Origin of the sequence: Micromonospora sp. DT63, from assembly GCF_049841615.1 — a bacterium.
Lineage (GTDB): Bacteria > Actinomycetota > Actinomycetes > Mycobacteriales > Micromonosporaceae > Micromonospora.
Window position 1 is genome coordinate 674 of the sequence record NZ_JBNCKQ010000005.1, and the last position, 222,190, is coordinate 222,863.

The following is a 222,190-nucleotide window of genomic DNA, read 5'->3' on the forward strand; positions in this document are numbered from 1 at the left end:
GGTTGATCGACTCGACTTCGCTGAAGTCGCGGTATCCGGACGCCCGGGATACCGCGACATCGCCGAACCCGAGTCGATCACCCTCGCACGGGACCTGCGCCCAACCGGGTGATCGTGCTCGGTCCGGGAAACACGGACGTCCACCACCGGCGGCGGTTGATCGACTCGACTTCGCTGAAGTCGCGGTATCCGGACGCCCGGGACACCCCGACATCGCCGAACCCGAGTCGATCACCCCCGTACGGGACCTGCGCCCAACCGGGTGATCGTGCTCGGTCCGGGAAACACGGACATCCACCACCGGCGGCGGTTGATCGACTCGACTTCGCTGAAGTCGCGGTATCCGGACGCCCGGGACACCGCGACATCGCCGAACCCGAGTCGATCACCCCCGCACGGGACCTGCGCCCAGTCGGATGATCGTGCTCGGTCCGGGAACACGGACATCCATCACCGGCGGCGGTTGATCGACTCGACTTCGCTGAAGTCGCGGTATCCGGACGCCCGGGATACCGCGACATCGCCGAACCCGAGTCGATCAAGCCGGGGCGGCAAGACGCCCAACCGGATGATCGCGCTCGATCCGGGAAACACGGCCCTCGCGACGCGGGCGAGGCCACTAATCCACGGATCGAGCACGACCAGGCCCGCCGAAACGCCCGCCGCCAGCGGTGTCCGACGGCAAAACGCCCGCCGCCAGCGGTGTCCGACGCCGGGGCCGGCACCCCATGACACGGCGCCCTGGGGATCAGGCCACCGCCGGCACCGGACAAACCACCAACCGGACCCGAGCATCCGACGACCGTCCGGGTTGATCGACTCGACTTCTCACGCCACCGGACAAACCGCCCACCGGACCGGAGGGCGCGACCTTGCGGTCTGTCGTGCTTCAGTGGGATTCCGTGTCGTTCCGGGGTGCGCGGTTCTGTCGGGGGACCGTGGGGGTCGCCGGCCAGGGGATCTCGGGGGAGCGGTGGAAGGTGATCCCGGCGGTGGACCAGCGCGGGCCGTGCCCGGCCAGGCGCTCGCGGAACCCGTCCCAGTCGTGCGTGGCGCGGGGTGACCAGCCCAGCTCGGCGATGGCGGGCAGCCGGGGAAACAGCATGAACTCGATGTCGGTGAGCGAGGTGACCGACTCGGTCCACAGCGGGGCCTCCACGCCGAGCACGGCAGTGCTGGGCACGTCGGCGACGTGCGTGCCCGGATCCCAGTCGTACGCCCGACGTACGTCGATGAGGCCGGCCCAGTCGTGCCCGATCGGGGTGTCTTCGGCGTACTTCATGTCCAGGTAGGCGTGGTTGCCGGGGGAGAGGATCAGCCGGGCGCCCCGCCGGACCGCGTCGGCAGTGGTGGGATCGTCGGCGTCGGTGCCCCACCACTGCAGGACCCGCCCGTCGAGGTGCGCCGCCGGAGCGAGCTGGTGCCAGCCCACGACGGCCTTGCCGGTGTCGGCGACGATCCGCTGCGCCCTCTCCACGAAATCGGTGTAGACCGCACCCTTGACCTTGAACGCCTCGTCGCCGCCGATGTGCAGCCACGGACCGGGGGTGAGGGCGGCCACCTCGCCGAGGACGTCGGCGATGAAGTCGTACGTCTGCTCGTCGGCCGGGTCGACGTAGCTGAAGCCGACCTCGGTGCCGGTGTACGGCGGCGGCGCGAGCTTGTCCGGTGCGAGCTGGGGGTACGCGACGAGCGCCGCGTTGGTGTGGCCGGGCAGGTCGATCTCCGGGACGACGGTGACGTGCCGGGCGGCCGCGTGGGAGACGATCCGCCGGTATTCCGCCTTGGTGAAGTGCCCGCCGGGGCCGCCGCCGACCTCGCTCGCCCCGCCGACGGTGGCCAGCTTCGGCCAGGAGTCGACGGCGATGCGCCATCCCTGGTCGTCGGTGAGGTGCAGGTGCAGGTGGTTGAGCTTGTAGCGGGCGAGGTGGTCGATCACCCGCAGGACGTCCTCGACGGTGAAGAAGTGTCGCGCGACGTCGAGCATCGCGCCCCGGTAGGGGAAGCGGGGGCGGTCCAGGATCGTGCCGCCGGGCAGCGCCCAGCGCGTGGTCACCGGGGTCGGGCTCTCCACGGCGGCGGGGAGCAGTTGCCGGATCGTCTGGACGCCGTAGAAGAGGCCGGTCGGGGTGTCGGCGACGAGGCGTACCGCGGCGGCGGTCACGTCGAGCCGGTAGCCCTGGGCCCCGAGGTCGGTGGTCGGTCGCCCGGTGGCGGGCGCCGGGCTGGGGGGCGTGGCGGCCAGGGTGAGCGTCAGCGTGCCGGTCGGCCCGTCCGTACGGGTGTCGTCGGCCACCGGCAGGAGGAACCCGGTTGCCGGTCGGAGCAGCTCGGCGAGGTGGTCGGCCACCGCGCGGGCGCCCGGGTCGGCGGTGACCCGGATGGCCGTGTCCGCGGTGAGCACGAAGGACGCGGTGGGATCCGCTTCGACCCGTTCCGGTGCCGGTACGACGCCGTCGAGGCGTACCGCGGGGGCGAGCAGGTCGTCGCCGGCCGTTCGCGCGGCGAGCGCGGCCAGGTCCGCGGCCTCCGGCTGGTGCGCGGGCAGCGCGACCGGGTCGGCGGCGGCGGACGGCTCGGGGGTGGGGGAGGAGATCGGGAGGGAGGACACGACGACGGCTCCGGAAGGGGTTATTTCGCGTCGGATATGGCAAAAGCGAGCTTCGGCAGAACCAGTGGCGTCAACAATACGAGGACCGGGGATATTGCGTGATCGTGCGCGTGGAAGCGTTCCCAAAAACCGGTACGAACGCGGATAGTCGTGATGGCTGTGCCTATTGTCACCGAACGGTCCCAGGCCACCCGATCTTCGCTTAACCTTCGCCCTGAACCTTCGTTAAGTGTCAATCCGGCGCGCGTGGGAGGCTCTGGTGGCAGCGCAAGAGACCGACGAACACAAGTACGTCTACGACTTCTCCGAGGGCAACAAGGATCTCAAGGATCTGCTCGGCGGCAAGGGCGCGAACCTCGCCGAGATGACCAACCTCGGCCTGCCCGTCCCGCCCGGCTTCACCATCACGACCGAGGCGTGCCAGGCGTACCTCACGACCGGGCGGGAGCCGGACGGCCTCGCCGGTCAGATCGAGGCGCACCTGGAGGCGCTGGAACGGGCGATGGGCAAGCGCCTCGGCGACCCGCAGGACCCGCTGCTGGTGTCCGTCCGCTCCGGGGCCAAGTTCTCCATGCCCGGCATGATGGAGACCGTCCTCAACGTCGGCCTCAACGACCAGAGCGTGGTGGGGCTCTCCGCCCAGGCCGGCGGGAACGACCGGTTCGCCTGGGACTCCTACCGCCGGCTGATCCAGATGTTCGGCAAGACCGTCTGCGAGGTGCCGGGCGAGGAGTTCGAGCACGCCCTCGACGAGGCCAAGAGCGCCAAGGGCACGCACAACGACCTCGACCTGGACGCGGACGACCTGCGCGGGCTGGTCGACGCGTACAAGAAGATCTTCGCCAAGCACACCGGTCGGGAGTTCCCGCAGCAGCCGCGTGAGCAGCTCGACCTGGCCATCCGGGCGGTGTTCGAGTCGTGGAACGCCGAGCGCGCGGTGCTCTACCGCCGCCAGGAGCGCATCCCGGCCGACCTCGGCACCGCTGTCAACGTGGTGACCATGGTCTTCGGCAACCTCGGCCCCGACTCCGGCACCGGGGTCGCCTTCACCCGCGACCCGGGCAGCGGCGCGCAGGGCATCTACGGCGACTACCTGGCCAACGCCCAGGGCGAGGACGTGGTCGCCGGCATCCGCAACACCGTGCCGTTGCAGGAGTTGGAGCAGCTCGACAAGTCGTCCTACGACGAGCTGCTCGGCATCATGGCCCGGTTGGAGGAGCACTACCGGGATCTGTGCGACATCGAGTTCACCATCGAACGCGGCAAGCTGTGGATGTTGCAGACCCGCGTCGGCAAGCGGACGGCCGCCGCAGCGTTCGTGATCGCCGGGCAACTCGTCGACGAGGGCCTGATCGATGAGGACGAGGCGCTGCACCGGGTCAACGGCGCGCAGCTCGCCCAGCTCATGTTTCCTCGCTTCCAGCTCGACCACGAGTTCGAGGCGGTCGCCACGGGCATCGGCGCCTCACCGGGCGCGGCGTCCGGCACCGTGGTCTTCACCTCCGCGCGGGCCGTCGAGCTGGCCGCCGAGGGTAAGTCGGTGATCCTGGTCCGCCGGGAGACCAACCCGGACGACCTGAACGGCATGATCGCCGCCAAGGGCATTCTCACCTCGCGCGGCGGCAAGACCAGCCACGCCGCGGTGGTGGCCCGGGGCATGGGCAAGACCTGCGTCTCCGGCGCCGACGCGATCGACGTGAACGTGCCGGCGAAGCGGTTCACGGTGGCCGGGCAGACCGTCAACGAGGGCGACGTCGTGTCCATCGACGGCACCACGGGCAAGGTGTACCTCGGTGAGGTGCCGGTCATGCCGTCGGAGGTCGTGCAGTACTTCGAGGGCAGCCTCGACCCCGAGCACATCGACAACGCGCTCGTCCGGGCCGTACACCGGATCATGACGCGCGCCGACGGGAAGCGGCGGCTGGCGGTCCGCACGAACGCCGACACCGGCGCGGACGCCGCCCGGGCCCGGCGCTTCGGCGCCGAGGGCATCGGGCTGTGCCGCACCGAGCACATGTTCCTCGGTGACCGGCGCGAGCTGGTCGAGCGGCTGATCCTGGCCCGCGCCGCGGACGAGCGGGAGGCGGCGCTGGAGGCCCTTCTGCCGTTGCAGCGGGCCGACTTCGAGGAGATCTTCCGGGAGATGGACGGGCTGCCGGTCACCGTCCGGCTGATCGACCCGCCGCTGCACGAGTTCCTGCCGCCGCTGGAGCAGCTCGCCGTCAACGTCGCGGTCGCGCAGGAACGTGGCGAGGACGTGGCCAAGGAGGAGGCGTTGCTCGCCGCCGTCCGGCGGATGCACGAGGAGAACCCGATGCTCGGGCTGCGCGGCGTCCGCCTCGGACTGGTCATCCCCGGCCTGTTCGCGATGCAGGTCCGGGCCATCGCGGAGGCGGCGGTGGCCTGCGCCCGGGAGGGTCGGGTGGCCAAGCCGGAGATCATGGTGCCGCTGGTCGGAGCCGTGCAGGAGCTGGAGACGGTCCGCGCCGAGGCCGAGAAGATCATCGCTGAGGTGGTCCGGGACAGCGGCGTCGAGGTGCTGATCGGCACCATGATCGAGGTGCCCCGGGCGGCGCTGACCGCCGGGCAGATCGCCGAGGCGGCCGAGTTCTTCTCCTTCGGCACCAACGACCTGACCCAGATGGGCTGGGGCTTCTCCCGCGACGATGTCGAGGGCGCGTTCTTCTGGCGCTACCTGGAGCTGGGCATCTTCGGCATCTCGCCGTTCGAGTCGATCGACCGTGACGGCGTGGGCCGGCTGGTGCGGATCGCCGCCGAGGAGGGGCGGGCGGCCCGGCCCGGGCTGAAGCTCGGTGTCTGCGGCGAGCACGGCGGTGACCCGGACTCGGTGCACTTCTTCCACGAGGTCGGCCTGGACTACGTGTCCTGCTCGCCGTTCCGGGTGCCGGTGGCCCGCCTGGAGGCCGGCCGGGCGGCAGTGGAGACCGACGGGTCGGACAGCCGCTGACGCGGGCGCCGGCGGCGGCCCGAACGACCGGGCCGCCGCCAGCGCGCCCACACCGGCGGCGGGCCGACGCGTCGCCAGCGCCCACACCGGCGGCAGGCCGGGCCGGCGTCGGCGCTCAGATCGGCGGGCGACGCCAGGTGGGTCGGGCCGAGCGGCGCAGCTGCGTCGGCAGGGTCGCCATCGGGGTACGCACGGCCAGCGGCGCGTGCGCGTCGGGCACCGCAGTGGCGCCGATCCCGCCGCCACGGGTGTCCAGCACACGGCCGGCCCGGTGCGCCACCGCCCGGGCCTCCTCGTGCAGCCCGTCCAGATCCTTCGCCGCCGACCCGGTGACCAGTGTCAGCAGGGCGCTGCGCCCGGCCGGGTAGGTGACCACGCAGCCGTCGGAGATGCACACCACCGACTCGCGGAACTCACCCCGCCGGACCGTGTCGGCGACCCGGTGGCCGAGCCCGTAGCTGGCCGCGGCGAGCGCGGCGAGGTGGGTGGCGTCGGTGCTCGGCAGGTCGCTGGAGATGAGCAGCCCGTCGGTGCCGGCCAGTACGGCGCCGGCGACCTCGGGTCGGCGTCGCCGCAGCCCGAGCAGTTCGTTGCCCACCACCATGCCTGCATCCACGAGCGTCTCCCTGCCGGTCGGCTCCGCGCCTCGATCGGTTGGTCACGTTCCGCGCTGGGAACGCTACCGGTGGCCACGTGTACCCGCGAGCCCGTAACCCACGGCGATCGGTCGGCAACTGGGGGCCGATCGGCGGTTGCGCGCGCGCCGGTGCTGCGTCGCGGGCAGGTCGAGCGGCATCGGCGGGCGTAACCTTGGCTCGCTCACACACGGCCGGCTGTGTCCGCCGTCGACGGGAGAGGTGGCTGTATGACCAGCGTCTGGGAGAACCTGACCATCGACGCCCGCGATCCGGCCCGACTGGCCCGCTGGTGGGCCGAGGCGCTCGGATACCAGGTCGTCACCGAGAGACCGGACGAGGTGGAGATCCGCCAGTCCGCCGACCGCCTTCCCGGGTTGGTCTTCGTTCCGGTGACCGACGCCAAGGAGCGCAAGAACCGGTTGCATCTCGACCTGCGCCCGGCCGACCAGGAGGCCGAGGTCGAGCGTCTTGTCGACATGGGCGCCCGGCACGTCGACATCGGTCAGGGTGACGTCGACTGGACGGTCCTGTCCGACCCGGAGGGCAACGAGTTCTGCGTCCTGCGCCAGAAGTGAACCGCGCCGACGCCAGGTTGGTCGAGGAGCCGCCCAAGGACACCGGGCATCGCCGTTCACCGTACGAGCGTGACCGTGCCCGGGTGCTGCACTCCGCGGCGTTCCGCCGGCTGGCCACCAAGACCCAGGTGCACACCGCCGGCACCGACGACTTCCTGCGGACCCGGCTCACCCACTCGCTGGAGGTGGCCCAGATCGCCCGGGAGATGGGCGCCCGGCTGGGGTGCGACCCGGACGTGGTGGACGTCGCCGGGCTCGCCCACGACCTCGGGCACCCGCCGTTCGGGCACAACGGCGAGGCAGCTCTGGACCTGCTCGCCGCGCCCTGCGGCGGTTTCGAGGGCAACGCGCAGACGCTGCGGGTGCTGACCCGCCTGGAGGCGAAGGTGCTCGCCCCGGACGGTTCGTCGGCCGGGCTGAACCTCACCCGGGCGTCGCTCGACGCGATCGGCAAGTATCCCTGGCCGCGCCGCGACGGGCAGCGCAAGTTCGGGGTGTACGCCGACGACGCGGCGGTCTTCGGCTGGATCCGGGCCGGTGCGCCCGGCGACCGGCGCTGCCTGGAGGCGCAGGTGATGGACTGGGCCGACGACGTCGCGTACTCGGTGCACGACGTGGAGGACGGGATCCACGGCGGGTACGTCGGGCTGCGCCCGCTGCTCGTGGACGCCGACGAGCGGGCCGCGCTCTGTGCCGACGTGGCCGCCGCCTACTCCGGGGAGTCGCCGGCCGACCTGGCCGAGGTGCTGGTCGAGCTGCTGGCTGACCCGCTGCTCGCCCCGCTCGCCGGGTACGACGGCAGCCACCGCGCCCAGGTAGCGCTGAAGGCCACCACGAGCGGCCTGACCGGTCGGTTCGTGTCGGCGGCGGTGACGGCCACCGAGGAGCGGTACGGGCCCGGGCCGCACCGCCGCTACGCCGCCGATCTGGTGGTGCCGAGACGCGTCCGGGCGCAGTGCGCGCTGCTCAAGGGCATCGCCCTGCGCTACGTGATGCGACGCACCGGCTTTCGGGGCCGTTACGAGCGGCAGCGGACGATGCTTGCCGAGTTGGCGGCGGCGCTCGTCGGACGGGCCCCGGACGGGCTCGACCCGGTGTTCGCCCCGCTGTGGCGGGCCGCGCCCGACGACGCGGCTCGGCTGCGCGTGGTGATCGACCAGATCGCCTCGCTCACCGACCCGGGGGCGATGAGTTGGCACGCCCGTCTGGCCGGCGGCGGCGCACCGCCCGAGGCGGATGCGGCAACTTAGGCTAACCTAACTGCATGACGGAACGCCCAAGGAACGTCACCTCGGTCCAGGTGCTGCGCACCGAGCGACCCACCCCGCACCTGATCCGGCTCGTCCTCGGTGGGGACGAGCTGACCGGGCTGCCGGTGGGCGAGTTCACCGACCACTACATCAAGCTGGTCTTTCCGGTGCCCGGCGTCGCGTACCCGCAGCCGCTGGACCTCGCCGCGATCCGCCGTGACCTGCCCCGGGAGCAGTGGCCCCGGCTGCGCGCGTACACCGTGCGGCGGTGGGACCCCCTCGCCGGGGAGCTGACCGTGGACGTGGTGCACCACGGCGACGAGGGGCTGGCCGGCCCGTGGGCCGCGGCGCTGCGCCCGGGCGACCCGGTGCACTTCGTCGGCCCGGGCGGGGCGTACGCGCCGGACCCGGACGCCGACTGGCACCTCCTGGTGGGCGACGAGAGCGCCCTGCCGGCGATCGCCGCCGCCCTGGAACGGCTGCCGTTGGGCGCTGCGGCCCGGGTCCTCGTCGAGATCGCCGACCCGGCGGAGGAGCAGCAGCTGCTCAGCCCCGGCGCCGTGGAGCTGACCTGGCTGCACCGGGGTGACCGACCGGTGGGCGACGCCCTCGTGGCGGCGGTGCGCGAGCTGGAGTTCCCGCCCGGTTCGGTGCACGCCTTCGTGCACGGCGAGGCGACGTTCGTCCGGGAGCTGCGCCGACTGCTGCGCGGCGAGCGCGGCGTGCCGGCCGACCGGCTCTCCATCTCCGGCTACTGGCGGCGCGGCATGGACGACGAGGGCTGGCGCTCGAGCAAGGCGGACTGGAACCGGCAGGTCGCCGCCGAGGAGCCGGCCGCGGCCTGACCGTCAGGCGCCAGCTGCCGGGTCCTCGTCGAGTTTGCCGAGGGCCCGGCTGAGCAGCACGGCGTACCCGACGATCGCCACCGCGAGCAGCAGCAGCATCGGCCGCGGTTCACGCACCCAGGTGGTGACCACGCCGACCGAGACGATCCCGTAGCCGGTGATCGCCAGCCGGCCCGCGCTCGGCCTGGCCCACAGCCAGGACAGGGCCAGGCCGCACAACGTCCAGACGATCACTGAGGCGGCCAGCGCCAGTCGCAGTTCGAGCGGCATGCGGGCCACGTTGTCGTCGACCAGTCGGACCACCTGACCGAGGGCCCAGCCCAGCAGCAACAGGGCACCGCCGAGCGGGAAGTGCAGATAGCCGTACGCCTGCCCGCCGCGCAGTCGGCTCTGCAGCACGCGGGTGGTGACGAAGGCGGTGTAGGCCCACCAGACGGCCGCCGGGATGAGGAAGGCCAGCCCGGCCGTCAGGATCATGTGCGGCGGGGGGTGATCCGGCACCGCGAAGAGCAGGTTGGCCATCGCGCTGCCCAACACGATGATCGTGAACTGGCCGATGCGCTCGGGCAGGTGCCGGTTGTCCACCGGCCAATCGTTGAGCCAGCGCCGGCCGACCCAGGGGGTGGCCAGCTCGATGACCATCGCGATGATCCACAGCGTCGGGCGCGACCCGGTGGGTGCGACGAGCGAGGCCAGCCAGATGAGCCAGCCCGACCCGAACCCGAGCAGGTAGATCGTGGTCACGGTCCGGGCCATCGGGCTGGTCGGCCGGGCCCGCAGATACAGCAGGAGCAGCACACCCCGCACGATCAGGTATCCCACCGGAAGCAGCACGCTCTCGGGCACCTCGTCGACGCCGAGCGTCATCGCGCCGGCGCCGACCAGGGCGACCAGCACCAGCAGCCGGTGCAGCGCGTCGTCCGGGTCGAACCGGTTGTCGTAGAAGACCTGCCCCAGCCAGCACCACTGGATCACCAGGAACAGCCCGATCACGGCCAGCACGGCCGTCGGCGCCGGGGTCGGGTCGTCGCCGAGCCGACGTACGACGGCCGCCAGCGCGTACACGAAGATGAGGTCGAGGAAGAGTTCGAGCCAGGTGGCGTGCCGGTGGCCGGCCTCGTCCTGGGCGGGCGCCACGCCAGGCAGCCCCAGCCGGCCGAGGATCCGGCGCGGCCGGCGGGCGCCGTCACCGCGTACCCTGCGCATCTGGTCATGGTCCCCGCGCGGGCCCGGCGGCCGGGCCGGAACGGGCGAGCCCGACGGCGGCCCCCGCCACACCGGTGTCCCCCGGCCGGCGTGTCATCGGTCCGGCAGGGCAGGATGTACGCCGAGGGGGTGGCGCATGGCTGGGCGGATCCGGGACGAGGACATCGCACTGGTCCGGGAACGCACCTCGATCGGGGATGTGATCTCCGAGACGGTCACGTTGAAGTCCGCCGGCGGCGGCAACCTCAAGGGCCTGTGCCCGTTCCACGACGAGAAGAGCCCGTCGTTCAACGTCTCGCCCGCCCGCAACGTCTGGTACTGCTTCGGCTGCGGGGCCGGCGGCGACGCGATCAAGTTCCTGATGGACGCGGAGCACCTCAGCTTCGTCGAGTCGGTCGAGCGGCTGGCCGGGCGTGCCGGCATCCAGCTGCGCTACGTCGAGGACGACCGGAGCACCCCGCGTCCCCGCCCGCAGCAGGGCCAACGGCAGCGCCTCGTCGCCGCGCACGCCGCCGCTGTCGATTTCTACCGGGCGCAACTCAGCACCGCCGGGGCGCGGCCGGCCCGGGAGTTCCTGGCGAAACGGGGCTTCGACCGGGCCGCCGCCGAGCGCTACGGGTGCGGGTTCGCGCCGGACGGCTGGGACCTGCTCACCAAGCACCTGCGCCAGCAGGGCTTCACCCATCAGGAACTGGTCACCGCCGGGCTGTCCCGGGAAGCCCGCTCGGGCACGCTCATCGACCGGTTCCGGCGCCGGCTGCTGTGGCCGATCCGGGACCTCGCCGGCGACGTGATCGGCTTCGGCGCGCGCAAGCTCTTCGACGACGACGACGGCCCGAAGTACCTGAACACCCCCGAGACGCCGATCTACAAGAAGTCGCACGTGCTCTACGGCATCGACCAGGCCAAGCGGGAGATCGCCAAACAGGGTCGGGCGGTGATCGTCGAGGGGTACACCGACGTGATGGCCTGCCACCTGGCCGGGGTGACGACGGCGGTGGCGACCTGCGGCACCGCGTTCGGCGCGGACCACATCGGGGTGCTGCGCCGGCTCCTGCTGGACACCGACTCGGTGGCCGGCGAGATCATCTTCACCTTCGACGGGGACGCCGCCGGGCAGAAGGCGGCGCTGCGCGCCTTCTCCGACGACCAGCGCTTCGTGGGTCGGACGTTCATCGCGGTCAGCCCCGACAACATGGACCCGTGTGACCTGCGGTTGGCCAAGGGCGACCTGGCGGTCCGCGACCTGGTCGCCCGGCGCGAGCCCCTGGTCGACTTCGCGCTGCGCCACGAGATCAGCCGCTTCGACCTGGACACCGTCGATGGCCGGGTCGAGGCGATGCGCCGGGCCGCGCCGCTTGTCGCGCAGTTGAAGGACCGGGAGAAGCGCCCGGAGTACGTCCGCAAGCTCGCCATGGACCTCGGCATGGAGATCGAGCCGGTGCAGCGGGCGGTGCTCGCCGCCGCCAACACTCCGCCGTCCGGCGGCGGGCGGGACGCCGCACCCGCCCCACGACCCGCCCCGGCCCGTCCCGAACCGGCAGTGGACAGCCCGCAGTCGATGGTCGAACGCGAGGCGTTGAAGCTCGCCCTGCAACAGCCGGTGCTGGCCGGGCCGATGTTCGACGCGGTCGAGGCGACCGAATACCGCAACCCGGTGCACGTCGGCGTGCGGACTGCCGTCGCGCAGGCCGGTGGGGCCGTGTCGGCGACCGGCGGCGCCGTCTGGATCGAGAAGGTCCGCGACGCGTGCGACGACCTGGCCTCGGCGGCGCTGGTCGGCGAGCTGGCCGTGGAGCCGCTGCGGATCGACGGTGAACCGGACCCGCGCTACGTGTCGATCACCATGGCCCGGGTGCAGTTCGGGTCGGTGACGGCCCGCATCCGCGACCTCAAGTCGCGCATCCAGCGGATCAACCCGGTCAACAACAAGGACGAGTACTTCGCGGCCTTCGGCGAACTGCTGTCGCTGGAGCAGCATGCCCGGGCGTTGCGCGAGCAGGCCGCGGGAGGGCTCTAGATGGGACTGTTCAGCCGCAAGCCGAAGCTGCCGCCGGCCGACCGGCCACCGCTGGCCGCCGACGAGCGGGTGCTCGCCTGGTCGGCGGCGGGCAACGGCGAGGGCGACGGGGTCGTCGTGGCCAGCAACCTCGGGCTGTGGCTGCCCGGTCGGGGGCACCGCATCGGCTGGCACGACGTCCTCAAGGCGGTCTGGTCCGGTCGGGAGCTGACCGTCACGCCCGCCGAGACGGTAGTCGAGCGCGACGGCTACACAGTGGTCGTCGACGGGCCGGCCGAGACGTACCTGCTGCTCGACCCGGGTGAGCTGCCGCACCAGGTGCGGGCACGGGTGACCCGTTCCGTCGCGTACACCGAACACCACCCGGTGCCAGGCGGCGCGGCCCGGGTCGCGGCCCGGCGGGTGGCCGGCGTGGACGGTCTGACCTGGACGGTCCGCCTCGATCCCGGCACACCGGCGGACGACGAGGCCCTGCTCGCCGAAACCGACCGCCTGGTCGGCGCGTCCCGCGCCGCCACCGCCCCGGCCGACAGCTGACCGGCCGTCACTTCGCGCCGAGGTCCGTCAGCGCCTTCTCGGCGCCGCGGTGCAGCGGCACCGGCAGGGTCCTGCGGGCCTTCTCCAGCGAGATCCCCTTGGCCGCCGGGTTGGCCTGGGCCAGGACGTCGCGCTTGTCGAACACCGTCCGGGTGATCGCGCAGGCGACGTTGGCGTCCAGGTCCTCGCGGACCAGCAGCACGTTGGGTACGACGATGGTCGGGGTGTCGGACGCCGTCCGGTACACGTCCCGACCGATCGTGCCGGACTGGTAGCCGGGGCTCAGCGCGGTCAGCTTCGGCAGCAGCGCCGAGATGTCGACGAACGCCACAGTGTCGCCAGCGGTGGTGAACAGGTCCGTCACGCCGCCGGTGGGCAGGCCACCGGACCAGAAGAACCCGTCGATGCTGCCGTCCTTCATTCCGTCGACGGTCTTGGCGAGGTCGAGTCGCTGGGCCCGGACGTCCTTGGCCGGGTCGAGGCCGGCAGCCTCCAGCAGCCGGTTCGCGATCGCCTCGGTGCCGGACTTCGGGGAGCCCGTGGAGATCCGCTTGCCGCGCATCCCGGCCACCGAGGTGATTCCGGAGTCCTTACGGACCACCACCTGCGTGTAGTTGTCGTAGATACGGGCCAGCGCCTGCACCGGCTGCGGCGCGCTGAAGCTGCCCTTGCCCTCGACCGCGTTGACCGCCGTGTCGAACAGCGAGAACGCCACGTCGTACTTGCCACTGACCAACTGCTCGACGTTCTGCACCGAGGCGCCGGTCTCGGCGGCGGTGCCGGTGAGCTTGCCGCCGGTCGCCCCGGACAACTGGCCGGCCAGGGCGTTGCCGACCACGTAGTAGACACCTGTCGCGTTGCCCGTGGCGATGCCCACGCGCGTCTCCCGGGTCACCTCGCAGGTGACCTCGCTGGCCGTGTCGTCCTTGGCCGCGCCGCCCTGCTGGCCTCCGCAGCCGGTGACGCCCGTCGTGACGAGGGCGAGCACGCTCAGGCCCGCTGCGAGCCGTACGTCGATTCGTCTCACGGTCTCTCCTTGACAGGGTTGGTCGGTTGTCGACTGGCGGATCGGCCTCGCAGGAACACACCCGTCGCCGCGACGGCGGCCAGCGTCGTGCCCAGGGCGACCGGCACGGGTTCGAGCCAGAGCAGTGTGACGCCGCCGAGAGCGCCGAGCACCCGCTCCGGGGCGCCGGCCCGACCCACGCCGGGCAGCCAACCACCGGCAGCGACAGCGAGCACCGCCACGCCGAGCGCGGTGACCAGGACGGCGACGACGATCCGCTGGACACCGCCGATGCCGAGCAGGCCCAGCCCGGCGGGGGTGATGACGAACGCGATCGGGATCAGGTATGCCGGCAGCGCGTACCGCAGGGTCTGCCACATGGTCGGCACCAGCCGGCCTCCGGTGACGGCGGCCGCGGCGACCGCGGCGAGCGCGGTCGGCGGAGACACCTCGGACAGCACGGCGAAGTAGAAGACGAACATCGCCGCGGCGGGCGCTGTCACGCCCAGGTCGAGCAGGGCCGGGCCGACGATCACCCAACCGATCACGAACGAAGCGGTAACCGGCACGGCCAGGCCCAAGAGAGTGAGCGCGACGGCGGCGAGCAGCGCCGTGAGCACCAGGACCAGCGTCGGGTCCGAGGTGGCCGCCTGCGCCCCGCCGATCAGCAGCGCCGCCGCCTGCGGCCCGAGACCGGTCTTCGTGGTGGTCGCCGTGATGATGCCGGCGGCCGCGCAGACCGCCGTGACGGCCAGGACCCCGCGTACGCCGGTGACGAGCGCGGTCGCCAGCCGGGTCGGGGTGAGCCGGTGCGTGCGGTCCAGGTAGGACAGCGCGGCGGCCAGGACGATGGCGAAGACGACGGCCCTCGTCGCGGACACACCTACCGCGAGGAGAACGATGATCGCGATCAGCGACGCGAAGTGGTAGCCGAACCGGCCCAGCAGCCGCCACGGCGAGTCGACGTCGAGGACGACCGGGCGTACGCCCGACCGGCGGGCGTCGATCTCCACGGCGAGCAGGATGCCCAGGTAGTAGAGCACCGTCGGTATCGTCGCCCAGCCCAGCACCTGAAGGTAGGACACGCCCAGGTACTCGGCGATGATGAACGCCGCCGCACCAAGAGTGGGCGGGGAGAGGATCGCGCCCACCCCGGCCGCGGCCAACATGCCGCCGGCCCGTTCCGGGGGATAACCGGCGCGGCGCAGCAGCGGCCAGGTGACCGCGCCGATGCTCACAGTTGTCGCCGCGCCGGAGCCGGACACGGTGCCGAGCAGGAAGCCCGAGGCCACCGCCGTTCGGCCGGCGGCGGTACGGGAGCGGCGGAACGCCGCAGCCGACAGGTCGACGAAGAACCGCCCGGCCCCGGACAGTTCCAGCACCGCGCCGTAAATGGTGAACAGCACGATGTACGAGGCGGCCACGTCCAACGGGGTGCCGTAGAAACCGCTGTCGGAGTTGTAGAACGCGTCGACCAGTTGACTGAAGTCGAGCCCGGCGTGCGCGACCGGCCAGGACTGCGGCAGCAACCCGCCGTAGTAGCCGTACCCGAGGAACAGCAGGCAGACGGCCGGCAGGATCCAACCTGTCGTGCGGCGGCACGCCTCCAGCAGCAGGAGCAGCAGCACCGTACCCAGCACCAGGTCGCTCGGCGCGAGCAGTCCCTGCCGGTCGAGGAACGCGTTGTAGCCGCCGCCACCCGTACCGATGTGGATCGGCAGGACGGGATACAGGCAGGCCGCCACGGTCAGGGCGGCCAGCACCCAGTCGGTGACGGTGGGCCTGGCGATGTCGCCGCTGTCGCTGCGTCGGCGCGGGCGGGCCCAGCGCGGTAGGCCGGCCGGGTAGGCGAGGAAAACCAGGGGGAGCACGCCGGCCAAGAAGATGATCAGGTAGTACTTGCTGCCCTGCGCGAGTGGGCGGAACACCTGCCAGAGAGCCAGCGCGCCGACCGCCAGCGCCACCGTGCCGAGGAGCAGAGCCGCGGGCCCGGACAGCACCCGACCGGGCTTCTCGTCCTCGAACTGGGCCGCCAGGTCCCGGGTCGCCCGCTCGGCCGCGCTGGCCGGTCCGGCCGGTTCTGTGGTCGCGGTCTGTCCGGTCGGCACGGCCGGTTCTGTGGTTGCGGTCTGGTCGGTTGGTCCGGCTGGGTCTGCGGTCTCGGCCAGGTCTGCGGTCTCGGCTGCTGGACGTGGTCGGGGTGGCCCGTCGGCGGCGTTCGTGGCAGGCCGGTCGCCGGGTGAGCTGGCTGGCCGGGCGGGTGACGGCGGACCATCGGGCGAGCTGGCGGGCGACACGTGAGGACGATACCTGTCGATTGCCCGTCGTAGTGGGGCGTTGAGCGGCGTTTGCTTCCGGCGGGTCGGGCGCGTGCGTATTTGCGTGGAGGGGTGTCGGACCCGGCGGCTAGGGTCGGGCGGTGACTTCGGGGCGACCACTGATTCAGGCTCGTGGGCTGGTGAAGCGGTTCGGCGACTTCACCGCCGTCGACGGCATCGACGTCGAGGTGCGCTCGGGTGAGGCGTTCGGTTTCCTCGGGCCCAACGGCGCCGGCAAGTCCTCCACCATGCGGATGGTCGGCTGCATCTCCCCGCCGAGCGACGGCGAGCTGCGCATCCTCGACCTGGATCCGGTCCGCGACGGGCCGGCGATCCGGGCCCGGCTCGGCGTGTGCCCGCAGATGGACAACCTCGACCCGGAGCTGACCGTCCGGGAAAACCTCACGGTGTACGCCCGCTACTTCGGCATCTCCCGGCGGGCCGCCCGGGAACGGGCCGCCGAGCTGCTCGACTTCGTCCAGCTCACCGAGCGGGCCGACAGTAAGGTCGAGCCGCTCTCCGGTGGCATGAAGCGCCGGTTGACCATCGCCCGCGCCCTGGTCAACGATCCGGAGATCGTGCTGCTCGACGAGCCGACCACCGGGCTCGACCCGCAGGCGCGGCACCTGGTGTGGGAGCGACTGTTCCGGCTCAAGCAGCAGGGCGTGACACTGGTGCTCACCACGCACTACATGGACGAGGCCGAGCAGCTCTGCGACCGGCTGGTGGTGATGGACGGCGGGCGGATCGTCGCCGAGGGCTCACCCCGGGCGCTGATCGAGGAGCACTCCACCCGCGAGGTGGTCGAGCTGCGCTTCGCGGCCGAGTCGCAGGAGCCGTTCGCCGGCAAGCTCGACGGTGTGGGCGAGCGGGTCGAGGTGCTGCCCGACCGGGTCCTGCTCTACGTGCCCGACGGCGACGCGGCGGTCGCCGAGGTCGGCGCGCTGGGGCTCAACCCGGCAAACGTCCTGGTGCGGCGCAGCGGCCTGGAGGACGTCTTCCTGCACCTGACCGGCCGCACCCTTGTCGACTGACGGGGGACGCGATCCTTCAGAGCGTGCCGATCCCCGTGGTCGCTGCGAAGTGCGGGCGTGAATGATCTTGCGTACCATCGGCGGGCCCGGTCGACGCATCCGCCTGACGCGGGTTGATCAGGGGAGGTTCCATGTCCGCGTTGGTGACCAGCAGCCGCCACCAGGCCGGGCTGACCGCTCTCTACCTGGGCATCTTCGCGATGGTCTGGTTCAGCGTGCCGGCGGCCGAGCAGCCGTTGCGCGCCCTGCTTGTGGTGGGCAGCGTCGCCGCACTCCTGACCGCCGTGCTGGGCGGCGTGCTGTCGGCACGCACCCGGGGCGCGGTCGGCCCGCGGAACCGGGCCACCGACCGCCGTTACCTGCTCATCGTCGTCGCCGAGTTCGTCGCCGCCGGGCTGGGAGCGGCAGTGCTGGTCGCTGCCGGCTGGTCCGCGTACGTGCCGGTGCTTGTCTGCCTGATCGTCGGACTGCACTTCTTTCCCCTCGCCCCGCTGCTGGGGGACCCACTGCTGCGGCCGCTCGGTGTCGCGTTGTGCGTGGTGGCGGTGGCGGGTCTCGTCGTCGGGCTCGCCTCGGCGGTGTCCCCCGGCCTGGTGATCGGCACGGGTGCGGGCGTACTGCTGCTCGGCTACGCCGTGCAGGCGCTGGCCCGCGCGTACCGGCCGGCCTGACCCGTCCCTGCCGACCGGCCCGACCCGGTCCGCCGGCCGGTCTGACGCGCCGGTCGGCCGGTGGGTCAGCGGGCTCTGGCCCAGGTCAGGAAGCGGTTCGTGAGCAGGTCAGGCGCGGTGCTGCCGCCGATGTCCCCGTCCGCCTCCTGAAGCAGCGTGGCGAGGTAGATCAGCAGGCCGGCCCGGTTCTCGCGGTACTCGCCCAGCAACGCCAGACGCGCTGGCGAGCACGGCCACGCCGCACCACAGACCCGGCAGCGCCAGGAGGGACGCGCCGCCACGTGCGGGCGGTAGCGAGGCATCAGAGCCCTCCGTGGTCGCGAGCTGACGAGGCGAGTCGCACCGGGAACCTCCATCGGGTGGGCGGGGGCGTCCCGGACCGTGTGCGGTCACGGAACGCCCCCCGGCCTGGTTCCGCCCGCCGTCCGACCCCGTGAGCGGTCCCGCTGCGTGACAGTCTGCTGAGGACGCGACTACCGTGGGAGGTTCCGCGCGCCGACGACCAGGGCGTACGGTGATCGGCCCGGCACGGTACGAAGATGTACGGAGGCTGTCCGTGGAGAGTTCGTCCATGCTGGAGCACTTCGCGGAGGAGCTACGGCTGGCCCGGGCAGCCAGCGGCATGTCCCAGGCGACGCTGGCGGAAGCGCTGAGCTATTCCGGGGCACTTGTCGCCAAGGTGGAGACCTCCGAGCGCCGGCCGAGCCTGGACTTCGCGCGTCGGTGCGACGCCGTGTTCGCGACCGACGGGCGCTTCGAGCGCATCCAGCGGCGGATCAGCCGCGAGGCCGTTGTGCCGTGGTTCCGCGACTGGGCCGGCGTCGAACAGGAGACCACCGCGCTGCGGTGGTTCGAGCCGGTCTACGTGCCGGGCCTGTTGCAGACCGAGGGGTACGCCCGCGCCATCCTGGCCGGTGCCGGGCTCTTCGCGGCGGACGAGGTCGAACAGCAGGTGACCGCTCGGCTCGACCGGCAGGGCGTGCTCACCCGGGACCGGCCGCCGCTGCTCAGCGTGGTCATCGACGAGTACACGCTGCGCCGTCGTGTCGGCGGCCCGGAGGTGATGCGCGAGCAGTTGCGTCACCTCGTGAAGCTCGGCTCGGCCCTGCCCCGGGTCCGAATCCAGGTCGTGCCGCTCATCGCCGGTGCGTACGCTGGGCTCGATGGTCCCTTCGTGATCGCCACCGCATCCTCCGGTGAGGATGTCGTTTACCTCGACGGGCAGCGCCACGGTCAGGTGATCGACCGCCCCGAGTACGTCCGGCAGATGGTCGAGGTGTGGGAATCGATCCGGGGTGAGGCACTATCGCAGCAGCAGTCCCTCGACCTGATTGCGGAAGTGGCGGAGACATGAAGCTGACCGACGTCCGGTGGCGCAAGAGCAGCCGCAGCAACGGCAGCGGCGGTGCCTGTGTGGAGGTGGCCGACAGCCTTCCGGGGCTGGTGGCCGTTCGTGACTCGAAGGATCCGGGCGGCCCGGTGCTCGTCTTCACGCCCGACGCGTGGCGCACGTTCGTCGGGTCCGACGCCGTCCGGCGGTAGGTCCCCGGACGGTCGCGCAGCCCGCCCGATCGGTGCCGGCACCGTCAAGGTCCACTCGGCTTCCTGTAAACCGGGGCATCCGCGGGACCGGGACACCCCGGAATCCGCGAACCCGAGTCGATCATCGCGCCGGCCCGCCGCCGACGTGGCGCGCTACGGGGGAAACCCGGGCGACACGTCGACGGGGTCGCCGTAGGGTGACCGGCGGCCTGTCGTACCCCGGGGGTAGGAAGGTCGGGGACGGGGGTGGTCATGGTGAGTGTGGCGCAGCGGACGCGGGTGCCCTGGGTGCCGGCGTACGCGGTGTTCGAGCACTATTTGGTGGGTCTTCGGCGCACCTGGCGGGCCGGGGTGTTCTCGTCGTTCCTGCTGCCGGTGCTCACCGTGTTCGGCTTCGGGCTGGGCGTCGGCGCGTACATCGACCAGGGCGTCGACGGGGTGCGCTATCTCGACTGGCTGGTCCCGGGGCTGATCGCCTCGACGGCCCTCCAGGTGACAGTGGGCGACTCGACGTGGCCGGTGTTCAGCAACTTCCAGTGGATCAAGACCTACTTCGCGCAGACGGCGTCGCCGCTGCGCGTGGCCGACATCCTGGCCGGGCACCTGGCCTTCGTGCTGTTCCGGGTGCTCACGACGATCGCGGCCTTCCTGCTGGTCACCGGGTTGTTCGGGGCGTTGCGCTCGCCGTGGGCGCTGGCCACCCTGCCGGTGGTGGCGCTGCTCGCGCTGGCCGGGGCCACGCCGACGTTCGCGTACGCCGCGGTGGTGTCCAGTGACAGTTGGCTGGCGATGCTGTTCCGGTTCGCGGTCATCCCGATGACGCTGTTCGCCGGCGTGTTCTTCCCGGTCGAGTCGCTGCCGGAGGCGCTGCGCTGGCTGGCGTACGCGACTCCGCTGTGGCACGCCGTCGATCTCTGCCGGGCGGCGACGCTCGGGGTCGCCCCACAGTGGTCGGTCGCCGGGCACCTGCTCTACCTGGCTGCCTGGGCGGCCGTCGGTTGGCTGCTGGCGCTGCGCGCCTTCCGCCGCAAGCTCGTCGTCTAGGGAGATCTCGTGGTCACGCTGGTGCTGCCCCGGCTGGTCGACGTCTCCGCCGCCTCCCGGCGGTCGGGGTCGGTGGTCGAGCGCAATCTCGCCGCGCTGAAGTCGGTCTACTGGCTGCTGCTGCTCTCCGGCTTCGTGGAGCCCCTGCTCTACCTGCTCTCCATCGGCGTGGGTGTCGGGACGCTTGTCGGCGACCTGCCGCTGCCCGACGGGCGGCTGGTGTCGTACGCCGCGTTCGTGGCTCCGGCGATGCTGGCCGCCTCCGCGATGACCGGGGCGCTCTCCGAGACCACCTTCAACTTCTTCGGCAAGATGAAGTACATGAAGCTGTACGACGGGATGATCGCCACCCCGGTACGGCCGTTCGAGATCGCCCTCGGTGAGCTGAGCTGGGCGATGTTGCGGGGCAGCGCCTACTCGGCGGCGTTCCTCGGGGTGATGGTCGCGTTGGATCTGACAAGCGTCGTCCACGCGGTCACCGCGCTGCCCGCTGCGGTGCTGGTCGGGTTCGCGTTCGGGGCGCTCGGCATGGCGGTCTCCACAGTCATGCGCAGCTGGCAGGATTTCGACCTGGTGGCGTCCGCGCAGTTCACCCTGTTCCTCTTCTCCGGCACCTTCGTGCCGGCGCAGGCCTACCCGACCCTGCTGCACTGGCTGATCGAGGTCACCCCGTTGTACCGGGCCGTGCACCTGATTCGCGGCGTCGCGCTGGGCACCGGGGGTTGGCTCTGGCTGCTCGACGTGTTCTATCTGCTGGCGCTGTTGGCGGTCGGCCTTTTCGTGGCGTCGCGCCGGATGGGCAGGTTGCTCTACCCGTAGGGGTTATCGCCGCTGTTCGTGGGGCATGTCCTTCGGGCGACACCGCCGACGAAGAGGAGGGGCGATGGCCTCCGACGAGACGTCCGACCACCGTGAGCGCGGCGGGCCGGTCGGGCCCGACGCCGGGCCGGACAGCCCCACCGACCTGCCCGGCAGCGGCTGGAAGGCAGCGCTGCGCCGCACGGTCACCGAGTTCCAGGACGACAGTCTGACCGACTGGGCGGCGGCGCTGACCTACTACGGAGTGCTGTCCATCTTCCCGGGCGTGCTGGTGTTGATCTCCATCCTCGGCCTGCTGGGCACCAGCGCCACCGAGGGCGTCAAGGACACGGTCAACCAGGCGGTGCCCAACGAGAGCATCCAGAAGATCATCGAGGATGCGATCCAACAGGCGCAGGGCAGCGGAGGGCTGGCCAGCATCGCGGCGATCATCGGTCTGCTGGCCGCGTTCTGGTCCGCGTCGGGTTACATCGCCGCGTTCATGCGCGCCTCGAACACGATCTACGACGTGCCGGAGGGTCGGCCGATCTGGAAGACCCTGCCGATCCGGGTCGGCGTGACTGCCGTGATCGGCGTGCTCCTGCTGGCCTGCGCGGTGATCGTGGTCTTCACCGGCCGACTCGCCGAACTGGTCGGGAACGCGGTAGGCCTCGGCTCGACGGCCGTCACGGTGTGGGACATCGCCAAGTGGCCGGTGCTGCTGCTCCTGGTCAGCCTGATGTTCGCGATCCTCTACTGGGCCTCGCCGAACGCCCGGCACGGCGGGTTCCGCTGGGTCAGCCCGGGTGGGGTGCTCGCCGTGGTGATCTGGCTGGTGATCTCCGGTCTCTTCGCCCTCTACGTGAGCAACTTCGGCTCGTACAACAAGACGTATGGCGCGCTGGCCGGCGTGATCGTCTTTCTGGTCTGGCTGTGGCTGAGCAACATCGCGATCCTGCTGGGCGCCGAGTTCGACGCGGAGTTGGAGCGCGGCCGGGCCATCTCGGCCGGCCACGCTGTCGACGACGAGCCGTACCTGGAGCTGCGCGACGACCGCAAGCTCAGGAAGAAGCGGAATTCGGCTGCCAAGCGCTGACCTGATCGCACAGCAGCCGCTCGCGCAGCTGCCGGAGTTCGCCACCGGGCCCGGTTCCGAGCTCCTCCGCGAGGTGGTCGTGCAGACGCCGGTAGACGCCGTGTGCCTCCACCTGTCGCCCCTCCCGGTACAACGCCAGCATGAGCAGCGCCTGTAGGCGCTCCCGGGAGGGGTGTTCGGCGGCCAGTTCGATCAGGTCGGCCAGCACCTGGCGGTGTCGGCCGAGCCGCAGCTCCAGGTCGTAGCGCTCCTCGGCGGCGAGCAGCCGCAGTTCGGCAAGTCGCGCCGCGGCGGGTTCCAGTGCGGGGCTGTTCAGCCCGTCCAGCGCCGGACCGCGCCACAGGGTCAACGCGCCCTGGTAGAGGGCTACCGCGCGGGCGGTGTCGACCTCGGCGGCCTGCCGGGCCCGCCGGACGGTCTCGGCGAACTCCCGCGCGTCCACGTACGCGTCGGACACGTCCAGTTGGTAGCCGTCGGGGCGGGTGACCACGATGTTGGCGTCACCGCCGTGTCGGACGAGGTGCCGCCGCAGCGCCCCGACCTGGTTCTGTACCTGCTTGCGGGCGGTCCACGGCCCCGCGTCGTCCCAGCATGCCTCGATCAGGCGGTTGACCGAGAGCCAGCCCTCGCTGGCGACCAGGAGCGCGGCCAGGATCCGTCGTTGACGGGGCGCGGGCAGATCCACCGGCGTGCCTGAGGAGCGAACCTCCAGCGGGCCGAGAATGGCGAATTCCACGTTTCTCCGTTCGGTGGGCCGGGTGGCCCGCAGAGCCGTGCCAAGGCTCACGGCACGGTCGTCGGCCGAGTCATGCCCGCCGATGACATGACGATGACGGATCCGTGCGGTCGCGGTGCCGGGGATGTGCCGTACGAATGAGCCGATGGGTCAGAGTGCCAGTAACGACGCGCTTCCGCTAATAGCGGGGAAGGAGCCCGTTGTGGCTTCAATATCCATTGTCGGCATCCTATTCGTCAACTGTGTGGCGGCGGCGTTGCTGATGCAGGCTGCCGCCGCGAAGACCGTGGACGGCACGCAGTTGGGACGTGCTCTTTCCGAGATCGGGCTGCCCTGGGCGTCCGGGTCCGGCCTCGTGCGGCTGGTGGCCCTGCTGGAACTGTGCGCCGCGGTGGCCCTGGTCGTGGAGCCCTCTCGACGTGCGGGTGCGCTGCTGGTGGCGGCGCTGGGGCTGTCGTTCGCGGTGGTCGGTCTGGTCGGCGCGGTCCGGGGCAGCGAGGAGCCGTGCGGGTGTTTCGGCCGCACCGAGGGTGCTCCTTTCGGACCGGTCAACATCGCCATCGGTGTCGGTCTGCTGGCCGTCGCGGTGGGCAACCTGGCCGTCGTCGACGCTGCCGCCAACCAGCCCGCCGGGCCGGTGATCGGTGCCGCGCTCGCCGCGCTGCTGCTGTCGCTCTACGCCAACCGTCGCTGGATTCTCCCGATCGTACGACCGCTGTTCCCGCAATCCGACCGGGTGTGACGGGCGCTTCTCCACCACGAAGGGTAATGAACGCCATGACCATGTTCCTTGCTTTCGTCCTGCTGGTTCTCGCCGGAACGATGGTGCTGTTTTTCGCGATGCTCGGTCAGTTGGCGGCGCGATTGCCGGAGCAGAGCAACGAGCCGTCGGCCCAGGTCGAACCGCTGGAGAACGCCCGGTTGGGCGCCGAGTCGCTGAACTGGCCGGCGGAGTTGGTGCACCTGCGCGACCGCGAGCGCGCCCTGGTGCTGGTGCTCAGCTCCTCGTGTGCGAGCTGTGAGCAGATCGCCGCCCAGGTCCCGGGCGCGCTGGACCGCGGCGTCGACCTCAGCGTGGTGGTCTCCTGCGGTGTCCGCGAGCGCGGTGAGGACTTCATCCGCCGGCACGAGTTGGAGCGGGCCCGGCCGTACCTGGACCAGGGCGGCGCCTGGAGCACCGGGGAGTTCAACATCGACTCCAGCCCGGCGGCCCTGCTGTTCCGGCACGGTCGGCTGGACACCGCGCTGCTCTTCTGGACGCTCGACAGCGCCCTCGCCGCCACCGGCCACCTGCACTCCGCCCACTCCGCCCAGGAGGCGTGAGCGCGCCAGGACCCCGGGTGGCGTGCGACGAGGCACGCGACCCGGCAGCCCATCTCACACAGGAGGTGTCATGACCACTGCTGTCCCCAAGTCCTCGGTCAAACGACGGGGCGTGCTGCGCGGGATCGGCGCCGGCGGACTGGCCGCCGCCGTCGCGGTCTTCGCCAAGGGGTCGCCGGCCCAGGCGGCCAACTGGAACTGCTGCAGCCTCGAGTACGTGCCACCGAACATCAGCATGTCGACCTGCCTGGCGGCCAGCCACTACGTGTGGACCTGCACGTTCGGCACGGTGGGACCGATCTACCGCTGCCAGTGCTGCGAGCGCAAGCGTTCCGACGGCTCGTACAACGCCTCCGCCGGCAAGTGCACCTGCACCTCGAACTGCTGACGGCCTGACCGGGATGGAGGTCTGGATCGGCGTCGCCCTGCTGGGGGCGATCCTGCAGGGCTACAGCCCTTGAGGCGTCTCCATGGCCGGGGTCGCCGGCCCGATGTTGCGGGACGACCGGTGGGGCGGGAGTCGGTTCCTGCTCGGCCTGCTGGTCGGTGGGATCTTCGGCGCGGCGGTTCTGGCGGTCCCGTTCTACCTGCTCGCCAGCGGGATCACCGCGGTGCTGCCGGAAGCGGTGCGGGTCGGACTGGTGATCGTGGTGGCGCTGGGCTTCGGTGTGGCGGATCTGCGGCAACGCACTCCGCACGTGTGGCGGCAGGTGCCGCAGTCGCTGGCCCGGACGCTGCCTCCCGGTTCGCTGGGAGTGGTGTGGGGCTTCGACCTGGCCCTGCTGTTCACCACCCAGAAGACCACCTCGTTCCTGTGGGTGGCCCTGGCCGCGCTGGTGCTGCTGAGTCCGGCGGCGCTGCCGACGACGTTGGTCGTGGTGGCAGTCCTGGCGGTGCTGTCGATGGTGGCGCTGAGCATCCGTAAGCCGACGACGACGCCGATCGACGAGGAGAAGGGACGGAGATGGCAGGACTGGCAGAGGATCATCCGCCGGTGGTCCGGCGCGACGCTGCTGGTCGCGGCCGTGGCTCAGGCATCGCTGCTGAGCTGGGGGTGACCCCGGTCTTCCGGCCAGATCCGGCCGGTGGGCAGGTGGTCATCACGCGGTTCGAGTGCCCGTCGCGGCTCGTCCTGCTGCGGTTGGTGGTGCTGCACCTGCGGATCAAGCGGGCGGTCCGGCGACGGCTGCCCGAGCTGGTCGGCAGCCGGTTGATCGTCGACTGGGGCACCCGGACGCTGCTGAGCATCTCCGTGTGGCCGTCCCTGGAGAGCGTGTACGGGATGGGGTCGGTGCCGGAGCACGTCTCCGGGTCGCGCATCCCGGGCCGCCTCGGCGTGCGGACCACTGCCGGCTTCTTCACCTTCACCGGCGACTGGCGGCAGATCATGTTCGGCTCGCCGGTCGCCGCGCACTCACCCCTGCACGACTGCGTGCGGGACGACTGATCACGAACGGAAGTCAGAAGGAGGTAGTCATGCCCATTCCCACGGACCGCGGCCTGGTGGCGATCACCAAGGACGCCCGCGGTCGTACCGCCGTCATGGTCGGCACCAGCATCACCGACGGTCAGATCGACGGGGTGTACGCCATGCACGTCGCGCCGAAGCAGATCGTGGTGGATCCCGCGGTGCGGTTGAGCGCGGGGGAGCACGGTCAGTTCACGACCGAGCCGGTGGAGGTGTACGACAGCGGCAACGCCGTGCAGATCCGTGCCCTGGATGCGACGGCCGACCTACGGCGCATGTAGGTCCGATCGTCCGACACCGCCCGGGGGCGGGAGCGCGAGGCGCTCCCGCCCCCGGTTCGTTTCCGCAGGCCCTTTTCTTGATCCACTATTAGCTTTTGCTCTTACGGACAAAAGTTGCCACCGGAACGGTTGAAGCTCTGGACAGGCGGTGCGGAACGCTCCTACTGTGTCGGACACAACACCTCGGCGTTGCGTCGATGTGAACGAGTTCGATGAAGAGGTGAACTCCCCGGTGCGGACCGTTGAGCCCCTGCACGTCCGGTTGTTGCGGTTGCTCCGCGACGAGGGGGCCGTGTCCCGGGCCGAGCTGGGTGACCGCCTCCAGATGCCCCGCCCGCGACTGTTGGCCGAGTTGGACCGGCTGGTCGCACTGGGTTACGTCGCCGAGGCCGGGCTCGCCGCCTCCCGCGGCGGGCGTCGCTCCACCCTGGTCGAGCTGAACCCGAAACTGCGCTTCGCGGCAGTCGACCTGGGCGCCAGCTCGATGGACGTCGAGGTGGTCAACGGCCGTCTCGAACCGGTGGCCCACTACGCCGAGCCGGCCGACATCCGCAATGGACCGAAAGTGACCCTGCAACGGGTCAACGAGCTGCTGCACAAGGCCCGGGTCGACGGCGCGTACGAGCGGTTGGACGCGGTGGGCATCGGAGTTCCCGGCCCGGTCAGCTTCCGCGACGGCGTCCCGGTCTCGCCGCCGATCATGCCGGGCTGGGACCGGTTTCCGGTCCGCGAACTGCTCAGCCGGGAGCACGGCTGCCCGGCGGTGGTCGACAACGACGTCAACATCATGGCGATCGGCGAGCGGCACGGCGGGGTCGCCCACTCGGTGGACGACTTCCTCTTCGTGAAGATCGGCACCGGCATCGGCTGCGGCATCTACCTGACCGGCGACGTCTACCGCGGCACCGACGGCTGCGCCGGGGACATCGGCCACATCCAGGTCGACGCGCACGGGCCGATGTGCTCGTGCGGAAACGTCGGATGTCTGGAGGCGTTGTTCAGTGGCGCCGCGCTGGCCAAGGACGCGACCGCCGCCGCCCGCAGCGGGGCGTCGCCGGCACTGGCCGAGCGGATGAGCCTGCGGGGCGTGGTGACCGCTCTGGACGTCGCCGAGGGCGCGGTCGAGGGCGACGTGACCTGTATCCAGCTGATCCGCGACGGCGGGCGGCGGGTCGGCGGGGTCCTCGCCGGCCTGGTGAGCTTCACCAACCCGTCGATGATCGTGATTGGTGGTGGGCTGGCCCAGCTCGGGCACATCCTGCTCGCCGAGATCCGCAGCGTGGTCTACCGCCGGTCGCTGCCGCTGGCCACCGGCAACCTGCCCGTCGTGCTGTCCGAGCTGGGTGGTCGGGCCGGCGTCGCCGGCGCGGCCGTGCTCGCCAGCGACGTCGCCTTCGGCGAGGCCTCATGAACCTGCGGTCGTCAGGCGCGAAACCCACCGTGAGCGAGGAGGAGACTGTGGCCCAGCCCGAGGAGAACGCCGCCGTCGCCGGGGCGTCGCTGGTCGAGGCCCCCGCGGACACCGTCGCCGGCGAGGTGGTCCTGCGCCTCACCGACGTGGTCAAGACCTTCCCCGGCGTACGCGCCCTCGACGGGGTGCAGCTGGAGGTGCGTGCCGGCGAGGTGCACTGCCTGCTCGGGCAGAACGGCGCCGGCAAGTCCACCCTGATCAAGGTGCTGGCCGGGGTGCACCAACCGGATTCCGGTCTCATCGAGTGGCGGGGCGAGCCCACCAGCTTCGCCAACCCGCAGGCTGCCATGCGCGCCGGTATCGCCACCATCTACCAGGAGCTCGACCTCGTCGAGGACCTGTCGGTGGGGGAGAACGCGTTCCTGGGCCACGAGCCGCGCCGGCTGGGCTTCGTCCGTCGCGGGCAAATGGTCCGACGAACCCGCCAGATCCTCGGCCGGCTCGGGCACGGCGAGATCCACCCCAAGCGGATGGTCCGCGCGCTGCCGGCGGCCGGCAAGCAGATCGTCAGCATGGCCCGGGCGCTGTCGCACGAGGCGCGACTGATCATCATGGACGAGCCGAGCGCGGTGCTGGCGCACGACGAGGTGGGCAACCTGTTCCGGATCATCCGGGAGTTGACCGCCCAGGGCATCGCCGTCATCTACATCTCCCACCGCCTGGAGGAGATCCGCGAGATCGGCGACCGGGTCACCGTACTCAAGGACGGCCGGACCACCGCGGCGAACCTGCCGGCGCGCGACACCCCGACCCGCGACCTGGTCAGCCGGATGACCGGCCGCAGCATCGAGTACGTCTTCCCGGAGCGCCCGGCGGCCGGTCCGGCCGGCGCGGAGCTGCTCCAGGTCGAGGGGCTGACCCGGGCCGGCGAGTTCGCCGACGTGTCGCTCGATGTCCGGGCCGGTGAGATCGTCGGCATCGCCGGGCTGGTCGGCTCGGGCCGCTCCGAGCTGCTCGAGACCATCTACGGCGCCCGCCGAGCCGACGCGGGCACGGTCCGGATGGCCGGCCGGGCGTTGCGCGCGGGTGTCGGCGCGGCGGTCCGGGCCGGCATGGGCATGGCGCCCGAGGAGCGCAAGAGTCAGGCGCTGCTGCTCGGTGAGCCGATCTACCGCAACGTCACCCTCTCCACGTTCAGCCGGTACGCCCGGTTCGGCTTCACCAACGTGGCGGCCGAGCAGGCCGAGGCGAACCGGATCGCCGACGATCTCGAACTGCGCCCCCGCGACGTCCGCCGCCCGGTGCGCACCCTCTCCGGCGGCAACCAGCAGAAGGTGGTGGTGGGGCGGTGGCTGCTCGGCGACACCAAACTGCTGCTCCTGGACGAGCCGACCCGAGGCGTGGACATCGGTGCCCGCGCTGAGCTGTACCAGGTGATCCGGGGTCTGGCCGCCCAGGGCGTCGGGGTCCTGCTGGTCTCCAGCGAGGTGCCCGAGGTGCTCGGTCTGGCCGACCGGGTCCTGGTGATGCGGGAGGGCCGGGTGGTCCGCGAGGCCCTGGCCGGCGAACTCGACGAGAACACTGTGCTCGACCTCGTGATGGCGGGGTCCCTGATGGAAGGCGCACCGGCATGAGCGACGCGACTCCCACCCCCACCGCGACCCCGGAGCGCCCGCAGCTGCCGGCGCAGTCGCCGCCGGTGGATCCCGCCGAGACGGCGGTGGCCAGCGAGGCGGCGACGACCAGCAACCGGCTCTCGTGGTGGCGGGGTGACAGCGGCGAAGGTGCCCGCCGTAACCTCGGCCTCATCGGGGTGCTGGTGGTCCTGGTCATCATCGGCGCCGTGAGCCGGTGGGACCTCTACTCCAACCCGGACTGGGTGTGGGACAACACCCTCACCATCCTCAAGCTGGCCTCGGTGGTCGGCGTGGTCACCGTCGGGATGACCTTCGTCATCATCGGCGGCGGTATCGACCTGTCGGTCGGCGCGATAGTCGCGCTCTCCGCGGTCTGGGCCACCACTGTCGCCACGCAGAGCTACGGCGCCGGCGGCATGATCTTCACCGCCCTGGTCGTCGGGCTGTCGGTAGGCGTGGTCAACGGAATCCTCATCTCGTACGGCCGGCTGGTGCCCTTCATCGCCACCCTGGCGATGCTGGTGGCCGCCCGCGGTCTGGCGGCGGAGATCTCCAACAAGCAGACCCAGCTGTCCAACAACACCTTCATCAACAACATCGCCAGCGAGAAGGTGCTCGGCATCCCGCTGCTGGTCTACATCCTCGCCGCTGTGGTCGCGGCCGGTTGGGTGCTGCTCAACCGCACCACCTTCGGCCGGCGCACGGTCGCCGTCGGAGGCAACCCCGAGGCGGCCCGGCTGGCCGGCATCAACGTCCGGCGGCACACCCTGCTGCTGTACGCGCTGTCCGGCCTCTGCTGCGGCATCGCCGCCATCATGCTCACCGCGCAGGCCAACTCGGCCCAGGCGGCGACGGCAAACCTCTACGAGCTGGACGCGATCGCCGCCGCGATCATCGGTGGCACGCTGCTCAGCGGCGGGCGGGGCACGATCATCGGTTCCCTGCTCGGCGTGATCATCTTCTCGACCATCACCAACCTCTTCGCCATCAACGGCCTCTCCAGCGAGGCCCAGAACATGGTCAAGGGCGGCATCATCGTGGCGGCCGTCCTGGTCCAGCAGGTGCAGTTCCGCAGCATCACCCAGTTCCTGGGCCGCAACAGGCTCACCAGCAGCTGACCAACCACCAGCACCCGCACCACCTTGCCGCACCACCGCAGGGTCACCCGAGCATCGACGGTGACCGGATACCACGCACCCTCCACTCATCCCACCACCTGCGAACACAGGAGGTCGTCATGACCCAGCACAGTCCCGACCTGTCGCGCCGCCGAATGCTCTTCGGCGGGGTCGCGGTCGGCGCCGGCGTACTGCTGGCCGGTTGCACGAGCAACGAGTCGTCGCCCACCACCGCGCAGACCAAGGCGGCGGCGACCGGCGTCAACAACGAGCCCGGCAAGAAGGTGGTCATCGGCTTCTCCGCCCCCGCCGACGACCACGGCTGGATCGCCGCCATCACCAACAACGCCAAGGCGCAGGCCGGCGCGTACTCCGACGTGGAGCTCAAGCCCGTCGCGGCGGGCGCGGACCCGGCGGCCCAGCGGGCGGCGCTGTCCACCCTGGTGTCGCAGAAGCCCGACGTCATCGTGGTGCTGCCGCACGACGGCAAGGAACTCAACGCGTTCGGCCTGGAGGCCATGACCGCCGGCATCCCGGTGGTCAACCTGGACCGGGCCTTCCCCGACGCCCGGGCGTACCGCCTGCAGATCAAGGGCGACAACTACGGCATGGGCGTCGCCGCGGCGACGTACATCATCGCGCAGCTCAAGGCCAAGGGCGTCAGCAACCCGATCATCGGTGAGATCCCCGGCATCGACGCGCTGGAGCTGACCCAGGAGCGGTCGAAGGGCTTCAACGACACGCTCGCCGCGAGCGGCTTCAAGGTGGCCAACCGCCGGCCGGCCGAATTCACCGTCGACTCCGGCCAGCAGGCCGCGACCGGGCTGTTCCAGGCCCTGCCGAAGATCGACGCGATCTGGAACCACGACGACGACCAGGGCGTCGGCGTGATGGCCGCGATCAACCAGTCCGGCCGCAAGGAGTTCTTCATGGTCGGCGGCGCCGGCTCGAAGAAGGCGATGGAGGACATCCAGGCGGACAACACCGTGCTGAAGGCCACCGTCACCTACAGCCCGTCGATGGCCTCCTCGGCCATCTCGCTCGCCCGCCTCATCGGCCAGGGCAAGGGCATGTCCGACCTGGTGGAACTCCAGGTGCCCAAGGAGATCGTGCTCGCCTCGGAGACGATCACGAAGGAGAACGCGAGCAGCTACCTCAAGCTCGGGTTCTGATACACGGGGGGAGACCCACCTTGTCCACGACAGACAGAGAACTGCGGATCGGCATGGTCGGTTACGCGTTCATGGGCGCCGCGCACTCACAGGCGTGGCGCACCGTGAACCGCGTCTACGACCTGCCGGCACGAGCCAGGATGTCGCTGATCTGCGGCCGCGACACACCGAAGGTGGCCGAGGCCGCCGACCGGCTCGGCTGGGACGCGTACACGACGGACTGGCGCGACGTGATCAACTCCGACGAGATCGACGTGGTTGACATCTGCACACCCGGCGACAGTCACGCCGAGATCGCCCTCGCCGCCCTCGCCGCCGGCAAGCACGTCCTGTGCGAGAAGCCGCTGGCCAACACAGTGGCGGAGGCGCGGGCGATGACCGCCGCGGCGGACACCGCCCGCGCCTCCGGGGTGCGCTCGATGTGCGGGTTCAACTACCGCCGGGTCCCCGCGGTCACGATGATGCGCCAGATGGTCGCCGACGGACGACTCGGGGTGATCCGGCACGTCCGAGCGACGTACCTGCAGGACTGGATCGTGGATCCGCAGTTCCCGCTGGTCTGGCGGTTGCAGAAGGACAGGGCGGGCTCCGGCGCGCTCGGTGACATCGGTGCGCACATCATCGACCTGACGCAGTTCGTCGTCGGCCAGCGGATCACCGGCGTCAGCGCGGTCACCGAGACGTTCGTCAAGGAGCGGCCGTTGCCGGCCGAGTCGAGCGGTCTCGCGGCCACCGTGGACGGCGGCTCGGCGCCCACCGGGCCGGTCACCGTCGACGACGCCGCGATCTTCGTGGCCCGGCTCGACGGTGGCGCCCTGGCGACGTACGAGGCGAGCCGTTTCGCCACGGGCCGCAAGAACGCCCTCCGAGTCGAGATCAACGGTTCGCTGGGCAGCGTGGTCTTCGACCTGGAGCGTCTCAACGAGTTGGAGTTCTACGACGCCACCCGGCCTACCCTGGAACAGGGCTTCAGCCGGATCCTGGTGACCGAGGGCGACCACCCGTACATGTCGGCGTGGTGGCCGCCCGGCCACATCATCGGCTACGAGCACTCCTTCACCCACCAGATGCGCGATCTCATCGAGGCGATCGCCACCGGCACCGACCCGGCGCCCTCCTTCGCCGACGCGTTGCAGGTCCAGCTCGTGCTGGACGCGGTGACCCGTTCGGCGGACGTCGGTTCCTCCTGGACCGACGTGGAACCGGCGCTGACCGCGGTGGCCGTCTGACCCCCTGACCATCCGCGACGGCGGTGCTCGCGCCGCCGTCGCCCGACCGGCTTTCCGGAGCCGACCGGCGAGGGACCGACAGCGGTTTGCGCCCCGCGGTCGGGACGAGGTCGGCTCCGGAGAGTGTGCAGCCGGGCCGTGTGGCCCGGTGGCGCACGAGCAGGACGGTCGTCCGGTGCGACCGGACCGGGATTCCCCGGCCGCACCGGAGGACCGCCACCACCCCCGGCGATCCGGAGGACCCGATGACACCGCCCGCCGCTGCCCCCACCCGTCCCGCCTCGGTACGCCGCCCTGCGACGGACCGCACCTCGGTCGACGATCCGGTGGGCACGGCAACCTGAGACGTCCGGTCGGGGCACGCCAACGCCCCAGTCGGATGCGGGGGAGGCAGGGTCGAGACGCCGACCGACCCTGCCTGCCAGCCCCGTCTGCCCGCACCCGTACCGGTAACCGGTCCGTCGTCGTCGCCGCCGACGCCGACGCCGGATCCGGTGTCGTTCCGGTACGGGTCGGGCGGGCGGGGCCCATCCGCTCAAGGCCGTAGCTTTTCGAGAAATATTCTGATATTCCTATATTTAAATCGAACCGACGGTTCCTCCTGGATGGGAAGGAGCACCATGCGAACGGGTGTCTGGCTGGTAGGAGCACGCGGTTCGGTCGCGACCACCAGCATCGTCGGAGGGCTCGCGCTGCGGGCCGGCCTGGCCGGGCCGACCGGCTGCGTCACCGAGTTGCCGGATCTGCGCGGTCCCGCCCTCCCGTCCTTCGCGGACCTGGTCTTCGGAGGCCACGACGTGGCCACCACCCCGTTGAGCAAGCGCGCTGAGGCCCTGGCCGACACCGGTGTGATACCCGGTCGGCTGGTCGCCGCGCTCCCCGACGAGCTGGCCGCCGTCGAGCAGGAACTGCGTCCGGCCCCGCTCGGCGGCACCCAGGCCGACCGGGTCGCGACCATCGTGGGTGACCTCACATCCTTCCGGGAGCGCAACCGTCTGGACCGCGTGGTCGTGGTCAACGTCTCCGCCACCGAACCGGCGCCTCGACCGCACCCCGGGCACGCCGACCCGGTGGCGCTGCGTGCCGCGCTCGCCGGACCGGACGAGGTGCTGCCGCCCAGCTCCCTGTACGCGTACGCGGCGCTGCTGGCCGACTGCCCGTACGTCGACTTCACCCCGTCCACCGGGCTGCGGTTGCCGGCGCTGGCCGCGCTGGCCGAAGAGCTGCGCCTGCCGTACGCCGGGCACGACGGCAAGACCGGTGAGACCCTGGTCAAGTCGGTCCTCGCGCCGATGTTCGCGATGCGCAACCTCGCGGTGCGCTCCTGGTCCGGGATGAACCTGCTCGGCGGCGGCGACGGCGCCACCCTCGCCGACCCGGCCGCCAACGCGGCCAAGGTGCAGAGCAAGCAACGCGTGCTCGGCGAGACGCTGGGCTACGTCCCGCAGGGCAACACCCGCATCGAGTACGTCGAGGAGCTGGGCGACTTCAAGACCGCCTGGGATCTGATCACGTTCGCCGGCTTCCTCGGCACCGGGATGCGGATGGAGTTCACCTGGCACGGCTGCGACTCCGCGCTGGCCGCGCCGCTGGTGCTCGACCTGGCGCGGCTCACCGCCGCCGCGCACGCCGCCGGGCAGGTGGGGCCGCTGGCCGACCTGGGTTTCTTCTTCAAGGACCCGCTCGGTGCGCCCACCCACTCGCTGGCCGAGCAGTGGGCCCGGCTGACCGACTTCACCCAGCGGTTGCACGCCGGCCTGGACGGTGGCCATGACCACGCTGGCTGACGTGGCCGAGCTGGTCCGGGCACCGGCAGCGCTCTCGGTCCCCGGTGACGTGGTTGCCGGCGCGGCGGCCGCCGGCGCGTTGGGCCCGCGTACCCCCGCCCTCGCCGGCGCGTCGGTGCTGCTCTACTGGGCCGGCATGGCCGCCAACGACTGGGCCGACCGGGAGCTGGACGCCGTCGAACGCCCCGAGCGACCGATCCCCAGCGGCCGGGTCACCCCGGCCGCCGCGCTGGGCCTCGCGGCCGGCCTCACCGCCGCCGGCGTGGGCCTGGCCGCCGCCGTGGGCGGTCGCCGCGCGGCCGCGCTCGCGGTGCCGCTGGCCGCCAGCATCTGGGGGTACGACCTGCTGGCCAAGAACACCGCCGCCGGCCCCGCCGTGATGGCCGCCTGCCGAGGGCTGGACGTGCTGCTGGGCGCCTCCGGCGGCCACCTGTGGCGGGCGCTTCCCTCGGCGGCGACCGTGGCGGCCCACACCTGGACGGTCACCACCCTGTCCCGGCGCGAGGTCACCGGCGCGGACGCGGCCCTGCCGATGCGCACACTGGCCGGCACCGCCCTGGTCGCCGCCAGCGCCGCCGTCGCCGTCCCCGGCGCCCGTCGCGCTGCCGTCCCCGGCGCCCGCCGCGCTGCCGTCCCCGGCGCCGAAGCAGCCAGCGCTGGCGGGGCTGCCAGCGCCGACGGGCGGGCCGAGGTGAGCGCGGGCCGGGCCCGGGCGGCGGGAGTCGCCGCCGCGCTGCCCGCGCTGCTGGCCGGGTGGTACGCCGCCCGCTACGGCGCCGCCCAGGCCCAGGTCGTCCGGGATCCCTCGGCCGGGAAGGTCCGCGCGGCCGTCGGCGCGGGGATCACCGGCCTTCCCGCCCTGCAGGGGGCGCTTACCGCACGTGGCGGCGCCGGTCTGCTCGGGCTGGCCGTCGCGGCGGCGGCGCCGCTGGGCCGTCGGCTGGCCCGGAAGGTCTCCCCGACATGACCGTGCCCCGGCCCCGACCCGCGCAGCCCGAGACCGCGCAGTCCGGAACCGCGCAGCTCGGAACCGCGCAGTCCGGCAACGGGACTGTCGAGCCGTCGAGCGCCGACGCGACGGCGCTGCGCCTCGGGTACGGCACGAACGGCTTCGCCAACCACCGGCTCGACGACGCGCTCGCCGTCCTCGCCGACCTCGGCTACGACGGCGTGGCGCTCACCCTGGACCACGACCACCTGGACCCGTTCGCACCCGGGCTCACCCGCCGGATCGCGGCGGTCGCCCGGCGGCTGGACGCGCTGGGTCTGGGGGTGGTGATCGAGACCGGTGCCCGCTATCTGCTCGACCCGTGGCACAAGCATGCACCGACGCTGCTGCACGACGACCCCACCCGGCGGATCGAGTTCCTGCGCCGGGCGGTGCGGATCGGCGCCGACCTGGGAGCCGAGGCGGTCTCGTTCTGGGCCGGTGTGCGGCCCGAGACGGTGTCACAGCAGTGCGCCTGGGACCGGCTGGTCGCCGGCTGCGCCAGCGTGGTCGACGCCGCCGACAGCGCGGGCGTCACCCTCGGCTTCGAGCCGGAGCCGGGCATGCTGGTCGAGAGCATCACCGACTGGCGTCGACTGCACGCGGTGCTCGACGCGCCGGCCCGCTTCGGCATCACCCTCGACATCGGCCACTGCCGGTGCCTGGAGCCGTGGCCGGTGCCGCAGTGCGTCGCCGAGGTGGCCGACCACCTGGTCAACGTGCAGATCGACGACATGCGCCGGGGCGTGCACGAGCACCTGGAGTTCGGCACCGGTGAGATCGACTTCCCGCCGGTGCTGGCGGCCCTGGCCGAGGCCGGCTACCCCGGGCTGGTCGCCGTCGAGTTGCCCCGCGACTCGCACGCCGCACCGGCGGTCGCCGCCCGCTCGATCGAGTTCCTCCGCGCCGCCGCAACCGCCGCTGCAAAGGCCGGCGCGCGGCGCATCGAGGTACCCGCCGACGCCCTTTGCTCTGCTTCAACGGAGGCGACAGCGGGCGTCCGATATCCGGACACCGACCGTCGCGTGGAGTGAAGCAGAGCAAAGGGTGTGCCAGGGGTGCCCGTCAGCCACACGAGGGGACCAGCAGCACAAGGGGAGGAGACGGGATGACACCGGATTCACTACGGGCCGCGCTGCGGGGCGTACCCGATCCCGACTGGCTGGACGAGGCGCTGCGCCAGGTCGCGGCCGAGCCCACCGCGATCGCCCGGCTCTTTCCCGCCGTCGGTCGGCGGTGCGGTCGGGCCGCGTTGCCCGACGCCCCCGGCTGGACCGCCGACGACGCGGCCCGGGTGCTGCTGCTCACCGCCCTGCCCGGCGAGCACGCCTCGTACGCCGAGAACCTCTACCAGCACGGTGACGCGGCCGAGCGGCGGGCCGTGCTGCGGGCCCTGCCGCTGCTGCCGATCGGCACCGCCGGGGTGCCGCTGCTGCACGACGCGATCCGGACCAACGACACCCGGCTGGTCGCCGCCGCCCTCGGCCCGTACGCCCGGCACCTCGATGAGGCCGCCTGGCGGCAGGCGGTGCTCAAGTGCGTGTTCAGCGGCGTGCCGTTGGCAGTGGTCTCCGACCTGGAGACCCGCGCCGACGGGGAGCTGGCCGCGATGCTGGCCGCGCTCACCGCCGAGCGGCACGCCGCCGGCCGGGAGATGCCCGCCGACGCCACCGACCTGCTCGACCGGCTCACCGCCGCACTGCCCCGGGAGGCGTGAATGCGCATCTTCGACCCCCACATCCACATGACCTCACGCACCACAGACGACTACGAACGGATGGCCGCCGCCGGGGTCCGCGCGGTGGTGGAACCGGCGTTCTGGCTGGGCCAGCCGCGCACCAGCGCCGCCTCGTTCATCGACTACTTCGACTCGCTCATCGGCTGGGAGCCGTTCCGGGCCGGGCAGTTCGGGGTGCGGCACCACGCCACTATCGCGCTCAACCCCAAGGAGGCCAACGACCCGCGCTGCCGCCCGGTGCTCGACCTGCTGCCCCGCTACCTGGACAAGGACGCGGTCGTGGCGGTCGGCGAGATCGGGTACGACTCGATGACCCCGGAGGAGGACGAGGCGTTCGCCGCGCAGCTCGCCCTGGCCGTGGCGTACGACCTGCCGGCGCTGGTGCACACCCCGCACCGGGACAAGGCACGCGGCTGCGAGCGCACCCTCGCCGTGGTCGCCGAATCCGGCATCGACGCCGGTCGCGTGGTCGTCGACCACCTCAACGAGGTGACCGTCAAGCTCGTGCGGGACAGCGGCTGTTGGCTGGGTTTCTCCATCTACCCGGACACGAAGATGACGCCGCAGCGGATGGTCGAGTTGCTGCGCGAGTACGGCACGGAACGGATGCTGGTCAACTCGGCCGCCGACTGGGGTCGCTCCGATCCGTTGTTGACCCGGGCAACCGGCGAGGCGATGCTGCTCGCCGGGTTCAGCGACGACGACGTCGACCGGGTGCTGTGGCGCAACCCCGTGGAGTTCTACGGCCAGTCGGGTCGGCTCGACCTGAGCGACCTCGACGTCACCGCCGTGGACCCGCAGACCGGCAACTCGATCCTGCGCGGCGGCAGCTGATGCGGCTGCGACATGCCGGCGGCGACACCGTCCATCTCGGCTACTGCACCAACGTGCACCCCGCCGAGGACCTCGCCGGCATCCTCGGTCAACTGGACACGTACGCCGTGCCGGTGCGGGAGGCGCTCGGCAGCGACCTGCTCGGCCTGGGCCTGTGGCTGGCCGCCCCGGTCGCCGCCGAGCTGGCCGCCGACCCGGCGCTGCGCCTGCGGCTGCGCGCCGAGCTGGACGCGCGCGGTCTGGAGGTGGTCACCCTCAACGGCTTCCCGTACGCGGCCTTCCAGGCCCCCGTTGTCAAGCAGGACGTGTACCACCCGGACTGGACCACCGAGCAGCGGCTGGCGTACACGCTGGATCTGGCCCGGGTGCTCGCCGACCTGCTGCCCGACGACGCGGCCCGGGGCTCGATCTCCACCCTGCCGCTGGCCTGGCGGCGGCCCTGGGACACCGGGCGGGCCGACGCCGCCCACCGTCGGCTGGACCAGCTCGCCGCCGGTCTGGCCGCCGTGCAGCGCGACACCGGCCGCGAGGTGCGGGTCGCCTTCGAACCGGAGCCCGGCTGCGTGGTGGAGAGCACCGGGCAGGCGGCCTCGCTGTTGGACGGCATCGACACCGACCGGCTGGGTGTCTGCGTCGACCTGGCCCACCTGGCGTGCGCCTGGGAGGAGCCGGCCGAGGCGTTGGAACGACTGCGGACCGCCGGACTGCCCGTGGTGAAGGTGCAGGTCTCCGCCGCCGTCGAGGCAACCGACCCGGCCGGCGGCGCGGACGCGCTGCGCCGCTGGGTGGAGCCGCGCTTCCTGCACCAGACCCGGAGCGCCGGTTGCGCCGGTCTGGCCGACCCGGCCGACCCGGCGTACGCGGCCGACGACCTGGACGAGGCGCTGGACCGGGCGCTGCCCGGCCCGTGGCGGGTGCACTACCACGTGCCGCTGCACGCCCCACCGGAGGAACCGCTCGGCTCGACCCTGCCCGTCCTGCGCGCCGCGCTGAGAGCGCTCTACAGCGGGCCGACCGCCGGGTGCGACCACCTCGACGTCGAGACGTACACCTGGGGGGTTCTACCGGCCGCGCGGCGGCCGGGCACCGACGCGGAGCTGGCCGCCGGCATCGCCGCCGAGCTGGCCTTCGCCCGAGACGAACTGGTCGGCCTCGGGCTGACCCCGGAACGCACAGTGAGCGCGGGAGAGACGCGATGAGCCGACGACTTGTGGTACTCGACGTGGTGGGGCTGACCCCCCGCCTGCTGGCGCACATGCCTCGGCTGCGCGGTGTCGCCGACGGCGGCTTCCGGGCCGAACTGGGCACCGTGCTGCCGGCGGTGACCTGCTCGGTGCAGTCCACCTTCCTCACCGGCGAACAGCCCAGCGGGCACGGGATCGTCGGCAACGGCTGGTACTTCCGGGAGCTGGGCGAGGTGTTCCTGTGGCGCCAGCACAACGCGCTTGTCGGCGGGGACAAGCTCTGGCAGGCGGCGCGGCGGGCCGAACCGGGCTACACGGTGGCCAACGTCTGCTGGTGGTACGCCATGGGCGCGGACGTCGACTGGACCGTCACGCCGCGACCGGTGTACTACGCCGACGGCCGCAAGGAGCCGGACTGCTACACCGACCCGCCGGAGCTGCACGACGCGCTCACCGGGCGGCTTGGCACCTTCCCGCTGTTCACCTACTGGGGGCCGACCGCCGGGCTGCCGTCGTCGAAGTGGATCTGCCAGGCGGCCGAGCAGATCCTGGCCGACGTGTCACCCGACCTGACCCTGGTCTACGTCCCCCACCTGGACTACGACCTGCAACGCTTCGGCCCCTCGTCGGCCCAGGCGGCCGCCGCCGCGGCCGAGCTGGACGCGGTGCTCGGCCCGCTGCTGGACGCCGCGCGGGCCCGCGACGCGACAGTGGTGGTGCTCTCGGAGTACGGCATCACCGACGTGTCCCGGCCGGTGGACGTCAACCGGCTGCTGCGTGCCGAAGGGCTGCTGCGGGTGCACACCCAGGCCGGCATGGAGTACCTCGACCCGTGGACGTCGAAGGCGTTCGCGGTCGCCGACCACCAGGTCGCGCACGTCTACGTCAAGGATCCGGCCGACGTGCCGGCGGTGGCGAAGCTCTGCGCCGGGCTGCCCGGGGTGGCCGAGGTGCTGGACGCCGACGGCAAGGCCGCGTACGGGCTGGACCACCCGCGCGCCGGCGAGCTGGTGCTGGTGGCCGAGCCGGACTCCTGGTTCACCTACTACTACTGGCTCGACGACGCCCGCGCGCCGGACTTCGCCCGGCTGGTCGAGATCCACCGCAAGCCGGGGTACGACCCCGCCGAGCTGTTCTTCGACCCGGCCAACCCCGGCGCCGCGAAGGCTCGGGCCGGGGTGGCGCTGGCCCGCAAGAAGCTCGGCATGCGCTACCTGATGAGCGCCGTCGGCCTGGACGCCGGCGCCCGGGCGGTGCGCGGCTCGCACGGGCGGCTGCCCAGCGACCCGGCGGACGCCCCGGTGCTGCTCTGTTCCGACAGGTCCGCTGCCCGGGACCGGGTGGCGGCCACCGAGGTGAAGGCGCTGCTGCTGGAGTTGGCCGGGTTGGCCAACGGTGACGGTGGCCGGTCCGGGGTGGGATCGTGACGGCCACCGTCGCTCCGGCGGACGCGAGCAGGCTGCGGGCGCGCTTCGACGCGGAGCTGGCCGCCTTCCTCGAACGGCAGGGCCCCGACTGGCCCGACGGAGCGCCGCGCGGGGTGTTCACCGCGCTGCAACGGTTCGTGCTGGCCGGCGGGAAGCGGCTGCGTCCGCTGTTCTGCTACTGGGGCTGGCGCGCTGCCGGGGCCGCCGACGGCCGCCCGATCGTGGTGGCCGCGGCGGCGCTGGAGCTGTTCCACGCGTTCGCGCTGATCCACGACGACATCCTGGACGGCAGCGACCGCCGCCGGGGCGAACCGTCGGTGCACCGCCTCTTCGCCGACCTGCACGCCCGCTCGTCGTGGCGTGGCGACCCCGAGGCGTACGGGCGCAACACCGCCCTGCTCTGCGGGGACCTCTGCGCGGCCTGGTCGGATCAGATGTTCCACGAGTGCGGGCTGGCCACCGAGCAGGTGCACCGGGGCTACGCCGTGTTCGCGCTGATGCGTACCGAGGTGATCGCGGGGGAGTACCTCGACCTGGTCTCCGGGGTGGGTGACGGTTCGGTGGCCAGCGCGCTCACCGTGATCCGGATGAAGGCGGCCCGGTACACGGTCACCCGGCCGTTGCAGATCGGCGCGGCGCTGGCCGGGGCGGGGCCGGAGCTGATCGCGGCTCTCGGCGAGTTCGGTGATCCGTTGGGCGACGCGTTCCAGCTCCGCGACGACGTGTTGGGCGTCTTCGGTGATCCGGCGGTCACCGGCAAGTCGGTCCTCGACGACCTGCGCGAGGGTAAGCCCACGGTGATGATGGCGCTGGCCCGCAGCGCCGCCGACCGGTCGCAGACCGTCCGGCTGCGCGAGCTGTTCGGCAATCCGAAGTTGGACGCGGACGGCGCGGTCGAGCTGCGCGAGATCATCGAGGCCACCGGCGCGCGGGACCGGATCGAGCAGATGATCAGGATTCGCAAGGAGGCCGCGACGGGAGCGCTGGCGGCGGTCCCGCTCCCGGATTCGGTACGGGCGGCGTTGGTGGGGTTGGCCAGTCAGGTGACCGGTCGGCAGTCCTGACGTGTCGGCGTCGCGTGCCGCCCCTCGGTGCGTGCGGCACGCGACGCCCCGGACCCTTCCGTACGGCCCCGACCCGGCAACTTTCGATCAAATCGACGAAAGTTGATGCTGGATCGTCGGAAGGTATGGACACATCGACATGCGCGACTTAGTGTCGGGGCCAACACGACATTGTTTCGTCGAGGTGAACCGGCGGCGCGGTAACCCATCGACCCCCACCACCGCTACGGCATCCGGCGCGACGGCGCGCGCCCGGCCTGGCCTCACTCGTCAGGAAGGGACAGCACAGATGTCCAACAAGGACGCACCCCCTCGTCGATCCCGACGATGGCTCTCCGCCGGATCGGCCCTGCTCCTCGTGGCCGCGGCCGGCACGGTCACCCTGGCGGCCAGCTCGACACCGGCCCAGGCGCACACGATCAACGCCACCGACTTCCAGCAGGTCGAACTCGCCCGGGGCGTGTCCGACATGGGTGAGCCGATGTCGCTGGCCGTGCTGCCGGACCGCTCGGTCCTGCACACCGCCCGCAACGGCACGCTGCGCCGCACCGACGCGAACGGCACCACGTCGGTGATCGGCACCCTGTCGGTCTACAACCACGACGAGGAGGGGTTGCAGGGCGTCGGCGTCGACCCGAACTTCGCCAGCAACCGGCAGATCTTCCTCTACTACGCGCCGCCGCTGTCCACCCCCACCGGGGACGCGCCAGCGACCGGCACCGACTTCTCGGCCTGGCAGGGCGTGAACCGCCTCTCCCGGTTCACCCTCAACAGCGACTTCACCGTCAACCAGGCCAGCAAGGTCGACGTCCTCGACGTACCGGCCGACCGCGGACTGTGCTGCCACGTCGGCGGGGACATAGACTTCGACGCCGCCGGCAACCTCTACCTGTCCACCGGCGACGACACCAACCCCTTCGAGTCGGCCGGCTACTCGCCCCTGGACGAGCGGACCAACCGCAACCCGGCGTACGACGCGCAGCGCAGCGCCGGCAACACCAACGACCTGCGGGGCAAGATCCTGCGGATCAAGGTGAACGCCAACGGCACGTACTCCATCCCGTCGGGCAACCTGTTCGCCCCCGGCACGGCCAAGACCCGGCCGGAGATCTACGCCATGGGTTTCCGCAACCCGTTCCGGATCAGCGTGGACAAGGGCACCGGCGTCGTCTACGTCGGTGACTACGGGCCGGACGCCGGCAGCACCAGCTCCACCCGCGGGCCGTCCGGCCAGGTCGAGTTCAACCGGGTCGCCGCGCCGGGCAACTACGGCTGGCCGTACTGCACCGGCACCAACACCACCACCGAGACGTACAACGAGTGGGACTTCGCCACCAACGCCAGCGGGGCGAAGTACAACTGCACCGGCGGGCCGACCAACAACTCGTTCCGCAACACCGGATTGACCACCCTGCCGCCGGCCCAGCCGGCCTGGATCCGGTACGCCGGCGACGCCGGCACCCCCACCGAGTTCGGCGGCGGCTCCGAGTCGCCGATGGGCGGCCCGGTCTACCGGTACAACGCCTCGTCGACCTCCACCACCAAGTTCCCGCAGTCGTTCGACGGGCAGTTCTTCGCCACCGAGTTCGGCCGGGGCTGGATCAAGCCCATCCACGTCAACTCCGACGGCTCCCGGGGCACCATCGACACCTTCCCGTGGGTCGGCAAGCAGGTGATGGACTCGGCCTTCGGCCCGGACGGCGCCTACTACGTGCTCGACTACGGCACCGGCTACTTCAACGGCGACGCCAACTCGGCGCTCTACCGCTTCGACTACGTCGCCGGCGGCAACCGGGCGCCCAGCGCCGCCGCGAGCGCCAACAAGACCTCCGGCGCGGCCCCACTGGCCGTGACGTTCTCCTCGGCCGGCTCGTCCGACCCCGAGGGTGGGGCGCTGACCTACTCGTGGAACTTCGGCGACGGCACCACCTCCACGGCGGCGAACCCGACGAAGACGTACAGCACCAACGGCACCTACACGGCGACGCTGACCGTACGGGACCCGCAGGGTGCCACCGGCAGCGCCAGCGTGCAGATCAACGTCGGCAACACCGCGCCGACGGTGACCATCAACAACCCGGGCAACGGGCAGTTGTTCAGCTTCGGTGACACCGTGCCGTACAGCATCACGGTGACCGACCCGGAGGACGGCACGATCGACTGCACGAAGGTCAAGATGACCTACGTGCTCGGGCACGACCAGCACGGGCACCAGATCACCTCGAAGACCGGCTGCTCCGGCTCGATCACCATCCCCGTCGACGGTGAGCACGACGACGCGGCGAACATCTTCGCCATCTTCGACGCCGAGTACACCGACGCCGGTGGGCTGACCACGCACACCCAGCACACGCTGCCGCCGCGTCACCGCCAGGCCGAGTTCTTCGGCAGCTCGTCCGGGATCAACGTGTTCAGCAAGACCCCGGCCGAGGGCGGCAAGACCGTCGGCGACATCAACAACGGCGACTGGATCGCGTTCCAGCCGTACCGGCTCGGCAACGTCACCTCGTTCACCGCCCGGGTCTCGTCGGCCGGCTCCGGTGGCACCCTCCAGGTGCGGGCCGGCTCGGCCACCGGCACGGTGCTCGGCTCCGCGACCGTCCCGGTGACCGGCGGCTGGGAAACCTTCACCACCGTCACGGGAGCGATCACCAACCCGCCGACCGGCACCACCACGCTCTACCTGACGTTCGCGGGTACGGGCACCGGCGCGCTCTACGACCTGGACGCGTTCACCTTCACCACCGGCTCGGCCCCCACCGGCGGGACCGGTCCGATCAAGGGTCTGGGCGGCAAGTGCCTGGACGTACGCAACGCCGCCACCGCCGACGGCACGCAGATCCAGATCTACACCTGTAACGCCAGCGCGGCCCAGACCTGGGCGGTCACGCCGAACTCCACAATCAAGTCGTTGGGCAAGTGCCTCGACGTCGCCGGTGCCGCCACCGCCGACGGCACCAAGATCCAGCTCTACACCTGCAACGGCACCGGGGCGCAGAACTGGTCCGCGCAGGCCGACGGCACGCTCCGCAACGTGGCGTCCGGCAAGTGCCTGGACGTCTCCGGCAACAGCTCGGCGGACAGCACCGTGGTGCACCTCTGGACCTGTACCGCCGCCGCGAACCAAAAGTGGACCCTGCCCTGAGCTGAGCGAAGGGGCCCCCGTCGCGCGGGGGCCCCTTCCCACCGTCGATAGGAGAGCGACATGCGCAGACTCCTGCGAACCGTCCTCGGCGCCACCACCGCCGTCCTCGCCGTCATCGCCTGCACCACCCCCGCCACCCCGGCCAGCGCCGCCGACGCCCCGTACGACGTGCTGGTCTTCTCCAAGACCGCCGGCTTCCGGCACGACGCCATCCCGGTCGGCATCCAGACCATCCGTGACCTGGGCGCCGCGAACAACTTCACCGTCACCGCCACCGAGGACGCCGCCGCGTTCACCACGAGCAACCTCGCCCAGTACGAGGCGGTCGTCTTCCTCAACACCACAGGCGACGTGCTCAACGCCAGCCAACAGACCGCCTTCGAGTCGTACATCGCCTCCGGTCGCGGGTACGTGGGTGTGCACGCCGCCGCCGACACCGAGTACGACTGGCCGTTCTACGGCAACCTGGTCGGCGCGTGGTTCGCCTCGCACCCGGCCATCCAGCAGGCCAACATGAAGGTGGAGGACCGGGGCCACGCCGCCACCGGTCACCTGCCGCAGACCTGGACCCGCACCGACGAGTGGTACAACTACCGCACCAACGCCCGGTCGACCGCGCACGTGCTGGCCACCCTGGACGAGTCGTCGTACTCCGGCGGCGGCATGGGCGCCGACCACCCGCTGAGCTGGTGCAAGAGCTACAACGGTGGCCGCTCCTTCTACACCGGCGCGGGGCATACCCAGGCGTCGTACGCGGAGCCGAACTTCCGGAACCACCTGCTCGGCGGCATCCGGTACGCCTCCGGTCGGAGCAAGGCCGACTGCCGGCCCGAGACCGGCTACACCCCGCTCTACAACGGCTCCACCACCGGCTGGTCGCAGGCCGGGCCGGGCAACTTCACCAACTCCGACGCCACCCTCACCTCGGTGGGCGGCATGGGCCTGTACTGGTACAGCGCGAAGCAGTTCACCAACTACTCGCTGAAGCTGGACTGGAAGCTGGCCGGCGACGACAACTCGGGCGTGTTCATCGGCTTCCCGCCGTCGAGCGACCCGTGGTCGGCGGTGGACAATGGCTACGAGATCCAGATCGACGCCACCGACGCGGCGGACCGTACCACCGGCTCGGTCTACACCTTCAAGTCCGCGGACCTCGCGGCCCGCGACGCGGCGCTCAACGCGCCGGGGGAGTGGAACACCTACGAGCTGCTGGTCGAGGGCGAGCGGCTCCAGATCTTCCTCAACGGGGTGAAGATCAACGACTTCACCAACACCAATCCGGTACGGTCGCTGGCCGGCCACATCGGCATCCAGAACCACGGCACCGGCGACGACGCCTCGTTCCGCAACATCCGGATCAAGGAACTGGGCACCACGCCTCCGCCGACCGGTACGATCCAGGCCGAGGCGTTCAGCTCCGCCAACGGCGTCTCCGCGTTCACCAAGGCGGGTGCCAACGGCGGCCAGACCGTCGGCTACATCGACCCGGGCGACTGGGCGGCGTACAACGGCGTGGACCTGACCGGCGTCACCTCGTTCACCGCCCGGGTCGTCTCCGGCGGCGCGGGCGGCACCATCGCAGTCCGCACCGGCTCGGCCACCGGTCCGGTGCTCGGCACGGTCACGGTGCCCAACACCGGCAGCTGGACGACGTTCGCCAACGTCACCGCGTCGTTGTCCAACGTCCCGTCCGGCGCCCAGAACCTCTACCTCACGTTCGGGGGCAGCGGCACCGGGCTCTTCGACGTGGACGACTTCACCCTGGTCAAGGGGACCGGCGGCAGCACCGGGGTCGGCCCGGTCAAGGGCCTGGGCGGCAAGTGCCTCGACGTGCGCAGCGGCGCCACTGCCGACGGCACCCAGATCCAGATCTACACCTGCAACGGCAGTACGGCGCAGACCTGGACCGTGACGCCGAACTCGACGATCAAGGCGCTGGGCAAGTGCCTCGACGTGTCCGGCGGCGGCACCGCCGACGGCACCAAGATCCAGCTCTGGACGTGCAACGGCACCGGCGCGCAGAACTGGGCGGCCCAGTCCGACGGCAGCCTGCGCAACACGGCCTCGGGCAAGTGCCTGGACGTTTCCGGCAACAACTCGGCCGACAGCACCGTCGTGCACCTCTGGACCTGCAACGGCGCGGCCAACCAGAAGTGGACCCTGCCCTGACCTGCCAACCGCACCGAGCCCACCAGGCTCACTGAGCGCGCAGGGGCCGCCGGTCGCGGCCGACGGCCCCTGCGAGCCACCCGCTCCCGACGCCGCCCGCTCAGCGACACCGGACGCGCTCCGCCTCACCGGGCGCGTCCTTGGCGAGGCCGATGTCACCGAAGAGGCGTATACCTGTGAGTCATAGATATGACTCACAGGTATACGCCTCTCGATGGTCGGAGCCACCGGTGCGGTGGGGGCGTTGTGTGGACGCCGCGGGCCCGCTCTCAGGAGCCTGCCGTACCTTGACCAGCATGGGGCGTTTCGCGCGATGGCGCCGGATGGCGCGGACCCAGGGGCACCGCCTGCGCGCAGCGCTGCACCGGGCCGAGGAGCCCGACCCGTTGACCGGGCCGGCTCCCAGCCTGAACCGTCTCGACGCGCTGGCGGAGGGCTTCGCCGCGGGCCAGCCCGTGCGCTGGAGCCTCGGCGGGGCACCCCGGCCGCTGCCCGGCGCGGTCGACGTGGCGGCGTACCGGATCATCGAGGAGTCGCTGGCCGACGTGCGCCGACACGCCCCCGGCGCGGCGGTCGCGGTCCGGCTGCGCTACGACGCCGAGGGCATCACCATCGAGGTACGCGACGACGGCGCCGGTGCCGCGACGCCGGCCGGGGAGACCCGGGGCGTCGGGCGGGGGCTGGCCGCGGTGCGCGGGCGCACCGAGCGGGCCGGCGGCACCTTCTCGGCCGGCCCGAATCCCGGCGGCGGGTTCACCGTCCGGGCGGTCCTGCCCGCGCCCGAAGAAGCGGCCGAGTGACCCTGCGGGGCTTTCGCGATGACCCCGGCGGAAATAGGGTGGGGGCGGCGACCGTGACGGTGGCCGGTGGCTCGGTGGGAGGCGCAACCCGTCGGGCTCAGGTGCGCTCGGCACCCACCGGTGTTCCGCCTCGGTGCCACGCACCGGTCTGACCGGTCACCCTCGCCCCGGTCCGCACAACGGAATCCCCATCACATCAGGGGAGAAGGACAATGGCGCGACCCATCACGCTCTTCACCGGCCAGTGGGCCGACCTTCCGTTCGAGGAGGTCTGCCGGCTCGCCTCCGAGTGGGGCTACGACGGCCTGGAGATCGCCTGCTGGGGCGACCACTTCGAGGTCGACAAGGCGCTCGCCGACGACTCGTACGTCGACCGCAAGCGGGAGACGCTCGCGAAGCACAACCTTCAGGTCTTCACGATCTCCAACCACCTCGTCGGTCAGGCCGTCTGCGACCATCCGATCGACGAGCGGCACCAGGACATCCTGCCCGCCCGGATCTGGGGCGACGGGGAGCCCGAGGGGGTCCGCCAGCGGGCCGCCGAGGAGATCAAGGACACCGCGCGGGCCGCGGCGAAGCTCGGGGTGAAGACCGTCGTCGGGTTCACCGGGTCGTCGATCTGGCACACCCTGGCGATGTTCCCGCCGGTGCCGCCGTCGATGATCGAGCGCGGCTACCAGGACTTCGCGGATCGGTGGAACCCGATCCTCGACGTGTTCGACGAGGTCGGGGTGCGGTTCGCGCACGAGGTGCACCCCAGCGAGATCGCGTACGACTACTGGACGACCAAGCGGACGCTGGAGGCGATCGGCAACCGGCCCGCGTTCGGGCTGAACTGGGACCCGTCGCACTTCGTCTGGCAGGAGCTGGACCCGGTGAACTTCATCTTCGACTTCGCCGACCGGATCTACCACGTCGACTGCAAGGACGCGAAGGTGCGTACCGGCGACGGCCGGCGCGGCCGGCTCGCCTCGCACCTGCCCTGGGCCGACCTGCGCCGCGGCTGGGACTTCGTCTCCACCGGCCACGGCGACGTGCCCTGGGAGGACTGCTTCCGGGCGTTGAACGCGATCGGCTACACCGGCCCGATCTCCGTCGAGTGGGAGGACGCCGGGATGGACCGCCTGGTCGGCGCCCCGGAGGCGCTGCAGTTCGTCCGCCGGCTCGCCTTCGACGCCCCGAGCGCCGCCTTCGACGCGGCGTTCAGCAGCAAGGACTGACCACAGCTCGGACAGACCACGGGCCGGTCGCCTCTCGGCGACCGGCCCGTCGACGTGCGATGGGTCTGCGTGCGATGGATCAGAGCGTGCTGGCGTTGGTGCCCGAGCCGGACGGCTTGGTGCGGGGGTTGGTGGCCGACGGCGACCCGGAGGTCGTGCCGACCGAGCTGCTGCCCGCCTTGGCGCCCACGGTGGCGGGCGTGCCGGCGAACGCGTCGTCGGCGGCGGTCAGCTCCTGCTTGCCGGTGCTCCCGTTGCCGGTGCCCAGCTTCTCGCCCAGCTTGGTCTGGCCGAGCTTGTCCTTGCCCTCGCTGTAGAGCTTGTTGGCCTGGGCCTGCGCGACCCCGGCCGCCTCCTGGACGGTCGGGTGGTCGAGCACCTTGCGGCCCCGGACCACGAGCTCTTCGTACTTCTCCCGGCCGGCACGGGCGCCCAGGACGAATCCCGCAGCCAGCCCGCCAAGAAACATGATCTTTCCGCGCATGGCGGCTCCTTCCGTACCTGACGCGCCGTCGCGCCGGCGGGTTGCCCCGTCGGGCGCGACAAATTCGCGCCTGCGTCCTCTGTCCGCAGCTAACTACCCATCCTGCTCCCCGCTCAAGCCTGCTTGTGCCGGGATGGCGATTTGCCCCGATTGCGATCCGGCCGTGGCGCTGACCTGCGAATCTGGATCAAGGGCCGATGCCTGTGGAACCCACTGGACCACCACCGGGGAATGTCCTGTACTCTTGTCCCGTCGCACGGCACCGGCGAGATCCGGTTCCAGGCGGTGCACGATCCCCTGTAGCTCAATTGGCAGAGCAGCCGGCTGTTAACCGGCAGGTTATTGGTTCGAGTCCAATCGGGGGAGCTTCTCCACCAACGCCCGTCGGCAACACGCCGACGGGCGTTTCTGCTGCCCCCCGCGCCTCCGCCCCCTGCCTCCGCGATCTTGCACTTACTGTCCCGGCATAAGGGGCGCTCTGCGCATATCCACGACCGAAACTGCAAGATCGGCGCGGGTTCTGAGGCCGCGACTGTGCTGGCGGGGTGGGTCGGTATTCGCGGCAGCAACTTCGGGGATGTTGCTGTCTCCCGCGTGCCTGAGGCAGCAACATCCCCGAAGTTGTGACGATCTTGGGGCGGCGGCGCGGCGTGCGTGGGGGGCGTGGGCGGAATGGGGGGTTTGGGCTGCTTGTGGGTCTCGTGCCCGGCAGGATGGTCGATGTCGACCTAGACTCCAGCTGCGTCGATTGATGCGTCGATTCTTGGGGTGATCGCAATGTCGGGACGAGGCGGCTTCGGCCGGGCCACACTGGTCGCGGTGGCGGTCGTGCTGGCCTGGCTGGTGATCGGCGGTGTGGCCGGCCCGTACGCCGGACGTCTCAGCGAGGTCGCCACCAACGACAACGCCGCCTTCCTGCCCACCGACGCCGAGGCGACCCGTGCCCAGGACCTCGCCGCTGGGTTCGTCGACCGGGAGACCGTGCCGGCGCTTGTCGTCTACGAGCGGTCGTCGGGGATCACCGACGTGGACCGGCAGCGGGTGAGCGCCGACGCCGCCCGCTTCGCCCAGGTGCCGGGCGTGGTCAACCCGCTGCCCCCGCCGATTCCCAGCGAGGACGGCCAAGCACTCCAGGTCGTCGTGCCGGTGGACGACGCCGAGGGCGAGGAGATCGGCTCGGTCGTCGAACAGTTGCGCGACATCGCCGGCGGCGACCGGGACGGGCTCACGGTGGACGTCGCCGGCCCGGCCGGCCTGCTCGCCGACCTGATCGAGGTCTTCTCCGCCATCGACGGGCCACTGCTGCTGGTCACGCTCGTGGTGGTGCTGATCATCCTGCTGATCGTCTACCGCAGCCCCGTTTTGTGGATCTTTCCGCTGCTGGCCGCCGGAATGTCGTACGCGCTGGCCTCGGTCTTCGTCTACCTGCTCGCGGACGCCGACATCGTCAAGCTCAACGGCCAGGCGCAGGGCATCCTCACCGTGCTGGTCTTCGGCGCCGGCACCGACTACGCGCTGCTGCTGATCGCCCGCTACCGCGAGGAGCTGCACCGGCACGACCGCCCGTGGGACGCGATGCGTGCCGCGTGGAGGGGTGCGGCTCCGGCCATCATCGCGTCGGGCGGCACGGTCATCGTCAGTCTGCTCTGCCTGCTGCTGTCCAGCCTCAACTCGAACCGGGCGCTCGGCCCGGTCGCCGCCATCGGCATCGCCGCCACCCTGCTGGTGATGCTCACCTTCCTGCCGGCGCTGCTGGTGCTCGGCGGCCGGTGGGCGTTCTGGCCCCGACGGCCCCACGTCGACCAGGCCGACCCGCGGGCCGAGCACGGCATCTGGAGTCGCATCGCCGGTTTCGTGGCCCGGCACGCCCGACCGATCTGGCTGAGCACCGCAGTCGTCCTGGCTCTCCTCACGCTCGGCCTGACCCAGCTCGGCGCCACGACCCTCGGCCAGTCCGACCTGTTCACGCAGCGCACCGACTCGGTGGACGGTCAGGACGTCATCGCCCGGCACTACCCGGCCGGCACCGGCAGCCCGGCAACCATCTTCGCCACCGAGCAGAGCGCGCGGCAGGTGGCGCAGGTGGCCCAGGGCGTACGCGGCGTCGCGGACGTCCGTCCACTCTCCAACGGCCCGCAGACCGGCCCACCCGAGCAGAATGCCCCGCCGAAGGTCGTCAACGGGCGGGTGCAGCTGGAGGCGACGCTCGCCGACCCGCCCGACAGCGACGGGGCCGAGCGGACCATCCGCGACCTGCGGGTGGCCGTACACCAGGTGCCCGGCGCGGACGCCGTCGTCGGCGGCTTCACCGCCATCAACGTGGACACCTCCGACGCCGCGAAACGCGACCAGAACGTCATCATCCCGGTGGTGCTGGTGGTCATCGCGGTGATCCTGGCCCTGCTGCTGCGGGCCCTCCTCGCTCCCGTGCTGCTCATCGGCACGGTGCTGCTCAGCTTCGCGGCGACGCTCGGTCTCTGCGCGCTGCTGTTCCGCCACGTCTTCGACTTCCCCGGCGTGGACTCGTCGTTTCCGCTGTTCGCGTTCGTCTTCCTGGTCGCCCTCGGGATCGACTACAACATCTTCCTGATGAGCCGGGTCCGCGAGGAGTCGGTCAAGCGGGGCACCCGCGCCGGTGTGCTCGCCGGGCTCGCCGTCACCGGCGGGGTGATCACCTCCGCCGGCATCGTGCTCGCCGCGACCTTCTCCGCCCTGGCCGTCCTGCCGCTGGTGGTGCTCGTCGAGCTGGGCACGGCTGTCGCGATCGGGGTACTGATCGACACGATCATCGTCCGGTCGCTGCTGGTGCCGGCGCTCGCGTACGACATCGGGCCGAAGATCTGGTGGCCGGGCCGCTTGTCCCGGGCGAACGGTGAGCGGGAGGCGCGCGATGCTGGCTGAGACCGACGTGGTGGTCGTCGGCGGCGGCCTGGCCGGCCTCGCCGCCGCCCGCCGGCTGCACCGCGCCGGCGTGCCCTGGCGCCTGCTGGAGGCCGGCGGCCGGCTGGGCGGCCGGGTCGCCACCGACGTCGTGGACGGCTACCTGATCGACAGGGGTTTCCAGGTGCTCAACACGGCCTACCCGCGGCTCGGCACGCTGCTCGACACCGACCGGCTCAACCTCGGCTACTTCACGTCCGGGGTGCTGGTGCGCCGGGGCGACGACCTGCTGCGGCTGGTCAACCCGTTGCGGGAGCCGGCCGGCGGGCCGCGTACCGCGCTGGCCGGCGTGGGCTCGCTGCTCGACCGGCTGCGCTTCGCCGCGCTCGCCACCGGCTGCGCCACGCTGCCGGTGTCCCGGCTGCTCACCGCGCCGGAGACCAGCGCCGAGACGGCGTTGCGCCGTGCCGGTCTCTCCGACGCGATCATCGAGGAGCTGCTGCGGCCGTTCCTGTCCGGCGTGTTCATCGACCGGGAGCTGGCCACGTCCAGCCACGTGCTCGCGATGGTGCTGCGCTCATTCGCCCGTGGTCGGATCGGCCTGCCCGCCGAGGGGATGGCCGCGCTGCCCCGGGCCATCGCCGACCCACTGCCCACCGACCTGCTCGACCTGGACACCCCTGTCGCGCAGGTCGCGCCCGGCCTGGTCCGCACCCAGGCCGGCGACATCCGCTGCCGGGCCGTCGTGGTCGCCGTCGATCCGCACGCCGCGCCCGCGCTGCTGCCGGCTCTGGCGACGGTACGCATGCACAGCTACACCACGTACTACCACAGCGCGCCCGAGCCGCCGCTCGCCGAGCCGATCCTGCTCGTCGACGGCGACCGGCGGGAGATCGTCGCGAACACTGTGGTGCTCAGCAACGCCGCCCGCACCTACGCGCCCGCCGGACGGCACCTCGTGGCCACGTCGGTGGTGGGTCCCACGGCCCCGCCCGAGTCGACCATCCGGGCCGAGTTGACCCGGCTGTACGGTCGATCCACCACCGACTGGACCCACCTCACCACAGTGGTCGTTCCGGACGCGCTGCCCGCCGCGCCGCCGCCGCAGGGGCGGCTGCGCAAGCCCGTCTCGATGGGGGAGGGGCTGTTCGTGGCCGGTGACCACCGCGACAGTCCATCGATCCAGGGCGCTCTCGCCAGCGGCTGGCGTGCCGCCGGGGCGGTGCTCAAGGAGTTGCGCGCCGGCTGAGCCCGCCTCGAACGAGGACACCGCAGCCGTAGTTGATCACCTATGATCGCCGCCATGCCCGCCCCCCTCCCGGCACCCACCTTCGATGCCGCTGCCGCGTACCCCGAGGTCAACGACCTGCGCAAGGCGCTCGACGCCGCCGACTGGCCCGCCGTCCGGGCCGTGTTCGCCGACCGGGACCCCGCCTTTCACACCCTGCTCGTCAGGGAGGCCGGCGACCACGCCGCGTCCGCGGCGTTCCTGCACCGCGTGTACGACGACGACAACACCGACCGGCTGGCGGGCACCCTGCACGGCACGCACCTCATCTGCGACGGCTGGCGGATCCGCAGCTCCTACCGGGCCCAACACGTCAGCCGGTCGCAGTTCGAGCAGTTCCACGAACACCTGCGTCGCGCCGAGCAGGTGCTCATCGACGTCACCGCCAGGTACCCCGACGACGCGGCCGCCTGGACGCAGCGGATCACCATCGCCCGGGGTCTGCAACTGGGCCAGAACGAGGCACGCCGCCGCTACGACCGGCTCGCCCAGCAGCACCCCCACCACGCCCCCGCACAGGCGGCCCTGCTCCAGCAGCTCTGCCCGAAGTGGAGCGGCGACTGGGACCGGGCCTTCGCGTTCGCCCGCGAGTGCGCGCAGGCCGCGCCCGCCGGGGCGCCCAACGCCGTGCTGGTCGCCGAGGCGCACCTGGAACGCTGGCTGGACTTCGACACCGACCGGGAGCGCACCGCGTACGTGCGCAGCGCGCCCGTCGTGGACGAGGTGATGCAGGCCGGGCAGCGATCCGTGCTGCACCCGGACTTCGTCGACCGGCCGGGCTGGGTCTGGATCCGCTCGACGTTCGCGCTGATGTTCAGCCTCACCGAGCAGTGGCCCGCCGCCGCCAGCCAGTTCACCGCCCTGGGCAACCTGGGCACCGAATACCCCTGGGCCTACGTCGACGACGCCGAGGGCTTCACGAAGTACCGCGCCAAGGCGTACGCGAAGGGTGGCCAGTCATGATCCAGCACCTGGACGTGGACGGGGTGCCCACGCTGCTCGCCCCCACCGGTGGGCCGATGCGCGCCGGGCTGACCTTCCGGGTCGGCACCGCCGACGAGACGCTCAGCCGCGCCGGCATCACCCACCTCATCGAGCACCTCGCGCTCGCACCGCTCGGCCTGGCCGACTATCACGTCAACGGCGTGACCGCCCCGGCGTTCACCATGTTCCACACCCAGGGCTCCGAGGCGGACATCGCGGCGTTCCTGACCGCCGTCTGCGGGCACCTGGCCGACCTGCCGGTGGCGCGGCTGGACGTCGAGAAGGACATCCTGCGCACCGAGTGGAGCAGCCGGGGCGCCGCCGCGATCGACGACATCCCACTGTGGCGACACGGCGCGCGGGACTTCGGGCTCAGCAGCTACCCGGAGTGGGGCCTGGGCGCGCTCACCGCCGACCACCTGCGCGAGTGGGCGGCCCGCTCGTTCACCCGGGAGAACGCGGTGCTCTGGATCGCCGGCGACCGGGTGCCCGCCGGGCTGCGCCTCGCGCTGCCCAGTGGGGTCCGGCAGCCGGTGCCGGCGGTCTCGTCGGCGCTGCCGCAGACCCCGGCGTACTTCGTCAGCGGCGCCCGCGCCGTCGTGCTCGACTCGGTGGTGCGGCGCAGCACCGCTGCGACCGTCTTCTCCGGCGTGCTCGAGCGGGAGCTGTACCGGTCGCTGCGCCAGGAGTCGGGGCTCTCCTACACCACCACCACGGGGTACGAGCCGCGCGGCGACGGGTACGCCACGCTGCGGGCGCTCGCCGACGCGCTGGCGGAGAAGCAGGACGCCGTGCTGGGCGGCTTCGTCGACGTGCTGGCCAAGTTGCGGGTCGGGCGGATCGAGCAGGCCGACCTGGACGCCACAGTCGCCAAGCGGCAGGACGTGCTCGGCACCGCCGAGGTCGACGCCGCGCGCCTGCCGGGGTACGCCCTCAACGTGTTGACCGGCGAGCCGAACCTCAGCATCGACGAGCACCGGGCCGAGCTGAAGGCCGTCAGCCTCGCCGACCTGCACCAGGTGGCCGGCGAGGTGACGTCGTCCGCGCTGCTCATGGTGCCGGGCGGTCTCCGCGCCGACTGGGCCGGCTTCGTCGCGGCCCCCACCCACTCCAGCGACACCGTCGACGGCACCACGTACGCGGCGAAGCAGGGCGCTGGCGCGCTCCGCATCGGCGTGGACGGGGTGACCTACCTGGGCACCGACGGGCCGCTGACCGTCAGGTACGCCGACTGCTCCGCGATGCTCGCCTGGCCCGACGGGGCGCGGCAACTGATCGGCGCGGACGCCATCGTGCTGCACGTCGAGCCGACGATGTTCAACCTGCACCCGGCGGCGCTTCCGGTCATCGACGCCCAGGTGCCGGCCGACCGGCACATCGCCATGCCGGCCCGCTCGCCGGACGCCATCCCGCAGCCGTCGGCAGCCGAACAGCCGGCCGCGACGCCCGCCGACCGCCCCTGGTGGGAGATCGCGGCGATCGTGGTCAGCGGCGTGGCCGTCCTGGTGGTGGGCGCGGTGAGCCTGCTGCTGACGTACGTCATGGTCGCCGCCGGCACCGAGCCGGGCGAGGAATGGTTCTGGGGCGTCATCGTGGTGGGCTGGCTGCTCACTGTTATCCTCGCGTTGCCCATCGTGCTGCTGTGGCGACGGCGGCGGGGATGAGGCGGGGCCACACCGGTGCTGGCCCGTGATCCACCGAGCGGGATAAGATCCGCGCGGTGTCGGGGCGGTAGCTCAGCCGGTTAGAGCAGGGGACTCATAATCCCTCGGTCGCGGGTTCGAGTCCCGCCCGCCCCACCAGTACGGATACGAACGGGGGTCCAAGACCCGCGAAGCCGCAGGCCAGGGCTTGCGCCGAGGGCCCGGCACCCGTCACTGCCCGGCCGGGGCCTCTTCGCCTTCGAGCAGTCGGGCCAGGCCGGTCAGGCCGGGGCCGATCCGCTTGATCTGGTCGTTGAAGAGCAGATGGATCGTGCCGTCGGCATCCATGGCCAGGCTGGCGTGCCCGTCGTGCTCCTCGCCGAGGGGGTAGAGCTGACCGGCGGTGGGTCCGGAGAGACTGTCGAACCACACCTTCTGACCGAGGCACAGCGTCGGGTCGAGGCGTACGCCGATGCGGGCGGAGTCCCGACCGGGACCGCTCACCGGGACGACGAGTCCACCGAACTCGGTCAGGAAGGCGCGAGCGGGAGCGTGCATGGCAAAGCCCTCCGGGGCGAGCGCAGACTCCCACTCGTCGACGTCCACCCGGCGGCGTGGCGTCCAACCTGCCGTCCTGAGTGTCTGGGCCGCACGGTCCGGCAGTGCGCGGTCGTCTCCCCGCATCACAGCACCTCCCTCAGGTCGAACTCGTTGCGCAACGCCTTACAACTGTTGCAGCACGGGTTGTGCGCCCCGTGGCCGGGGTTGCCCGGTGCGCGGATCCGCGCGGCGCCGATCGCGCCACCACGCGGGTCGACGCCACGGTCCAGCAGCTTCGACAACGACTGCGGTAGCGCACAGTTTCCGTGCCACGGCGCGCGAAGGTTCTGCGGTACGCGGTCGAGCGCGCCGGCCACCTCGCGGTGGTGCGGATAGATCTTGTCGGGGCCGTCGCTCACCGACACGGCGGTGTGCCGCCCGTCCGCAGTGGTCACGGCCTCGGCGGTGCCATTGACCCGACCGTTGCGCTGCTGGCGGTCGGCCTCCTGGCGGGCGCGGTAGGACGCCTGCCGGGCGGGAGAGGCGTTCCTGGTGGGGCGTGCGCCCGGATCGCCACGGCGTCGACGCTTGACCTTGCGCAGGTCCCTGACCCATTCCCGGGCGAACTTCGCGGCCATCTTGCCGGTGCGGTTCTTACCCATCGGCCAACCGCCAGAGGGCCTCCTGCATCAGATTGCCGACGATGGTGCGCGTCAGTGTCTGGAACACCGGAATCTCCAGCAGCGACGCACCGAACGTCGGGCCGGCGGTGGCGATCGCCTGCGCGATCTGGATCGCCAGCAGGGTCAGTTGCACAATGACCGCGATCTTCAGGGCCAGCACGATCGCGGCGCAGATCATGAGCCCGGCACCGCCGACCACGGCGCCGGTCCCGTTGCTCTGCAGGCTGTCGATCGGGCTCTCCTGTTGGCCCCACCAGGCCCGGAATGCCTCGATGTCGACACCCTCGTTGCCGGTCAGCGCGTTCCTGGCGGCCGTCTCCGCCTGCTGGACGAACTCGGCCACCTCATTGCTGAATTCGCACCACGCCTGGCCGAGCTCGAAGAGCTTCTGTTCGTCCGAAGCCGGCCAGGTGTAGCCCAGGATGTCGAGCAGGCTGCGCAGCTCGCCCGGAATCTGCAGACCCACGCGTCAGCCATCCATCCGTCTGAGGAGTACGCGAAAGAGGTCGCCGTTGTCGGCCTCGTTCGCTTCGTGGGAGCGAGCCATCGCCGTGAGGTCGTCGCCAGCGAAACCGAGCTCGTCGAGCGCCTCGACCAGTGACTCGAAGACGAAGGACGCTGCCTCGCCGTACGCCACACCGAGCAGTGACCCGGTCTCGTCGTCGCCGAACGCGGGACCTATCGACGCCAGTCGGGCCTGGAAGGCGGTCAGCCTGTCGGCGAAGCCGTCCGCCAGCGACCGCATGGTGGTGCCGGCGGCCGCGAGGCTCTCCGGGTCGATCTGCACGGCGTCGTCACCCGCCTCGACGGCCCAGCCGGTCCTGCGCGTCGGCGAGCCCGTCGAGGAACGTGGTGAACTGCCTGGCGGCATCCTGCTGGATCTCGGTCAGCTGCCGCCCGAGGTCGCTCAGATCGACCGGCCCGGCGGTGGCCGTCGTCGCCTGCTGCAGATCTGCCAGGGCGTCGTTGACGGCGGTCATGATGTGCTCGGTCAGGGTCGTGAGGTCGAGTCGCCGCAGGCGTGGGTCAACCTCCAACGTGGTCAGCCGGCCCGGCGGCGCGGCGGAGACCCGGACCATCCCGTCCGCCGCCTCACCGCGCCCCTCAGGCTGGGGCACGTCGGCCTCCTGCGCCCCGCCCGACTGCTGCGCGGACAGCGCACGCATCGTGTCGGCGAGCACCTTGTCGATCCCGTACGGGTCCGTCGACGCCATCTCAACCCCCGGATCCGCGCTCAGCCATGCCTCACCGCGATTTTAGGAGACGGAATCACTTCCTGTCGTCCGCCCACGGGTGCGGTGATGGCGTCACCGGCGGCCGTCCAGGGCGGACACCGTCCGCTCGTCATGCGTCTTTTTGCCGTGTCGACAGGGGACGGTGGCGACTCAGGTGGTCCGCGAGGCGGTCGGCTGTGCCCTCGGGTGGTGAACCAGGCCGCCGATTCTGGCGACGATGCCGTCCGGGGTCCGTGTCGCCGTGGCGAGGACGGCTGACGGACGACCGAGCGTGTCACCCTGGTGAACGGCGATGCCGCTGTCGCGGGACGTGTCGAGCAGGTGGGCGGCGAGGCAGCCGACGCTGTTGGCGTTGACGATGTCCTCGTCCACACCGATCGCGGGGGCGAACATGCGGGCGGTGGCTGGTCCCGCGGTCGGCGCGAGCACGTAGGCGAAGCAGCCGAGATAGCCGAGCCGGCGACACTCGGCTGCCAGCCGGGCGACGTCGGGCCGCAGCGCTGACAGCGTCCGGCGTTCCCGGACCCGGACGAGGAGCCGGGGCGTGCCCGGCGAGGCGACCCGCAGGTCGTCGGCGACGATGTCGCCAGGCGTCAGACCGAGGGCCGCGATGACGGCGCTGTCGGCCGGTTCGGCGCGGCCCGACAGCGCGATGACGCCCTGCTCGAACCAGACTTCGATGCCGTCACGGCGGCGGGTGGCGGTCACGGCGACGGTGCGGCCGCCGGTGTTCTGGTGGCCGCGGTGCTCGGTGGCGCCGGCGCGGTGCAGCAGGACGGCCTGCGCGGCGATGGTGCCGTGGCCGCAGTTGCGGACTTCTCCCTCGCCCGTGAAGAACCGTACGCGGGGCGGGCCCACGCCGCTGCTGTCGACGAACGCGGTGTGGGACGCGCCGACCGTCGATGCGACAGCGCGCCGTTCCTCGTCGGTGCGGCTGGCAACGTCGAGCACGACCGCGGTGGGGCTGCCGCCGCGCCCGTCGCGGGTGCAGGCGTCCACCATGATCACCGGAGGGCCGGGCATCAGGCCCTGACGTCGGTGAAGCGAGGGGCACCCGGCTCGAGGTCGACCCGGGCGGCGCGGGCGGCGAAGCAGATCGCGTGGTACCAGCCGCAGAGCAGCAGCAGGTCGAGCACCTGCGGCTCGTCCAGCACCTCGCGGGCGGACTGCCACAGGCTGTCGTCGATGTCCGACGAGTCGTGCAGGGCGTCCACCACCTGGATGAGCGCCCGTTCGCGACCGGTGGTCCAGCACGCGTCGTCCGGCACACCGTCGGTGAGCGAGGCGATCTCGGGGCGGGTGAGCCCGGCGCGGTGGGCGAAGACCATCAGGTGGACGCCCCACTCGTACTCGCAGCGGCAGCGCGCGCAGGTGCGAAGGATGACGATCTCCCGTTCGCGAAGCGTCAGGGACAGGTGCCGACCGAGTTCGTATCGGCCCCACTGACTCATCGCAACGGTCATCGGCAGGTTCTTGGCGTACGTGCGGAACAGAGCGATCGGTGGCACGCCGGTCGGCATCATGGTGGCGAGCTGTGCTGCCACGTCGGCCGTGAACGGCGCGTCGAGCGGAGCTATGCGAGCCATGGTCACCTCCCGCGACTACGGGTGCCACCGCACCATAGCGATTCGATTTTAGAAGCGCCAGGGTTGCGCTGTGCTAGAGCGCGCCGTCCTCGGTCATGGCGGAGGCCCACTGGTCGGACCAGCGGACGAGTGGGCGCAGGGCCTGACAGGCGTCGTGGCCGAGCTCGGTGAGGGCGTAGGTCGTGTCCGGTTGCTGCGCGACGAGACGGGCGTCGAGCAGTTCGGTGAGCCGTTGCCGCAGAACGCTGGAGGACATGTCGTCGCAGCGCTCCCGCAGCGCACGGAACCCGACCGGCCCATGGCGCAACTCCCAGACGATCCGCAGGTTCCAGCGCCGCCCGAACAGGTCGAGGGCGGCCATCAGTGGGCGACCGGTGCTCGATCCTCGTACCCGTCGTCCCGGCCTGGGCGTCGTCATCGCCTGTGCCGCCCCTCTCGATGCTTCGATCTCCGACACAGTAACCACGCGTCGTGACAGTGCCGGCCGCGAGCATCCCGGTGGGGCCGTTCGATCCGGCGGCCCGGCGTAGCGTCGAATCCGTGCCGAGCCGTTCGTAGTACAGACAGGAGGCGGTCGGAGGAGACCGCCGGGACGAGGGAGTCGTGTCATGCCGCGGTACCTGATTTCGTTCAACGAGGGCGCGATGGACCACATCCCCGCCGAGGACTGGCCCGACGTCGGCAAGGCCTCGCACGCGGTGGTCGAGGAGGCAGTGAACGCGGGCGTGTGGGTGTTCGGCGGCGGACTGGAGAGGCAGCAGGCCAGCATCGTGGCCACGGACGGAACGGTCACCGACGGTCCGTACCCGGAGACCAGGGAGGTCGTCGGCGGGTTCTCGGTCGTCGACGTGCCCACCCGCGAGGACGCGCTGGCGTGGGCTGCCAGGATCGCCGCCTCGTGCCGGTGTGCGCAGGACGTCCGGGAGCTCATGCCCGATCCCGAGACGGACGCGATGATCCGCGAGGCCGCCCGTCGCGGCTGACGTCCCGACGAGGCTGATCGAGGACCCGCGCGACCAGCTAGGACGGCACGCCGGGCGACACCCGCGTCGGCCCGTACACCGGGCGGTCAGGCGTCGTGTCCATTGCGCGACGAACGGATCGAGCCTGCGGCCTGCGGATTTAGCCTGATTCGGTGATGTCGATGGCTGGCGCGGGCGTACGCGTCCGGCTGCTCGGCCCGGTGGAGGTGGTTGCCGCCGACGGCCCGCAGGCGGTGAACGGGTTGCGCCGCAAGGCGGTACTGGCGACGTTGGCGCTGCACGCGGGCCGGGTCGTGAGCGTCGACCGGCTCATCGACGTGGTCTGGGGCGAGCGGATGCCGGCCACCGCGGAGAACACGCTCCAGCGCCACGTCTCCTACCTGCGTGGGGTGCTCGGCGAGCCCGGATCGATAGTGGCACGTCGGCCCGGTTACGTGCTCAACACCGGGCCGGAGTCCACGGACGTCCAGGTCGCCGAGCACCTCCTGGAACTGGCCCGCCGCGCGACGGACCGGGCCGAGCAGGTGACCCACCTGACGGAGGCGGTGGCGCTGTGGCGCGGCCCGCCGCTGGCCGACGTGGCCGGGTCCGCCTGGCTCGAGGAGCAGGCCGAGCACCTGGCACGCCTGCGGTTGGAGGCCGAACGCGCGCTCGCCGAGGCCCGGCTGTCGGTCGGCGAACACGCCCGGCTCGTCCCCGGGTTGGAACGCCTCGTCCGGCAGCATCCCTTCGACGAGCACCTGCACGCACAGCTGATGCTCGCCCTGTACCGGGACGGCCGGCAGGGCGAGGCGGTCACCACGTACCGGCGGTTGCGCGCCGCCCTGCGGGACAACCTCGGCATCGACCCCAGTCCGCGGCTACGGGATCTGGAACGCGCCATCCTGCGCCAGGACACCGCGATCGCCGCGCCCGCCCCGACGGCGACGGCTCGGCCGGTGGCGGTGGCGGCGCAGTTGCCTCCCGCCGTACCGACGTTCACCGGGCGCGACGCGGAACTCGCCGCCCTGGACACGCTCGTCGACTCCGGCGGCGCCGTGGTGGTGTCCGGCACCGCGGGCGTCGGCAAGACCGCGCTCGCCGTGCACTGGGCACACCGCGCCGCCGGGCGCTTCCCCGACGGCCAGCTCTACGTCAACCTGCGCGGCTTCGACCCGGCGGCCACCCCTACCGAACCGGCGCGAGCGCTGCACGGATTCCTGGAGGCGCTCGGCGTTCCGGCGGCGCGGATGCCCAGCGACGAGGACCTGATGGTGAGCGCGTACCGCACGGCGGTGGCCGGCAAGCGCCTGCTGGTGGTGTTGGACAACGCGCGCGACGCGGAACAGGTCCGACCGCTGCTGCCCGGCTCACCCGACTGCCTGGCGGTCATCACCAGCCGCGACCAGCTCACCCCGCTGGTCGTCACCGAGAGCGCCCAGCCGGTGATCCTGGACCTGCTGAGCCCCGACGAAGCCCGCCACCTGCTGGTCCGCCGGCTCGGAGCGCACCAGGTCGCCGCCGAACCCGCCGCTGCCGACGACATCGCCCACCGTTGCGCGGGGCTGCCCCTCGCGCTGGCCATCGTCGCGGCCCGAGCCGCCACCAACAGGCGTCTCTCCCTGGCCGCCGTGGCCGGTGAGCTGGGCGACCTGAACGCTTTTCACGGCGGCGACGAGGCCACCGACGTCCGGGCGGTGTTCTCCTGGTCGTGCCGAACGCTCAGCCCGCAAGCGGTCCGGCTGTTCCGGCTGCTGAGCCTGCATCCCGGCCCGGACATCTGCGCCCCGGCCGTGGCCAGCCTCGCCGGCGTCGCCCCGGCGGCGACAGGTCCGCTGCTCACCGAACTGACCAGGGCGAACCTCCTCACCGAGCACACCTACGGGCGGTACGCGTTCCACGACCTGCTGCGCGCGTACGCGGCCAGCCTCGCCGACGACGCGGAGTCACCAGCCCACCGGCGCGACGCCGTGCACCGGTTGCTGGACCACTGCCTGCGCGCGGCACACGCCGCGGACCTCGCACTGCACCCGCACTTCAGCGAGATCAGTCTCCCGCCGCCCCGGCCCGACGTGACGCCGGAGAACCCCAGGAGCAGGTCGGCGGCCACGGCGTGGTTCACCGCCGAGGTCCCCGTCCTGCTCGCCGCCGTCCCGCTCGCGGCGCGGTCCGGCTTCGAGGGGCACGCGTGGCGGCTCGCCTGGGCCATGGCCGGCTTCCTGCACCGGCAGGGGCACTGGCAGGACTGGCTCGGTACGCAGCGGATCGCGCTCGCCGCCGCGTCCCGCATCGGCGACCGGGCCGGGCAGGGCCACGCCCACCGCAGCCTCGGCCTCGCCTGCTCCCGGCTCCGGCGGTACGACGAGGCCGACGACCACCTGCGGCGCGCGCTCGACCTGTTCACCGCTGTCGGTGACGACGCCGGGCGGGCACACACCTGCCTCAACCTCGGTCAGCTGGCCGAGCGGCAGGGGCGGCACCAGCAGGCGCTCAGCCACTCCCGGCGGGCGCTGACGCTGTTCCGGCGGGCCGGGAACCGGGCCGGGCAGGGGTACACCCTCAACGCGGTGGGTTGGCAGGAAGGGCTGCTCGGCAACCACCACCGGGCCCTCACGTCGTGCGGCGAGGCGCTGCGGGTGTTGCAGGAGGTGGACGACGTGCAGGGACAGGCCGACACGTGGGACAGCCTCGGCCACGCCCATCACCAGCTCGGCGACGACCGGCGGGCGGTCGCCTGCTACGAGCACGCACTCGAACTCTTCGCGCAGGTCCACGACCGGTACGCGGTAGCGAGCACGTACGTCAATCTGGGCGGCAGCCACCGGGCGCTCGCCGACCTGGGCGCCGCCCGTGCCGCGTGGCGCCGCGCCCTGAGCATCCTCGACGACCTCGGCGACGCCGACGCCGAGTCGCTGCGTGCCGACCTCGAACAGCTCGACGGCACCCGGCTGTCCTGACGCCCCGCGCTTTCAGCGCCGTTTCCGGGCCGTTTCAGCCCGGCCCGGCACTCTTCGGGCACCAGTTTCCCTCGCCAGGAATGGAGCATCCGATGAGTCGCTCGGCACGTAACCTCGCGGTGGTGGGGGTGGTCGGCGCGATGGCGCTGGCCACGGCCTCCCCAGCCGTGGCCCGGACCGACAAGCCGCCGACCAGAGGCACCGACTGTCTGGTCCAGTACCTCGACGACCGCGGCGGGATCGTCCGCACCGAGACCGAACCCGAGGGCCGGGAGCACGGTCAGTTCCGCTGCGTCGCCGGGCAGTGGACGTTCGCCTGGGCCCCGTACGAGGCGGACGACATGATCGTGGCCGACGAGCTCTGGATCGACCCGTCCGGCACCGTCTCGGTCCGACGGTTCACCGGTCCCGCGCTCGGCAACGACCTCACACTGCGCGAGATCACCGCCATCGCCCAGGCCGTCACCGGCAGCGGCGAGGTGCTGATCGACCGCGCGATCGTGGCGGTCGACGACGGCAAGGAACGCACCCCGGAGCAGGTCGAGGCGCTGCTGGCCGGCAAGGACACCACAGGCGTACGCGTGCTGAAGACCATCGACAAGCCGGATCCCGCCGCGTCGACGAAGGACATCATCGACGAGGCCGGCGGCACCCCCGAGTCCACAGTCGTCTACTTCAGCATCCTGGGCGCGATCAGGTCGGCGCTCGCGTGGGTCGCGGACACGATCAGCGACATCGGTGAGTGGATCGGCGAGCACTGTGACTGGGGGCCCTCTCCCAGCGGCCTGGGCGTGGTGGTCACATGTCGCTGGTAGCCCGTACGACCCCGACAGCTCTGCGGGACGTCATCAGGCGCGTCACCATCGTCACCGCGGCACTGGTCGTCGCGCTGGTGGCCTCGTACGCTCCCTCGCACGCCGCCGACGACGCGGCCCGGCAGACGGTCACCGACCAGCCCGGCGCTCCGGGAATCATGTTTCAACGGTTCGAGGAGATGACCGGCCAACCCGTCGGCGACCTGGACACGGTGCTGGCCGTCGACACCGGAGGCCGGACCCTCACCGCCGACCAACTCGAAGCGCTCGTCGCCGGCAGAGAGGTCGACGGCGTCACGGTCCTGGGGGTGATGTCCGGCGGCCGGGACGTCCTTGACACGACCATGGCCGACCTCGCGGACGGCGTGTACGACGGCAGGGGTGACAGTGGGACCGCGACGTCCTCCCTGCTCTTCGCCTCGTCCACGCCGGAGGGCCGGGAGTGGTGCCTGACCATGTGCATGGCCTCGGGCAAGTCCTTCTGGGAGTGCGTCCTGTCGCGTCGCGGCGACCAGACGCTCACCCTCGACCTCGGCGGCGACACCACTGTGGGCGGGATGAAGGCTGCCTTCGAGAAGGCCAACGGCGTCGCCGCCGAGGGCCCGTACACCGTCGACACGTTGACCGGCGACGGCGAACCGTCGACGCAGGAGGTCGAGACGCTGCTCGCCGGGAGGGACGTCGACTCGCTGCGCCGGGTGGCGAGCGTGTCGGGGCCGGACACCGGGTGGGCGCTCGGCGACGTCGCCGAGAAGTCGGGCGTCCCCTATGTGAAGACGAGGATCCACATCTTCACTGTCGGGCTGCCACTCGTCGGGAAGGTCCTCGTGGTCTGCGTCTCGCACAACGACGGGAAGACCTGGAAGTGTTCGGCCCGCCCGTGGGGTGGGTTCTAGCTGTCGATGAGTCCGCTCCGCGTCGACCGGTCGGTGGAGGCGGAGCGGGATCGGCGCGTCACGGCGCGGTAGGGTTTGCGGCTCAGGTCTCGCTCAACGCGCCGGCCACGGCCTGCCGGAGGGTCGCCGGTGGGCGGCCGAGCAGCCGGGTCAGGTCCTCGGTCTGCCGTTCCAGCGCCCCGGACCGGGCCAGGCCCATCAGGAAGCCCATCGGCCCCGGCGTCTCGTCGGTGGCCTCGTGATAGTCGACGGTCTTCCCGGTGGCGTCGCTCAGGACCTCGGCGAGCTGTGGGTACGTCCACAAGGGGCCGGTCAGGTCGTAGCCACGACCCAGGTATGCGTCGTCGGTCAGCACGCGCACCGCCGCCGCGGCGAGGTCCGTGCGGAGTGCGGTGTTGAGCCCACGCCCGCCGGTGCCACTGGTGAGCGTCCCGGACGCGGCGGCGGCACGCAGGCCGGCGTTGAGGAACGCCTCGCTGTAGAACGGGTTCCGCAGCATCGCGTACGCGATCCCGCTCTCGATGATCGCCCGTTCGGTGGCGTGGTGGGCGGCGTTCATTCCCGAGCCGTCGCGGTCGGCGCCCAGGAAACTGGTGTAGGCGATCGCGCGTACGCCGTTGGCGGTGGCTGCCTCCAGCGCGGCCAGATGGTGCCCGACCCGGCGGTCCGGAGCCAGCTCGGGCGAGGAGATCAGCAGCAGCCGCTCCGCGTCGCGAAACGCCGAGCGGAGGCTCGCGGGATCGTCGTAGTCGCCGTGCCGCACGGCAACGCCGAGCGCGGCCAGTTCGGCGGCGCGCGCGGGTTGGCGTACCACCGCGACGACCCGATCGGCGGGGACCCGCGTCAGGAGTTGCCGGACGACGAGCCGGCCGAGTGCTCCGGAGGCAGCGGAGACGACGATCACGTGGTTCCTTCCCACCCTGGTGTTGATCAGGCCGGTGTCAGGAAACACCCCGCTGCCGGATCGTGCCACCGATTTCGGGGCCTCACACAGTTGCCAGCCGCGCCGGGTCGAGCCGGGCGAGGCGGGCCGCGTCCCGGCCCGGCGGCAGCCCGAACAGTCGTCGGTACTCGCGGCTGAACTGCGACGCGCTCTCGTAGCCGACCGCGAACCCGACGGCCGCCACGTCACCTGGATCGGCCAGCAGCCGGGCCCGCGCCTCCTGCAGGCGCACCAACTTCTGGAACTGGATCGGCGTCATCGTCGTGATCGCCCGGAAGTGGCGGTGCAGCGACGTCACGCTCATCCCGGCCACGCGCGCCACGTCCTCGACGCGGAACAGGTCGGCGTGGTGCTCGCGGATCCACCGGATCGCCCGCTCGATCTGGACGACGTTGCCGTCGCCCACCCCGATCTGGCGGACCGTCCCGCCCTGTTCGCTGGTCAGCAACCGCCAGACGAGTTCGCGCTCCACACCCGCCCAGAGCACGCGCTGGTCGTCGGGGCGGTCGAGCAGCCGCAGCAGCCGCACCACCGCGTCGAGCAGGTCGTCGTCGGCGGTGCTGACCGCGATGCCCGCCGCCGGCTCGCCGGTGGCCGGGGGCGCGTCCAACAGCAGGTCCGCGATCAGCGACGGCCGCAGCGCGAGGCCCAGCACCAGGTACGGCTCGGCGCGGCTGGCCTGGCTGACGTGGCTGATCACCGGCAGCTCCATGGAGGCGACGATGAACTGCCCGACGCCGTACGAGAAGACACCGTCGCCCAGCACCGCGTACTTCGCGCCCTGCGCGACAAGCGCGAAGAGTGGCGCGGTCTGGGCCGGCATCGGCTCGGTGGGCGTGTCGGTGCGGTGCAGGACGAGACCGCCGGGCGTGGGCCGGCCGGCGTGGCGCAGCACCAGGTCGCGGATCTCCGGCAGAGCGGTCATGGGCCCATCCTGCCGAGAATGGCAGGATCAGGCAATGCGCTGGCAGTATCGACCTACGGGGTCGGCGGTTTCCGGGTGTGTACTGGGCGCATGCCACTCGATCACTTTGTCACGCTGGGCCGCTCCGGCCTGCGCATCAGCCCGTACACGCTGGGTGCCATGACCTTCGGCGAGGACCACGGCTGGGGCGCCCCGGTCGACGAGTCCGAGGCGATGATCAACGAGTACCTGGAACGTGGCGGCAACTCCATCGACACCGCAAACATCTACACCAACGGTCACTCCGAGAAGATCATCGGTGACTACCTGGCCGCCCGGCCCGGCCTGCGTGACCGGATCATTCTCGGCTCGAAGTTCTTCGGCAACCTCTTCCCGGGCGACCCCAACGGGGGTGGCGCCGGGCGCAAGGCGGTGGTCGCCCAGGCCGAGGAGTCGCTGCGCCGGCTGCGCACCGACCACCTGGACATCTACTGGCTGCACAACTGGGACCGTGGCGTACCGGTCGAGGAGACGCTGCGCGCCCTCGACGACCTCGTCACGGCCGGCAAGATCCGCTACGTGGGCCTGTCCGACCTGCCCGCGTGGAAGGCCGCCGAGGCGCAGGTCGTCGCGCACTTCCGGGGCTGGACGCCGGCGATCGGGATGCAGTTGGAGTACTCGTTGCTCGAACGGACTGTCGAGGGGGAGCTCATCCCGATGGCGGGCGAGCACGGTCTCGGCGTCCTGCCGTGGAGTCCGCTCAAGAGCGGTTGGCTCTCCGGCAAGTACGTGCGCGGCGCCAGCGACATCGACACGACCCGCGCCGCACTGGTGGGCGGCCCGAGCGAGCGCGACTGGCAGGTGATCGACGTGTTGCACGAGGTCGCGGCCGACGCCGGCGTGACACCGGCGGCGGTGGCGCTGGCCTGGGTCGGCGCCCGACCGGGTGTGTCGTCGGTCCTGATCGGGGCGCGGCGTCTCGACCAACTGAAGGCGAACCTGGCCGCCGTGGACGTGCGGTTGTCGCCGGAGCAGACGGCACGGCTCGACGAGGTGTCGGCACCGGCACTCAACTTCCCGGCCGACAACAACCGGTACCTCGCGCCGCGGCTCGCCTTCGCCGGCGCGACTGTCGACGGCCAGCCCAGCCCGCCGTCGCCCTTCCTCGGCAACGGCGTCCGGTACTGAGCACCCGCACGCGCGGTCCAGGACATCCGGCGGGTGGACGCCACCGGTCACCATGACGGCATGGGTAAGTGGCAACGCCCGTACTCTCTCGACGCCACGACCGGCTTCGCGATGCTGGGGCTGGTGGGGGTGGCCGGTGCCGTCTCGTTACTCGTGATCGCGTACGTGCGCGGGTGGCCGATGCCGGTGCCGACCCCGGTAGCGATCCTTTTCGGGGCGTGGATGGCCATCTGTCTCGCCGTCGCCGTACGGCAGGCGATGCTCGGGGTCTACGTCAGCGCGGCCGGCGTCCGGTCCCGGACGCTACTGCGCACGACAACGGTTCCGTGGGCATCGGTGGCGTCCATCCACAGCGGCATCGCCACCATCGCGGGACTGGACATGGGTCGCTCCGCGATCATCATCGAGCGAACCGACGGGGTCGCGGTCCAGACCGCGCTCCAGCGCGGTGACCTGCTGCGGCCGTTCACGTTCCGGCCCGAACTGGGACGGCTGGCCACCTGGCCGGAGCACTACGACGAGATCCTGACGACACTGCGGGCACACCAGCGCGACGCGCAGCCCCGAGATGCCGTGCAGGCCGATGGGCCGGCGCGGCAGTCCACCGCCGGTGCCGCCACGGGACGCCGGTCCGCGGGGGTTGGCCGGTCCGTGACCAACCATGGCGGCCCGACGGCTGAGCAGCGACGGGACGTCCACGCGCTGACCCGGCAGCACCAGCGGGGCGCGCTCACCGACGCCGAGTTCGCCGCCGCGCTGGCCAGGATTCAGGGCCCCGACGCCGGCTAGCGGGTGAGCCTGGCCAATGACCGCGCCAGCCGGGATGCGAGGCTGACGGGTGTGCCGTCCCTACTCGCGCGTCGCGTGTACGAAGCCTGTCACCTGACCGGATCGTTCCGGCTGCGATCCGGTCAGGTGAGCCCCGAGTACTTCGACAAGTATCTGTTCGAGGGGCAGCCCGCTCTGTTGCGCGACGTGGCCGAGGCGATGGTCGCCCTGCTGCCCGGGTGCGACGTACTGGCCGGGATGGAGATGGGTGGCATACCGATCGCCACGGTCATGTCACAGATGACCGGGCTGCCGACGGTCTTCGTTCGCAAGCAGGCCAAGGAGTACGGCACCCGCAAGGCGGCCGAGGGTGGCCCCGTGGACGGCAGGCGCGTCGTGGTGATCGAGGACGTCGTCACGACGGGCGGGGCGCTACTGGCGTCGTGCCGGCAACTGCGCGCCAGCGGCGCGGTGATCGACACCGTGGTGTGCGCGATCGACCGTGAGCAGGGCGGACGGCAGAACCTCGCCGCCGAGGGGCTGGGGTTGCGCGCCGCCCTCAGTCGACACGATCTGGAACGTTCCGCGTCGGCCTGACCGCCTCCCGCTCCGCTACGGGGTAGCGCAGGCTGTACCGCAGGAGGGCAGCAGGAGGGATCGTCCCGGAATCGGAATCCTTGAACCATTGATGGGGTCAAGCGAGTCCGATACCGAGGAGCCCGTCATGCCCCTGCAAGAGCGCACGTCCGCCCGCCGCCGCCGGACCCTGCGGGCGGCCGCCGGGACGCTGGCCGCCGTCGCCGTCCTGACCGGCCCTCCGGCGTTCGCCGCGGCCGAATCCGGTCGGCCCGCCGGCCCACGCGACGCCGTGCAGCGGCACCTGGACCAGCTGGTCAGCGAGGACGGCTTTCCCGGCGTGCTCGCCTCGGTGCGGGGAGCCGACGGACGCGTCCACGACTACACCGCCGGCGTGCGCGACCTCCGCTCGCACGCTCCGGTTCCCCGCGACGGCCAGGTCCGCATCGGCAGCAACACCAAGACCTTCACCGCCGTGGTCGTCCTGCAACTGGTGGGGGAGGGCCGCATCGACCTCGACGCCACTGTCGAGCACTACCTGCCCGGCGTCGTACGGGGCAACGGCAACGACGGCGGAGCGATCACCGTACGCCAGCTGCTGCAGCAGACGAGCGGCCTGCCCGACTACGACGACGTGCTGTTCACGCAGCCGCAGGACCTGATCGACAAGAGTCACTCGTACTACCAGCCGCGCCGGCTGGTGGACGCCGCGCTCACGAACGCCCCGCACTTCGCGCCCGGGGTGAAGTGGGAGTACAGCAACACCAACTACGTCCTCGCGGGGCTCATCGTCGAGCAGGTCACCGAACGTCCCATCGGCGAGGAGATCACCGACCGTGTCATCAGGCCGCTCGGTCTGCGCGACACGTACTGGCCGGGCGTGGGGGAGCAGCGCCTTCGGGGCACGCACCCCCACGGCTACGTCGCGGTGGCCCCGGGCGCTGCGTGGGTGGACGTCACCGACATGGACCCGTCCCTGGGCTGGGCCGCCGGCCAACTGGTCTCGACCCCGGACGAGCTGCGGACCTTCTTCGAGGCGCTCGTCGGTGGCCGGCTGCTCAAGCCCGCGCAGCAGGCGGCCATGATGACGACAGTGCCCGCGCCCGGCTTCGAGCCGTCCGGCGAGTACGAGTACGGGTTGGGCATCGCCCGGCACGAGCTGCCCTGCGGCGGCGACGCCTGGGGCCACGGCGGTGACATCCAGGGCTTCGAGACCCGCAACCTCGTCACCGAGGACGGCCGCGGCGCCGTCGTCGCCGTGACCGGTCTGCCGACCGGTGAGCAGATGCTCGCCGACGTGAACGGCAGCGTCGACGCGGCGCTGTGCACCGTCCACTGAGGCGGCGGCACCTGTTGCTCCAACCGCGCCCCGCGGACCGGATCACCGGTCTGCGGGGCGCTGCCCGTGTGACGCGTGGGTTCGGGGACCGACCCGTTCTCCTGACAGCGAGGTCACGACAGGGTCGCGGCGGTCTCCGTCCGGCTGGCGGTGACGCGGCGGCGGCGCACCGGGTACGGGATGGGGTGGGTGATGCTCCACGCGGCGCCCCGGCACACGACCTCCTTGTAGCGGGCCGCCAGCCGTCCGGTGAGCAGGGACGGCTTGGCCCGGTCGTCGGCGGTCACGTACTGGATGATGCCGTCGCGGCGGCCGAGGCTGATGCACTGGTTGAAGTAGCCCAGCGGGGCCTTCGGGATCTTCACCTGACCGGTCAGGCGCGCGGCGATGGCGTCGGCGGCCTGCCAGGCCATCGGGCCTCCCGAGGCGCAGGACATCCGCAGGGGCTTGCCGCCCGGCCCGGCGGCGAGTGCGGCGTCGCCGACGGCGTACACGTCGGGGTGCGAGACGGAGCGCATGGTGTCGTCGACGACGATCTGCCCGCTGGCCGCGACCGTCAGGGTCGTGGCGGCGGCGAGGGGGTGGACGGCGAAGCCGGCCGTCCACACGGTCACCTGGGCTGGGATCGTCCGACCGTCGACGGTGACGACGCCGGTCGCCTCCACCCGGGCGATGTCGGTGTGCTCGTGGACGGTGATGCCGAGCCGGGCCGTGACGCCCCGCAGGTGCTGTCGTGCCTTTCCGGTGAGCCAGTCACCGAGGCTGCCGCGGGTGGCGAGCGCGACGTCGAGGTCGGGCCGGGCCTCGGCGATCTCGGTGGCCGCTTCGAGGCCGGTGAGGCCCCCGCCGACGACGAGCACCGTCGCGCCGGCCGCGAGCTGGCCGAGGCGGTCACGCAACCGCAGCGCCGACGGCCGGCCGGCGACGTCGTACGCGTGCTCGGCGACACCGGGCACGCCGTGGTCGGCGGCGGCGCTGCCGAGGGCGTACACGAGGGTGTCGTAGGCGATCTCGTCGGCGCCGCTCTCGTCGGTCAGCGCGACAGTCCTGCGGTCGACGTCGACGGCGGTGACCCGGGCCCGTCGCACCCGCACGCCGGTGCCCGCGTACACCTGGCTCAGCTCGCGGCGCTTGAGGTCCTGGCCGGTGGCGAGCTGGTGCATGCGGACCCGCTCGACGAAGTCGGCCTCGGCGTTGACGACGGTGATCTCGATGTCGTCGGGGTGCAGTCGCCGGGCGAGACGCCCGGCGGCGATCGCTCCGGCGTATCCGGCTCCGAGGACGACGATGCGGTGCTTCATGGCGGCACTCCTGTCTCGGTGATGGTCGCTTCCTGAACCGGACGGCGACGCGATTGCTGACAGGAGGTGGCTATGACCTGGGTCACCAGACGTGCAGGAGCGGTTCCGAGTGCTCGGTGGTGGACCACTGGCGCGTGACGCGTTCGAGCTTGTCGGGGTTCACCTGGATGCGGATGGCCGCGACACCGTCGGGTGTCACCTCCAGGGACATGACGCCGACGACCTGGTCACCGGTCACCACGACCACCGCCGGGCCGCCGTTGACGACCTCGGCGTAGAGGGCCGGGCTGCCGCTGACCAGGTTCCGCTTGGCGTCGCTGGGCCGGAACAGGCCCCGCAGGAACTTCGCCACCGCCAGCGCGCCGCTGATCGGCGTGGTCCGGGCCGGGATCTTGCCGCCGCCGTCGCCGACGCTTGTCGCGTCGTCGGTGAGCAGCGCCACCAGCCGCTGGACCTCGCCGTTGTTGGCCGCCATGAGGAACTCGGTGACGATCTTGCGCGCGGCGGCGCTGTCGACCTCCGCGCGGGCCCGGTCGGCGGTGACGTGCTGCCGGGCACGCCGGTAGATCTGCTGGCAGTTCGACTCGCTGACGCCGAGGATCTCGGCGATCTCACCGTGCGGGTAGCCGAACGCCTCGCGCAGCACGTACACCGCGCGCTCGTTGGGCGACAGCCGCTCCAGCAGGGTGAGCACCGCCATGGAGACCGATTCGCGCTGCTCGACGGTGTCGACCGGGCCGAGCATCCGGTCCCCGGCGAGCACCGGCTCGGGAAGCCACGTCCCCACGTACGTCTCCCGCCGGGCGCGCGCCGAGGTGAGCTGGTTGAGGCACAGGTTGGTGAGCACCCTCGTCAGCCACGCCTCGGGCGTCTCGACGTGCTCCCGGTCGGCGGACTGCCAGCGCAGGAACGTGTCCTGGACCGCGTCCTCGGCGTCGCTGGCCGAGCCCAGCAGCCGGTAGGCGATCGCCTCCAGGCGGCCCCTGGAGCGCTCGAACACCTCGACCTCATCCGGACGCAGCGGCATGGCTCGACAGTAGCCGCGTCCGTCGCGCGGCCCGCCGAGCAGTGGGCGAGGCGCGGCGGACGGTCGGAACCGGCGGTTCAGCAGGCGGACCGCAGGTGATTGTTCCGGTACCACGAGCAGATCTTCGACACGCCTGGCTTCAGCGCCAGCTGGCGGCGCAGTTGATCCTGCCCGTCGGCCGACAGACCGGGGGTGAACTCGACGAAGCTGATCGGCCCCCCGTCGCCGTCGTCGTACCGGGTGTGCACGCCGACCACGCTCACGTCTCCCGGCCCGACGAGGTCGGTCACCTCGGTATCCGCGTCGGTGTGGACGACGAAGCCGACCGGCGGGGACGTCAGCGAGTCGTGCACCGCTCCCGCTGACGCCACGACCGGGACGACCACCAGCGCCGCGCCGACGAGCACCGACAGCCGGGCCCGCCACGGCGACCGCCGCGGGTCCGCGGTGGTGGCCAGCAGGACCAGCATCGCCGGCAGGAGCCCGGCCGGCACCGGCCCGCAGGCCAGGACGAGCAACGAGACACCCACAGCCAGGCAGGCGTACGTGAACTGCCGCCCCCGCGTGACGAACAACGGGACCGCGGTCAGCACGACCGCGACCCACCCGAACCGGAAACGCAGGGTGTCGCCCCCGGTCTGGTACGCCCAGCCGAGAAGGACCACGGAAGCCACCAGCGCGGCCACCACCAGGAGGCGCTGCCACGCGTGCACCCGGTGCACCGCCGACGTCTGGGTCATCGTCACGGCGGCAGTGTGCCAGCCCAGGGCAACGAGGCGCTTCGCCCTTGCGCCCACGGACGCTGTCGTATCGTGCGGACATGACACACCCGGTGTGGGCGGACGCCGACGCGTACGAGGCGTACGTGGGTCGGTGGAGCCGCCTGGTCGCGGCCGACTTCGTACGCGGACTCGCCGTGGCACCCGGGCGGCACTGGCTGGACGTGGGCTGCGGCACCGGCGCGTTGACCGCGACGGTCCTCGCCGAGGCCGATCCCGCCCGGATCACCGGCATCGACCCCTCGGCGGGCTTCGTCGCCCAGGCGCGTGCCCGCGTCCAGGACGCGCGGGCGAGCTTCCACGTCGGTGACGCCCGCGCGCTGCCGGTGCCCGATGACGCCGTCGACGTGGTGGTCAGCGGGCTGACGCTCAACTTCGTGCCCGAGCCGGCGCGGGCGGTCGCCGAGTTCGCCCGGGTCGTCCGGCCGGCGGGGGCGGTGTCCGCGTACGTGTGGGACTACACGGAGGGCATGGCGATGATGCGGCACTTCTGGGCCGCCGTCGCCCACCTCGACCCGGGTGCGGCGGGGCGGGACGAGGCGAGCCGGTTCAGCATGTGCCGGCCTGAACCGTTGCGGGACCTGTGGGTGGACGCCGGCCTGCGGGACGTGTCGGTCCGGCCGGTGGACGTGCCGACGGTGTTCGCCGACTTCGACGACTACTGGCGGCCGTTCCTCGGCGGGCAGGGCAGCGCCCCGTCGTACGTCACGTCGCTGGGCGAGCCGCAACGGGCGGCGTTGCGGGATCTGTTGGCCGCCCGGCTGCCGATCGAACCGGACGGCTCGATCCGGCTCACCGCGCGGGCCTGGGCCGTGGCGGGCACGGCGCGGTAGCAGGGACGGCTCGGGCCGGTTGCCGGAGGCCGGCGCGACAGGCGAAGGACACCACCTGTCGTCCGCTCGCGGCACGCCGGTAGCCCAGCACCGCGCGCCGGACGCATGGCCCGACACCAGGGCGATTGTCGCTAACCGGACAAGACGGTAAAGCCCCTGGTAGAGCACGCTTAGGGCAGACGAGGAGGCGGACGGATGTCGGGCCACATCCCAGTCCTCCGGCCCAACGCGGACAGCATCGTCCACGTCGGTGCCGCCCTCGCCCAGCCCGAACCCGCCACGGCGGGCACGGCACAGCCGCCGGCCCGACCAGACGTACGGCGCGGTCGCCCACACCGCCGCGGGTGCCCGCGGCGGTGGCCATCGCCCACCGCCGGCGCCGCCGTCCACCGGCCGCGCCGCCGCTCCCGTGCTCCACCAGCCTTCCCGCATCGTGGATCTCGCCTGGCCCGGCGTCGCTCACCCGCGCGTCCGCCCGGCGACCTCATCAGAGAGGCAGTGACATGGCGGCTCCTACCGCGACCGCAGCCCTGAACGCGTCCGTCTTCGCACCGGGCGACCAGATGCTGCTGACCGTCACGTACTCCGACGCCGACACCAAACCGCTGACCGTCACCATCGTGGTCACCGACGCGCAGGGCAACAGCAGCGCGCCGGTCAAGGTCACCGCGGTCATCGACCCGCTGACCGTGACCGTCAGCGACAACTCCGGGCGTACCTGGTCCCGGGTCTCCGACAACGGCTCGGTCGCCGTGTACCGGGCGGTGGCCTGATGCCCCGGGTCACCGTCCAGGTCCGCGACGCGGCCGGCAACACCGCGACGGCCGGCGTCGACTACAGCCTGCGCCAACCGGTCCTCGGCGGCTACTACCTGTCCGGCGGCGCCGACCCGACGGCCGACATGGCCGGCGGCAACTTCCGCTCGCTGACCCAGTACCGCAGCTTCGCCGACGGGTACGTCTTTCCCGGCTACAACCGGCCGTGGCTCATCAACCTGGGCAAGGCCGGGGTGCAGATCAACATGGTCCTGGAGCTGAAGCACTACGGCGCTGGCGACGCCGGGCCGCAGACCTTCACGGTGGACGGCGTCAGCTACACCGTGCCGGCACCGTCGATGACCATCCAGCAGCGACCCGGCACCACCTGGCCGAAGGCGTACGGGTACACCCAGGTGCTCAACGGCCAGTGCGACGGTCTGTTCGCCCGCGCCCTGTCCCAGTACCGGACGCTCGGCTTCGGGGTGAACATCCAGCTCGCGTCCGAGTTGGACACGGACCACGAGTTCGGCACGACCGAGGCGGGCAAGGCGTACACCTGGGCCGAGTCCGACGCGCGGGCGGTGCAGGCCATGACCTACATCGTCACCTGGTTCAAGGCCCGCACGTTGCCCGCCGGGACGACCTTCTCGGTCGGGTTGGGCGGCTTCGACCGGGCGTGCTTCCAGCGCACCCACCCGGAGTCGCTGATGTCGCGGCTGGACTACCTGCAGTGGAACGCCTACGCGACAGCGGTCGGCCAGACCGCGCTGGCCCGCTTCCGCCGGACGAAGGACTGGGCGGTCGCGGATCTCGGCCCGGTGGCGCTGTCCCGACCGGTGATCATCGCGGAGTACGGGGTGCGGTCGGCCGAGATCCCGGACCAGGCGGCCTGGATCGCTACAGTTCCCGCGGCGATCGCCCAGCTCAACGCCGAGCGTGGACCCCGTATCGCGCGGACCAACTACTTCAACTCCGGGTGGGGCACGCTGTCGCCGAAGTCGGCCGGGTTGGCCGCGCTGCGCACCGCGTACGCCACCCGGCCGTACGTCTGACGCGGGCCCGGAGCCGGCGGTACTGTCGACCCGGCCGTCCACCGTTCGCAGTGGGCCCGGCACGCCGTCCGCCGGCCAGTGCTCACGCCCCATGCGGCGGGCCGGCCTGCTCCGCCAGCCAGCGCCAGTCGTGCCAGGTGGCGAGCCGGTTCGCGTACAACGTCTCGGCGAGACGGTACGGGTACGGCCCGAGGAACAGGCGCAACGGCGGCTCGGCGGAGTCGACGAGTTGCAGGATGACGCCGGCGGTCAGCGCCGGATCGTCGGGCGTACGCGTGGACGCGCCGGCGCGGCGTGCCTGCCGTACCGGCTCGTACGCCTCGATCGGCTCGGTGTGCGCGGCCGAGTCCCCGGACCAGTCGGTGCCGTATGGGCCCGGCTCCACGATCGTCACCTTCACCCCGAGCGGGGCGAGTTCGGCCGACAGGGCCTCGCTGAGCCCTTCCAGTGCCCACTTCGACGCGTTGTAGAGCCCCAGGGTGGGGAAGGCGCCGATGCCCCCGATGCTGGAAACCTGGAGGAGGTGGCCGGTGCCCTGCGCCCGCAGCACCGGCAGGGCGGCCTGGGTCACCCAGAGCGCGCCGAAGAAGTTCGTCTCCAGTTGCGCGCGGGCCTGCTGCTCGGTCGTCTCCTCGACCATGCCGAACAGCCCGTAACCCGCGTTGTTGACGACGACGTCGAGCCGGCCGAACGCCGCCGCGGCCCGGGACACCGCGTCGAACACGGCCGGGCGGTCGGTCACGTCCAGGGTCAGCGGCAGGACCCGGTCCCCGTACGCCCCGGTCAGATCCTCAAGCGTCCGGCGATCCCGTGCCGTGGCGGCGACCTGATCGCCGCGGTCGAGCGCGGCCTCGGCCCAGATGCGGCCGAAACCGCGGGACGCTCCGGTGATGAACCATGTCTTCATGACTCGACCCTGCGCCGGCGGACGCCGGCCTGCCAGAACCCTGACAGGGCTAGGCTGGCGGGAATGAACGGCGAGAACGCGCTGGGCGACTTCCTGAAGGCGCGTCGCGGGCGGGTCCGGCCGGGCGAGGCGGGGATGACCTCGTTCGGGCGCCGACGCGTACCAGGACTACGCCGTGACGAACTGGCTCGTCTCGCGGGCGTCAGCCAGCATTATCTGACCCGCCTGGAACAGGGCACGGACCGCAACCCGTCGCCGCAGGTGCTGAACGCCCTGGCGAGCGCGTTGCAGTTGAACGAGGACGAGCGGGCACATCTCACCGCGCTGGCCACCCCCGCGCCGCCACCGCGCGAGCACGCCGCGGCCTCCGACGCCGTGCAGCAGCTCATCGACTCGTTCGGCCAGACACCCGCGTACGTCCGCGACCGCCGCTTCGACGTGCTGGCGGCCAACAAGCTCGCCATGGCGCTGTCCCCGCTCTACACACCCGGTCAGAACCTGGTCCGCGGCATGTTCCGCGATCCCACGGTGCGCATGCTGTTCCCCGACTGGGCCCAGATCGCCGCGCAGAGCGTCGCCGCGCTCCGGGCCGAAGCCGACCTGCGCGACCCCGCGACGACCGACCTCATCTCCGAGCTGCTGGCTGACAGCCGTTTCCGCGACGTCTGGAACGCGCACGACGTCCGGCCGACACGCGACGAGGTCAAGCGATTCCACCACCCCGTCGTCGGGCCGCTCACCCTGCGGCGGGAGACGCTTGCCGTCGCCGGCGCCGACGGTCAGGTGATCATCGCCTACCAGGCGGCGCCGGAGACACCCTCGGCGTACGCCCTCGCCAGGCTGCTCTGAGGTCCGGTCCGCGGCGTCGGGCCGCGCCTCAGCCCTGGCCGAACCGCTCGGCGTACGTGTCGCGCAGCTCGGCCCAGCCGAAGTCCTTGGCCTCGGCGCCCCGGATCGGGCCTACCGGGTCGCCGTCGAGCAGCTTCTCGGCCACGTCGAGGCAGAGGTGCCAGCCGGCCGCGACCATCGGCAGCATGCCCCGGTCGGCGACGGTGTGCCGCAGGGTGAGCCGGGTGCCGGCGCCCACGGGGGTCAGCTCCCAGCGCAGCAGGTCGTCGCCCCAGGTGTATTCGAGCAGGTGGGGCGGCTCGGCCCGGCGTACCGTCGCCGGTTGTTCCGCGGTGGTCTCGCCGTCGATGAGGGTGAGCACGGCGGCACCGGGGTCACCGAGGTTCCGGTCGGCGAGGAACGGGGCCCACTGGGCGAGCTGTGCCGGGTCGGTCAGCGCCGCCCACACGGTGGCCGGCGGGTGCCGCAGGTCACGGACGAAGACCAGGACGGCGCCGCCGTCGGTGGGCTCGGCGCGCACCTCGGCGGATGGGCTCGGGCGGAACGCGTCGCGGTTCATTCACTGCTCCTGACTGTCGAGGTGTCGTTCGAGGGCGTCCAGGTGCCGCGTCCAGAGCCGGCGGTACGGGTCGAGCCAGCCGTCCACCGCCCGCAGCGGGCCCGGCTCGAGGCGGTAGATCCGTTGCCGGGCCGCGGTCCGGCAGGTGACGAAGCCGGCCTCGCGGAGCACCCGCAGGTGCTTGGAAACGGCCGGCTGGCTGACCCCGAGCCCGTCGACCAGCTCGCCCACACTGCGGTCGGTGTCGCGGAGCGCGTCGAGGATCCGGCGTCGGGTGGGCTCGGCGAGGACGGTGAAGGCGTCGGTGGGCACCAGGCCAATATGCCTCAAGCGTTATATGTCCGTCAAGGAATATGGCCGGGCCGCCCGTCCGGACGCGGTCCGCCGATCGGCTACCTATGCTCGGACGCATGGAACTGCGGATCTTCACCGAGCCCCAGCAGGGTGCCACCTACGACCAGTTGCTCGCGGTGGCCCGCCGCGCCGAGGACGCCGGTTTCGGCGCGTTCTTCCGGTCCGACCACTACCTCAAGATGGGCGGGGTGAGCGGCGATCCCGGCCCCACCGACGCGTGGACCACCCTGGCCGGCCTGGCCCGGGACACCAGCCGCATCCGGCTCGGCACGCTGATGACCGCAGCGACCTTCCGGCTCCCCGGCCCGCTGGCGATCACCGTGGCTCAGGTGGACCAGATGAGCGGCGGCCGGGTGGAGCTGGGCATCGGCACCGGCTGGTACGCCGACGAACACACCGCGTACGGCATTCCGTTCCCAGCCCTGGGCGAGCGGTTCGACCGGCTCGAGGAGCAGCTCGCGGTCATCACCGGTTTGTGGTCCACCCCGGACGGGCAGCGGTTCAGCCACGACGGCCGGTACTACCCGGTCAGCGACTCCCCGGCCCTGCCCAAGCCGGTGCAGCAGCCCCGCCCGCCGATCCTGCTCGGCGGGATGGGTCCGAAGCGCACACCCCGGCTGGCCGCCCGCTACGCCGACGAGTTCAACCTGCCGTTCGCCTCGACGGCAGACTCGGCGGCGCAGTTCGAGCGGGTGCGCGCGGCGTGCGCCGAGATCGGTCGGGACCCGGGCGACCTGGTCTGGTCCAACGCCCTGGTGCTGTGCTGCGGGCGCGACGACGCCGAGGTGGCCCGCCGGGCCGCAGCCATCGGCCGCGAGCCGGACGAGCTGCGGGCCAACGGTCTCGCCGGCACGCCCGACGAGGTCCTGGACACCATCGGCCGGTACGCGAAGATCGGCAGCCAGCGGCTCTATCTCCAGGTGCTCGACCTGACCGACCTGGACCACCTCGACCTGGTCGCCACCGAGGTGATGGCGAACCTTTGAGCCCGGCAACCCGACCGCCGGCCGGCCGTCGCGTCAGGCGCGGTGGTGGGCCGGGCGGCCCGGGTCGCGCAGCACGGTGTCCAGCCGGCCGTCGCGGTCGCTGTCCACATAGGTGATGTCCGGTACGCCGTCACCGTCCACGTCGATCTGGACGACGTCGGCGAGGCCGTCGCCGTCGAGGTCGGTGACCACCTCGACCGACCCGTCCAGGTGGCGCGTCACGATCGACCGTGACCCGCCGCCAGGCTCGCGCGGCGGCGGACCGGGCGACGGTACGGGCGTCGGCGCGGGCGCGGGGGCGGGTGTCGGACGGGGGCCGGGCGTGGGCGCCGGGTGGCTCGACAACCGGGCGCCCGGCGGGGCGCTGGCCGGCTCGACCGCGCTGCCGGTCGGGTCCAGCTCCTCCTCCGAGGGGAAGACATCGCCCCGCGGGGCCGGATCACGGTAGCTGCTCATGGGCGTAGGGTTCCCCGACGATGGCGAGAACAACCGTGCCCGATCGTCCGGTGTCCGTGGCGCCCGGTCTGTCGGAGGATGCGAGGACCGACGCCACGGTCATGAACGGGGGTCCGAGCGTGGAGCTGCGCCGGAGCCGGGGGGCCCGGGTGCTCGCCCTGGTGTGCGTACTCGGTGGGGTGCTCTTGTTGGTCTACCCCAGCGACGGCGCCCTGCTACGGACGATCGTCGCCGTGGGTGCGATCGCGCTCGGCGCGGTGGTGCTGGTCAGCGCGCTGCGGCCGTTCCGCTTCGGGATCACCCCGGAAGGGCTCAGCATCCGGCGGCCCGGCCTGCGCCGGGAGATCCGGTGGGCCGAGGTCGACGCGCTGGTCCTCGACGAGCCGCCCCGCCGCGACGGCTACTCCACCCCGCCGCGCCTGCTGCTGGTGCCCGCCCCGGGTGCGGCATTCGAATCGGTCACCGCCCGCCACCCGATCGACGGCCGGCCAGCCGTCGAGCTGCTGGTCTTCGACCAGGTCCGGGAGCAACCCGAGCAGGTGGCCGAGGCGCTCGCGCGCTGCGCTGGGGACCGGTTCGTCGACCTGCTCGCTCTGCGCCGCGCCGCCTTCGCCGCCCCGGACCTCCCGGTGGGCCTGCGTGGCTACCAGATGGATCGGGTCGACAGGTTGATCCGACGCGGCCAGGACGCCCTGATCTCCGGGGATGCGGCGACCCGGCAGGCGGCCCGGGGCGAGATCGAACGCGCCACCGCCGCCGGTCTGCCGATCGCTCAACGCGGCTACCCCACGTACCAGGCGGATGCGGTTCTGGAAGCCCTCGTCGCCGCGTTGGCCGACCACCAGTCCACCGATCGGGAGACCGCCCCATGACCGCGCAGGGACAGCACCTGACGGCCAGCACCGATGTGCCACGCCGCAACTGGGCCGGCAACGTGCGCTACGCCGCGCGGGAGTTCCACCGCCCCACCACCGTCGACGAGGTGCGCCGGCTGGTCGCCGGCAGCTCCCGGATCCGCGCGGTGGGCACCGGGCACTCCTTCAACCGCCTCGGCGACACCACCGGGGATCTGGTCTCGCTCGCCGGCCTGCCCCCGACGATCGAGATCGACCGCGAGCGCGGGCAGGTCACCGTCGCCGGCGCGCTGCGCTACGGCGACGTCGCCCGGCACCTGCACGGCCAGGGGTACGCGCTGGCCAACCTCGCCTCACTGCCGCACATCTCGGTCGCCGGCGCGGTGGCCACCGCCACCCACGGCTCCGGCCCCACCCACGGCAATCTGGCCACCTCGGTAGCCGCCCTGGAGCTGGTCAACGCCGACGGGGACCTGACGCACGTGGACCGCGACACCGACGGCGACACGTTCGCCGGCATGGTGGTCGGGCTCGGCGCGTTCGGCTTGGTCACCCGGGTAACCCTGGATCTGGTGCCGACGTTCGAGCTGCGCCAGTACGTGCGCCTCGACCTACCCGTCGAGGCGCTGGACGAGGCGTTCGACTCGGCGTACAGCGTGAGCGTGTTCACCGACTGGCGTACCCCGCGTCTGCGGGAGGTGTGGCGCAAGCAGCTCGCGGACCAGCCGCCGCCGGAGATGGACTGGCTCGGCACCACGGCCGCCGACCAGCCGCGACACCCGGTGCTCGGCATGCCGGCCGAGAACTGCACCCCACAGCTCGGCGTGCCGGGCCCGTGGCACGAGCGGTTGCCGCACTTCAAGCTCGGCTTCACCCCGAGCAGCGGTGACGAACTCCAGTCCGAGTACCACCTGCCGCGTACGGCGGCGGCCGGGGCGCTCGCCGCGCTGGCCGAGGTGGCGCACCTGATCGCCCCCGTGTTGCAGGTGTGCGAGCTGCGGACGGTGGCGGCCGACGAGCTGTGGCTCAGCCCGAACCACCAGCGGGACAGCTTCGTGGTCCACTTCACCTGGGTCGACGACGCCGACGCGGTGCTGCCGGTGCTGGCCGAGGTGGAGGACCGGCTGGCGCCGTTCGCGCCCCGCCCGCACTGGGGCAAGGTCTTCGTCACCGCCCCGACCGAGCTGGCCGCCCGCTACCCCCGCCACGCCGACTTCGCCGCCCTGCTGACCCGCCTGGACCCGACCGGCACGTTCCGCACCGACCTGCTGGACCGCTACTTCCCCCGCTGACCGACCGGGGTGCGCAGGCTGCCGCGCTGAACGGCACGGCTGATGTCGCTGGGGGAGACGATGCCGGTGAGCAGGCCGTCGTCGCTCACCACCAGGGCGCGGCCGTCGGCGCACTCGCTGAGCCGGGGGAGCAGGTCGTTGAGCTCTTCCCCCGCCTGCGCGAGGACCAGCTGGTCGGCCCGGCAGGCCACCTCGGCCAGCGTCGTCGACGTCCGTCGGTCGGCCGGTACGCCCCGCACCCGGTCCAGGGTGACGAGGCCGGTCGGTCTGCCGTCCTCGGTCAACGGCAGCGCCGAGTGCCGGTACGCGAAAAGGTAGTGGTCCACGAAGTCGGCGACCGTCATGTCCGCCGAGGCGGTCTGCGGCTGCGGTGTCATCACGTCGGCGACCCGGATGCCGCGCAGCGCGCTTCCGGCGCGGGCCTGCCGCTCCTCGACCCCGGCGGCGCCGATCAGGAACCAGCCGATCAGCGCCAGCCAGAGCCCACCGAAGCCGATACCGGACAGGAACTGCCACAGCCCGAGGCCGATCAGCAGCACACCCAGCACCCAGCCGGCCCGGGCGGCCACCACGGACGCTCGGCTCCGGTCGCCGGTGGCCTTCCACACCGCCGCGCGCAGCAGCCGGCCACCGTCCAGCGGTGCGGCCGGCAGCACGTTGAAGATCGCCAGGAGCACGTTGATGCCGGCCAGCCACGCGATCGCGCCGAAGAGCAGTCCACCCTGCCCGGCCAGCGCGAACAGCAGAGCGATGACACCGAAGAACGCCCCGAGCAGCAGGCTGACCAGCGGGCCGACGCCGGCGATCCGCAGCTCCGCGCCGGGGTCGCGCGGCTCGCCCTTCAGCTCGGCCACCCCGCCGAACAGCCAGAGCGTGATGCCGTCGACGGTCAACCCGTTGCGCTTGGCGACCACGGCGTGCGAGACCTCGTGGGCGAGCAGGCCGACGAAGAAGACAACCGCCGCGGCCAGACCGGCGAGGGTGTACGCCACCGGCGAGCGGTCCGGGTACGAGCGGGGAAACTGGTTCGCGGCCAGCCCCCACGCGATCAGCGCGAAGATGACCAGAACGCTCCAGTTGACCCCGACCGGCACCCCTGCGATCCGTCCGAGCCGGAAACTTGCCCTCATCCCTGTCCGTTACCCCCGGTTGGGCGAGCCATGCGACATGCCGCGCTAAGGAGCGTCGGTCCAGGGTATGCAGCGGGTAGGGTCAGAGTATGACTCGCCGGATCACCATCAGCCTGCCCGACGACGTGGCCGCGTACGTGGAGCGGACGCAGGGCAACACGTCGGGTTTCATCGCCGGGATCCTGCGCCGGAAAATGCGCGCCGACAACCTGCGGGCCCGGTGGGAGCAGCTCGGTTACGTGGTTACCGACGAGGACGTCGAACGGACCCGGTCCCACCTTGCCGCCCTGGCACCTATCACCGACGAGCAGCACGCGCGCAACGCCGAGTGGCTCCGCCAGTTCGACCAGGACGGGCCGGCCGCCGCGTGAACGGTCTGGTCCTGGACACGTCCGCCCTGCTCGCCTACGCCTCTGGCGACAGCGTCGAACCGGGGGCGATCCTGACCCTCGCCGAGGAGGACCCGGCGCAGGAGGTGTGGATCCCGGCACTCTGCCTGGGGCAGGCGCAGCTGGAGGTGGCTGGCACACCCGCCGTCCACCTCCTCGACCTGCTCCTGAGCGAGGAACGGGAGATCAAAGTCGCGGTGTACGACGCACCGACCAGTCGCCGGGTGGCCCGGATCGCAGCGCGGTTCGACGTGCCGCTGGACGTCGCGCACGCCGTTGCGACCGCCGTGCTGTACCGCTGTTACCTGGTGACCCGCGACCCCAAGCGGGTCGCCCCGGCGGTGCCGCCGGATCTGGAGATCCTCGACATCTCGCTCGACTGGAGTTGAGGGCACACTGACTGGCTCGTCACCGGACGTTAGATACGGCTGGCCAAAACAGCCGCTTCGTTCAGGAGGGAATCGAGTTCGTCGTCGGAGATCCTCCCACCGCCGAGCGTATGCAGAATGGCCAAGCCCTGGATACGACCCGCGATCTTAGGGTCGACGTCCATCTCGATGGTCGGGTCGAGAGCGGCGCTGATCAGCTTCTCTGCGCTGGTCGCGTCAGTCTCGGCACCACCGGTTGTCGTGCTCCGCATGTGGCTGACGAACCGGATCACCTCCTCCGGGCTGGCGCCGTTGGGGAAGTGGCGGTCGACCGCGAGGTAGAAGACCGCACCGAGCAGCGTGGCGAAACCCTCCCAGCCCTGACTGTCGAGGCGAGCCTCGATGCGGTCGTTCTCGGCGTGGTCGCCCGTCACCATGGTGCGGATGTAGGCGACCATGTCAGGACTGATCGTCACGATGCTTCCTCTCGCGATGCCGTTTGGTCATGTTCCACAGGCCCTTCAGGCCGACGGCCACGGCTCCAGCCGCCATGATGACGGAGCTGACCGGGTGTTCCAACTGTGGTCGATCTGCGGGCGGGGCGGGCTTGGGAGCGGCGGTGGAGGTCGCGGTGCCGCCGGGGCCGCCCTTGATCTGATGCATCAACTCACGAAGCCCGGCCGTCGTGGCCTGCTCAGCGTCCTGAAGGTTGCCCTCGGTCTCGTCCGCCTTCTTGACATGACGCCGGAGGAAGGCTTCGGCTCGGCTGCCCCTGCTCTCTGCCTCTGCGACCACTCGTTCGCCCGATGGTGATCCGTGGTCCCCGTCGACACGAGCGGGGACGGAACCCGGGGCGATCACGTTGACGTAGTTGGCGAGATGGTGCGCCGCGTTGCTAGTCAGCAGGCCGAGCCGGCCGGCTTTGTCGAGAGCGGTGCGGCTCTGGCTGATCGCCAGGCCGAGTTTCGGGTTCTCGCTTCCGCTACCGAGCCGGCCAAGATTTCCCTGAGCTTCGGCCGTGTCCTGCTGGGCGCTGCCGGCTTTGACGGCGAGGGCGTCCAACTTTTCAATGGCGGAGTTGAGCTGTGCCACGACCTGGGTGAGAAGCCCAGTCATCCGAGCGACTCCCGATAGCTGCCCGTGTTGTCCTTGATCACGGTGATCGTGCGGAGGATCAGCTCCACCTCGCGTTTGGCCGAGGTCAACGCCGTGCGGGCCTTGTTCGCCTCGTCATGTTGGCTGTCGTGCAGGGTGGTGAGGGTCAAGCTGGTTGCCTCGGCGAGTTGGGCACCGATCTCCTCGACCGTAGCGGCGGCTTCGCCGAGTAAGCCGTCGACTTCGCGGAGGGCGGCTTTGATCTCGCCGATGCTCACGTTCAGCCCAGCACGCTCATGTACTGCCGGGCGGCTTGGCTGCTGCCCTGCATGATGGTGGCCGCTTCAACCAGCCGCTGCTTACTCTGTTCCGCGCGGGCGATGGCTTCGCCGAGCGTCGGGTGACCGGTGCCGGCGGCCACCGCGCGTAGGCGGGCCAGCACCTGCTCGGTGCTCTCGATGGCAGCGCGGATCTGGTTTGTCGTGGTGTTGCTCTGGTCGGCTGCTTGGGCGAGCGCGGCCTTCACTTGTTCGATGCTGGCCATGCTGTCCTCCTGGTCGACTACGCGCGACGCGAATCACGTTCGTACGTTCCGTGGAGGGACGAACACTAACCGACACCAAGTACTGTCCGCAGCCCCGAGGCGCTGGTGCGGAGAGCGGTATGACACAGGGGAATATTTATACCTGTGTGTCATACCGCTCTGTGCCGAGTTACCTGCCGGCCGAGCTGGCGAACGTGGCTGGGCCGACTCGCGGGTGCTTACTGTCCCGCAGGCCAACAACGCCGGCCAACTGCGATGGCTGGGACCGGCGCTTCAGCGGCGGGGGGCCTCGCTGGCGATCGTCGCCTCCCGGGGCAGCGCCGCCGCCCGCAGCGCCCAGTCCAGCGTGTAGTCGGCGATCTCCTCCCAGCCGGGCGCCCCGACCGTGAAGTGCGACCGGCCGGGGAACTCCTCGTACGCGGTGAGCGCCCGGGACTTCTGGTAGAGCCCCGCGTTCGTGCGGACCACCGACGCCGGCACCACGTGGTCCTCTCCGCCGGCCATCAGCAGCAGCGGCGCCCGGTCGTTGCGCCCGACGTCGACGCGGGCGGGTGAGCGCGGGTCGACGTTGGCGAAGGCGCCCTCGAAGAACACCCGGCCGGCGCCGGGGACGGCGTAGCGCTGCCAGGCCCGGTCGGAGTCCTCCCGGCTCATGGTGTTGCCGAACGTATAGGCGAAGTCGTCCGGGGTGAAGGGGACAGCCCTGCTTCGGTTGGCGGGACTGCGCAGGATCGGGAAGCCGGAGCGCAGCTGACTCAGCGGCACCTTGAGCACTCCCTTGATCGCCGCCGGGTGCACCCCCACCACCGCCGCGCCGAGGCCCCGGTCGGCGAGGACCTGGGCGAACAGCCCACCGAACGAGTGCCCCATGATGATCGGCGGTCGAGGCAGCGCCCGGATGATCCGGTCGTAGTGGGCGACGATGGTGGCCATGCTCTGCTCGGCGATCGGGCTGGGGTCGTCGCGCAACTGCTCCACCGACCGGTCCATGCCGGGCCAGGCGGGGGCGATGACGTGCATCCCGCGCTCGGTGAACCGTTGGGCCCACCCCTCCCAGCTGCGGGAGGTCATCCAGAGTCCGTGGATCAGTACGACCGTGTCGACCTGGCCCTGCGGCGTGGCACCCATCGCGTCCTCCCGGTGTCGCGGCGTCCGGGCGCGCTTACCCGCTGCCGCGCCCGCGATGCCTCGGTTGGGGGCGGATGTGGCGGCGAGCGTGATGACTCAGGGGCATATTGATGACACGGAGGCATCACGCTCGCCGCGGTCCTCGCTCGCCGGCCCGTTCCTCTCCGTGCGATCCGGGCCCTGACAAATGTCACGGCCGGAACGTGACGGCCGCTCCGGGAGCCGACCTTCGCGACGCCGGAGCATCTATGCCATGACCAGTACGCATCCGGCCGTCGAGCTGAACGGCCTCACCAAGACCTTCGGTACGGTCACCGCCGTCGACGGGCTGAGCCTGCGGGTGCAGCCCGGCGAGGTGGTGGCGTTCCTCGGCCCCAACGGCGCGGGCAAGACCACCACCATCGACATGCTGCTCGGCCTGGCCCGCCCGGACGCGGGCACGGTCCGTGTCCTGGGCGGCACCGCCGACGACGCGGTGGCCCGGGGTCGGGTCGCCGCCGTACTCCAGACCGGCGGGCTGCTCAAGGACCTCACCGTCGGCGAGACCGTGCGGATGACCGCCCACTTCTACCGGCACACCCGCCCGGCCGCCGAGGTGCTGGAGCGCGCCGGCATCGCCGACATCGCCGACCGGATCGTGGGGCGGTGCTCCGGCGGTCAGCAGCAGCGGCTGCGTTTCGCCCTGGCCCTGCTGCCGGACCCGGACCTGATGGTGCTCGACGAGCCGACCACGGGGATGGACGTCGAGGGCCGCCGGGACTTCTGGCAGGCCCTGCGCCGCGACGCCCGCGACGGCAGGACCGTCATCTTCGCCACCCACTACCTGGACGAGGCGGACGCGTACGCCGACCGGATCGTGCTGGTCCGGCAGGGACGGATCGTTGCCGACGGCACCACCGCGGAGATCAAGAACCTGGCCGCCGGCCGTACGGTGCGGGCCACCCTGCCCGGCGCGGACCAGGCCGCGCTCGCCGCGCTGCCCGGCGTGGACGCCGTGGAGGTACGCGGCGACAGCGTCCTCGTGCGTACCGGCGACTCGGACGCGATCGCCCGTCACCTGCTCACCCGGACCGCCGCCCGGGACGTGGAGATCACCTCCCGCAACCTCGAGGACGCCTTCCTCGCCCTGACCACCGAGCGCATCGGAGCCTGAGATGTCCACCCTGCCGGCCACCCCCGCCGCCACCCGCACCGACAGTCAAACCCAGCCCGACCGCCGGCTGCCCGCGATGGGCGGCTTCGCCCCGGCAGTCCTCGGCATCGAACTGCGCCGGGTGCTGCGCAACCGCCGCACCCTCGCCTTCACGCTGATCATGCCGGCGGTCTTCTTCCTCATCTTCGGTCTGCCGCAGCGGGGGCAGACGCTGGACAACGGCCGACCCGTGACGGCGTACGTCATGATCAGCCTCGCCGTGTACGCGGCGATGGTGGCGACCACCAGCGCGGGCGGCGCGGTGGCCACCGAGCGCGCGTTGGGCTGGAGCCGGCAGCTGCGGCTCACCCCGCTGCGCCCGACCGCCTACGTGGCGACGAAGGTGGCGACAGCGATGACCCTCGGCCTGATCGCGGTCGTCATCGAGTTCGTGGTCGGCGCCGCGGCCGGCGTCCGCCTCCCGCTGGACGTCTGGCTGCTGTCCGGGCTCGCCGCGTGGCTCGGCTCGCTGGTCTTCGCCGCGTTCGGTCTGTTCATCGGCTACCTGGTGCCGGCCGAGAACGTCATGCAGTTCATTGGGCCGATCCTGGCGGTGCTGGCCATGTTCGGCGGGCTGTTCGTGCCGGTCGAGGTGCTGCCGCACGTGCTTCAGCAGGTCGCGAAGTTCACCCCGGTGTACGGGATGGGTGAGCTGGCCCGCGCACCGCTGACGGGCGACGGGGTGAGCATGGCCGGGGTGGCCAACATGGTCTTCTGGACTCTGGCCTTCGGCGTCGGCGCGGCCCGGCTGTTCCGCCGGGACACCGCTCGGGTCTGACCGCCGCGACCGCTAGCGTGGAGCCGATGGACCTCCCGACGGGGCAGCCCCAGCCGATGAACCGCCACTGGCGGTACATCGGCTGGCTGCTGGCCGCCGTGTGGCTGTTCTTCCTCAATGTGCCGATCTCCACGGCGCTGCAGCAGCCGGAGCCGTGGCGGCGGGTCGTCGGGGTGACCGCCCTGGTCGTCTTCGGTCTGGGCTACGTGCTGCTGTTCCAGTGGGCCCGCCGGCTGCGCCAGCTGCTGCTGCCGATCCCGGCGGGGCGGGCACGGGTGGCCCTGCTGGTGCTGCTCGCGGTGGGCCTGGCGAGCATCCCGGGCACCGACGGCGACTGGCTGGCGACCCTGGTCTACGTGGCCGCGGCCGGGGTGTTCCTGCTGCCGCCGTGGGAGGCGGCGGTCACCGTGGCGCTCTGCGCCGTGACTCCCGCGCTGGCGTCCTGGCTGGTGCCGGGCTGGGAGGCGGAGAACGGCATCGTCTTCGCGGTGCTGCTCGCCTCGTTCGCCATGTTCGGCGTGTCCCGACTGGCCCAGCGCAACAGCGAGTTGCAGGCCGCGCAGCAGGAGATCGGCCGGCTCGCGGTCGCCGAGGAACGGGCCCGCGCCGCGCGCGACCTGCACGACATCCTCGGGCACTCGCTGACCGTGGTGGCGATCAAGGCCGAGCTGGCCGGGCGGCTGATCGAGGTCGACACCGTCCGGGCGGCCGCCGAGATCGCCGAGGTGGAGAAGCTGGCGCGGGCGGCTCTGGCGGACGTGCGGCAGACCGTCGGGGCGTACCGGGAGGTCACCCTCGCCGGTGAGCTGGCCGGCGCGCAGTCCGCCCTCGCCGCGGCGGGCATCGCGGCCCAGGTGCCGGCCGAGACGCCGGAGCTGCCACCCGAGTGGGACCGGTTGTTCGGCTGGGCGGTACGCGAAGGGGTGACGAATGTGGTCCGGCACAGCGGGGCGCGGTGCTGCACGATCCGGGTGCGCCCGGACGGGGTCGAGGTCGGCGACGACGGTCGGGGGCCGTCCACTCCCGACACCAGCGGGTACGGGCTGGTGGGTCTGCGAGAGCGGGCCCGCCGGTTGGATGCCGTGGTGACAGTGGGTCGGCGGCGGGACGGCAGCGGATTCCTGCTGCGGGTGCACGCCCCGGCGGAGGCCCGGTGAGCGGCTCGTCGGCGCCGATCCGGCTGCTGCTCGCCGACGACCAGGCGCTGGTGCGGGGCGCGCTGGCTGCCCTGCTCTCGCTGGAGCCGGACCTGACAGTCGTGGCCGAGGTGGGCCGGGGCGACGAGGTGGTGCCCGAAGCGCTCCAGCACACGCCCGACGTGGCCCTGCTGGACGTGGAGATGCCCGGCCTGGACGGGATCGCCGCCACCGCCGCGCTGCGGGCCGCGCTGCCGGCGTGCCGGGTGCTGGTGGTGACCACGTTCGGTCGGCCCGGCTACCTGCGTCGCGCCATGGAGGCCGGCGCGAACGGCTTCGTGGTCAAGGACACCCCGGCCCGGCAGCTCGCCGACGCGGTCCGCCGGGTGCACGCGGGCCTGCGGGTGGTCGACCCGACGCTGGCCGCGGAGACCCTGGCCACCGGGGCGAGCCCGCTGACCGAGCGGGAGACCGAGGTGCTGCGGGCGGCGCGCGCCGGTGGCGCGGTCGCCGAGCTGGCGAAGGCGCTGCACCTGTCCGAGGGGACGGTGCGCAACCACCTGTCCGCGGCGATCGGCAAGACCGGCGCCCGCAACCGGGCGGCGGCGGTGCGCATCGCCGAGCAGAACGGTTGGCTGCTCGGCGACTGAGCGGCCTCGCTCAGGCGGTCGGCGGTGGGGTGGGGAGCTGGTCGACGACCACCAGGCTGCTGCCGGGTCGGACCTCGGCGAGCAGTTCCCGCTGGCCGCTGCGGGTGACCCGGATGCAGCCGTTGGTGGTGTTCTCGCCCAGGTCGTCGTCGTTGTGCCAGGTGTGCAGGCCGATGTGCGCGCCCTTGAGGCCGGTCGGCACCGCCTCCGGATCGTCGGGCACCGACCCGAGGGCGTAGATGTCCACCCCGCCGTAGACCTCCTCGGGTGGCGGGGTGCGCCCCAGGACGAAGGTCCGCCCGAGCGGCGTCTCCTGCCCGGACTGGCCGAGGCTCGTCTCCCAGGAGCGCACCGCCTTGCCGGCCCGGTACCAGGTGAGGCGGTGCACCTTGCGCTCCACCACGATCTGGTCGCGCAGCGCCACGGTGTCGAACCCGCCCGGTGCCAGCCAGGCCAGGCGCCGGTTGGCCGAGGGCAGCAGGACGGCGGTCCAGCCGACCCGGCGCTGGGCGATCGGCACGGTCAGCTCGACACCGGCGAGCGTCGGTTCGAAGAAGGCCAGCGGCCGTCCGCCGGGCGCGTCGTACGCGGCGATCCGCCGGGTCGGGTGCACGCCCTCGGTCAGGGGCGTGACGTCCATCGTGGCCGGGTCGGCGGGAAAACCCCTGGGTGCGGGGTCGTAGTCGAGCACCGGCAGGCCGTCCGGGGCGGGCGCGGCCGGCGGGACCGACTCCTCCGGGCTCTGCTCGACGCTGCTCGGCGTCGGATCGGCTGCCACCACGTTTCGACTCTCGGGAGCCGTCGAGCGTGGGGTGAGAGCCTGGCCGACCAGCAGCGCGGCGGCCAGCAGCACGGGTACGGCGATGCCGGCGGCGATCCAGCCGGCACGGCGGCGGTACGGGGACATTCGGTCAAACGGCACCAAACCACTTTATGGCTGTGGACGGTCCGGGGCCCCCGGTTCGGCGATACCCGCCGGCCGGAGGCCCCGGAGTCGGTCAGACCCGCGCGCCGATGTGGATGGCCACCGCGTCGTGCGCCGGAACGTTCGCGGCGAACCAGCCGTTACCGTCCACGGTGATCACCGGTCCGCTGCACGTGCCGCCCGCGTACGTGCCGTGGATGACGTCGCAGTACCGGCCGGCGGGCAGCCCCGTGTAGTACGAGCGACCGTTCACGGCGGAGTCCTCGTCGTTGAGCGTGACGAAGCCCTTGCCGCTGCGGCTGAACGCGATGTGGTTGTTGCCGTTGTCGTACCAGTTGGCCATGCCCGCGCCCTCGGTGGCGTTGCGGAAGCCGACCATGTTGGCGATCACCGGCCAGCGGTGCTCGCACTCCCAGCCGGAGTAGCAGGCGGTGTTCAGCGTCTTGTTGTTGCCGTCCGAGGGCGGGCCGGCGTCGCGGTTGCTGAAGGTGTAGCTGGACATGACGGTCGGCGAGCCGTACGGCCAGGCCAGCATGAAGGCGTTGGCGAGGGCGTAGATCCCCCGGTCGCGGTAGGTCAGCACCCCGCTGCTGTCGCGCTGGGTGTCGTGGTTGTCCACGAACACCGCGGCCGACCCGGTGGGCAGGTGCCCCCAGCCCTCGCCGAAGTTCTTCAGGTAGGCGAGCCGCTCGGAGCGGAAGACCCGGGCCAGGTCCTTGCCGTAGCGGAACTCGTGCACGTCACCGTTGCCGGTGTACTCGGTCGGCTGGACCGGCTCGCCGGCGCCGTAGATGACCTCCTGCACGAGGTACGCCGAGCGGGACAGCTTGGCCTTGATCGCGGCGATGTCGGCGGCCGGCATGTGCTTGCTGGCGTCCAGCCGGAAACCGTCGACGCCGAGCGAGAGCAGGTCGTTGAGGTACGACGCGATCTTCGTCCGGACGTAGTCCGACTCGGTCCTGAGGTCCGACAGGTTGACCAGCTCGCAGTTCTGCACCTCGTACCTGTCGTTGTAGTTGGCGATGTCGTCGCCGCCGTTGCGCCCGCAGTGGTGGAAGTCCTGGGTCTGGTAGATGCCCGGGTAGTCGTAGTGCGAGTACGACGAGCCGGCCCAGCCGGTGCCGCCGTTGTCCTGACCGGACATGTGGTTGATGACGGCGTCGACGAGCACCTTCACGCCTGCCGCGTGACAGGTGTTGACCATCGACTGGAACTGGGCCCGGGTGCCCTTGCGGGACTCGATCCGGTAGCTGACCGGCTGGTACGCCAGCCACCACTGGTTGCCCCGCACGTGCTCCTGCGGGGGCGAGACCTGGACGTAGCCGTAGCCCTTCGGGCCGAGCGTGCTCTGGCACTCGCTGGCCACCGACGGCCAGTTCCACTCGAAGAGCTGGACGATGACCTTCTTGGCGCCGGACGGGCTGGCGGCGGCCGGGGGTGCTGTCGCGGTGAGGGGGACGAGCAGGCTGGCGACCAGGCCGAGGGCGAGGATCGCCGAGCCGCGTCGACGTCGGTGCATCGGGACTCCTGACGGGAGCGGGGGTGGGGGTGGTGGTGCGGCGGGGGAATCGCATCGGTTGCTCGAATCTTGCAACCCATGCTGAAATTTGCCGAAAGGTTACAAGCGTGTTGCAACGACTGTCAATGCATGGACGGTGATCACTGTCCATGGTGGCCGCTACACGCGTCCCGGCGTCGGTCGGTTCGATCCGGCCCAGAAATTTCCGTCCCCGGGTGATCCGCTCGCCCCGCCGGTCCGTACTGGATGGGGGAGCAGGGGTCGGCCGGTGGTACGCCGCCGCGAGACGATCGAGGAGCAGATGGCCCGGGCAAAGCAGAACCAGAAGGCCACCGAGGTCCGGACCAGCACCAGCAGTCGGGGGGTGCGGACCCGGTCGCGCTCGGCGACGACGTTGCTGATCGCGTCCGTGCTGGCCGCGCTCTGGGCGGCGACAATGCTGACCGGCGCCGGTCAGACGGCGTACGCGTACGGCTTCTTCTTCACCGAGTTCTTCGCCGGGGTGATCTCCCTGGTGTCGTTGAGTCTCACCGTGATGCTGGGCCTGCTCGCCACCGACCGGCTGGTGCTGGGCATCTCGCACCGGGTGCTGATGCAGTCGGCGCACCGCGCCACAGGCGTCCTGGGCGTGGCCGGACTGTTCTTCCACGTCCTCACCAAGATCGCTACCGGTCGCGCGGCGGCGACCGACTCGCTGGTGCCGTTCGTCGGTGGCCGCGGCCTCTACGTCGGCCTCGGCACGGTGGCCGCTCTGCTCATGGTCAGCGTGATCTGGACCGGCATCATCCGGGCCCGCTTCGCCGGCGTCGGTCCGAAGTGGCTCTGGCGGGCCCTGCACTCCGCCGCGTACCTCGCCTGGCCCTTCGCGATCCTGCACGGCCTCAACGCCGGTCGGGCCGCGGCGTCCTGGGTGGTGCTCAGCTACCTCGCCTGCGTCCTGCTTGTCGTGTTTGCGCTGCTGGTCCGGCTCTCGGTCACCATCGGCCGGCGCAGCCGCGAGCAGCACCAGGCCGCCGTGCGGAACGCGGTGCTGGCCGGGCGGGGCACCGAGGAGAGCCGCGGGCGCTCGCTGCTGGCCGGCCTGAGCCGCCGCCGGGACACGAGCGAGGACAAGCGCCCGGCCTGGGCGGAGGCCACCACCGCCACCTGGACGGCCCCGGCCGGCCCCCGGCGGCGCGACCCCGAGCGGTTCACCGTTCCGGTGGTGCCCGAGCCCGGCTCGCTCGTCGAGCCGACCCGGCCCAGTCGACGACGGCGGGACGAGGCGCCGGCGGCTCGGCAGGACGCCGACCGACCGACGCGTGGACGGCGCGACGAGGCGGAGACCACGACCCGCCGGTCGAGCCGGCGCAGTGTCGAGGAGACCGGCACCCGTCTCCGCGACGAGGAGGAGTTGGAGCCGGTGACCCGGCGGCGCGCGTCGCGCAGCCGGGACCGGGACGAGGAGGCCGCCCCGACCCGACGCCGTCGCGCCGAGGAGCCGGCCGCCGAGCGCGGCAGCCGCCGGTCCCGCTCCGAGGACGAGGGCACCCGGTACTCCGCGCCGCCCCGCCGGGTGGTCGAGGAGCCGGAGGAGCCGTGGGACAGCCCGCGCCGCTGGCAGGCTGCCGAGCCGATCTCCGCCGGCCCGGTCTCCGCCGAGCCGATCTCGGCCGGCCCGATCTCGGCGGCGCCGCGCAGCGGCAGCGGCCGGCACAGCGTCGACGATGACCTGCCCGAGGAGCCGGACTACTGGCGCCCGCCGGCGCGGTACGTGCCCGAGGAAGTGCCGCCGCCCGTCGACGACACCCCCACCCTCGTCGACCTGGCGTCGCGGAGGGCCCGACGGGCCTCCGGCGAGGGCCGGTCCGCCAAGCGCCGCAAGGCCAGCGCGGACGCCGTGGACGGGGCGTACTGGGCCGGGCTGCGGGGTGAGGCGAAGTGATGCGGACGACGGTGCCGCCGGTGGCCTGCGTCGGTGAGCCTCGGCTGACCGCCGGCTTCGCCGAGTTCGGCCGGCTCGACCTGGCCGCGCACGAGGAGGTGCACGGGCCGATCGGTCCGATGGAGCCGGCGCAGTTGCTCCGGCTCGTCGAGGGCATGCAGCTCAAGGGCAAGGGCGGGGCGGGTTTCCCGTTCGCCCGCAAGCTGCGCGCCGTGCTGGAGTCCTGCGAGCGGCAGGACCTCGCCGCGGTGGTGGTCGTCAACGCCACCGAGGGCGAGCCGGCCAGCTGGAAGGACAAGGTGCTGCTCACCCGCGCTCCGCACCTGATCCTCGACGGCGCGGCGCTGGCCGCGTACGCGCTGGACGCCGAGGAGATCGTCATCGGCGTCGCCGACGACGGTGTCGGCCGGGACTCGCTGATGGAGGCTCTCGCGGAGCGCCGGATGCCGGTGCCGACAACAATCGTCACCGTGCCGCACCGGTTCATCTCCGGCGAGGGCGGTGCTCTGGTCAACGGCATCAACGGGCTGCCGCACATCCCTCCGGGCACCAAGAAGCGCTCCAGCGACTCGGGCGTCGGCGGTCTGCCCACTCTGCTGTCCAACGCCGAGACGTACGCCCAGCTCGCCGTCGGCGCGCGACTCGGCCCGTACGAGTACGCGGCGCTCGGCACCGACGACGAGCCGGGCACCGTGCTGCTCACGGTGACCGGCGCGGCGGGCCGGCCGGCGGTGGTGGAGTGCACGGCGGGCATGCCGCTGCGCGACGTTCTCGACCTGTGCGAGGTCCCGGACGTCCAGGGCATCCTGATGGGCGGCTACCACGGCAAGTGGATCACCCCGGAGGCCGCGGAGAAGGCCGAGGTCTCCCGCAAGGGCCTGGCCGCGGTGGGCGGCACCCTCGGCGCCGGCATCATCGTCCCGATCGGTGTGGACACCTGTCCGCTCGGCGAGGCCGCCCAGGTGGTGCGCTACCTGGCCGGGGAGTCCGCCGGCCAGTGCGGCCCGTGCAAGATGGGCCTGCCGGACCTGGCCCGCGCTGTCGACCTGGCCGTGGCGGGCAGCCAACCGGCCGACGTGGTGCGGGCCGCCGCCGGCGAGGTCAAGGGCCGCGGCGCGTGCAGCCACCCGGACGGCACGGCGCGGTTCGCCCTCTCCGCGATCGAGGTCTTCGCCGAGGACCTGCGGCTGCACAGCACCGGCGACGGCTGCGGCCGGCGGGTCAAGGGCGTCATGGGGCTGCCCGGCGCACCCGACCCCAACCCGCAGAAGCTCACCCTGGACTGGTCCCGCTGCGACGGGCACGGCCTCTGCGCGCACGTGGTGCCGGACTTCATCCGGCTGGACGGCAACGGCTATCCGGCGTTCCCGACCACACCCGTGCCGACCTGGCTGCGCGAGGGCGCCCTGAAGGCCGTCAAGGTCTGCCCGGAACTCGCCCTGCGTCTCGCGAAGGCCGAGTAGGAAAGGGCACTGACCACCACACCTGTCGAACGGAGCTGCGGATGCGCAAGCCGATCGGGTGGACAGCGGCGGCGTACCCGCCCCGCGCCGCCATCGTGGGGGCGCTCGTCGCCGCCCTGCTCGCCACGGCGTCCTGCACCGGCACGGTGCCGCCCGACGCCACCGCCGCCGGGACCCCGCCGACCCCGGCCAGCTCCGCGGCCACCCCGGCTGCCCCCGCGACCGGCGCACCGTCGGCCGCGCCGGCCCCGGTCCCGGACATCCTGCGCTTCACCGGCACCACCCTCACCGGCAGCGCGTTCGACGCGACGCGACTGGCCGGCCGGCCGGTGGTGCTCTGGTTCTGGGCGCCGTGGTGCGCCACCTGCGCCAGCCAGGCGTGGACGGTGGCCGAGATCGCGCCCCGCTACCGCGACACCGTGCCGATCGTCGGTGTCGCCGGGCTCGGCGAGCAGCGGGACATGAAGAACTTCGTCAGCGAGTTCGACCTCGGCGACATGCCGCAGATCGACGACCGCAAGGGCGTGCTCTGGAAGCGGTTCACGGTGACCGAGCAGAGCATCTTCGTGATCATCGACCGGGACGGCACCGTCGTCCATCAGGGCTTCCTGGACGGTGAGGCGCTCAGCGCCCGCGTCGCCGCCCTGGCCGGGGCGTGACCGCCCCGCTGCTGCTCGCGCTGACCGCCGGCATGCTCGGCGCGGTCAACCCGTGCGGCTTCGCGCTGCTGCCCGCGTACCTCTCGCTGTTGGTCGCCGGAGCGTCGGACGCCCGCGGCGCGGTCGGCCGCGCGCTCACCGCGGCGGCCGGGCTCACCCTGGGGTACGTGGTGGTCTTCGGCGCCTTCGGCCTGGCGCTCGCGCCGCTGGCCGGCTGGCTGCGTCCCCGGCTGCCGTGGCTGACCGTGGCGCTCGGGCTGCTGCTGGTGGTGGCCGGCTGTTGGCTGCTCGCCGGTCGGCGGCTGCCCGCGCCGGGGTGGTCCGCGCGGGCGCCCCGGCTGACGAGGTCCTGGCCGTCGATGGCGCTGTTCGGCGCGGCGTACGCGCTGGCGTCGTTGGGCTGCGCCATCGCACCGTTCCTGGCCATCGTGGTGACCAGCCTCCAGGCCGGCTCGACCGGCCGCGGGCTGGCGCTGTTCGGCGCGTACGCCCTCGGGATGGGTCTGGTGGTCGCTGTCGCCGCGCTCGGCGTGGCGCTGCTGCGCGATTCGCTGGTGGCCCGGTTGCGGGTCGCCGGCGCGCTGGTGCCCCGGCTCAGCGGCCTGGTGCTGCTGCTCGCGGGTGGGTACGTCGCCTGGTACGGCTGGTACGAGCTACGGCTGGCCGCCGGCCGCCGGGAAGCTCTCGAAGATCCGATCATCCGCGCGGCCTCGCAGGTGCAGCACGCCCTGGCCGAAACCGTCGACACGGTAGGCCCGGCGGTGCTCCTGACGACCCTGGCGGCGCTGCTGACCCTGGCAGCCCTGACCCGCCGCCGCCCTGTTGATCATGAAGTTATTGCCCCGACACGCCGAGGTGAGGGGCAATAACTTCATGATCAACGCCGGGTTCAGCGCGGGGTCAGGCGGTCTGTTCCCAGGCGGTCCTGGAGGACCTCGGGGATCAGGACGCTGCCGTCGGGCTGCTGGTTCTGCTCCAGGATGGCCGGGAAGAGCCGGCTGGTGGCCAGCGCGGAGCCGTTGAGGGTGTGCACGAAGCGGGTCTGCTTGGCGCCCGGCTCGCGGTAGCGGATGGCCGCCCGGCGGGCCTGGTAGTCGCCGGCCCAGGAGACCGACGACACCTCCTTGTACTTGCCCGTGCTCGGCATCCACACCTCGATGTCGAGGGTCTTCTTCATCGAGGCGCTCGCGTCGCCCGCCGAGAGCAGCGTCCGCTGGTAGTGCAGACCCAGCCCCTCGACCAGGCTCTCGGCGTGGGCGAGCATCTCCTCCAGTGCCGCGTCCGCCTGCTCGGGCAGGGTGAACTGGAAGATCTCCACCTTGTTGAACTGGTGCCCGCGCACCGTGCCGCGCTCGTCCGAGTGCGACCCGGCCGACTCGCGCCGGTAGCAGGGCGTGTACGCGAACGCCTTCAACGGCAGCTTCGTGGTCTCCAGGATCTCGTCCTGGTACGCGCCCAGGATCGCCGTCTCCGACGTGGGCAGCAGGAACTGCCCGCGCGGCGCGGAGTCGGAGTCCAGGTGGTAGACGTCGTCGTAGAACTTGGGGAACTGGCCGGCGGCGAAACCGGCCGAGTCGAGCAGCAGGTGCGGCGGGAGCAGGAACTCGTACCCGGCCTTGATGTGCTGGTCGACGAAGTAGTTGAGCAGCGCCCACTCCAGCCGCGCGCCGACCCCCGTGTAGATCCAGAAGCCGGAGCCGCCGAGCTTGACGCCGCGCTCGTAGTCGACCAGACCCAGCGCGCGGGACAGCTCCACGTGGTCGCGGACCTTCTCGATCGCCGGTGGCTCGCCGAAGGTCTTGACGACCCGGTTCGCCTCCTTGCCGCCGGGCAGAACGTCGTCGCTGGGCAGGTTCGGCAGCTCGCTCATCGCGTCGCGCAGCCGGGCCTGCACCTCGTCCAACTGGGACTCCAGCTCGGCGAGCTGCTTACGCTCCGCGTCGGGGGCGGTGACCTGCGGCTCGGTGCCGGCGCGCTTCGCCTGCGCGTACGCCCGGGCCTCCGCCTTGCGGCGCTGCCGGTCGGCATCGATCTCCGTGATCAGGGAACGCCGTTCCTGGTCGAGCCGCTGAATCTCGTCCAGGGCCCGATCGACCTCGGCGGGATCCAGACGCTTCGCCAGCGCGGTCGCCACCGCCTCGCGATCCTTCCGGATCAACTCCATGTCGAGCATGCTGCTCCGTACGCCTCCGTCCGGGGTTCACTGGTGAACCAACAGATGCTACCGTCGCGCACGTTTCCACCCGACTACGGGGAGCGCGACGGGTTTTACAGCCGGATCGGCATCAGCACGGAGAAGGTGTCCTCGTCGTTCGGCCGGCGCAGGGCCAGCGGGGCGATCGGCCCGTCCAGCTCCAGCACCAGCTGGGGGCCGCCGGCTGCGTCCAGCGCGTCGAGCAGATACCCGCCGTTGACCCCGAACCGCAGCCCGCGCATGGGATCGGGCGTCGGGTCGGCCGTGGACAGCTCGGCCGGGTGCAGCAGGCGCAGGCCGCCGTGGTCGTCGAGACCGAGGACGGAGACCGCCAGCGGCGTGCCGGCGTACTCGCGAGCCAGCGTGGGGGCGGCCGGGTCGCGCAGCGCCGCGCGCAGCGCCACCACGTCCACCGGGATGCGGTACGCGGCCGGCCGGGCGCCGACCGCCTCGCGCAGCAGCCGACGGTAGTCCGGGAAGTCGTACGGCAGGGCGGTGCCCGTCAGCGTCCGACCGGCCACCGTCACCGCCAGGTCGACGCCGGCCACTGTCAGCCGCACCGGCCGGGCGTCGGCGGGGTCGAGCAGCCGGCGTAGCCGGTCGACGAGGTCCACCGGCACGAGCACCCGCGCGGACGGCCCGTCGACGGCCGCGCCGGCCCGGGCCAGCGCGAGCCGGTGCCGATCGGTGGCGACCAGCCGCACACCGTCCGGCTCGACGTCGAGCAGCACGCCGGACAGCGCCGGCAGCTCCGCGTCCACGCCGACGGCGAAGCGCACCGCGTCGAGCGCGGCGGCCAGCTCGGCGGGGGAGAGCAGCAGCGTGGTCACCGTCGTGGGCGTCGGGTCGACCAGGGCCCGGAGCCGGACGATCTCGCGGCGGGCGTCGGCCAGCCCGTCGGCCAGCCGGCGCAGGTGCGCGTCGAGCAGCCGGTGCACCTCGGCCGGCTCGGCGCGGACGGCGGCGGCGATCTCGGGCACCGGCATGCCGACCCGGCGCAGCCCCGCGACCAGCCGGGCCGGGCCGATCTGCTCGTCGGTGTACCAGCGGTAGCCGGTCACCGGATCGACCAGGGCCGGCGCCAGCACACCCGCCGAGTCGTAGAAGCGCAGCGCGCTGACGGTCAGGCCGCTGGCCCGGGCCAACTCGCCGATGCTGTGCAGGTCGCTCACCACGTCGGGCATCCTGCCCCCTCGACCTGGTCGAGGGTCAAGCGGCCGGGCGTGCCCGGGTCGTCTCGTCCTGCTCGATCACCCGGAAGGTGAGCCCGGCCCGGACCAGCCGGGCCAGCAGCGCGTCACCCATCGCCGCGACCGGGGTGAGCTGGCCGGCGGTCGGCGGCAGGTCGTCGAACGCCAGGCACAGCGCCGACTCGGCGAGCATCTTCGCCGTCTCGTCGTAGCCCGGGTCGCCCCCCGCGACCTCGGTGACCACGCGCCTGCCGCCGCCGGTGCCGACGAACCGGACCCGGAACCAGGACGATGCCCGCTGCTGCGGGGTCGGGCCCTGCCCGGAGGCGAGCCGCCCGAGCAGCCAACGCCGGGTGGGCGGCACCTTCACCAGGCCGACAACCGCGCCGAGCCCCACCGCGCTGACCAGCACGGTCGGCAGTCGCTTCACGGCGGCGAAGTGCCGGTAGCGAAAGTCCGGGCCGTACTCCGGGCGGCTCGCGGCCGACCGGCGGATCACCTGCGGGTCGATGGTGGGCAGCGGCACGGTCCAGATGCCCAGCTCCGTCGAGCGGGCCAGCCGGCCCGGCACCGCCCGGACCCGGCGGTCGACCGGGCGCGGCTCGACCGCACGGCGGGCCCGGGCGGCCCGGCTGGCCTCCCCGGTCCGGGCGAACGCGGTGAGGGCGGAATGGTACGTCCCGGCGGAGAACCGGCCACCGGCGCGGACGTAGCCGTCCACGGTGATCGGGACGTCGGCGGGCAGCTGCTTGACGGTGAACCAGACGCCCAGGTCGTGCGGGATGGAGTCGAACCCGCAGGCGTGCACCAACCGGGCGCCGCTGGCGGTCGCCTCGGCGTGGTGGCGGACGTACATCAGGTCGACGAACTCCGACTCCCCGGTGATGTCCAGGTAGTCGGTGCCGGCCCGGGCGCAGGCCGCGACAAGTGGCTGCCCGTGGTGGACGTACGGGCCGACGGTGCTGGCGACCACGCGGGCGCTCTCCGCAACGGCCCGCAGCGAACCGGCGTCGGTCACGTCGGCGGTGAGCAGCGGCAGGTCGGCCAGGGCGGGGTCGATCGCGGCGAGCCGGTCGCGCACGGCGGCGAGGCGATCGGCGTTGCGCCCGGCCAGCGCCCACCGCAACCCGGGCGGCGCGTGCCGGGCAAGATACTCGGCCGTCAGCCCTCCGGTGAAGCCGGTCGCCCCGAACAGCACCACGTCGTACGCCCGCTCCCCAGCCATCCCCCGAGTCTGCCACCCGCCATCGCCCAGCGCCGATCGGCAGGCGCGGTCACGGCGTGAACACGGCCCGGACGCAGCCGTCGGCGCGGTCGGCGAACAGCGCGTACCCGCGGGGGCCGTCCTCGAGCGGCAGCCGGTGGGTGGCCAGGTGCTCGGTGCGCAGCTCGTCGCGGGCCATCCGGTGCAGCAGCATCGGCACGTCGCGCAGGTCCGGCCGGCGCGATCCCCGCAGGGTGAGCCGCTTGTCCGTCACCGCGCCCAGCGCGAACGCGTCCACGTGCCCCGGGGCCCCGCCGAGCACCACCACCACACCGTCCTTGCGGCAGGCGTGCACCGCCTCGCGCACCGCGTCCGGGCGGTCGACGTCCCGGCCGGTCAACCGATCGGCGACCGACCTGGTCGGCGGTACGCCCACCGCGACCACGCACACGTCCGGGCCGCGTCCACCGCTGCGCTCCCGCAGCTCCGCCGCGACGTCGGTGCTGCGGTAGTCCAGCGTCTCCGCCCCGGCGTGCCGCTCGGCCATCCGCAGCCGGTCGGCGTGCCTGTCGACGACGAGCACCCGGGCAGCGCCGCGCAGGGTCGCGGCGCGAGCGGTCAACTGACCCACCGCCCCGGCGCCCCACACCGCCACCACGTCGCCGGGTCGCACCTCGCCCAGCTCGGCCGCCAGCCAGCCGGTGGGCGCCGCGTCGGCGGCGAACAGCGCCCGGTCGTCGCCGACCGCGTCCGGCACCCGGAACGCGCCCACGTCGGCGTACGGCACCCGGACGTACTCGGCGTGGCCGCCCGCGAAGCCACCCGCCGCGCGGGGCCGGCCGAAACAGCCGGCGTCCGAACGCCCCAGGCCCGGATCGACGCTCGCCACGTCGGTGCCGCCGTTGTCGCAGCAGGAGTGCCGTCCCCGCCGGCAGTACCAGCAACCGCCGCACGCGACACTCGCGCCGACCACCACCCGGTCGCCGACCCGGTGTCGCCGGACCGCCGGACCGGTCTCGACGACCTCGCCCAGGAACTCCGTCCCCAGCACGTCACCGGCGCGCAGCAGCGGGTCCCGGCCGGCCAGGAGCGGCAGGTCGACGCCGCTGGTGGCGCTGCGGCGGACGCGGACGATGACGTCCCGCTCGTTGCGCAGCTCCGGGTCGGGCACCTCGCGTACCGCCAGCTCGTCGGCGGCCACCCAGCACAGCGCCCTCACCCGCGGGCCGCCCCGCGGTCCAGTGCCGAGCGGTCCGCGCGCAGCACCTCGCCGGCCTCCACGCGCTGCTTGACCTGCCGCAGGGTCCGGCGGACCAGCAGTCGCGGGTCGTCGCCGACCAGATGCGCGGCCAGACCGGTCGCCGCGACGGCCCCGGCCAGCGGGCGAGCGGCCAACTCGGTGCCCCGGTCACCGGGCGCCGGCCGTACCCGCACCTCGACCGCGCCGTCCAGGTCGCGCAACGGCTCCGGCCACCGGCCGCCGGGAAGGACCTGGTCCGGGGGCCGGTCCACCGTCACGACCTCCCACCCGGTGGCCGCGCCCCGGTAGCGGTCCGCGCCGGGCCGGCCACGCCGCAGCGGTACGCGCACCAGCCGCGCCACCCCGGCCCACGCGCCGGCGCCGAGAGCGGATCTCGCCCGCGCCAGCCGTCTGATCGGTCCCATCCGTCCTCCCGGTCCACGTCCCGTGATCATCGGTCGCGGCCGGGTGAAGCGGGCTCGCCCGGAAGGGGTGAACAGGTTCGGGCCGGGTAACCGCTCGCCGACCGGGGGTGGAGCGCGTCGTGGGGGTGGGGCCGGGTGCCGGAGCAGCAGGATCACGCGCGAGTCGGCACGGCGCCGCAACGCCGGGGGGAGCAGCCGCCGCTGCTGGCGTCGCGGCTGACCCCGACCGTGCCGCCCGAGCCGGTGGTGGCCCGGCCCCGCCTGCTGCGCCGGCTCGACGAGGGGGGTGCCGGCCCGGTCACCCTGGTCGCCGCGCCCGCCGGCTGGGGCAAGACCACACTGCTCGCCTCCTGGGTCCGGTTGGCCGACCCCGGGTCGACGTCCGGGCCGGCGTGGGTGTCGGTGGAGACCGGCGACGACGGCGACCGGCTCTGGGCGTACCTGGCGGCGGCGTTGCGCACGGCCACCGGGGCGGCGGACGACGACCTGGTGACGCCGCTGCCCACCGGCCCGCCGCGCCCGGACCAGCTGGAGCTGCTGGCGGCCGGGCTCGCGGCGGCGGAGCAGCCCGTCCTGCTGGTCCTGGACGATCTGCACCGGATCACCGACCCGGCGGCGCTGACCGGGCTGGAGTTCCTGCTGCGGCACTCCGAGCAGCGGCTGCACCTGGTGGTCGGTGCGCGGGCCGGGCTGCCGCTGGCCCTGCACCGGCTGCGCCTCGCCGGTGAGCTGACCGAGATCGGCCCACAGGAGCTGGCCTTCACCGACGACGAGGTGGCCGACCTGCTGACCGCGCACGGCGCACCACTGCCGGCGGCGGCGGTGCGCCGGCTACGCGAACGCACCGGGGGTTGGCCGGCGGCGCTGCGGATCGCCGCGCTGGCGTTGCGCGGGCAACCCGACCCCGAGCGCTGGGTGGGGCAGTTCGGCGGCGACCAACCGGAGATCGCCGGCTATCTGCACGAGGAGGTGCTGGCCGCCGTCGACCCGGCCGACCGGGACCTGCTGCGCCGTACGGCCCTCGCCGAGACGGTCTGCGCCGATCTGGCCGAGGCGCTGACCGGCCGCGCGGACGCCGGGCAGGCGCTGGCCGACCTGGCCGGGGCCGGTGGCCTGCTGCACCCCGAGGGCACCCGCCCGCCCTGGTACCGCTGTGACCCGCTGCTCGCCGACCTGCTCCGCGCCGAGCTGGCCCGGATGCCCGCTGACGAGGTGCGGGAGCTGCACGCGCGAGCGGCCGACTGGTACGCCGGCGCGGGCCGCCCGGCCGACGGGTTGCGGCACGCCCTCGCCGGTGGCCGGTGGGACCTGGCCGGCGACCTGTTCGTCGCACACTGGCCGGAGCTGACCCGCTACGACAGCGACCCGGTGGGCGGGTCGCTGTCGTCGTCCCCGCCGTCCCCGCCGCCGGAGGTGGTGCACGCCGATCCGGAGGTGGCTCTGGCCTGTGCCGCCGAGCGCGCGTACGCCGGTGACCTGCCCGCCGCGACCGACCACCTGCGCAGGGCCGCCGGGCAGGCCGGCGCGCTACCCGTGCCGCGGCGGGACCGGTTCCTGCGGCTGGCCACCGCGCTGGAGCTGACCCTGGCCCGGCTCGCCGGTGACCTCCCGCAGGCGCGTGCCGCCGCCGCCCGGCTGCTGCGTACCCGCCCGACCGACAGCCCACCGGTCGGGGTGCCGGATCGCCAGGCGGTCGGGCAGGACGGCCGGGCGGCTCGGGTGCCCGAGCCGTTGTCGACCCGCCCGTCGGACGCCGACGACGCGGACCTGCGGGCCTTCACGGGCACCGCGCTGGGTCTCGTCGAGCTGTCGGCCGGCGCGCTGCCCGACGGGCGGTTCGTCCGCGCCCGGGCGGCGGCCCGGGAGGCGGGTCGGCCGCGTACCGAGCTGGTCGCCGCCAGCCGCTCCGCGCTCCTGCTCGCCGTGCGCGGTGACCTGGGCGCGGCCGAGGCGGCGGCCCGCGACGCGTTGGGCATGCCGCTCTGTCGAGGCTGGTCCTGCCGGCTCGACTGCGGCTACGCGTACCTGGCGCTGGCGGTGGTGGCCCTGCACCGCGACCAGCCCGAGGAAGCTGTCGCGAACCTCACGCTCGCCGCCCCGGCCACCGGCGTGGCGGGCACGGCGGGCCCGGCGGGAGCGGCCGGTGGGGTCGGCCTCGCCGAGGCCGGTACGTCCGACCGGTCGGGGTCGAGCGCGGAGCCGGTGGCGGCGGCGGTCTTCGCGTGGTGTCGCGCGGCGCTCGACCGGGACGCCGGCGACCCGGCGGCCGCCCAGCGGCTGCTCGCCCGCGCCCGGGAGGCGCTGCCCGACGAGCCGGCCGCCGCCGAACTGTCCGGCCTGCTCCGGGCGGCCGAGGTCGAGACCCGGGCCGAGCGGGGTGACCTGGACAGCGCCCGCGACCTGCTGGCCGATGTGACCGGCGAGGCGGCCACCCCGGCGCTCGACGTCGCGCTGGCCCGGCTGGAGCTGCGCGCCGGGGACCTCGGCGCCGCCGGGCGGGCGTTGCCGGGCTGGCAGGCGCCGCCGGCCGCCGACTGGCCCCTTCCGGTACGCCTGGACGCCGGCCTGCTGGAGGCGGTGCTCGCCGACCGGGCCGGGGACGCACGCCGGGCCGGACGCGTCCTGGAGCAGGTGCTGGACCTGGCCGGCCCGCAGGGCTGCCGCCGGGCGTTCACCCGGGCCCAACCGTCGGTGCGGGACCTGCTGGCCGCCCACCTGGATGCCGGCACCGCGCACTTCTCGCTGGTCAGCGATCTCGTCCGGGGCGTCGAGGAGAGCACACCCCGGCCGGCGGCCGAGCCGGGTGGACTGCTCGACGAGCCGCTCACCGAGCGGGAGTTGACCATCCTGCGCTACCTGCAGAGCATCCTGTCCAACGTGGAGATCGCCGCCGAGCTGTCGTTGTCGATCAACACGGTGAAGACCCACGTGCGCAACATCTACCGCAAGCTCGGCGCGACCCGCCGGCGCGAGGCGGTCCGGCGGGCGCGCGAGCTGCGGCTGATCTGAGCGGCCGGGCAGCCGCCCGGACCGGCGTCACGTCAGGCGTTCGCCGCCGCGTCCACGGCGGCCAGCAGGTCGGGCAGGTCGTACCCACCGTCGTGCCGGACGTCGTTGACGAAGAGCGTCGGCGTGCCGTTGACACCGCTGCGGATACCGCCGACGAAGTCCCGACGGACCCGGTCGGCGTACGCCCCGCGCTCCACCTCGGCGTTCAGCTCGTCCGTGGGCAGGCCGAGCTGCTCGACGCCGAGCGAGAGGTGCACGGGGTCCAACTGGTCCTGGTGTTCGTACAGCCAGTCGTGCATCTCCCAGAACTTGCCCCGCGACGCGGCGGCCTCCGCCGTCTCAGCGGCCCGTTCGGCGTACGGGTGGACGTTGGCGATCGGGAAGTAGCGGTAGATCAGCCGTACCGTGTCGGCGCGCTGGCGCAGCAACTCGTGCAGGTTCGGGTACGCGGCACCGCAGAACCGGCACTGGAAGTCGCCGTACTCGATGATCGTCACCGGGGCGTTGGACGGCCCGCGGACGTGGTCCTCGATGGTCACCGGCTCCCGGAGCCGGGCGGTGACCTGAAGTGGCGTGGTCATCCGGCCATCACCTTCCGATCGCGGGCGAGGTTGTCCAGGGCGTCGAAGATCCCGTCCGCGCCCGGGTTGACGTCGGGTGCCGACAGGTAGCTCCACGCCACAGTCCCGGCCTGGTCGAGCACCACCAGCGCCCGGGCCGCCTCACCCTGCGGGGTGTACGCGCCGTACCGGCGGGCCACCTCGCCCTTGGGCTCGAAGTCGGACAGCAGCGGGAAGGCGATGCCCCTGCTCTCGGCGAACGCCCGGTGCGACCAGATGCTGTCCACCGAGATGCCGAGCACCATCGCCTGGTACTGGTCGAACACCGGTGCCGCCGCCTGGTAGAGCGACATCTGGTCCCCGCAGACGGGGCTCCAGTCGGCGGGGTAGAAGACGAGCACGACCGGGCGACCCCGGAACTGCTCGGGGCCGGTCTGGCGCCCGTCCGGAGTGCTCGCCAGGGTGAAGCCGGGCGCGGGGCGCCCGGGTTGGATCAGCCCGTTCGGATCACTCATGCACCCAGCCTGCCGGCGGGGCGGGTGAGGCCGGCTCACCCGCCCCGGGTGGTTGCGCGCTCAGCGCAGGACCGGTGCGACAGCGATGTGGTTCTGAACCTCCCGGATGCCCGGTGCGGACCAGGCCACCTGCTCCACCTCGGCGCGTTCGGGCATGGAATGCACCAGTCCGGCGAGCACCGCCGTGTCGCCGTGCACCCGGACGGTGATCCGCTCGGCCTCGGTGGCGCCGGCCCGGGCCAGCGCGTCCACGATCTGATCGGCAACGTTCACGCCGTCCGGCGGCGCGTTCGGCCGGACGGTGACGCCGTTGCTGACCCCCCGTACGCCGGTGAGCCGGCAGACCGCCCGTTCGGCGGCCCGGCGCTGGTACTCCCACTCGACCTCGCCGTGCAGCGTCACCCAGCCGGCCGAGACGGTGACCTGGAGCTTCTCGATGGGCACGAACGCGTCCCACTCCAAGGCGTGGCCCGCCGCGGCGGCCAGGTCCGGGTCGGCACGCTCGTCGCCGCCGGGCAGCTGCACGGTCAGATCGTTCGCGACCGCCCGTACTCCGACGACCCGGTGCGCGGCCCGTTCCCCGGCCCACTTCTTCGCGTAGCTGTCCACCCGCCCGGTCAACGTGACGACGCCCTCGGCGACGGTGACGCCGATCTCGTGCGGCTGCACCCGGGGTTCCCAGGTCAACTCGTCGAGTACGGCGGACTGGATGTCCTGGTCGGTCCGCGTGATCGTCGCGACGGCCATCGGGCCCTCCCTCCGCTGCGTGCGCTGGCTGGCGGACCGGGTGACGGCCGTGGCCGGCAGGCCCGCCGGGGTCCGATCGTGCCGGCCACCGGGGTGAGCGGACCTCACCCGATCCGGACGACGGACCGGCCGGACCTGCCCGTGCCGCGCGTCGACCGGGCACCGCCGTCGATGATGGGAGCGCTTCCATAGCGGCGTCGAATCGGTTAGGGTGAGTGCGTTCCTCGATCGCGGGAGCCTCGCGTCGGGTGGTTGGAGCCAGGGCAAGCTCCGATCCGTCCCCCCGCGTCGTCGTCCGTCCCCCGGGCCACGGCGCACCACCTCCGGTCGATCCTTCCCCGCGTCGTCGCCCGTCCCCCGAGCCGCGACGTCACACTGGTCGATCCCGTCTCCCGGGTCTCCACCCCCGGAGAGGAACCACAGATGCCCAGATCACTGGCCGGCGCTCTCGTGTCGGCGTTGGCGGTCGCCACGGCCGTCGTGGCGGTCCCCATCACCGCCGCGGGCTCTGCCGCGGCCCCGGCCGCCGCCGAGGCGTACACCTGGCGCAACGTCCCGGTCGGCGGCGGCGGCTTCGTGCCCGGCATCGTCTTCAACCCCACCGAGAAGAACCTGATCTACGCGCGGACGGACATCGGCGGGGCCTACCGCTGGGAGCAGTCCAGCCAGTCGTGGACGCCGCTGCTCGACTGGGTCGGCGCGGACCGCTGGGGCTACAACGGCGTCGTCAGCATCGCCACCGACCCGGTGCAGACCAACCGGGTGTACGCGGCCGTCGGCATGTACACCAACGGCTGGGACCCGAACAACGGCGCGATCCTGCGCTCGTCCGACAAGGGCGCCACCTGGCAGATCACCGAGTTGCCGTTCAAGAACGGTGGCAACATGCCGGGCCGGGGCATGGGGGAGCGGCTGGCCGTCGACCCCAACCGGAACAACATCGTCTACTACGGCGCCGAGGGCGGCAACGGGCTGTGGCGCAGCACCGACTACGGGGCCACGTGGGCCCGGGTCACCGCCTTCCCGAACGCCGGCAACTACCGGGCCGACCCCAGTGACCCGAACGGCTACAACGGGCAGAACCAGGGCCTCACCTGGGTCAGCTTCGACAAGAGCACAGGCACCGCCGGGTCCACCACCCAGACGATCTACGTGGGCGTGGCGGACAAGGAGAATCCCGTCTACCGCAGCACCGACGGCGGTGTGACCTGGACGCGTATCCCCGGGCAACCCACCGGCTACCTGGCGCACAAGGGTGTCGTCGACCCGGTCGGCGGTCACCTCTACATCGCCACCAGCGACACCGGCGGCCCGTACGACGGCGGCAAGGGCGACGTCTGGAAGTTCACCCGCTCGACCGGTGCCTGGACGCGGATCAGCCCGATTCCCTCCACGAGCGGCGACGACTACTTCGGCTACAGCGGTCTGACCATCGACCGGCAGCACCCGAACACGCTGATGGTGGCCACCCAGGTCTCCTGGTGGCCGGACGCGATCTTCTTCCGCAGCACCGACGGCGGGGCGAGCTGGACCCGGATCTGGGACTTCACCAGCTACCCGCAGCGGTCCAAGCGCTACACCATGGACATCAGCTCGGTGCCCTGGCTGACCTTCGGCACCAACCCGGCGCCTCCGGAGGAGACGCCCAAGCTCGGCTGGATGAACGAGTCGGTCGAGATCGACCCGCACGACTCCAACCGGATGATGTACGGCACCGGCGCCACCATCTACGGCACCACGGACCTCACCAAGTGGGACACCGGCGGTCAGCTCACCCTCCGGCCGATGGTCCGGGGCCTGGAGGAGACCGCAGTCCTCGACCTGATCAGCCCGCCCAGCGGGGCGCCACTGATCAGCGCGCTCGGCGACGTCGGCGGGTTCCGACACACCGACCTCGACACCATCCCGTCAATGCTCTTCACCCAGCCAGTCTTCACGAGCACCACCAGCCTGGACTACGCCGAGAGCAAGCCGGCCGTGCTGGTCCGTGCCGGCAACTTCACCGACGCGGACCGTCCCAACGACAGCCACGTCGCCTTCTCCACCGACGGCGGCGCGACCTGGTTCCAGGGCACCGAGCCGTCCGGCGTCAACACCGGCGGCACGGTCGCGGCGGCGGCCGACGGCAGCCGGTTCGTCTGGTCGCCCGGCGACGCCGGCCAGCGCGTCGTCTACTCCGTCGGCTTCGGCAACTCGTGGTCGCCGTCCACCGGCATCCCCGCCAACGCGATCATTGAGTCCGACCGGGTCGACAGCAACCGGTTCTACGGCTTCAGCGGCGGGCGGGTCTACCTGAGCACCAACGGCGGCGCGACCTTCACCGCCACGGCGGCGACCGGGTTGCCCACCACCGACGTACGGTTCAAGGCGCTGCCCGGTCGGACGGGTGAGCTGTGGCTGGCCGGGCCGGGTGGGCTGTGGCGCTCCACCGACTCCGGTGCCAGCTTCACCAAGCTGGGCGGTGTCAGCGCCTCCGGCAACGTCGGCTTCGGCAAGGCGGCCCCCGGCCGGACCAACCCCGCCGTCTTCCTCTACGGCACCGTGGACGGTCAGGCCGGCGTGCACCGCTCCGACGACGGCGGAACGACCTGGGTCCGCATCAACGACGACCGCCACCAGTACGGCAACCCGACCGAGGCGCTGACCGGCGACCCCCGCGTCTACGGCCGCGTCTACCTCGGCACCAACGGTCGCGGCATCCTGGTCGCCGACCGCACCGGCGGCACGCCGACCACCCCGCCTCCGACGACGCCGCCTCCGACGACGCCGCCTCCGACCACGCCGCCTCCGACCACGCCGCCTCCGACCACGCCGCCTCCGACCACGCCGCCTCCGACCACGCCGCCCCCGGCTGGGGGATGTGCGGCGGCCTACCGGGTGACCGGCTCCTGGTCGGGTGGATTCCAGGCGGAAGTGGTGGTCAGCAACCCGGGCACCCGGCCCATCGCCGGCTGGACGCTGGGCTGGACCTTCCCCAACGGCCAGCAGATCAGTCAGCTCTGGGGCGGCACCCACACCCAGACCGGGGCGGTCGTCTCGGTCGTGGACAGCGGCTGGAACGGCGCGCTCGGCGCCGGCGCCAGCACCACGATCGGTTTCCTCGCTTCCTGGACCGGCAGCAACGCGCCACCGGCCACCGTGAGCTGCTCGAGTCGCTGACCCGGTGGCCCGGCGTCGTCCGGGCCACCCGAGAACACCGGTCCGCCGGGGCTGCCTGAGGGGTCCGGCACCCCGGCGGACCGGCCCGATCCCGATCGTCGAGCCACCGAGCGGGCAATGCGAACGGGCCCCGTCGACCAGAAGGTCGGCGGGGCCCGTTCGGGTTGTCGGGAGCTAGTCGTCCAGGCCGACGGGGGAGTTGGGGCGGTCGACGTCGACGAACTCGACGTCGTCCACCGCGCGGTCGTCCCGGCTGCCGGCGGCACGGGCAGCGGAGCCGACGGCCCAGCCGACCGCCGCGCCGACCAGCGCGGCCCCGATCAGGAGCGTCCACGGCAGCGCCGGCTGGCGCCCGGCGAGCGCGTCGAAGGCGCGCGAGGCCCGACGACGGGCCTCCTCCGCCGCGGAGCCGACCAGGTCACCCGCCCCGTCGGCGAGATCGCCGCTGCTGCGACGGGCCGAACGGGCGGTGTCCCGGACACTGTCGCCTGCGGAGCTGACGGCGGAGAGCAGGTGCTCCCACGCCTGGTCCGCGATCCGCTCCGGCTTGCTGCGCCGGTCCAGCAGGTTGGTTCCGAACATCGTGGTTACCTCCTCGGGTGCCGAAGCCGCCGGCCACTTCGGACCTCGGCGTCTGTCCAGCGCGGCAGGTTTCGCTGATGTCGCAGTGCCCCGGGCCGGTCGGGCGCAAACCCGGTCGGCCGCGGCTCACCGGATCGTCAGCGCACCGCCACCACGGCCGCGCCGCGGGCGAAGTCGTCATCGTCGTCGTCATCGTCGTCCCCGCCGCCGAAACCGCAGGCCAGCACGAGGGCGAGCAGCACGCCGACTCCGGCCAGCCCGGCCAGTCGCTTGATCATCGAAGGTCCTCTCCGTCACGGTGGGTGTCCCGGGGCTGATGCTAGGTGGCGTCGGCAACCGCCCGACGGGATCGGACCTGACGCGTTCGCGGGACCCGGACACGACACGCCGGTCCCAGTCGGTGCCGGCGTACGGGGTGGGTCGGTTGTCGGGCGTGTCGGGTCGCGCCCGCTACCCTGGTCCGGCGACGCGTCGGTTCCGACCGATCGTGGAGTGGTCAGATAACGAAAAGTATTGGTTGATCAGATACCGAAAAGTGGGGATATGGGCGACTTTGTGCGCCCGGATCCGTGAATTGCTCATCCCGAGGGGTGGCGACCGAGGCCGTCGGAGGAATACTCTCGGTCGCGGCCCGCGTACTGATGAGACGCCCGGGGGACGGGCGGGTGGAGGTGCTCGCGTGAGCCTGTCGATCGTGAAGTCGGTCCTGTCCGGTGGTGTCGTGGAGATCGCCCCCCGGGGCGAGATCGACGTCGACACAGCGTACGAGGTGCGTGAAGCGATTGCGGAGGTGCTGGCCAAGAGCCGCCCGCTCCGCATCGAGCTGAACATGAGGCTGGTCACCTTCATCGACTCGGTCGGCATCAGCGCCATGGTCGCCGGCTTCCAGACCGCCGAGGTCAGCGGCGTCAAGCTGGTGGTCACCGAGCCCAGCCGGTTCGTGCACCGTCAACTCTGGGTGACCGGTCTGCTCGGTCTCTTCGGCGCACCGGAGCCCTACTTCGCCGGGGCCGCCACCCCCGAGGTGCTTCCGGGCGCCTGAGCGCCGGCCGTCAGGGTTGCTCGTCCAGACCGATCAGGTCCACGTCGGTCACCTCGGTGACCGCCCGGATGGCCGTCACCGACGCGTACCCGGCGGCCAGCAACGCCAGGTCCGTCCCGGGCTGCGCGGCCTGGCCGGGCTCCTCCAGCGCAGTACGCACGAAGCCGTGCCCCGACTCGGCCACCGTCATCTGCACCTGACCGAAGCTGGCCAGGGAGCCGCGACGTACCCCGCGCAACTGTCCGTGCGGCAGGTCGGGTGCGTTGACGTTGAGCACGCTCTCCGGCGGCGCGGCGGTCAACCGGGGGAGCAGGTCCAGGGCGACCCGCGCGGCGGTGTCCCAGTGCCGTTCGGCGTCGCGTACCCGGGCTGCGGCGTCCACCGCGGCCCCGCCGCTGCCGGCCGTCGCCTCGCCCGCGGAGAGCACGTCCAGTGAGACGGCCATCGCCCGGCACCCGTTCGAGGCGGCGGTGAAGGCGGCGCCCACCGTGCCGGAGTGCAGCACGGCGCGGCCGGCGTTGGCGCCCCGGTTGATGCCCGACAGCACGACCGTCGGCGGCGGGCCGAACGCGCCGTGCAGCGCGATCAGCGTGATGAAGCCGGGCGAGCCGGCGACCCCGTACGCCGGCACACCCGCCAGGTCGGGCAGCGGATGGTCGTGCACCACCACGCGTCCGTCCCGTTCCACAGCGCTCATCGCGGCGCTGGCGCCACTGGCTTCCTCCCGCGGCGCCGCGACCACCACGTCCAGGCCCCGCTGGGCGGCGGCCAGCGCCAACGCCCGGATGCCCGGCGCGGCGATCCCGTCGTCGTTGGTGACGAGCACCCGCAGCGTCATCGCTCGACCACCCGGTCGGCCAGTTCGTCGGGGGTGGTCCGCTCCTGCTGTCGGCTGTCCGCCGGGACCAGTTGGACCCGCTCCACCAGTCCGGTGATCGAGTCCAGCCGTCCGGTGCCCAGCCCGTGCCGGGTCACGTTCAGCGCTCCGGCCGCGGCGCCGGTGCGGATGGCGGTCCGGATGTCGCCACCACTGGCGATCACGGCCGCCACCCCGGCGGTCATCGAGTCGCCCGCACCACGCGGATCGGCGGCCTCCAGCCGGGGCATCCGCACCTCGAAGAGTTCCCCGTCGATGAGCGCCAGCGCCGGCTGGTCGGCTCGGCTCACCACCACCGTCTCGGCGCCGGCGGCGTGCAGGTCGTACATCGCTCGGGTCAGCTCGGGGCCATCTGCACTGCGGGCGCGACCGTCCCGGATCAGCTCCTCGTGACTCACCTTGAGAAAGAACACGCCGCTGTCCAGTACGGCGCCCAGGTGATCGCCCGACAGGTCGACCACCACGCGGCTGCCGTTGGCGCCGAGGTCGGCGGCGAAGCGGCGGTACAGGTCGGCCGGGACGAGCCACGGCGCGTTCGGACCACTGAGGACGCTCACGTCGGCGCGCAGTCCCTCGCCGAGTGCCAGGTTGTACAACTCGTCCAGCTCGTGGCGGCTCAGTCGGTCCCCGGGGACGTCCACGACCTCCTGTCGGGATCCGCCCCGCCGGTCGTGCACGTACCCGCCGCTGCCGGAGTCGCGCACCACCACCTTCAGGTCCACCCCCTCGCTGACCAGCAGCGGCTCCAGCACCTGACCGATCTCGCCACCGAGCGCGGCGCAGAGCACCACGTGGACCCCGAGCGACAGCACCATGCGGGCCTGCCAGACGCCCTGGCCGCCGGGGTGCAGGTGCAGTTCGGGCTGGTCGTTCGGCTGGTCCACGGTCACCGTCAGCTGTGGGGTGGGCGCGAAGACCATCACGTGCCCGCTCACCGGTCGTCACCGAACATGCGTCCACCCTTCGTCGCAACCGGTGATTTCCTATCAGCCGACCGTAATCGGAACGCTGCGCGAATACCGGGACAACGCACGGTGTCCGTCCGGGCGTTGCCAGCGTGCGCCGGGTACGGGACGATCGTGCGACCAGCGACGTCGGGAGACGGTGTGCTCAGCAGCGACAGCTTCAGCTACACCGTCCAGGCCCGCTGCTCACTCGCCGAGGCTGCGGCGTTGTTGAGCGACCTGACCCGCCAGGGCGACCTGCACCCCCTGATCGTCCGGGTCCGCCGGGTGCGGCCCCGTCCGGGCGCGCAGGCCAGCTACACGATCAACGACAGGCTGGCGGTGGGGCCGTTGCGCTTTCGCACCACCTACCAGGCGGATGTGCTGATCTGCGAGCCGGACGAGATCGTCACGGTGGCCCGCCAGTGGCCGGCCACCACCGTCCGCAACCACACGCGGCTGCGCGCCGAGCCGGACGGGCTGGTCCGGATCGACGTCGACATCACCCTGCGCGCGCCGACACCCCTGTTCCGGTACGCCTTCGGCCAGGCCCGCGCCGCCCACCTCGCCCTGGCCACCCGCCTCGGCGCGGCCCTCGACCGCCCCGCGCCCTGAGCCCGCGACCCGTCGAGGCCGCCTGATAGCCGCGACGCCAGCGCAGCCGGGACCGTCCGGTTCGGCGCAACGCAAGGCGGCCCGGCCTGGCGCGGCCCGGCCCGGCCTGGCGCGGCCCGGCCCGGCCTGGCGTGATGTGGCCCGGCCTGGCGTGACGTGGCCCGGCCTGGCGTGACGTGGCCTGGCGTGACGTGGCCCGGCCTGGCCTGGCATGACGCGGCCCGGACTGGCGCAACGCGGCCTGGCCTGGCGCAACCCGGCTCGACCCGGCCTGGCCCGACCCGGCGACCGGATGCGTGAGCGTGGTCCTTTGCTCTGCTTCAGCGGAGTCGACAGGCGAGGGCCATCCGTGTTGCCTCCGCTGAAGCAGAGCAAAGGACGTGCGCACCCCCTTGGCACCCGGCGCGCGGCCGTCGTGATCAGGCTCGTACCTCGCCCGTCCCCGGCGTCATCGCGATGGTGACGGCGTTGGTCACCCCGTCATCGCGCGATCATGCCCGGTGCTGGCGGCGCGAGGAGCCTGCGTCGCGGCTCGTGCGGTCCCGGGGCGGCGAGGTCGCGCGGGTCGGCGTCCCCAGGGCTTGTACGTGGAGAGCACTGTCGCGATGATCATGAGGCTGGTCGACACCGCGGGCGCGATCACCAGGTCGGCGCGGTCCCGGGCGGGCAGGGCGGCGCCCAGCGCGCTCGCGTGCCGCAGGTTCGGGGTGAGCAGGAACAGCACCAGCCCGACCATCACCGTGGTGATCACCAGCTTGACCAGCACCCACCGGTAGCGCACCAGGCCCCACGGGGTGAGCAGCGCGCTGGCGACGCCGACGAGCCAGACGAGCACGCTCAGCGGCGCGAACAGCACCGTGCCGACGAGCCCGGCGACCGGGTAGACCACTGCCGGGTCGGCGCCGCGCTGTGCCGCGATGCCGAGGGTGAGCAGCACCAGGTCGGCTCCGAGCCAACCGAGCGAGGTGATGAGGTGCAGGGTGAGCAGCGCCTTGCGGGTGGCGGGCGGTATTCGCGGCATACCCGAATGCTGCCGGCCCGGCCCGGCCGGGTCGTCCGACCGCCGGCGACGTCCGGGGTACGTCCGCTGACGTACCCGGGGCCGGCGCACCCGCTCGACGGTGCGCCGGCCACCGACAGGGTCAGTACACCGACAGGTGTACGTGGTTGGTGTGGTCGCTGGAGGGGTCGCCGTTCCCCCCGCTGTACGACTTCCACCCGCTGCTGGGCAGCCAGATCTGCCTGTACCAGATCACGTAGAGCACGGCGAGCCGGTCGGAGTTGCGGATGAAGTAGGCGGCCAAGTTGCTGCCGTACGTCTTGTCGCCGCCGGTGGCGTCCCCGCCGAAGCCGCCCTTCTGCGCGGCGAAGTCACAGGCCCGACCCTTCGGGTGTTCGCCCGAGCCGCCCGAGCGGTGACAGGAGACGTACCGGGTGAAGCCGGCGGCCTTCGCCTGGTTGAGGGCGTGCAGGGTGCGGGGGGTGATGCAGCCGCTGGCCGGGGTGGGGTCGTTGATGCTGCACGACTCGGACGGCCAGGAGCCGTCGGAGTTGCGCGGCGCGGGCTGGGCGTTGGCGGTGGAGGTGCCCCGGTTGGAGCTGGTGTCGGCGGCGGTGGTGCGCGGCTTGCTGGTGGCCACCGTCAGGGCCCGTTCGGCCTGCTCCTTGCGCTTGGCCATCACCTCGACCTGCTTGCGCTGCTCGCGGATCTCGCCGTCCAGGGCGGTGCGGGTGCGGTTGGCCTCGTCCCGGGTGGCGTGCAGGTCGCGCAGCACCCGGTCCTCGTTGGCGGCCACCACGTCCAGCGCGGCCGCCCGGTCCATGAAGCCCTCGGGGGTGTTGGTGTTGAGCAGCGCCGAGACGGTGCTGAGCCGGCCGGTGCGGTAGGCCACGCCGGCGATCTCGCCGACCTTGCCGTTGCGCACGGTCATCTCGGCCTCGGTGGTCTTCAGCTTTGCCGCGAGTTGCTGCTGTCGCTGGACGGAGGTGTCCAGGGCGCGCTTCGCGTCCAGGTAGCCCTTGCTGGCGGCCTCCAGTTGGGCCCGCAGCGCGGGGGTGCCGCCCTCCTCGTCGCCGTCGGGTGCCGCGGCGGCCCGCAGGCCGCCGGGGGGAGCGGCGGTGGCGGCGCCCACCGGGAGGGCGACGCCGAGGGTGACCATCATGACGATCAGTGCCGCGAGTCGGGCGGCGGGTGGTCGTGCTGGTGCCACTACGCATGTCCTTCCGTCAGCCGCCGACCGGGTTAGCTGACGGGTTCGGGACGGAAGATCCCTACCGCTGACGCGGATGCACCCCAGGAACATGGTTCCCCGGTTCACCCTCTCGGGTGATTAGGCGGCGGCCGCCACCGGCGCCGGGAGGGCGCCGCCGGGTGGTGGCCGGGGACGAGCCTACCGGTGCAGGTGGGGCGTGTGCAGTCGATGTGACGGAAGGTGTCCGCGCCACCACCCAAAATGACTGCTGAACGGTCATTTCGTCAGGTAAGGGATCACCACTCGATCGAACCGCAGGCGTCCGGGGCGGCGCCGGGCTCGATCTGGAGCGTGGCGTGCTCGATGCGGAAGTCCTCCCGCAGGGCGCTGCGCGCCGCGGTGAGCACCGCGCCGACCTCCCCGCCGGGCGCCATGATCAGGTGTGCGGAGGCCACCTCCATGCCCGAGGTGAGCGTCCAGACGTGCAGGTCGTGCACCTCGACGACGCCGGGCACCGCGGCCAGTCGGTCGTGCACTGCGGTGACCTGGAGGTGTTCCGGGGCGGCCTGCACCAGGATGCGGACGGCGGCGCGGCCCAGCCGCCAGGTGCGCGGCAGGATGAACACGCCGATGGCGACCGCTACCAACGGGTCGGCCCACCACCACTCGGTGACCGCGATGAGCAGCGCCGCGCCGATCACGCCGAGCGAGCCGAGCAGATCGCCGAGCACCTCCAGGTAGGCGCCCTGGAGGTTGATGCTCTCCCGGGCGCCGGCGCGCAGCAGCGCGAACGCGACCACGTTGGCGAGCAGGCCGAGGACGGCCACCGCGAGCATCGGGCCGGTCAGCACCTCGTGGGGGTCGCCGAACCGCCCGATCGCCTCGATCAGCACGTAGACCGCCACGCCGGAGAGCAGGACGGCGTTGGCCAGGGCGGCGAGCACCTCGAGGCGGTAGAGCCCGAAGGTGCGCTGCGGGTCGCCGGTGGCCCGCCGGGTGGCGGTGATCGCGGCGAGCGCCATCCCGATGCCCAGCACGTCGGTGAACATGTGCCCGGCGTCGGAGAGCAGGGCGAGCGAGCCGGTGTGGAAGGCGGTCACGCCCTCGACCACCATCAGGGTGGCGAGCAGCCCGAACGCGGCCCAGAGTCGGCCCCGGTGCTGGTGGGCGGCGTTGGCGACCGACCCGTGGTGGTGGTCATGACCTGCTCCCACGAGATCCACCCTCCTTCGCCACCCGGGACCCGGTCAAATGTATGCTCACATCGCTATGTATGCAACTGTACGGGGAGGGTCCACCCGCCGACCCCGCAACCCGCAGGTCAGCCGGTCGGGTCGATGGTGGTGAGCCGCTGAGTGGCCCGCGAGAGCGCCACGTAGAGCGTGCGTACGCCGGAGCCCGGATCGGCCCGGATCTCGCTCGGGGCGACCAGCACCACAGCGTCGTACTCCATGCCCTTCGCCTCCAGGCTGGTCACCACCTGCAGCCGCGCCGCGCCGAGTGAGCCGAGCCAACCGGCGACCTCGTCGCGACGGGTGACCGGCGTGATCACCCCGACCGTGCCGTCCACCTCGGCCAGCAGGCCGGAGGCCGCCTCCACGACCGCGGTCTCCAAGCCGGCCGGCGGCACCACCAGCTCGACCGGGTCGACCCCGGTGGAGCGGACGGCGGTCGGCAGCGACAGGTCCGGGTAGAGCCGGCGGATCTCCGCCGCCGCCACCGCGAAGATCTCCGCCGAGTTGCGGTAGTTGGTGGTGAGCGTGAAATCGTGCCGCTTGCGCCGGCCCAGCGCCTGGTCCCGGGCGCGGGTCAGCTCCTCGGGATCACCCGTCCACGCGGTCTGCGCCGGGTCGCCCACGACGGTCCAGGAGGCCAGACGGCCCCGCCGCCCGACCATCCGCCACTGCATCGGCGAGACGTCCTGCGCCTCGTCCACCACCACGTGCGCGTACTCCCGGTAGTCCTCGGGACGCTCCCGGGCCGCCGCGCGGGCGGCCCGCTGCCGGTCGCTGGCGGTGCTCAGCTCGCGTACGCCCCCAGCGAGCTGGAACGGATCGCGCCGGGCTCGCGCCGGCTGCATGGGCTTGCCGAGCAGCGCGTCCAACTCGTCCAGCAGCGCCACGTCCGCGATGGTCAGACCCGCGGTCTCCAGGCTCTGGTACGCGGTGGTGAGCAGCCTGATCTCCGCGCCGGAGAGGATCCCGCCGGCGTACCGACGCAGCCGGTCCGGGCGAGCCAGCCAGCCGAGCACGTGCCGGGGGTGCAGGCGCGGCCACCACGCCTTGAGGAACTCCCGGAACTCCGGCCGCTCGGCGATCTCGCCCTCGAAGGCCCGCTGCTCCGGCAGCCGGGTGATGCCCACCGCGCGGGCCTGCGCCCAGAGCGCGGCGAACACACCGTCGAAGCCGGCCCGGCGTGCCTCGTTGCGCCGGGCGCCACGGTGCAGCGCGCGGTCCCGGATCCGGTCCAGCTCGGCCCGGTCCAGCCGCAGCAGCGTGCCCCGGTAGAGCAGCCGCAGCTCACCCGGGCCGCCCGGCACCGCGTCGCGGGCGGCGCGCTCCAGCACCCGGCGCATCCGCAGTGAGCCCTTCACCGCCGCCACCTCGGGCGGGTCGGTGCGGGTGGCGGTCATCCCGGGAAAGAGGGTGCCCAGCGAGTGCAGGGTGGCCGTGTCCTCGCCGAGCGAGGGCAGCACCGAGGCGATGTACTCGACGAAGACTGTGGACGGCCCGACCACCAGGATTCCCCCGCCGGCGTACCGGCTGCGGTCGGAGTAGAGCAGGAAGGCCGCCCGGTGCAGGGCGACAGCCGTCTTGCCGGTGCCCGGGCCGCCCGCGACGATCGTCACCCCGGAGCCGGGCGACCGGATCGCCTCGTCCTGCTCCCGCTGGATAGTCGCCACGATGTCGCGCATGCCCCGACCGGTGGCCCGGGACAGGGTGGCCAGCAACGCGCCGTCGCCGACCACTGTCATCCCCTCCGGCGCGGCGGTGGGGTCCAGCAGGTCGTCCTCGATCCGGGTCACCCGCTCGGCGCGGGACCCGATCGTGCGGCGACGCACCACGCCCAGCGGCTGCGCGGGGGTGGCCTGGTAGAACGCGGAGGCGGCCGGCGCGCGCCAGTCGACGACAAGCGTCGTGGCGTCCTCGTCGCGGATGCCGAGCCGCCCGACGTGCAGCACCTGCCCCTCGCGCAGGTCCAGGCGGCCGAAGACCAGCCCCTCGTGCTCGGCGTCGAGAGTGTGCCGCCGCTGCGCGGCGTGAAAGACCATCGCGTCGCGCTCGACGAGCGCGCCGAACGTGCCGACCCGCGCCATCCGGTAGCCGTCGCGTTCGGCCCGAACCGCGGACTGGCGCAGCTCGGCCAGTCGGGCGTACACCCGGTCGAGATGCCGTTGCTCGACGGCGATCTCCTGCTCCAGGGCGGTCTGGTCGGTCAACGCACGCTCCTTCGATGTCGCCGGCAAGCGGCGCGAACCGCGCGGGCCAACCGCAGAAGGGTACGGCCCCGGGCCCGGCGCTTCGCGCCCGAGGTGCGCGAACGTGCTCAGCGACGCGTCCCGGTCGCGCTCGCGTCGAGCCCGTCGCGCGCCGGTGCGGCGAGCACCCGATGCAGTACGCCGGTCAGCGCGGCGTTCACCTCGTCCGGGCGTTCCATCATCAGCATGTGTCCGGCGCCCGGACAGACGGTCAGCTCGGTGGCCGGCAGTGCGGCGGCGATCGACTCGGCGCACGGCGGTGGGGTCAGCCGGTCCCGGTCGCCGACCAGGGCGGCGGCCGGCAGGTGGGCCAGCGCGGTGAGGGTGTCCAGCCGGTGCTGGGCGCCGATCGAGGCGCGGAAGCCGCCGATCGAGCGCAGCGAGGCGCGGGCCACCGCTGAGGTCACCAGCCGGATGTCGGAGGGATCGCAGCGGTCGCCGAAGAGCATCCACCGGATGCTCGGTTGCAGCGCGTTCAGCAGCGCCCGGGGCGCGCGCCACGAGCCGCACCGGGCCAGGACACCGGCGCCCGTCGTCTCGGCGAGCCGGATCAGCCGGGCGATGCGCGGCGAGAGCCCGTAGACGGTGTGCGTGTGCCCCTCGGCGGTGGTGGAGACGAAGACCAGGCCGGCCGTACGGGCGGCGAAATGGTCGGGGTGGCGGTGCGCGTACTCCATGATCGTCATTCCGCCCATCGAGTGCCCGACCAGGATCACCTGACCGCTGGGCGCGACCGCGTCGAGAACGGCCGCCAGATCGTCGCCGAGCTGGGCCAGGGTGGCGGTGGGCAGCGCCATGCAGCTGGACCGGCCGTGGCCGCGCGCGTCGTAGGCGACCACCCGCACCGCGTCGCCGGACGAGGTGGTGAGCGCGTCCACCTGCCGGTGCCAGCTGCGCCCGTCCAGCGTCCAGCCGTGCAGCAGGACGGCAGTGACCGGGGCGTCCGCGGGCCCCGTGACCTCCACGTGCAGCCGTACGCCGTCGGGCATACCGACCTCGAACCGCTCCGGCATCGCCACCTCCCCGGGCCGCCCCGGCATCACCAGCACCGGATTACCCGGCGGTAACACCGGCTACCCGCCGGAACACCCCGCCAATCGCGCCCGGCGAACATTCCCGACCCCGCCCGTGGCCGCGGCCCGCGGGCCAAGCTGAACGGCATGGAGGTGGCGGGACAGGGGCGGCAGGCCGGCGGTACGCCCCGCGCCGCGCTGGCCGAGCTGCTCGCCGGCAACCGGCGGTTCATCAGCGGCCAACCCGTGCACGGCCACGACGTCACCGCCGCGGCGGCCGCCTCCGGGGACCAGCAGCCGTACGCGGTGGTGCTCGGCTGCATCGACTCGCGGGTGCCGCTGGAGGCGATCTTCGACCAGACCTTCGGCGCGATCTGCGTGATCCGTACCGGTGGGCACGTGCTCGACCGTGCGGTGCGCGGCTCCATCGAGTACGTGGTGGGTCAGCTCGGCGTGCCGTTGGTGCTGGTGCTCGGGCACGAGCGGTGCGGGGCGGTGGGAGCGACGGTGGACGCGCTGCGCTCGGGGGAGCGGCCCGGCGGTTCGCTCGCCCACCTGGTCGACGAGATCGCTCCGGCGGTCACCGAGGTCGGGCTCGATGATCCGGCGGTGCATCCCCTGGCGATCCGCCGGCACGTGCGGCGTACGGTCCACGCGTTGCGCGCGGACGACCTGCTGGTCGGCCCGGTCGCGGCCGGTCGCGTGGCGGTGGTGGGTGGCCTCTACGACCTGCGCACCGGCGAGGTCGCCCTGCTCGACCCCACCTGAGTGCCGAACGCGAAACCGCCCGCCGGGAACTCCCGGCGGGCGGTTTGCTGGTGCTGTGGTGGGGGAGGGCTCAGCCCTCGAAGACGCCGGCCGCGACCAGGCGCTTCTCGGTGGCCTCCCAGCCGTCGTTCGGGTGAACGGCAGCCAGGTTGTTGATCTCCGCCCGGATCTTGGCGGCGTGGCCGGCGGCGGCCAGCACCCGGATCTCCTCGACGAAGGCGTCGGAGTCGGTGCGCAGGTGCGCGGTCTTGCCGTTGGTCAGGTTGCGCACGTAGGCGTGCTTGCCGCCGTTGAGCGGGATGAGGTACTTGAACTCGCCCAGCACGCTGAGGGCGCCACCCTGGCCAGCCTGGCCGGCCCGGACGGACGCGCGCGCGGTCTTAGAGGTGTTGCTCGCCACGGAGGTACTCCTTGCAAGACGTACGGGAGGACTGGAACGTCCGGGGGCTGTGTGCGGGCCACCACCGGGGTCGACCCACGAAGTTGTGCGCGGCACAAGCCGCCGATGGAACTGTACAGGACCACGACATCAGGCTGGTCGTCGCGGTGTCCTGAGAGGCAACGGAGACCACCCGTCCGGCTATTCCGGCCGGCGAATTTTCCGATTCTCTGGCGCACCATCCGTCACACGGGTAATCATGTGTTGCACGAGCCACTCTGGTGGACGAGGTCGTAGGGGAAGACGCACCTCGCTCTCCGGGAGGTCACCGTGCCAACGCGTGGCGTCGTATACGTCCACTCGACCCCGCTCGCCGTGTGCTCGCACGTCGAGTGGGCGATCGCGCGCGTCCTAGCCGCGCCGGTCAACCTGCAGTGGACGGCTCAGCCCGTCGACCCCGGCGCACGCCGGGCCGAGTGCGGGTGGACCGGCCGTCCGGGGACGGGCGCCGAGCTGGCTGCTGCCCTCCGGCAGTGGCCCATGATCCGTTTCGAGGTCACCGAGGAGCCGAGTCCCGGCGCCGACGGTGAGCGCTTCATGTACGTGCCCGCCCGTGGCCTCTTCCGGGCCACTGTCGGGGCGGCCGGCGACATCCAACTCGGCGAGGACCGGCTGCGGGCGCTGATGGCCTCCGCGCGGGCCCCGGAGGCGCTGTCGCACGCCCTCGACAAGGCGCTCGGCACCGCCTGGGACGCTGACCTGGAGCCCTACCGGTACGCCGGGGACGGGGCGCCGGTGACGTTGCTCACCCGGGTGGGCTGACCGCCGGCACCGTCCGCTGGCCAGCCGCTCCCTGGCGCTGCGACCGGTAAGGTCAAGTTGCCCCGATAAGGGGGAAGCTGGTGGGATGGGCGGGTGCCGATTCGCCCGCGACACGCCGGTGTCGCCGTCGCCGCCCTGACCGCCCTGCTCGTCTCCGGCTGCTCCGGCGCCCCGGACCGGCCCGACCCGACGCCCGGTCCGACCGGCGCCTCGGCGGCCCCGAGCGCTCCCGCCGCGACCCCGTCCGACGACCCGGCCGCGCGGGCCGCCGCCCTCGTCGCGACGCTCTCCGACGAGGACCTGGTCGGGCAGGTGCTGATGCCGTACGCGTACGGCGACTCGGCCACGAAGGTCTCGACCGGCTCCGCCGCCGGTAACCAGGCCCTCGCCGGTGTCGACACCCCCGCCGACATGATCGCCAAGTACCGGCTCGGTGGGCTGATCCTGGTCGGCTTCAGCGCCGACGACCCGACCAAGGGCAACCAGGAGACCACCAACGTCGACAACCCCAAGCAGGTCCACGAGCTGACCACCGGGCTGCGGGGCGCCGCCGGGCGGCTGGCCGCCGGCCCGGCGCCCTTCCTGATCGGCACCGACCAGGAGTACGGCGTCGTCACCCGGGTCACCGACGGGGTCACCATCCTGCCCAGCGCGCTCGCCGCCGGTGCGGCCGGCGACCCGAAGCTGACCGAGGCCGCCTGGCGGGCCGCCGGCGCCGAACTCGCCGCGCTGGGCATCAACATCGACTTCGCCCCGGTGGCCGACGTGCTGGCCACCCGCAGCACGGTGATCGGCTCCCGGTCGTACGGGGCCGACCCCAAGCAGGCCGCCGCCCAGGTCGGCGGCGCGGTCCGGGGCCTGCAGGCCAGCGGCGTCGCGGCCACCCTGAAGCACTTCCCGGGGCACGGCCACAGCGCTGACGACTCGCACAAGGACCTGCCGGTGCTCACCCAGTCCGCGGCGGCGTTGCAGAGCGGCGCGTGGCCACCGTTCACCGCCGGGTTCGAGGCCGGCGCGATGGCCGTGATGTCCGGCCACCTGGACGCGCAGGCCATCGACCCGGGCACCCCGGCGACCTTCTCCCACAAGCTGCTCACCGACGTGCTGCGAGGCCAGCTCGGCTTCCAGGGCGTGGTGATCACCGACGGGATGAACATGCCGCCGGCGAAGCGCTGGGCACCCGGCGAGGCCGCCGTCCGGGCGCTGAACGCCGGCAACGACCTGATCCTCATGACCCCGAACGTCGGTCAGGCGTACGACGGGCTGCTCGCCGCCCTGCGCGGAGGTTCGCTGCCCCGGGCCCGGCTGGTCGACGCGGTCACCCGGGTGCTGACCATGAAGTTCCGACTGGCGACGGCCCCCACCGAGCCGATGTCCACGCTGAACACCCCGGCGCACCGGGCGGCGGCGGACGCGCTGGCCGCCGGTGCGGTCACCGTGCTGCGGGGCGCCTGCGGCAAAGCGGTGCACGGGCCCGTGACCGTCACCTCCTCCAATGGCCGCGACGGCACCCGGGCGGCGCTCACCACCGCGTTGACCAAGGCCGGTGTGACCGTGAAGCCGAGCGGCGGGACCGTGGTGCATCTCGTCGGCTACGGCGACGGCGACAGTGACCTGCGCGCCGACGCGGCGGTCACCGTCGCCATGGACACCCCGTACGTGCTGGCCAAGGCCACCTCGCCGACGCTGCTGGCGACGTACTCCTCCAGCCGGGCGTCGATGACCGCCCTGGCCGCCGTGCTGGCCGGTAAGGCCCGCCCGGGTGGTCGGTCCCCGGTGGCGGTGCCCGGCCTGCCTGCCACCACCTGCGGCGCGTGATTCCCCCGGGCCCGCGGGCCGGAAATCGCGTCGCCGGAGAGGGCGTCGACCTGGCAGCCTCGTCGCATGGCAACTCCACAGGGCTTCCGGTACGACAGGCGTGCTGACGGCACGGTGGTGATCACGCATCACGGCCGGGTGGCGGGCAAACTGCGCGGCACCCGGGCGGCGGAGTTCCTCGCCGAGGTCGACGACGACCCGCAGCTGGTGATGGCCCGCTGGACCGGCAACTACCGCCACGGCAACGAACGCACCGCCAGGCAGCATCCCCGCAACCGGGGCTGAACGTGCCGAAGGGCCCCCTCGCGAGGGGGCCCTTCGGTGAAACCGCAGCTCGGCCGCTGTGTCACGGCCGCTGTCTTACGGCCGTGCGAAGACGAGCGCCACGTTGTGGCCGCCGAAGCCGAACGCGTTGTTCAGCGCGGCGGGGATCTCCATGTGGCGTGCCTTGTGCGCGGCGACCTCCAGGCTGAGGCCCGGCTCCGGGTCGTCGAGGTTGATCGTCGGAGGGACGACGCCGTCGCGGATGGCCAGGATCGTGGCGATCGACTCCAGCGCACCGGCCGCACCGAGCAGGTGACCGGTCATCGACTTCGTCGCGGCCAGCACCGGGTGGTCGCCGAGCGCCTTGTGCAGCGCGCCGATCTCCAGCATGTCGCCGACCGGGGTCGACGTGGCGTGCGCGTTGACGTGCACGATGTCCTGCTTGGCGATGTCCGCGTCCGCGATCGCCCGGGCGATGGCCCGGATGGCGCCCTCACCCTCGGCGTGCGGCTGCACGATGTCGTACGCGTCGGAGGTGATGCCGGCGCCGGCGAGGCGCGCGTACACCCGGGCGCCGCGGGCTGCGGCGTGGTCGGCACGCTCCAGCACCACGATGCCCGCGCCCTCACCGAGGACGAAGCCGTCGCGGCCCCGGTCCCACGGGCGGGAGGCGCGCTCCGGGTCGTCGTTGCGGGTCGACATGGCCCGCATCGAGCTGAAACCGGCGATCGGCAGCGGGTGGATGACCGCCTCGGTGCCGCCGGCCACCACCACGTCGGCCCGGCCGGCGCGGATGATGTCCAGACCGAGCGCGATCGCCTCGGCGCCGGTGGCGCAGGCGCTGGCCACCGTGTGCACGCCGGCCTTGGCGCCCAGCTCCAACCCGACCCAGGCGGCCGGACCGTTCGGCATCAGCATCGGGATCGTGTGCGGGGAGACCCGCCGCGGCCCGGACGCCTCCAGGATGTCGTCCTGGGCGAGCAGGGTGGTGGCACCGCCGATGCCGGAGCCGACGCTGACGGCCAGCCGCTCCCCGTCCAGGCCGGAGTCGGCGAGGCCGGCGTCCGCCCAGGCCTGCTGCGCCGCGATGATCGCGATCGCCTCGGAGCGGTCGAGCCGGCGCAGTCGGACCCGGTCCAGCACCTCGGACGGCTCCACGGCCAGCTGGGCGGCGATCCGGACCGGCAGTTGCGCGGCCCACTCCTGGGTGAGGGCACTCACCCCGGAGCGGCCGGCGAGCATGGCGTCCCAGGTCGACGCGACGTCCCCGCCAAGCGGGGTCGTCGCGCCGAGCCCGGTGACGACGACGTCAGGACGACTCATGATCAGGACTGCGCCTCGATGAAGCTGACGGCGTCCCCGACGGTCTTGAGGTTCTGCACCTCGTTGTCCGGGATCTTGACGCCGAACTTCTCCTCGGCGGCCACGACGACCTCCACCATGGAGAGCGAGTCGACATCGAGGTCGTCGGTGAAGGACTTCCCCTCGGCCACGTCGTCCGGGTTCACCCCGGCAACCTCTTCGAGGATCTCGGCGAGGCCGGTGGTGATCTCGTCACGGGTCATTGCGGTTGGTTCCTCTCATAGGGGGTTCTCCGGCGGCCGACCTCGCCGACCGCCGCTCCTGGAGCGCGTACGCGCCCGAGGGGGTTTCAGGGGCAGCGGACGACCTGACCGGCGTAGGTCAGGCCACCGCCGAAGCCGAACAGCAGCACCGGGGCGCCCGAAGGCACCTCCCGACGCTCGACCAGCTTCGACAGGGCCAGCGGCACGCTCGCCGCCGAGGTGTTGCCGGACTCGACGATGTCCTTCGCGATGATCGCGTCGGGGATGTTGAGCCGCTTGGCGATGCCGTCGATGATCCGCGCGTTGGCCTGGTGCGGCACGAAGGCGGCCAGCTCCGACGGGTCGACCCCGGCCCGTTCGCACGCCTGCAGAGCCAGCGGCGCGATCGCCGTGGTGGCCCAGCGGAACACCGACTGGCCCTCCTGCTGGATGTACGGGCGCCAGCCCTCGATGCGTACCGCCTCGCTCTTCTCCGGCGCGGAGCCCCAGACGACCGGGCCGATGCCGGCCGGCTCGTCGTCGGCCGTGGCGGTGACCACCGCGGCGCCCGCGCCGTCACCGAAGATGATGCAGGTGGAGCGGTCGGTCCAGTCGGTGAAGTCGGACAGCTTCTCGGCGCCGATCACGAGCGCGTTGCGCGACGCCCCGGCCCGGATGGCGTGGTCCACGGTGCCGAGGGCGTACGCGAAGCCCGAGCAGGCGGTGTTGACGTCGAACGCGCCCGGCGCGGCGATGCCCAGCTTCGCGGCGACCCGGCAGGCCACGTTGGGGCTGCGGTCGATCGAGGAGCAGGTGGCGACCACGACCAGGTCGATGTCGGCGGCGGTGAGCCCCGAGTTGGCCAGCGCCTTGCCGGCGGCCGCGGCGGCCATGTCGGCCACCGTCTCGCTGTCGGCGATCCGCCGGGTGACGATGCCGACCCGGTCGCGGATCCACTCGTCGTTGGTGTCCACGAGCTGGGCGATGTCGTCGTTGGTCACCACCCGGGATGGCTGGTAGTGCCCCATCGAGACGATGCGACTGCCGGTCATGAGTGTCCTCCGATGGGGGCGAGCGGTTGGCCCGGCGTGCCGTGGCGGGCGATCAGGTCCCGGGCGGCCGGCAGGTCGTCCGGGGTGTTCAGGGTGACGATCTCCGGGGCGCCCTCGCCCTTGAGCTCCCGCTTGACCAGACCGGCGAGGGTGCCGGCCGGGGGCAGCTCGATCACGCCGGTCACGCCGCGCTCGGCCAGCGTGCGCATGCACAGGTCCCAGCGCACCGGGGCGGTGACCTGGCGGACCAGCCGGCGCACCAGCTCCTGCCCGTCGGTGACGGCGGTGCCGTCGAGGTTCGACAACAGGAGACGGGCCGGATCGGCGGGGGCGATCCCGGCGGCGACCGTGGCCAGCGCGGTCTCGGCCGGGGCCATGTACGGCGTGTGGAACGCGCCGGCGACCTGGAGTCGGATGACGCGGGTCTTCGCCGGCGGGTCGGCGGCGAACTTGTCCAGCCCGTCCAGCGCGCCGGCGGCGACGATCTGGCCGGCGCCGTTGCGGTTGGCCGGGTGTAGCCCGTGCGCGTCGATCGCGGCGAGCACCTCGTCCGGGTCGCCGCCGAGCACGGCCGCCATCCCGGTCGGCTCCAGCGCGCACGCGGCGGCCATCTCCCGGCCCCGGATGCCGGCGAGGGTGACCGCGGCTTCGGCCGAGAGCACCCCGGCCACCGCCGCGGCGCCCAGCTCACCGACGCTGTGGCCGGCGGTGAGCGTCACGGCGTCCAGCGGCAGGTGCTCGGCGGCGAGCAGCGCCGCCGCGACGAGCAGCGGCTGGGTGCGGGCGGTGTCCTTGATTTCCTCGGCGTCGGCGGCGGTGCCGAGATGCACCAGGTCCAGCCCGGCCAGCGCCGAGAACCAGCGCAGTCGCGCCTCGGTGCCGGTCAGGTCGAGCCAGGGGGTCAGGAAGCCGGGTTTCTGGGAACCCTGGCCGGGACTAAGTACGGCGAGCACGCCTATGACTCTCCCGGATACGCGTGGGTAGCGCTGTGCCGAGGCCCACCAAACCGCACTAGAACCTTTGGAGGTTTCTCACAAAGATCGGCGGGGATCATCACTGCTTTGGGTGGATTTCCGGGCGGCCGGGGTCAATGTCTGGGTCGGGACCGCCGTGACCACCGGGACCACCGGATCCAGCCGACCGACAGTCAACGCCACCTGGAGGGCGAACGCGTCCCGCGGCGACAGCGGCGAGAAGCCGGTCACCTCGGCGATGCGACGCAACCGGTACCGCACCGTGTTCGGGTGCACGAACAACGCCCGCGCCGCGCTCTCCAGTGTGCCACCGGCGGCCAGGAAGGCGTCCAACGTCTCCAGCAACTCGCCACCGGCACGCACCAGCGTCGCGTACACGTCGTGGCGCAACCGGCGACGCGCCTCCGCGTCGCCGGCGAGGGCCCGCTCCGGCAACAGGTCCGCGGCCGGCACCGGCCGGGGGGCGGTCGGCCACGCCGGCGCCGCCCGGAAACCGGACAGCGCGGCCCGCGCCGACTCCGTCGCCTCATCCAGACTGGGTACGGCCGGGCCGACCACCACCGGGCCGTCACCGAACGCGTCCAGCAGCTTGCCGGTGGCGCTCAGCGGATCCGCCGCGCCGCCCAGCACGATCACCAACCGGTCGCCGTGCACCCCGCCGATCACCTCGACGCCGATCCGCCGTGCCTGCCGGTACACCACGTGCAGCACGGCGGAGACCTCACCGCCGGGGGACCGGCCGACCGCCACCGCGACCGGCGGCGCGTCCGCCCAGCCCAGCGCGGCGGCCCGGCTCGCCAGGACGTCCGGCGAGTCACCGCGCAGCAGCGCGTCGACCAGCAACGCCTGCAACCTGGCGTCCCACGCGCCGCGCGACTCGGCGGCCCGCGCGTACACCCGGGCGGCGGCGAACGCGATCTCCCGGGAGAAGCGCAGCACCGCCTCGCGCAGCAACTGCTCCTCGCCCTCGGCGGCCAGCTGCGACACCTGCTCCTCGACGACGTCGATGGTCACCTTGATCAGTGCCACGGTCTGCTGGAGGGTGATCGACCGGGCCAGCGCCTGCGGCGCCGCGGCGAACACCTCGTCGGAGACCTCCTGGGTGCTGTCCGCCGTGCCGCCGCCGTCGCGCAGCCACTGCACCAACGACCGGGCGCCCGCCTGGGCCACCAGCATCACCCAGGAGCGCTGGTCGGCGGGTAGGGCGCGGAACCACGGCAGCGTCTCGTCCATCCGGGCCACGCTGGCGGTGGCCAGCGCTCCCGCCGAACGCTCGATCCGGCGCAGCGTGGCCGCCAGCTCCCCACCCTCGGGCGTACTCACCGCCCTAGCCTGACACGTCGTGAGCAGGCCATCCACGCCGGCATCGGTCGGTGCTCCCGGGACGGCCGGTCCCGGCGCAGGGGTCACGGTGGCGCGGGCAGGCCCAGCTCCTGGGCCAGGATCGCCGCCTGCACCCGGCTGCGCAGGTCCAGCTTCGCCAGGATCCGGCTCACGTGGGTCTTGGTGGTGCTCTCCGCCAGCGCCAGCCGGTCGGCGATCTGCTGGTTGGACAGGCCCAGGCCGAGGCAGGCCAGCACATCGCGTTCGCGCGGGGTCAGCGTGTCCAGCGCGGACCGGGTGGCCGCCGAGGCACCGGGCGCGGTGGCCGCGAAGGCGGCGATCAGACGACGGGTCACCGAGGGGGCGATGAACCCCTCACCGCGCGCCACGGTGTGCACCGCCGCCACCAGCCCCGCCGCGTCGGTGTCCTTGAGCAGGAACCCGGACGCCCCGGCGCGCAGCGCGCCGAAGACGTACTCGTCCAGGTCGAACGTCGTCAGCACCAGCACGTCGGCGAGCTGGTCGGTGACGATCGCCCTGGTCGCGGCTATCCCGTCGAGGCGCGGCATCCGCACGTCCAGCACCGCCACGTCGGGGCGTACCTCCCGGCACAGCCGGACCGCCTCGTCGCCGTCGGCCGCCTCGCCGACCACCTCGATGCCCGGCGAGCCGCCCAGGATCAGGGCCAGCCCCGCCCGTACCGCCGGCTGATCGTCCGCGAGCACCACCCGTACCGGGGCGGCGTCGCCCGAGCCCGGCGCCGGCGCGGTCACCCGCCCTCCCCGGTGGGCAGCGCGGCCCGGACCTGCCAGCGGCCGTCGTGCGGCCCGGCGGTGAACCGGCCGGCCAGCAGCGCGGCGCGCTCCCGCATCCCGATCAGCCCGGCCCCGGCGCCCGGCAGCGGTGACCCGTCCGGGCGCACCGGGTTCTCCACAGTCAGCACCACCTCCGCCGGCCGGTACGCGATGGTCAGCTCCGCCTCGCCCGTGCCGTGCTTGAGGGCATTGGTCAGCGACTCCTGCACGATCCGGTACGCGGCGAGGTCGACCCCCACCGGCAGCGGACCCGGCGTGCCGTCGGTGTGCACCCGTACCGCGAGGCCCGCCGCACGGATCCGCTCGATCAACCCGTCCGCCTCGGCGAGCCGCGCCGTGACCGCCTCCGGCACCGCGCCGACCACGCCCGCCGTGCTCCGCTCACCCGCCTCCGGCTCGCGCAACAGCTCGATCATCTGCCGCATCTCGGCCAGGCCCTGCACGCTGCTCTCCCGGATCACCCGCAACGCCGACTCCACCTGGCCACGCTCCAGCCCTGGTACGGACAGCACGGCGGTGGCGTGGATGGCCACGGCGCTCAGGTGGTTGGCGACCACGTCGTGCAGTTCCCGGGCCATCCGCGCCCGTTCGGCGCCGACCGCCTGGCGGCGGTCCAACTCGACCAGCCGGGCGGTCTGCTCGGCCCGTGCCCGCTCGGCGGCGGCCTGGTCGCGGTACTGCCGCACGCTGATCCCGGTCAGCACCGGCAGCAGCCCGGCGAGCACCACCGGCACCCCGACGGCCGCCCCGCGCCACTGCCCGAAGCCGAGCACGCCGGCCACCGTCCCGATCGCGCTCAGCGTCGCGGTGATCCCCAGCAGCCACCGCCACAGCCGGGGCGGGCCGTACACGCAGGCGTCGTAGAGCACCTGCGTGTAGATCACGACGGTGCCCAGCGAGTTGCCCAGCGCCGTGTCCACCACGAGCGCCCCGGTCCCCACCGCCAGGCTGGAGCGGGGCGCGACCCGACGCAGACCGACGGCCACGCACACCGCCAGCAGCGGCGCCAGGAACAGCGCGGGTGGCACGTCCGGATGCGGAACGATCTGCGGCTGCATGCCCAGGCCGTACAGCACCAGGCCGCCGACCAGCGACGCGCCGGCCAGCGTGAGGTCCCGGCCGGCCGTGCCGGAGCCGAGCCAGGGTGGCGGTCGCATGCCCCGATCCCACCACAGCCGTCGACCCTCCGACTCCGACCGGGGAAGGAGCCCGCCGGCTCCGACATGCGCCGAAAGGGGTACGTGGAGCGCGCCCGCGGGGTTGGTCCGTCGAAGGGAGGACCCCGATCTCGTCTCCGGCGTCGAGGCCCGGGCTCCGTCGGTCGGCGACGCTGGGTGGCGACGACGGGGGGAGGTCGCCATGGTGGTCGCGGTGATCATCGGTTGTGAGATCGCGTTCTGGGTGCTGCTGGGCGCCGGGCTGGTGGCCCGCTATCCGCTGCGCCGGCCCCGCCTCGGCGCGGCGCTGCTGGTCTGCGTACCGCTGGTGGACCTGGCCCTGCTCGCCGCGTCGGTGATCGACCTGCGCCGCGGCGCGACCGCAGGGGTCAGTCACGGTCTCGCCGCCGCCTATCTCGGCTTCTCGGTGGCCTTCGGGCACTCGATGGTGCGCTGGGCGGACCAGCGCTTCGCCCACCGGTTCGCCGGTGGCCCGCCACCGATGCGGCCTCCCCGGTACGGCTGGGCCCGCGCCCGCCACGAGTGGCGGGAGTGGGCCAAGGCGCTCCTCGGCTGGGCTGTCGCGTGCGGCCTGCTCGGCGCGGCGATCATCTGGGTGAACGACGCGGAACGAACCCGTGAACTGGGCAACTGGATCCGCAGCCTCACCGTCGTGATCCTCATCTGGCTGGTCGCCTTCCCGGTCTGGGAGACGCTGTTCCCTCGCCGCCCGAAGCGCTGACCCCGGGGTACGCCGTGCACAGGCCGTCGGTCCCGGCCAGTACGGTGGCAGGGCACGTCGGGGGGAGCGCCTCCGCGCGTGAGTGCGAGCGTGAGGAGACCGGGGATGGCGCACGGGGAGGCCGAGCACGGCTGCGCCCAGGGCGAGCCCTGCCGGCTGGGGCACCACGACCCGCAGGCGGCGGGCAAGCCGCGCCGGCCGGTCGGCGGGGCGTCGGCGCACCCGGCGGAGTCGACCGGCGGCCGCCCGGCCGAGCGGGCCGACGACGACGTGGCCGTGCCACGCCAACGGGCCACCGAGCCGGCGCCGCCCGAGCCGGACGACGTCACCGGCTGCCGCAGCGAACTGCCCGGGTGGGCGGGGGCGCACCGACACGGCCCGGTCCGGCCGCGTCAGCGGGCCACCCGACGGGAGCGCCCGCCGCGCCGCTGGTGCTGACCGCGCGACGGCGGGTCTGACCCGCCGCCGGTGGGTCAGCGGGTCCGGCGGCGGATCAGCAGGGCGATCCCGGCGAGACCGACCGTGATGGTCAGCATCACCGCGACGTTGAGCAGCAGCAGTCGCTGCAACTCGCCGAGCGCCTCGTCGATGTCCCGCGCCGGGTCCATCGTGTCCTCCGGGAGCACCCGCTCGCCGCCACCCACGCCGCCACTGACCGTGTCGAACTGCCGCTCCAGCGGCACCCCTGCGGTGCGCAACGTCTCGGACATGCTGAGCCGCCCGAGGAACCAGCCGGCGCTGGTCTTGCGACCGTCCGGCTGCTTCGCCGGACGGTAGACGCGCGGGCCGCCGGCCGCCTTGGGGTACAGGTCGTACGTCTGCTTCGGCGTCTCGCCGGCGAGCACCACTACCGTGTACTTCGGACCGAGGTCGGCTGCCTTCGGCCCGGTCGGCATGCCGTTACGGGCGAAGAAGTTGACCTGGTCGATGACCGCCACCACGTGCGTGGGCTGGGTGTCCGGCCGCAGCCGCAGCGGCTCGGTGAGCCCTTCACCGGTGATGTCCACACCGGCGGGCGCCGGCTTGGGCGCCGCGCTGGCCGGGCCGGCGGTGCCGAGCGCCAGCAGTGCCGCCGCCAGCGTGCCCGCCAGCACGGCGACCCAGCGCCTCATCTGTCGGACCATCCCGCCTCCTCGCCCCGTTCGATGGATGGCTTCGTTGTGACGTCCGGGTCGGTCGGCCGGTGACGACACCGACCGGGCGGTCGGCCCCACTCTTACAGACTCCGCAGAACGTCGATGAAATGCAGCGTGTGGAACAGTATTTGGAACTATCTGCGATCTCTGCTCGACTAATGAGGAGCTGTTTGATCAGCGGGCGGATCGTACCCTTACGGAGGGGTTCATGGGGGGCAGGGTTACACGAATGGCACGGGTCGTGCCAGTGGTGCTCGGCGTGGCGTTCGGTGTGTCGTTGCTGGCCCCGGTGACACCGGCCGCCGCGCACAACTCGCTGACCGGCAGCGATCCGCGCGACGGCGCCCGGGTGGCCACCGCGCCCGCCCGGGTCGAGCTTCGGTTCCTGGCCAAGCCGGCCCCCGCTACGACGAAGATCACAATAACCGGACCGGACAATGTGGTCGCCGGCGGGCAGCCGACCTTCGACGGCAGCCGCGTACGCGTGCCGTTCAAGCCGGGCGCGGCCGGGCTCTACATCGTCGGTTACCAGCTCGCGTCCAGCGACGGCCATCCGATCAAGGGCGAGGTCCGGTTCACCCTCACCACCGGCACCGCCGCCGACCCGTCCGCCAGCCCCTCGGCCGCCGGCACCCGCCCGGCGGCAGCGCCGACCGGCTCGCCCGCGGCCGGGCCCTCGGGAGTCGACCCGTCCTCGGTCGGGCCGTCATCGGCGCCGACGGGCAGCTCAACGGCGTCCGCTGTGCCGGCGGCCTCGGAGCGGTCCGACTCCGGTGGCCGCTGGTGGCTCTGGGCGCTCGGCGGCCTGGTGCTGCTCGCTGCTCTCGCCGCCGGCCTGGTGTTCCGTCGCAGGAACCGGGCGCACTGATCAACCGATCGCCGCAGGCCCGGTGAACGGGGTGTCCGCGTCCCCCTTTGCTCTGCTTCAGCGGAGGCAACCCGTCGCGTCCGATATTCGGACACCGGGTGTTGCGTGGGTTGAAGCAGAGCAAAGGCGGCGACGCACAGGTACGACGCCGGCCCGCTGCCGCCCGACCGGTCAGACCAGGCGGAGCCGGGCGGCGCGCATCCGGGTCAGGGTGCGCTCGCGGCCGAGCACCTCCAGCGACTCGAACAGCGGCAGGCCGACGGTGCGGCCGGTGACCGCGACCCGGACGGGTGCCTGCGTCTTGCCGAGCTTGAGGCCGCGCTCGGCGCCGACCGCCTCCAGCGTCGACTTCAGCGACTCGGCGTCCCAGGACTCCAGCGCCTCGAAGGCCGCGACGGCGGCGTCCAGCAGGTCGGCCGAGCCGTCCTTCATGGTCTTGGTCCAGGCCGCCTCGTCGATCAGCGGCGACGCCAGGAAGAGGAAGTCGACGTTCGGCACGATCTCGCTGAGCACGGCGATCCGGGTCTGTGCCAGTGGCGCGACGGCGGCGAAGGCGTCGGCGTCGAACTCCTCCGGCTGCCACGGCGGCGGCGCGAGGGTCCCGGTGCCGGTCAGCCACGGCTGGCAGGCGTCGATGAACTCGGGCACCGGCAGCGCCCGAATGTACTCCCCGTTGAAGGCGCGCAGCTTCTTCTCGTCGAAGAACGCGGGGGAGGGGTTGACCTCCTCCAGCCGGAACTCGTCCTCGATGACCGACCAGGGCACGATCTCCCGGTCGCCCGAGGGCGCCCAACCGAGCAGCATCAGGTAGTTGCGCATCGCGCCGGCGAGGTAGCCCTCGTCGCGGTACGCCTCCAGGGCGACCTTGTCGCGGCGCTTGGAGAGCTTCTGCCGCTTCTCGTTGACCACCACCGGCACGTGCGCCCAGACCGGCGGCTTGACCCCGAGGGCGTCCCAGAGCAGCTGCTGCTTGGGGGTGTTGGGCAGGTGCTCCTCGGCCCGGATGACGTGGGTGATCCCCATGGTCATGTCGTCGACGACGTTGGCCAGCAGGAAGACCGGCGAGCCGTCGCCGCGGGCGATGACGAAGTCCTCGATGAGCTTGTTCTCGAAGGTGGGCTCACCACGGATCAGGTCGACGACCACTGTGGTGCCCTCGTCGGGCGTACGGAAGCGCAGCGCGTGCCCCGGCCCCGGGCCGAGACCGAGGTCGCGGTGGTAGCCGTCGTAGCCCTGGTACTGCGAGCCGGTGCGGGCCTGCACGTCCTCGCGGGTGCAGTCGCAGTAGTAGGCCCGACCCGACTCGTAGAGCCGGGTTGCGGCTGCCCGGTGCTCGCCGGCGTTCGCCGACTGGAAGTAGGGCCCCTCGTAGCTGCCCCGGGAGATGCCGATCCAGTCCAGCGCGGAGAGGATGCCCTCGGTCCACTCGGGCTTGTTGCGGGCCGCGTCGGTGTCCTCGATGCGCAGCACGAACACCCCGCCCTGCTGCTTGGCGTAGATCCAGTTCTGCAGCGCCGAGCGGGCGCCGCCGACGTGGAACATACCGGTCGGGGAGGGGGCGAAGCGCACACGTACCGTCACGTCCCCCAGCCTACGGCGGCCGGCGACCGCTTTTGGCCACGGCCCCCCGACTCAGGGCACCGAGCGGATCTTGACGACCAGGGCGCTGCCGACCAGGGTGACCGCGGCCGTGACCGCGTAGAGGGTCGGATAGCCGCCCAGGTGGACGACCAGCGGGGCGGAGAGCGCCGGGCCGAGCACCTGCGGCGCGGAGTTGGCAATGTTGATCACGCCGAGGTCCTTGGCGCGGTCGGTGGCCCGGGGCAGCACCTGGGTGATCAGGGCGGCGTCCACCGACAGGTAGACGCCGTAGCCGGCGCCGAGCAGCAGGGCGGCGACGATGGCCATCGGCCAGACCGGCGCGACGGCGAGCAGCAGCGCCGCGACCGCCATGATCAGGCCGGAGACGATCACGTAGACCTTGCGCCGCCCGGAGCGGTCCGACAGCCGGCCGGCCACCACCGCGGTCAGCATCATGCCGAGCGTGTAGAGCAGGATCAGCACCAGCAGGCCGCTCTCGGGGTCGGGGTGGTGCACCCCGTCGGTGAGGAAGTACAGCAGGTAGAGGGTGCCGAGTGCGTTGCCCAACTGGACCAGGAACCGGGTGATCCACGCCCAGGCGAAGTCCGGGTGTTGACGCGGGCTGATCCACATCGAGGCGAACAGCGCCCGCGCCCGCAGTGCCGGGCGGTGCGCGCGGGGCAGTCGGTCGTCGGGGGTGAGCAGCGCGAACGGCAGCGACAGCACCAGAATGGCCACCGCGATGGCCACGTAGCCGGCGGCGTTGCCGGTGACGACTGCGGTGACCAGCACCGCGCCGAGCACCAGCCCGAGCGCCTGCGGCATGCCCACCCAGCCGGAGACCGCGCCGCGCTGCGCTACCGGAACCCGGTCCGGGATGGCGGCCGTGAGGCTGGCCAGCATCGCGTTGAAGCAGACCTGGGCGGCGACCCAACCGACGGCGACCCCGAGGATGGTCCGCTGCTGGGCCAGCAGCACCAGCGCCGCCGCCCCGAGCACCGCGCCGCCGGCGGTCCAGACGTGCCGACGACCGAACTCCCGGCCGAAGATCCGCAGGCAGGTCCGGTCGGACAGCGCGCCCGCCAGGGGGTTGGCCAGCACCGCCGCCAGCGCGCCCAGGCCGGTGACCACCGCCAGCATGGTCTCCTTGTCGCCGGGCGCGATCCGCTCGATCTGCTGCGGCAGCAGCACCTGGATCGGGGTGAAGAACGCCATCCACACGCCGAGGTTGGCCGCGAAGACCAGACCGATCCAGCCGCGTCGCACCGGCACGATCGGCTCGGCGAGCGCCGCCGGCAGCGACGCCGGTGTGGGGTCGAGGGTGGTCACCGCGCCGAACCGTCCCGCGCGGCCGCGATCACGTCCCGCAGCCAGGTGTACGACGACTTCGGGGTACGCCTCTGGTCGGCGTAGTCGACGTGCACCAGCCCGAAGCGCTTGGTGAACCCCTCGGCCCACTCCCAGTTGTCCAGCAGCGACCAGACGAAGTACCCGCGGACGTCCACCCCGTCGTCAATGGCGGCCCGGACCGCCCGCAGGTGCCCGTCGAGGTACGCGATGCGCTCCGGATCCGCGACCTGTCCGTCGGCGTCGGGTACGTCGTCGTACGCGCAGCCGCTCTCGGTGATCTCGATGGGCGGCAGCGCGTCGCCGTACGTGTCCCGCAGCCAGCCGAGCAGTTCGCGCAGCCCGTCGGGGGCGACCGGCCAGTCGAAGGCGGTACGCGGGTAGCCCTCCAGCGGCACCAGGTCGAACGGCAGCGGCGAGCCCTCCTCGGCGGCCCGTACGCCGGTGGGGTTGTAGTAGTTGACCCCCAGCGCGTCGATGGGCGCCGCGATGGTGTCCAGGTCGCCGGGGTGAATGACGCTCGGGTCGAGGCCGGGCAGGTCCGGGTAGCCGCGGCCGAGCAGCGGGTCGGTGAAGAGCCGGTTGTGCAGGGCCTCGTACGCGGCCCCGGCGGCCCGGTCGGCGTCGCTGTCGCCGAGCACCCGCACGGGGGAGTAGTTGTTGGCGATCGCCACCGGGCTGGTGGTGTTGGCGCGCAGCGCGGCGACCGCGAGCCCGTGCCCGAGCAGTTGGTGGTGGGCGGCTGCGAAGGCGTCGAAGAGCAGCATCTCGCCGGGGGCGTGCACGCCCATGCCGTAGCCGAGGCTCATGTGGATGAACGGCTCGTTCAGGGTGATCCAGAGCCGGACGCGGTCGCCGAGGCGGGCGGCGGTCCGCTCGGCGTAGTCGGCGAAGCGGGCGGCGGTGTCGCGGTTGAGCCAGCCGCCGGCGTCCTGCAGGGGTTGGGGCAGGTCCCAGTGGTAGAGGGTGGCCACCGGGTCGACGCCGACGGCCAGCAGCTCGTCGACCAGGCGGTCGTAGAAGTCCAGGCCGGCGGCGTTGGTCGGGCCGCTGCCGCTGGGCTGCACCCGGGGCCAGGCGATCGAGAACCGGTAGGCGGAGACGCCCAGACCGGCCAGCAGCGCCACGTCCTCGGCGTACCGGTGGTAGTGGTCGCAGGCGATCTCCCCGCTGCTGCCGTCGCTGATCCGGCCGGGGGAGCGCGCGAAGGTGTCCCAGATGGACGGTCCGCGTCCGCCGGCCGTGGTGGCGCCCTCGATCTGGTGGGCGGACGTGGAGACGCCCCAGCGGAAGCCGGCGGGGAACTCGGGAATCGGTGCGGTAGGCATGCGCCCTCCCGGTCAACGTGAAACGTGTTCGGGACTCTAGGGCGCTGTCGATGAATGCGCCATAGGCCGGGTTGGCGCAATCCGCAATGGTTGATCGGCGTGTCTTTTTCCTAACCCGTCCGTGTAAGTCCGATTTAGCGCATAGAGTGCCGATATCGTGGGATGTCCTCACTGGAGGAAAGACGGAAATGATCCTCGTGGAACGCAGTGCGCACGTGGCGGCGCCGGTGGAAGTGGTCTGGGACGTCGTACAGCGGGCTGAGCAGTTACCGGCCTGGCTGGCGGGGGTCCGCGCGGCCGAAGTGCTCTCCGGAGAGGGCTTCGGGCGGCGGCAACTGGTCCAGGCGGGGCGCGGTTCGGCGCATGAGGCCGAGGTGATCGCCTATCAGGAGCCGACACTGATCGGCTGGCGGGAACGGGCCAAGGGTGCCGGTGCTCGTGCGGAGGCGCGCACCGAGATCTACGTCCAGCTGACCGAGGACGAGGAGGAGGGCGGGACGATCGTCCGACTCATCGTCGTCCGCTGGCCGGCCGGTCCCGTCAAGGCGGCCCTGTTGCGTCTCGGACTGCGTCGGGTCGGCGCCGACCTGGAGGACTCGCTGGCCCGGCTCACCGACCTGGCCGCCGTCGGCTGACGAGCGCCCATCCTCCTGGCGTCACCCGCCCCGGCGGTGGCCCGGCGTCCCCACCAGGAACGTCGGCCACCGCCAACCCATACCCACCCCTGCCCCACCCCTGCCCCGCCCCTGAACCGCGTCGATCATGGAGTTGTGGTGCCCGGAACGGGGTGACTTCACCGCTTCGTCCCCCACCACAACTCCATGATCCACGCGGTGGAGGGTGGGTCGGGATCCACGCGGTGGACGGTGGGAGCGGGACGCGGAAGGGCCCGGCGCCAACGCGCCGGGCCCTTCTGGTCGTGCTGGATCAGCTGTCGCCGCCGGTCTCCCCGACGGGAGCGGCGTTGACGTCGTCGATCGCGTACTTCTTGGCGGCCTCGGCCGGCACGGTGGCCGGCACCGCGCCGCTGCGGGCGAGCTGCCGCAGCGTGGCGACCACGATCGACTCGGCGTCGACGTGGAAGTGCCGGCGCAGCGCGTGCCGGGTGTCCGACATCCCGAAGCCGTCGGTGCCCAGCGACGTGTAGTCGCCGGGTACCCAGCGGGCGATCAGGTCCGGTACGGCACGCATCCAGTCGCTGACCGCGACCTTCGGGCCGTCCGCGTCGGCCAGCTTCTGCGCGACGTACGGCACCTTGGCCTCGGCGCCCGGGTTGAGCAGGTTGTACTCCTCGGTCTCCACCGCGTCGCGACGCAGCTCGGTCCAGGAGGTCACCGACCAGACGTCGGCGGCCACGCCCCAGTCCTGGGCGAGCAGCTGCTGGGCCTTGAGCGCCCACTGCATGCCCGTGCCGGAGGCGAGGACGTTGGCCTTCGGGCCGTCGACCTGCGGTGCCGGGGAGTAGCGGTAGATGCCCTTGAGCAGGCCCTCCACGTCCACCCCGGCCGGCTCGGCCGGCTGCAGGATCGGCTCGTTGTAGACCGTCAGGTAGTAGAAGACGTTCTCCTGCGCGTCCCCGTACATCCGGTGCAGGCCGGCTTCCATGATGTGCGCGATCTCGAAGGAGAACGCCGGGTCGTACGCGACCACCGCCGGGTTGGTGGCGGCGATCAACATCGAGTGGCCGTCCTCGTGCTGCAGGCCCTCACCGTTGAGCGTCGTCCGACCGGCGGTCGCACCGAGCAGGAAGCCCCGCGCCATCTGGTCGGCAGCCGCCCACAGCCCGTCGGCGGTCCGCTGGAACCCGAACATCGAGTAGAAGATGTACATCGGGATCATCGGCTCGTCGTGGGTGGCGTACGCCGAGCCCGCGGCGGTGAACGAGGCGACCGAACCGGCCTCGTTGATGCCCTCGTGCAGGATCTGCCCGGTCGTCGACTCCTTGTACGACAGGAACAGCTCCCGGTCGACAGAGGTGTAGCGCTGCCCGTGCGGCGAGTAGATCTTCGCGGTCGGGAAGATCGAGTCGAGGCCGAAGGTGCGGGCCTCGTCCGGGATGATCGGCACCCAGCGCTTGCCGAACTCCTTGTCCTTCATGATGTCCTTGAGCAGGCGGACGAAGGCCATGGTGGTGGCCACCTTCTGCTTGCCCGAGCCGCGCTTGACGTCGGCGAACCGCTCCGGACCGGGGATGGTCAGCCGCTTGGTGCTGGTCCGCCGGGACGGCAGGTAGCCGCCGAGCTGCTCGCGGCGCTCCTTGAGGTAGGCCAGCTCCTCGGACTTCTCACCCGGCTGGTAGTACGGCGGCAGGTAGGGGTTGTCCTCCAGCGCCTTGTCCGGGATGTCCAGGTAGAGCCGGTCGCGGAAGGTCTTCAGGTCCTCCAGCGTCAGCTTCTTCATCTGGTGGGTCGCGTTGCGGCCCTCGAAGTGCGAGCCGAGCGTCCAGCCCTTGATCGTCTTCGCCAGGATGACCGTCGGCTGACCGGTGTGCTCGGTGGCCGCCTTGTAGGCCGCGTAGAGCTTGCGGTAGTCGTGCCCACCCCGCTTGAGGTTCCAGATCTCGTCGTCGCTCAGCGGCTCGACCATCTTGCGGGTCCGGGCGTCGCGGCCGAAGAAGTGCTCGCGCACGTACGCGCCGGACTCGGCCTTGTAGGTCTGGTAGTCGCCGTCGGTCGTGGTGTTCATGAGGTTGACCAGCGCGCCGTCGGTGTCCGCCGCGAGCAGCGGGTCCCACTCACGGCCCCAGACCACCTTGATGACGTTCCAGCCGGCGCCCCGGAAGAACGCCTCCAGCTCCTGCATGACCTTGCCGTTGCCCCGGACCGGGCCGTCCAGCCGCTGGAGGTTGCAGTTGATCACGAAGGTGAGGTTGTCCAGCTCCTCGCGGGCGGCCACACCGATCGCGCCCAGCGTCTCGGGCTCGTCCATCTCGCCGTCGCCGAGGAACGCCCACACGTGCTGCTGCGAGGTGTCCTTGATGCCGCGGTGCTGCAGGTACCTGTTGAACCGGGCCTGGTAGATCGCGTTCAGGCCGCCGAGACCCATCGAGACGGTGGGGAACTCCCAGAAGTCCGGCATCAGCCGCGGGTGCGGGTACGAGGGCAGCCCACCACCTGGGTGCGACAGCTCCTGGCGGAACCCGTCGAGCTGGTGCTCGCTGAGCCGCCCCTCCAGGAACGCCCGCGCGTACATGCCGGGGGAGGCGTGACCCTGGTAGTAGATCTGGTCGCCACCGCCGGGGTGGTTCTTGCCCCGGAAGAAGTGGTTGAAGCCCACCTCGTACAGAGACGCCGAGCTGGCGAAGGTGGAGATGTGCCCGCCGACGCCGATCTCCGGGCGCTGCGCCCGGTGCACCAGCATGGCGGCGTTCCACCGGACGTACGCCCGGATGCGCCGCTCGACGTGCTCGTCACCCGGGAACCAGGGTTCCTGCTCCGGCGGGATCGTGTTGATGTAGTCGGTGGTGGTCAGGGGCGGAACCCCGACCTGGCGCTCACGGGCCCGCTCCAGCAGGCGCAGCATGACGTAGCGGGCGCGTTTGGCGCCGCGCTCGTCGATGACACCGTCAAGCGACTCGACCCATTCGCTTGTCTCTTCAGGGTCGATGTCCGGAAGCTGGCTCGGTAGGCCGTCGCTGATCACCGGGCGCTTGCGTTCCGTAGCCACAGGCGTTCCCTCGGTTGTGTGTGGGATAGGTCTCTAGCGCCATCCTGCCCCCTGGTGGCACCCGTCGTCACGTCTAGGTCCCCCCGACGCGATGAGCGACACAGGTACCCGTCGGTAACTTAGCGCGACGGCCGACGCGGATCGCCGTACCGGTTGGCGTGCCTCTTGGCGCGCGCCTGTTGGCGGCAACGCCGACGTTCGGCCCGAGCTGAGGCAGAATCCGGCGTATGCGCAGTGACGTGATCACCGTCCAGACCGGGTCCCGGCCGGCCGTCCGGGACATCACCGCCGAGGCCCAGAACTTCGTCTCCGGCGAGGGAGACGGCCTGCTGCACGTCTTCGTGCCGCACGCCACCGCCGGACTGGCGATCATCGAGACCGGATCGGGCTCCGACGACGACCTGCTCACCGCCCTGGACGCCCTGCTGCCCACCGACAACCGCTGGCGGCACCGGCACGGCTCGCCCGGCCACGGCCGGGACCACGTGCTGCCGGCCTTCGTCCCGCCGTACGCGACGCTGCCGGTGCTCGACGGACGGCTCGCCCTGGGCACCTGGCAGTCCATCTGCCTGGTCGACACCAACGGCGACAATCCCACCCGCCAGGTCCGCTTCTCGTTCCTCCCCGCCTGACCCCGCCCCGCCTCGCGCCCCGCCCCGCCGCGCCCCGGCAAGATCGTGCTCGATCCTTGTTGTAGTGGTGTCGTGCCGCGGGGGAGGCCACTACTTCCCTGTTGCAGCGCGATCATGGGCGCCGCGCCGCTGTGCCTCCTCAAGATCCGCGCAACTACCCGGAAAGTGCTGTCTCGGCGGGTGCTGAGGCAGCACTTTCACTGATGGTGTGCCGCTTCCGGGTGGGCGCGGATCTGGTCGCTGAGCTGGGCCTCGCCGTGGTGCGTACGATGTGGCGGTGGCACCGGAGGTGGTTTCCGCGGCAGGTCGACCGGTGGACCGGGCCGGCCTCGCGGCCGACGTGGTGCGCCGGATGGCACACCTGACCGCCTCGCTGCGGCACCGGCAGGGCACCGAGTTCGCCGAGTTGGGGCTCACCCCGGCCACGGCCCGGGCGTTGCACGAGCTGGACCCGGACCGTCCACTGCCCGCCCGGGACCTTGCCGACCGGCTGGGCTGTGACCGGTCCAACGTGACGGCGCTTGTCGACCGGCTGGAGCAGGCCGGCCTGGTCGAGCGTCGTACCGACCCGAGCGACCGCCGGCAGAAGACGCTCGTGGTGACCGGTGACGGTCGGGGTGTGCGGGGCCGGGTGGCCGAGGTGATGTCCGACTCCCGACTTCTGGCCGGGCTGAGTGACCAGGAGCTGTCCACCCTGCGTGACCTGGTGTGGAAGGTGTCCGACGGCGGCTGCCCGGAGCCGTGCGATCCGGCGTGAGTCGACGCGCGCGGGCCGTGTCCCACTGGGCGAGCATGGCCCGCGTCGGTAATGCTGTCGGACGTGACCACCCCGCAAGATCTCGACGACCGGTTCCGGGAGACGCTGGCGGCGCTGCCTGCCACGCAGCGGAGGCGTGACCCCGCCGACCCGGTCACCGACGACGCCCCGCTGACCGGCGCGCGCCTGCTGGAACTGTTCGACGCGCAGGTGACCAGCCGCCAGCTCGACCTCGCCGGTCGTTGGCTGCGCAGTTTCGGGGAGGGTTTCTACACCATCGGCTCGGCCGGGCACGGGGGCAACGCCGCGGTCGCCGCCGCGCTGCGCCCCACCGATCCGGCGTTGCTGCACTACCGCTCCGGGGCGTTCTACTGCGTGCGGGCGGCCCAGGTCGCCGACGCCACGGCGCCGACCGACACCGCCGACGCCGAACCGGCCACCGACCGGGAGCGCGCCGCCGACCCGCAGCGGGCCGCCGACCGGGAGTCGGCCACCGTGCGCGAGCCTGCCGACGACCCGGAGTCGGCCGCCGAGCCGGAGCCGGCCGGGTCCGCGCCGAGCACCGGCGCGTTCGTGCGGTACGCCGAGGCCGCCCGCGACGTGCTGCGCGGCATGGTCGCCTCCAGCGAGGAGCCGATCGCCGGCGGCCGGCACAAGGTGTTCGGCCGCGCCGACCTGGCGATCGTGCCGACCACCTCCACCATCGCCTCGCACCTGCCCCGCGCGGTCGGGATGGGGCTGGCCGTGGAGCGGCTGCGCCGGCTGGACACCGTCGGGCGGCGTGCCGGGGCCGGGGTGCGGGTCGGCAGCGGAGCGGGGGCGGCGCACGCTCCCTGGCCGCCGGACGCCATCGTGGTCTGCTCGTTCGGCGACGCGTCGGTCAACCACGCCAGCGCCACCGCCGCCTTCAACACCGCCGGCTGGTACGACCACGCCGGGTTGCGCATCCCCGTGCTCTTCGTCTGCGAGGACAACGGGCTGGGCATCAGCGTCCGCTCGCCGGAGGGCTGGGTCGAGGCGACGCTGCGCGCCAAACCGGGCATCCACTACTTCAGCGCCGACGGGGCCGACCCGGTGCGGGCGTACGAGGTGGCGCGCGAGGCCGCGGCGTGGGTACGCCGACACCGGCGGCCCGCCGTGCTGCACCTGCGCACGGTCCGGCTGATGGGCCACGCCGGCGCGGACGCGGAGTCGGCGTACCGCAGCCCCGCCGAGCTGGCCGAGGACCTTGCGCGGGATCCGGTGGCCGCCACCGCCCGGCAGCTCGTCGACGCCGGTGTGGCGACGGCCGAGGAGCTGCTGGCCCGGTACGACGAAACCGGCTGGCAGGTCCGCCGGCTGGCCGAGGAGGTGCTGGGCGAGCCGAAGCTGACCTCCGCCGCCGACGTGGTGTCGGCGCTGGCGCCCCGCCGCCCGGTGCGTGTGGCGCGGGCGGTGGCGGACGCGGCGGCACGGGCCAGCGGGCCGGGCTCGGCGGCGCGGGAGGAGGCGTTCGGGGGTAAACCGCCGGAGCTGGCCGGCCCGCTCACCCTCGCGCAGAGCATCAACGCGGCGCTCGCCGACGGGCTGCTCGACCACCCCCAGATGGCCGTCTTCGGCGAGGACGTGGCCGCCAAGGGCGGCGTGTACGGCGTGACGAAGGGCCTGCGGGACCGGTTCGGCGCGGCCCGGGTCTTCGACACCCTGCTCGACGAGACGTCGGTGCTCGGGCTGGGCCTCGGCGCCGGGCTGGCCGGGATGCTGCCGGTGCCGGAGATCCAGTACCTGGCGTACCTGCACAACGCCGAGGACCAGCTGCGCGGCGAGGCCGCCACCATGCAGTTCTTCTCGCGGGGCGCCTTTCGCAACCCGATGGTCGTGCGGGTCGCCGGGCTGGCGTACCAGGAGGGGTTCGGCGGGCACTTCCACAACGACAACTCGGTGGCCGTACTCCGGGATGTGCCGGGTCTGGTGGTCGCGGTGCCGGCGCGGCCGGACGACGCCGCGCCCATGCTGCGGACCTGCCTGGCGAGCGCGGCGGTGGACGGCAGTGTCTGCGTGTTCCTGGAGCCGATCGCGCTGTACCACACCCGTGACCTGTATGCCGAGGGTGACGGGGAGTGGCTGGCCGGCTATCCGGAGCCCGGCTCGTGGGTGGCCGGTCACGTGCCGATCGGCCGGGCCCGGGTCTACCGGGTCGGCTCGTCCGACGACCTGACCATCATCACCTTCGGTAACGGGGTGCGGATGTCGCTGCGGGCCGCGGCCGTCCTCGCCGAGGAGGGGGTGGGGACCCGCGTGGTGGATCTGCGCTGGCTGGCGCCCCTGCCGGTGGCCGACATCATCCGGGAGTCCTCGGCGACCGGCCGGGTGCTGGTGGTGGACGAGACCCGCCGTTCCGGCGGAGTCGGCGAGGGTGTGATCGCCGCGCTGGTCGACGCCGGATATGTGGGCGCCGCGCGGCGGGTGGCCGGAGTTGACTCTTTTGTACCATTAGGTCCGGCAGCGCGTCAGGTTCTGGTCTCCCCGGAAGCCATTACCGACGGTGCCCGTACGCTGCTGGCACGGTAAATTCCGTTCCACTCGGTGCGCCACTTGCGCGCAGAGGCGCAACTGTGTGGACTTTGCCTGACGGCGTCGGCCCGACGCCGCGAGCACTGACGAAATGAGGAGGCACGCGACAGTGAGCGCGACCGCTGGTCAGGCCGCCGACGGGGTACGCAGCCTGGCGGACCGGTTCGGCATCGAACCGGGGATGGTCGTCATGGAGATGGGGTACGACGACGACGTCGACCAGGATCTCCGCGACGCCCTGACCGACCGCTGTGGAGATCTGGTCGACGAGGACACCGACGAGGTGGTCGACGCGGTGCTGGTGTGGTACCGCGACGGCGACGGTGACCTCTTCGAGCTGCTCGTCGACGCCCTCGGCCCGCTGGCCGACAACGGGGTCGTGTGGCTGCTCACCCCGAAGGCGGGGCGCGAGGGGCACGTTGAGCCGAGTGAGGTCGCGGAGTCCGCGCCCACCGCCGGCCTCCAGCAGACCTCGACCGTCAACGCCGGCCGGGACTGGAGCGGCGCCCGCCTGGTGCTGCGCCGAGGGGCCAAGGCCAAGAAGTAGCCCGCCATCGCTTCCTCGCGCCCGGCGGTCCGCACCGCCGGGTGTGGCAGGCTGGCGTCATCCCCCGACTCGACCCCGAGGAGTCCGCATGCCGATCGAGGTTGGCGCCGAGGCGCCCGACTTCGTGCTGAAGGACCAGAACAACCAGGAGGTCCGCCTGTCGGACTTCCGGGGCAGGCGCACCGTGCTGCTGGTCTTCTACCCGCTGGCCTTCACCGGCACCTGCCAGGGCGAGCTGGCCGAGGTGCGGGACAACCTCGACGAGTACGTGAACGACGACGTCCAGGTGCTGACCGTCAGCGTCGACTCGGCCTACAGCCACAAGATCTGGGCCGACCGGGAGGGCTACCAGTTCCCGATGCTTGCCGACTTCTGGCCGCACGGCGGCGTCGCCCAGGCGTACGGGGTCTTCAACGACGTGGCCGGCTTCGCCAACCGGGGCACCTTCGTCATCGACAAGGCCGGCGTGGTCCGCTTCGCCGAGATGAACGGCCCCGGCGAGGCCCGCGACCAGCAGGGCTGGCGCAAGGCCATCGCCGACGCGACCGCCGGATAGTGGTACGCCGTGCGGCCGGGCCGGCGGCGAGCAGGTAGGCTTGCCAGCCACCGGCCCGCCGCACACGGGCGATCCGGGCGCGTAGCTCAGTGGGAGAGCACCCGCCTTACAAGCGGGGGGTCGCAGGTTCGAAACCTGCCGCGCCCACCACCCCTTCCCCAGCAGCAAAAAGCCGCCCCGAGAAGATAAGTTCCGGAGCGGTGACAGCAGTGGTGGTCAGCCGTCCGTCGAGCTTCCCGGACGAACGCCTGCCGCATGGCATGAGCTTGGCGCGAGTAGGTCCGGACTCGGCAGTTCACGGCCCGGCTATTCCGCGACGAAGACTCCCACGCCGGGCAGGGTCTCAGTCATACCCTTGATCCGTAATACCTGCATGGCACGGTCGATCACCGGCTCGGTGACCTCGTAGTGCTCGATCAGCTCCCGCCGACTGGGCAGCTTGGAGCCGGGCTGGAACTCGCCGGACGCGATGCGTTCGGCGAGGTCGTCGGCGATCTGTTCGTAGCGGTAACGCGGTGGCACCTGGTTCTCCTCGGTTGGCAACACGAGTAGACCACCTACGTCAGCCCTTGACTACCCAACGGTACCTGTGGGAGGTTGCCGAGGAGGTCGATTCCCTCGGTTGGCGCTGTGGGCCGCCCTCGCCGGCGTGGATGTCCGGCGCGTCCCCGCGTTCGGGCATCCACGCCTCCAGATTGCTGCGGCACGAGGAGGCGGCAGTGCGTCCTTTGACTTGGGCAGCACGGCAGACCACGGCGCGAGCGGGAGTGGCGAGCTGGTGAAGCGAGTCTCGTACGACGAGTACGTCTTGGTGGTGGCGCTGACTTTGGCTCGCCGTCACCGGCCCGTCTGGTCCTGGCGGCATTGGCGGCGCATCTGCCGCTGCGGAGGCGAGCTGCCGTGTCGAAGCCGCCACCGCATTCCGATCAACCGCGGCCACTGGCCCAGCCAGGACGGCCCGTCGTGACCACTCACCACCCGGTCAGGCCGGCCTGGACGTGCGGCGGCTGTGCGGAGGAGTGGCCGTGTCAGACCCGGTGCCGGGAGCTGCGAGCCGAGTACGACCGAGCCCGGGTGTCGCTGGCTCTCACCTCGTCGACGCCGCCCAGGACCTGGCCCACGTTCCCGCCAGCCACCTGCACTACCGCTTCCTCGGCTGGACCCGATGAGCATCCTGCGGCCTGGCGACGAGAAGTTCCACTACAGCGACGGCTCCCACAAGTGGATCCCACCGGACCCGGACTACGACCAGGAAGTCTGGGATGAGCAGGTCCGCCAACACAAGCGGGGCCACCTCAGGAACGAGCGCCCGAAGGTTCGCATCCAGCGCCTCGTCTGACGGCGGCGATGTCAGGACTGGGTGCGGGTCCACTGCTGGTTGGTGCCGCTTCCGCAGGTGTACTGAGTGATGTCGGTGCCGTCTGCCGTGCCGCTGCTCACCACGTCCAGGCACTTGCCGCTGTGTCGGGCGCGCAGCTGGTAGTAGGTGCCGGTGGCGACCCACTGCCACTGCTGGTTGGTGCCCCCGCCGCAGGTGTACTGGATGACGTTGGCGTTGTTGGCGGTGGACGCGTCGGCGACGTCGAGGCATTTGCCGCTGTTCTGGTTGACGATCCGGAAGTAGCCGCTGCCGGCGTCGCGGAACTCCCACTTCTGGTTCGCGCCGCCGTTCCAGGACCACTGCTTGACTTCGGCGTTGTCGGTGACGGCCCTGTCCAGCACGTCGACCACCTTGCCGCTGTTGCGGTTGGTGATGCGGTAGTAGGACGGCGCCTGCCCGGTGACGGTGCCCGTGACGGCGTCGATGGTGATGGTGGGATACCAGGTCAGGCTCATGGTCGTGGCGGAGGGGAAGTCGATCGGCAACCACACGTACTGGGAGTCGTTGACCGGCCCGCCCCAAGCGCCGGCCCAGCGGTCGCCGAGGTAGAGGTAGCTCGTCGTCGACGTGCCCTGGATGGGGAGCACGAAGGCCGGCTGGGAGCGGTAGGTGGTCGAGTCGGCGACGTTGGTCATGCCGGTCCACGGACCGGAGATGCTGGACGCTGTGGCGTACCTGGCCTGGTTCGGGCTCCAACCGGTCAGACCCGAGGTGAGCAGGAAGTAGGTGCTGCCGCGCTTGAACAGGGCCGGTGCCTCACGGTTGCCGTCGTTCCAGAAGTTGCCGACCAGCGTGGCCACGGTGAGGTAGTCGGCGGTGAGGCGGTAGATGAGCAGGTCGCGGTTCTCGTCGCCGGCGGAGATCATGTAGGCCGTACCGCCGTCGTTGTAGAGCGTGATGTCCCGCGACATGTTGCCCAGCGGCCGGAAGCTGCCGTGGTAGGTGTAGGCGCCGTCCACGGTGGCCGAGGAGGCGACGGCGGCCCTGGCCTCGCCGTAGTCGGAGCCGTTCTCCTTGTGCATCCACATCACGTACCGGTTGGTGCTGGCGTTGTAGATGACCTTCGGCCGCTCGATGTTTGCCGATTGCAGTTCCGCCGCCGACGACTGGGTCAGAATGTTGTTGCGGAACTCCCAGTCGCGCAGGTTGGTGGAGCGGTAGACGGAGACCGCCCGGAACGTGTTGTTGGCGTTGCGGTTCTCACCGAACCAGTAGTAGTAGTCGCCGACCTTGAGCACCCCACCGCCGTGCGCGTGCACCAGGTTGCCGGCGGTGTCGGTGAACTGCGTGCCGTTGGGGATCGCGACCGGCTCGGCCTGGGCCGGGGCGGCGGCCAGGGTGGTGACCGCCACGATCGCCGTTCCGGCCAGGGTGAGCGCTGCCACCAGGGATGGCAGCCATCTGTTGCGTCTCACGACGTTCGTCCTTCCGTGGGCGGGCGGCGACCGCCGCCGGCATCGGGGCGGCACCCGCGGACTCCGGCGCCATTGGTCGATCCATTCATCAATCTACATCTATCGTCGCCGTCGACGACCTCATCCGCCGGCTGGTGCCGTTGGGAGAGCCGGTGAGTCCGACCGGGGTCAGGCGCGATCCGCGACAATCACCCGGCTGCGGGCGAGTGACGTGGCACGGCGGATCGGCAGGGCGAGCGCCCGCGCCGTGTCGAGCAGGTCGTGGTCGCCGGTGACGGTGAAGCCGTGTCGGGCCAGCAGGGCGGTCATGGCGGCGGGCGTCCAGGTCGAGCGCCATGGCTCGGTCGCCCAGAAGCTGCGCCGGCCGGTGGACGCCATCAGCAGCCGTGCGACGAGCCGGCCCAGCGTCAGGGATTTCCCGGGCAACTGGAAATTGACGACGAGACGGCTGTGCGGTGCCGAGCAGGCGGCGATCGCGGCGACCGTCGTGGACACTTCGGCCCTGGTCAGATACGGCACGACGCCTTCCCAGATCCACGTCGTCGGCTCGTTGGGGCGGTGCCCGGCGGTTGCCAGCGCCTCGGCGAGCCGGTCACGGCCGAAGTCCACCGCCACGAACGTCGGTGCGGTGCCGGGCAGGCCCTCGGCGCGTTCGCGTTTGTCCCGCTGGCTGCTCGGCTGGTCGACCTCGAAGACCGTCCGGTCGGCGAGTTCCGGCATCCGCCAGGCGCGACCATCCAGCCCGGCCCCCAGGATCACCACCTGGGAGCTGCGGTGGTCCCGTACGGCGTCGTCGATCGCCACAGTGCGGGGCACCATCATCTCGGCGCAGGCCCGGACCGTCTCGTAGTCGACCCGTTGCCGCCACGGCTGGGGAACAGCGGCATCGCGTACCCACTGGACGGCCTCGCGCTCGTCGGCGCGGAGCAGGCGCGCGGCCGTCGGGTCCGCGAACCGGCCGGGAGCGATCAGGCCGTCCGCCGCCGCGCGGCCCTGGCAGACGAGCACCGCCGTACGGCTCGCGGCTGGCGTCCTCGGCATCGCTCGCGCTCCTGTCCGTGTCACCGGCATCGGCTCTGCGTGCCGACGGTACCGCCCCGCGGAGCCGGTCGGCCCGCCGGAGTCGGTGGGCCGCCATCATCACTTGACCGCGCCGGATAGCCTTCGCGGTCATGGGCGCGATCAAACCGTGGCACCTCGCGGTCCTCAGCATCTGTTGTCTGCTGCCGGCGGCGGTGGCTGTCGCCGGTGGCGTGTGGGCCGTACGCCGCAACCGCACCCGGCGCTGACCCGACGCGCAGCCCGGCCAGCCTGTTAGCGTCGACGGCCATGACGAACGTCGACGAGCACGGTCATCCCGAGCCGCCCGTCGCGGGCGACGAGACCGCCACACTCCTGGGCTCCCTGGACCGCCAGCGCGCCACACTGGCCTGGAAGACCGGCGGGCTCGACGCCGCCGGCCTGCGGGCGACGCTCGGCCCGTCGTCGATCACCCTCGGTGGGCTGCTCAAGCATCTGGCGCTGGTCGAGGACCTCTACTTCTCGCTCAAGCTGGCCGGACGTTCACCGGGGCCGCCGTGGGACACCGTCGACTGGGACGCGAACCCCGGCTGGGAGTGGCGCTCCGCCGCCGAGGACACCCCCGAGCAGCTCTACACGCTGTGGCGGGAGGCCGTGGCCCGGTCCCGGGCCACGGTCGGCGAGCTGCTCGCCGACGGCGGCCCGGAGCAGCTCGCCCGGGGCGAGTGGCCCGACGGTCGGGTGCCCAGCCTGCGCCGGGTCCTGGTCGACCTCATCGAGGAGTACGCGCGGCACGTCGGGCACGCGGACCTGATCCGGGAGTCGGTGGACGGGCTCACCGGCGAGGACCCGCCCCGCTGAACGCGGCCGGCCCGCTGCGACCCGGCCCGGGGCACCGCCAGAATGGACGCGTGCAGGACACTGTCGCCATCGCGCTGATCACCTCACTGTCCACGTTGGGCGCCGCGGCCCTGACCGGGCTGATCGGCGCGCTCAGCACCCGCCGGCAACTCGCCCACCAGCTCACCGTCGCCCGGCAGGAGAGCGCCGACCGGTGGGCGACCCGGCGTGACGAGCTGCGCCGCGACGCGTACATCGGGTTCCTCGGTGCCTGCGACGCGGCGTACCGCCGACTGGACCGGCGGTGGGTCGAGCCGGGCCCGGACGCGGTCAGGCCCGGCTACGACGAGACGTACGCGGCGATGCGCGCGGTCGACGAGGCGTACAACCTGGTGTTGGTGGAAGGGCCGGCGGACGTCGCGTCGGCGGGCCGGTCGGTGCTGGCCAGCCTCACGACGGAGTACGCCGAGCAGCGCCGCCTCGCCGACGAGCCGGGCGACGAGGCGGCGCCGCTTCGCGACCGGCACCGGGAGCGTTGGCTCGCGGCCATCGAGGCACGGACCAATCACCGCGTCGCGTTCGTCGACGTCGTGCGTCAGGTGCTGGGCCGGGAGGGGTGACGCGGGCCGGCGGGAGGCGGGGTGGGCCACCTCAGCTGGTGAAGCCCCCGTCGACGTTGACCACCGCCCCGGTCACGAAGCCCGCTTCGGGACTGGCCAGGTGTGCGACGGTCGCCGCGATCTCGGCCGGGCGTGCGTAGCGACCGACGGCGGTGAATCCGGCGATGGTCGCCGCGTTCGGCCCGTCCGCCGGGTTGGCGTCGGTGTCCGTCGGCCCGGGGTTGACCAGGTTGACGGTGATGCCCCGATGGCCCAGCTCGCGGGCCAGACCCCGGGTCAATCCGACGAGGGCGGTCTTGCTCATCGAGTACAGGGCCAGCCCGGGGAAGACCACCCGTTCCCCGACGTTGCTGCCGATGCTGATGATCCGTCCACCGTCGCCCAGGTGGCGCAGCGCCTCCCGCACGGCGAGGTACGGCGCCCGTACGTTCACGGCGATCGTCTGCTCCAGCTCCGCTGTGCCGAGATCGTCCATGGCGCCGACCAGGAACACCGCCGCGTTGTTGACCAGGATGTCCAGCCGGCCCAGCTCGGCGGCCGTCCGGTCGACGGCGTCCCGGACGGCCGTCGGGTCGGCGCCGTCGGCCTGGATCATCAGGGCCCGCCGGCCCAGCGCCTCGATCTGCTTCACCACTGTCGCCGCCTGCCCGGCGTCCTGCCGGTAGGTGAGCGCCACGTCGGCCCCGTCCTGGGCGAGGCGCAGCGCTATTCCGGCCCCGATGCCACGAGAGCCTCCGGTCACCAGGGCGACCTTGCCGTCAAGTGTCGTCGTCATGCAAACGATCATGTCGACGGTTCGGCGTCGGGTCTGGCGGCCATCGGACCGCTCGCTCCCAGCGCCAGGTCCGTTTTCCGCCGCCGGTCAGGGACGCCCTATCCTCGTGACGGAGCGTACGGAGGGAGCGTGATCATGGAGCTGGCAGACATCGACGCGGTGCTGTTCGACATGGACGGCACGCTTGTCGACTCCGACGCCGCCGTCGAGCGTGCCTGGGAGCGCTGGGCGTCCGAGTACGCCGTCGAGCCGGCGGCGGCGCTCGCGATCGCGCACGGCAGACCCGCCGATCAGACGATCCGCCAGCTCCTTCCGTCGCTCGACGACGCGGCGGTCGCCGTGGCCGCGGCCCGGCAGTTGGCGTTGCAGTACGACGACCTGTCCGACGTGACCGCCACCCCGGGCGCCCTCGAGCTGCTGTCGACGGTGGCCCGGATGGGGATGCCCTGGGCCGTGGTGACCAGCGCCGACCTCCGGTTGGCCGAGGCCCGGCTCGGTGCCGCCGGCATCACCGCGCCCGTGCTGGTCACCGTCGAGGACGTGCGCGCGGGCAAGCCGGCCCCGGAGGGCTACCTGCGCGCCGCCGCGCTGCTCGGCGTGCCACCCGCGCGCTGCCTGGTCGTCGAGGACGCCGAGGTCGGGTTGCAGGCCGGGCGCGCGGCCGGCGCGATGACCGCCGCGCTCAAGGGACTCGACGGCGACCTGCGGCTGGTCGACCTGACGCAGCTGGCGTACGGGTTGGCGTCGGCGCCCACGGCACGCTGACCGGCAGCACCGCGGTACCGGCACCGGCAGCGCGACAGCGCCGACCTGCCGCGTCAGGCGAGCCGCTGGGCCAGCCAGGGGAGCAGGGCGTCGGCCTGCGCCTGCTGGAACGCCCGTACGGTGGGGATGCCGGCCGGCGGCGGACGGCGGGCGCTGTCGGCGAAGAAGCCGGCCAGCCCGGCGTACACCCCGGTCAGCGCCGCCGGGTCGACATCCGCGGTGAGCGGCAACCGGCGCAGCATCGCCTCGGTGTCGTGCCCGCCGTGCAGTCGCACGTTCACCAGCAGCAACGCGGTGTCCAGCCAGGCCGGCCCCCGGCAGGCCCACGGCCAGTCGACGACGGTCACCGTGCCGGCCGCGTCGATCAGCAGGTTGTCGGCCCGTACGTCCACATGGCAGAGCGTGTCCCCGCTCAACGCGGCGACGCCCTCGTCGGCGGCCGTCCGCAGCTCGTCGAGGTGCGCCCGAACCCACGGATCGAGTCGTGGCGGCGGGTCGGCGGCGATCCGGTGCCAGCCGGCGAAGTCCCCGGCCAGCAGGTCGGCGGCCGCCGGGACGTGCGCGACGGGGTTCGGGGTGAGCGCGGCGGCCAGCGCCTCCAGGGCGCCCAGCACGCGGGTCAGCTCGTCGGCCCGCCACGGGGTGCTCGGGTGCCGTCCGTCCACGTCGGAGAAGACCAGCGCCACCCACTCGCCGTCGTCGTGGCAGCCCAGCAGGCGGGGCGTCGGCGCTGTCGCGGGTAGCGCGCCGGCGGTACGGGCCTCGGCGCGGTGCAGGACCGGGCTGTCCGGGTTCAGGGCCGAGCTGACCGCCTTCACGAAGGCCCGCCGGCCGGTCGCGGTGCGGACCCGGTCGGCGGTGCCCGGCGAGAAGCCTCCCGACTGGGACACCGCCTCGATCACCCGGTCACCGATGATGCCCTCCACCGCGGACCGGACCGCCGCCGGCAGATCACCCCAGCCGATCCGCGTCACTGTCCCCTGCATCCCGCCACGGTGCGCCCGGCCCGCCCGACGAACAACCCGTTTTCCGGGCATGTCCGGGCGATCGGCCGGGTCGAGGCCCATCTCGGGTATCACGGTGGCGGCGCCGCGCGTGGTTCTGCTGCACTACGCGCTGAGTGAGACGTCGAAGGGGAGGCCCCGGTGGAGTTGACATTGACGCCGATGACCGAGCAGGAACTGGCCCGGCTGTGGGAACCGCTGGAGGTGGGCTACGCCGAGGATCTGGCCGCGCACCGGGGCATGACACCGGAGGCGGCCCGGGAGCGGTCGGCGCAGCAGCTGCGGGAAGGGCTGCCGGCGGGCGCGGCCACCGAGGGGGTTCTGCTGCGGATGGCGCGGGTCGACGACACCGAGGTCGGGTGGATCTGGGTGAGCCTGCCCGGGGTGGGAAACGCGGGCGGCCCGACCCGGGCGTGGATTCAGAACATCGAGGTGCATCCGGAGCACCGGGGGCGTGGCCACGCGCGGCGGATGATCCAGCTCATCGAGGCCGAACTGGCCGAACTCGGGGTGCCCGAGCTGGGGTTGAACGTCTTCGGTACGAACACCGTGGCGATGGGGCTCTACCGGAGTCTGGGCTTCGAGGTGACCGCGCAGCAGATGGCCAAGCGCATCGACCCGACGGACTGAGCCGGGACGGTCCCTCGGGCAGGACTGTTCGCCCGACCAGCGGGAAACCGCTGCGGACCGCACCCGGGGAGGAGCGACGGATGACGCATGGCGCCGGACTGACCATCGGTGTGCTCGGCTCGTACGGCGGCCGGAACCTCGGCGACGAGGCGATCCTCACCGGCCTGCTCACCGATCTACGCACGCAGGAACCGAACGCCCGGATCATCGTCTTCTCCCGCAACCCGGAACACACCCGGGCCGCCCACCCCGACGTGGAGGCGGTGCCCTGGGAGGGCGTCAGCCGTACCGACTCGGCGCTGGTGCTCGCTCAGCTCGACCTGCTCATCCTGGGTGGCGGCGGGATCCTCTACGACCGGGAGGCCCGCCGCTACCTGCGGGTCGTCCGGGTCGCCCAGGAACGGGGCCTGCCCCTCATCACGTACGCGGTGGGAGTCGGGCCGCTCAGCGACGCGGTCGACACCGGGATGGTCCGGGAGACGCTCGCCGGCGCGACCCAGGTGACGGTCCGCGACCAGGAGTCCCGGATGGTCCTGGAAGAGGCGGGACTGCTCAACCCGATCACTGTCACCGCCGACCCGGCGTTCCTGCTGCAGCCGGCCGACTTCCCGGCGCACCTGCTCAGCGAGGAGGGGGTGCCGGCCGGGAAGAGGCTGGTCGGGATCAGCGTGCGCGAGCCGGGACGGGCCGCCGAACGCCTCGACGTCGACGGTTACCACCGGCTGCTGGCCCAGATCGGTGACTTCCTGGTGCACCGCATCGACGCGTACGTGCTGTTCGTGCCCATGGAACGCGACGACATCCGGCACTCGCACGGGGTGTTGTCGCACATGGTCGCCGCCGAGCGGGGGCGGATCCTGCACGGCACCTACTCACCGGAGCAGGTGCTCGGGCTGATGCGCCACTTCGACCTGGCCGTCGGCATGCGCCTGCACTTTCTGATCTTCGCGGCGATGGTGGGCACGCCGTTCCTGCCGTTGCCGTACGCCGGCAAGGTCTTCGACCTGGCCCAGCGGCTCGGTGTGCCGGCGCTGCGGGGCGTGGAGCGGGAGGTGGAGGGGCCGCTGCTGGCCGAGGTCGACCGGCTCTGGGACGAACGCGAGGAACGTGCCGAGGCCACGGCCCGGCGGGTCGCAGAGGTCTGCGAGCAGGCGCGGGGCACCTCGGAGGTCACCCGTGGCGTGCTGGACAGGCTGCGCAGTCAGACCCTCACCCGGGTCTGACCCGGGATCACACCGCCGGCCCGGTCCACCGGTAGCGCCATTCGCGGCTCTCCTCGCGGGCGGACTCCAACTCGTAGATCTGCGCCCCCGCCAGCCCACCGGACCCGATGTGGTGGTGGGTGAGCGGCGGGCGGCCGTTGGTGTCCAGCTCGACGGTCACGGTCTGCCCGTCCGCCGCGCCGCCGACGAGGAGGATCTGCACGGAGGAAGCCATGCGCCCATCCTGCCCGTCGCGACGGCACCTCGCAGCGGGATGCGGGGCAGCGCGGGGGCCCCGACGTGGTTACGGTCGGCGAATGACGGAGCAGACCATCGATCCGACGCTCGGCCCGGTGCTCGCCCGCGTCGGGGACGAGCGCGCCGTGCTGACCTCGTTCCTCGACTTTCACCGTGGCGTGCTGCTGCGCAAGCTGCGTGGCCTGTCCGACGCCGACGCGGCCCGCCGGCTGGTGCCCTCCGCGACCACGCTCGCCGGGCTGGTCAAGCACCTGACGCTTGTCGAGCGGAACTGGTTTCCGGTGCTGCTCGCACCCGAGCCGGGTGACGTCTACCTGAACTCGGAAGAGGACGCGCTCGCGAGCTTCACGCTCGACGAGCGCGACACGCTCGACGGGCTCGTCGAGGCGTACGAGCGGGCCTGCGCCCGGTCCCGGGAGGTCGCCGCGCGTTTCGACCTCGACCACGTGGTGCCGCACCCGCAGCTCGGTGAGGTGTCGGTGCGCTGGATCCTGGTCCACCTGATCGAGGAGACCGCCCGGCACGCCGGTCACGCCGACATCCTGCGCGAACTGACCGACGGGTCGACCGGCGCGCTCTGAGGCCGGCCGCCCCGTCGTCATCCGGCGGGTAACAGGCCCGGCGGATACTCCATGCCGTCGTGGGCGCAGGCCGCCGCGGCGACCCGAGCCGCGTACCGGGCCGCCTCCGTCAGGGGCTCGCCCCGCAGCCTGCCGGCGATCAGCCCGGCCGCGAAGGCGTCGCCGGCCCCGTTGCTGTCCACCACCGGTCCCGGCGCGGCGGCGGGCGGCACCACCACCCGCGTGCCGTCGCCCGGGTACAGCTCGGCGCCGTCCGCGCCGCGGGTCACCACAACGGTCCGGGGCGCCAGCGTGCCGGCGAGCGCGGCGGCGCGTTCGCCCAGCCGCACCCCGCTGACCAGGACCAGATCGGCGGCCTCGGCGAACGGCCGGTGGTAGGGGTTCGCGCCGTCCCAGTCGTGCAGGTCGGTGGAGAGCGACACGCCCGCCGGGAGCGCGGCCCGCACGGCGGCCAGCGACGGCACCACCCAATCCATGATCGAGAGGTGTACGTGCCGGGCGTCCGCGACCAGTTCGGCGATCTGACCGGGCGAGAACGGCGGGTCGCCCCGCCACGGGCGTGGGTCGTACAGCGAGGTGCGCCGACCGCCCGGGTCCACCAGGTTCACCGACCGCCGGGTGCCGCCGCTGTCCTGCGCCAGCACCGCAGGCACCCCGGCCCGGGTCAGCGCCGCCCGGACCAGATCGCCGGCCGGGTCCGCACCGAGCGTGTCGACCACCCGGACCCGCAGGTCGAGCGCCCGGCCGGCCAGCGCCACCCCGGCGCCGGTGTTGCCGATGCGCAGCTCGATCGGTTCGACGGTGTGCGAGTCGGCGGCCGGCAGCGGCAGCGCGGGCACCCGGACCCGCACATCCACCCCGAGCCCGCCGACGACCAGGAGATCGACCATGGTGCCGACGCTAACCCAGCCCGGTGCCGGGTGCCGTGTCGCCGACGCGCGGACACCCTCACCTGATCAGCACAGCGGCCGCGGGTGTCGTGCGGTGGGCGCTGACGCGCGTCGCACCGGGCCGCCTATCCTGGGCGCGGGCGGCAAAGGGGGAGTAGGTGCTGGTCATCCATGGGCTGTGGAAGCCCGGCGACGACTCGACCACCGGCCTCGCGGTCTGGGCCGAGGACAGCGCCGCGCCGCCGGCTCCGACGCGTCCCGGCCGGCCACCCCGGGAGCGCCCGCATCCCTTCGCCGCCGGCCACGCCGACCTCGTCGCGGCCCTCGCCGACGCGGCCGAACCGGCCCGTCCGGCCACCGCGCTGCTCACCCTGCCCACCCGGGCGGGCGTGCCGACCGACTCACTCGAGCTGATCCGGACCGCCGTCGCACCCCCGGCCCGCGGCCGGCTCACCCTCGCCGCGTGGCAGGTGCCCACCCTGCTGTACGCCCCAGACGACGCCCTCGCACTGCTGCGCGCCCTGGACGACCTCCCGGCGGTGCCCGGGGCGACCCTGCGCCACCTCGCCGAGCTGGCCGACTTCGCCGCCGACCTGGTCGCCCGGGGCCGCGTCCTGCCCGGCGTCCACGCGCCGGTCGACGCGACCGCTGCCGACGTGGCCGCTGCCGGCCCGACCGCTGTCGGCTCGGTCGCTGCCGACGTGGTCGTTGCCGTCCCGGCCGTTGCCGTCCCGGCCGTTGCCGGCTCGGCCGCTGCCGGTGGGGCCGGGTCGGCGGCGGACCGGGCGGGCCAGGTGGTCGCGCGGGCCGTCTGGCGTCCGCTGTTGACCGGCACCGACGCGGCCTGGGCGCGGTCGCTGGCGCTGGCCCTACCGCCCGCCGCCCGCGCGGCGGCCACGGCCGGTGCCACCGAGGTGACGGGTGCGGCGCTGGTGGCGGACGCTCTCGACGCGCTCACCGACGCCGCCGCCCGGGTGGCCCTCGCGGCCACGACGCTGGCCCGAGGGGTGCGTCCCGGTGGGCCCGCGCCGGCCTGGTTGGCCGCGCTCGCCGGCCCCCGCCGCGACTTCACCGTCGACCGGGCCGCACTGGACATGCTGCGCGCCGAACTCGACGACTGGCAGCGCGACGCGGCCGGCGGTGCCGTCCGGGCCAGCTTCCGGCTGGTGGAGCCGGCGCCCGACGAGGTCACCGAGCCGATCCTGGCCACCCGCCCGCTGCCGGGAGATGCGCCGCTCACACTCGCCGCCAGCCGGACCGGCGACGCCGTGCCGTCCGCCCCTGCCCCGGGCCGGCCGGGCTGCGGTGCGCTGCCCGAGGGTGGCGCTACGGAAGGCGGCGGTGCGCTGGCCGCGGGTGCCGCGACGGAAGGCGGCCGTCGTCCTGGCGAGCCGGTCGGCAGCGGCCCGGCCGGGTCGGCGGAGGCCAGCGAGGACGCGCCGGCCGTCGGCGCACGGTGGCGGCTGGAGTTCGGGTTGCAGGCGGCCGACGAGCCGGGGCTGCACATCGACGCCGGGGAGGTCTGGCGGTCGCACACGCTCGACGGTCTCGCCGACCGTACGGCCAGCCCGCAGGAGACCCTGCTCGCGGAGCTGGGCCGGGCCAGCCGGCTCTGGCCCGACCTGGACGCCGCGCTGCGCACCGCAGCACCCGAGGCCATGGAGTTGGACGTCGAGGGCGCGCACCGGTTCCTCAGCGAGGGCGCCCCGGTGCTGCACGCCGCCGGTTTCGGGGTGCTGCTGCCGTCGTGGTGGCGGCGTCCGTCGGCGCGGCTCGGCGCTCGGCTGCGCGCCCGCAGCCGGACCGCGCCCGGCACGGTGGCCAGCACCGAGGCCGGAGTCGGGTTGGACGCGCTCGTCGACTACCGCTGGGAGGTCGCGCTCGGCGATCAGCCGCTGTCCGCCGACGAGCTGGCCGCGCTGGCGGAGCTGAAGACCCCGCTGGTACGGCTGCGTGGCCGGTGGGTGGAGCTGGACCCGGGTCGGCTCGCGGCCGGTCTGCGTCTGCTGCGCTCGGCCGGCGAGCTGACCGTCGCCGACCTGTTGCGCCTCGGACTCGCCGACGGCGACGACACCGAGGCGCTGCCGGTGCTGGAGGTGACCGCCGACGGGGCGTTGGGAGACCTGCTCGCCGGTGCTGTCGAACGCCGGCTCACCCCGCTCGACCCGCCGCCGGGTTTTCAGGGGACGCTGCGGCCGTACCAGCGGCGTGGACTGGCCTGGCTGGCGTTCCTGCGGTCGCTGGGCCTGGGCGGCGTGCTCGCCGACGACATGGGGCTGGGCAAGACCGTGCAGTTGCTGGCGCTGCTCGCCGGGGACCCGCCGGACGCCGGGCCGACCCTGCTCGTCTGTCCGATGTCGCTGGTCGGCAACTGGCAGCGGGAGGCCGCGAAGTTCACGCCCGGGCTGCGGGTGCACGTACACCATGGGGCGGAGCGGGCGCGGGGGGCGGAGTTCACGACTGCCGCGCACGGCGCGGACCTGGTCCTCACCACCTACTCGGTGGCGGCGCGCGACGCCGTCGACCTGGCCGGCATCGACTGGCACCGGGTGGTGGTGGACGAGGCGCAGGCGATCAAGAACGCGTCGACCCGGCAGGCCGAGGCGGTCCGGGCGCTGCCGGCCCGGCAGCGGGTGGCGGTGACCGGTACGCCTGTGGAGAACCGGCTCGCCGACCTCTGGTCGATCATGCAGTTCGCCAATCCGGGGCTGCTCGGCCCGGCCGCGACGTTCCGCAAGCGGTTCGCCGAGCCGATCGAGCGGCACGGCGACGCCGAGGCCGCCGAGCGGCTGCGCCGGATCACCGGCCCGTTCGTGCTGCGCCGGCTCAAGACCGACTCGTCGATCATCTCGGACCTGCCCGAGAAGCTGGAGATGGAGGTGCTCTGCAACCTCACCGCCGAGCAGGCAGCGCTCTACCGGGTGGTGGTCGACGACATGCTGGCCCGGATCGAGACCAGCGACGGCATCGAGCGACGCGGGCTGGTGCTGGCCACCATGACCCGACTCAAGCAGGTCTGTAACCACCCCGCCCAACTGCTGCGCGACGGCTCGGCGCTGGAGGGCCGCTCCGGAAAGCTGGCCCGGCTTACCGAGATCCTGGAGGAGGTGCTGGCGGCGGGGGAGCGGGCGCTGCTGTTCACCCAGTACGCGGAGTTCGGCGCGATGTTGCGCGGCCACCTGTCCGCGCGGTTCGGCCGGGAGGTGCTGTTCCTGCACGGTGGGCTCGGCAAGGCCGAACGGGACGCCCTGGTGCAGCGCTTCCAGTCGGCCGACGGGCCGCCGCTGTTCGTCCTGTCCCTCAAGGCCGGTGGCACCGGGCTCACCCTGACCGCCGCCAACCACGTGGTGCACGTGGACCGGTGGTGGAACCCGGCGGTCGAGGACCAGGCCACCGACCGGGCGTTCCGGATCGGGCAGCGCCGGCGGGTGCAGGTCCGCAAATTCGTCTGCGCCGGCACCGTGGAGGAGAAGGTCGCCGCGATGATCGCCGACAAGCGCGCCCTCGCCGAGCGGGTGGTGGGCACCGGCGAGCAGTGGATCACCGAGCTGTCCACGGGTCAGCTGCGGGAGCTGTTCGCCCTGGAAGCCGGGGCGGTGGTGGAGTAGTGAGCACCGACCGGTTCGCCGACTACGGGCGACCCCGCAAGGTCGACGGCGGGCTGCGGGCGCGCAGCGCCAAGGGCGCGATCGGGCGGTCCTGGTGGTCCCGGCGCTTCCTGGAGGTGCTGGAGTCGTTCGCGCTCGGCACCCGGCTGACCCGCGGCCGGTCGTACGCGCGGGCGGGCCAGGTGCTCCGGCTCGACATCGCGCCGGGCCGGGTCACCGCCCAGGTGCAGGGTTCCCGGCCCCGGCCGTACGAGGTGTCCATCGCGCTGGCGGCGTTCCCGGCCGAACTCTGGACCCGGATCGAGGACGAGTTGGCCGGGCAGGCGTTCTTCAGCGCCCGCCTGCTCGCCGGGGACCTGCCCGACGAGCTGGAGGAGCTGTTCGTGGCGGCGGGCGCCCCGCTCTTCCCGGCCGCCGTCGACGAGCTGACCCAACGCTGCAACTGCCCCGACTTCGCGGTGCCGTGCAAGCACCTCGCGGCCACGTTCTATCTGCTCGCCGAGGCGTTCGACGCGGACCCGTTCGAGCTGCTGCACTGGCGTGGTCGCTCGCGGGCGGACCTGCTCGACCGGTTGCGCGCCCGGCGGGCCGAGGCCACCGGCACTGCGGTGTCGCCCGCGCCGACCGCCACCCGTGACCAGGAAGGGTCCACATCGGACGAGGCTCCGTCCGCTATGGGCGCCCTGCCGCCGGTCGGTGCGGCCCGGGCGCTCGCCGGGCTGGCGGTCACCCCCCTCGCGGAGGCGGCAGACCGCTTCTGGGCGTCGCCGGTGCCGCTGCCCGACCGGCCACCCCGGCTGGCTACCGGGCCGGATCTCCTGCTGCGCCAGCTCGGCCCGCCGGCGCCGGCCATCGGAGGGCCGGGCCTGCTGGAGCGGCTACGTCGCGCGTACCGGGCGTTCGGCCCGGGGTGAGCTGTCACGTCCAGCGGCGGCGGAACCGCCACATGATCGCCGCGTTGGCCACCAGCACCACCGCGCAGATCGCGCCGGCCAGCCGGCCGGCGAACACGGCCATCGCCGGGAGCGACGCCCACAGCACGATGGTCAACAACATCAGATAGCGGCCCCTGCGGGCTCGGACCCGGTGGTCCAGCCGGGCGAAGAAGGCCGGGTCACTCTCCCGGAGCTGACGGGTGATCTGGTCGAACCTGCGCTGATCCTCTTTGCTGAGCATGGCGCTGCCTTCCCCTCACGCGTTCAGCGGTTCGGCGGCATACCCGCTGCGGCGGCGGCTCACGCTCGCCCGCTCCTCCTACTTTTCCCAGCGTGAGGACACCTCACGTCCGGCTTAGCCGAACCTTAAGTTTGCCTGTGGTGGTGAACGGCGCGGAACGTGTCGCGTACGGCGGTGTGGTCCGATCCGTACCCGGCTGCCGCACGTCCGCCCTGCTGGGAAGGTCCGAGCCCGGCCCGGGTCGCCGGCCCGCCCCGAAGGCTGTGGTGAGGGCTGTCTTAAGTGCCCTCACCGGCGTGTTCGGCTCACCTTGAAGGCACCTGAGCGCTTGGTTACCTTGCCGTAGCAACCCCCTCAGGCAACAGTCGCCGCACCTGCCGCACCCGCTCGGTCGCAGCTTCCGGCGCTCATCAGAAATCGGGATTGGTACATGGCCGACCAGAATGTGCCACCACGTCGACCGCGGGACGACCGCGGCTGGGACGGACGCCAGCACCACACCTCGGACAGCTACGGCGACCCCACCGCCTCCGCGTCGTACGGATACGACTCGCCCCACCCCTACCAGGGCGGCTACCCGGCGCAGGGCGACCCGCGCGAGCAGTACGGCGACGGGTACGCGCACGCCGGACAACCCGCCCCCGCCCCGCGTGGGCCGCAGTGGGTCGGCCCGGAGGGTCTGGGTCGTCCGGCCCCGGCGCGTCCGGCCGGCGCGGGACTGCCCACCCTGGACGATGACGACGAGCCGGGCCGCAAGGTCGGCCGGCGCAAGGCCATTGTCGCGCTCGGTGGCACCGCCGCCGTCGTGGCCGGTGGCGCGGCGCTCGCCATGACGCCGCAGTTCCGCAGCCTCTTCGGTGACGAGGCGGCCGCGGACGCGACGGGCAGCACGGTGACCGACGGGACCGCGGCGCGGCCCAGCGGCCAGCAGCCCAGCACGGTGCGTACCTACACCGAGCAGAACGAGAGCTACATGGGCTCTCGGGCCGGCGAGGCGCTGAAGAAGAACGCGCCGACCGGCGGCCGGACCTTCTCCGGCCCGGCGGCTGCCGCCGCGGAGACCAAGGTGACCGTCAAGACGGTGCTCGCCAAGGACCCGATCCTGCACCTGGCGCGGCGGGCCACCTTCGGCGCGACGCCCGCCGTGGTCGCCGACATCAAGCGCCAGGGCATCGACGCGTGGATCCGCGGACAGCTCGACCCGGACAAGATCGAGCCGAGCAAGGCCGAGCTGAAGCTCGCCGAGCTGCCCACCCAGACGCTCTCCGTCCAGCAGTTGCGCGACCAGCGCGACAAGCTCAACGACCAGGGCGCCCAGCCGGAGCGCGAGGTCGTCGACGCCACCCTGGCCCGGCAGATCTGGTCGAAGCGCCAGCTGTTCGAGGTGATGGTCGACTTCTGGAACGACTTCCTGCACGTCGCCGCCGACTTCGACGGCGGCGAGGTGTACCGCACGTCGTTCGACAAGGACGTGGTGCGCAAGCACGCGCTGGGCAGTTACCCCGAGATGCTGGTCGCGGCGAACAAGCACCCCGCGCTGCTGATCTACCTGAACCAGAAGGACTCCCGCAAGGACGCGATCAACGAGAACCTCGCCCGGGAGAACCTGGAGCTGTACTCGGTAGGCGTCGACGGTGGCTACACCGAGAAGGACGTGCGCCAGGCCGCCATGCTGCAGACCGGCCGTGGCGTCGACGACAAGGGCCAGTACGTCCTGCGCGTCAACCAGCACTACATGGGCAAGGTGAAGGTCCTCGGCTTCACCCACGCCAACACGTTCAGCATCAAGGACGTCAACAACCCGACGGCCAAGGAGATCGCCGCCGTGGACGCGGTGATCGACAAGTACATCACCTACATCGCGCTGCACCCCTCGACCGCGAAGTACGTGGCGCAGAGCCTCGCGACCCGGTTCGTCTCGGACACCCCGCCGAAGTCCCTCGTGGACCGGCTGGCCAAGTCGTACACCAGCAACAACGGCATGATCAAGCCGGTGCTGATGACGCTGTTCAGCTCGTCGGAGTTCTGGGCGGCGGTGGGTCAGAAGGTGCGCCGGCCGATGGAGTACCTGGTCGGCACGTACCGCGCCCTGGGTGTCTCGCCGGAGGCGTCGGCGAAGAACGACAACGGCGACAACAAGCGCACCCCGTTCGCCCGGGGCCTGCGGCAGATCCACGACAAGCTGCGCGAGCTGGGCCAGTACCCGATGGGCCAGCCCACCCCGGACGGCTACCCCGACGTCTACGTCGCGTGGACCTCGGCCGGCACGATGGTCAACGGCTGGAACGAGGCCGGCGAGATCGTGGCGGGCTACCGCACCGTCTTCACGTACACGGCGCCGGAGAAGCTGGTCGCCAAGCCGCCGGCCACCGCCGGGGCGTACGTGGACGCGCTCTCGATGCGACTGGTCAACCAGAAGCTGAGCACCCGGGAGAAGAACCTGATCCTCGGCGTGGCCGGCGTGCCGGCGACCGCCAAGGTCGATGCCACGTTCAACGGGGCCATCACCGCCGTCGCGCGGGCGATCCTCGCGTCCCCCCAGCACCACCTCCGGTGAGGCACCCGATGGAGAAGACTGTGTACAACTCTTTCCCCCTGCACCCCGAATGCCCCGACCTCGGGCGGCTGGCCGACAACCCGGCCGAGGCGCTGCTGCGCGCGGAGGCCGACCTGGTCGCCGCCGAGAACGCGGCCGAGGCCGACCGCTACCGCACGCTTGAGGACCTGGAGGAGGCCCAGCAGGACGGCCGCGGCGTCACCCGGCGGACGTTCGTCGCCGGTGCGGCGGCGACCGCCACCGCCCTGGCCACCGCCCAGTTCGTCACCACCTCGGCGTCGTTCGCGGCGACCAAGACCGGCACCCTGATCCACGTCTTCCTCTACGGCGGGCTGGACGGGCTGAGCCTCGTCGCGCCGGACAACGACCCGGTGCTCGCCAAGGGTCGCCCCGAGCTGTTGCTCGGCAACGACTCGCTGGCCCTGAGCCGCGGCTTCAAGCTGACCAGCGCGTTCAAGCCGCTGGAGCAGTACCTCAAGGCCGGTCAGCTCGGCTTCATCCCGGCGGTCTCCGACGAGCGGCTGTCCCGCAGCCACTTCCAGGCCGCGGACGCCTGCAACCTGGGCGGTCTGCCCAACGAGACCGGCGGCCGGGGCTGGCTCGACGGACTGGTCGACCACCTCGGCAAGGGCACCGCGTTCCGCAGCGTCGGCATCGGCAGCACGCTGCCCCGCTCGCTGGTCGGCAACAACGGCGCGCTCTCGCTGAACAACGTCGGCTCGCTGCGGCTCAACGGCGACGACAAGTTCCGGGCCGCCACCGAGAAGGCCATCAAGGGGCTCTTCACCGGGATCAACCACCCGGTCGAGGAGGCCGTGCAGGAGGGCATGGGCGCGCTGGCCACGGCGCAGAAGCTCGCCGCCAAGCCGTACCAGCCCGCCGCGGGCGTCAAGTACGAGGGCGTCGGCAACGCGTTCCAGCAGCTCGCCCAGTTGATCAAGGGCGGCGCCAACGTCCGGGTCGCCACCGTCGGCATGGGCGGCTACGACACCCACGAGAACCAGGGCACCCAGGCGGGCGGTCAGCTGCACCGCCGGCTGGGCGAGCTGGCCAGCGCGATGGCCGCCTTCTTCACCGACCTCGGCCCGCAGGCCGCCGACGTGACGATCATGGTGTCCAGCGAGTTCGGCCGCCGGGTCGGCTCCAACAAGGGCGGCACCGACCACGGGCACGGTGGCGTGGTCACCGTCCTGTCCGGCAAGAAGCTGGCCGGCTCGCTGCTGGGCACCTGGAACGGCCTGGACAAGCTGGACTCCGGCGACGTGCCGGAATACAACAACATGTTCAACGTGTACGGCTCCCTGGCGCAGGGCCGCTTCGGGCTCACCAACGCCGAGGTGCAGAAGGTGTTCCCCCGCATGAAGTACGCACCGATGAAGCTGTACGCGTGACGCATTCGCACACCCACGCCGCCGGCCGCCGCACCGGGACGACCTCGTCCCGGCACGGCGGCCGGTCGGCTGCGCCCGTACCCCCGCAGATCCCGGCGCGGCGCGGACCCGGCGGCCGCCGGCTGCTGGCCGCGCTGCTCCTGGTCGGGCTGCTCGCCAGCGTGCTGCCCTGGTGGCTGGGCACCCCCGCCGGCTCGCTGCGGACCACTGCGGCCACCGTCACCGCCGCCGGCCGGATCACCGGCCTGATCGCCGGCTACCTGCTGCTCGTGCAGGTGCTCATGATGAGCCGGCTGCCGGTGCTGGAGCGGTGGATCGGCGGCGAGCAGCTCGCCCGCTGGCACCGCGACATCGGCGCGACGCTGCTGGTAGCCGTGCTGTCGCACCTGTCGCTGATCCTCGTCGGGTACGCCGACCTGCGGAACCAGTCGGTCCTGGCCGAGGTGGGCACGCTGCTCGGCGACTACGAGGACATGCTCTCGGCCTTCGTCGCCACCGGCATCATGCTCGTGGTCGGCTTCAGCAGCGTCCGGGCGATCCGTCGGGCGCTGCCCTACGAGGTGTGGCACCTGCTGCACCGGTCGAGTTATCTGGTGCTGCTGCTCGGTTACGGGCACCAGTTCACCCACGGCGCGCAGCTCTACAAGCCGGGCCCGGTGCGGACCGGCTGGATCGCGCTCTACCTGCTGGTGGTCGCCGCCCTGCTCTGGGGCCGGGTGATCGCGCCACTGGCGTTCAACCTGCGCTACCGGCTGCGGGTCGCCGACGTGGTCGCGGAGAGCCCGGACACCATCTCCATCTACCTCACCGGGGAGCGGCTGGGTCGCCTGGAAATGCTCGGCGGGCAGTACTTCCGCTGGCGCTTCCTCACCCCCGGCTGCTGGTGGCAGTCGCACCCCTTCTCCGTCTCGGCCGCCGCCAACGGCCGCTGGCTGCGACTCACCGTCAAGGTCGTCGGCCGGCACACCGCCGACCTGCGCGACCTGGAACCGGGGACCCGGGTGTGGGCGCACGGCCCGTCGGGCACCTTCACCGCCGCGCACCGGGTGCGCGAGCGGGCGCTGCTGATCGCCGGTGGCAGCGGCATCACGCCCATCCGGGCCATGCTGGAGGAGCTGCCGCCGGGCGCGGCCCTGATCTACCGGGCCCGTACGCCTGCCGACGTGCTGCTCAGCCGGGAGCTGGACTGGCTGGCCCAGGAACGCGACACGTCGATCTGGTACGTCATCGGCTCCCGCGACGACCCCGGCCCCCGCCAGCTGATGAGCCCGGACGGGCTGCGCCAACTGGTGCCCGACGTGGCCCGGCGCGACGTCTATCTCTGTGGGCCTCCCGGGCTGGTCGAGCAGTCGGTGCGCGCGCTGCGCCGCGCCGGCGTGCCCCGCCGGCAGATCCACCTGGCCACCTTCGAGCTGTAGGAAGGCATCGCATGCGTCGCGCGTTGTTCGCGATCACCGGACTGGCTGCCAGCACGACCGCGCTGGTGGTGCTCAAGGGCTCGCCCGGCGCCACCCAGGTCGCCCAGAACCTGCCGACCGCGCAGCCGGTCAACCCCTCCGGGCCGGGCGTCGACCCGAGCCTCGCCCCGGCCGCCGACCCGACCGCCGGGGCACCGAAGCCGTCGGTGACCGCCGGCCCGTCGTCGTCGCCCAAGCCGACCAGGACCACCGCGCGGCCGTCGGGCACCAAGACCACCGCGAAGGCCCCGACCGCGCCGCGCACCACCACCAAGGCGCCCCAGTCGACCACCCGCCGGGTGACCGGATCGGAAGAGAAGAACGAGTACGGGTACGTGCAGGTCCAGATCGTGGTCTCCGGCAACAAGATCGTCGACGCGGTGACGTTGCAGCTGCCCAGCGGTGGAGAGTCCGACATCCACAGCGGCGACGTCCGGAGCATGTACAACGGCTCCGGCGGTGAGGTGGTGCAGAAGCAGAGCGCCAACCTCAACACCGTCTCCGGCGCCACCGAGACCAGCAACTCGTACAAGCAGTCGCTGCGGGCCGCGATCGAGCAGGCGTTCTGACGTGCCGCCCGCGCTGACCCGACCCGGGCTGTGCCGGGTCGAACAGATCATGGGTACGACGATCACCCTGGACCTCGCCGACGACCTGCCGTCCGCGCGCCTGCGGGAGCTGGCCGATGACGTCTTCGCCTGGATGCGCGAGGTGGACGGCCGCTTCAGCACGTACAAACCCGACAGCGAGGTGTGCCGCTTCGACCGGGGCGAGGTGCTGCTCTCCGAGGCGTCGGCGGACCTGCGCTTCGTGCTGGAGGCGTGCGCCGACCTGTGGGGCGCCACCGACGGCTTCTTCGACGCGTACGCCACCGGGCGGCTCGACCCGTCCGGGTTCGTGAAGGGCTGGGCGGCGCAGGTCGCCTCCGACCGGCTGCTCGCCGCCGGCGCGGCGAACCACTGCGTCAACGCCGGCGGTGACGTGCGCGTCCGCGGCTTCTCGCCGACGGGGGAGCCGTGGCGGATCGGCATCCGGCACCCCTGGGACGCGATGGCGACGTGTCTGGTGCTCGCCGGCACCGACCTGGCCGTGGCCACCTCCGGGGTCTACGAGCGCGGTCGGCACGTGCTGGATCCCCGGCGGGGTGCGCCGGCCGGCGGGCTGCGCTCGGTGACAGTGGTCGGCAGCGATCTCGGCGTCGCCGACGCGTACGCCACCGCCGCCCTGGCCATGGGCGCGGCGGGGATCGGCTGGCTGGACCGTCTGACGGACCACACACACGCGGTCGTCACCGACGACGCCCGCCAGTTCCACTCCACCGCGCTCCCCCTGACGGTCTAGACCCCGCGCCCGTGTCCGCGATCTTGCAGTTTCTGTCGCTGCTTCGTCGCCCTTTGACAGGGCTTGCCGCGACACAAAGTGCAAGATCGGCGGCGTGGGGTGGGTGGGGGTGGGGTCTAGCGCAGCGGGCGATGGGTGCCGGCGGGGCGGGTGCCGGTGGGGCGGGGCCGCCCGGGGCGCGAGCCGGCCGGGCGGGTGCCCGCCCAGCGGTGCCGCCGGTGGCTGCGACGGGGCGGTTCGGTGCCGCCGGGATACGGCGATCTGTCGTGCGTGGACATCGTTCCCCCGTTCGTGGCGCGCGTTCGCGCTGTCACCTGCTCAACGAGCACCGGCCGCTCGGCGACGCTGTCGGCCACCGGATCGAATCGTCGGCCGGGGCCGGGTCACCTGCCCCGGCGGGGCAGGGGCAGGTGACCCGGGAGCAGGTCGGGGGCGAGCGTCACCCCGCTGGCCAGCAGCGCCTCGATCAGGGTGTTCTGCACCAGGTAGGAGTCCGGAAGCTGCCAGCGGGCCTGCTCCGGGGCGACCGCCCAGCGGACGGTCCCCTCGGGCAGCCGGGTGGGTGGCGCCGGGATCCACGAGCCCGGCCCGTGCCGCACGACGTGGAAGCAGTGCTCCAACTCCGGTCGGAGCGGGTCGCCGGGGCGGACCAGGAACATCCACCGGCCGGTGGGCGTGACCAGCACGGGCCCGCGTACGCCGGTGCCGGCCGGGTGGACCTGCACGGCGTCGAGCACGTGCCGACCGAGGTGGGCGGGCACCTCCAGCACGTCGAAGGTCCGCCCGGTGGGCAGCAGCACGCCGTGCGGGCGGGTGCGCCACCAGGTGGCCACCCGGGCCGGGTCGGTGGTGGCGGCCAACTCCCAGTTCTCCAGGGCGGGGTGGCAGCCCACCGTGGGGCAGCCGGCCCGACCGCACACGAACCGGCTGCGGGCGAGGCACGCGCCGGGGGTCACCTCCCAGCCGTGTACGGCGTACCGGATGGCGACCCGGCGCAACCGGACGCGTTCCAGCGGCGACAGTTCGGCGACGCGCGGTACGACGTTCCCCCACATGTGTGCCATCTCCCCTCGTCGGGCCCGGCGAACGCCAGGTCGCATGTCGAGCACCGTCACTGCCGTAACCCACGATCGTTGAGGTTGACGAACGGCTCGTGCAACTTGCACGAAAAGTACGAGGACTGGCTGTCCGGCTGACGTACAGACTGTGCGACCAGCGAAAACTGCAAGACGAACGATGGATCGCCGCACCCGCGGACATCGCCGGCACCCGATGGGTGGAGGCGGCAGGGGAGGGATGGGGAGATGGACGAGCTACCCATTGGACGGCGAGTGGCCTACTGGCGTGGGCGACGCAAGATGTCGCAGCAGGTCTTCGCCGACCGCCTGGGCAAGTCGAAGAGCTGGGTGGACAAGGTCGAGCGGGGCGTTCGCCGGCTGGACAAGTTCTCCGTCCTCTACGAGATCGCCGACATCCTGCAGATGGACGTGCAACTGCTGCTGGGCCGTGACCCGGAGCGGCGTACCGACGCGCTGAACTGCATCGACCAGGTCGAGGTGCAGGAGATCCGGGCGGCCCTGGAGCGGTACGACTCGATGAGCGCCTACTTCGACGCCGTGCCGTACCCGCCTCCGCTGGACGACATGCGCAAGGCCGTCAACCACGCCTGGCTCACCTACCAGTACGGCCGCTACGGAATGCTCACCCGGGCGCTGCCCAAGCTGCTGCGCGACGCTCAGGCGGCCGACGCCGCCTACGGGGGAGCGCAGGCGCCGGAGGCGGCCCACCTGCTCGGGCAGGTCTACCAGATCGCCTCGTCGGTGCTGCGCAAGCTCGGCGAGTGCGAGCTGGCCTGGCTGGCCGCCGACCGGTCGATGGCGGTGGCCCAGCGGGCCGACGACCCGCTGCTGGCCGGCATCGCCACCACCCGGGTCTGCAACGCCCTGGTCGCCATGGGTCGGGCCCGGCCGGCTCTGGAGCTGAACGTCCAGATCGCCAACCGGTTGGCTCCGGGCGGCAGCAACGAGGTCTCGCCCGCCCGGCTGTCCGTCTACGGGATGCTGCTGTTGCAGGGGGCCATGGCGGCGTCGCGGATCGGCGACTCGGCAAGCGTCGACGACCTGATCAACTGTGCGCAGGAGGCCGCCACCCTGCTCGGCGGCGACTACAACCACTACTGGACCTCGTTCGGCCCGACGAACGTCGAGTTGCACCGGGCCGCTGCCGCCGTCGAGCTGGGTGACGGGGGCCGCGCGGTGGAGGTGCACCAGGTGCGCATCGTGGAGCCCGCGTTCAACGCGCTGCTGCCCGAGCGCCGTGCCCACCACCTGCTCGACATCGCCCGGGGGTACGCCCAGATCGGCGACGTGGCGAACGCCGGCGAGATGCTGCTGCTCGGCGATCGGCTCGCGCCGTCGGAGATCCGCTGCCGGCCGATCGCCCACGAGGTGATGTCGGACGTCCTTCGTCGCACACGTGGTGCGCCGCCTTCTCCGATTGCGGAGTTGGCTGAGCACATGGGAGTAGGGGTATGAGCGCGGAGCCGGCGTGATGACCGGCGCACCACACACCAGTGAGCACCGTGCGGTGCTCTACGTCATCGCCTGCGGTTCGCCGCTGGCCCGCCACGTCGGCCGTCTGGTGGAGTTGGCCCAGTCGGACGACTGGGACGTCTGCGTGGTCACCACGCCGGACGGCGCCAAGTTCGTCGACCAGCCGGCCCTGGTCCGGCAGACCGGCCACCCGGTGCGGACGCACTACAAGAATCCCGGCGACCCGGACGTGCTGCCGCCGGCCGACGCCATGATCGTCTGCCCGGCGACCGTGAACACGGTCAACAAGTGGGCCGCCGGCATCGCCGACACCCTCGCTCTCGGGCTGCTCGTCGAGGCGCAGGGCAAGGGCATCCCCATCGTCGCGGTGCCGTACACCAACGTCGCGATGGCCGCCCACCCGGCGTTCCGGGCCGGCGTGGCCCGGCTGGCCGACTGGGGCGTCACGGTGCTCTTCGGTGATCATGTCGTCGCCCTGCACCCACCCGGGACGGGTGAGCAGCACCTGCACGCGTTCCCCTGGCAGATGCCACTGGCCGCGCTGCGGACCGTCGCGTACCGGGCCGCCTGAGCGCCCGGCGGTTGCCTTCCCCCGGGTCGACGGACCGGCGCGGCCGGGCCGGGCGTCGCCGCCCGACGGTCCCCGCGCCGGTAAGCTGGCCCGCCGTGAGCATCAGCGCATCCACCCCTACGGTGGCGGACGTGGTCGCCGAGTTGGAACGGCGCTACCCGCCGAGCTGGGCCGAGGAGTGGGACCGCGTCGGCCTGGTGCTCGGCGAGCCGACCGCCCCGGTCCGCCGGGTGCTCTGCGTGGTCGACGTGGTGCCCGAGACGGTCGCCGAGGCGCTGGCCGTCGGCGCGGACATGATCGTCGCGCACCACCCGCTGCTGCTGCGGGGTGTCTCCTCGGTCGCGGCGACGACAGTCAAGGGGCGGATCGTCCACCAGCTGATCCGGGCCGGCGTGGCGCTGTACGCGGCGCACACCAACGCCGACGTCGCGTCCCCCGGCGTCTCCGACGCCCTCGCCGCCCGGTTCGGCCTGACCGGGCTGCGCCCGTTGCAGCGGCCGGCGACCGGCTCCGCCGCCGAGGGCGACGACCGGGGCATCGGCCGGATCGGGGAGTTGCCCCGCCCGATGACCCTCGCCGAGCTGACCCGGCACGCCGCCGCCGTGCTCCCCGTCACGGCCTGGGGAGTTCGCGCCGCGGGGGATCCCGGGCGTATGGTTCGTACCCTCGCCGTCAGCGGTGGGTCGGGGGACAGCTTCCTCGGCGCCGCGACCGCCGCCGGGGTGGACGCGTATCTCACCTCCGACCTGCGGCACCATCCGGCCAGCGAGCACCTCGCCGCCGATGGTCCCGCCCTGATCGACGCCGCCCACTGGGCGACCGAACGACCGTGGCTGGACGACCTGGCCGTCCTCCTGCGAGAGGCGCCGGGCGTCGAGACGCTGGTGTCCGACCTGGACACCGACCCGTGGACCGTGCACGCCGCCGCACCCGTTGTGGACGACAAGGAGCCCGACCGTGAAGGCTGACCCCCAGGTCCAGCGCCGCCTGCTCGACCTTCAGGCGATCGACACCAACCTCGCCCAGCTCGCGCACCGCCGCCGCTCGCTGCCGGAGCGCGCCGAACTGGAGGCGCTGGCCCGGGAGCTGTCGTCGCTGGAGGACGAGCGGGTTCGCGCCCAGGTCGCGGTCGACGACCTGGACCGGGACATCGCCCGCCTGGAGAAGGACGTCGAGCAGGTGCGGGCCCGCAAGGAGAAGGACCAGAACCGGCTCGCCGCCGGCACCGGCCCGGCCCGGGAGCTGGAGGCGCTCCAGCACGAGCTGACCTCGCTCAACCGGCGCCAGGGTGACCTGGAAGACGCCGAGCTGGAGCTGATGGAGCAGCGGGAGACCGCGCAGGGCGTGCTGGACGGCGTGGAGCAGCGGCTGGCCGACACCCGGGAGAAGCGGGCCGCCACCGAGCAGCGCCGCGACGACGCGCTGGCCGAGATCGCCAAGGAGGAGGAGTTCAAGCGGGGGGCCCGGCAGCCGCTCGCGGCCGACCTCCCGGCCGAGCTGGTCACCCTCTACGACAAGATCCGCGAGGACACCGGGTTGGGCGCGGCACTGCTCACCGCGGGTCGCTGCGGCGGCTGCCGGCTGGACCTCTCCGGCGCCGACCTGGCGCGCATCCGCAAGGCGGCCCCGGACGACGTGGTCCGCTGCGAGGACTGCCGACGGATCATGGTCCGTACCAACGAGTCGGGCCTGTAGGTCGTGGCGCCGCGCGTGGTCGTCGTCGAGGCCGACGGCGGGTCCCGGGGTAACCCGGGGCCGGCCGGCTACGGCGCGGTGGTGCGCGACCCGGAGACCGGCGAGGTGCTCGCCGAGCGCTCCGAGTCGCTGGGTACGGCGACCAACAACGTCGCCGAGTACCAGGGCCTGATCGCCGGTCTGCGGGCCGCCGCCGAGCTGGACGCCGCCGAGGTGGACGTCCGGATGGACTCCAAGCTGGTGGTCGAGCAGATGTGCGGCCGGTGGCAGATCAAGCACCCAGGCCTGCGGCCGCTCGCCGCCCAGGCGGCCACGCTTGTGGGCCGCTTCGGCGCGGTCCGCTTCACCTGGATCCCCCGCGAGCAGAACCGGCACGCCGACGCGCTGGCCAACGCCGCCATGGACGCCGCCGCCGGCCGACCCACCCCGCCGCCGGCCTCCCTCGGCGCACCGGCCTCGGCCAGCGCCCCGGCCGGGGGTGCCGCGACGGGCAGCGACCCGGCCACCGCGCCGGCCTCCTGGGAGCCCCGCCCGAGCTTCACCGCCACCCGGCTGATCCTCGTGCGGCACGGCGAGACCGCGTACACCGAGCAGGGTCGCTACTCCGGCCGCGGCGACGTGCCGCTGTCCGAGCGCGGCCGGGCCCAGGCCGCCGCCACCGGCGCCCGGGTGGCCGCGCTGGCCCCGTCCGTCGCGGCCGTGCTCAGCTCACCCCTGTCCCGGTGTACGGCCACCGCCGCGGCGATCGCCGGGGCGCTCGGTGACGTGCCGGTCCGCACCGAGGCCGACCTGATCGAGTGCGACTTCGGGCAGTGGGAGGGGCGCACCTTCGCCGAGGTACGCCAGCAGTGGCCGGGGGAGATGGACGCCTGGCTCGCCTCACCGCGGATCGCCCCGCCGGGCGGCGAGTCGTTCACCCACGTGGCCGAACGCGTCCACCGGGTCGTCGGCGCGCTGCCGGCGGCGTACCCCGGGGAGACCGTGGTGGTCGTCTCGCACGTCTCGCCGATCAAGCTGGCGCTGCGCGACGCCCTCGCGGCCAGCGACGCCTTCCTGCACCGGCTCTTCCTGGACGCGGCCGGCATCTCGGTGCTCGACCTGTGGCCGGACGGCGGCATCGCGGTCCGCACGGTCAACGACACCGCGCACCTGCCCGCCGCCTGAGCCGCGCCCCTGCGGCGTCCGTCGCACCTCGCTGCACGGCCTCAGCTGTGGCCCTCGGGCGCCCGCTGCACCTCGTCCGCCGGCGGAACTGTCGCGCCGTTCGGCGCAGCCGGTGCGCCGTTCGGCGCAGAGCCGTCCGCGCTCTGATCGTGACGGCGGTCACAGAGTCGTAGCCTCCGGCCGTTACATCGAGTGCCACGACTCCCCGGAGGTGTGTCAGATGGCTGCACCGGAACCGGAGGCGCCCACCACGGCGCGCTCCCGGGCGAAGGACCACAGTCCCTGGAACTGGTTGCTCTTTCTCCCCATCGTGGTGCCGCTGATCCCGGTGTTCTTCAACGGTGACGCGCCCCGGATCTTCGGGTTCCCGCGCTACTACTGGCTGCAACTGGCCTGGATCCTGCTCGGCGTCTCCACGACCACGCTGGTCTACCAGATGACGAAGAAGCGGGGTGGTCACTGATGTGGCGCGATCATCTCACCGAGATCATCGTCTTTTCGCTGCTGTTCCTGCTGGTCAGCGCGATGGGCTTCGTCGCCGCGCGCTGGCGGCGGCCGACGGACATGGCGCACCTCGACGAGTGGGGCCTGGGCGGGCGCAGCTTCGGCGGCTGGATCACCTGGTTCCTGGTCGGCGGCGACCTCTACACCGCGTACACCTTCGTGGCGGTGCCGGCGCTGATGTTCGGCGCCGGGGCGGCCGGGTTCTTCGCGGTCCCGTACACGATCGTCGTCTACCCGCTGGTCTTCCTGGTGCTGATCCGGCTCTGGTCGGTCTCGCACCGGCACGGCTTCGTCACCCCTGCCGACTTCGTCCGGACGCGCTTTGACTCCCCGGTGCTGGCGCTGCTGATCGCGATCACCGGCATCGTGGCCACGATGCCCTACATCGCGCTGCAACTGGTGGGCATCGAGGCGGTCCTCAAGACGATGGGCGTCACGGGTGACAGTGCCCTGGCCCGGCACCTGCCGATCATCATCGCGTTCGCCATCCTGGCGGCGTACACCTACCAGTCGGGGCTGCGCGCACCGGCGCTGATCGCGTTCGTCAAGGACAGCCTGATCTACATCGTGATCCTGGTGGCGGTCATCTACCTGCCGTACAAGCTCGGCGGTTGGGGTGACATCTTCGACGCGGCGGACGCGAAGTTCCAGGCGTCACCGAACCCGAACGACGGCATCCTGCTCAACGGCAACAACCAGTTGCAGTACGTCACGTTGGCGTTCGGCTCGGCGCTGGCGCTGTTCCTCTACCCGCACAGCATCACCGGTGTGCTGGCCAGCCGGAACCGCGACGTGATCAAGCGCAACATGTCGGCGCTGCCGGCGTACAGCCTGCTGCTCGGTCTGATCGCGTTGCTCGGCTACATGGCCATCGCGGCCGGGGTGAAGCCGCTGCCGGGAGCGTCGGCGGGCAGCGTCGACAACAACACGATCGTGCCGCTGCTGTTCGACCAGCAGTTCCCGGACTGGTTCGCCGGGGTCGCGTACGCCGCCATCGGCATCGGCGCGCTGGTGCCGGCGGCGATCATGTCGATCGCGGCGGCGAACCTGTTCACCCGCAACATCTACAAGGAGTACCTGAAGCGGGACGCCACCGCCGCACAGGAGGCGAACGTCTCGAAGATCACCTCGCTGGTGGTCAAGGTCGGGGCGGTGGCCTGCATCGTGTTCCTCGACCCGCAGTTCTCGATCGACCTCCAGCTCATCGGCGGCGTGATCATCCTGCAGACGCTGCCGGCCGTGGCGCTGGGCCTCTACACCCGCTGGTTCCACCGGACCGCCCTGATCGCCGGCTGGGTCGCCGGCATGGGGCTCGGCATGTGGATGCTCTACCAGGTGGCCAGCCCCACCCGGAAGCACTTCGGCGGGTCCGCGTTCCCGCTGGAGAAGTTCGGCTTCGACACGCCCAAGACGATCTACGTGGGCATCGTGGCGGTGCTGGTCAACCTGGCGGTCGCCGCCCTGCTGACGCTGATCCTGCGGGCCACCAAGGCACCCGAGGGAGTCGACGGCACCACGCCGGACGACTACTTCGCCGACGAGGGCGACCCCCGCATCACCCCCGGCGTCGACCGCGACGCCGACCCGGCCCGCGAACCGGTCGCCTGACCCGTCCCCGGGCGAGCGTGGCCGCCCCGGTAGACCGATTCGCGTCGGTCTGTCGGGGCGGCGGCGCTTTCGCGGTGTACGGCTACGGGCGGCTCGCCGAGCCGATCCCCCGCAGGGCAAGGGTCAGCAGCTGTTCCGCCTTGGCCGCGCCCATTGGTTGCGCCGCCAGCGAGATGCCGTTGGCGAGGATCATCAGGTCGGCCATGGTGACGTCGGGCCGTACCGAACCCTCGTCGGTGGCTCGGCGCAGCAGTGGTTCACCGGCGGCGACGAGCGTCGCACCGCAGGCGTCGGTCTGCTCGACGGGCTCGTTCAGGAGCGAATCCGCGAGGCCGCGGGTTGTCGTGGCGTACGCGGTGACCTCGTGCAACCAGGTCGTCAGCGCGTCGAGGGCGTCCGGCGCGGCGAGCAGGTCGCCGGCACGCGTCGCCAGGTTGTGCACACAGCCGCGGAAGACCGCCTGGAGCAGCGACCACCGGGTGGGGAAGTGCCGGTGCAGGGTCGCCGATCCGACCCCGGCGGATCGGGCGATCTCCTCCAGCGAGGCGTACGCGCCGTCGCGGGCGATCGCCTCGGCGGCCGCCGTGACGATGAGGTCGTAGTTGCGCTGCGCGTCCGCTCGCATGGTCCGCCTTGCAGAAGTGGGGTGGTCCCCCATATCGTAGCCGACGGGAAGTGGGGGGCCACCCCGCTTGTTTCTCGGGAGGCATCATGGCTGTTCTCGTCATCGGCGCGACAGGCAAGCAGGGCGGGGCCACGGCCCGAGCGCTGCTCGACCGGGGCGTCCCGGTTCGTGCCCTGGTCCGCGATCTGGGCACCGACAGCGCCCAGGCGCTGCGGGAGCGGGGCGCCGAACTGGTCAAGGGCGACTTGGACGACATCGAGTCGCTGCTCGCCGCGGCGGACGGAATGGACGGCCTCTTCTCCATCCCGTATCCCGATGTGACGGACCTGCAGGGCGACGCCGAGGTGACCCGCGGTCGCAACGTCGTCGAGGCCGCGCGCCGAGCCGGTGTGTCGCACGTCGTGCACAGCAGCGTCTCGGGTGCCGGCGAGTTCCACCGCAACCAGCCCGGCTGGGCCGAGGGCCGGTGGGACAGGCACTACTGGGAGAGCAAGGCGGCCATCGACGAGATGGTGCGCTCTGGCGGCTTCGCGCACTGGACCGTCCTCAAGCCCTCGACCTTCATGGAGAACCTCGTCGGCTGGTCCTACCTCTTCGGCGACTGGTCCAGCGGCACGATCATCACCGGCTTCGCCGCGGACACCCGGCTTCCGTGGATCGCCGTCGACGACATCGGGGAGGCCGCGGCGACCGCGTTCGCCAACCCGGAGAAGTTCGACGGCCTGGATGTCGAACTCGCCGGTGACCTGCTCACCATGACCGAGGTCGCGGCCATTCTGAGTGAGGTCACCGGGCGCACGATCACCGCGCCCGTGCTCACCCCGCAGCAGGCCGTCGAGCGTGGCCTGCTGCCCGCCATGGTCAACGCTGTCGAGCAGATCAACGAGAACGGCAGCCCCGCCCGCCCGGAGATGACCCGGGCACTCGGCCTGCCCGCCACGGACTTCCGCACGTGGGCGCGACGGACGTTCTCCTGAAACCCGGTCCCCGTGCCAGGTGTGGGCTTCCGCGCCGGGCGGGCCCGGCGGCTTCACCGCAAGATCGTGCTCGATCGTGGTTGTAGTGGTGTTGGCCGCGCAGGAGGCCACTACAACCAGGATCTTGCGCGATCTTGGCGGGGAAGGGCTTTGCGCGCGACTGGATGGCGCGGTGAGCCAGACCACGACACCGCCACGCGGGGTCAGCGGGTGCGGTTGCGGTTCACCAGGGCCTGGTTGAGGCGGCCCAACAGGGTTGCCAGGGAGGCCCGGTCCTCGGCGCTCCAGTCGGCCAGCATGTCGCCGTAGAGCCGGGTGCGGGCGGTCTGCACGGCGGCCATCCGCTGTAGGCCGGCCGGGGTGGGGGAGATGACAGTGCCCCGGCCGTCCGTCGGGTCGGGGGTACGGGTGATCAGGCCGTCCCGTTGGAGCGCGGACACCTGCCGGGTCACCGTCGAGCCGTCCAGGTTGAGTCGGGCGGCGAGCGCCGAGACGTTCTGTGGGCCGGCGTCGGCCAGGTGGCGCAGGATGACGTACGCCGCGCGGTCGAGCACCCGGTGCTCGGCGGTGCCGGTGGCCCGCCGGGTGGCCTCGCCGAAGCGCATCAACAGGGCCACCTCGGTCTCGATCCGGCCGAGGGTGCTCGCGTCTTGGTCGTCGCTCATAGCTGTATGATACAGAATAAGTACCTGTACGATACAGCTAATTGAGGAGTCGGAGTGGATCGGCGTTCCGAACCGAACCGCAGTGCCATCTACGCCACCACGCTGGTGGCCTTTCTCGCCATCGCCGGCATCGCCGTCGTCGACCCGATCCTGCCGGCCATCGGCGAGGCGATCGGCGTCACCGCCTGGCAGGTCGAGCTGCTGTTCACCGCGTACATCGCGGTGATGGCCATCGGCATGATCCCGGCCACGCTGGCCAGCGGCCGGTTCGGCTTCAAGCCGGTGCTGATCACCGGCGTCTCCGTGGTGGGCCTCGCCGCGATCCTCGCCTCGTTCAGCGACAACATCGTGCAGCTCTCCGTGCTGCGGGGCGTCTGGGGGCTGGGCAACGCGATGTTCTTCGCCACCGCCATGGTGGTGCTGGTCAACCTGGCCGTCGACCGGGAATGGGTGGTCGGCCTCTTCGAGACCGCCCTGGGTCTCGGCTTCGCCGTCGGACCGCTGATCGGTGGCCTGCTCGGCCAGGTCAGCTGGCGGCTGCCGTTCTTCGTCTGCGGCGTCTTCATGGTCCTCGCCCTCGGCGTGGCCTCCCGCAAACTCCGCGAACCCACAAACCGGCAGGCCCCGGTACGCGTCGGCCAGATCTTCGCCACCTACCGCCGACCGGCGTTCATCGCCCTGTGCGTGGTCACCGCCGCGTACAACTTCGTGTTCTTCGTGGTGCTCGGCTACACGCCGCTCTTCCTCGGCCTGGACGTCATCCCGCTGGGGCTCGCCTTCACCGGCTGGGGTCTCGGCCTGGCCGCCGGCATCATGGTGATCGGCCACCGGCTGGCCCACCGCATCGGCGCGGTACAGACCGTCGGCGTGGCCATCGCCGGGCTGCTGGTCTGCATGGTCCTCTTCGCCACCTCCACCAGCACCACCGAGGCGATCGTGGTGCTCGTGCTCGCCGGACTCTGCATGGGGCTGGCCAACGCCAACCTCACCGACCTGGCGCTCGGCCTCGGCTCCAGTGACCGGCGCGTCGCCACCGGCGCGTTCAACCTGGTCCGCTGGGGTGCCGCCGCCCCGGCGCCGATCATCTCCGGCAAGCTCGCCGAGCAGTCGCTGTCGCTGCCGTTCTGGGTCGGCTTCGGGGTGCTCGCCGTCGGCGTGCTGGTCTACCTGGCCTTCGCGCACGTGATGGCCGCCGGCTACGGCGAGCGGGTGCTGTGGTCCCGCTGGAACCGCAGCGCCGCGAGCGCCGAGAACACCGCCGAGGAGCCGGTGGGCGAGGCGTACTGAGGCTTCTCCCGGCCTGGCCGCCGCGCCTCTCAAGATCCGCGCACTTTCGGGGAAACTGCTGCCTCCGGGCTCGCTGAGGCAGCACCATCCCGGAAGTTGCGCGAATCTTGGCTTTGCCGCCGCTCAGTTCAGGGCACGCCAGAGCAGGTAGAGGCCGATCGTCGTACCGAACACCACGATCAGCGTCTTGAGCACCACCGGCGGCAGCCGGCGGACCAGCCGGGCGCCCGCGTACCCCCCGATCAGCGTGGCCGGCGCGACCACCGCGACCGCCGCCCAGTTCACCGGGCCGAACAGGGCGAACACCACAAGCGTCGTGAGGCCCACCAACGCGGAGAGCAGATTCTTGATGGCGCTCACCCGCGCCAGCGTCGCGTCCAGCACCAGGGCCAGGCCGGCGACCAGCATCACCCCGAGCGCCGCGCCGAAGTATCCGCCGTACACCGCGCCGAGCGCGACCATCGTCTGCACCGCGATCGTCCGCCGCCGCGGCGACAGTGCGCGGGGGTGACCGACCAGCCGGCGCAGCGGGCCCTGGAAGGCCAGGACCGCTGTCGCGCCAAGAACCAGAAATGGTACGACCAGCTCGAACGCGCGAGCCGGGGTGGCCAGCAACAGCAGCGCCCCGACGATCGTGCCCACGATTGTGGTGGGCACCAGCGTGGCCAGCGCCCGAGGTCGCGGCAGGTCCTGCCGGCTGCCCGCCACGCTGGCCACGTAGCCGGGGAACACGGCGACGGAGTTGCTCACGTTCGCCGGCACCGGCGGCAACCCGACCGCGATCATCGCCGGGAAGGTGATCAGTGAACCGCCACCGGCCACCGCGTTGACCGTGCCAGCGGCGAGACCGGCGGCGAGCAGCAGCGCGGCGTGGGAGAGATCCATAGACCCACGAGGCTAGCTGTCGCCTTCTGAGCTGGCGTCGCCGGATCGTCCATGAGCTGCCCGATCTTGCCCAGGCGGGGCGGCAATACCGGCGGCACGCTCGTCGTTAGGATGAGAGCGCGACGGACGAGTCGACCGGGCGGTCGCGTCGGCGGGCTCCGGCCCGCCGCCGAGGAACGTCCGGACTCCACAGGGCAGGGTGGTTGTTAACGGCAACCCGGGGCGACCCGCGGGACAGTGCCACAGAAAACAGACCGCCGACCCCAACGGGGACGGTAAGGGTGAAACGGTGGGGTAAGAGCCCACCAGCACCCCGGGTGACCGGGGTGGCTCGGTAAACCCCACCCGGAGCAAGGCCAAGCAAGGGCCGTCACCGCAAGATGACGACCCGGCGCAGACGCTTGAGGGCTGCCCGCCCGATGTCTGCGGGTAGGCCGCTGGAGCCTGCCGGCAACGGCAGGCCGAGATGGATGGCCGCCGCCGGCGCAAACCCCTCTTGGGGTACGCGCCGCGCACAGAATCCGGCGTACAGGTCGACTCGTCCGTCGCCCACCAGACAAACCGCCCTCCTAGGGGTGGCTGGCTTGCTGTTTCTTCGGGGTGCAATTGGTCGTTGGTAGTCGTCTCTGATCGGCGTTTGACGGTCCGGCGACGCCCCCGAGCCGAAGGAACCAACGACCAGCATCTGTCATAAATGCCTACCAAAGAGGGCACCCAGCTGTGAGCTGCCGGGTCACAGCCTAGGCTGCCGGCGGGTAGGGTCTCGATCGAAGTCCCCCGTTCGTCCAGCCGAGCAGCTTGGTGATCAGCAGTGAGCTTTAGCGGCCAGTTCGCCCATTTTCTGGCACCAACCCGGGCCGAGATCGAAAAAGCACTCAAGTTAGGCATGGTGGTATTCGACGCAAATGTGCTCTTGAACCTTTACCGTTTCGCGCCGGCAGCCCGCACCGAACTGCTGTCCGCCTTCGAACGCTTGGGAGACAGGGTCTTTGTTCCCCATCAAGTCGCACTCGAGTTTCATCGGAACCGATTCGAGGTTATCGCAGATAATCAAGCTGCCTACCAGGCAGCCCTTGATGCGATCTCCACTCACGAAGCGAGTGTAATCGAAGAGCTGACAGATAAGATCCGTCATCTATCGAATCGAGTGGCTCTGCCGGAAGGGGAACGGGACGAGCTGCTTTCGATCGCTTCGACCCTATTCGATCCGATGAGTATAACCCTTGACCGACTACGTGCTGAACACGGGCTGGGCGACCCCGTCGCGGAAGATCCGATATTGGGGCGGCTGGAAGCTGTCTTCGCCGATAAGGTAGGCCAGCCGTTCAATTCAGAGGCGGAGGCCGAGGCGCTGGCCGAGGCGGCCCGTCGGAATGCGGAGAAAATCCCTCCTGGGTTCAAGGATTCCCCGAAGCACGGCGACTATTTTGTTTGGAGGCAGACCTTGGAGGAGGTGAGGCGTAGAGGTGGCAAGATGTTGGTTTTCGTGACCAGCGACGTGAAGGAGGACTGGTATCTGCGGGTTAAGGGGAAGACCATTTGTGCCCGGCCCGAACTGGCAGATGAGGCAGTCAGGCAAGCGGACGCTCGACTGATACTTATGCGGACCGAGACATTCTTGAGGGATGCGGCAACCTTCCTTGACGCCAGCGTAAGTGAAGATACGATTCGTCAAGCCGAGAAACTCCCTGAGAGGTCTCAATTCCGCCTGCCTAATATGGCAGGTCTTCGAGATCATATTATGCGGCGGATTAGCGAGAGTGATGATGCGCTCTCGATGGCGAGGGAGGCGGTCTCCGCTATCCAGCAGGAAATCGCTGAGGCCGAGGCGGCTCTCGAAGCATCAGGAGACGATCAGGCGCAAATCACTAGCCTGAGGGAAACGCTTGAAGTCCTAGAGCAGCGGTTGCATCAATTACTGTTGAGGCGGAACTCGCTGCAAAGAGATGGTATCCAACTGCGGAACCAGTTGATTTCCATGGACCGGATGTTCGATGTCCAATCCGAAGGCAATTTCGAGGTGCCCTCGATCTCGCGGGAGGATGGGCTCCTGCGCCTGTTGACGCAACGGGAATTGGAAGTGTTGGCAGGCGTGGCGGAGGGCCTAACAAATCGGGAAATCGGGGAGCGCTTATTTGTTAGTGAACGAACAATCGGAGTTCACGTCTCGCACATCTTCGACAAGTTGCAAGTTAGGACCCGAGTCCAAGCCAGCGCCCTCTACTTGCGCAACTCAAGAGCAGAGCTCGAGGCGTAGGACGGTGAATCGGATCAGTCCCCTAGCGACAGGCGTCGCTAGCAGGACTTCCGGCCACATCGCCATCCTGATGCTTCTTGAAGGTCGAGCTGCGAGGCGGCGAAATCGGCCCGCAGGGGTGTGAAAGTCGCGGACGATGTCGCGTTCAGTCGGCGGAGGAGCGTTACGCCGATGGGCACACCAACCCCGGGCTCCTGCCGGCTCCATCGCGCACCGCGCTTCCGCGTCTTGCGCTGGCTAGGGCCGCGCCGTGAGTCGGGCAATGAAAACGCGCCAAGCTGTCGGTCCGAAGGTAAGGGCCGGACCAGTGGGGTCCTTGCTGTCCCGGACACCGACCACACCGGGCAGGTTGTCAGCGACCTCGACGCAGTTGCCCCCGGACGATCCGCTGCGCCGGGACTTGCGCCAGGTTGCGTTAGTGAGGTCCATGATGGCTGTGCACTTCCTTCATCAGCTCGTTGGACTGTCGACGCGGGAGCGTCTCGTTCCTCACGTTCTCCCACCTCGTCTGAAGAGTATGTAACCCATCTTCGTTGTCGACCACGATCCCGCCCAGCTGATTTTCGAGGTGCCCGACCCAGCTTCCGTCGCCGGCTCGTGCCAGCGCGAACGGCCCGGACAGCCCGATGTGGAGGCCAGCACCCGCCGGGATCACGTGCACGTGAACGTGCGGCAACTCGGCGACGGTGATGAGGTGGGCGACCTGCTCGGCCATGATGCCCGCGTGCTCGTCGCCAGCGCGGTGAAGCGTGGACTCGTCCAGCACGGCCACCACTTGCGGCGGGCTGTCACCGGTCAGGATCTTGTGTCGGCTCAAGCGAGCGCTTACCTGTTGGTCCACCTCCGTGGCGGACATGAGGTCGTTCAGGCGCATCACGACGCGGGCGTAGTTCTCGGTCTGGAGTAGGCCCGGGATCAATAGTGGCTCGAAGAGGCGAAGCTGTCGCGCGCCGCGCTCGGCGTCCAGCCACGGCAGAAACCATGACGGTGCGCCGAGTTTCACCACTAGGCGTCCGAACAGCCCGTCGTTGTTGAAGGCGCGGTCCGCTCCACGGATGAAGTCCATCGTCAGCGCTCGGGTGCCGCTCTCGACGGCGCTGACATGCGAGGCGCTGAAACCCGCAGCCCGGCCGAACGACTCCTGCGTCATCCCGGACGCTCCACGAGCGCGACGGATCTCGCTCACGATGAAGTCCGCGAGGGGACTTGGCACGTCAGCCATTCAACGCTCCTCAAAACGGAGATCGACTACCCGAGGCGCCACACCCCTGGGGCCTGTCCCGCCAGCTCCGGCCCGGACACCTGCGACGCCTTCCGAGCGTAGTGGCATCCACAGCAGAGTGTCACCAGGCGGCGCGGCCGGTAGGGACCACGAGACCCGGCGGTCGCGTTCGTAGCGGGGCCGCTCCCGACGGGCGAGCACTCACGGGAGCGGCCCTTCCCACCCAGCACCAGGGGGAGACCGTGCCTAACGGCAAGCCCGAGAAGCCGATGCGGGCCGGCGACCTGGTCCACCTGACCACCGCGGCCAGCGTCCAGTTCCTGCGGCCGATCTTCGTACGCGTCATTCGCGAGCTGCCCGAGCGGCACACGTACGACGGATGGGTCTGGATCGAGGGTTACCAGCTGAACGCCGCCGGCGACGCGGTCGCGCGGCGCGAGTTGTACGTGCGACGTGCGGGCGTGCGCCGGCAGGCCCGGCCCGTCGCACCCAGCAGGCCACGCAGGCGCGTTCCGGTGCGCGTCGGATGACCGCCCGTCCTCGCCCGCACCTGCCGATGCGTCCGGCGTGGCTGTGTCGCAACTGCGCCGCGCCCTGGCCGTGCGGGCCGGCTCGGCTCGCCCTCGCGACCGAGTTCTACGGTCATTCGATCGCGCTGGCGTTCTACCTGGCCGCGTCCATGCGGGAGGCGATCGACGACGCGTACGACCTGGGTCTGCGTCCAAACGTGGCGGCGATGCACGACAGGTTCCTCGGCTGGTTGTCCCTGGCCCGACGGCCCCGCCGGTCCGGTCGAACCTGAGGTCTTGTGCGTGCCGGCGATGGTGGCCCAGTCAGGCCGTCGGGCTTGCATCCGATACCTGGGTACAGGCTTACCGTCGACGGTATGAGTGATCGCCCTGTCACGACTGACGGCGCCTGGGTGCCGGATGCCTGCACCCTCCCGACGACCGAACGGCCGCTGCGGCTCGCCGAGTGGGATCGGTTCTTCACCGACGCGGTGCGGGGCATCGACCGGCTGTCGGCGCGGCATCTGCGCTTTCAGCTCGACGGTGCCGCGCGGGTCGAGGAGATGGCGCGGGACCTGACGGCACGGGAGTCATCGTGCTGCTCGTTCTTCACTTTCGGCCTTTCCCGGCCGGACCCCGACTCGCTCTCGCTGGACGTCCTCGTGCCGGCGGCCCACGCCGACGTGCTCGACGCCCTCGCCGAGCGGGCCCGGTCTCTGCGGGCACCGAGTTGACCGGGTCGGGCCTGCGCAGCGGGCAACTGGCCGACGCGGCAGGGGTCAACCAGCAGACGCTGCGCTACTACGAGCGGCGGGGCCTGCTCGACCCGCCGCAGCGTTCGCCGGGCGGGCACCGGCTCTACCCGGCCGAGACGGTCACCCTGCTGCGCGTCATCAAGACCGCGCAACGCCTGGGCTTCACCCTCAACGAGGTGGCGGACCTGCTCGACGCCGGCAGACACCAGCACCGGGGTCGATCCGACACCGGCCTCCAGGCGCGTGCCAGGAAGAAACTTGTCGAGATCGAGCAGAGGTTGGCGGACCTGACAGTCATCCGCGACACCCTGGGGGACGCCATCTCGGCCGGCTGTGACGACCTGGTCACCTGCGCCGCAAACACCTGCTGCCCCCTGCCCTTCGCGGAACTGGCGGAGCAACGTCAGGAGGGGAGCCGCGCCCGCTGAGTCCAGCCAGGCGAGGAACCGGCCGGGTGGGTTGCCCCACCCGGCCGGTGTCCGGAACGCCGTCTCAGTGCTTCTTGAACACCGGCATGGTGTCCAGCGTGGTGGTGATGTTCTGCGTGGTGCCGCCCCGGTACGTCTTGCCGGTAAAGATGTCGGTCCAGCTGTTGCCCGGCGGGAACCACACCGACGTCGTGGCGGTGGTGCCCGGCGTCGTCACCGGAGCCACCAGGTAGTCCGGCCCGTAGAGGTACTGCGAGCCGGCGGTGGCGTACGCGGTCTGCTCGTTCGGGTACGCCAGGTACATCGAGCGGACGATTGGCGTACCCGTGCGGGTGGCCTCCTTGGCGGCGGCGTAGGTGTACGGCTGCAGTTCCTTGCGCAGGTTGAGGAACTTCTTGGCCGACGCGTTCGCCGCCGGGCCGTACTGCCAGGGCAGCCGGTCACTGTGGTTGGAGTGCAGCCGGTCGATCGGCTGGAACGTGCCGAACTGCACCCACCTGGCGTAGAGGTCGTCGGGCAGCTTGGTGCTGCCCGGTTCGGTGCCCGGCTCCTGCAGGCCGCCGGTGTGCCCGCCGATGTCGTGGCTCACTGCGGTCAGCCCGGTCGCGGCCGACTCGCCAGGTGTGTAGCCGACCTCCATCTGCAGGGTCGACCAGTCACTTGTGGTGTCGCCGGTGAAGTGCAGCGTGGTGCGCTTGTCGGCCCACGGGCCGGTCGCCACCGGGGTCGGGCTGCCGTAGCCGCCGGCCTGCAACGAGCCGTACGCCCGGGAGAAGGCGAAGCCGGTCTTGTCGGCGTACTGCTGGTTGATCCACGCGTCAGCGGTCACCCCGGCCAGGGAGGACTTCGTGTTGTCGCAGCACCAGTCCAGCCACCACAGGTCCGGGCCCTTGCTGCCCTTGGGCAGCATCTCGTCGTGCAGCTGCAGGTACGCCTTGAGCTGGTCCGGGTCGCCGAAGTCGAACGCGTAGCAGTCGGGGCCGCCGTTGCAGCCGACGCGCTGGAGCTTGCCCTTCGCGGTGGCCTGCGCCTGCGCGAACTTCGGGTCCGAGCCGAGGATGCTCGGGTGGATGTTGATGCCGGTGTGCAGGCCCTGCTTCCTGGCCCAGTCGAAGAACGCCTTCGGGTCGGGGATCCGGGTGGGGTCGATGCTCCAGCCGTTCCACTTGTCCGGCGCCTTGATGTCGGTGTCGAGGACAAGCACATCCATGGGTACGCCCTCGGCCTTGGCCCGGGCCACCAGGTTCTGGAACTCGGTCGCGGTGCGGTCGTAGTACTCGGAGTACCACACCCCGTACGCCCACTTCGGCAGCAGCTTCGTGGGCCCGGTCAGGGTCGCCAGGTCCTTCAGGGCACGGGTGAAGTCCTGCCCGTACGCGAAGACGTAGCCGTCCTGCTCCGCGGCGGGTCGGGGCTTTGTGGTGCGCAGGGCCGAGGCCGAGTCGTCGAGCAGGTACCAGCCGTCCTGGTAGAGCAGGCCCGGGGCGGTGAGCGCGGAACCGGTGACGCCGTCCAAGCCCCGGCGGTAGCCGCCGAGCGGCGCGTGCGGGGCGAGCAGCGGGGAGTCCTTGCTCGTGACGCCGACCGTGTCGATGTTGACGTTGCAACTGGCGTCCGTGGGGCACCCCAGCGTCACCGTGTTGGTGCCACGGTCGAGGTGCACCGGGACGGCGACGGTGTTCCAGTAGTCCCACCCGCTGGTCGGCGCGAGGGTCGCCGTGACCGGCGCCGCCGTCCCGGCCGTGACCGACATGGTGCGCGCCTGGCTCGGCTGGGCGCCGGCCTGGCCGTTGGCGTAGCGGATCTGCAGCTGGTAGTCACCCGGGGACGGAACATCCGTCACGGTGAGCGCGACGGCGGCGGTGGTGCTCTCCAGGCCGGCAAGGAATCCCGTACCGGAAGCGCCGTTGTGGTCGTTCGCGGGCCGCGCGCCGCCGGTCAGCGCGCCGGTCTCGGCCTCGCCGAGGGTGCCGAAGCGCAGGGGCTGCGGCTGGGGTGCGGCCGGCGTCGGGAACGGGTCACCCGGGTTGACCACCGCGAGGCTGTCGACGTTCACGTTGCCGGAGTCGCTGGAACCCCGCACGACGCTGATCTCGTGCCGACCCGCGGTGAGGTCGAGCGGCACGCTGGCCAGACCCCAGGTGTCCCAGTTCGCGGTGGGTGGCAACGTCAGCGTACGACCGGCGTCGCCGTCGACCGTGACCGTCAGGGTGCGGGCCACGTTCTGACCGTCGCCGCCCGTGCTGTTGGCGTAGCGGACCCAGAGCTGCTTCGTGCCGCCTGCCGGCGCGTCGAGCGCGAACGTGACCGAGTCGCCGGACGAGGCGAAACCGGCAGCGAAGCCGCGCCCGGTGTATCCCCGGTGGTCGGTGGCCACGCCGGGACCGTTCAGCTGTAGTGACTCGGCCTCGCAGAGCGTGCCGAACGCGCACGCCGGAGCGGTGTGGCCGGCCCAGGGCTGGGCCTGCACGATCTGCCTGCCGGTCTTGAGCCGCACCGTCAGGTTGTCGGCGGTGAAAGCGCCCGAACCGACCTGGTAGCGCAGCGTCATCGCACCGGTGTCGATGGTGAGCCAGCCGTGGTCGACGTGCTTGGTGAACCGCGTACGGGGGAAGTCGTCGCGCCCGATGGCGTTGAAGGTGGCGGCGTCGGTGAACCTGCCGTCCTTCTGGTACTCGGTGCGGATCAGGGTCGGGGACAGCACCTCGAACCGCGCGTTACCCGAGCGTACGGCTGCGTCCTGGGCCTTGGTGGGCCTGGCCTGCGCCGGCCCGGCCGGAGCGAGCGCCAGCCCCGTGAGAAGAATGCCGGCCGCGGCGGCTGCCGTCGCGCGGCGACGTGGTGAGTTCCGATAGAGCAAGATGCGCTCCTCGTCTCATATGGAGGAAATGAGTCGATGACAACGCTGTCACTCGCCGGAAACACATGTCAACGGGCCTCGGAGGGTGTCCCTTCTCTCTTTCCCGCACCACCCATGCATGACCACCGGCCCGCACCGACGCCACATCTCCGCACGGGTCTGCCGCACGCCTACGCCTGGGATGACCACTCCAGGTCGGAGATCTGGGGGTATCACGCCGCTCGGATGCCGCCACATCGGCGATCTGGAGTGGATCTCGCCGCGTCGACCACGCCGCGCCGCCCGCCGCGCTGCGGGACGCCGGTCGTCGCCCGACGCCGGTCAGCAGCGCGTGGCGGCCAGTGGGGCTGCGCCGGCCAGGGCCTCGACCGTCGTCGTCGGCGCGGCCGACTCCGCAACCGGCGTCGGCGAGAGCGAGGGCGAGGGCGAAAGCGAGGGCGAGGGCGACGGCGGGACGGCGGCGACGAGGGAGGCCGAGGTGCGTTGGACCTGCTTCGGCGTCATCCGGATGCCCGTGGCGGTGCTCTGGTGGCCGTACACGTCGGTGACCCTGATGGTGTACGGCCCGGGGCCGATCCCGTCCTCGATGGTCCAGTAGTTGTCGACCTGGCGGGCGGCCTTGCGCAAGCCGCCGCTGGACCCCGTCGCCTCGACCGAACGCAGCGGGTTGCCGTGGTTGCCGACCTGCACGGCGAACCACCACTGCGATGCGCCGCCCTTGATCCGGAAGGTGAGGCCACCGTCGAGCGGGGGGTCGACCACCGCCCGGTACGTCACAGGCGCAATGCCCTGCGACCGGTCGGCGATCCTGGCGAACGCCTCGTCGGAGAGGTCGATCTTGCTGGGGCCGCACCCGCCGCACTGGTCCATGACCAGCACCCGGACCGTGCCCTTCGGGCCGCTGACGTCCAGGTAACTGCCGCAGGCTGCCGCGCCGGCGTACTGCGCGGCGCCGAGGGCCACGTAGAGCCGGTCGGCGGGAGGGCCGGGGAAGGAGCAGATGCCGCCGGAGCGGCCCGCGTCGTAGAAACTCGCAGTTCCCTTGTGGACGGTGTTGCCCGCGGGTGGCGCGGCGCAGGCCGGGGCGGCGCCGCCACGTACGGCGAGGGTGATGCCGAGTGCGGCGGCCAGGGCGGCGATCCCGGTTCCGGCCAACCAGCGCCGGACCCGCCGATTCAACCGGGGCGTGCCGGGGTCGCCGGCCGGGGTGGCGTTCTCCGGATCCGTGCCTGGTGCTGCCGTCACGGCGGCTGATGTTGCCGCACCGAGCTACGACAGCGCAAAGCCGTGGGACGGACCATCACTCGCTGGCCCGGCAAGGGTGCAGTGCGTGCGGGCGATCGGGAGGTTCGCGTCGGACAGGTCGCGAAGGCCCCGGCGCACTTCGCCTGCCGCAGGCGGACTGATCGCGGCCGTCTGCCGGTATGGCCACGACGCCCGTCGGCGTCGTTCTACGCTCCGAGATATGGCGGCGGCGTGCCCTTCTCGAAATCGGCGCACAAGTCCGGGCAGTGCCCTCACCGCATGATTCCCCTCGCGAGGCCCGAACTCAGACAGAGAGGAAGCACGCATGGCGGTCAAGACGAAGACACGTCCCGGCACCACGGAGATCCGCCCGTTCACGGTGGAAATCCCCCAGGCCGACCTGGACGACCTGAAACGACGGATCGCGGCAACGCGGTGGCCGGAAAAGGAAATCGTCGACGACCAGTCGCAGGGCGTGCCACTCGCGACGATCCAGGCCGTCGCGCGGTACTGGGAAAATGAGTACGACTGGCGCAAGGTCGAATCACGGCTGAACGCCCTACCGCAGTTCATGACCACCATCGACGGGGTGGACATCCATTTCATCCACGTGCGTTCGAAGCACGAGGACGCTCTCCCGCTCATCGTCACGCACGGGTGGCCCGGATCGGTGATCGAGCAGTTGAAGATCATTGAACCGCTCACCGACCCCACCGCCCATGGCGGAAGCGCGTCGGACGCCTTCCACCTGGTGATCCCGTCGCTGCCCGGCCACGGCTTCTCGGGCAAGCCCACCTCGACAGGCTGGAACCCGCAGAAGATCGCGACCGCCTGGACCGAGCTGATGACGCGTCTCGGCTACACGCGGTTCGTCGCGCAGGGCGGCGACTGGGGCGCGGTGATCGTGGACCAGATGGGCCTCCAGGCGCCTCCGGAACTGCTCGGCATCCACACCAACATGCCCGGCGCGATCCCACCGGAGATCGACCTGCTGTTCCAGGGCGACACCACCGGCGCGAACAACGCCATGGGCTCGCTGCCCTCCGGCCTGTCCGACGACGAGATGCGTGCCGCCGAGGAAGCCAACTACGTCTGGAAGCACGTCGCGTACGCCCTCATGATGGCGACGCGGCCGCAGACGCTTACCGCGCTGGCGGACTCCCCGGTCGGCCTGGCGTCGTTCCTGCTCGACCACGACGCGAAGAGCCTGGCCCTGATCGCGCAGGTCTTCGAGGGCGCCCAGGCGGGCCTGACCCGCGACGACATCCTGGACAACATCTCGCTCTACTGGCTGACGAACACCGCGATCTCGGCGTCCCGCCTGTACGCGGAGAACAAGCTCTCGTTCTTCGCCGCCAAGGGCGTCAACGTGCCGGTGGCGGTGAGCGTCTTCCCCGACGAGCTGTACGAGGCCCCGCAGAGCTGGGCCGAGCAGGCGTACCCGAACCTCATCTACTACAACAAGCTCGACGTGGGCGGGCACTTCGCGGCCTGGGAGCAGCCGAAGATCTTCTCCGAGGAGCTTCGCACCGCCTTCCGGTCGCTGCGCTAGATGGCCGTGCACCTGCCCCCGTTCAACGGGGCGGTCGAGTGGCTCAACTCCGAGCCACTCGACCCCGCCGACCTGCGCGGGCGCGTCGTCCTGGTGAACTTCTGGACGCTCACCTGCATCAACTGGCTGCGTCAGGAGCCGTACGTCCGGGCCTGGTCGCAGGCCTACCGCGACGACGGCCTCGTCGTCGTCGGGGTGCACACGCCGGAGTTCAGCTTCGAGCACCAGGTCGACTGGGTGCGCCGGGCGGTCGCGGCGCGCTCGATCGACTACCCGGTCGCGGTCGACAACGACTACGCGATCTGGCGTGCCTTCGCCAACCAGTACTGGCCGGCGCTGTACTTCGTCGACACCGACGGGGTCATCCGCGACGAGCACTTCGGTGAGGGGCGCTACGAGCAGTCCGAGCGGGTTCTCCAGCACCTGCTCGGCGTCGAGCGCGACCCCGTACCCGTCAACGGGCTCGGCCCGGAGGCGGAGGCCGACTGGGACAGTCTGCGGACGCCCGAGACGTACCTCGGGTTCAGTCGCGGCGAACACTTCGCGTCGCCGAACGGACCCGCGCTCGACGAACGCCGCGCCTACGACCTCCCCGAGAGCCTGGTCCTCAACCAGTGGGCCCTGTCGGGCGAGTGGACGATCGGGTCGGAGAACGTCGCGGTCGACCGGGCCGGCGGCCGCATCGCCTTCCGGTTCCACGCCCGGGACGCGCATCTCGTGCTGGCCCCCGGGACGGGGCGGTCGATCCCGTTCCGGGTGCTCCTCGACGGCGAGGCCCCCGGCCCGTCCCACGGCGTCGACGTCGACGAGGACGGCAACGGCGCGCTGGCGGACGGCCGCCTCTACCAGCTCGTGCGCCAGGACGGCGCGGTCCGGGAGCGGACCCTGGAGGTCACGTTCGGCGAACCCGGCGCCGAGGCGTACGCCTTCACCTTCGGCTGACGCGCAGATCGACAGTGCTCACCGCGTCCGAGACCGGTGAGAAGCTGCGTACCCGAGCGCCGGGACGCAGACGGCTGTCGGTGGCGTACCGGTCGGCGAGCGCCTTCTCCGCGGCCTCGTCGCCGTCGTCGGCGGCCAGCAGTAACGCGGCGATCTCGTCGGCGAGCGTGAGGTCGGCGTCGGCGAGGTCGTCGGTCATCGCGCCGAAGCTGTCCCACAGCAGCAACTCGTCCTTGCGCCGATGGGCCAGCTCGTGCAGGACGTAGTCGTAGATGAACCAGGCGCCGTGGACCGGCAGGTCGGGGGCCACGCCGTAGACGTCGGGATCGATCGTTCCGGCGCGGTACGCCGACCAGACCCGCGCCGCCGAGTCGAAGAGCCCCGCCGTCGGATCGATGTCGTAGCCGTCGAACCGCCAGTCGCCGGCCGGGTCGATTTCCGGGTCGGCCCAGACCCAGCGGTGGCCGTTCCAGTACTCCACCAGCACGTGATCGTGGTGCCAGCCGGGGGTGAAGTAGGAGGCGAAGCCGACCCGGCTGCGGCTCGGGATGCCGTGCTGACGCAGCAGCGCGACCGAGAGCAGCGTGTGGTCCCGGCAGCAGCCGGCCACCCGGTCGGCGGCCGGGCGCTCGGTGCGCAGGGGCAGGGCGAAGCGGGACTGGTCGGTGTCGAGAATGCGCTCCACCCAGCGGCTGTTCACCTCCTCCAGCCGGTCGCCGGGCAACTCGACGCCGCCGGCCCGGTAGTGGACGATCACGTTGCGGGCGGTCGCGGCCACGGTGGCGATGTCGGCGGGCACGGCGTCGAGCAGAGCGGCATGCCGGCCCGGGTCGCTGTACGGGGAGTGCTTGCGGTAGCTGTCGACGTCCATGAGGCGAGTCTTCGTCCTGCCACCGTGTCAGGGTCAAGGCGCTTTTTCCGGCTAGTGTCGACTGCTGTGACAGCGCCCGAGATCACCATCGCCACCCCAGCCGACCGCGATGCGGTGGTCGGTTCACTGGTCGCCGCGTTCGTCAAGGATCCCATCCTGCGGTTCCTGTTCCCCGACGAGGAGACCTACCCGCGCCACGCCGCCACCTTCTTCGGGGACCTCTTCGACAAGCGGGTGCACCGGTCGTCGATCTGGATGACAGGTGGCGGTGCGTCCGTCGCCATCTGGGAGCCCCCGGCCGAGCCCTCGACCGGATCCCCGGCGGCCGGGCACGGATCGCCTGCGGAGGCGCGATACCCCGCTGACGTGCGGGCCCGCGTCCAGGGCTACGACGAGGCCGTGCACGCGGCCCTGCCGACGTACCCGTTCTGGTATCTCGGTGTCCTCGGCACCCACCCGGACAGCGCCGGACGTGGCTGGGGCCGCGCGGTCATGCGGGCCGGGCTGGCCCGCGCCGCCGCCGACGGCCTGCCGGCGATCCTGGAGACCAGCAACCCGGCCAACGTCGAGCTGTACCGCCGCGCCGGCTGGGAGGCACTGGGTTCGCTGCCCGAGCCCGTGCCGACCTGGATCATGCAACAGTCGCCCCGCTGAGACGTCCCGGTTGGCGGATCAACCCCGGACCGCGAGCTGGCGCGGCCGGCCGCCCGATCTTGGACAGTTTCCGTCCACCTGACCCGACCGATGCGGGCACCGGATGTCGGGTGGGCCACCTGGCCTGCCGCCTAGCGTTGCTGCTCGTAAGGGAAGGAGGCCCGGGTGCTGGAGCGGCTCAACGAGGCCATGGCGCACATCGAGCGGCACCTCGACCAGCAGATCGAGGTGGCCGACCTGGCCCGGATCGCGCTGACGTCGGAGTACCACTTCCGGCGGCTGTTCTCCGCGCTGGCCGGCATGCCGCTGTCGGAGTACATCCGTCGGCGTCGGCTCACCGTCGCCGGGGCGGACGTGCTGGCGGGGGAGCGGACGTTGCTCGACGTCGCCGTGCGCCACGGCTACGGATCGGCCGAGGCGTTCGCCCGGGCGTTCCACGCCGTGCACGGCGTGGGGCCGGGAGAAGCTCGGCGTACGCAGGCAGCGCTGCGCGCCCAGCCCCGGATGTCCTTCCGACTCACCGTGGAAGGGAGTGGCAGCATGGAGTACCGCATCGTCACGAAGGACGCGTTCGCGCTGGTGGGGCGCAAGGCCCGCGTCCCGCTGGTGCACGAGGGGATGAACCCGGCGATCGTCGCGTTCATCCGCAGCATCGACGCGGAGACGACCGCCCGGATCGAGGCGCTCTCCGATCAGGAGCCGACCGGGATCGTCAACGTCAGCGACAACCTCGCCGACGGTCGGGCCGAGGGCAGCGAGTTGGACTACTGGCACGGGGCGGTCACCGGCGCCACGCCACCGCAGGACCTGGACGCGCTGCCGGTGGCGGCCGGAACGTGGGCCGTGTTCACCACCTCCGGAGCGTTTCCGCAGGCAGTGCAGTACCTGTGGCGGGACGTCTTCACCCAGTGGTTCCCGTCCAACCCGTACCGCAGCCGGCCGGGACCGGAGATCTCCCGGGTCCGGGTGTCGGCGGACGGGACCACGGCGGACGCCGAGCTGTGGATCCCCGTCGAACGGGTCGCGTCCTGACGGGGCGGCTCAGTCGGGGACGTCGTCCCAGGTCGTACCGGGCGGCAGGTAGCCGGCCGACTGGTTCTCGCGCAGCGCGTAGGCGAGGACCAGCAGCGCGTGCTTGTCCAACTCGGGCAGCCGATCCACGTCGAACCACCGCACGGCCAGCGACTCGTCGTCGTTGACCCGGGCGGTGCCGGCCACGACCCGGCAGACGAAACCCAGGTTCAGGTATTCGCAGTGGTCCCCGTTGGGGTAGGTGTGCGGGTGCGAGACGGCACTGGACAGGCGTACCGGCGCCACGTCCAGGCCCGTCTCCTCCCGTACCTCCCGGACGAGCGCCGTGGCCGGCTGCTCGCCCGGCTCGACGAAACCGCTGATCACCGACCACCGTCCGTCGTCGGAGCGCTGGCCCAGCAGCAGCTCGCCGGCGTCGTTGCGGATCACCGCGCTGACGCTGGGCAGCCACAGCAGGTCGTGGCCGACGTGTTTGCGCATCCCCACGATGTAGTCCGGTACCGCCATCGGGCGATCATAGGCCGCGCGTGGGCGGCCGCCGCCGTCCCGTCGACGCCGCGTCGCGCTCAGCCCGACCAGGCGACGGTACGACGAGAGCGCGCGTACTCCCCCGGCTTTTTCGCGTGGCCAGTGCCCCCACCTGCACTTCTTTCGGTGTTTTCGCCCGCAGCGCGGTAAGCGTCTCTACTGTGGAGAGGGTTCGGCGACTTGTGTGATCCGGTGGCGGTCAGCCGGTTCGCGGTGCACAGTGATTGCCATGAGCGACAGCGAACGTAAAGGGCAGTTCTACTGGTGCACCCGGCATCACCGGGTCGAGACGGACGCCGACGTGTGTCCGGCGAAGCACGTCCTCGGCCCGTACAACTCGGCGGCCGACGCGGAGAACGCCCTGCAGCGAGTGCAGGAGCGGAACGAGGCGTGGGAGGCCGAGGACGCCCGTTGGGCCGGGGAGGACAGGTAGACGGCGCGGGACGGCCCGCGTCGCGGTAGTTCGTGCTCCGCGAGGACGCACGCGAGAGCACGTCCCCCGAGGAGGAAACCACGATGGCCGAAGCACAGCAGGCCACCACCCGTCCGACAGTCCGGCGCACCACCGCGAAGAAGACCGCCGCGGCGGAACGCAACACGGCGGCGAGCCGGACCACCCCCGTACGCAAGTCCACCACGGCCGCCGCGAAGGCGCCGGCCCGCAAGGCGGCCGGCGGCGCGGGGCGTGCCCCGGCCGGGAAGACCACCACGGCGGCGAAGAAGGCCCCGGCGAAGAAGACCGCGACCAAGACCACCGCGAGCAAGGCCGCCCCCACCAGGACGGCCACCACCGCCGCCGTCAAGACCGCGGCGGCGAAGAAGACCGCAGCGGCGAAGAAGGCCACGACCCGGACCAGCGCGGCGGCCAGGAAGGCGCCGGCCAAGAAGGCGTCGGCCGGCACCTCACCCGCCACCCGCAAGACGACCACCGCCGCGAAGCGGACCTCGACGTCCCCGGCGCGCAAGAGCACCACCGCCGCGAGCCGGACGACGGGTACGGCGAAGAAGACGACAGGCGCCGCCAAGAAGACGACAAGCGCTGCGAAGAAGACGACAGGCGCGGCGAAGAAGACCACGGCGTCGGCGGCGAAGAGGACCACCGCCGCCGCGAAGGCGCCCGCGCGCAAGGTCGCGACCAAGGCGTCCACGGCGAAGAAGACGGCAGCCAAGAAGGCCCCGGCGAAAAAGACGGCGGCGAAGAAGGCCCCCGCGAAGAAGACGGCGGCGAAGAAGACCGCTTCCACCCGCCCGAGCGGCGGCGCCCGCAACGCCCCGGCGAAGAAAGCGACCGGCACCTCGTCGACCACCGCCCGCAAGGCGGCGGCGAAGAAGGCCCCGGCGAAGAAGACCACCGCTGCCAAGGCTCCGGCCCGCAAGGTGACCGCCCGCAAGTCACCCGCCCGCCCGGTCGCCGCACGAGCCACCACCCCCCGGGGTACGCGCAGCACCGCCCGGAAGGCGACCGGCTGAGCGCACGGCGGCCTCGACTCGACACCGACGGAGATCTCGGCCGGTCACCGGAAGCGGATCACCGGCGGCGCTGTCAGGATTGACCCGTGGTCATCCGACGCGTACTCGCGCCCCGCATCGACTTCGGCGCGCTGCGCCGCGAACTCGGCCTGCCCGAGGGCTTCCCGGCGGACGCCCAACGGGAGGCCGACGCGGCGGCTGCCGCGCCGCCCCGGCCGTCCGTCGACCGCACCGACGTCCCGTTCGTCACTGTCGACCCGGCCACCTCGCGTGACCTGGACCAGGCGATGCACCTGGCCCGCCGGCCGGGCGGCGGCTACCGCGTGCGGTACGCGATCGCGGACGTCGCCGCGCACGTCGATCCGGGCGGCGCGCTCGAGGAGGAGACCTGGCGACGCGGGCAGACGGTCTACCTGCCGGACGGCAACGTGCCGCTGCACCCGGTGACGCTCAGCGAGGGCGCGGCCAGTCTGCTGCCCGACGACGACCGGGCGGCCGTGGTGTGGACCATCGACCTGGACGCCGACGGCGGCACCGTGGCCGTCGAGCTGGAGCGCGCCCTGGTGCGCAGCCGGGCGAAGCTCGACTACACCGGGGTGCAGGCGGCCGCCGACGCCGGTCGGCTGCCCGAGCCGATCGCGCTGCTGCCCGAGATCGGCGAGCGGCTGACCGCCCGGGGGCTGCGCCGGGGCGCCATCAACCTGCCGCTGCCCGAGCAGGACGTGGAGCCCGACGGCGACGGCTGGCGGCTGGTGCTGCGCGGGCCGGTGCCGATGGAGGAGCACAACGCGCAGATCTCGCTGCTGACCGGGATGGCCGCCGCCGACATCATGCTGGCCGGCGGGGTGGGCCTGCTGCGGACGATGCCACCGCCGAAGCCGGAGGCGGTGCAACGCCTGCGGGCGGCCGCCGCCCCGCTGGGCGTGCACTGGCCGGACGGCGCGGGCCCCGGTGAGGTGATCGCCGGCCTGGACGCCGCGCAGCCGCGTTCCGCCGCGTTCATCGACCAGGCGGCAGAGTTGATGCGTGGCGCCGCGTACACCGCCTTCGACGGCGCCCGGCCGGAGCAGCCGGAGCACGGCGGGGTGGCCGCCGCGTACGCCCATGTCACGGCGCCGTTGCGGCGCCTCGCCGACCGGTACGCCACCGAGGTCTGCCTGGCCCTGCACGCGGGTCGCGAGGTGCCCGACTGGGCCCGCGCGGCGCTGCCCCGGCTGCCCGAGGTGATGGCCAGCACCGACCGGACCGCCTCGGCGGCCAGCCGCGGTGCCGTCGAGCTCACCGAGGCGGTGCTGCTGGAGCACAGGGTGGGGGAGACCTTCGACGCGGCGGTGCTCGACGTGGACGCCCCACCCAACGGCAAGTCCCGACCCCGCCCGCCCGGCGGAACGGTGGCCCTGGACGCCCCACCGGTCCGTGGCCGCTGCCTCGGTGCGCTGCCGCTCGGCGAACGGGTCCGGGTGCGCCTGGTCACCGCCGACCCGGCGGCCCGCACGGTGCTGTTCGAGCTGGCCTGAACCGGCTGTTCCGGCCGTGCCCTGTCGGCTGGCTGGCTGGCGTCGTCGGCGGTTGCTGCGGGGCGGTGTCGGGCTCGTCTGGCGGGGCGGTGCCGACTGTTCCTGGGCGGCCGTGCCGGCGGGTCTGGCCGACCACGTCGGCGGGGCTTCGTCGGCGGGCGGTCGGGTAGCGGGGATTGTCACAGCGGCCGGCGCTGCTGACGGACCGGGCGGTTTGCGAGGATGAGCCCATGGCATACGACGCGAGCACGCTGCCCGACGTGTCCGGGCTGACGGTCGGCATCATCGGCGGCACCGGCGATCAGGGCCGTGGCCTCGCCTACCGGCTCGCCCGGGCCGGGCAGACGGTGCTGATCGGCTCCCGATCGGCGGAGCGGGCCGCCGAGTCCGCCGCCGAGATCGCCGCTCTGCCCCGGATGCCTGCCGACGTCCGCATCACCGGCGCGGCCAACGAGGAGGTGGCCCGTCGCAGCGACGTCGTGATCATCGCGGTCCCGTGGGACGGGCACGCCGCCACCGTCGCCGCCCTCGCCGAGCCGCTCGCCGGCACGATCGTCGTCGACTGCGTCAACCCGCTGGGCTTCGACAAGCAGGGCCCGTACGCCCTCACCGTCGACGAGGGCAGCGCCGTCCAGCAGGCCGCCGCGCTGCTGCCCGACTCCCGCGTCTGCGCCGCGTTCAACCACGTCAGCGCCCCGCTGCTGGCCGACCCCGAGGTCGACCGGATCGACCTCGACGTGCTGATCTGCACCGAGGACCGCGAACTCGTCGACATCGTCGGCGCGCTCGCCGCCCGGATCCCCGGGATGCGCGGCATCTACGCCGGCCGGCTGCGCAACGCCCACCAGATCGAGGCGTTCACCGCGAATCTGATCGCCATCAACAAGCGCTACAAGGCGCACGCCGGCATCCGCGTCACCGACCTCTGACAGCGTCCGTCCGCTCCGGGCAGGGCCGGCCGGGCGCACGGCTCTTGGCCGGACGGCCAGGGTCCGCCCGGTCGCTCTGAATCGGCTGGTCAGATGACAGCGCCCGGAGGGACCATGCGGCGTGACCGATGCTGATGCGGTGTTGAGGATCGCGGATCTGCGCCGAGCGTGCTCGATGCTCCTGGACGAGGCGGAGAGCCGATTCGGTCCGCAGATCGAGCTGTCGCAGCTCGACGTTGACTACTACTGGAACGTGGACCTGAGTTCGGCATTCGGCATGGTTCAGCGGCCCGAATCGGAGATCGACTGCGGGCAGAGTAGCGACGACCTCGCAGAGCTGACGAGCCTCCTGCAACGGGATGATCCGGAGGGCGTCGTGTCGCTGTGGCACGACCTGTCGCATGTGAGCGGGCTATTGCGGCTGCTGGCGTACCTCGACCTGACCGACACCCGCGAGGTGCGCGAGAACTAGGTGTCGCTACCGATCGAGCCGCCCATGCTCGGCCGCGTGCGGCCGGGTGGCTCGGCCCATGCGCAGGCAGGCTGCACCCTTGTCAGATCACGCACGCGCAGCGTCTGGCCAGCAGCTCACGAGACTGAACGGTGGGCCTCGCCGTGCCACCGAGGCATGCCCGAATCGAGAGGAAGCCCCACGACGGACCGGGATGATCGGCTGTCTCGGTGTGGTCACGTCCTCCGGTGGTAGACGTTGCGGCGGGGGATCTGTTCGGGGTCGAGCCAGGCGGGTGGGATGAAGTCGGGGTGGCCGTCGTTGCCGGGGCGGATGGTCCAGTCGCCGTGGTGGATGTGTCGGTGGTGGTGGCCGCAGAGGAGCACGGCGTTGGTCAGGCTGGTGTTGCCGCCGTCGGCCCAGTGGTGGATGTGGTGGGCGTCGCACCAGCGGGGTGGGCGGTCGCAGCCGGGGAAGGCGCAGCCGCGGTCGCGCAGGACGAGGGCGCGGCGGAGTGGGCCGGTGATGAGGCGGCGTTGTCGGCCGACGTCGAGGGTCTGGCTAGTGCTGCCGAGGACGGCGGGCAGGATGGCGGCGTCGCAGGCGAGGCGCCGCACGGTCTCCGGGGCGAGGTCGAAACCGGTGTCCAACGTGCCTGCGCCGAGCTGCCGGCCGAGGTTGTCGTAGCTGGTGGTGACGACGAGCTGCGCGGGCTCGCCGCCGTGTTCGGGTAGCTCGCCGGTACGCAGGCTGAGTCGGCACAGGTCGCCGAGGGCGTCGTGGCGGCGTTGGCCGGGGGAGCGTTGGTCGTCGGGGCCGGTGGGCGCGGTCAGGGGGTCGATGGCCGCGCGGAGCAGGCCGGCGGTCTCGGTGTCGAGGGTGCCGGTGAGGCGCAGCCGGCCGTCGGTGAGGGTGGAGATGGTGACGTGGCGGTCGCGGGCGGCTCGGCGATCCTCGGCGTCCAGGGCGGCCTGGGCGGCTCGGTCGGCGACGTCGGGTGCGACGTGGTCGAGAATGCGGGTGCCGAGTTTGCGCAGCAGGGTCGGGTCGAACTGCCTGGCCCACTCGACCAGCAGGCCGACGGCCTTGTCGGCGGCCGCGCTGCCTGCGGCGCTCTCGACGGTGGTGACGGTGTCGGCGATGACGCGCGCCTGGTCGAGGGTGATGTCGGCGTCGGCCAGCGCCTGTCGTACACCGGCGTTGCCGGTGTCGAGGGTGGTGGCCAGGTCGACGAGGCGGCGGGCGGTGGGGACGGTGAGGTGAAGGCGTTCGCGCAGCCACACCGCCGTGGAGGACGCGCCCTGCGCGATGGGCGTGCCGCGACAGTCGAGCTCGCGGATCAGGGCCAGCTTGATGGCGGCGAGGCGCTGCTCGACGCGGTGCGCGGCGTCGAGCGCGGCGATCAGGCCCTGCTCGGGCAGAGCCCAGGCGGCCGAGTCGGCGCAGGCCGTGACCGTGGCCTCTGCCTGCGCCAACCCCTCCATCATGACCCGAGACTAGAACACCTGTACGACACTTTCAGCGACCAAGATCGATTGATTCGTCACGGCCCGGACCGCTCTAGAAGGTGTGTTCGGCGCTCGGGAACTCGCCGCCACGGACCTCGTCGGCGAAACGGCGGGTGGCGTCGGTGAGGACGTCGGCCAGCTCGGCGTAGCGCTTCACGAAGCGCGGGGCCTTGCCGGTGCGCAGGCCGGCCATGTCCTGCCAGACCAGCACCTGGGCGTCGGTGTCCGGGCCGGCGCCGATGCCGACAGTGGGGATCGCCAGTTCGTGGGTGATCTGCTTGGCCACCTCACCCGGCACCATCTCCAGCACCACTGCGAACGCGCCGGCCTCGGCCACCGCCCGCGCGTCGGCCAGCACCTCGTCGGCCGTGTCGCCCCGGCCCTGCACGCGGTAGCCGCCCAGGGTGTGCTCACTCTGCGGGGTGAAGCCGATGTGCGCCATCACCGGGATGCCGGCGCCGACGATCGCGGCGATCTGCGCGGCGCAGCGTCGGCCGCCCTCCAGCTTCACCGCGTGGCAGCCGCCCTCCTTCATGAACCGGACGGCGGTGCGCAGCGCCTGGGTCGGGCCCTCCTCGTACGAGCCGAAGGGCAGGTCACCCACGACGAGGGCCTGCCGGGTCGAGCGCACCACGGCCCGTACCAGCGGGAGCAGGTCGTCGGCGGTCACCGGCAGGGTGGTCTCGTAGCCGAACACGTTGTTCGCGGCCGAGTCGCCGACCAGCAGCACCGGCACGCCGGCCCGGTCGAAGATCCCCGCCGTGTACTGGTCGTACGAGGTGAGCATCGGCCACCGCTCGCCACGCTCCTTGGCGGCGATCAGGTCGCGGGTGCGGACCCGACGGGTGGCCGGTCCGCCGTACAGCGCGGTCACCTCGTTCGGAGTGGACTCGGTCATGACTGTCTCCTTCCTCGAGGCCGCCTGCGCGGTCCCCGGGTTCCGTCGCGATCGTCGCACCGCCAGGCCCGGCGACGGCAGAGCCCAGTGGAAGATGTCACTCACGACCGTCGCGCACCGGGCCCGCCGCACCGCGCCGGGCCGGGTCCGGTGAACCCGACCCGGGTGTACGAGGTCAGCCGTGCTCGCGCCACCGGTTGGTGATCGGCAGTCGACGGTCGCGGCCGAACGCCTTCATGGAGATCTTCGTGCCGGGCGCCGACTGGCGTCGCTTGTACTCGGCGGTATCCACCAGCCGCAGCACCTTGTCGACCACGGCCGGGTCGTGGCCCGACTCGACCAGCCCGTCGCGGCCCAGGTCGCCGTCGACGTAACCGATGAGGATCGGGTCCAGCACGTCGTAGTCGGGCAGGGAATCGCTGTCGAGCTGGCCCGGGCTCAGCTCTGCGCTCGGCGGCTTGCCGATCGAGTTCTCCGGGATCGGGGCGGTGTCGCCGCGGCGGGCCGCGTCCGCGTTGCGCCACTTCGCCAGCCGCCAGACCAGCGTCTTCCAGACATCCTTGATCGGGTTGAAGCCGCCCACCGAGTCGCCGTACAGGGTGGAGTAGCCGACCGCCAGCTCGCTCTTGTTGCCGGTGGTGAGAACCAGGTGGCCCTCCTGGTTCGACAGCGCCATCAGGATGACGCCGCGGACCCGGGCCTGGAGGTTCTCCACGGCGATCCCGGACAGCGACAGGTTGGCGAGGAAGGCGTCCACCATCGGCTGGATCGGCTCGACGCGGTAGTCCAGCCCGGTGCGCTTGGCCAGGTCGGCGGCGTCCTCACGGGAGTGCTCGGAGGAGTGCTGGCTGGGCAGCGACACCCCGACCACCCGGTCCGGGCCGAGCGCGTCGACGGCGAGGGCGGCCACCACCGCCGAGTCGATGCCACCGGAGAGGCCGAGCACCACCGACGCGAACCGGTTCTTGTTGACGTAGTCGCGCAGGCCGAGCACCAGCGCGTGCCACACCTCGGCCTCGTCGGCCACCGGCTCGATCAGCCCGCCGGCGGCGGCCGGGCCGGGCGGCGCGGGCGGGATCACGTCCAGCGTGTAATGAGCCACCCGCATGCCGTCCGCGACGTTCTGGCTGCCCGGGGCCGTGGTCGCGGCCGGCAGCTCGACGTCGTGCACGAGCAGGTGCTCGACGAACTGCGGGGCGCGGGTGAGCAGTTCGCCGTCCGAGGCGACGATCATCGAGTCGCCCTCGAAGACCAGCTCGTCCTGGCCGCCGATCATGTTGACGTACGCGATGACCGCGTTCGCCTCGGCGGCCCGGCGGCGCACCAGCGGCAGCCGGATGTCGTCCTTGTTCAGCTCGTACGGCGAACCGTTGATGTTGACCACCAGGCCGACGCCGGCCTGCCGGGCGGCGGCGAACGGCCCGCCGGCCTGCCACAGGTCCTCGCAGATGGTCAGCGCGACGTCCACCCCGCCGATCCGCACCACGGTCAGCTGGTCGCCCGAGACGAAGTAGCGGTCCTCGTCGAAGACGCCGTAGTTGGGCAGGTGGTGCTTGAAGTAGCGGGCCACCACAGTGCCCCGGTGCAGCAGCGCGGCGGCGTTGCGCGCACCCCGGCCCGGCTCGGCGTCCCCGCTGACCTGCGGCGGCCCGTCGGCGTCCAGGTAGCCGACGACGACCGGGAGGTCACCGAGACCGTCGTCGGCCAGGTCGGCGGCGAGCCGCTCGACGGCGGCCTGGGACGCGGCGACGAAGGAACGCCGAAAGACCAGATCCTCGACCGGGTAGCCGGTCAGCATCATCTCCGGAAAGAGCACGAGCTGGGCGCCGGCGTCGGCGGCCTGGCGGGTCCAGCTGCGGACCAGGTCGGCATTGCCGGCGAGGTCGCCGACGCTCGGGTTGACCTGGGACAGGGCGAGACGCAGGGTGGGCATGTCCTCATCTTGCCCCAGCATGGCCGGAGCAATCCGCACCGTCGGACGAGACGGCGGCCACGCGTGAGCGGCCGTGACCGACCAGGCCGGATCGGTACCGCTCGGCGGGCGGGACACGAGGGGACGGACGGCGGCGGTTCGCGTAACGTCTGCGTAACCAGGCCCGGGAACACTGGGCGGTCAGGTCGGGTACAGCCCGGCCAAGGCGGACAAAAAGAGTGTCGCGAGGGGTTGGGGAAGTGGACCGTCAGCAGGAGTTCGTCCTCCGTACGCTGGAAGAGCGGGACATCCGGTTCGTCCGGCTGTGGTTCACGGACGTGCTGGGCACGCTCAAGAGCGTCTCGGTGGCGCCCGCGGAGCTGGAAGCGGCCTTCGAGGAGGGCATCGGCTTCGACGGCTCGGCCATCGAAGGCTTCGCCCGGGTCTTCGAATCGGACATGGTGGCCATGCCCGACCCGACCACCTTCCAGGTCTTCCCGTTCGAGGGCGGGGTCAGCGGCGAGAGCGCCCGGATGTTCTGCGACATCCTGCTGCCCGACGGCGGCCCCTCCTGGGCCGACCCGCGGCACGTGCTGCGCCGCGCGCTGTCCAAGGCGGCCGAGAAGGGCTTCACCTTCTACACCCACCCCGAGATCGAGTTCTTCCTGCTGGAGAACGGCCCGCAGGACGGCTCGGTGCCCACCCCGGTGGACACCGGCGGCTACTTCGAGCACACCACCCACGCGGTGGCCCGCGACTTCCGCCGCCAGGGCGTGCTGGCGCTGGAGCGGATCGGCATCTCGGTGGAGTTCAGCCACCACGAGGTCGCCCCCGGCCAGCAGGAGATCGACCTGCGCTACGCCGACGCGCTGACCACCGCCGACAACATCATGACCTTCCGGCACGTGGTGAAGGAGGTCGCGCTCTCCACCGGCGTGCAGGCCAGCTTCATGCCGAAGCCGTTCACCGACCAGCCGGGCAGCGGCATGCACACCCACCTGTCGCTGTTCGAGGGCGAGCGCAACGCCTTCCACGACGGTGGCGACCCGATGAAGCTCTCCAAGGTGGCGAAGTCCTTCATCGCCGGCCTGCTGGTGCACGCCCGGGAGTACACGGCGGTCACCAACCAGTGGGTCAACTCGTACAAGCGGCTCTTCCCGCAGGCCCTGCCCGACCGGATCACCGAGAGCCCGGCGTACGTCTGCTGGGGTCACCTGAACCGGTCCGCGCTGGTCCGCGTCCCGGCGTACGGCAAGCCGAACTCCGCCCGGGTCGAGGTCCGGTCGCTGGACTCGGCGACCAACCCGTACCTCGCCTTCGCGGTGCTGCTCGGCGCCGGCCTGAAGGGCATCGAGGAGGGCTACGAGCTGCCGCCGGGCGCCGAGGACGACGTCTGGTCGCTGAGCAGCGCCGAGCGCCGCGCCATGGGATACGAGGCGCTGCCGGAGAACCTGGCCGAGGCGATCGACGTGATGGCCGAATCCGAACTGGTCGCCGAGGTGCTCGGCGAGCACGTCTTCGACTTCTTCCTGCGCAACAAGCGGGCCGAGTGGGAGCAGTACCGCCGCGAGGTCACCCCGTACGAGCGGCAGCGCTACCTGGCGCTGTAGTCGCGGGGCTGACGCGGTGGCGCGCTGCCGCTATCGTCTCGATCACCGCGCCGGTACCCCTCCGGGCGGAGAGTCGGGAGGCAGTCGGTGCTGGAGGATCTGCTCAGCGGTGCCTGGCAGAGTGTCGTGTTCGGGATCGTCGGCGTCGGGCTGATGGCTGCCGGGTTCGGGCTCGTCGACCTGCTGACCCCGGGACGGTTGCGGGAGCTGATCTGGGTCGAGCGCAACGCCAACGCGGGGTTGCTGCTCGCCGCCAACCAGCTCGGCATCGCCGGCATCGTCTTCACGGCGATCCTGACCAGCTACAGCGACTTCGGCCGGGGGCTGGCCTCCACCGTGCTCTTCGGGCTCGTCGGGCTGGCCATCATGGCGCTGGCCTTCTTCGTGCTCGACCTGCTCACCCCGGGCAAGCTCGGTGAGGTCATCTGCTCGTCCGAGCCGCACCCCGCGGCCCGGGTCAGCGCCGCCACGCACTTCGGCGCGGCGCTGATCGTCTGCGCCTGCATCGCCTGAGGCGGGTGGCCGGTGGCCTGAGGCCGGTGGCCTGAGCGTGGCCGCTTGAGCCTGCCGCGTCCGGGGTGGTCGTCGTACCCCGGCCGTAGCGTGCCGGGCATGAACCGCACGGACCGGCTCTACGCCCTGGTCGAGGAGCTGCGCGCGGTGTCGCCCCAGCCCCGCAGCGCTCGCTGGCTCGCCGCCCACTTCGAGGTGAGCAGCCGGACCATCGAGCGGGACATCGGCGCGCTCCAGGAGGCCGGGGTGCCGATCTGGGCCGAGCCCGGGCGCACCGGCGGCTACGTCCTGGACCGCAGCCGCACCCTGCCGCCGGTCAACCTGACCCCGGCCGAGGCGGTGGCGATGGCCGTCGCGCTGCACCGGCTCGCCGGCACCCCGTTCGCCGGGCCGGGCGCCACCGCACTGCGCAAGCTGGTGGCGGTGCTGCCGGCCGCCGACGCCGCCGAGGCACACCGCCTCGCCGGCCGGGTGCACCTGATCGGCGACGGGCCGGCCACGCCCGTCCCGGCCACCGTCGCCGACGCGGTCACCGCGCGGCGGGTGCTGCGCATCCGGTACGCCGACCGCGCCGGCGTCGACTCGGTGCGCGACGTCGAACCGCTGGGCTACCTCGGCAACCCCCGACACTGGTATCTGCTCGCCTGGTGCCGCATGCGCGACGAGCTGCGCTGCTTCCGTACCGACCGGATCGGGGACGTCCAGGCGCTGCCCGAGGTGGTGGTCCGGGAGCTGCGCCTGACGGATCTCGACATCCCCCGGGAACGGGTCCGGCCGCTGAGCCTGGTCTGAGGCGGGTCCTTCACACACCGATCTCCGTCGGGTGATCCGGAAACACCGACAGGACGGTGTCGCGGACGGCCTCGAAACTGCTCTGGACGACGGCGAACCGCCGTCCCGGCAACTCTGGAGGCAGCACGTGTCCACGACGCCCATCACCTGGTTCGAGATCGGCACCGACCGGCCGGAGGAGGCGGAACGCTTCTACGGCGAGCTGTTCGGCTGGACCTTCGAAGAGCAGGGCGCGGGTAGCGGCGGGTCCTATCGGGTGACGGGTGCCGGCGGTGACACCGGAATCGGCGGGGCCATCCGGGCGACCGACGGGACGTCCCCGAACTACGCGGTGTTCTACGCCGAGGTCGACGACGTCGCGGAGACCTGCCGGCGAGCCGAGGCCGCCGGCGCGAAGGTGCTGATGCCCGCACGGACCGCACCCAGCGGTCTCACGCTCGCCCACCTGCTCGACCCGGCGGGAAATCGCCTCGGCGTGTTCGCACCCCCGCCCAGCAAGGGCTGAGGCGCGCGGATCCCGCGCGCCCGGGGCCGACGTCGGTCCCGCCACCAAGGGCTGAGCCGCGCGGATCTCGCGCGCTGGCGGGCCGACGTCGGTCCCACGCGCATGATCGACTCCAGGTCGCCGATGTGGCGGTGTCCGGGTGCGAGGGACGCCGCCACATCGGCGAAACGGGGTGGATCACGCCGGACCACCCCAGCCCGGGGTGGTCGGAGGCCGACCCGTCGGGCTACTTGCCCGGCGTACCTGCGGGAGCGCCGTGGCCGGCCGGCCCACGGTCGCCGCCGCCCGGCCCACGGTGGCCGCCGCCGGGGCCGGGGAAGACGCCGGCCTCGACGGCCTTGGTGATGGCGTCGGCCTGCTCCTGGGTGAGCTTGCCGTCCTTGACCGCCTGGTCCAGCCGCTCCTTGAGCGCGGCCTGCCGGTCCTCGGCGGACGGGCGTGCCGGACGGTCGGCGGGCCGGTGCTGCTCGCGGACCTTCTCCAGTGCGGCGGTCACCTTGTCGGTGGGGACTCCCAACTCCTTGGCGAGCGCCTCGGCGAACTCACCCTGCCGGTCGGCCTTCGCTCCGGGGGCGGGGGCGGTGCTGGCGGTCGGGGTCGGGGTGTCCGCGGCGAACGCGATCGTCGGGGCGGCGATCCCCACGCCGAGGACGCCCGCGGTGGCCAGGCCGGCCAGCAGGTGCTTCCTACGGATGGTGCGGGACATGCTGTCCTCCAGAAGGTCGGTGATGCGGCAATGTCGTCACCGACAGTGACGGGCGATCCTGGGCGCGACCCATGGCGACCCTGTCAGCCAGCTGACAATCGAGCAGCGGGCTGCCGATCGAGGCGGCGCTCGCTGAAATCGGTTGTGTCGTCGTTGGTCCGGCGGCCAGTGTTGGTGGTCGCCAACGGAGGGACACCGCACGATGACCGTCGACATTCGGGAGATTCCGCTCGCTGGGTCGGACTCCGGCCCGTACGGCATCACGGTTGGGCCCGACGGCGCGTTGTGGCTGACGCTGGTCCAGGCCGGCGGGATCGCCCGCCTGGGGTCCGACGGCGAGGTCCGGACGTACCCGCTGGAGCCGGCCGGCGGCCGCCCGTTGATCATCACGGCGGGTCCGGACGGCGCGCTCTGGTTCACCCGCTCCGGGGACGACCGGATCGGTCGGCTCAGCGTCGACGGCGAGCAGCGCACGATCGCCCTGCCGGCCGGCACCGGGCCGGGCGGCATCGCGGCCGGGCCCGACGGCGCGCTCTGGTACGCGGGCATGACCTCCGACGCGATCGGCCGGGTGGACACCGACGGGACGGTAACCGCGTTTCCGCTGCCCGTGACCGGCGGGTTCGCCTCGATGATCACCGCCGGCGCGGACGACGCTCTCTGGTTCACCCTCAACCGGGCGAACGCGATCGGCCGGATCGACCTCGACGGCCGGGTGACGCTGCACCCGTTGCCCACCGCGGACGCCGGGCCGGTCGGCCTCGCGCTCGGCGCGGACGGGGCCATCTGGTTCGTGGAGATCGCGGCCGGTCAGCTCGGCCGGGTCACCCCGGACGGCGAGGTGACCGAGATCCCGTTATCGGACCGGAACGCCCGGCCGCACGCCATCGTGGCCGACCCGGCCGGCGGCGCGTGGTTCACCGAGTGGGGCGCGAACCGGATCGGGCACATCGGTCCCACCGGACGGATCGAGAGCTACGACCTGCCCACCCCGCGCTCGGAACCCCACGGCATCACCCGGACCTCCGACGGAGTCTGGGCAGCCCTGGAGATCGGCGCAGTAGCCCACCTGACCCCGAACCCCACCCCCTGACCCACCCCCTGACCCCGGTGATCAAGAGGTTCGCGTCACGATCCGGCCCGGAAATGACCCGAACCTCTTGATCACCGCCGGGAAAGGGGTGCGGGCGGGTGGGTGGGGTTAGCGGACAGCGGGGGAGACCGTGAGGGTTCCGGTGTCGGTGTCCAGGGTTGCGGTGGTGCCTACCGGGACGGTCAGCTGGTCGGGGCCGTGGCCGATGGGGAGGCCGCCGAGGATCGGTACGCCCAGGTCGCCGAGGCGTTCGGTGAGGACGTCGACGATCGTGGTTTCCCAGCCGTCCCCGCATTCGGTGAACTGCCCGATCGCCACGCCGGCCAGCCCGTCCAGCGCGCCGGCGCGGCGCAGGTGGGTGAGCATCCGGTCGACCTTGTACGGGGGTTCCTGCACGTCCTCGATCAACAGCACGGCACCGGTCAGGTCGGGCAGGTCCGCAGTGCCGACCGACGCGGCGATCAGGCACAGGTTGCCGCCCAGCAGGGTGCCGGTGGCGCGACCCGGCACCCGTACGCCGAAGGTCTCCTCGGTGGGCACCGCCTCGACGGTCACCGGCTCGGTGGTCATCAGCGCCGCGTGCAGGGCCTCGGCGGAGCGCAGCGACGTGCGCTCGTCCCGCCAGGCGGCCCCCGGGCCGTGCACCCCGGCCAGCCGGGCGCCCCGCCACAGGGCGAGCTGCAACGCGGTGATGTCCGAGAAGCCGGCCACCACCTTCGGGTCGCGGCGGACGGCGGCCATGTCGATGGCGTCCACGATCCGCTGTGCGCCGTACCCGCCCCGCGTGCAGATCACGCCCCGCACCTGCGGGTCGGCGAACGCCGCGTTCAGGTCGGCGGCCCGCAGGTCGTCGGTGCCGGCGAGGTAGCCGTGGCGGGCGTACGCGTTCGGCGCCGGCACCGGCCGCAGGCCCCACCCGGTGAGCACCTCCATCCCCCGGGCGACCCGCTCCGGCGAGGTCGGCCCGGACGGTGACACCAGCAGCACCGTGTCCCCGGGGCGCAGGACGGGCGGGCGGACGACGGCCGAATCCTCGTTGATCACAATCGCAGAGCCTAACGACACCGCGGGGCCCGACGAGCAGCGAACTCCGGCCGTCGACGCCTGTGTACGCGCCGACCACCGTGGCGGGGCGTGGCGCTGTGCGACGTACCGGCTAGCCTCGACGCGTGGCAACCGCGCTGGTGATCGAGAACGACCCGACGGACGACGCACGCCGGTTGGGTGAGTGGCTGACCGAGGCAGGGCTGGAGCTGTGGGTGGTCCGCCCGCACGCCGGCGACGAGCTCCCCGCCGACCTGGAGGGGTACGCGGCGCTGGTGGTGCTCGGCGGCGACCAGCAGGCGTACCCCCTGCCGGACGGCTCACCCGGCGCACACTGGTTCCCGGCGGTGGAGGGGCTGCTGCGCAAGGCGGTCCGCTACCGGGTGCCGACGCTGGCCGTCTGCCTGGGCGCGCAGCTGCTCGCCACCGCGCATGCCGGTCTGGTCGAGCGGAGCCCGTCCGGGCCGGAGATCGGCCCCGGCGTGGTCGGCCGGCGCGACGCCGCCGAGGGTGACCCGCTGTTCCGGTACGTGCCGCTGATCCCGGACGTGCTCCAGTGGCACTCCGACGAGATCACCGAGCTGCCCCGGGGCGCCACCCTGCTGGCCGCCTCCACCCGGTACCCGCACCAGGCGTTCCGGCTCGGCGACCGGGCCTGGGGGCTGCAGTTCCACATCGAGTGCGACACCGCGATGATCGCCGACTGGGCCACCGACTCGGCCCAGCTCGCGGAGCTGGGCTACGACCCGGAGCTGGTCGTGGCGGCCTGCGACTCGGTGATGGTGGACGTCGAGGAGGTGTGGCAGCCGTTCGCCGCCCGGTTCGCGGCGCTGGCCCTCGGCGAGTTGGACGACAGCACGACGCGGCGTGGCCTGCCGCTGCTCGGGCACTGATGAGCCGGCCGACGAGGGCGCCGGGTCGGCTCGCCCGGTACGGCTTCGGGGTCGCCGACGGCGACGGCGGCGCTCGCGCCGCCGACCTGCTCGGCCCGGACGGGCTGGGCCTCTGGCAGCCGGTCGAGCAGGAGCCGGTCGACGAGACGGCCACGGAGCTGCTGGCCGCGCTGTCCCGGGCCGCCGACCCGGATCTGGCGCTGCGCCAACTGCACCGCATCGTCGAGGCCGAGACGCGGACCAACGGCACCAGCGCCGCCAGCACGCGGGCCGCCAGCGCGCCGAGCGCCCGCACGCCCCCCGCCAGCGCCGCCGGCGGAAGCGGCGCCAGCACGCCGAGCGGCAGCGGCAGCGGCGCGCGCTCGCCGCTGATCGCGGAGCTGCACGCCGATCCCGGGCTGCGGCGGCGACTGATCGCCGTCCTGGGCGCGTCGTCGGCGCTCGGTGATCACCTGGTGGCCAACCCGGAGCACTGTCTGGCGCTGCGCACCGCCCCGGACGGGCTCGCGCCGATCGCCGAGGGTCGACTGGAACCGACCGGCGACGGCAACCCCGTGGCGGTGCTGCGGACCGCGTACCGGCTGGCGTTGCTGCGGATCGCGGCGGCCGACCTCACCGGCGGCCGGGCCCTGGAGCAGACCATGGCCGCGCTGTCCGCGCTGGCCGACGCGACCCTGGCCGCGGCGTACGAGATCGCCGTCGACGAGCTGGCCGACGGCACCGAGCGGCCCCGGCTGGCAGTGGTGGCGATGGGCAAGTGCGGCGGCGGCGAACTGAACTATGTCTCCGACGTGGACGTGATCTTCGTGGCGGCCGAGGACACCGACCTGCCCGCCGCGACCCAGGTGGCGACCCGGCTGATCTCCATCTGCGGCATGGTCGCCTGGCCGGTGGACGCCGCCTTGCGGCCCGAGGGCAGTCGCGGCCCGCTGGTGCGCACCCTCGCCAGCCACCTGGCCTACTACCGGCGGTGGGCGCGCACCTGGGAGTTCCAGGCGCTGCTCAAGGCCCGTCCGGCCGCCGGTGACCTGCCGCTGGCCCAGGAGTGGATCGACCAGCTGGCTCCGCTGGTGTGGCGGGCCGCCGAACGACCCGAGGCGGTCGAGGACGTCCGCGCGATGCGTCGCCGGATCATCGACAACATCCCGCCGAAGGAGCTGGAACGCGAGATCAAGCGCGGTCCCGGCGGGCTGCGCGACATCGAGTTCGCCGTCCAGCTCCTGCAACTCGTGCACGGCCGGGGCGACGAGACGCTGCGGGCGCCGGGCACCATTCCGGCGCTGCGCGCGCTGGTCGCCGGCGGCTACGTCGGCCGCGCCGACGGCGAGTCACTGCTGCGCGGCTACCGCTTCCTGCGCAGCGTCGAGCACCGGCTCCAGTTGCAGGCCCTGCGCCGTACGCACACCGTGCCCACCGAACCGTCCGCGCTTCGCTGGCTGGCCGCCGCACTGGGTTTCACCGCCACGCCGGGACGCAGCGCCGTGGAGAGCTTCCGGGCCGAGTGGGTCACCCACGCCACCGAGGTACGCCGGCTGCACGCCAAGCTGCTCTACCGACCGCTGCTGGAGTCGGTGGCCCGGGTGCCCGCCGACGGGCTGCGGCTCACCCCGGAGGCCGCGCGGCACCGGTTGGAGATCCTCGGTTTCGCCGACCCGGCCGGGGCGTTGCGGCACCTCCAGGCGCTCACCGGCGGGGTGAGCCGCACCGCGGCCATCCAGCGGACCCTGCTGCCGGTGCTGCTGAGCGAGTTCGCCGACGCGCCGGAGCCGGACCGGGGGCTGCTCAACTACCGCAAGGTCTCCGACAAGCTGGGCAGCACCCCCTGGTACCTGCGACTGCTGCGCGACGGCGGTCCCGTCGCCCGGCGGCTGGCCCGGGTCCTGGCCCTCTCCCGGTACGTCGCCGACCTGCTCGCCCGCGATCCGGAGGCGCTGCGGCTGCTCGCCGAGGAGAACGAGTTGGCGCCGCGCCCACGGGCGGTGCTGCGGGAGGGTTTCCTGGCGGCGGCGGCCCGACACACCGACCCGGTCGAGGCGACCCGCGCGGTGCGGGCGCTGCGCCGCCGGGAACTGGTCCGGGTGGCGTGCGCGGACGTGCTCTGCCGCGCCGGCGCGCTCGCCCCCACCCCGACGCGGCCGGACGGCACGACGCGGCCGGCCGTCGGCCTGGCCGACATCACCGAGGTCGGCACGGCACTCTCCGACGTCACCGACGCCACTCTCGCCGCCGCGCTGCGCGCCGCCCGGGCCAGCCAGAAGGCACCGGACGGGCTGCGGTTCGCGGTGATCGGGATGGGCCGGCTCGGCGGGTACGAGTCGAACTACCTCTCCGACGCCGACGTGCTCTTCGTCTACGACCCGCCCGCCGGCAGCAGCGAGAGCGCCGCCAGCGCCGCCGCGCACGCCATCGCGGAGGAGCTGCGGCGACTGCTCGGGGTGCCCGCGCCCGACCCGCCGCTCGGTGTCGACGCCGACCTGCGTCCCGAGGGCCGGCAGGGTCCGCTGGTGCGCAGCCTCGCCGCGTACGCGCAGTACTACGCCCGCTGGTCGCGGGTGTGGGAGGCGCAGGCGCTGCTGCGGGCACGGTTCGTCTGCGGTGACGCCGACCTGGGCGCCGAGTTCGAGGCGATGATCGAGCCGGTGCGCTACCCGGCCGACGGGCTGACCCGCGAGCAGGTCGTGGAGATCCGCCGGATCAAGGCCCGGGTGGAGAACGAACGGCTGCCGCGCGGCGCCGACCCGGCCACCCACACCAAGCTGGGCCGGGGCGGGCTGGCCGACGTGGAGTGGGCCGTCCAGCTCGTCCAGCTCCGGCACGCGGGCAGAGTCCCGGAGCTGCGCGGCACGCGTACCCTCGACGCCCTCGCGGCGGCCGAGCGGGCCGGCCTGGTCGACCCGGCGGACGCCGCGGAGATGGCCGCCGGCTGGTCCCTGGCCGCGCAGGTGCGCAACGCGTTGATGCTGGTCCGGGGCCGCGCCGGTGACCAGCTGCCCCGGCACGGGGTGGAGCTGGCCGGGGTGGTCCGGCTGCTCGGCCGCGACGATCCGGGGGAGTTCCTCGACGAGTACCTGCGCACCGGCCGGCGCTCCCGCGCCGCCGCCCAGCGGGTGCTGGAGGCGTAGCGCCGGGTCAACTGCCGACGGTGTACTCGCCGGCGTGGGGAACGGTGACGGTGCTCCAGTCCCCGTCGGCGGTGACGGTGGCGCCGCCGGAGGCGACCAGCCACCGGCTGTGCCGGACCCGGACGGCCACCGGACCGGCGGTCGGGGCCCGGAAGGTCAGCGCCGCGCCGTCGGCGCGGACCAGTTCGGCGGGCGCGGCGACCAGCGGCGTCGGGTCGGCCACCGCCCAGACCCGCCAGTGCGCGCCGGACCAGACCGGCGTCAGGTACGGCAGGCCGCTCCCGACCAGTTCCGCCTCGGCCCGTCCCACCCAGGACAGCGGGGCGTCCGGCACCGCCACGTACTGCACGGCGTTCTCCGCCAGCCACGCCCGGTAGCTCTCCCGGGTCAGCGGCACGCCGGTGCCCGCCGCGCCGGGCACTGTGGTGAAGAACAGCGGGTTGCGGTCGATGTCGGCCTGCCGCAGCCAGCCGCGGGCCAGTGGCACCTCGCCGAGGCGGGCCGCCTCCCAGTAGTTGCGCGTCGGCGGCACCTCCACCCGGCCGGTGAGCCGCTGCCCGGCCAGGAACGCCCGCAGCGGCGCGTGGTAGCCGGGAGCGCTGGTCGGGTCGCCGATGCCGCGCAGGTCGGCGGGGACCACCGGCGGCTGCCACCCGCAGACGGCCACCAGCAGCGCGGCCAGGCCCACACCGCCCAGCAGGCGGGCCCGCCACGACCGCTGCGGCGTCCCGGTGCCGGCCAGAGCGGTGCCGGTCGGGGCGGTGCCGGGCGGCCCGGCGTTGGATGGCACGGCGTTGGGCGGCGCGGGGCGGGCGGCGTGCCGGCGGGTGAGGCGGGCGGTGAGCCAGGCCGGCGGCCGGGCGGCGGCGGCCAGCAGCGGCAGGGCGAACATCGTCGCCAGCCGGGTCGCGTTCAACCCCACCGGGGTGTGGACCAGCGCGGCGACGAGCACCCCGGTGGCGGAGAGGAGCGCGCCGTAGCGGACCGGCCGGTACGCCACCAGCGCCGCCACCACCAGGCCGGTCACCACCGCCCGCAGGGTGTCGGTGCGGCTGATGTTCATCCAGCCGCCGTCGCCGAAGAGCAGCGCGGTCGCGGCCAGCGGCACGGCCGCCGCGACACCCAGCGTCAGACCGTCGGCGTAGCGGCGGGTGAGCAGCAGCGCCACGCCCGCCAGGCCGACGAACAGGCCCGCCACCGGGCTCGTCGCCGACGCCAGCAGCGCGCCGACCGCGGCGAGCGCGAGACGCCGATTCCGGGGTACGCCCCGAGTCAGCGCCAGCAGCGCGGCCAGCCCGAACGCGACACCCAGGGCGTACGTCACCCGGCCGGAGACCAGGTTGCCGGCCAGCGTGACCACGCCGACCACGCTGCCCAGCAGCGGTCGGGGCACCGGGCTGCGGACCAGCAGCGCGGCCAGCGCGGCGGCCGACGCCACGAGCGCCAGCGCACCGGTGACCCGCACGCCGAGCACTGCCATCACCGGCTGGGACACGAGGCTGTAGCCGAACTGCTGCACCCCGCCGTACCAGCGCAGATCGACAGGTGTCAGACCGTGGGCGGCGAAGAAGTCCGCCCGGGCGACCTGGGCGGCGAGGTCCGATCCCATCAGCGGCAGGGCCAGCCAGAGCGCGCCGAGCACGACCGCGGAACCGGTGGCCACCGCCACCACCCGACTGCGCCGCATGCCCACCTCCGTACCGCGACAACCGTACTGGCAGCATGTCCGGCGTGCCTCACCACCTCGCGCGCTGGACCGGACTGGTCGGATCGGTGCTGCTCGCCGTCGCCGCGTTCCTCGGCGGCGCCCTGCCCGGCTCACCCCTGCGCGCCACCCCGGTCAGCATCTGGCAGGGCCCGAACGGGCCGCTGGTCCTCGCCGCCTGGCTGGTCGGCACCGCGCTGCTGGCGTACGCCTGGTGGTCGCTGCGCGACAGCGTGCCGTCGACCCGGTGGGCGCTTGTCACCGTCGGGCTCTGGCTGCTGCCGGTGCTGATCGCGCCGCCGCTGGCCAGCCGCGACGTCTACGCGTACGCCTGCCAGGGCGCCAGCTACGCCGCCGGGATCAACCCGTACGAGCAGGGTGTCTCCGCGCTGCCCTGTCCCTGGCTGGACACCATCTCCTACATCTGGCGCGACACGCCGGCGCCGTACGGGCCGCTGTTCGTGGTGCTCTCCGGCGCGGTGGTCAAGGCCACCGGCTCGCTGACCGGCGCGATAGTGCTGTTCCGGCTGATCGCCGTGGCGGGGGTCGCGCTGACCGCGGTCAGCCTGCCGGTGCTGGCCCGGCGAGCCGGCGTACCGGCCGCCCGGGCGGTCTGGCTGACGCTCGCCTGCCCGCTGGTCGCCGTGCACCTGGTCGGCGGCGCGCACAACGACGCCCTGATGGTCGGCCTGCTGGTCGCCGGGCTGGCGGTGATCGCCTCGCGGCCCGGCCGCCCCGGCCCGCTGCTCGCCGGGGGCGCGCTGCTCGGGCTGGCCGCCGCGATCAAGGTGACGGCGTTGGTCGTGGTGCCGTTCGCGGCGCTGGCCGCGATCGTCGGCGGGTACTCGATCCGCGCGCTGATCCGCCACGGCGGCTGGGTCGTCGGCGGCGCGGTCGCCGTCGTGGTCGGGGTGACCTTCGCCGCCGGACTGGACTTCGGCTGGGTCGGCGGCCTGGCCCGAGGCGGCGACGTGATCGCCTGGACGTCGCCGTCCACGGCGGTCGGCCAGACCGTCGGCTACCTGGCGGTTCCCTTCGGCGGGCATATCGACGCCCTGCCGGTCACCCGGGGGATCGGCATGGCAGTGCTGGCGCTGCTGCTGGTGTGGTTGTGGTGGCGGGCCCGCACCCGCGAGCCGC

211 protein-coding genes, 3 tRNA genes, 1 other RNA gene, 4 pseudogenes and 1 riboswitch (1 of these 220 only partly in view) are annotated in these 222,190 nt (G+C 72.3%); of the genes and pseudogenes, 132 read left to right on the plus strand and 87 right to left on the minus strand.

From position 1 onward, the window contains the following. Positions 1–889: 889 nt before the first annotated feature. Positions 890–2,611, minus strand: a complete 1,722-nt coding sequence (locus ACLQ27_RS19030; RefSeq protein WP_425867897.1) for a beta-N-acetylhexosaminidase — start codon at positions 2,609–2,611, stop codon at positions 890–892. A 259-nt stretch (positions 2,612–2,870) separates the two neighbouring features. On the opposite strand from ACLQ27_RS19030, the gene ppdK reads away from it, so the two are divergent. Beyond that, positions 2,871–5,579 carry a pyruvate, phosphate dikinase gene (gene ppdK, locus ACLQ27_RS19035; protein ID WP_425867899.1) on the plus strand — a complete coding sequence of 903 codons (2,709 nt, stop codon included), beginning with the start codon at positions 2,871–2,873 and terminating at the stop codon, positions 5,577–5,579. Positions 5,580–5,694: 115 nt separating this feature from the next. On the opposite strand, the gene ACLQ27_RS19040 is transcribed toward ppdK, so the two are convergent. Beyond that, positions 5,695–6,195 carry a roadblock/LC7 domain-containing protein gene (locus tag ACLQ27_RS19040; RefSeq protein WP_425867901.1) on the minus strand — a complete coding sequence of 167 codons (501 nt, stop codon included), beginning with the start codon at positions 6,193–6,195 and terminating at the stop codon, positions 5,695–5,697. Between the two features lie 249 nt (positions 6,196–6,444). On the opposite strand from ACLQ27_RS19040, the gene ACLQ27_RS19045 reads away from it, so the two are divergent. The 3 genes from ACLQ27_RS19045 to ACLQ27_RS19055 are packed head-to-tail and all read left to right on the plus strand — an operon-like array spanning position 6,445 to position 8,887. Further along, positions 6,445–6,792 (plus strand): VOC family protein, encoded by a 348-nt coding sequence (locus ACLQ27_RS19045; RefSeq protein ID WP_357496290.1) that lies wholly within the window; start codon positions 6,445–6,447, stop codon positions 6,790–6,792. Continuing rightward, positions 6,789–8,042, plus strand: coding sequence for a deoxyguanosinetriphosphate triphosphohydrolase (locus tag ACLQ27_RS19050; RefSeq protein ID WP_357496292.1), 1,254 nt, complete (start codon positions 6,789–6,791; stop codon positions 8,040–8,042). The genes ACLQ27_RS19045 and ACLQ27_RS19050 overlap by 4 nt, the downstream gene beginning before the upstream one ends. Before the next feature lie 14 nt (positions 8,043–8,056). Continuing rightward, positions 8,057–8,887 carry a siderophore-interacting protein gene (locus ACLQ27_RS19055; protein WP_357496294.1) on the plus strand — a complete coding sequence of 277 codons (831 nt, stop codon included), beginning with the start codon at positions 8,057–8,059 and terminating at the stop codon, positions 8,885–8,887. 3 nt (positions 8,888–8,890) lie between these two features. Here the strand turns inward: ACLQ27_RS19055 and ACLQ27_RS19060 are convergent, their stop codons facing one another. Beyond that, positions 8,891–10,093, minus strand: a complete 1,203-nt coding sequence (locus ACLQ27_RS19060) for a low temperature requirement protein A (RefSeq protein ID WP_357496296.1) — start codon at positions 10,091–10,093, stop codon at positions 8,891–8,893. A 114-nt stretch (positions 10,094–10,207) separates the two neighbouring features. Here ACLQ27_RS19060 and dnaG point away from each other — a divergent pair. Beyond that, positions 10,208–12,113 (plus strand): annotated as a pseudogene (dnaG, locus tag ACLQ27_RS19065) (DNA primase). Then, positions 12,114–12,650: a hypothetical protein gene (locus ACLQ27_RS19070; RefSeq protein WP_425867904.1), complete on the plus strand. Its 537-nt coding sequence runs from the start codon at positions 12,114–12,116 to the stop codon at positions 12,648–12,650. Between the two features lie 7 nt (positions 12,651–12,657). Here the strand turns inward: ACLQ27_RS19070 and ACLQ27_RS19075 are convergent, their stop codons facing one another. Together ACLQ27_RS19075 and ACLQ27_RS19080 are read right to left on the minus strand one after the other, a co-directional pair. Next, the gene (locus tag ACLQ27_RS19075) at positions 12,658–13,677 is read right to left on the minus strand and encodes a TAXI family TRAP transporter solute-binding subunit (RefSeq protein ID WP_357496300.1); all 1,020 of its coding nucleotides are present in this window, start codon (positions 13,675–13,677) and stop codon (positions 12,658–12,660) included. After that, positions 13,674–15,764 carry a TRAP transporter permease gene (locus ACLQ27_RS19080; RefSeq protein WP_425867906.1) on the minus strand — a complete coding sequence of 697 codons (2,091 nt, stop codon included), beginning with the start codon at positions 15,762–15,764 and terminating at the stop codon, positions 13,674–13,676. The genes ACLQ27_RS19075 and ACLQ27_RS19080 overlap by 4 nt, the downstream gene beginning before the upstream one ends. Positions 15,765–16,075: 311 nt before the next feature. Here ACLQ27_RS19080 and ACLQ27_RS19085 point away from each other — a divergent pair, with 311 nt between their 5' ends. Together ACLQ27_RS19085 and ACLQ27_RS19090 are read left to right on the plus strand one after the other, a co-directional pair. After that, positions 16,076–17,008 carry an ABC transporter ATP-binding protein gene (locus ACLQ27_RS19085; protein WP_357496302.1) on the plus strand — a complete coding sequence of 311 codons (933 nt, stop codon included), beginning with the start codon at positions 16,076–16,078 and terminating at the stop codon, positions 17,006–17,008. Positions 17,009–17,139: 131 nt separating this feature from the next. Then, a complete protein-coding gene (locus ACLQ27_RS19090) occupies positions 17,140–17,679 on the plus strand; it encodes a hypothetical protein (protein WP_357496304.1) in 540 nt (179 codons plus the stop codon). 65 nt (positions 17,680–17,744) lie between these two features. On the opposite strand, the gene ACLQ27_RS19095 is transcribed toward ACLQ27_RS19090, so the two are convergent. Next, positions 17,745–17,981 carry a flavin reductase gene (locus ACLQ27_RS19095; protein ID WP_357496306.1) on the minus strand — a complete coding sequence of 79 codons (237 nt, stop codon included), beginning with the start codon at positions 17,979–17,981 and terminating at the stop codon, positions 17,745–17,747. 254 nt (positions 17,982–18,235) lie between these two features. Between ACLQ27_RS19095 and ACLQ27_RS19100 the strand changes: the two genes are divergently transcribed. The 5 genes from ACLQ27_RS19100 (at position 18,236) to ACLQ27_RS19120 (ending at position 22,159) form a co-directional block, all read left to right on the plus strand. Continuing rightward, entirely contained in the window at positions 18,236–19,033 is a 798-nt protein-coding gene (locus ACLQ27_RS19100) for a helix-turn-helix domain-containing protein (protein WP_425867909.1), read from the plus strand. Further along, positions 19,030–19,221, plus strand: coding sequence for a DUF397 domain-containing protein (locus ACLQ27_RS19105; protein ID WP_425867911.1), 192 nt, complete (start codon positions 19,030–19,032; stop codon positions 19,219–19,221). The genes ACLQ27_RS19100 and ACLQ27_RS19105 overlap by 4 nt, the downstream gene beginning before the upstream one ends. Before the next feature lie 252 nt (positions 19,222–19,473). Further along, positions 19,474–20,265: an ABC transporter permease gene (locus tag ACLQ27_RS19110; RefSeq protein ID WP_357496312.1), complete on the plus strand. Its 792-nt coding sequence runs from the start codon at positions 19,474–19,476 to the stop codon at positions 20,263–20,265. Between the two features lie 9 nt (positions 20,266–20,274). Beyond that, a complete protein-coding gene (locus ACLQ27_RS19115) occupies positions 20,275–21,084 on the plus strand; it encodes an ABC transporter permease (RefSeq protein ID WP_425867913.1) in 810 nt (269 codons plus the stop codon). 64 nt (positions 21,085–21,148) lie between these two features. Continuing rightward, complete coding sequence (locus ACLQ27_RS19120; RefSeq protein WP_425867915.1) at positions 21,149–22,159, plus strand: YihY/virulence factor BrkB family protein; 1,011 nt, start codon at positions 21,149–21,151, stop codon at positions 22,157–22,159. Here the strand turns inward: ACLQ27_RS19120 and ACLQ27_RS19125 are convergent. Beyond that, on the minus strand, positions 22,125–22,895 hold the full coding sequence (locus tag ACLQ27_RS19125) for an AfsR/SARP family transcriptional regulator (protein ID WP_234588893.1): 771 nt from the start codon (positions 22,893–22,895) through the stop codon (positions 22,125–22,127). The genes ACLQ27_RS19120 and ACLQ27_RS19125 overlap by 35 nt on opposite strands. A 145-nt stretch (positions 22,896–23,040) precedes the next feature. Here ACLQ27_RS19125 and ACLQ27_RS19130 point away from each other — a divergent pair, with 145 nt between their 5' ends. The 23 genes from ACLQ27_RS19130 to ACLQ27_RS19240 all read left to right on the plus strand — a co-directional run bounded on the left by ACLQ27_RS19130 (position 23,041) and on the right by ACLQ27_RS19240 (position 48,890). Then, positions 23,041–23,637 (plus strand): MauE/DoxX family redox-associated membrane protein, encoded by a 597-nt coding sequence (locus tag ACLQ27_RS19130; RefSeq protein WP_425867917.1) that lies wholly within the window; start codon positions 23,041–23,043, stop codon positions 23,635–23,637. Between the two features lie 35 nt (positions 23,638–23,672). Continuing rightward, positions 23,673–24,218, plus strand: a complete 546-nt coding sequence (locus tag ACLQ27_RS19135) for a hypothetical protein (RefSeq protein WP_425867919.1) — start codon at positions 23,673–23,675, stop codon at positions 24,216–24,218. Positions 24,219–24,288: 70 nt separating this feature from the next. Continuing rightward, entirely contained in the window at positions 24,289–24,606 is a 318-nt protein-coding gene (locus tag ACLQ27_RS19140; RefSeq protein WP_234588899.1) for a hypothetical protein, read from the plus strand. 82 nt (positions 24,607–24,688) lie between these two features. Continuing rightward, positions 24,689–25,276 (plus strand): hypothetical protein, encoded by a 588-nt coding sequence (locus ACLQ27_RS19145; protein WP_234588902.1) that lies wholly within the window; start codon positions 24,689–24,691, stop codon positions 25,274–25,276. Positions 25,277–25,311: 35 nt separating this feature from the next. Then, the gene (locus ACLQ27_RS19150; RefSeq protein ID WP_357576173.1) at positions 25,312–25,665 is read left to right on the plus strand and encodes a hypothetical protein; all 354 of its coding nucleotides are present in this window, start codon (positions 25,312–25,314) and stop codon (positions 25,663–25,665) included. 29 nt (positions 25,666–25,694) lie between these two features. Continuing rightward, positions 25,695–25,967: a hypothetical protein gene (locus ACLQ27_RS19155; RefSeq protein ID WP_234588906.1), complete on the plus strand. Its 273-nt coding sequence runs from the start codon at positions 25,695–25,697 to the stop codon at positions 25,965–25,967. A gap of 232 nt (positions 25,968–26,199) precedes the next feature. Beyond that, the gene (locus tag ACLQ27_RS19160) at positions 26,200–27,378 is read left to right on the plus strand and encodes an ROK family protein (RefSeq protein ID WP_357496324.1); all 1,179 of its coding nucleotides are present in this window, start codon (positions 26,200–26,202) and stop codon (positions 27,376–27,378) included. Further along, positions 27,375–29,012 carry a sugar ABC transporter ATP-binding protein gene (locus ACLQ27_RS19165; RefSeq protein WP_357496326.1) on the plus strand — a complete coding sequence of 546 codons (1,638 nt, stop codon included), beginning with the start codon at positions 27,375–27,377 and terminating at the stop codon, positions 29,010–29,012. Before ACLQ27_RS19160 ends, ACLQ27_RS19165 begins: the two co-directional genes overlap by 4 nt. Then, positions 29,009–30,133: an ABC transporter permease gene (locus tag ACLQ27_RS19170; RefSeq protein ID WP_234588911.1), complete on the plus strand. Its 1,125-nt coding sequence runs from the start codon at positions 29,009–29,011 to the stop codon at positions 30,131–30,133. The genes ACLQ27_RS19165 and ACLQ27_RS19170 overlap by 4 nt, the downstream gene beginning before the upstream one ends. Positions 30,134–30,252: 119 nt before the next feature. After that, positions 30,253–31,305, plus strand: a complete 1,053-nt coding sequence (locus tag ACLQ27_RS19175) for a substrate-binding domain-containing protein (RefSeq protein WP_357576175.1) — start codon at positions 30,253–30,255, stop codon at positions 31,303–31,305. 53 nt (positions 31,306–31,358) lie between these two features. Then, positions 31,359–32,534 carry a Gfo/Idh/MocA family protein gene (locus ACLQ27_RS19180; RefSeq protein ID WP_374109323.1) on the plus strand — a complete coding sequence of 392 codons (1,176 nt, stop codon included), beginning with the start codon at positions 31,359–31,361 and terminating at the stop codon, positions 32,532–32,534. Positions 32,535–33,154: 620 nt separating this feature from the next. Further along, a complete protein-coding gene (locus ACLQ27_RS19185) occupies positions 33,155–34,321 on the plus strand; it encodes an inositol-3-phosphate synthase (protein WP_425867923.1) in 1,167 nt (388 codons plus the stop codon). Continuing rightward, entirely contained in the window at positions 34,305–35,288 is a 984-nt protein-coding gene (locus ACLQ27_RS19190) for an SCO3242 family prenyltransferase (protein ID WP_425867926.1), read from the plus strand. Before ACLQ27_RS19185 ends, ACLQ27_RS19190 begins: the two co-directional genes overlap by 17 nt. Continuing rightward, positions 35,285–36,343 (plus strand): sugar phosphate isomerase/epimerase family protein, encoded by a 1,059-nt coding sequence (locus tag ACLQ27_RS19195; RefSeq protein ID WP_425867928.1) that lies wholly within the window; start codon positions 35,285–35,287, stop codon positions 36,341–36,343. The genes ACLQ27_RS19190 and ACLQ27_RS19195 overlap by 4 nt, the downstream gene beginning before the upstream one ends. A gap of 74 nt (positions 36,344–36,417) precedes the next feature. Then, positions 36,418–37,026 carry an EboA domain-containing protein gene (locus tag ACLQ27_RS19200; RefSeq protein ID WP_425867930.1) on the plus strand — a complete coding sequence of 203 codons (609 nt, stop codon included), beginning with the start codon at positions 36,418–36,420 and terminating at the stop codon, positions 37,024–37,026. Then, positions 37,027–37,881 (plus strand): TatD family hydrolase, encoded by an 855-nt coding sequence (locus ACLQ27_RS19205; RefSeq protein ID WP_357496339.1) that lies wholly within the window; start codon positions 37,027–37,029, stop codon positions 37,879–37,881. Continuing rightward, positions 37,881–39,080: a metabolite traffic protein EboE gene (gene eboE, locus ACLQ27_RS19210; protein ID WP_425867932.1), complete on the plus strand. Its 1,200-nt coding sequence runs from the start codon at positions 37,881–37,883 to the stop codon at positions 39,078–39,080. The genes ACLQ27_RS19205 and eboE overlap by 1 nt, the downstream gene beginning before the upstream one ends. Continuing rightward, a complete protein-coding gene (locus tag ACLQ27_RS19215; protein WP_234584382.1) occupies positions 39,077–40,492 on the plus strand; it encodes an alkaline phosphatase family protein in 1,416 nt (471 codons plus the stop codon). The genes eboE and ACLQ27_RS19215 overlap by 4 nt, the downstream gene beginning before the upstream one ends. Further along, entirely contained in the window at positions 40,489–41,556 is a 1,068-nt protein-coding gene (locus ACLQ27_RS19220; protein WP_357496343.1) for a polyprenyl synthetase family protein, read from the plus strand. Before ACLQ27_RS19215 ends, ACLQ27_RS19220 begins: the two co-directional genes overlap by 4 nt. Before the next feature lie 289 nt (positions 41,557–41,845). Further along, positions 41,846–44,701: a PQQ-dependent sugar dehydrogenase gene (locus ACLQ27_RS19225; RefSeq protein WP_425867934.1), complete on the plus strand. Its 2,856-nt coding sequence runs from the start codon at positions 41,846–41,848 to the stop codon at positions 44,699–44,701. Between the two features lie 60 nt (positions 44,702–44,761). Beyond that, entirely contained in the window at positions 44,762–46,870 is a 2,109-nt protein-coding gene (locus ACLQ27_RS19230) for a ThuA domain-containing protein (protein WP_425867935.1), read from the plus strand. A gap of 296 nt (positions 46,871–47,166) precedes the next feature. Continuing rightward, positions 47,167–47,670, plus strand: coding sequence for a sensor histidine kinase (locus ACLQ27_RS19235; RefSeq protein WP_357496349.1), 504 nt, complete (start codon positions 47,167–47,169; stop codon positions 47,668–47,670). Positions 47,671–47,882: 212 nt separating this feature from the next. Then, positions 47,883–48,890, plus strand: coding sequence for a sugar phosphate isomerase/epimerase family protein (locus tag ACLQ27_RS19240; protein ID WP_234584387.1), 1,008 nt, complete (start codon positions 47,883–47,885; stop codon positions 48,888–48,890). A 79-nt stretch (positions 48,891–48,969) separates the two neighbouring features. Here ACLQ27_RS19240 and ACLQ27_RS19245 read toward each other — a convergent pair whose 3' ends face one another. After that, on the minus strand, positions 48,970–49,374 hold the full coding sequence (locus tag ACLQ27_RS19245) for a hypothetical protein (protein ID WP_234584388.1): 405 nt from the start codon (positions 49,372–49,374) through the stop codon (positions 48,970–48,972). A 293-nt stretch (positions 49,375–49,667) separates the two neighbouring features. On the opposite strand from ACLQ27_RS19245, the gene ACLQ27_RS19250 reads away from it, so the two are divergent. The 6 genes from ACLQ27_RS19250 (at position 49,668) to ACLQ27_RS19275 (ending at position 56,328) form a co-directional block, all read left to right on the plus strand. Next, a tRNA-Asn gene (locus ACLQ27_RS19250) sits at positions 49,668–49,740 on the plus strand. Between the two features lie 411 nt (positions 49,741–50,151). Then, complete coding sequence (locus ACLQ27_RS19255; protein WP_425867938.1) at positions 50,152–52,275, plus strand: MMPL family transporter; 2,124 nt, start codon at positions 50,152–50,154, stop codon at positions 52,273–52,275. Further along, positions 52,265–53,503 carry an NAD(P)/FAD-dependent oxidoreductase gene (locus ACLQ27_RS19260; protein WP_425867940.1) on the plus strand — a complete coding sequence of 413 codons (1,239 nt, stop codon included), beginning with the start codon at positions 52,265–52,267 and terminating at the stop codon, positions 53,501–53,503. The genes ACLQ27_RS19255 and ACLQ27_RS19260 overlap by 11 nt, the downstream gene beginning before the upstream one ends. Positions 53,504–53,557: 54 nt before the next feature. After that, the gene (locus ACLQ27_RS19265) at positions 53,558–54,505 is read left to right on the plus strand and encodes a hypothetical protein (protein ID WP_425867942.1); all 948 of its coding nucleotides are present in this window, start codon (positions 53,558–53,560) and stop codon (positions 54,503–54,505) included. Further along, positions 54,502–56,190, plus strand: a complete 1,689-nt coding sequence (locus tag ACLQ27_RS19270; RefSeq protein ID WP_425867943.1) for an insulinase family protein — start codon at positions 54,502–54,504, stop codon at positions 56,188–56,190. The genes ACLQ27_RS19265 and ACLQ27_RS19270 overlap by 4 nt, the downstream gene beginning before the upstream one ends. A 61-nt stretch (positions 56,191–56,251) precedes the next feature. Then, positions 56,252–56,328: transfer RNA gene (locus ACLQ27_RS19275), tRNA-Ile, on the plus strand. Positions 56,329–56,400: 72 nt separating this feature from the next. Here the strand turns inward: ACLQ27_RS19275 and ACLQ27_RS19280 are convergent. From ACLQ27_RS19280 to ACLQ27_RS19315, 8 genes are all read right to left on the minus strand, one after another. Continuing rightward, positions 56,401–56,853, minus strand: coding sequence for an SUKH-3 domain-containing protein (locus tag ACLQ27_RS19280; protein WP_357575061.1), 453 nt, complete (start codon positions 56,851–56,853; stop codon positions 56,401–56,403). Then, a complete protein-coding gene (locus ACLQ27_RS19285; RefSeq protein ID WP_357575062.1) occupies positions 56,853–57,371 on the minus strand; it encodes a hypothetical protein in 519 nt (172 codons plus the stop codon). Before ACLQ27_RS19285 ends, ACLQ27_RS19280 begins: the two co-directional genes overlap by 1 nt. Continuing rightward, complete coding sequence (locus tag ACLQ27_RS19290) at positions 57,364–57,858, minus strand: hypothetical protein (RefSeq protein ID WP_357575063.1); 495 nt, start codon at positions 57,856–57,858, stop codon at positions 57,364–57,366. Before ACLQ27_RS19290 ends, ACLQ27_RS19285 begins: the two co-directional genes overlap by 8 nt. Positions 57,859–57,861: 3 nt before the next feature. Continuing rightward, positions 57,862–58,179 carry a hypothetical protein gene (locus tag ACLQ27_RS19295; RefSeq protein ID WP_357575064.1) on the minus strand — a complete coding sequence of 106 codons (318 nt, stop codon included), beginning with the start codon at positions 58,177–58,179 and terminating at the stop codon, positions 57,862–57,864. A 7-nt stretch (positions 58,180–58,186) separates the two neighbouring features. Continuing rightward, positions 58,187–58,606, minus strand: coding sequence for a YbaB/EbfC family nucleoid-associated protein (locus ACLQ27_RS19300; protein ID WP_357575065.1), 420 nt, complete (start codon positions 58,604–58,606; stop codon positions 58,187–58,189). A 171-nt stretch (positions 58,607–58,777) separates the two neighbouring features. Next, on the minus strand, positions 58,778–59,650 hold the full coding sequence (locus tag ACLQ27_RS19305; RefSeq protein WP_425867946.1) for a PhzF family phenazine biosynthesis protein: 873 nt from the start codon (positions 59,648–59,650) through the stop codon (positions 58,778–58,780). Further along, a complete protein-coding gene (locus ACLQ27_RS19310; protein ID WP_425867948.1) occupies positions 59,650–60,213 on the minus strand; it encodes a carboxymuconolactone decarboxylase family protein in 564 nt (187 codons plus the stop codon). The genes ACLQ27_RS19305 and ACLQ27_RS19310 overlap by 1 nt, the downstream gene beginning before the upstream one ends. A gap of 73 nt (positions 60,214–60,286) precedes the next feature. After that, positions 60,287–60,631 carry a winged helix-turn-helix transcriptional regulator gene (locus ACLQ27_RS19315; protein WP_425867950.1) on the minus strand — a complete coding sequence of 115 codons (345 nt, stop codon included), beginning with the start codon at positions 60,629–60,631 and terminating at the stop codon, positions 60,287–60,289. Positions 60,632–60,821: 190 nt separating this feature from the next. Between ACLQ27_RS19315 and ACLQ27_RS19320 the strand changes: the two genes are divergently transcribed. From ACLQ27_RS19320 to ACLQ27_RS19335, 4 genes are all read left to right on the plus strand, one after another. After that, on the plus strand, positions 60,822–61,196 hold the full coding sequence (locus ACLQ27_RS19320) for a YciI family protein (RefSeq protein ID WP_357496378.1): 375 nt from the start codon (positions 60,822–60,824) through the stop codon (positions 61,194–61,196). A gap of 155 nt (positions 61,197–61,351) precedes the next feature. Continuing rightward, positions 61,352–64,132, plus strand: a complete 2,781-nt coding sequence (locus ACLQ27_RS19325; protein WP_425868316.1) for a BTAD domain-containing putative transcriptional regulator — start codon at positions 61,352–61,354, stop codon at positions 64,130–64,132. A 92-nt stretch (positions 64,133–64,224) separates the two neighbouring features. Continuing rightward, complete coding sequence (locus tag ACLQ27_RS19330) at positions 64,225–64,947, plus strand: hypothetical protein (protein WP_425867952.1); 723 nt, start codon at positions 64,225–64,227, stop codon at positions 64,945–64,947. Then, on the plus strand, positions 64,935–65,843 hold the full coding sequence (locus ACLQ27_RS19335; protein WP_425867954.1) for a hypothetical protein: 909 nt from the start codon (positions 64,935–64,937) through the stop codon (positions 65,841–65,843). The genes ACLQ27_RS19330 and ACLQ27_RS19335 overlap by 13 nt, the downstream gene beginning before the upstream one ends. An 82-nt stretch (positions 65,844–65,925) precedes the next feature. Here ACLQ27_RS19335 and ACLQ27_RS19340 read toward each other — a convergent pair whose 3' ends face one another. Further along, positions 65,926–66,747 carry an NAD(P)H-binding protein gene (locus ACLQ27_RS19340; RefSeq protein WP_425867956.1) on the minus strand — a complete coding sequence of 274 codons (822 nt, stop codon included), beginning with the start codon at positions 66,745–66,747 and terminating at the stop codon, positions 65,926–65,928. 82 nt (positions 66,748–66,829) lie between these two features. Then, the gene (locus tag ACLQ27_RS19345) at positions 66,830–67,711 is read right to left on the minus strand and encodes an AraC family transcriptional regulator (RefSeq protein WP_425867958.1); all 882 of its coding nucleotides are present in this window, start codon (positions 67,709–67,711) and stop codon (positions 66,830–66,832) included. Positions 67,712–67,801: 90 nt separating this feature from the next. Between ACLQ27_RS19345 and ACLQ27_RS19350 the strand changes: the two genes are divergently transcribed. The 4 genes from ACLQ27_RS19350 to ACLQ27_RS19365 all read left to right on the plus strand — a co-directional run bounded on the left by ACLQ27_RS19350 (position 67,802) and on the right by ACLQ27_RS19365 (position 71,561). Then, positions 67,802–68,878, plus strand: a complete 1,077-nt coding sequence (locus ACLQ27_RS19350; protein WP_425867960.1) for an aldo/keto reductase — start codon at positions 67,802–67,804, stop codon at positions 68,876–68,878. A gap of 60 nt (positions 68,879–68,938) precedes the next feature. After that, positions 68,939–69,667 (plus strand): PH domain-containing protein, encoded by a 729-nt coding sequence (locus ACLQ27_RS19355; RefSeq protein ID WP_425867962.1) that lies wholly within the window; start codon positions 68,939–68,941, stop codon positions 69,665–69,667. A 51-nt stretch (positions 69,668–69,718) separates the two neighbouring features. Continuing rightward, a complete protein-coding gene (gene pyrE / locus ACLQ27_RS19360; RefSeq protein ID WP_425867963.1) occupies positions 69,719–70,243 on the plus strand; it encodes an orotate phosphoribosyltransferase in 525 nt (174 codons plus the stop codon). Positions 70,244–70,370: 127 nt separating this feature from the next. Next, positions 70,371–71,561 carry a serine hydrolase domain-containing protein gene (locus ACLQ27_RS19365; protein ID WP_425867965.1) on the plus strand — a complete coding sequence of 397 codons (1,191 nt, stop codon included), beginning with the start codon at positions 70,371–70,373 and terminating at the stop codon, positions 71,559–71,561. A 113-nt stretch (positions 71,562–71,674) separates the two neighbouring features. On the opposite strand, the gene ACLQ27_RS19370 is transcribed toward ACLQ27_RS19365, so the two are convergent. From ACLQ27_RS19370 to ACLQ27_RS19380, 3 genes are all read right to left on the minus strand, one after another. Next, entirely contained in the window at positions 71,675–72,862 is a 1,188-nt protein-coding gene (locus ACLQ27_RS19370; protein WP_357496398.1) for an NAD(P)/FAD-dependent oxidoreductase, read from the minus strand. Positions 72,863–72,944: 82 nt separating this feature from the next. Further along, positions 72,945–73,889: an RNA polymerase sigma-70 factor gene (locus ACLQ27_RS19375; protein WP_234584410.1), complete on the minus strand. Its 945-nt coding sequence runs from the start codon at positions 73,887–73,889 to the stop codon at positions 72,945–72,947. A gap of 77 nt (positions 73,890–73,966) precedes the next feature. Beyond that, a complete protein-coding gene (locus ACLQ27_RS19380) occupies positions 73,967–74,635 on the minus strand; it encodes a hypothetical protein (RefSeq protein WP_425867967.1) in 669 nt (222 codons plus the stop codon). 74 nt (positions 74,636–74,709) lie between these two features. Between ACLQ27_RS19380 and ACLQ27_RS19385 the strand changes: the two genes are divergently transcribed. From ACLQ27_RS19385 to ACLQ27_RS19395, 3 genes are all read left to right on the plus strand, one after another. Continuing rightward, positions 74,710–75,501 (plus strand): class I SAM-dependent methyltransferase, encoded by a 792-nt coding sequence (locus ACLQ27_RS19385; RefSeq protein WP_425867969.1) that lies wholly within the window; start codon positions 74,710–74,712, stop codon positions 75,499–75,501. A 503-nt stretch (positions 75,502–76,004) separates the two neighbouring features. Next, a complete protein-coding gene (locus tag ACLQ27_RS19390; protein ID WP_234584413.1) occupies positions 76,005–76,274 on the plus strand; it encodes a hypothetical protein in 270 nt (89 codons plus the stop codon). Continuing rightward, positions 76,274–77,311 (plus strand): hypothetical protein, encoded by a 1,038-nt coding sequence (locus ACLQ27_RS19395; protein ID WP_357496405.1) that lies wholly within the window; start codon positions 76,274–76,276, stop codon positions 77,309–77,311. The genes ACLQ27_RS19390 and ACLQ27_RS19395 overlap by 1 nt, the downstream gene beginning before the upstream one ends. 82 nt (positions 77,312–77,393) lie before the next feature. Here ACLQ27_RS19395 and ACLQ27_RS19400 read toward each other — a convergent pair whose 3' ends face one another. Further along, complete coding sequence (locus ACLQ27_RS19400; RefSeq protein ID WP_425867971.1) at positions 77,394–78,218, minus strand: SDR family oxidoreductase; 825 nt, start codon at positions 78,216–78,218, stop codon at positions 77,394–77,396. A 63-nt stretch (positions 78,219–78,281) separates the two neighbouring features. On the opposite strand from ACLQ27_RS19400, the gene ACLQ27_RS19405 reads away from it, so the two are divergent. Beyond that, positions 78,282–79,067, plus strand: a complete 786-nt coding sequence (locus tag ACLQ27_RS19405) for a helix-turn-helix transcriptional regulator (protein WP_425867973.1) — start codon at positions 78,282–78,284, stop codon at positions 79,065–79,067. Between the two features lie 28 nt (positions 79,068–79,095). Here ACLQ27_RS19405 and ACLQ27_RS19410 read toward each other — a convergent pair whose 3' ends face one another. Continuing rightward, positions 79,096–79,626, minus strand: a complete 531-nt coding sequence (locus ACLQ27_RS19410) for an SRPBCC family protein (protein ID WP_425867975.1) — start codon at positions 79,624–79,626, stop codon at positions 79,096–79,098. Continuing rightward, complete coding sequence (locus tag ACLQ27_RS19415) at positions 79,627–79,938, minus strand: ArsR/SmtB family transcription factor (protein ID WP_425867977.1); 312 nt, start codon at positions 79,936–79,938, stop codon at positions 79,627–79,629. It abuts the gene before it with no gap. 98 nt (positions 79,939–80,036) lie between these two features. Between ACLQ27_RS19415 and ACLQ27_RS19420 the strand changes: the two genes are divergently transcribed. Beyond that, a complete protein-coding gene (locus tag ACLQ27_RS19420) occupies positions 80,037–80,966 on the plus strand; it encodes an LLM class F420-dependent oxidoreductase (protein ID WP_357496415.1) in 930 nt (309 codons plus the stop codon). Positions 80,967–80,999: 33 nt separating this feature from the next. Here the strand turns inward: ACLQ27_RS19420 and ACLQ27_RS19425 are convergent, their stop codons facing one another. After that, positions 81,000–81,422 carry a hypothetical protein gene (locus tag ACLQ27_RS19425; RefSeq protein ID WP_357575080.1) on the minus strand — a complete coding sequence of 141 codons (423 nt, stop codon included), beginning with the start codon at positions 81,420–81,422 and terminating at the stop codon, positions 81,000–81,002. A 101-nt stretch (positions 81,423–81,523) separates the two neighbouring features. Between ACLQ27_RS19425 and ACLQ27_RS19430 the strand changes: the two genes are divergently transcribed. After that, positions 81,524–82,294: a hypothetical protein gene (locus ACLQ27_RS19430; protein ID WP_357575081.1), complete on the plus strand. Its 771-nt coding sequence runs from the start codon at positions 81,524–81,526 to the stop codon at positions 82,292–82,294. Continuing rightward, entirely contained in the window at positions 82,291–83,568 is a 1,278-nt protein-coding gene (locus ACLQ27_RS19435) for an FAD-binding protein (protein WP_425867980.1), read from the plus strand. The genes ACLQ27_RS19430 and ACLQ27_RS19435 overlap by 4 nt, the downstream gene beginning before the upstream one ends. Here ACLQ27_RS19435 and ACLQ27_RS19440 read toward each other — a convergent pair. Beyond that, positions 83,553–84,698, minus strand: a complete 1,146-nt coding sequence (locus ACLQ27_RS19440) for a site-2 protease family protein (RefSeq protein ID WP_425867982.1) — start codon at positions 84,696–84,698, stop codon at positions 83,553–83,555. The two genes, ACLQ27_RS19435 and ACLQ27_RS19440, sit on opposite strands and share 16 nt — an antisense overlap. A gap of 89 nt (positions 84,699–84,787) precedes the next feature. Here ACLQ27_RS19440 and ACLQ27_RS19445 point away from each other — a divergent pair, with 89 nt between their 5' ends. Both ACLQ27_RS19445 and ACLQ27_RS19450 read left to right on the plus strand, forming a co-directional pair. Continuing rightward, the gene (locus tag ACLQ27_RS19445) at positions 84,788–85,069 is read left to right on the plus strand and encodes a hypothetical protein (protein ID WP_234584424.1); all 282 of its coding nucleotides are present in this window, start codon (positions 84,788–84,790) and stop codon (positions 85,067–85,069) included. After that, positions 85,066–85,476 (plus strand): type II toxin-antitoxin system VapC family toxin, encoded by a 411-nt coding sequence (locus tag ACLQ27_RS19450; RefSeq protein ID WP_234584425.1) that lies wholly within the window; start codon positions 85,066–85,068, stop codon positions 85,474–85,476. Before ACLQ27_RS19445 ends, ACLQ27_RS19450 begins: the two co-directional genes overlap by 4 nt. A gap of 29 nt (positions 85,477–85,505) precedes the next feature. Here the strand turns inward: ACLQ27_RS19450 and ACLQ27_RS19455 are convergent, their stop codons facing one another. The 5 genes from ACLQ27_RS19455 to ACLQ27_RS19475 all read right to left on the minus strand — a co-directional run bounded on the left by ACLQ27_RS19455 (position 85,506) and on the right by ACLQ27_RS19475 (position 88,222). Next, positions 85,506–85,913, minus strand: coding sequence for a hypothetical protein (locus ACLQ27_RS19455; protein ID WP_255787116.1), 408 nt, complete (start codon positions 85,911–85,913; stop codon positions 85,506–85,508). Between the two features lies 1 nt (position 85,914). After that, on the minus strand, positions 85,915–86,571 hold the full coding sequence (locus ACLQ27_RS19460; RefSeq protein ID WP_425867984.1) for a hypothetical protein: 657 nt from the start codon (positions 86,569–86,571) through the stop codon (positions 85,915–85,917). After that, positions 86,568–86,828 (minus strand): hypothetical protein, encoded by a 261-nt coding sequence (locus ACLQ27_RS19465; RefSeq protein WP_234584428.1) that lies wholly within the window; start codon positions 86,826–86,828, stop codon positions 86,568–86,570. Before ACLQ27_RS19465 ends, ACLQ27_RS19460 begins: the two co-directional genes overlap by 4 nt. Positions 86,829–86,830: 2 nt before the next feature. Next, the gene (locus tag ACLQ27_RS19470) at positions 86,831–87,094 is read right to left on the minus strand and encodes a hypothetical protein (protein ID WP_357496429.1); all 264 of its coding nucleotides are present in this window, start codon (positions 87,092–87,094) and stop codon (positions 86,831–86,833) included. A 273-nt stretch (positions 87,095–87,367) separates the two neighbouring features. Continuing rightward, positions 87,368–88,222, minus strand: a complete 855-nt coding sequence (locus ACLQ27_RS19475; protein ID WP_425867987.1) for an alpha/beta hydrolase — start codon at positions 88,220–88,222, stop codon at positions 87,368–87,370. 253 nt (positions 88,223–88,475) lie between these two features. Here ACLQ27_RS19475 and ACLQ27_RS19480 point away from each other — a divergent pair, with 253 nt between their 5' ends. The 4 genes from ACLQ27_RS19480 to ACLQ27_RS19495 are packed head-to-tail and all read left to right on the plus strand — an operon-like array spanning position 88,476 to position 91,978. Continuing rightward, positions 88,476–89,375, plus strand: a complete 900-nt coding sequence (locus ACLQ27_RS19480; protein ID WP_234584431.1) for an ABC transporter ATP-binding protein — start codon at positions 88,476–88,478, stop codon at positions 89,373–89,375. A gap of 1 nt (position 89,376) precedes the next feature. After that, complete coding sequence (locus tag ACLQ27_RS19485) at positions 89,377–90,192, plus strand: ABC transporter permease (protein ID WP_425867989.1); 816 nt, start codon at positions 89,377–89,379, stop codon at positions 90,190–90,192. A gap of 26 nt (positions 90,193–90,218) precedes the next feature. Continuing rightward, positions 90,219–91,349 carry a sensor histidine kinase gene (locus ACLQ27_RS19490; RefSeq protein ID WP_425867991.1) on the plus strand — a complete coding sequence of 377 codons (1,131 nt, stop codon included), beginning with the start codon at positions 90,219–90,221 and terminating at the stop codon, positions 91,347–91,349. Then, on the plus strand, positions 91,346–91,978 hold the full coding sequence (locus ACLQ27_RS19495) for a response regulator (RefSeq protein WP_425867992.1): 633 nt from the start codon (positions 91,346–91,348) through the stop codon (positions 91,976–91,978). The genes ACLQ27_RS19490 and ACLQ27_RS19495 overlap by 4 nt, the downstream gene beginning before the upstream one ends. A gap of 10 nt (positions 91,979–91,988) precedes the next feature. Here ACLQ27_RS19495 and ACLQ27_RS19500 read toward each other — a convergent pair whose 3' ends face one another. Beyond that, entirely contained in the window at positions 91,989–92,900 is a 912-nt protein-coding gene (locus tag ACLQ27_RS19500; protein WP_425867994.1) for a L,D-transpeptidase, read from the minus strand. A 76-nt stretch (positions 92,901–92,976) separates the two neighbouring features. Continuing rightward, on the minus strand, positions 92,977–94,422 hold the full coding sequence (locus ACLQ27_RS19505; protein ID WP_234584436.1) for an alpha-amylase: 1,446 nt from the start codon (positions 94,420–94,422) through the stop codon (positions 92,977–92,979). Positions 94,423–94,690: 268 nt separating this feature from the next. On the opposite strand from ACLQ27_RS19505, the gene ACLQ27_RS19510 reads away from it, so the two are divergent. From ACLQ27_RS19510 to ACLQ27_RS19525, 4 genes are read left to right on the plus strand one after another with little or no spacing between them, the layout of a single operon-like run. After that, positions 94,691–96,346 (plus strand): hypothetical protein, encoded by a 1,656-nt coding sequence (locus ACLQ27_RS19510; RefSeq protein WP_357575111.1) that lies wholly within the window; start codon positions 94,691–94,693, stop codon positions 96,344–96,346. Continuing rightward, on the plus strand, positions 96,343–97,809 hold the full coding sequence (locus ACLQ27_RS19515) for an NADH-ubiquinone oxidoreductase-F iron-sulfur binding region domain-containing protein (RefSeq protein WP_374109279.1): 1,467 nt from the start codon (positions 96,343–96,345) through the stop codon (positions 97,807–97,809). Before ACLQ27_RS19510 ends, ACLQ27_RS19515 begins: the two co-directional genes overlap by 4 nt. Before the next feature lie 41 nt (positions 97,810–97,850). Beyond that, entirely contained in the window at positions 97,851–98,468 is a 618-nt protein-coding gene (locus tag ACLQ27_RS19520; RefSeq protein ID WP_357575112.1) for a thioredoxin-like domain-containing protein, read from the plus strand. After that, the gene (locus ACLQ27_RS19525) at positions 98,465–99,337 is read left to right on the plus strand and encodes a cytochrome c biogenesis CcdA family protein (RefSeq protein WP_357575113.1); all 873 of its coding nucleotides are present in this window, start codon (positions 98,465–98,467) and stop codon (positions 99,335–99,337) included. The genes ACLQ27_RS19520 and ACLQ27_RS19525 overlap by 4 nt, the downstream gene beginning before the upstream one ends. Positions 99,338–99,357: 20 nt before the next feature. Here the strand turns inward: ACLQ27_RS19525 and serS are convergent, their stop codons facing one another. The 5 genes from serS to ACLQ27_RS19550 all read right to left on the minus strand — a co-directional run bounded on the left by serS (position 99,358) and on the right by ACLQ27_RS19550 (position 104,712). Next, the gene (gene serS, locus ACLQ27_RS19530) at positions 99,358–100,641 is read right to left on the minus strand and encodes a serine--tRNA ligase (RefSeq protein WP_425867996.1); all 1,284 of its coding nucleotides are present in this window, start codon (positions 100,639–100,641) and stop codon (positions 99,358–99,360) included. 95 nt (positions 100,642–100,736) lie between these two features. Further along, on the minus strand, positions 100,737–101,846 hold the full coding sequence (locus ACLQ27_RS19535) for a MerR family transcriptional regulator (protein ID WP_357575115.1): 1,110 nt from the start codon (positions 101,844–101,846) through the stop codon (positions 100,737–100,739). Positions 101,847–101,871: 25 nt separating this feature from the next. Next, positions 101,872–103,077, minus strand: coding sequence for a saccharopine dehydrogenase family protein (locus ACLQ27_RS19540; RefSeq protein ID WP_357575116.1), 1,206 nt, complete (start codon positions 103,075–103,077; stop codon positions 101,872–101,874). Between the two features lie 49 nt (positions 103,078–103,126). Continuing rightward, complete coding sequence (locus ACLQ27_RS19545) at positions 103,127–104,275, minus strand: alcohol dehydrogenase catalytic domain-containing protein (RefSeq protein ID WP_425867998.1); 1,149 nt, start codon at positions 104,273–104,275, stop codon at positions 103,127–103,129. Continuing rightward, the gene (locus ACLQ27_RS19550; protein ID WP_425868318.1) at positions 104,272–104,712 is read right to left on the minus strand and encodes a hypothetical protein; all 441 of its coding nucleotides are present in this window, start codon (positions 104,710–104,712) and stop codon (positions 104,272–104,274) included. The genes ACLQ27_RS19545 and ACLQ27_RS19550 overlap by 4 nt, the downstream gene beginning before the upstream one ends. Positions 104,713–104,856: 144 nt before the next feature. Between ACLQ27_RS19550 and ACLQ27_RS19555 the strand changes: the two genes are divergently transcribed. Then, entirely contained in the window at positions 104,857–107,730 is a 2,874-nt protein-coding gene (locus ACLQ27_RS19555; protein ID WP_425868000.1) for a LuxR C-terminal-related transcriptional regulator, read from the plus strand. 32 nt (positions 107,731–107,762) lie between these two features. Here ACLQ27_RS19555 and ACLQ27_RS19560 read toward each other — a convergent pair whose 3' ends face one another. The 3 genes from ACLQ27_RS19560 to ACLQ27_RS19570 are packed head-to-tail and all read right to left on the minus strand — an operon-like array spanning position 107,763 to position 109,552. After that, positions 107,763–108,311 (minus strand): DsbA family protein, encoded by a 549-nt coding sequence (locus tag ACLQ27_RS19560; protein ID WP_234589225.1) that lies wholly within the window; start codon positions 108,309–108,311, stop codon positions 107,763–107,765. Further along, positions 108,308–108,805, minus strand: coding sequence for a redoxin domain-containing protein (locus ACLQ27_RS19565; RefSeq protein ID WP_357496458.1), 498 nt, complete (start codon positions 108,803–108,805; stop codon positions 108,308–108,310). The genes ACLQ27_RS19560 and ACLQ27_RS19565 overlap by 4 nt, the downstream gene beginning before the upstream one ends. Positions 108,806–108,865: 60 nt before the next feature. Then, positions 108,866–109,552: a BON domain-containing protein gene (locus tag ACLQ27_RS19570; RefSeq protein ID WP_357496460.1), complete on the minus strand. Its 687-nt coding sequence runs from the start codon at positions 109,550–109,552 to the stop codon at positions 108,866–108,868. A 423-nt stretch (positions 109,553–109,975) separates the two neighbouring features. Here ACLQ27_RS19570 and ACLQ27_RS19575 point away from each other — a divergent pair, with 423 nt between their 5' ends. After that, the gene (locus ACLQ27_RS19575) at positions 109,976–112,711 is read left to right on the plus strand and encodes a cellulose binding domain-containing protein (RefSeq protein ID WP_425868003.1); all 2,736 of its coding nucleotides are present in this window, start codon (positions 109,976–109,978) and stop codon (positions 112,709–112,711) included. A gap of 174 nt (positions 112,712–112,885) precedes the next feature. Here the strand turns inward: ACLQ27_RS19575 and ACLQ27_RS19580 are convergent, their stop codons facing one another. Then, entirely contained in the window at positions 112,886–113,293 is a 408-nt protein-coding gene (locus tag ACLQ27_RS19580) for a hypothetical protein (RefSeq protein ID WP_234589221.1), read from the minus strand. Between the two features lie 137 nt (positions 113,294–113,430). Continuing rightward, entirely contained in the window at positions 113,431–113,571 is a 141-nt protein-coding gene (locus ACLQ27_RS19585) for a hypothetical protein (protein WP_234589220.1), read from the minus strand. A 401-nt stretch (positions 113,572–113,972) separates the two neighbouring features. Here ACLQ27_RS19585 and ACLQ27_RS19590 point away from each other — a divergent pair, with 401 nt between their 5' ends. Next, positions 113,973–114,335, plus strand: coding sequence for an STAS domain-containing protein (locus ACLQ27_RS19590; protein ID WP_007463546.1), 363 nt, complete (start codon positions 113,973–113,975; stop codon positions 114,333–114,335). Between the two features lie 10 nt (positions 114,336–114,345). On the opposite strand, the gene surE is transcribed toward ACLQ27_RS19590, so the two are convergent. Together surE and ACLQ27_RS19600 are read right to left on the minus strand one after the other, a co-directional pair. Beyond that, positions 114,346–115,173: a 5'/3'-nucleotidase SurE gene (gene surE / locus ACLQ27_RS19595; RefSeq protein WP_357575120.1), complete on the minus strand. Its 828-nt coding sequence runs from the start codon at positions 115,171–115,173 to the stop codon at positions 114,346–114,348. Next, positions 115,170–116,147: a 1-phosphofructokinase family hexose kinase gene (locus tag ACLQ27_RS19600; protein WP_357496467.1), complete on the minus strand. Its 978-nt coding sequence runs from the start codon at positions 116,145–116,147 to the stop codon at positions 115,170–115,172. The genes surE and ACLQ27_RS19600 overlap by 4 nt, the downstream gene beginning before the upstream one ends. Positions 116,148–116,318: 171 nt before the next feature. Here ACLQ27_RS19600 and ACLQ27_RS19605 point away from each other — a divergent pair, with 171 nt between their 5' ends. Beyond that, positions 116,319–116,771, plus strand: a complete 453-nt coding sequence (locus ACLQ27_RS19605) for an SRPBCC family protein (RefSeq protein ID WP_234589216.1) — start codon at positions 116,319–116,321, stop codon at positions 116,769–116,771. A gap of 472 nt (positions 116,772–117,243) precedes the next feature. Here the strand turns inward: ACLQ27_RS19605 and ACLQ27_RS19610 are convergent, their stop codons facing one another. The 5 genes from ACLQ27_RS19610 to ACLQ27_RS19630 form a co-directional block, all read right to left on the minus strand. After that, entirely contained in the window at positions 117,244–117,792 is a 549-nt protein-coding gene (locus ACLQ27_RS19610) for a hypothetical protein (protein ID WP_357496470.1), read from the minus strand. 121 nt (positions 117,793–117,913) lie between these two features. Continuing rightward, entirely contained in the window at positions 117,914–118,981 is a 1,068-nt protein-coding gene (locus ACLQ27_RS19615; protein WP_425868007.1) for a coiled-coil domain-containing protein, read from the minus strand. 5 nt (positions 118,982–118,986) lie between these two features. Further along, positions 118,987–119,118, minus strand: a riboswitch (cyclic di-AMP (ydaO/yuaA leader). A gap of 141 nt (positions 119,119–119,259) precedes the next feature. Beyond that, positions 119,260–120,177, minus strand: coding sequence for a cation diffusion facilitator family transporter (locus ACLQ27_RS19620; RefSeq protein ID WP_234589214.1), 918 nt, complete (start codon positions 120,175–120,177; stop codon positions 119,260–119,262). Positions 120,178–120,284: 107 nt separating this feature from the next. Then, on the minus strand, positions 120,285–122,402 hold the full coding sequence (locus tag ACLQ27_RS19625) for a HelD family protein (RefSeq protein ID WP_357496472.1): 2,118 nt from the start codon (positions 122,400–122,402) through the stop codon (positions 120,285–120,287). 107 nt (positions 122,403–122,509) lie between these two features. Continuing rightward, positions 122,510–123,454, minus strand: a complete 945-nt coding sequence (locus ACLQ27_RS19630) for an alpha/beta fold hydrolase (protein WP_357496474.1) — start codon at positions 123,452–123,454, stop codon at positions 122,510–122,512. 147 nt (positions 123,455–123,601) lie between these two features. On the opposite strand from ACLQ27_RS19630, the gene ACLQ27_RS19635 reads away from it, so the two are divergent. Further along, entirely contained in the window at positions 123,602–124,222 is a 621-nt protein-coding gene (locus tag ACLQ27_RS19635; RefSeq protein ID WP_357496477.1) for a carbonic anhydrase, read from the plus strand. A gap of 70 nt (positions 124,223–124,292) precedes the next feature. Here the strand turns inward: ACLQ27_RS19635 and ACLQ27_RS19640 are convergent, their stop codons facing one another. Continuing rightward, on the minus strand, positions 124,293–124,622 hold the full coding sequence (locus ACLQ27_RS19640; protein ID WP_007463527.1) for a hypothetical protein: 330 nt from the start codon (positions 124,620–124,622) through the stop codon (positions 124,293–124,295). A 309-nt stretch (positions 124,623–124,931) separates the two neighbouring features. On the opposite strand from ACLQ27_RS19640, the gene ACLQ27_RS19645 reads away from it, so the two are divergent. From ACLQ27_RS19645 to ACLQ27_RS19655, 3 genes are all read left to right on the plus strand, one after another. After that, positions 124,932–125,423, plus strand: a complete 492-nt coding sequence (locus ACLQ27_RS19645; RefSeq protein WP_007463525.1) for a DUF3145 domain-containing protein — start codon at positions 124,932–124,934, stop codon at positions 125,421–125,423. 93 nt (positions 125,424–125,516) lie between these two features. Beyond that, positions 125,517–127,241 (plus strand): glycoside hydrolase family 3 protein, encoded by a 1,725-nt coding sequence (locus ACLQ27_RS19650; protein WP_357575122.1) that lies wholly within the window; start codon positions 125,517–125,519, stop codon positions 127,239–127,241. 66 nt (positions 127,242–127,307) lie between these two features. Beyond that, positions 127,308–127,526, plus strand: coding sequence for a hypothetical protein (locus ACLQ27_RS19655; protein WP_234589209.1), 219 nt, complete (start codon positions 127,308–127,310; stop codon positions 127,524–127,526). 75 nt (positions 127,527–127,601) lie between these two features. Here ACLQ27_RS19655 and fabF read toward each other — a convergent pair whose 3' ends face one another. The 7 genes from fabF to ACLQ27_RS19690 form a co-directional block, all read right to left on the minus strand. Further along, positions 127,602–128,828 (minus strand): beta-ketoacyl-ACP synthase II, encoded by a 1,227-nt coding sequence (fabF, locus tag ACLQ27_RS19660; RefSeq protein WP_234589208.1) that lies wholly within the window; start codon positions 128,826–128,828, stop codon positions 127,602–127,604. A gap of 2 nt (positions 128,829–128,830) precedes the next feature. Further along, the gene (locus ACLQ27_RS19665; RefSeq protein WP_007463517.1) at positions 128,831–129,070 is read right to left on the minus strand and encodes an acyl carrier protein; all 240 of its coding nucleotides are present in this window, start codon (positions 129,068–129,070) and stop codon (positions 128,831–128,833) included. An 86-nt stretch (positions 129,071–129,156) separates the two neighbouring features. Then, positions 129,157–130,101: a beta-ketoacyl-ACP synthase III gene (locus ACLQ27_RS19670; protein WP_234589205.1), complete on the minus strand. Its 945-nt coding sequence runs from the start codon at positions 130,099–130,101 to the stop codon at positions 129,157–129,159. Next, entirely contained in the window at positions 130,098–131,054 is a 957-nt protein-coding gene (locus tag ACLQ27_RS19675) for an ACP S-malonyltransferase (RefSeq protein ID WP_425868012.1), read from the minus strand. Before ACLQ27_RS19675 ends, ACLQ27_RS19670 begins: the two co-directional genes overlap by 4 nt. 78 nt (positions 131,055–131,132) lie before the next feature. Continuing rightward, the gene (locus tag ACLQ27_RS19680) at positions 131,133–132,485 is read right to left on the minus strand and encodes a PucR family transcriptional regulator (RefSeq protein WP_425868014.1); all 1,353 of its coding nucleotides are present in this window, start codon (positions 132,483–132,485) and stop codon (positions 131,133–131,135) included. Next, a complete protein-coding gene (locus ACLQ27_RS19685; RefSeq protein ID WP_357496488.1) occupies positions 132,482–133,171 on the minus strand; it encodes a response regulator transcription factor in 690 nt (229 codons plus the stop codon). Before ACLQ27_RS19685 ends, ACLQ27_RS19680 begins: the two co-directional genes overlap by 4 nt. Continuing rightward, complete coding sequence (locus tag ACLQ27_RS19690) at positions 133,168–134,370, minus strand: sensor histidine kinase (RefSeq protein ID WP_357496490.1); 1,203 nt, start codon at positions 134,368–134,370, stop codon at positions 133,168–133,170. The genes ACLQ27_RS19685 and ACLQ27_RS19690 overlap by 4 nt, the downstream gene beginning before the upstream one ends. A gap of 202 nt (positions 134,371–134,572) precedes the next feature. On the opposite strand from ACLQ27_RS19690, the gene ACLQ27_RS19695 reads away from it, so the two are divergent. Together ACLQ27_RS19695 and ACLQ27_RS19700 are read left to right on the plus strand one after the other, a co-directional pair. Then, positions 134,573–135,112 (plus strand): hypothetical protein, encoded by a 540-nt coding sequence (locus tag ACLQ27_RS19695; protein WP_357496492.1) that lies wholly within the window; start codon positions 134,573–134,575, stop codon positions 135,110–135,112. 105 nt (positions 135,113–135,217) lie between these two features. Next, positions 135,218–135,550 carry a hypothetical protein gene (locus ACLQ27_RS19700; RefSeq protein WP_357496494.1) on the plus strand — a complete coding sequence of 111 codons (333 nt, stop codon included), beginning with the start codon at positions 135,218–135,220 and terminating at the stop codon, positions 135,548–135,550. A 35-nt stretch (positions 135,551–135,585) separates the two neighbouring features. Here the strand turns inward: ACLQ27_RS19700 and ACLQ27_RS19705 are convergent, their stop codons facing one another. Continuing rightward, on the minus strand, positions 135,586–136,236 hold the full coding sequence (locus ACLQ27_RS19705) for a hypothetical protein (protein WP_357496496.1): 651 nt from the start codon (positions 136,234–136,236) through the stop codon (positions 135,586–135,588). A gap of 241 nt (positions 136,237–136,477) precedes the next feature. Between ACLQ27_RS19705 and ACLQ27_RS19710 the strand changes: the two genes are divergently transcribed. Then, positions 136,478–137,116 (plus strand): copper resistance protein CopC, encoded by a 639-nt coding sequence (locus ACLQ27_RS19710; RefSeq protein WP_425868017.1) that lies wholly within the window; start codon positions 136,478–136,480, stop codon positions 137,114–137,116. 171 nt (positions 137,117–137,287) lie between these two features. Here ACLQ27_RS19710 and gltX read toward each other — a convergent pair whose 3' ends face one another. Genes gltX through ACLQ27_RS19725 form a run of 3 tightly spaced genes read right to left on the minus strand, consistent with a single transcriptional unit; the run spans position 137,288 to position 141,372 of the window. Beyond that, positions 137,288–138,697 carry a glutamate--tRNA ligase gene (gene gltX, locus ACLQ27_RS19715; protein ID WP_425868019.1) on the minus strand — a complete coding sequence of 470 codons (1,410 nt, stop codon included), beginning with the start codon at positions 138,695–138,697 and terminating at the stop codon, positions 137,288–137,290. A gap of 51 nt (positions 138,698–138,748) precedes the next feature. Beyond that, a complete protein-coding gene (locus ACLQ27_RS19720; RefSeq protein WP_425868021.1) occupies positions 138,749–140,026 on the minus strand; it encodes an MFS transporter in 1,278 nt (425 codons plus the stop codon). Beyond that, positions 140,023–141,372 (minus strand): GH1 family beta-glucosidase, encoded by a 1,350-nt coding sequence (locus tag ACLQ27_RS19725; RefSeq protein WP_425868023.1) that lies wholly within the window; start codon positions 141,370–141,372, stop codon positions 140,023–140,025. Before ACLQ27_RS19725 ends, ACLQ27_RS19720 begins: the two co-directional genes overlap by 4 nt. A 188-nt stretch (positions 141,373–141,560) precedes the next feature. Between ACLQ27_RS19725 and ACLQ27_RS19730 the strand changes: the two genes are divergently transcribed. Further along, positions 141,561–142,007: an SRPBCC family protein gene (locus tag ACLQ27_RS19730; RefSeq protein ID WP_234589259.1), complete on the plus strand. Its 447-nt coding sequence runs from the start codon at positions 141,561–141,563 to the stop codon at positions 142,005–142,007. A 292-nt stretch (positions 142,008–142,299) separates the two neighbouring features. Here ACLQ27_RS19730 and aceE read toward each other — a convergent pair whose 3' ends face one another. Next, positions 142,300–145,038 carry a pyruvate dehydrogenase (acetyl-transferring), homodimeric type gene (gene aceE, locus ACLQ27_RS19735; RefSeq protein WP_357575127.1) on the minus strand — a complete coding sequence of 913 codons (2,739 nt, stop codon included), beginning with the start codon at positions 145,036–145,038 and terminating at the stop codon, positions 142,300–142,302. A 227-nt stretch (positions 145,039–145,265) separates the two neighbouring features. Between aceE and ACLQ27_RS19740 the strand changes: the two genes are divergently transcribed. The 6 genes from ACLQ27_RS19740 (at position 145,266) to ACLQ27_RS19765 (ending at position 150,233) form a co-directional block, all read left to right on the plus strand. Next, positions 145,266–145,670, plus strand: a complete 405-nt coding sequence (locus tag ACLQ27_RS19740) for a secondary thiamine-phosphate synthase enzyme YjbQ (protein WP_425868026.1) — start codon at positions 145,266–145,268, stop codon at positions 145,668–145,670. A 352-nt stretch (positions 145,671–146,022) separates the two neighbouring features. After that, a complete protein-coding gene (locus ACLQ27_RS19745; protein ID WP_425868320.1) occupies positions 146,023–146,427 on the plus strand; it encodes a MarR family winged helix-turn-helix transcriptional regulator in 405 nt (134 codons plus the stop codon). Between the two features lie 51 nt (positions 146,428–146,478). Beyond that, positions 146,479–148,977: a thiamine pyrophosphate-dependent enzyme gene (locus ACLQ27_RS19750; protein ID WP_425868028.1), complete on the plus strand. Its 2,499-nt coding sequence runs from the start codon at positions 146,479–146,481 to the stop codon at positions 148,975–148,977. A gap of 112 nt (positions 148,978–149,089) precedes the next feature. Then, entirely contained in the window at positions 149,090–149,527 is a 438-nt protein-coding gene (locus tag ACLQ27_RS19755; protein ID WP_030330240.1) for a DUF3052 domain-containing protein, read from the plus strand. Positions 149,528–149,615: 88 nt separating this feature from the next. Further along, positions 149,616–150,083 carry a peroxiredoxin gene (locus ACLQ27_RS19760; protein ID WP_425868029.1) on the plus strand — a complete coding sequence of 156 codons (468 nt, stop codon included), beginning with the start codon at positions 149,616–149,618 and terminating at the stop codon, positions 150,081–150,083. Positions 150,084–150,158: 75 nt separating this feature from the next. Then, positions 150,159–150,233: transfer RNA gene (locus tag ACLQ27_RS19765), tRNA-Val, on the plus strand. Positions 150,234–150,389: 156 nt separating this feature from the next. Here the strand turns inward: ACLQ27_RS19765 and ACLQ27_RS19770 are convergent. Then, positions 150,390–150,629, minus strand: a complete 240-nt coding sequence (locus ACLQ27_RS19770; protein WP_357496512.1) for a winged helix-turn-helix domain-containing protein — start codon at positions 150,627–150,629, stop codon at positions 150,390–150,392. A 619-nt stretch (positions 150,630–151,248) separates the two neighbouring features. Between ACLQ27_RS19770 and ACLQ27_RS19775 the strand changes: the two genes are divergently transcribed. After that, positions 151,249–151,422: a hypothetical protein gene (locus ACLQ27_RS19775; RefSeq protein ID WP_357496514.1), complete on the plus strand. Its 174-nt coding sequence runs from the start codon at positions 151,249–151,251 to the stop codon at positions 151,420–151,422. Positions 151,423–151,433: 11 nt separating this feature from the next. Here the strand turns inward: ACLQ27_RS19775 and ACLQ27_RS19780 are convergent, their stop codons facing one another. Together ACLQ27_RS19780 and ACLQ27_RS19785 are read right to left on the minus strand one after the other, a co-directional pair. Then, a complete protein-coding gene (locus ACLQ27_RS19780) occupies positions 151,434–152,879 on the minus strand; it encodes an RICIN domain-containing protein (protein ID WP_425868032.1) in 1,446 nt (481 codons plus the stop codon). Between the two features lie 168 nt (positions 152,880–153,047). Continuing rightward, positions 153,048–153,920, minus strand: coding sequence for a class I SAM-dependent methyltransferase (locus ACLQ27_RS19785; RefSeq protein ID WP_425868034.1), 873 nt, complete (start codon positions 153,918–153,920; stop codon positions 153,048–153,050). Between the two features lie 288 nt (positions 153,921–154,208). Here ACLQ27_RS19785 and ACLQ27_RS19790 point away from each other — a divergent pair, with 288 nt between their 5' ends. Beyond that, on the plus strand, positions 154,209–154,760 hold the full coding sequence (locus tag ACLQ27_RS19790) for a DinB family protein (RefSeq protein ID WP_357496520.1): 552 nt from the start codon (positions 154,209–154,211) through the stop codon (positions 154,758–154,760). Positions 154,761–154,810: 50 nt separating this feature from the next. Next, positions 154,811–155,359: a hypothetical protein gene (locus tag ACLQ27_RS19795; RefSeq protein ID WP_425868036.1), complete on the plus strand. Its 549-nt coding sequence runs from the start codon at positions 154,811–154,813 to the stop codon at positions 155,357–155,359. A 31-nt stretch (positions 155,360–155,390) separates the two neighbouring features. Here ACLQ27_RS19795 and ACLQ27_RS19800 read toward each other — a convergent pair whose 3' ends face one another. Then, positions 155,391–156,134, minus strand: coding sequence for an SDR family NAD(P)-dependent oxidoreductase (locus tag ACLQ27_RS19800; RefSeq protein ID WP_425868038.1), 744 nt, complete (start codon positions 156,132–156,134; stop codon positions 155,391–155,393). Between the two features lie 135 nt (positions 156,135–156,269). On the opposite strand from ACLQ27_RS19800, the gene ACLQ27_RS19805 reads away from it, so the two are divergent. Then, positions 156,270–156,899 carry an HAD-IA family hydrolase gene (locus ACLQ27_RS19805; protein WP_425868040.1) on the plus strand — a complete coding sequence of 210 codons (630 nt, stop codon included), beginning with the start codon at positions 156,270–156,272 and terminating at the stop codon, positions 156,897–156,899. 53 nt (positions 156,900–156,952) lie between these two features. Here the strand turns inward: ACLQ27_RS19805 and ACLQ27_RS19810 are convergent, their stop codons facing one another. After that, on the minus strand, positions 156,953–157,885 hold the full coding sequence (locus tag ACLQ27_RS19810; protein WP_425868042.1) for a phosphotransferase: 933 nt from the start codon (positions 157,883–157,885) through the stop codon (positions 156,953–156,955). 159 nt (positions 157,886–158,044) lie between these two features. Between ACLQ27_RS19810 and ACLQ27_RS19815 the strand changes: the two genes are divergently transcribed. After that, positions 158,045–158,533, plus strand: a complete 489-nt coding sequence (locus ACLQ27_RS19815; protein WP_357575133.1) for a GNAT family N-acetyltransferase — start codon at positions 158,045–158,047, stop codon at positions 158,531–158,533. 80 nt (positions 158,534–158,613) lie between these two features. Further along, positions 158,614–159,756: a polysaccharide pyruvyl transferase family protein gene (locus ACLQ27_RS19820; RefSeq protein ID WP_425868044.1), complete on the plus strand. Its 1,143-nt coding sequence runs from the start codon at positions 158,614–158,616 to the stop codon at positions 159,754–159,756. 7 nt (positions 159,757–159,763) lie between these two features. Here ACLQ27_RS19820 and ACLQ27_RS19825 read toward each other — a convergent pair whose 3' ends face one another. Further along, the gene (locus ACLQ27_RS19825; protein ID WP_357496534.1) at positions 159,764–159,970 is read right to left on the minus strand and encodes a hypothetical protein; all 207 of its coding nucleotides are present in this window, start codon (positions 159,968–159,970) and stop codon (positions 159,764–159,766) included. An 82-nt stretch (positions 159,971–160,052) separates the two neighbouring features. On the opposite strand from ACLQ27_RS19825, the gene ACLQ27_RS19830 reads away from it, so the two are divergent. Then, a complete protein-coding gene (locus tag ACLQ27_RS19830; RefSeq protein WP_425868046.1) occupies positions 160,053–160,574 on the plus strand; it encodes a DinB family protein in 522 nt (173 codons plus the stop codon). Positions 160,575–160,591: 17 nt separating this feature from the next. On the opposite strand, the gene ACLQ27_RS19835 is transcribed toward ACLQ27_RS19830, so the two are convergent. After that, a complete protein-coding gene (locus ACLQ27_RS19835; protein WP_425868048.1) occupies positions 160,592–161,464 on the minus strand; it encodes a carbohydrate kinase family protein in 873 nt (290 codons plus the stop codon). A 773-nt stretch (positions 161,465–162,237) separates the two neighbouring features. Here ACLQ27_RS19835 and ACLQ27_RS19840 point away from each other — a divergent pair. Both ACLQ27_RS19840 and ACLQ27_RS19845 read left to right on the plus strand, forming a co-directional pair. Further along, positions 162,238–165,072: pseudogene (locus tag ACLQ27_RS19840) on the plus strand (DEAD/DEAH box helicase); the annotation flags it as partial. After that, the gene (locus ACLQ27_RS19845; RefSeq protein WP_425868050.1) at positions 165,072–165,986 is read left to right on the plus strand and encodes an SWIM zinc finger family protein; all 915 of its coding nucleotides are present in this window, start codon (positions 165,072–165,074) and stop codon (positions 165,984–165,986) included. The pseudogene ACLQ27_RS19840 and the gene ACLQ27_RS19845, both read left to right, overlap by 1 nt. Positions 165,987–165,990: 4 nt before the next feature. On the opposite strand, the gene ACLQ27_RS19850 is transcribed toward ACLQ27_RS19845, so the two are convergent. After that, positions 165,991–166,248 carry a DUF3040 domain-containing protein gene (locus tag ACLQ27_RS19850; protein ID WP_234586377.1) on the minus strand — a complete coding sequence of 86 codons (258 nt, stop codon included), beginning with the start codon at positions 166,246–166,248 and terminating at the stop codon, positions 165,991–165,993. A 430-nt stretch (positions 166,249–166,678) separates the two neighbouring features. Between ACLQ27_RS19850 and ACLQ27_RS19855 the strand changes: the two genes are divergently transcribed. Genes ACLQ27_RS19855 through ACLQ27_RS19875 form a run of 5 tightly spaced genes read left to right on the plus strand, consistent with a single transcriptional unit; the run spans position 166,679 to position 172,994 of the window. Continuing rightward, complete coding sequence (locus ACLQ27_RS19855; RefSeq protein ID WP_357496542.1) at positions 166,679–168,805, plus strand: DUF1800 domain-containing protein; 2,127 nt, start codon at positions 166,679–166,681, stop codon at positions 168,803–168,805. Positions 168,806–168,813: 8 nt separating this feature from the next. Next, positions 168,814–170,196, plus strand: coding sequence for a DUF1501 domain-containing protein (locus tag ACLQ27_RS19860; RefSeq protein WP_425868052.1), 1,383 nt, complete (start codon positions 168,814–168,816; stop codon positions 170,194–170,196). After that, entirely contained in the window at positions 170,193–171,614 is a 1,422-nt protein-coding gene (locus ACLQ27_RS19865) for a ferredoxin reductase family protein (protein ID WP_357496546.1), read from the plus strand. Before ACLQ27_RS19860 ends, ACLQ27_RS19865 begins: the two co-directional genes overlap by 4 nt. An 11-nt stretch (positions 171,615–171,625) precedes the next feature. Then, positions 171,626–172,222 (plus strand): FMN-binding protein, encoded by a 597-nt coding sequence (locus ACLQ27_RS19870; RefSeq protein WP_357496548.1) that lies wholly within the window; start codon positions 171,626–171,628, stop codon positions 172,220–172,222. A gap of 49 nt (positions 172,223–172,271) precedes the next feature. Beyond that, a complete protein-coding gene (locus ACLQ27_RS19875) occupies positions 172,272–172,994 on the plus strand; it encodes an FAD:protein FMN transferase (protein ID WP_357496803.1) in 723 nt (240 codons plus the stop codon). Between the two features lie 383 nt (positions 172,995–173,377). On the opposite strand, the gene ACLQ27_RS19880 is transcribed toward ACLQ27_RS19875, so the two are convergent. Then, positions 173,378–174,049 (minus strand): bifunctional DNA primase/polymerase, encoded by a 672-nt coding sequence (locus ACLQ27_RS19880; RefSeq protein WP_357496805.1) that lies wholly within the window; start codon positions 174,047–174,049, stop codon positions 173,378–173,380. 249 nt (positions 174,050–174,298) lie between these two features. Between ACLQ27_RS19880 and ACLQ27_RS19885 the strand changes: the two genes are divergently transcribed. The 7 genes from ACLQ27_RS19885 to mctP all read left to right on the plus strand — a co-directional run bounded on the left by ACLQ27_RS19885 (position 174,299) and on the right by mctP (position 181,088). Next, positions 174,299–175,528 carry a helix-turn-helix domain-containing protein gene (locus ACLQ27_RS19885; protein ID WP_234586449.1) on the plus strand — a complete coding sequence of 410 codons (1,230 nt, stop codon included), beginning with the start codon at positions 174,299–174,301 and terminating at the stop codon, positions 175,526–175,528. 16 nt (positions 175,529–175,544) lie between these two features. Continuing rightward, complete coding sequence (locus ACLQ27_RS19890; protein ID WP_234586453.1) at positions 175,545–176,117, plus strand: flavoprotein; 573 nt, start codon at positions 175,545–175,547, stop codon at positions 176,115–176,117. Positions 176,118–176,248: 131 nt separating this feature from the next. Then, complete coding sequence (locus ACLQ27_RS19895) at positions 176,249–177,085, plus strand: Nif3-like dinuclear metal center hexameric protein (RefSeq protein ID WP_425868322.1); 837 nt, start codon at positions 176,249–176,251, stop codon at positions 177,083–177,085. Then, the gene (locus tag ACLQ27_RS19900; RefSeq protein WP_357496551.1) at positions 177,075–177,812 is read left to right on the plus strand and encodes a zinc ribbon domain-containing protein; all 738 of its coding nucleotides are present in this window, start codon (positions 177,075–177,077) and stop codon (positions 177,810–177,812) included. The genes ACLQ27_RS19895 and ACLQ27_RS19900 overlap by 11 nt, the downstream gene beginning before the upstream one ends. 3 nt (positions 177,813–177,815) lie before the next feature. Next, positions 177,816–178,976, plus strand: coding sequence for a bifunctional RNase H/acid phosphatase (locus ACLQ27_RS19905; RefSeq protein ID WP_425868056.1), 1,161 nt, complete (start codon positions 177,816–177,818; stop codon positions 178,974–178,976). A gap of 220 nt (positions 178,977–179,196) precedes the next feature. Further along, a complete protein-coding gene (locus tag ACLQ27_RS19910; protein ID WP_425868058.1) occupies positions 179,197–179,439 on the plus strand; it encodes a DUF3311 domain-containing protein in 243 nt (80 codons plus the stop codon). After that, entirely contained in the window at positions 179,439–181,088 is a 1,650-nt protein-coding gene (gene mctP / locus ACLQ27_RS19915; RefSeq protein ID WP_425868059.1) for a monocarboxylate uptake permease MctP, read from the plus strand. Before ACLQ27_RS19910 ends, mctP begins: the two co-directional genes overlap by 1 nt. 82 nt (positions 181,089–181,170) lie before the next feature. Here the strand turns inward: mctP and ACLQ27_RS19920 are convergent, their stop codons facing one another. Beyond that, positions 181,171–181,713 (minus strand): TetR/AcrR family transcriptional regulator, encoded by a 543-nt coding sequence (locus ACLQ27_RS19920; protein WP_425868061.1) that lies wholly within the window; start codon positions 181,711–181,713, stop codon positions 181,171–181,173. An 86-nt stretch (positions 181,714–181,799) separates the two neighbouring features. On the opposite strand from ACLQ27_RS19920, the gene ACLQ27_RS19925 reads away from it, so the two are divergent. Continuing rightward, the gene (locus tag ACLQ27_RS19925; RefSeq protein WP_425868063.1) at positions 181,800–182,690 is read left to right on the plus strand and encodes an NmrA/HSCARG family protein; all 891 of its coding nucleotides are present in this window, start codon (positions 181,800–181,802) and stop codon (positions 182,688–182,690) included. Positions 182,691–182,893: 203 nt separating this feature from the next. Here the strand turns inward: ACLQ27_RS19925 and ACLQ27_RS19930 are convergent, their stop codons facing one another. Next, positions 182,894–183,355: a MarR family winged helix-turn-helix transcriptional regulator gene (locus tag ACLQ27_RS19930; RefSeq protein ID WP_357575144.1), complete on the minus strand. Its 462-nt coding sequence runs from the start codon at positions 183,353–183,355 to the stop codon at positions 182,894–182,896. A gap of 54 nt (positions 183,356–183,409) precedes the next feature. Here ACLQ27_RS19930 and ACLQ27_RS19935 point away from each other — a divergent pair, with 54 nt between their 5' ends. Continuing rightward, a complete protein-coding gene (locus ACLQ27_RS19935) occupies positions 183,410–184,642 on the plus strand; it encodes an MFS transporter (RefSeq protein ID WP_425868066.1) in 1,233 nt (410 codons plus the stop codon). Between the two features lie 123 nt (positions 184,643–184,765). On the opposite strand, the gene ACLQ27_RS19940 is transcribed toward ACLQ27_RS19935, so the two are convergent. Further along, positions 184,766–185,527: a sulfite exporter TauE/SafE family protein gene (locus tag ACLQ27_RS19940; protein ID WP_425868068.1), complete on the minus strand. Its 762-nt coding sequence runs from the start codon at positions 185,525–185,527 to the stop codon at positions 184,766–184,768. 127 nt (positions 185,528–185,654) lie between these two features. Here ACLQ27_RS19940 and rnpB point away from each other — a divergent pair. The 3 genes and pseudogenes from rnpB to ACLQ27_RS19955 all read left to right on the plus strand — a co-directional run. Beyond that, positions 185,655–186,072, plus strand: an RNA gene (rnpB, locus tag ACLQ27_RS19945) — RNase P RNA component class A. 341 nt (positions 186,073–186,413) lie between these two features. Then, positions 186,414–187,073, plus strand: a pseudogene (locus ACLQ27_RS19950) (PIN-like domain-containing protein); the annotation flags it as partial. Positions 187,074–187,577: 504 nt separating this feature from the next. After that, positions 187,578–187,784 (plus strand): annotated as a pseudogene (locus ACLQ27_RS19955) (response regulator transcription factor); the annotation flags it as partial. Positions 187,785–188,021: 237 nt separating this feature from the next. Here ACLQ27_RS19955 and ACLQ27_RS19960 read toward each other — a convergent pair. Next, entirely contained in the window at positions 188,022–188,213 is a 192-nt protein-coding gene (locus ACLQ27_RS19960) for a DUF397 domain-containing protein (protein WP_425868070.1), read from the minus strand. After that, positions 188,200–189,006 (minus strand): helix-turn-helix domain-containing protein, encoded by an 807-nt coding sequence (locus ACLQ27_RS19965; RefSeq protein ID WP_425868072.1) that lies wholly within the window; start codon positions 189,004–189,006, stop codon positions 188,200–188,202. Before ACLQ27_RS19965 ends, ACLQ27_RS19960 begins: the two co-directional genes overlap by 14 nt. 242 nt (positions 189,007–189,248) lie before the next feature. Here ACLQ27_RS19965 and ACLQ27_RS19970 point away from each other — a divergent pair, with 242 nt between their 5' ends. From ACLQ27_RS19970 to ACLQ27_RS19985, 4 genes are all read left to right on the plus strand, one after another. Beyond that, entirely contained in the window at positions 189,249–189,536 is a 288-nt protein-coding gene (locus tag ACLQ27_RS19970; RefSeq protein ID WP_425868074.1) for a hypothetical protein, read from the plus strand. Further along, entirely contained in the window at positions 189,533–189,808 is a 276-nt protein-coding gene (locus tag ACLQ27_RS19975) for a hypothetical protein (RefSeq protein WP_357496573.1), read from the plus strand. Before ACLQ27_RS19970 ends, ACLQ27_RS19975 begins: the two co-directional genes overlap by 4 nt. Before the next feature lie 84 nt (positions 189,809–189,892). Continuing rightward, positions 189,893–190,249, plus strand: a complete 357-nt coding sequence (locus ACLQ27_RS19980; RefSeq protein WP_425868076.1) for a hypothetical protein — start codon at positions 189,893–189,895, stop codon at positions 190,247–190,249. After that, positions 190,246–190,698 (plus strand): MerR family transcriptional regulator, encoded by a 453-nt coding sequence (locus ACLQ27_RS19985; protein WP_425868078.1) that lies wholly within the window; start codon positions 190,246–190,248, stop codon positions 190,696–190,698. Before ACLQ27_RS19980 ends, ACLQ27_RS19985 begins: the two co-directional genes overlap by 4 nt. A gap of 64 nt (positions 190,699–190,762) precedes the next feature. Here the strand turns inward: ACLQ27_RS19985 and ACLQ27_RS19990 are convergent, their stop codons facing one another. Both ACLQ27_RS19990 and ACLQ27_RS19995 read right to left on the minus strand, forming a co-directional pair. Continuing rightward, the gene (locus ACLQ27_RS19990; protein WP_425868080.1) at positions 190,763–193,558 is read right to left on the minus strand and encodes a TIM-barrel domain-containing protein; all 2,796 of its coding nucleotides are present in this window, start codon (positions 193,556–193,558) and stop codon (positions 190,763–190,765) included. Between the two features lie 321 nt (positions 193,559–193,879). Next, positions 193,880–194,803 (minus strand): expansin EXLX1 family cellulose-binding protein, encoded by a 924-nt coding sequence (locus ACLQ27_RS19995; RefSeq protein WP_425868082.1) that lies wholly within the window; start codon positions 194,801–194,803, stop codon positions 193,880–193,882. 325 nt (positions 194,804–195,128) lie between these two features. Here ACLQ27_RS19995 and ACLQ27_RS20000 point away from each other — a divergent pair, with 325 nt between their 5' ends. Continuing rightward, positions 195,129–196,355 carry an epoxide hydrolase family protein gene (locus ACLQ27_RS20000; RefSeq protein ID WP_425868084.1) on the plus strand — a complete coding sequence of 409 codons (1,227 nt, stop codon included), beginning with the start codon at positions 195,129–195,131 and terminating at the stop codon, positions 196,353–196,355. Beyond that, positions 196,356–197,297 (plus strand): redoxin family protein, encoded by a 942-nt coding sequence (locus tag ACLQ27_RS20005; protein ID WP_425868086.1) that lies wholly within the window; start codon positions 196,356–196,358, stop codon positions 197,295–197,297. On the opposite strand, the gene ACLQ27_RS20010 is transcribed toward ACLQ27_RS20005, so the two are convergent. Beyond that, the gene (locus tag ACLQ27_RS20010; protein WP_425868089.1) at positions 197,284–198,168 is read right to left on the minus strand and encodes a transglutaminase domain-containing protein; all 885 of its coding nucleotides are present in this window, start codon (positions 198,166–198,168) and stop codon (positions 197,284–197,286) included. The two genes, ACLQ27_RS20005 and ACLQ27_RS20010, sit on opposite strands and share 14 nt — an antisense overlap. A 66-nt stretch (positions 198,169–198,234) precedes the next feature. Here ACLQ27_RS20010 and ACLQ27_RS20015 point away from each other — a divergent pair, with 66 nt between their 5' ends. Next, positions 198,235–198,822 (plus strand): GNAT family N-acetyltransferase, encoded by a 588-nt coding sequence (locus tag ACLQ27_RS20015; protein WP_425868091.1) that lies wholly within the window; start codon positions 198,235–198,237, stop codon positions 198,820–198,822. Between the two features lie 165 nt (positions 198,823–198,987). Further along, positions 198,988–199,854 carry an AraC family transcriptional regulator gene (locus ACLQ27_RS20020; RefSeq protein WP_234586506.1) on the plus strand — a complete coding sequence of 289 codons (867 nt, stop codon included), beginning with the start codon at positions 198,988–198,990 and terminating at the stop codon, positions 199,852–199,854. Positions 199,855–199,863: 9 nt separating this feature from the next. On the opposite strand, the gene ACLQ27_RS20025 is transcribed toward ACLQ27_RS20020, so the two are convergent. Then, a complete protein-coding gene (locus ACLQ27_RS20025) occupies positions 199,864–200,361 on the minus strand; it encodes an NUDIX hydrolase (protein ID WP_357496597.1) in 498 nt (165 codons plus the stop codon). A gap of 250 nt (positions 200,362–200,611) precedes the next feature. Between ACLQ27_RS20025 and ACLQ27_RS20030 the strand changes: the two genes are divergently transcribed. The 5 genes from ACLQ27_RS20030 to ACLQ27_RS20050 all read left to right on the plus strand — a co-directional run bounded on the left by ACLQ27_RS20030 (position 200,612) and on the right by ACLQ27_RS20050 (position 204,770). Beyond that, positions 200,612–200,815, plus strand: a complete 204-nt coding sequence (locus tag ACLQ27_RS20030) for a hypothetical protein (protein ID WP_357496599.1) — start codon at positions 200,612–200,614, stop codon at positions 200,813–200,815. Between the two features lie 83 nt (positions 200,816–200,898). Next, entirely contained in the window at positions 200,899–201,852 is a 954-nt protein-coding gene (locus ACLQ27_RS20035) for a histone (RefSeq protein ID WP_357496601.1), read from the plus strand. Positions 201,853–201,938: 86 nt separating this feature from the next. Further along, positions 201,939–203,369 (plus strand): RNB domain-containing ribonuclease, encoded by a 1,431-nt coding sequence (locus ACLQ27_RS20040; RefSeq protein WP_357575164.1) that lies wholly within the window; start codon positions 201,939–201,941, stop codon positions 203,367–203,369. Between the two features lie 230 nt (positions 203,370–203,599). Then, entirely contained in the window at positions 203,600–204,298 is a 699-nt protein-coding gene (gene npdG, locus ACLQ27_RS20045) for an NADPH-dependent F420 reductase (protein ID WP_425868094.1), read from the plus strand. Between the two features lie 121 nt (positions 204,299–204,419). Then, the gene (locus ACLQ27_RS20050) at positions 204,420–204,770 is read left to right on the plus strand and encodes a hypothetical protein (RefSeq protein ID WP_357496605.1); all 351 of its coding nucleotides are present in this window, start codon (positions 204,420–204,422) and stop codon (positions 204,768–204,770) included. A gap of 215 nt (positions 204,771–204,985) precedes the next feature. Here the strand turns inward: ACLQ27_RS20050 and ACLQ27_RS20055 are convergent, their stop codons facing one another. The 3 genes from ACLQ27_RS20055 to ACLQ27_RS20065 form a co-directional block, all read right to left on the minus strand. Next, positions 204,986–206,236: a DUF222 domain-containing protein gene (locus ACLQ27_RS20055; protein WP_425868097.1), complete on the minus strand. Its 1,251-nt coding sequence runs from the start codon at positions 206,234–206,236 to the stop codon at positions 204,986–204,988. A 73-nt stretch (positions 206,237–206,309) separates the two neighbouring features. Beyond that, entirely contained in the window at positions 206,310–207,155 is an 846-nt protein-coding gene (panB, locus tag ACLQ27_RS20060) for a 3-methyl-2-oxobutanoate hydroxymethyltransferase (protein ID WP_357496609.1), read from the minus strand. A 175-nt stretch (positions 207,156–207,330) separates the two neighbouring features. Continuing rightward, positions 207,331–209,088: an NAD+ synthase gene (locus ACLQ27_RS20065; RefSeq protein WP_425868098.1), complete on the minus strand. Its 1,758-nt coding sequence runs from the start codon at positions 209,086–209,088 to the stop codon at positions 207,331–207,333. 239 nt (positions 209,089–209,327) lie between these two features. Here ACLQ27_RS20065 and glnA point away from each other — a divergent pair, with 239 nt between their 5' ends. The 4 genes from glnA to ACLQ27_RS20085 all read left to right on the plus strand — a co-directional run bounded on the left by glnA (position 209,328) and on the right by ACLQ27_RS20085 (position 212,487). Continuing rightward, the gene (gene glnA, locus ACLQ27_RS20070; protein ID WP_007463316.1) at positions 209,328–210,677 is read left to right on the plus strand and encodes a type I glutamate--ammonia ligase; all 1,350 of its coding nucleotides are present in this window, start codon (positions 209,328–209,330) and stop codon (positions 210,675–210,677) included. Between the two features lie 87 nt (positions 210,678–210,764). Continuing rightward, on the plus strand, positions 210,765–211,190 hold the full coding sequence (locus ACLQ27_RS20075) for a DUF350 domain-containing protein (RefSeq protein WP_234586527.1): 426 nt from the start codon (positions 210,765–210,767) through the stop codon (positions 211,188–211,190). A 99-nt stretch (positions 211,191–211,289) separates the two neighbouring features. Then, positions 211,290–211,982, plus strand: a complete 693-nt coding sequence (locus ACLQ27_RS20080; RefSeq protein WP_425868103.1) for a helix-turn-helix transcriptional regulator — start codon at positions 211,290–211,292, stop codon at positions 211,980–211,982. 127 nt (positions 211,983–212,109) lie between these two features. Then, positions 212,110–212,487 carry a VOC family protein gene (locus ACLQ27_RS20085; RefSeq protein ID WP_234586532.1) on the plus strand — a complete coding sequence of 126 codons (378 nt, stop codon included), beginning with the start codon at positions 212,110–212,112 and terminating at the stop codon, positions 212,485–212,487. 226 nt (positions 212,488–212,713) lie between these two features. Here the strand turns inward: ACLQ27_RS20085 and ACLQ27_RS20090 are convergent, their stop codons facing one another. Next, complete coding sequence (locus ACLQ27_RS20090; protein ID WP_357496618.1) at positions 212,714–213,193, minus strand: hypothetical protein; 480 nt, start codon at positions 213,191–213,193, stop codon at positions 212,714–212,716. A gap of 202 nt (positions 213,194–213,395) precedes the next feature. Here ACLQ27_RS20090 and ACLQ27_RS20095 point away from each other — a divergent pair, with 202 nt between their 5' ends. Then, on the plus strand, positions 213,396–214,286 hold the full coding sequence (locus tag ACLQ27_RS20095; protein WP_425868106.1) for a virginiamycin B lyase family protein: 891 nt from the start codon (positions 213,396–213,398) through the stop codon (positions 214,284–214,286). A gap of 108 nt (positions 214,287–214,394) precedes the next feature. Here the strand turns inward: ACLQ27_RS20095 and ACLQ27_RS20100 are convergent, their stop codons facing one another. Further along, positions 214,395–215,330: a S66 peptidase family protein gene (locus tag ACLQ27_RS20100; RefSeq protein WP_425868108.1), complete on the minus strand. Its 936-nt coding sequence runs from the start codon at positions 215,328–215,330 to the stop codon at positions 214,395–214,397. 125 nt (positions 215,331–215,455) lie between these two features. Here ACLQ27_RS20100 and ACLQ27_RS20105 point away from each other — a divergent pair, with 125 nt between their 5' ends. Together ACLQ27_RS20105 and ACLQ27_RS20110 are read left to right on the plus strand one after the other, a co-directional pair. Next, positions 215,456–216,223 (plus strand): type 1 glutamine amidotransferase, encoded by a 768-nt coding sequence (locus ACLQ27_RS20105; protein ID WP_234586542.1) that lies wholly within the window; start codon positions 215,456–215,458, stop codon positions 216,221–216,223. Then, the gene (locus ACLQ27_RS20110; RefSeq protein ID WP_357496624.1) at positions 216,223–219,345 is read left to right on the plus strand and encodes a bifunctional [glutamine synthetase] adenylyltransferase/[glutamine synthetase]-adenylyl-L-tyrosine phosphorylase; all 3,123 of its coding nucleotides are present in this window, start codon (positions 216,223–216,225) and stop codon (positions 219,343–219,345) included. Before ACLQ27_RS20105 ends, ACLQ27_RS20110 begins: the two co-directional genes overlap by 1 nt. Before the next feature lie 7 nt (positions 219,346–219,352). On the opposite strand, the gene ACLQ27_RS20115 is transcribed toward ACLQ27_RS20110, so the two are convergent. Next, a complete protein-coding gene (locus tag ACLQ27_RS20115) occupies positions 219,353–221,032 on the minus strand; it encodes a hypothetical protein (RefSeq protein WP_425868110.1) in 1,680 nt (559 codons plus the stop codon). 44 nt (positions 221,033–221,076) lie between these two features. On the opposite strand from ACLQ27_RS20115, the gene mptB reads away from it, so the two are divergent. Next, positions 221,077–222,190, plus strand: partial view of a polyprenol phosphomannose-dependent alpha 1,6 mannosyltransferase MptB gene (gene mptB / locus ACLQ27_RS20120; protein WP_425868112.1) — the 5' portion only. The gene runs 287 nt beyond the window's last position; the window shows 1,114 of its 1,401 coding nt (coding positions 1–1,114); the start codon lies at positions 221,077–221,079; its stop codon lies beyond the right edge, outside the window.

What these genes read in the sequence shown, in the direction of transcription:
- ACLQ27_RS19045 (WP_357496290.1), top strand. Translation starts at nt 6,445, where the DNA reads ATGACCAGCGTCTGGGAGAACCTGACCATCGACGCCCGCGATCCGGCC.
- ACLQ27_RS19055 (WP_357496294.1), top strand. Translation starts at nt 8,057, where the DNA reads ATGACGGAACGCCCAAGGAACGTCACCTCGGTCCAGGTGCTGCGCACC.
- ACLQ27_RS19060 (WP_357496296.1), bottom strand. Translation starts at nt 10,093, where the DNA reads ATGCGCAGGGTACGCGGTGACGGCGCCCGCCGGCCGCGCCGGATCCTC.
- ACLQ27_RS19070 (WP_425867904.1), top strand. Translation starts at nt 12,114, where the DNA reads ATGGGACTGTTCAGCCGCAAGCCGAAGCTGCCGCCGGCCGACCGGCCA.
- ACLQ27_RS19090 (WP_357496304.1), top strand. Translation starts at nt 17,140, where the DNA reads ATGTCCGCGTTGGTGACCAGCAGCCGCCACCAGGCCGGGCTGACCGCT.
- ACLQ27_RS19095 (WP_357496306.1), bottom strand. Translation starts at nt 17,981, where the DNA reads ATGCCTCGCTACCGCCCGCACGTGGCGGCGCGTCCCTCCTGGCGCTGC.
- ACLQ27_RS19105 (WP_425867911.1), top strand. Translation starts at nt 19,030, where the DNA reads ATGAAGCTGACCGACGTCCGGTGGCGCAAGAGCAGCCGCAGCAACGGC.
- ACLQ27_RS19110 (WP_357496312.1), top strand. Translation starts at nt 19,474, where the DNA reads ATGGTGAGTGTGGCGCAGCGGACGCGGGTGCCCTGGGTGCCGGCGTAC.
- ACLQ27_RS19120 (WP_425867915.1), top strand. Translation starts at nt 21,149, where the DNA reads ATGGCCTCCGACGAGACGTCCGACCACCGTGAGCGCGGCGGGCCGGTC.
- ACLQ27_RS19130 (WP_425867917.1), top strand. Translation starts at nt 23,041, where the DNA reads ATGGGTCAGAGTGCCAGTAACGACGCGCTTCCGCTAATAGCGGGGAAG.
- ACLQ27_RS19135 (WP_425867919.1), top strand. Translation starts at nt 23,673, where the DNA reads ATGACCATGTTCCTTGCTTTCGTCCTGCTGGTTCTCGCCGGAACGATG.
- ACLQ27_RS19140 (WP_234588899.1), top strand. Translation starts at nt 24,289, where the DNA reads ATGACCACTGCTGTCCCCAAGTCCTCGGTCAAACGACGGGGCGTGCTG.
- ACLQ27_RS19145 (WP_234588902.1), top strand. Translation starts at nt 24,689, where the DNA reads ATGGCCGGGGTCGCCGGCCCGATGTTGCGGGACGACCGGTGGGGCGGG.
- ACLQ27_RS19155 (WP_234588906.1), top strand. Translation starts at nt 25,695, where the DNA reads ATGCCCATTCCCACGGACCGCGGCCTGGTGGCGATCACCAAGGACGCC.
- ACLQ27_RS19165 (WP_357496326.1), top strand. Translation starts at nt 27,375, where the DNA reads ATGAACCTGCGGTCGTCAGGCGCGAAACCCACCGTGAGCGAGGAGGAG.
- ACLQ27_RS19170 (WP_234588911.1), top strand. Translation starts at nt 29,009, where the DNA reads ATGAGCGACGCGACTCCCACCCCCACCGCGACCCCGGAGCGCCCGCAG.
- ACLQ27_RS19175 (WP_357576175.1), top strand. Translation starts at nt 30,253, where the DNA reads ATGACCCAGCACAGTCCCGACCTGTCGCGCCGCCGAATGCTCTTCGGC.
- ACLQ27_RS19180 (WP_374109323.1), top strand. Translation starts at nt 31,359, where the DNA reads ATGGTCGGTTACGCGTTCATGGGCGCCGCGCACTCACAGGCGTGGCGC.
- ACLQ27_RS19185 (WP_425867923.1), top strand. Translation starts at nt 33,155, where the DNA reads ATGCGAACGGGTGTCTGGCTGGTAGGAGCACGCGGTTCGGTCGCGACC.
- ACLQ27_RS19190 (WP_425867926.1), top strand. Translation starts at nt 34,305, where the DNA reads ATGACCACGCTGGCTGACGTGGCCGAGCTGGTCCGGGCACCGGCAGCG.
- ACLQ27_RS19195 (WP_425867928.1), top strand. Translation starts at nt 35,285, where the DNA reads ATGACCGTGCCCCGGCCCCGACCCGCGCAGCCCGAGACCGCGCAGTCC.
- ACLQ27_RS19200 (WP_425867930.1), top strand. Translation starts at nt 36,418, where the DNA reads ATGACACCGGATTCACTACGGGCCGCGCTGCGGGGCGTACCCGATCCC.
- ACLQ27_RS19205 (WP_357496339.1), top strand. Translation starts at nt 37,027, where the DNA reads ATGCGCATCTTCGACCCCCACATCCACATGACCTCACGCACCACAGAC.
- eboE (WP_425867932.1), top strand. Translation starts at nt 37,881, where the DNA reads ATGCGGCTGCGACATGCCGGCGGCGACACCGTCCATCTCGGCTACTGC.
- ACLQ27_RS19215 (WP_234584382.1), top strand. Translation starts at nt 39,077, where the DNA reads ATGAGCCGACGACTTGTGGTACTCGACGTGGTGGGGCTGACCCCCCGC.
- ACLQ27_RS19225 (WP_425867934.1), top strand. Translation starts at nt 41,846, where the DNA reads ATGTCCAACAAGGACGCACCCCCTCGTCGATCCCGACGATGGCTCTCC.
- ACLQ27_RS19230 (WP_425867935.1), top strand. Translation starts at nt 44,762, where the DNA reads ATGCGCAGACTCCTGCGAACCGTCCTCGGCGCCACCACCGCCGTCCTC.
- ACLQ27_RS19235 (WP_357496349.1), top strand. Translation starts at nt 47,167, where the DNA reads ATGGGGCGTTTCGCGCGATGGCGCCGGATGGCGCGGACCCAGGGGCAC.
- ACLQ27_RS19240 (WP_234584387.1), top strand. Translation starts at nt 47,883, where the DNA reads ATGGCGCGACCCATCACGCTCTTCACCGGCCAGTGGGCCGACCTTCCG.
- ACLQ27_RS19245 (WP_234584388.1), bottom strand. Translation starts at nt 49,374, where the DNA reads ATGCGCGGAAAGATCATGTTTCTTGGCGGGCTGGCTGCGGGATTCGTC.
- ACLQ27_RS19255 (WP_425867938.1), top strand. Translation starts at nt 50,152, where the DNA reads ATGTCGGGACGAGGCGGCTTCGGCCGGGCCACACTGGTCGCGGTGGCG.
- ACLQ27_RS19260 (WP_425867940.1), top strand. Translation starts at nt 52,265, where the DNA reads ATGCTGGCTGAGACCGACGTGGTGGTCGTCGGCGGCGGCCTGGCCGGC.
- ACLQ27_RS19265 (WP_425867942.1), top strand. Translation starts at nt 53,558, where the DNA reads ATGCCCGCCCCCCTCCCGGCACCCACCTTCGATGCCGCTGCCGCGTAC.
- ACLQ27_RS19270 (WP_425867943.1), top strand. Translation starts at nt 54,502, where the DNA reads ATGATCCAGCACCTGGACGTGGACGGGGTGCCCACGCTGCTCGCCCCC.
- ACLQ27_RS19280 (WP_357575061.1), bottom strand. Translation starts at nt 56,853, where the DNA reads ATGCGGGGAGACGACCGCGCACTGCCGGACCGTGCGGCCCAGACACTC.
- ACLQ27_RS19285 (WP_357575062.1), bottom strand. Translation starts at nt 57,371, where the DNA reads ATGGGTAAGAACCGCACCGGCAAGATGGCCGCGAAGTTCGCCCGGGAA.
- ACLQ27_RS19300 (WP_357575065.1), bottom strand. Translation starts at nt 58,606, where the DNA reads ATGGCGTCGACGGACCCGTACGGGATCGACAAGGTGCTCGCCGACACG.
- ACLQ27_RS19305 (WP_425867946.1), bottom strand. Translation starts at nt 59,650, where the DNA reads ATGCCCGGCCCTCCGGTGATCATGGTGGACGCCTGCACCCGCGACGGG.
- ACLQ27_RS19310 (WP_425867948.1), bottom strand. Translation starts at nt 60,213, where the DNA reads ATGGCTCGCATAGCTCCGCTCGACGCGCCGTTCACGGCCGACGTGGCA.
- ACLQ27_RS19315 (WP_425867950.1), bottom strand. Translation starts at nt 60,631, where the DNA reads ATGACGACGCCCAGGCCGGGACGACGGGTACGAGGATCGAGCACCGGT.
- ACLQ27_RS19320 (WP_357496378.1), top strand. Translation starts at nt 60,822, where the DNA reads ATGCCGCGGTACCTGATTTCGTTCAACGAGGGCGCGATGGACCACATC.
- ACLQ27_RS19325 (WP_425868316.1), top strand. Translation starts at nt 61,352, where the DNA reads ATGTCGATGGCTGGCGCGGGCGTACGCGTCCGGCTGCTCGGCCCGGTG.
- ACLQ27_RS19330 (WP_425867952.1), top strand. Translation starts at nt 64,225, where the DNA reads ATGAGTCGCTCGGCACGTAACCTCGCGGTGGTGGGGGTGGTCGGCGCG.
- ACLQ27_RS19335 (WP_425867954.1), top strand. Translation starts at nt 64,935, where the DNA reads ATGTCGCTGGTAGCCCGTACGACCCCGACAGCTCTGCGGGACGTCATC.
- ACLQ27_RS19345 (WP_425867958.1), bottom strand. Translation starts at nt 67,711, where the DNA reads ATGACCGCTCTGCCGGAGATCCGCGACCTGGTGCTGCGCCACGCCGGC.
- ACLQ27_RS19350 (WP_425867960.1), top strand. Translation starts at nt 67,802, where the DNA reads ATGCCACTCGATCACTTTGTCACGCTGGGCCGCTCCGGCCTGCGCATC.
- ACLQ27_RS19355 (WP_425867962.1), top strand. Translation starts at nt 68,939, where the DNA reads ATGGGTAAGTGGCAACGCCCGTACTCTCTCGACGCCACGACCGGCTTC.
- ACLQ27_RS19365 (WP_425867965.1), top strand. Translation starts at nt 70,371, where the DNA reads ATGCCCCTGCAAGAGCGCACGTCCGCCCGCCGCCGCCGGACCCTGCGG.
- ACLQ27_RS19370 (WP_357496398.1), bottom strand. Translation starts at nt 72,862, where the DNA reads ATGAAGCACCGCATCGTCGTCCTCGGAGCCGGATACGCCGGAGCGATC.
- ACLQ27_RS19375 (WP_234584410.1), bottom strand. Translation starts at nt 73,889, where the DNA reads ATGCCGCTGCGTCCGGATGAGGTCGAGGTGTTCGAGCGCTCCAGGGGC.
- ACLQ27_RS19385 (WP_425867969.1), top strand. Translation starts at nt 74,710, where the DNA reads ATGACACACCCGGTGTGGGCGGACGCCGACGCGTACGAGGCGTACGTG.
- ACLQ27_RS19390 (WP_234584413.1), top strand. Translation starts at nt 76,005, where the DNA reads ATGGCGGCTCCTACCGCGACCGCAGCCCTGAACGCGTCCGTCTTCGCA.
- ACLQ27_RS19395 (WP_357496405.1), top strand. Translation starts at nt 76,274, where the DNA reads ATGCCCCGGGTCACCGTCCAGGTCCGCGACGCGGCCGGCAACACCGCG.
- ACLQ27_RS19400 (WP_425867971.1), bottom strand. Translation starts at nt 78,218, where the DNA reads ATGAAGACATGGTTCATCACCGGAGCGTCCCGCGGTTTCGGCCGCATC.
- ACLQ27_RS19405 (WP_425867973.1), top strand. Translation starts at nt 78,282, where the DNA reads ATGAACGGCGAGAACGCGCTGGGCGACTTCCTGAAGGCGCGTCGCGGG.
- ACLQ27_RS19410 (WP_425867975.1), bottom strand. Translation starts at nt 79,626, where the DNA reads ATGAACCGCGACGCGTTCCGCCCGAGCCCATCCGCCGAGGTGCGCGCC.
- ACLQ27_RS19420 (WP_357496415.1), top strand. Translation starts at nt 80,037, where the DNA reads ATGGAACTGCGGATCTTCACCGAGCCCCAGCAGGGTGCCACCTACGAC.
- ACLQ27_RS19425 (WP_357575080.1), bottom strand. Translation starts at nt 81,422, where the DNA reads ATGAGCAGCTACCGTGATCCGGCCCCGCGGGGCGATGTCTTCCCCTCG.
- ACLQ27_RS19430 (WP_357575081.1), top strand. Translation starts at nt 81,524, where the DNA reads ATGAACGGGGGTCCGAGCGTGGAGCTGCGCCGGAGCCGGGGGGCCCGG.
- ACLQ27_RS19435 (WP_425867980.1), top strand. Translation starts at nt 82,291, where the DNA reads ATGACCGCGCAGGGACAGCACCTGACGGCCAGCACCGATGTGCCACGC.
- ACLQ27_RS19440 (WP_425867982.1), bottom strand. Translation starts at nt 84,698, where the DNA reads ATGAGGGCAAGTTTCCGGCTCGGACGGATCGCAGGGGTGCCGGTCGGG.
- ACLQ27_RS19445 (WP_234584424.1), top strand. Translation starts at nt 84,788, where the DNA reads ATGACTCGCCGGATCACCATCAGCCTGCCCGACGACGTGGCCGCGTAC.
- ACLQ27_RS19455 (WP_255787116.1), bottom strand. Translation starts at nt 85,913, where the DNA reads ATGGTCGCCTACATCCGCACCATGGTGACGGGCGACCACGCCGAGAAC.
- ACLQ27_RS19460 (WP_425867984.1), bottom strand. Translation starts at nt 86,571, where the DNA reads ATGACTGGGCTTCTCACCCAGGTCGTGGCACAGCTCAACTCCGCCATT.
- ACLQ27_RS19470 (WP_357496429.1), bottom strand. Translation starts at nt 87,094, where the DNA reads ATGGCCAGCATCGAACAAGTGAAGGCCGCGCTCGCCCAAGCAGCCGAC.
- ACLQ27_RS19475 (WP_425867987.1), bottom strand. Translation starts at nt 88,222, where the DNA reads ATGGGTGCCACGCCGCAGGGCCAGGTCGACACGGTCGTACTGATCCAC.
- ACLQ27_RS19480 (WP_234584431.1), top strand. Translation starts at nt 88,476, where the DNA reads ATGACCAGTACGCATCCGGCCGTCGAGCTGAACGGCCTCACCAAGACC.
- ACLQ27_RS19485 (WP_425867989.1), top strand. Translation starts at nt 89,377, where the DNA reads ATGTCCACCCTGCCGGCCACCCCCGCCGCCACCCGCACCGACAGTCAA.
- ACLQ27_RS19490 (WP_425867991.1), top strand. Translation starts at nt 90,219, where the DNA reads ATGGACCTCCCGACGGGGCAGCCCCAGCCGATGAACCGCCACTGGCGG.
- ACLQ27_RS19505 (WP_234584436.1), bottom strand. Translation starts at nt 94,422, where the DNA reads ATGCACCGACGTCGACGCGGCTCGGCGATCCTCGCCCTCGGCCTGGTC.
- ACLQ27_RS19520 (WP_357575112.1), top strand. Translation starts at nt 97,851, where the DNA reads ATGCGCAAGCCGATCGGGTGGACAGCGGCGGCGTACCCGCCCCGCGCC.
- serS (WP_425867996.1), bottom strand. Translation starts at nt 100,641, where the DNA reads ATGCTCGACATGGAGTTGATCCGGAAGGATCGCGAGGCGGTGGCGACC.
- ACLQ27_RS19535 (WP_357575115.1), bottom strand. Translation starts at nt 101,846, where the DNA reads ATGCCCGACGTGGTGAGCGACCTGCACAGCATCGGCGAGTTGGCCCGG.
- ACLQ27_RS19540 (WP_357575116.1), bottom strand. Translation starts at nt 103,077, where the DNA reads ATGGCTGGGGAGCGGGCGTACGACGTGGTGCTGTTCGGGGCGACCGGC.
- ACLQ27_RS19560 (WP_234589225.1), bottom strand. Translation starts at nt 108,311, where the DNA reads ATGACCACGCCACTTCAGGTCACCGCCCGGCTCCGGGAGCCGGTGACC.
- ACLQ27_RS19565 (WP_357496458.1), bottom strand. Translation starts at nt 108,805, where the DNA reads ATGAGTGATCCGAACGGGCTGATCCAACCCGGGCGCCCCGCGCCCGGC.
- ACLQ27_RS19570 (WP_357496460.1), bottom strand. Translation starts at nt 109,552, where the DNA reads ATGGCCGTCGCGACGATCACGCGGACCGACCAGGACATCCAGTCCGCC.
- ACLQ27_RS19575 (WP_425868003.1), top strand. Translation starts at nt 109,976, where the DNA reads ATGCCCAGATCACTGGCCGGCGCTCTCGTGTCGGCGTTGGCGGTCGCC.
- ACLQ27_RS19580 (WP_234589221.1), bottom strand. Translation starts at nt 113,293, where the DNA reads ATGTTCGGAACCAACCTGCTGGACCGGCGCAGCAAGCCGGAGCGGATC.
- ACLQ27_RS19585 (WP_234589220.1), bottom strand. Translation starts at nt 113,571, where the DNA reads ATGATCAAGCGACTGGCCGGGCTGGCCGGAGTCGGCGTGCTGCTCGCC.
- surE (WP_357575120.1), bottom strand. Translation starts at nt 115,173, where the DNA reads ATGACGCTGCGGGTGCTCGTCACCAACGACGACGGGATCGCCGCGCCG.
- ACLQ27_RS19610 (WP_357496470.1), bottom strand. Translation starts at nt 117,792, where the DNA reads ATGCCGCGAATACCGCCCGCCACCCGCAAGGCGCTGCTCACCCTGCAC.
- ACLQ27_RS19630 (WP_357496474.1), bottom strand. Translation starts at nt 123,454, where the DNA reads ATGCCGGAGCGGTTCGAGGTCGGTATGCCCGACGGCGTACGGCTGCAC.
- ACLQ27_RS19635 (WP_357496477.1), top strand. Translation starts at nt 123,602, where the DNA reads ATGGAGGTGGCGGGACAGGGGCGGCAGGCCGGCGGTACGCCCCGCGCC.
- ACLQ27_RS19655 (WP_234589209.1), top strand. Translation starts at nt 127,308, where the DNA reads ATGGCAACTCCACAGGGCTTCCGGTACGACAGGCGTGCTGACGGCACG.
- fabF (WP_234589208.1), bottom strand. Translation starts at nt 128,828, where the DNA reads ATGAGTCGTCCTGACGTCGTCGTCACCGGGCTCGGCGCGACGACCCCG.
- ACLQ27_RS19665 (WP_007463517.1), bottom strand. Translation starts at nt 129,070, where the DNA reads ATGACCCGTGACGAGATCACCACCGGCCTCGCCGAGATCCTCGAAGAG.
- ACLQ27_RS19670 (WP_234589205.1), bottom strand. Translation starts at nt 130,101, where the DNA reads ATGACCGGCAGTCGCATCGTCTCGATGGGGCACTACCAGCCATCCCGG.
- ACLQ27_RS19690 (WP_357496490.1), bottom strand. Translation starts at nt 134,370, where the DNA reads ATGCGACCGCCACCCTGGCTCGGCTCCGGCACGGCCGGCCGGGACCTC.
- ACLQ27_RS19695 (WP_357496492.1), top strand. Translation starts at nt 134,573, where the DNA reads ATGGTGGTCGCGGTGATCATCGGTTGTGAGATCGCGTTCTGGGTGCTG.
- ACLQ27_RS19700 (WP_357496494.1), top strand. Translation starts at nt 135,218, where the DNA reads ATGGCGCACGGGGAGGCCGAGCACGGCTGCGCCCAGGGCGAGCCCTGC.
- ACLQ27_RS19705 (WP_357496496.1), bottom strand. Translation starts at nt 136,236, where the DNA reads ATGGTCCGACAGATGAGGCGCTGGGTCGCCGTGCTGGCGGGCACGCTG.
- ACLQ27_RS19710 (WP_425868017.1), top strand. Translation starts at nt 136,478, where the DNA reads ATGGCACGGGTCGTGCCAGTGGTGCTCGGCGTGGCGTTCGGTGTGTCG.
- ACLQ27_RS19725 (WP_425868023.1), bottom strand. Translation starts at nt 141,372, where the DNA reads ATGCCTACCGCACCGATTCCCGAGTTCCCCGCCGGCTTCCGCTGGGGC.
- ACLQ27_RS19730 (WP_234589259.1), top strand. Translation starts at nt 141,561, where the DNA reads ATGATCCTCGTGGAACGCAGTGCGCACGTGGCGGCGCCGGTGGAAGTG.
- ACLQ27_RS19740 (WP_425868026.1), top strand. Translation starts at nt 145,266, where the DNA reads ATGCGCAGTGACGTGATCACCGTCCAGACCGGGTCCCGGCCGGCCGTC.
- ACLQ27_RS19745 (WP_425868320.1), top strand. Translation starts at nt 146,023, where the DNA reads ATGGCACACCTGACCGCCTCGCTGCGGCACCGGCAGGGCACCGAGTTC.
- ACLQ27_RS19750 (WP_425868028.1), top strand. Translation starts at nt 146,479, where the DNA reads ATGCTGTCGGACGTGACCACCCCGCAAGATCTCGACGACCGGTTCCGG.
- ACLQ27_RS19760 (WP_425868029.1), top strand. Translation starts at nt 149,616, where the DNA reads ATGCCGATCGAGGTTGGCGCCGAGGCGCCCGACTTCGTGCTGAAGGAC.
- ACLQ27_RS19775 (WP_357496514.1), top strand. Translation starts at nt 151,249, where the DNA reads ATGAGCATCCTGCGGCCTGGCGACGAGAAGTTCCACTACAGCGACGGC.
- ACLQ27_RS19785 (WP_425868034.1), bottom strand. Translation starts at nt 153,920, where the DNA reads ATGCCGAGGACGCCAGCCGCGAGCCGTACGGCGGTGCTCGTCTGCCAG.
- ACLQ27_RS19790 (WP_357496520.1), top strand. Translation starts at nt 154,209, where the DNA reads ATGACGAACGTCGACGAGCACGGTCATCCCGAGCCGCCCGTCGCGGGC.
- ACLQ27_RS19800 (WP_425868038.1), bottom strand. Translation starts at nt 156,134, where the DNA reads ATGACGACGACACTTGACGGCAAGGTCGCCCTGGTGACCGGAGGCTCT.
- ACLQ27_RS19805 (WP_425868040.1), top strand. Translation starts at nt 156,270, where the DNA reads ATGGAGCTGGCAGACATCGACGCGGTGCTGTTCGACATGGACGGCACG.
- ACLQ27_RS19810 (WP_425868042.1), bottom strand. Translation starts at nt 157,885, where the DNA reads ATGCAGGGGACAGTGACGCGGATCGGCTGGGGTGATCTGCCGGCGGCG.
- ACLQ27_RS19820 (WP_425868044.1), top strand. Translation starts at nt 158,614, where the DNA reads ATGACGCATGGCGCCGGACTGACCATCGGTGTGCTCGGCTCGTACGGC.
- ACLQ27_RS19825 (WP_357496534.1), bottom strand. Translation starts at nt 159,970, where the DNA reads ATGGCTTCCTCCGTGCAGATCCTCCTCGTCGGCGGCGCGGCGGACGGG.
- ACLQ27_RS19830 (WP_425868046.1), top strand. Translation starts at nt 160,053, where the DNA reads ATGACGGAGCAGACCATCGATCCGACGCTCGGCCCGGTGCTCGCCCGC.
- ACLQ27_RS19835 (WP_425868048.1), bottom strand. Translation starts at nt 161,464, where the DNA reads ATGGTCGATCTCCTGGTCGTCGGCGGGCTCGGGGTGGATGTGCGGGTC.
- ACLQ27_RS19850 (WP_234586377.1), bottom strand. Translation starts at nt 166,248, where the DNA reads ATGCTCAGCAAAGAGGATCAGCGCAGGTTCGACCAGATCACCCGTCAG.
- ACLQ27_RS19855 (WP_357496542.1), top strand. Translation starts at nt 166,679, where the DNA reads ATGGCCGACCAGAATGTGCCACCACGTCGACCGCGGGACGACCGCGGC.
- ACLQ27_RS19860 (WP_425868052.1), top strand. Translation starts at nt 168,814, where the DNA reads ATGGAGAAGACTGTGTACAACTCTTTCCCCCTGCACCCCGAATGCCCC.
- ACLQ27_RS19870 (WP_357496548.1), top strand. Translation starts at nt 171,626, where the DNA reads ATGCGTCGCGCGTTGTTCGCGATCACCGGACTGGCTGCCAGCACGACC.
- ACLQ27_RS19875 (WP_357496803.1), top strand. Translation starts at nt 172,272, where the DNA reads ATGGGTACGACGATCACCCTGGACCTCGCCGACGACCTGCCGTCCGCG.
- ACLQ27_RS19880 (WP_357496805.1), bottom strand. Translation starts at nt 174,049, where the DNA reads ATGTGGGGGAACGTCGTACCGCGCGTCGCCGAACTGTCGCCGCTGGAA.
- ACLQ27_RS19885 (WP_234586449.1), top strand. Translation starts at nt 174,299, where the DNA reads ATGGACGAGCTACCCATTGGACGGCGAGTGGCCTACTGGCGTGGGCGA.
- ACLQ27_RS19890 (WP_234586453.1), top strand. Translation starts at nt 175,545, where the DNA reads ATGACCGGCGCACCACACACCAGTGAGCACCGTGCGGTGCTCTACGTC.
- ACLQ27_RS19910 (WP_425868058.1), top strand. Translation starts at nt 179,197, where the DNA reads ATGGCTGCACCGGAACCGGAGGCGCCCACCACGGCGCGCTCCCGGGCG.
- mctP (WP_425868059.1), top strand. Translation starts at nt 179,439, where the DNA reads ATGTGGCGCGATCATCTCACCGAGATCATCGTCTTTTCGCTGCTGTTC.
- ACLQ27_RS19920 (WP_425868061.1), bottom strand. Translation starts at nt 181,713, where the DNA reads ATGCGAGCGGACGCGCAGCGCAACTACGACCTCATCGTCACGGCGGCC.
- ACLQ27_RS19925 (WP_425868063.1), top strand. Translation starts at nt 181,800, where the DNA reads ATGGCTGTTCTCGTCATCGGCGCGACAGGCAAGCAGGGCGGGGCCACG.
- ACLQ27_RS19930 (WP_357575144.1), bottom strand. Translation starts at nt 183,355, where the DNA reads ATGAGCGACGACCAAGACGCGAGCACCCTCGGCCGGATCGAGACCGAG.
- ACLQ27_RS19940 (WP_425868068.1), bottom strand. Translation starts at nt 185,527, where the DNA reads ATGGATCTCTCCCACGCCGCGCTGCTGCTCGCCGCCGGTCTCGCCGCT.
- ACLQ27_RS19960 (WP_425868070.1), bottom strand. Translation starts at nt 188,213, where the DNA reads ATGGACCTCACTAACGCAACCTGGCGCAAGTCCCGGCGCAGCGGATCG.
- ACLQ27_RS19965 (WP_425868072.1), bottom strand. Translation starts at nt 189,006, where the DNA reads ATGGCTGACGTGCCAAGTCCCCTCGCGGACTTCATCGTGAGCGAGATC.
- ACLQ27_RS19975 (WP_357496573.1), top strand. Translation starts at nt 189,533, where the DNA reads ATGACCGCCCGTCCTCGCCCGCACCTGCCGATGCGTCCGGCGTGGCTG.
- ACLQ27_RS19980 (WP_425868076.1), top strand. Translation starts at nt 189,893, where the DNA reads ATGAGTGATCGCCCTGTCACGACTGACGGCGCCTGGGTGCCGGATGCC.
- ACLQ27_RS20000 (WP_425868084.1), top strand. Translation starts at nt 195,129, where the DNA reads ATGGCGGTCAAGACGAAGACACGTCCCGGCACCACGGAGATCCGCCCG.
- ACLQ27_RS20005 (WP_425868086.1), top strand. Translation starts at nt 196,356, where the DNA reads ATGGCCGTGCACCTGCCCCCGTTCAACGGGGCGGTCGAGTGGCTCAAC.
- ACLQ27_RS20010 (WP_425868089.1), bottom strand. Translation starts at nt 198,168, where the DNA reads ATGGACGTCGACAGCTACCGCAAGCACTCCCCGTACAGCGACCCGGGC.
- ACLQ27_RS20025 (WP_357496597.1), bottom strand. Translation starts at nt 200,361, where the DNA reads ATGGCGGTACCGGACTACATCGTGGGGATGCGCAAACACGTCGGCCAC.
- ACLQ27_RS20030 (WP_357496599.1), top strand. Translation starts at nt 200,612, where the DNA reads ATGAGCGACAGCGAACGTAAAGGGCAGTTCTACTGGTGCACCCGGCAT.
- ACLQ27_RS20035 (WP_357496601.1), top strand. Translation starts at nt 200,899, where the DNA reads ATGGCCGAAGCACAGCAGGCCACCACCCGTCCGACAGTCCGGCGCACC.
- npdG (WP_425868094.1), top strand. Translation starts at nt 203,600, where the DNA reads ATGGCATACGACGCGAGCACGCTGCCCGACGTGTCCGGGCTGACGGTC.
- ACLQ27_RS20055 (WP_425868097.1), bottom strand. Translation starts at nt 206,236, where the DNA reads ATGATGGAGGGGTTGGCGCAGGCAGAGGCCACGGTCACGGCCTGCGCC.
- panB (WP_357496609.1), bottom strand. Translation starts at nt 207,155, where the DNA reads ATGACCGAGTCCACTCCGAACGAGGTGACCGCGCTGTACGGCGGACCG.
- ACLQ27_RS20065 (WP_425868098.1), bottom strand. Translation starts at nt 209,088, where the DNA reads ATGCCCACCCTGCGTCTCGCCCTGTCCCAGGTCAACCCGAGCGTCGGC.
- ACLQ27_RS20080 (WP_425868103.1), top strand. Translation starts at nt 211,290, where the DNA reads ATGAACCGCACGGACCGGCTCTACGCCCTGGTCGAGGAGCTGCGCGCG.
- ACLQ27_RS20090 (WP_357496618.1), bottom strand. Translation starts at nt 213,193, where the DNA reads ATGTCCCGCACCATCCGTAGGAAGCACCTGCTGGCCGGCCTGGCCACC.
- ACLQ27_RS20095 (WP_425868106.1), top strand. Translation starts at nt 213,396, where the DNA reads ATGACCGTCGACATTCGGGAGATTCCGCTCGCTGGGTCGGACTCCGGC.
- ACLQ27_RS20110 (WP_357496624.1), top strand. Translation starts at nt 216,223, where the DNA reads ATGAGCCGGCCGACGAGGGCGCCGGGTCGGCTCGCCCGGTACGGCTTC.
- ACLQ27_RS20115 (WP_425868110.1), bottom strand. Translation starts at nt 221,032, where the DNA reads ATGCGGCGCAGTCGGGTGGTGGCGGTGGCCACCGGTTCCGCGGTCGTG.